This is a genomic window from Paraburkholderia nodosa (assembly GCF_001718195.1).
Classification (GTDB): domain Bacteria; phylum Pseudomonadota; class Gammaproteobacteria; order Burkholderiales; family Burkholderiaceae; genus Paraburkholderia; species Paraburkholderia nodosa_A.
The window spans coordinates 1-226,400 of sequence record NZ_MCNV01000008.1; the positions used below are offsets into that span (position 1 = coordinate 1).

Genomic DNA, 226,400 nt, shown 5'->3' on the forward strand with positions numbered 1-226,400 from the left:
TTATCGGCTGTAAATTTTTAAAGATCGATCGCGAAGTTGCCGTTAAAACTGCTCAACTACCGGCTTCTTTCTGCGTTGCTGCGTCAGCAGCAGAGAAACGAGATTATGAAGACTGCCCGGCGATCTGTCAACAGGTTTTTTTACTTCGTTCAACCTGCCGCTCAACTTCGAATCACCCGCAGACCCAGCCACCACAAGGCTTTCGCCCCAGGCTTCCCGTCTCCCCGCGCCTTCATCGAAAGCGCGAAAGACCGGAATTCTAGTCACGCAGATGACATCTTGCAAGCGGTTTTTTGACCGGCTAGTAAAGTCGGGCTGACCACGGCTCGCCTGCTCCATAGAGCAGTCGTCATAGTGCTTCCGGTCGATGCCTTCCGGCTGTGCAGCAACGACGATCCTGCATCGCACCGAGGCCCATTCGGTGCGCTCCTGCTGCCCAAACCGATGGCGCGCACGGAACCGACTAGAATATGGGGTTCTCTGCACCCAAACTCACAGATTTATGCGCTCGCGAATCGCCAAACGCCTTCCTCCTGACGCCGACAAACTCGTCGGCCTCTCGCTCGCCCTGTTCGCCTCGGGCAGCCGCACCGAAGACCGCTTCTGGGAGGCAAAGCTCGACACGCTGCTAGCGAAGGTCGTGCGCAACGGCAATCAGACCACACTCGACGCCGCGCTCGATCATCTGCAGCAGAATCATCCGGACGCCTACGGCGCGCTCGCCGACATGGCGGAGACGCACAGCGAGTCGTTCATCGTCGAACACGACGGCGCGCAATACGAGGCGCTGCTCGTCGCCGCGCCGGTGCTGGCCTGGACGCGCTATGTCATCCCTTCGGGCCCGCTGAAGGCCGACGGCGCCGACGCCCTGCGCACCCATCTGCAGGCCCATGTGCTGGCGAACGGCACGCGCGTGGCGATGGCCCCCTATCTCTATAGCATCGACCAGTTGCCGCGCCACCATGTCGAAACCTGGCGCCTCGCACAACAGCTTGCGCAGGCGGCATTGAGCGGCGCGCCGGCGAAAATCAGCTCGGGCGAACTGCCGGAAACGTCGCCGATCCTCGCCGATCCGCGTTTCCTGCTCGCCGTCGTCGCTGCGCCCGTTGGCGCCCCGCTCTTCCGCTGGCAAGAAGAGGAACACGGCTCGCGCATCGAGCGCGGTCAATGCCTGGAACAATGGGCCACCCAGGGCGGCGCCAACCTTGCCGTCGTCATGCCAGGATGCGAGTTCGAATGCCTGCTGCCGGACGCCTACTACTCTGCCTGCCGTGACGCGGACGAGCGCGTGCGCCCGCACACGATCCGCACCGCCGTGCGCTATCTGCTCGACACGATCGGCGCGGGTGCGCAGGACTTGCGCGCCGTCGTCGCCGGCTTCGGCGAGCGCCGTATCGACGAATACCGCATCGGCTTCACGAAGCGCGGCAGCAATGACGTACTGTATGGCGTGGTCTGGCCGCTCTATGGCCGCGAGAACGGCGACGCCGACATCGACGAAGAGCCGACCGAGGAGAGTGTCAGCAGCGGTCCGCTCGAAGAGATCGTTGCGCTGCTGAAGGAATCGGGCATCACCGATATCCGTCGTCACGCTGGCCGCTTCGAGCCGGAATACTGCGATGACTGCGGCGTGCCGCTCTATGCGGATCCACTCGGCGAGATCGTCCACGCCGAGATGCCAGAAGATGCTGAGCCCGTACAGCCACATTTCCACTAGGACAACGCCCAAATTCCTACCCGGTCCCGCCTGTGTGCGGGACTTTTTTTTGCCCTATGTCTTATGCCTTTTGGACAGGCCGCCAGCGCGCAACCTTTTTGTCATCATGGTGCTGCTGGTCTGGTTCACCGCCGAGTAGAAGCGGTGCGCATTTCACAATATTGCGAGAGGCCGTTACGAAAGGAGGGCATATCCATGCGGTTCGTTGTACTCAATCCGGACGCCGAAAGGCGCGAAGGACTCAAGGCGCTGTTAAGACAAATCGACCGTCGCGCACGCTTCAATGATGCGCCGGACTGGCGCAGCGCTGAGCGCGCCTTGCAACGGTTCACCCCCAACCTGATCGTGATCGACTGGCACGACGACATCCGTGCCGGCGAACTGCGCCACTTTGTCATGCGGCACCGCAGCTTGCCCGTCGCCATACTGGTTGACAGCGCCGAGACGCCCACGACTGTGCGCGCGCTCATCAACGAAGGCGCCCGCGGCGTCATCCGGCGCACAACGGACTCCGTCCTGATTGTGAAGTTTCTGGAACTCATCATGCTTGGTGGCGATCATCTGCCGGCCGACGTGCTCGGTCCATGCACGCCATGGCCGCTGCCGCCCCGGCGCGATGCCCAGGCCGCCGCACAGGCCCGCAAGGTACGTCCGAAGGTGGACCTGTCACCACGACAGGAGCAGATCCTTCGCTGCGTCCATATGGGCAATACGAACAAGATGATCGCGAGAGCGCTCGGCATCAGCGAGGGCACGGTGAAAGTCCATCTGACAAGCATCTTTCAGCAGCTCGGCGCGCCCAATCGCGCGGCAGCCGTCGCGATCTACAACGGGTTGCTCGCGAACCAGCTGCAGGTGTTGCGCGCAGAATGCGAGCGTGCGGCGAAGCCCAGGCACGGCGAGCACGGTCCGGTGCCATTGCGCGCACGCGACGCTCTTGCGCATCGCTATCCGTTGCTGTCAGGCGACAGTGCGGCTCCCCTACCCATCGCCGCGGAGCCAGTGACGCCCTATGGCGACCTCGCCGCGGCGCAGCAGATGCGCCCCGTCGACGTCGGCGAGGCCAGTGAGAGCACGGAGGAGGAAGCCCTGGTGCTCGCTCGCGCACACGGCTCGCCTTCCAACGAGTAATATGAAGCACATGGGGTTCCTATTTACGCCGCTTCCGTTCTGGGTTGCTATCGGTGCCTGGGTTGTCACCGTGGGGCTGCTCGCGCTCGCGCTATGGAAGAACCCCTTCAAGCGTCTGCAGGACGCCACGCTCCAGCACGTGTGGCTTGCGATCGTCGTCGCAATCTCCGTGCTGTGGGCAAGTAATGCGTGGCTCGAAGACGGCACCGTGCTGCACCTGCTCGGCGCCACACTCGTGGTCACGCTATTCGACTGGGGGCTCGCGCTCGTCGCCATGGGCGTCGTCGTCGGGCTCGCCGCACTGGTCTTCGACGCCCCCTGGGAAGGCGTCGCCCTCACCTTCCTGATATTCGGCGCCTTCCCTGTCGCGATTTCGGCGCTACTGCAGCGCGCCTGCACCGCGTGGCTGCCGCGCAACCTCTTCATGTTCATCGTCGGCCAGGGTTTCGTGTCGCCAGCCATCGCCGTTTCGGCGGCGGCCTATCTCGCGCTCGGCACCCATGTGGCGCTCAACGGCGGATCGGCGATCACCGTGCCCGCAGGCTATGCATTCAGCGTATTTCTACTCGCTTCGGGCGAAGCCTGGTTCACAGGTATGGCAACGGCGCTGATCGCCGTCTACCGGCCGGCCTGGGTCACCACGTACGACGTGCGTCGCTATCGCCTGGGCGGCCCGCGAACCTGAACGCTGCCTCAGCCGGACGCCCCACCGCCAGCAACGTGGCGACGGCGCGACCGCACGTCGCGCTCGGCCGCAAGCGCATACGCAGCAGCGCTTGCTGCCGATCCCACTGCTCTGACAGAAGAAAATAATTGTTTCCGGATTGAACTCAAGCTGGCTGGGCTGCATCTTACGGTGCCTGACGTCTCACCCCTCATCCCTAGCAAGCAGATGGACTGCAACCATGCATCTCGCCGGCTGTTGTTCGTAGCCGGTCAACTGGCGGCGTGCGCCGCGAGCCTCATGCTCATCGCCGCGCCAGCCGCGCAGGCCGATCAACTCGATCAACACAACGATCTCGTCAAGCAGTTCGTCACCCAGATGCACGCGGACCCGTTAGTCGCGGACTGCGCGGCGCACGGCGACTTCGTCGCAAGCACATCGACAGCGCTCGATCACGTCGAGTTTCCGCCCAGTTCGTTCGACAGCGCGCACGCGAGCGTGACGCCGTGGAACGACTCGTTCGACGAAGGCAAGCAGCGCGTAAAGGTCGATACGATCGTGACAGTCGACGGCATCGGCATTCCCAAAGAAAGCGGCAACTCGCCCTATGACCTGAAGTTTCGCTGCGGCTATGTCGGGCAGCAGATGCTCGCGTTCAGCTGGAACGATCCGGTCCCGCCGGCGCACGCACGCAGCGAGCGCGGCACGGCGTCGAGCGGCGCCCATGGAAAGGGCAAGCATTCGACCAGGAAGGCCACTGGCAACGGTTCGAAAAAAGCGCCTGCGAACAAGTCGAGCCACAGAACGTCGACGAGCAGCACGAAGTCGTCCAGCAAATCGACGACGACAAAATCCATTGCGAAAAAAGCGACTTCAAAGAAGAAGACGACGGCCAACTGAACCCGTCGGTGTTCTCGACGCGAAAAAGGGGGAAACGGCCTGGCCGTTTCCCCCTTTTCTTGATGTCTGCGCGGTGAAGACGCGTGTTACGCAAACGCCTCCACGTGATGCAGGATGGCCTGCAGCATCGCAGCGCCAAGTGCGGCGCTACGCTCACCGTTCCAACCTACGCGTTCGTCGGGCAGATTGGCGTTGTCCTTGAACGGCATCTCGAGCGTGAGCGACAGGCAGCCGTAGCGATGGCCGATGTACTTCGACGCGAGTTTGAGCGCATCTTCGCGGTAGCGGCTCGCCTCGTAGCCGTGCTGATCCTGGAAGTCGGGGCTCGCCACCTTGAACGCCTCGATGAACGCCTTCTGCTCCGCGCGTTGCTGATCGGTAAAGCCAGGCAGCATTTCCGAGCCCGCCACGAACACATAGGGCAGCGTCTCGTCGCCGTGGATGTCGAAGAAGAGATCGACGCCCGTGGCTTCGATCGCATCGCGCACGACCAGCACTTCGGGACTACGCTGCGCGTCCGGCGCCATCCACTCGCGGTTCAGGTTCGCGCCCACGGCGTTGGTACGCAAATTCCCGTGCACGCTGCCGTCCGGATTCATGTTCGGCACGATATGGAACACGGCGCGGTCGTAAAGCTTGCGCGCGACCGGATCGCCAGCCCAGTCGCCCCAACCGGCGAGCCGCTTGACCAACCCTTCGACGAACCACTCGGCCATGCTCTCACCCGGATGCTGGCGCGCGATGATCCAGACCGTCTTCTTGGGCTTGCCGTCGGGCGCGGTGTCGCCCGGCATGCCAAGCGAGAGCAGCGACATGGGGCGGCCCTCGACGCTCTGGCCGAGTTCCGTCAGTGTGGCGTGTGGCAGTTGCTGAAGCGCGCCGAGGAACTCCGAGTGACGCTCTTCGCTATACGGCTCGAAGTACGCGTAGTAGATGCTGTCGAAGTCGGGCGTGTGGTCGATGACGAGTTCCTTCCCGTCATACGAGGTCGGCACGCGGAACCAGTTCACGCGGTCGTAGCTCGCCGCGGCCTGGTAGTCGCGCCAGCCCTCGGGAAATGCGCAGGCCGACGCGTTCTCGAACGTCATCACGCAACGTTCGCCGCGCGCGCCCGAGAGGCGGAAGTAGAACCATTGCGCGAACTCGGACTGGTTATCCGCTCGCACGCGCAGACGGATGTCGTCGGCGCGCTCGCACGACAGGACCTCGATCGCGCCCGCATCGAAATGGCTGGAGATGGCAATCGTCATGGTGTTTTCCTTCCCGCTTGCTTGTTCATTTACTCGGCGATGCGCCGACGAAATACATAGGTCGAATCGTTCGATGCATCCGCATCGAACGCGTAGCCTTCCACATCGAATGCCTTGAGCGCCTCGGGCTCCGCCACGCGGTTCTCGACGGCATAACGCGCCATCAAGCCGCGCGCACGCTTCGCGTGGAAGCTGATGATCTTGTAGCGCCCACCCTTCCAGTCTTCGAATACCGGCGTGATCACAGGCGCGGCGAGCTTCTTCGGCTTCACGGCCTTGAAGTACTCGTTCGACGCGCAGTTCACCAGCACGCGCGCACCCTTCGCCGCTTTCGCCTGGTTGTGCTCGATCTGCGCATTGATCGCGTGCGTGATGCGCTCGCCCCAAAACGCGTAGAGATCCTTGCCGCGCGCATTTTCGAAACGCGTGCCCATTTCCAGGCGATAAGGCTGCAGCAGGTCGAGCGGACGCAGCAGGCCATACAGTCCGGAGAGCACACGCACATGCTGTTGCGCATAGTCGAGATCCGCCGACGAGAGCGACTTCGCGTCGAAGCCTTCGTAGACATCGCCGTTGAACGCGAGCACGGCCTGCTTCGCGTTGGTCTGGCTGAACTGCTTCGACCAGTCGGCGTAGCGCTGGAAATTCAGGCGCGCGAGCGGGTCGGAAATGCTCATGAGCGAACCGATCTGCTGCGGCGAGAGGCGGCGCAAGCCCGCGATCAGCTCGGCTGCGTCGTCGACGAAATCGGGGATAGTGTGGGCTTCGATGTGCGCCGGCGTGTCATAGTCGAGCGATTTGGCCGGCGACAGAACGATTATCATAGAGGCTTGCAGGCACGATGTGCCGATGTTCAAAGGCGAAAGCCCGATTGTAGCGAATTCACGAATGACCGGCCTCACGCCCCCAACCGCAGCATCCCTCTCGCCCGCCGCCGCTCGCGCGCTCCCCGTGGTTCTCGACTCGAATGTCTGGCTCGATATCCTCGTGTTCGACGACGCGCACACGCGCCCCATTCGCGCGGCGCTCGAGCGCGGCGCGATCCAGGCGCTGATCGACGCGCGTTGCCAGGCCGAGTTGGCCCACGTGCTCGACTATCCGCAGTTCGCTGGCCGCGGCGTCGCGAAAGCGGACGCGCTCGCGGCGCTGGCCGGCCTCGTCGAACTGATCGAGCTGCCCGGGCTTGCCGCCGACGCGCGGCCCCTGCCCCAATGCCGCGACCGCGACGACCAGAAGTTTCTCGAACTGGCGCGCGCAAGCGGCGCACAGTGGCTCGTCTCGAAGGACCGCGCGGTGCTCAAGCTCGCGAAGCGCGTGGCGCGCGACTTTGGCTTTCGCATCGCAACGCCCGACGCCTTCGTCGCCGAATGCGTGCAAAGCGCTGCTCAAGCAGCGCAGGCCTGATGCCCCTGCATCACGGCGTGCGCGCCCGGCCTGACCACCGCAGCGGTGCCGATTTGCCTACAATCGGACTTTGACCCAACCCAACGCCCGACTCCCGCCCGCGACATGAACGCACCGCATCCCACGCAGAATTCGCAGGACACCCTGCTCACGCCCTCTTTTCCGTCGCGTCTGCCGAACGTCGGCACGACGATCTTCACCGTGATGAGCGCGCTCGCCGCCGAAAAGGGCGCGGTCAACCTGGGCCAGGGCTTTCCCGACTTCGATTGCGACGGGCGCATCGTCGACGCCGTCTCGCACGCCATGCGCGAGGGCCACAACCAGTACCCGCCGATGGCAGGCATCGCCGCGCTACGCGAAGCGATCGCGGACAAGATCGAGCACGTGTACGGCCGCCGCTACGACGCCAATAGCGAGATCACGGTGACGGCCGGCGCCACGCAAGCGCTCCTCACGGCGATTCTCGCGACCGTGCACGCGGGCGACGAAGTGATCGTGGTCGAGCCGACCTACGACAGCTATTTGCCGTCGATCGAACTGGCGGGCGGCAAGCCCGTGTTCGTGACGCTCGAAGCGCCCGACTACGCGATTGCGTTCGACCGCCTCGCCGCGGCCATCACGCCGAAAACGCGCCTCATCCTCATCAATACGCCGCACAACCCCACGGGCACAGTGTGGCGCGCCGAGGACATGCAAAAGCTCGAGGAGATCGTGCGCGGCACCAACGTGCTGATCCTCTCCGACGAGGTCTACGAGCACATGGTCTACGACGGCCAGCCGCACGAAAGCGTGGCGCGCTATCCGGAGCTGGCCGCGCGCAGCTTCGTCGTGTCGAGCTTCGGCAAGACCTATCACGTGACGGGCTGGAAGGTGGGCTATGTCGCCGCACCCGCGCCGCTCACGGCCGAGTTCCGCAAGGTGCACCAGTTCAACGTCTTCACCGTGAACACGCCGATGCAGTTCGGCCTGGCGCAGTATCTGCGTGATCCGAAGCCGTATCTGGAACTGCCCGCGTTCTACCAGAAGAAGCGCGACTTCTTCCGCGCCGGACTCGCCAACACGCGCTTCAAGCTGCTGCCGTGCGAAGGCACCTACTTCCAGTGCGTGGACTATTCGGCGATCAGCGATCTGCCCGAAGCGGAATTCTCGAAGTGGCTCACTGCGGAGATCGGCGTGGCCGCCATTCCGGTGTCGGCGTTCTATCACGAGGCGCACGAATCGGGCGTCGTGCGCTTTTGCTTCGCCAAGCAGGAAAGCACGCTCGCGACCGCGCTCGAGCGGCTTGCGCGGCTCTGATGTCGTGCGCGCGCGATGAATCCACGAACGGCAGTGCGTTCCCGATCATCGCGCGCAACAACGTGCAAAACGCCGCAACGCTTACGAGTTCGCCTCGATATACGCCTTGCGGTCCGCGTTGACGCGCTGCGCCGTCGGGCGTTCACCGATCAGCTTGATATACGTTTTCCAGTCGATACCCACGTCGGCGAGGAAATCGCTACCGTAGATGGCCTGCGTCGCGCGGCCCACGAGCGGCAGGCTCACGAACGCCGCCGCATCGGCCACGCCGAACTGCTTGCCCGCCACGTAAGGCGCGAACTTCGCGATCCGCCTGAAGGCCGCCACGTAACGGCGCAGCCGCTTTTCCATGGTCGCTTTGACCTCGTCCGTCACCTTGCTGCCGAAGAACGCCTCGCCATACAGCTCACGCGCGTTCAACTCCAGATGCGTTTCGATGAAAACGATGAGTTCGCGCTCCTTCGCTGCCTGCCACGGATCCGCCGCGAAAATGTGCTTCTCTGGAAAGCGCGCTGCCAGATACTCGACGATCACTTCCGACTCGCACAAAAAGCCCTGCTCCGTTTCGATATAAGGCACCTTGCCGGCCGGCGACTGCGCGAGTTGCGCCTCTTCGAGCGGCAGCTTGTTCGGCAGCTCCTCGAACGCGATGCCGTGCTCGAGCAGCAGAAGCTTGACCTTGTTGTAGTAATTCGAAAGCGCGAAACCGTGCAGCTTGATCATCCTCGTTGCCTCCTTCAGAGAGGCAGCTCCCTTTTCGGAACTGCCGGACCGTTTTCATAAAATTGTACGACCGTGCTATTCTAGGCCAATCATGGAGCCAGGCTTCCAATGACTTCACATCATTTCAACATTGAGACAATCGGCATCGTCGGTACCGGCGCGATGGGCCGCGGCATCGCCCAGATCGCCGCGCAGGCAGGCCTCGCGGTGCGCCTCTACGACACGAACCCGCAGGCGGTCGCCGCCGCGCGCGATTATCTCGCCGACACCTTCGCGAAACTCGCGGCAAAAGGCAAGCTCGATGAGGCTGCCGCCAACGCCGCGCTCGAACGCGTGAGCGGCGTGCATACGATCGATGAACTCGCGGTCTGCGATCTCGTGATCGAGGCGATCGTCGAGAATCTCGAGGCCAAGCGCACGCTCTTTCGCGAGCTCGAAAGCGTAGTGAGCGAGCGTTGCCTGCTCGTTTCGAACACCTCTTCGCTTTCCATTACTGCCATCGCTGCCGCGTGTAGCGATGCATCGCGTGTGGCGGGCTATCACTTCTTCAACCCCGTGCCGCTCATGAAGGTGGTCGAAGTGATCGACGGCCTGCGCAGCGATCCCGCCGCCGGCGACGCGCTCATGGCGCTCGCGCGCCGCATGGGCCACACGCCAGTGCGCGCGAAGGACATGCCCGGCTTCATCGTCAATCACGCGGGCCGCGGCATGAATACCGAAGGCCTGCGCGCGGCGGGCGAAGGCGTAGCGAGCTTCGTCGAGATCGATCGCATCATGCGCGAACAAGCTGGCTTTCGCCTCGGACCGTTCGAGTTGCTCGACCTCACCGCCCTCGATGTCTCGCATCCGGTGATGGAGTCGATCTATCACCAGTTCTATGAGGAGCCGCGCTTCACGCCCTCCCCCATCACGGGTGTGCGGCTCGCAGGCGGCCTCGTTGGCCGCAAAGCCGGTGAAGGCTTCTATCGCTATGTCGATGGCAAGCAGCAGGCGCCCGACGAGCCCGCAGCGCCCACGGCGCTGCCTGCGCGCGTCTGGGTGAGCCGCCGCAACGCCGCCGCGCGTGACGCCGTGCTCGCGCTCGCAGCGAAAGCGAGCGTGGCCGTCGACGAAAGCGATACGCCGGCAGCCGATTCGCTGATCGTCGTCGCGCCGCTCGGCCTCGACGCCACGACCGCCGCGCTCGACGAGCAGCTCGACGCGAGCCGCGTCGTCGCCGTCGACACGCTTTTCCCGCTCGACACCGCGAAGCGCCGCACGCTGATGACGACGCCCGCCACCACGCGCGAAGCCCGCGACGCGGGCCACGCGCTCTTCGCCGCCGACGGCGTGCCGGTCACCGTGATCCGCGATTCGACGGGCTTTGTCGCGCAGCGTATCGTCGCGACGATCGTCAACATCGGTTGCGACATCGCGCAAAAACAAATCGCCACGCCCCGTGACATCGACCTCGCGGTCACGCTGGGTCTCGGCTACCCGCGCGGCCCGCTCGCGCTCGGCGACGCGCTGGGCGCGCGCACGATCCTCACGATCCTGCGCAACATCCACACCGTGCTCGGCGATCCGCGCTATCGCCCGTCGCCGTGGCTCGCGCGCCGCGCGCAGCTCGGCCTTTCGCTGACGCAAGCAGACGCAGCAGACATCAACGCATCGAACGAGGCACCGCAATGAGCGCCGAACTCCTCAGCACCCGCCCGCAAGGCCACGAATCGACACTCGTTCTCACGCTGTCGAACCCCGGCGCACGCAACGCGCTGCATCCCGACATGTACGCCGCTGCCGTCGAAGCCTTCGACACCGCCGAGCGCGACTCGTCATTGCGCGCAATCGTCCTCACCGGCGCCGACAACTTCTTCTGTGCGGGCGGCAACCTCAACCGCCTGCTCGAAAACCGCGCGAAGGACCCGTCGGTGCAGGCCGCCAGCATCGACATGCTCGCTGCGTGGGTCACCGCGATGCGCCAGTCGAGCAAGCCGATCATCGCGGCCGTGGAAGGCGCGGCCGCCGGCGCGGGCTTCTCGCTCGCACTCGCCGCCGACCTGCTCGTCGCCGCCGACGATGCGAAGTTCGTCATGGCCTATTCGCGCGTAGGCCTGACGCCCGATGGCGGCGGTTCGTGGTTCCTCGCGCGCTCGCTGCCGCGTGCCCTCGCGTTCGAGCTGATGGTGGAAGGCAAGCCGATCGGCGCGGCGCGTCTCGCGGAACTGGGCGTCGTGAACCGGCTCTCGAAGCCGCAAACGGCGCTCGATACGGCGCTTGCCTGGGCCGACGAACTCGCGAAGATCTCGCCGAATTCGGTGGCGCGCATCAAGGGTTTGACGAACGTCGCCGACGCGCAGCCGCTCGAAGCACAGCTCGCTGCGGAGCGCGACAGTTTCGTCGCGTCGCTGCATCACCGCGACGGCCTCGAAGGCATTACCGCGTTCCTCGAAAAACGCGCCCCTGTCTACAAGTGAACCGGCTGCAATCCGCACGAGCGACACACCCATGACCGAGTACCCGTTGCCCGCGCGCCGGCGCCTCTACGTGATGCGTCACGGCGACGTCACCTACTTCGACGAGACCGGTCGCGCAATCGACCCGGACACCGTGCCGCTCAACGAGAACGGCCGCGCCCAGGCCACCGCCGCCGGCGCAGCGTTCGCCTTGCAGGGGGTGCGTTTCGACCGCGTGATCGTGAGCGGACTGCGCCGCACGGTCGAGACCGCGCAGCGCGTGCTCGCGGCAAGCGGTCAGTCGATCGAACTCGAAGTGCAGAGCGCGTGGGAGGAGATTCGCGGCGGCCGTCTCGCCGCCATTCCTCCCGCTGAAGTCGAAAACGCCTTTCTGCGCGTGTTCGACGGCATCGTGCCGGAAGACACGCGCTTTCTCGGCGGCGAGACCATCGGCGAGCTGCTCGACCGCGTGCTGCCGCCGCTCGATGCGCTGCGCGCCGACCTCACGTGGGACTCGGCGCTGCTCGTGCTGCACGGCGGCGTGAACCGCGCGATTCTCTCGCATGCAATCACGGCGGGCGGACGCGCATTCTTCGGCCATCTCGCGCAGGCCACGGGCTGCATCAACGCACTCGATGTCGGCGCCGCGCCGCGAGACTGGGTCGTGCGCATGCTCAACTACGCTCCGCCCTCACCGCTGCATCGCGACACCCGCAACACGACGATGGAGATGCTGTACGCGCAATACCTGCGCTATAGACCGCGCGGCTGACGCGCGGCGACCCACAGGAGAATCAGGAGAAGGGAGACGAATATGGCGCAAGCCACCCCGGATGGAGACACGAAAAACAACGCGCAAACGCGCCCCGACTACTCGGCGTTCGAAGGCACGCGCCCGGTTGCCGAGCGCCAGCGCTTCGACACCGAAGCGCTGAGCGCCTGGCTCGCCGCTCACGTGGAAGGCTTCCAGGGCCCCCTCACGATCGAGCAGTTCGCCGGCGGCCAGTCGAACCCGACGTTCAAGCTCGTCACCCCCGGCCGCACCTATGTGATGCGCGCGAAGCCAGGACCCAAGGCGAAGCTGCTGCCGTCCGCGCACGCGATCGAACGCGAATACCGCGTGATGGATGCGCTCGCCGCAACCGATGTCCCGGTCGCAAAGATGCTCGCGCTCTGCGACGACGAGGCGGTGATCGGCCGCGCGTTCTACGTGATGGAGTTCGTCGAGGGGCGCGTGCTCTGGGACCAGTCGCTGCCCGGCATGACGCGCGAGCAGCGCGGCGCGATCTACGACGAGATGAACCGTGTGATCGCCGCGCTCCACAACGTGACGCCCAACGCCGTGGGCCTCGCCGACTTCGGCAAGCCAGGCAATTATTTCGCACGCCAGATCGATCGCTGGAGCCGCCAGTATCAGGCCTCGGAAACGGAGCGCATCGACGCCATGCATCACCTGATCGAATGGCTGCCGCAGCACATGCCCGACGATGCGGGCTCGCGCGTATCGGTCGTGCATGGCGACTACCGGCTCGACAACCTGATCTTTCATCCGAGCGAGCCGCGCGTGCTGGCCGTGCTCGACTGGGAGCTCTCCACGCTCGGCGACCCGCTCGCCGACTTCTCGTATCACTGCATGGCCTGGCACGTCGATCCCGCGCAGTTTCGCGGCATTGCCGGCCTCGACTGGCAGGCGCTCGGCATACCCGACGAGGCGCAGTACGTTGCGCGCTATTGCGAGCGCACCGGCCTCGAGATTCGCGGCGACTGGAACTTCTATCTTGCGTACAACATGTTCCGGATCGCGGCGATCCTGCAGGGCATCATGAAACGCGTCGTGGACGGCACAGCCGCGAGCGCGCAGGCCATCGACGCCGGCCGCCGCGCGAGGCCCATGGCGGAACTCGCCTGGCGCTACGCGCAGAAGGTGCGCTGAAAACCCGTTCGAGAACGACTCACTTTTCACTGTCACTGCATCGCATTGCGAGGTCACCGATGAATTTCGATTACTCCCCGAAAGTGCAGGCCCTGCGCGAGAAACTGCTCGCGTTCTTCGACGAACACATCTATCCGAACGAAGCCATCTTCCACGAGGAAGTCGAGCGCAATCGCGCGAACGGCAATGCGTGGGTGCCGACGGAGATCGTCGAGCAGTTGAAGGAAAAAGCTCGCGCGGCCGGGCTATGGAACCTGTTCCTGCCCGCCTCCGAACGCGGCGCGGGTCTCACGAACCTCGAATACGCGCCGCTGTGCGAGATCATGGGCCGCGTGCACTGGGCGCCTGAAGTATTCAACTGCAGCGCGCCCGACACCGGCAACATGGAAACCATCGAGCGCTATGGCAGCGAGGCGCACAAGCAGCAATGGCTCACGCCGCTGCTGGCAGGGCAGATCCGCTCTGCCTTCCTGATGACCGAGCCCGACGTGGCCTCGTCGGACGCGACGAACATCCAGACGCGCATCGAGCGCGACGGCGACGACTACGTGATCAACGGCACGAAGTGGTGGTCGTCGGGCGCGGGCGACCCGCGCTGCGCGATCTACATCCTGATGGGCAAGACCGACCCCGATGCGCCGCGCCATGCTCAACAGTCGATGATCCTCGTGCCGTCGGATACGGCCGGCATCACCGTGCGCCGCCCGCTCACCGTGTTCGGCTACGACGACGCGCCGCACGGCCATATGGAGATCACGCTCGAAAACGTGCGCGTGCCGGCTTCGAACATTCTGCTCGGTGAAGGCCGCGGGTTCGAGATCGCGCAAGGGCGGCTCGGACCGGGCCGCATTCACCACTGCATGCGTCTCATCGGCCTCGCGGAACGCGCGCTCGAATTCATGGCGAAACGCGCCCTCTCCCGCGTGGCGTTCGGCAAGGCGGTCGCCCAGCAAACGGTCACGCAGGAGCGCATCGCCGAAGCGCGCTGCATGATCGAGCAGGCCCGCCTGCTCACGCTCAAGACCGCGTACATGATGGACACCGTCGGCAACAAGGGCGCGCGCGGCGAGATCGCCATGATCAAGGTGGTGGCGCCGAACATGGCCTGCCAGGTGATCGACTGGGCCATGCAGGTGCACGGCGCGGCGGGCGTGAGCGGCGACTTCCCGCTGGCGTACTCGTACGCTTCGGCGCGCACGCTGCGCTTCGCGGACGGCCCCGATGAAGTGCACCGCAACGCCATCGCCAAGCTCGAACTCGCTCGCCATATGGACGCGGGCGCGGCATCGCGCGTGGAAATGCCGGTCACGCGCTCGTAAGTCCGCGCGAGTCCACGTAAGTCCACAAGCGCAGCAGGGGCGCTCTGGCGCCCTCTGCGAGCGACGCCGATCTATGCTAATTTGCGCCAGATCGGGCGTCGCGCAAGACTATCCAGACTTTCGCGGCGCCTTCTTTCATGGTGCCAAGGAGCCACGATGATCGACGTCTACAGCTGGGCCACGCCGAACGGTCACAAAGTCCATATCATGCTCGAGGAAACCGGCCTCGAATACCGGGTGCATCCGGTCGATATCGGCGCGGGCGACCAGTTCAAGCCCGAATTCCTCGCCATCAGCCCGAACAACAAGATTCCCGCCATTACCGACTCCGAAGGCCCGCGCCGCGCCGACGGCCAGCCGTTCTCGCTGTTCGAGTCGGGTGCGATCCTGATCTATCTCGCCGCGAAAACCGGCCGCTTCATGCCCGAGGACCTCGCGGCGCGCTACGACGTGCTGCAATGGGTGATGTTCCAGATGGGCGGTCTCGGCCCCATGCTCGGCCAGGCGCACCACTTCCGCATCTACGCGCCCGAGAAAATCGAGTATGCGGTCAATCGCTACACGAACGAGGCGAAGCGGCTCTACAACGTGATGGAAACGCAGCTGGAAAAGACCGAGTATCTGGCCGGGGACGAGTACACCATCGCGGATATCGCCGCATTCCCGTGGACGCGCTCCTGGCAAAACCAGGGCATCGATCTCGATTCGCTGCCCAACGTGAAGCGCTGGCACGAAACGATCGCCGCGCGGCCGGCGGTCAAGCGCGGCGTGGAAGTGCTCGCCAATGCGCGCAAGCCGCTCATGGATGAGAAGGCGAAGGAGATGCTGTTCGGCGCGACGCAGTACGCCAGACACTAACGCATTACGCGGAAATCCGCGCAAAATCAAAGGGGCGCCCGCCGTGCAACGGAGCGCCCCTTTTCGTTGAGCACGCAATCAAACTAGAAGTAGTGCCGCGTGATGAACTCGGCCACGCATGCGGGCCGCTCGCTGCCTTCGCGCTCGATGCTCACATCCCACACGACCTGCACGCCGCCGCCCTCCACGTCGCTCACTTCTTTCACCGCGATGCGTGCACGCACCTTCGCGCCCACGGGCACCGGCTGCGTGAAGCGCACGCGGTTGAGCCCGTAGTTCACGCCCATGCGCTGACGCATGTGCAGCGTCCCTCCGAGCAGCACGGGAATCAGCGAAAGCGTGAGAAAGCCGTGCGCGATCGGGCCGCCAAACGGCGACTCGCGGCGCGCTCGTTCGGTGTCGATATGGATCCACTGGTGGTCGCCCGTGGCGTCGGCAAAACCGTGCACGTCCGCCTCGCTCACCTCGCGCCAGCCGCTCACGAGCGGCCCTGCGCCGATCAGCACGCGCAACCCCGCCGCGTCGGCAATCTGCATGACATCGCTTTCGCTCACGCTACGCTCCCTGGATGGCGAAGGCCGAACAGCGCCTTCGAACGCACGGTCACGATCAGCTCGCCGTGCTGGTTGTGTCCTTCCCACTGCGTTTCGACGATACCGCGATCGGGCTTGCTCGCCGAGACGCGCTTGCTCAGGATCGCGTTCGTCATCGTCAGCGTGTCGCCCACGCGCGTGGGCTTGAGCCAGCGAATCTCGTCGACGCCGGGCGAGCCCATCGAGGTCGAGTCCTTGAGAAAGTTGCGTACGAGCATGCCCATCATGACCGAGCAGGTATGCCAGCCGCTCGCGACGAGCCCGCCGAACATCGACGCCTCGCCGCCCGCCTCGCTCATGTGGAATGGTTGCGGGTCGAACTGCTCCGCGAATTGCACCACCTCGTCACGCCCAAAGGTGTGCGAACCGACCACATAGCGCTTGCCCACTTCGAGATCTTCGTAACTCACGCCCATCCGTTTTCTCCGCCGATGTTGCCCTGTTGTTGCCTGCTGCCGCCACGCGTTACGCTGCTGCCTGCGCGAAACCGGGCAGCGATGCGAAGCGTTCGAGGTGGTGATCGACATCGCCGAGCGTCGTTTCGATGATCGCGAGACGCTTGAACAGATGCGCGGCCGCCACTTCGTTGGTGACGCCCATGCCGCCGTGCAGCTGCACGGCCTGCTGGCCGATGAACCGCGCCGCCTGCCCCACGCGCACCTTCGCTGCCGAGATCGCGCGGCGCCGCTCATCGGCCGACTCGCTACTGTAACGCGCGGCGGCCAGGTAAGTCAGCGAGCGGGCCTGCTCGGCGTGGATCAGCATCTCTGCCATGCGGTGCTGCAGCGCCTGGAAGCGCGCGATCGGCACGCCGAACTGTTGACGCGTCTTCGTGTATTCGACCGTGGCGTGGTTGAGCGCGTCCATGGCTCCCACGGCTTCCGCGCATAGCAGAAACGTGGCGTAGTCGGCAATCTTCTCCCATGTCGCCGCGCCGGCATGCGCGTCGCCAAGACGGCGCGCGTGCGCTTCCTTGAAGGTCAGCGTCGCAGCGCGTTGGCCGTCGATCGTGCGGTAATCGCCCACCTCGACACCGTGCGCATCGCGCGCCACGACGAAGAGCGCAACCTCACCCGCGAAGCGCGCCGGCACGATCCAGTGGTCGGCCTGGGCGCCGTGCTGCACGACCGATTTCGTGCCGGTGAGCGCGAAGCCGTCGCCCGTCTCCTTCGCCTGTGTTTCCAGCGAGAACAGGTCGTAGCGCGACTGCGGCTCGTGGAACGCGGCAGCGAGCTTGATCTCGCCCGAGGCGACGCGTTCGAGCAGCGCTGCGTTTTCCGCTTCGGCCGCACCGCCCGCGAGCTTGAGCGCCTCGACGCCCACCGCGGTTGCCCAGTACGGCTCGACCACGAGCGCGCGGCCCAGCTCCTGCATGACGACGAGCATGTCGAATGGCGCGCCGTCGAAGCCGCCCTGCGCCGCCGGCACCGGCAGCGCGGTCAGACCCAGTTCGACGAACGCGTTCCAGTGCTGGTCCGAAACGCCGGCCGGTGTCTTCACGATCGCCTGGCGTGCTTCGAAGCCGTAGTTCTTGTCGAGATAGCGACGCAGCGCGTCGGCGAGTTGCTGTTGTTCTTCGGTGAAATTGAAGTTCATGGCGCCGCTCCTCAAATCCCCAGAATCATCTGCGAGATGATGTTCTTCTGAATTTCGTTCGACCCGCCGTAGATCGACGTCTTGCGATAGTTGAAGTAGTACGCCGCGAGCGGGGCCGCGTCGTCGTCGCCGCCGGCCGCGTGTTCGTGCTCGCCCTCGAGGTAGGCCGGGTCGAACGGCGCTGCAAGCGGGCCGACCGCGTCGACCATCAGCTCGGTCAGCGCCTGCTGGATCTCCGTACCCTTGATCTTGAGCATCGACGCTTCGGGACCGGGGCCGCGTCCGCCCTCCGCGCTCGCGATCACGCGCTCGGCGGTCACTTCCAGCGCCATCAGCTCGATTTCTACGGCGGCCACGCGCGCCGCGAATACGGGATCTTCGAGCAGCGGTTTCCCATGCTTCTTCTGCCTGAGCGCGACGCCCTTGAGGAAGGCGAGCTCGCGGTTCGACGCGCCCACGCGCGCGATGCCCGTGCGCTCGTGGCCGAGCAGATACTTCGCGTAAGTCCAGCCGCGGTTCTCGTCACCGACGAGATTTTCGACCGGCACCTTCACGTCTTCGAAAAAGACTTCGTTGACCTCATGGTCTTCATCGAGCGTGATGATCGGACGCACGGTGATGCCGGGCGTTTTCATGTCGATGAGGAGAAACGAGATGCCTTCCTGCTTCTTGGCCGCAGGATCGGTGCGCACGAGGCAGAACATCATGTCGGCGTGCTGGCCGAGCGTGGTCCAGGTCTTCTGCCCGTTCACGACGTAGTGATCGCCTTCACGAACTGCGCGTGTACGCAACGATGCGAGGTCCGATCCCGAGCCCGGTTCGGAGTACCCCTGACACCACCAGTCTTCACCGGAAAGGATGCGCGGCAGATAGCGGCGCTTCTGGGCCTCGTTGCCGTACTTCATGAGCACGGGGGCGACCATCGACACGCCGAAGGGCAGCACCGGCGGCGCGCCGATGCGTCCGCACTCGGCGTCCCAGATGTGGCGTTGCGCTTCGGTCCAGCCTGGGCCGCCCCATTGCGCGGGCCACGCGGGCGCGGACCAGCCCTTCTTGCCTAGCAGCTTGTGCCAGTTGGCAATGTCGTCGCGCGAGAGGCGTTTGTGGTTGAGAACCTTGTCGCGCATCGCTTGAGGCAGATTGGCCTCGAGCCAGGCGCGGATTTCGGCGCGAAATGCGTCGTCAGCGGGGGTGTAGTCCAGATCCATGCGCAATGTCTCCTGGCCGCGGCCGGTGCGAGCGAACCTCGCGGCGCGGCGAAGACCCGCATGGCGTTATTGCAGCGGACCCTTCAACGCGGCCGGAACCGGCAGCGGCATCACATCGATGCCTTCTTCGACGAGAGCTTGCGCATCGTCCGCGGAAGCGACTCCACGGATGTTGCGCGACGGCGCTTCGTTGTAGTGAATGCGCCGCGCCTCCTCGACGAAACGGTCGCCTACGTTCTCCGTCTTCTCGAGGACCTCGCGGATCACACGCATCGCATGCGCCTGCCATTGCGCCGCCTGCTCGTGCGGCGACGCTTTCGGCGTTTCGCTCGCGCCGGACAGGTTCAGCCGGGGCGCGGACGGCAAGCGGGTCACATGGGTGGCGCCGCACATCGGACATTCGACCAGCTTGCGGGACAGTTGCGACTCGAAGTCGTCAACCGAGGCGAACCAGCCTTCAAACCGATGGCCGTCTGGACACTGTAAATCGAGGACCTTCATGGGGAATCGAGGCTTGCGATGAGTTTAGCGCAAATCGTAAATTTGTGAACGACCGTTCGAAAAAATTCCTGCGGCCAGCCACCGGGACTTTCCCGGGGGTTCGATTGTAGCGCCGCGCGGGCGGGCGCGCTGAAGGTGCTTCAGGTGTACCTGCGCTTGGGGTGCGCGTAGAAGCGACAACGGCGGCCACAAGGGCCGCCGCTGCTCAGGAATTCGCTGCCGGGTAGCGTGTCAGCCCTGCTCAGCGTTCGCGAGCGGCCACGCGCCCGACAGCGCCTTTTCGAGCCAGAACGTGCCGATGATCGTCTTCACGTCGGTGATCTTGCCCGTGCGCACCCATTCGAGCAGTTCCGGAACCCTCGCCGTGAAGGTTTCGAGAAACTCGCCGTCGTCGAGTTGCGCCGCGCCCGCGGTCAGCCCGCGTGCGAGGTAAATGTCGATGAACTCGGTCGAGTACGAGATCACGGGATGGATCTGCGCGAGATAGACATACTCGCGCGCCGTATAGCCCGTCTCCTCCTTGAGCTCGCGGATCGCACAGGCGAGCGCGCCCTCCTGCGGATCGAGCTTGCCTGCCGGGAATTCGGTCATCACACGCGAGAGCGGATAGCGGTACTGGCGCTCCATCAGCACGCGGCCGTCGTCGAACAGCGGGATGACCATCACCGCGCCAGGATGCTGCACGAACTCGCGCGTCGCATGCTTGCCGTCCGGCAGCGCAACGGTGTCGCGCTTCAGGGTAAGAAAATTACCGGCGTAGAGCGTCGTGCTTTCCACGCACGTCTCGGCGAGCGCCGGGTCGTGTTGATGATGTTCAGCCATAGTCAGCCTCGTGGGTGCTCAGGAAAATCTGGAAGCCGCGCGCGCGCCGCTTGAAGTGAAACCGGCCAGACTGCGGCCGGACTGCGGGTCGCACCGCGCGTGCCGGCCGCGGGCCGGCCACGCGCGTCACGCCGGGCGGCGTTTGACGAGATATTGCCAGGTGAAGCCGGGAAACGCGAACACGACAAAAAGACTGAAGGTGATCGCGTAGAACTGCCAGCCCTGGTCAAAACGATTGCCGGCGCGCGCCTCCAGCAGGAAGCCGAACGTACCGACCACAAAGTACAACACGATCATTTCAGCGATGCGAATCCACGCACTCTTCTTCGGTGCGCGAAGCGGCACCACGCCGAACAATCGCTGGTTGAGGAACGGCAGGTTGGCGCCCGCGAGCGCCAACAGCACGATGAACCAGCCCGCTGCTGACATCAGAGCGGCAGCGTATGCGTGACAGCCTGCAGGCAGATTGACATCAGCGGGCCAGGAATGATGCCCAGCAAGAGCACCGCCACGCCGTTGAGCGTGAGCAGCCCGCGGTTCAATGCGTGGCTCTCGATCGGTGCTTCGTCCTGCGGTGCGTCGAAGTACATCAGCTTGACGATACGCAGGTAGTAGAACGCGCCGAACAGCGACGTAACCACGGCGAGCACGGCAAGCCACGTGAGGCCCGCGTTCATGGTCGCTTCGAGCACGGCGAGCTTCGCGTAGAAGCCGACGGTCGGCGGAATGCCGGCGAGCGAGAACATCATGAGCATCATCACGAACGCGAACACCGGGTTGCGCTGGTTCAGGCCCTTGAAGTCGTCGATCGTTTCCGCTTCGAAATCGCGGCGGGACAGCAGCATGACGATGCCGAACGCGCCGAGCGTCGTGATCAGATAGACGATGCTGTAGAACATGGCCGAGCTGTATGCGCTGGCCGCGCCCGTCGCCTTGTTGTCGACGATGCCGGCGAGCAGGCCGAGCAGCACGAAGCCCATGTTCGAGATGGCCGAGTACGCGAGCATGCGCTTGATGTTGCGCTGGACGATACCCGTGATGTTGCCGACGATCATCGAGAGTGCCGCGAGGATGATCAGCATCTCCTGCCAGTCCACTGCCAGCGGCAGCAGGCCCATCACCAGGAAGCGCACGGCCCAGGCGAATGCCGCGACCTTCGGGCCGCCGCCGGTCAGCAGCGTCATGGCCGTAGGCGCGCCTTGATAGACGTCGGGCACCCACATGTGGAACGGCACCGCACCCATCTTGAACGCCACGCCGGCGACGATGAACACCACGCCGAACAGCAGGACGATATCGTTGATGTGGCCCGAAGCCACGGCCTTGAACACTTCGTTCAGCTCGAGCGAGCCGGTCGCGCCGTACAGCATCGAGATGCCGTAGAGCAGGAAGCCCGAAGCGAGCGCACCCAGCACGTAGTACTTCATGGCCGCTTCGTTCGACTGTGCCGCGTTACGGCGCAGTGCGATGACCGCGTAGAGCGAGAGCGACATCAGCTCGAGGCCGAGGTACAGCGTGAGGAAGTTGTTGCCCGAGATCATCGTGAGCTGGCCGAGCAGCGAGAACAGGCCAAGCAGGAAGAACTCGCCCCGGAACATGTCGCGGTCTTCGAGGTACTTGCGCGAGTACACGATCGACACGGCGTAGCCGAGCGTGACCACCGCCTTCATGGCGCTCGCGAACGGATCGACCACGTACATGCGCGTGAAGTAGTAGTACACGTGCGGATCGAACGCGTCCACCGCGAACCAGATACCGGCTATGACCGTGGTCAGCAGCGCGATGAAGTAGGTCGTGCGCCGGCCTTCAGGTCCGGTGAACGTGTCGTTGAGCCACGCGACGACGAGGCCGGTCATCACCAGGCCGTCGGGCAGCAGAGCGTACATAGGGGCGTTTGGCATGATCTTTTGTTCCTCCGCTCGGGTATTACTGTGACAGCGGCAGTTTCGACACTGCGACGTGGGAGAGGAGGTTTTCCACGGAAACGTGCATCACATCGGTAAAGGGCTTCGGGTAGACGCCCATGAAAAGCGTAAACAGTGCGAGTACTCCGAGAATGAAGTATTCGCGACCGTTAATGTCCTTCAGCTCGCGAACATGGTCATTCGCAACGGCGCCGAAATACACCCGCTTGTACATCCACAACGTATAGGCCGCGCCCAGGATCAGCGTGAACGCCGCCCCGAATGCGATCCAGAAGTTGTACTTCACGGCCGCCAGAATCACCATGAATTCGCCGACGAATCCCGAGGTGCCCGGCAGACCGCAGTTGGCCATCGCGAACAGCATGACCAGCGCCGCGAACTTCGGCATGGTGTTGACCACACCGCCGTAATCCGCGATATCGCGTGTGTGCATGCGGTCATACAGCACGCCGATGCACAGGAACATGGCGCCCGAGACGAAACCGTGCGAGATCATCTGGATGATCCCGCCTTCCATCGCGAGCTGGCTCGATTCGCCGAACATAAAGAAGCCGAGCGTGACGAAGCCCATGTGGGCAATCGACGAGTACGCGACCAGCTTCTTCATGTCCGCCTGCACCATCGCCACGAGGCCGATGTAAATCACAGCGATCAGGGACAGCGTGATGATGACCGGCGCCAGGTAGTGGCTCGCGTCCGGCGTGACCGGCAGCGAGAAACGCAGGAAACCGTACGCACCGAGCTTGAGCATGATCGCGGCCAGCACGACCGAGCCGCCCGTGGGCGCTTCGACGTGCGCGTCCGGCAACCACGTGTGGACCGGCCACATCGGCACCTTGACCGCGAACGCGAAGAAGAACGCGATGAACAGCAGGATTTGCGGCGTCATGGCGATCTTCGCGGCCTGCCAGGTGGCGAGGTCGAAGGTCCCGGTAATGCGGTACAGGTACAGCAACGCGACCAGCATGAGCAGCGAGCCGGCCAGCGTGTAAAGAAAGAACTTGAATGCTGCATACACGCGGTTCGGGCCGCCCCACACACCGATGATGATGTACATCGGAATGAGCGTGGCTTCGAAGAACACGTAGAACAGCAGACCGTCGGCGGCGCAGAAAACGCCGATCATGATGCCCGACAGGATGAGGAACGACGCGTAATACTGCGCGACGTTCTTCGTGATGACCTGCCAGCCCGCGATCACGACGATCACGGTGATGAGTGCCGTCAGCACGACGAACCACATCGCGATGCCGTCGACGCCCAGGTGATACGCAATATTGAACCGCTCGATCCAGACCGCCTTCTCCTCGAACTGCAGGGAAGCCGTGCTCGTATCGAAGCCCGCAACGAGCGGAAGGGTGACGAGGAAACTAAGCACCGAACCAATGAGTGCGAGCCAGCGGTCCGCACTCGGGTTCCGACGGGAACCCACTACAAGAACGATGATGCCGAATACGATCGGCATCCATATCGCAATACTGAGAATCGGAGTTGCGTGCATGCGTTTCCTCGCCTTATTTTGCCTTATTTGCCGCCGAGCGTTACAAACAGGGTAAGGAGGCCAAGCATGCCAATGATCATGGCAAATGCGTAGTGGTAGATATAGCCGGATTGCAGGAAACGAATGACAGTTGCAAACCAGCCGATAAACTTGGCGCTCCCGTTTACGACGCCGTCGATCACGACGACATCGCCCTCCTTCCACAGACCGCGACCGATCGCGACGGCTCCGCGAGCGAAGACAATTTCGTTGATCTTGTCGAGGTAATACGCGTTTGCCAGCAGCTTGTAGACCGGCGAGAAAGTGCGCGACACGACGGCCGGCAGTTCCGGGCGCTTCATGTAGAAGAACCACGCCACCACCACACCCGCGAGTGCGAGCCACACCGGCAGACCCGAGAACGCATGCGCGCCCATCGCGGCCCAGCCCTGGAATTCCTTGCCCATCTCCGCGAGCGCTTCGTGGTTCTCGCCAACGAAGATGACGTTCTGGAACGCCACGCCATGCGAGAAGAAGTCACCGAAGAGCAGCGGCTGGATCGCGAACGCACCGGCGATCACCGAGGGAATCGCGAGCAGAACGAGCGGCACCCAGATGACCCACGGCGACTCGTGCGGCACGTGCACGTGGTGTTCGTCGTGGCCATGATCGCCATGACCGTGGGCTGCTTCGATCGCCATCGGCGATTCCGGATGCTTCGGACCGCGGAAGCGCTCTTCACCGTGGAACACGAGGAAGTACATGCGGAACGAATAGAGCGCCGTGACGAACACGCTCGCGACCACCGCGAAGTACGCGAAGCCCGAACCCGGCAGGTGCGAGAGCTTCACGGCATCGATGATCGAATCCTTCGAGTAGAAGCCCGAGAAGAACGGCGTGCCGATCAGCGCGAGCGAACCGATGAGCGACGTGATCCACGTGATGGGCATGTACTTGCGCAGGCCGCCCATGTTGCGCATGTCCTGATCGTGGTGCATGCCGATGATGACCGAGCCCGCGCCGAGGAACAGCAGCGCCTTGAAGAACGCGTGGGTCATCAGGTGGAAGATCGCCACCGGATAAGCCGACACGCCGAGCGCCACCGTCATGTAGCCGAGCTGCGAGAGCGTGGAGTAAGCCACCACACGCTTGATGTCGTTCTGGACCACGCCGAGGAAGCCCATGAAGAGCGCGGTAATGGCGCCGATCACGACGATGAACGACAGTGCGGCTTCCGAGAGTTCGAACAGCGGCGACATGCGCGCGACCATGAAGATACCGGCCGTCACCATGGTTGCCGCGTGAATCAGCGCGGAGATCGGCGTCGGGCCTTCCATCGAGTCCGGGAGCCAGACGTGCAGCGGGAACTGCGCCGACTTACCCATCGCGCCGATGAAGAGGCAGATACACGCAACGGTGAGCAGGTTCCACGAGGTGCCCGGGAACGTCAGCGCGGCGATTTCATGACCCTTCGCGAAGATGTCGTTGTAGTTCAGCGAGCCGCCGAACGCGAGCAACAGGCCAATACCGAGCAGGAAGCCGAAGTCGCCCACGCGGTTCACGAGGAACGCCTTCATGTTCGCGTAGATCGCGCTTTCACGCTTGAAGTAGAAGCCGATCAGCAGGTACGAGACGAGACCGACTGCTTCCCAGCCGAAGAACAGCTGCAGGAAGTTGTTGCTCATCACGAGCATCAGCATCGAGAACGTGAAGAGCGCGATGTACGAGAAGAAGCGCTCGTAGCCCTCTTCTTCCGCCATGTAGCCGATCGTGTAGATGTGCACCATCAGCGACACGAAGGTCACGACGACCATCATGAGCGCAGTCAGCGAGTCGATGAGGAAGCCGACTTCGAACTTCAGGCTGCCAACCGACATCCATTCGTAGACCGTCGCGTTGAAGCTCGCGCCGCCCATCACGTCGAAGAGCGTGATGCACGACAGCACGAACGCAATCGCGACGCCGAGAATGGTCACCGTATGCGCGCCCGCGCGCCCGATCGTTTTGCCAAAGAGACCGGCAATCAGGGAACCGGCGAGAGGAGCCAGCGGGATCGCCAGCAGAAGAGTTTCGTTGAGAGTCGTTGCCATAAAGTCAGCCTGCCTTAGCCTTTGAGCTGATCGAGATCCTCGACATTGATCGTGTCGAGGCTGCGGAACAGGGTCACAAGAATAGCCAGACCAATTGCAGCTTCCGCCGCCGCAACTGTAAGCACGAAGAACACGAAAATCTGTCCGTGAACGTCACCGAGGTAATGCGAGAACGCGACAAAGTTCGTGTTCACCGCTAACAGCATCAGCTCAATCGCCATCAGGATGATGATGACGTTGCGCCGATTCAAAAAGATTCCGACGATCGAGATCGCAAAAAGGATCGCGCCGAGGACGAGGTAATGGGCCAGTGTCAGCATGGTTCGCTCCTTCGCGCTTAGCTCTTCGTTGCCGGTGCGGCCGGCGCGGCGCCCGCCGCGGGCGCAGCCCCGGCTTCGGCTTGCGCCGGTTCCGCGGGCTCCGGCACTTCCACGACGGCCTGCATCTTCACGAGGCGCACGCGGTCCTGACGACGCACGTTGACCTGCTTCGATACGTCCTGACGCTTCGAGTCCTTCGGCTCGCGCACCGTGAGCGCGATGGCCGCGACGATCGCCACCAGCAGCACGAGGCCGGCGACTTCGAAGGCGAAGATGTAGTCGGTGTAGATGATCTTGCCGATCAGGTGTGCGTTCGAGATCGCGGCGGCGGCAGCCGGCGTGGTATCGGGCACCGGCGCGCTCGTCGCGCCGAAGCCGTGCCACAGGATCAGCGCGGTTTCGACCACGATGATCGCGCCCACGATGGTCGCCACCGGGATGAAGCGCTTGAAGTCGCGGCTCAGCACGTCGATGTTGATGTCCAGCATCATCACCACGAACAGGAACAGCACCATCACCGCGCCCACGTAGACGAGCACCAGCAGGATCGCGAGGAATTCGGCCTCGAGCAGCATCCAGATCGCGGCCGCGTTGAAGAACGCGAGCACGAGGAAGAGCGCAGACGCGACAGGATTGCGCGAAGTGATCACCTTCAGCCCTGACAGCGTGAGCAGCAGCGCGAAGATGTAGAACAGGACGGTCGTGAATTCCATGATTACTGGTTCATCGTTGAGGCCTTCGTGAAGCGGATTGCGCGGCGCAGACTGGCGGCCAGACCAGTGAGCGTCGCGCCGCGGCGGTCAGGCTGCGGTATCGCGCGGGCGTTCGGCACACGCGTTCCCCACAGCCGGCCCGAACCGCGGGCCGATGCAGCGTCAAACTGAAAGATCAACGGTACGGTGCATCCGCTGCCTTGTTCGCCGCGATCTGCGCTTCATAGCGATCGCCAACGGCCAGCAGCATATCCTTCGTGAAATAGAGATCGCCGCGCTTCTCGCCGTGATACTCGAGAATGTGCGTTTCGACGATCGAGTCGACCGGGCAGCTCTCTTCGCAGAAACCGCAGAAGATGCACTTGGTCAGATCGATGTCGTAACGCGTCGTGCGGCGCGTGTTGTCCTCGCGCACTTCCGATTCGATCGTGATCGCGAGCGCGGGGCACACGGCCTCGCACAGCTTGCACGCGATGCAGCGCTCTTCGCCATTTTCATAGCGGCGCAGCGCGTGCAAACCCCGAAAACGCGGCGAGATAGGCGTCTTTTCTTCCGGGAACTGCACGGTGAACTTGCGCTTGAAGGTGTAACGACCCGTCAGCGCGAGCCCCTTGAGCAGCTCGGTCAGGAAAAACGTCTTGAAGAAGTTTTGGATAGCGTTCATGGTTGTGTTCGCCCCTTATTTCCAGATGCTCAACGGCGACATGTACCAGAAGCCGACCACGATCAGCCACACGATGCACACCGGAATGAACACCTTCCAGCCGAGACGCATGATCTGGTCATAGCGATAGCGCGGGAACGTCGCGCGGGCCCAGATGAAGACCGACAGCAGGCAGAAGACCTTCAGCACCAGCCAGAGCACGCCCGGGATGAAGTCGAGGAATGCGAACGGGGCGCTCCAGCCGCCGAGGAACAGCACCGAGGCGAGCGCCGAGATCACGATCATGTTGATGTACTCGGCGAGGAAGAACAGCGCGAACGCCATACCCGAGTAATCGATCATGTGACCCGCGACGATTTCCGACTCCCCTTCCACCACGTCGAACGGGTGGCGGTTCGTTTCGGCGATGCCCGAGATGAAGTAGACGACGAACATCGGCAGCAGCGGCAGCCAGTTCCACGAGAGGAACGTAATGCCCCAGTTTGCGAACATACCGCGCATCTGGCCTTCGACGATCACCGAGAGGTTCAGGCTGCCCGACACCATCAGTACGACGACGAGCGCGAAGCCCATCGAAATCTCGTATGAAACCATCTGCGCCGCGGCGCGCATGGCGCCGAGAAACGCGTACTTCGAGTTCGACGCCCAGCCCGCCAGAATTACGCCGTACACGCCGATCGACGAGATCGCCATCGCGTAGAGCAGGCCCGCGTTGATATCGCCGAGCACCGCGCCCGCCTGGAACGGAATCACCGCCCAGACCGCGAAGGCCGGCACCACCACCATGATCGGCGCGACCATGTAGATCCAGCGGCTTGCCTGCGCAGGCTGAATCACTTCCTTGAGCAGCAGCTTCAGCACGTCGGCGATCGGCTGCAAGAGACCTGCCGGGCCCACGCGGTTCGGGCCGAGACGCACGTGCATCCAGCCGATCAGCTTGCGCTCCCAGAGGATCAGGTACGCCACGCACAGCAGGATCACCACCGCGACGACGAGAATGCGCACCAGCGCCCAGACGGTGGGCCATGCCACGCCGAGCAGCTGGCTGCCGCCTGCATTGATCGTATCGAACAAGCTCATTTACGCCTTCTCCACCAGCAGTTCACCGAACAGGCTGCCGAGTTGCGCACCGGCCGGCGTCGCCGCCGACACACGCACGACTGTCGGCGCAAGATTCGCATCGCGCGTTGCAGGCGCCGTCACCGACAGCTCGCCCTGGCGCACGCGCACGGCGTCGCCTTCCTTCAGGCCGAGCTGGTCGAAGTATGCCGCCGGCAGGCCGATCGCGTTCGCCACGCGGGCAGCCATGGTGAGCTGCAGCGCTTCGCCGCGGCGCACGATTTGATCGGCGTGGTAGATCGGCACGTCGGCGATACGCTCGAAGCGGCCTTCCGCGGCCTTCGCGAGGCTGCCGCGTGCAATCGTGGCGCCGGCCTTGTTCGACAGACGGCCTTCGAAGCTGCCGTCGCCCATCGCCTTGCGGCGCACTTCTTCGGCGGTGTCGTATTCGAAACCCTTGGCGCCCAGCAGCGTGCCGAGCACGCGCAGGACCTTCCATGCCGGACGCGTGTCGCCGAGCGGGCGCACGACGCCGTTGAAGGTCTGCGACGTCCCTTCTGCGTTGATGAAGGTGCCCGACGTTTCCGTGTACGGCGCGATGGGCAGCAGTACGTCCGCGTAGTCGAGGCCCGTCTTGTACGGCGAGAACACGGCGACCATTTCGGCCTGCGCAAGCGCGGCGCGCGCGGCGGCCGGGTTGGCCGTATCGAATTCCGGCTCGACGTTCAGGAGCAGATAGCCCTTGCGCGGCTGCTCGAACGCTTCGCGTGCGTTCAGGCCGTCGCGGCCCGGCAGTGCGCCGGCGATATGCGCGCCGACCGTGTTGGCCGCTTCCGTGAGGAAGCCAAGCGTCGCGCCCGTCGTTTCGGCGATGAACTGCGCGGCGGCGTGCAGGCGCGAGAATTCCGGATGCTGGACCGCGGCGTTGCCGAGCAGCACGTAGCGGCGCTCGCCATTCGCAAGCGACGCGGCAACCTGCTTCGCGGCTTGCGTGGCCTGTGCGCCCGCGAAACCTTCCGGCACCGCAACGCCCTTCGCTTCAGCGACAGCCGCTGCGATCGAAGCGAGTTCGTCCAGCCATGCCGAGGGCGCGGCGACGATGCGCTGCGCGTTCGGGATCAGCGAGCCGTCAGCGGTGGCCTGCAGGAAGCTGACCTGTGCACCGCCCTTCGCTGCCTGGCGCAGACGCGCTGCGAACAGCGCGTGGTCGCGGCGCAGGAACGAACCGATCACGAATGCCGAGTCGGCATACGAGAGTTCGGCGATCTTCGTGCCGAGCCACGGCGCGCCTTCGAGCGGCGCCGAGAAGTCGCTCTGGCGCAGACGGAAGTCGACGTTCGGCGTGCCGATCGCGTCCGCGAACTGCTTCGCGAGATAGAGTTCTTCGAGGGTGCTGTGCGGGCTCGCGAGCAGCGCGAGCTGGTTCTCGCCATGCTCGTCGCAAATGCCCTTGATGCCCTTCACGACGTATTCGAGCGCGGTCTGCCAGTCGGTCTCGATCCACTCGCCGCCCTGCTTGATCATCGGGCGCGTGAGGCGGTCTTCGCTGTTCAGGCCTTCGTACGAGAAGCGGTCCTTGTCCGAGATCCAGCATTCGTTGATGGATTCGTTCTCGAACGGCAGCACGCGCATCACGCGGTTGTTCTTCACCTGCACGACGAGGTTCGCACCCGTTGCGTCGTGCGGGCTCACCGACTTGCGGCGCGACAGTTCCCACGTCCGCGCCGAGAAGCGGAACGGCTTGCTCGTGAGCGCGCCGACCGGGCACAGGTCGATCATGTTGCCCGAGAGTTCCGAGTCGACCGTCTTGCCGACGAACGAGGTGATTTCCGAATGCTCGCCGCGGCCGAGCATGCCGAGCTCCATCACGCCGGCGATTTCGTCGCCGAAGCGCACGCAGCGCGTGCAGTGAATGCAGCGCGACATCTCTTCCATCGAGATGAGCGGACCGACGTTCTTGTGGAACACCACGCGCTTTTCTTCGCTGTAGCGCGAGGCGGACTTGCCGTAACCGACGGCCAGATCCTGAAGCTGGCATTCGCCGCCCTGATCGCAGATCGGGCAGTCGAGCGGGTGGTTGATCAGCAGGAATTCCATCACGGCTTGCTGACCCTGCACGGCCTTGTCCGACATGGTGCGCACGACCATGCCTTGCGACACCGGCGTCGCGCATGCGGGCACGGCCTTCGGCATCTTCTCGACATCGACGAGACACATCCGGCAGTTGGCCGCGATGGAGAGCTTCTTGTGATAGCAGAAGTGCGGGATGTACGTGTCCACGCGCTGAGCAGCCTGGATCACCATGCTGCCCTCGGGCACCTGCACCTTCTTGCCGTCTATTTCAAGTTCAACCATGATGGTTAATCGTCCCTAACCTGTTACCGCTCAATTTCACAGCGGCATTCCCCGTCACTGCGCCGTTGCGTCGTTGCGTCGTGCTACGCGGTTCGCGCACAACATGCTGTCTCTTCGCCTGTCAGGCGGCCACCGTCTCCGAGGCCGCGTGCGAGCCGGCATGACCGCCGACCAGACAACGCTTGTTGTGCACGTGATATTCGAATTCGTCCCAGTAATGCTTGAGCATGCCGCGCACCGGCATGGCCGCCGCGTCGCCGAGCGCGCAGATCGTGCGGCCCATGATGTTGCCCGCCACCGAGTTCAGCAGATCCAGGTCTTCCTGGCGGCCTTCGCCGTGCTCGATACGGTTCACCACGCGATACAGCCAGCCCGTGCCTTCGCGGCACGGCGTGCACTGGCCGCACGACTCTTCGTAATAGAAGTACGAGAGGCGCAGCAGCGAGCGCACCATGCAGCGCGTTTCGTCCATGACGATGACGGCGCCCGAGCCGAGCATCGAGCCCTGCTTGGCGATGGAGTCATAGTCCATGTCCGTCTGCATCATCAGGTCGCCCGGAATGACCGGCGCCGACGAGCCGCCCGGAATCACGGCCTTCAGCTTCTTGCCGCCGCGCACGCCGCCGGCCAGTTCCATGAGCTTCGCGAACGGGGTGCCGAGCGGGATCTCGTAGTTGCCCGGACGCTCCACGTCGCCCGAGATCGAGAAGATCTTCGTGCCGCCGTTGTTCGGCTTGCCGAGTTCCATGTACGTCTGCGGACCGACGGTCAACAGGAACGGGACGGCTGCGAAGGTCTCGGTGTTGTTGATCGTGGTCGGCTTGCCGTACACGCCGAAGCTCGCCGGGAACGGCGGCTTGAAGCGCGGCTGGCCCTTCTTGCCTTCGAGCGACTCGAGCAGCGCGGTTTCCTCGCCGCAGATGTACGCGCCATAGCCATGGTGCGCGTGCAGCTGGAACGAGAAGTCCGTGCCGAGAATGTTGTCGCCGAGGTAGCCCGCCTGGCGCGCTTCTTCCAGCGCAGCCTCGAAGCGGCGGTATACCTCGAAAATCTCGCCGTGGATGTAGTTGTAGCCCACGGTGATGCCCATCGCGTACGCGCCGACGGCCATGCCTTCGATCACGCTATGCGGATTCCAGCGCAGGATGTCGCGGTCCTTGAACGTGCCAGGCTCGCCCTCGTCCGAGTTGCAGACGAGATACTTCTGCCCCGGGAACTGACGCGGCATGAAGCTCCACTTCAGGCCGGTCGGGAAGCCCGCGCCGCCGCGCCCGCGCAGACCGCTCGCCTTCACGTCGGCGATCACCTGCTCGGGCGGAATCTTTTCTTCGAGAATACGGCGCAGCTGTTTGTAGCCGCCGCGCGCGACATAGTCTTCGAGATGCCAGTTCTCGCCATTGAGGCCCGCGAGAATCAGCGGTTTGATGTGACGGTCGTGCAACGAAGTCATTTCGAAAGCTCCTCGAGCAGCTGGTCGATCTTCTCGCGGCTCATGAAGCTGCACATGCGGTGATTGTTCACGAGCATCACCGGTGCATCGCCGCACGCGCCCATGCATTCACCTTCTTTCAAGGTGAACTTGCCGTCGGGCGTGGTTTCGCCGAAGTCGATTCCGAGCTTCTGCTTCAGGTATTCGGCGGCGCTCTCCGAGCCGCCTTCCGGGCCGAGCTGGCACGGCAGATTCGTGCAGAGCGTGATCTTGTGCTTGCCGACCGGCGTGGTCTCGAACATCGTGTAGAACGTGGCCACTTCCTGGACCGCGACAGGCGGCATGCCGATGTAGTCGGCCACGAACTGCATGATTTCGGGAGACAGCCAGCCATGCTCTTCCTGAGCAACGGCCAAAGCCGCCATCACGGCGGACTGTCGTTGATCGGCGGGGTACTTCGTCAACGCGCGATCGATTTCTTTCAGGCCTTCAGCTGAGATCATTTTCAGACACGACTCTTTCAATTCCTACCGAACGAAAACCTGCCGCGCGTTCTCATACATTCGCTGCGGCAGACGTGGCGTTCCATGCTGCGTGCGCCCGGGACCGGGCGTACCTTACTGCGCGCCGCCCTAGCGGTCGATTTCACCGAACACGATGTCCTGCGTGCCGATGATCGTGACCGCGTCGGCAATCATGTGGCCGCGCGCCATTTCATCGAGCGCGGACAGGTGGGCATAGCCCGGCGCACGGATCTTCAGACGATACGGCTTGTTCGCGCCATCTGACACCAGGTAGATGCCGAATTCACCCTTCGGATGTTCGACGGCAGCGTACGCCTCGCCTTCGGGCACGTGGAAGCCTTCCGTGAAGAGCTTGAAGTGGTGAATCAGCTCTTCCATGTTCGACTTCATGTTCACGCGCGAGGGCGGCGCAACCTTGTGATTGTCGATCATCACGGGGCCCGGATTCTTGCGCAGCCACTCAATGCACTGTTTCGCAATGCGGGTGGACTGACGCATTTCCTCGACGCGCACGAGATAGCGGTCGTAGCAGTCGCCGTTCACGCCCACCGGAATGTCGAAGTCCATCTGGTCGTAGACTTCGTACGGCTGCTTCTTGCGCAGATCCCATTCGATGCCCGAACCGCGCAGCATCGCGCCCGTGAGACCAAGCTGCATGGCGCGCTCGGGGCTCACCACGCCGATGCCGACCAGACGCTGCTTCCAGATACGGTTGTCGGTGAGGAGCGTTTCGTACTCGTCGACGCAACCGGGGAAGCGCGTGAAGAAGTCGTCGATGAAGTCCAGCACCGAGCCCTGGCGCGCCTCGTTCATGCGGGCGAGCGCCTTCTCGTTGTGGATCTTCGACGCCTTGTATTGCGGCATTGCGTCAGGCAGATCGCGATACACGCCGCCCGGACGGTAGTAAGCCGCGTGCATGCGCGCGCCCGAGACCGCCTCGTAGACGTCCATCAGGTCTTCGCGCTCGCGGAACGCGTAGAGGAACACCGCCATCGCGCCGACGTCGAGCGCGTGCGAGCCGATCCACATGAGGTGGTTCAGCACGCGCGTGACTTCGTCGAACAGCACGCGGATGTACTTCGCGCGGATCGGCACGTCAATGCCGAGCAGCTTTTCGATGGCGAGCACATAGCCGTGCTCGTTGACCATCATCGACACGTAGTCGAGACGGTCCATGTACGGCACCGACTGAATGAACGTCTTGCTCTCGGCGAGCTTTTCGGTCGCGCGATGCAGCAGGCCGATGTGCGGATCGGCGCGCTGGATCACTTCGCCATCGAGCTCGAGCACGAGGCGCAGCACACCGTGCGCTGCCGGGTGCTGCGGGCCGAAGTTGAGCGTGTAGTTCTTGATCTCTGACATGCGACCCTCTTAGTGTTTCTTCAGACCGCCGTAGCGATCTTCGCGGATCACACGCGGCGTGATCTCGCGCGGCTCGATCGTGACGGGCTGGTAGACCACGCGCTTCTGCTCCGGGTCGTAACGCATTTCGACATAGCCCGAAACCGGGAAGTCCTTGCGGAACGGATGGCCGATGAAACCGTAGTCGGTCAGGATGCGGCGCAGGTCGGGGTGGCCTTCGAAGACGATGCCGAACAGGTCGAACGCCTCGCGCTCGTACCAGTTGGCCGAATTCCAGATCTCGACGAGCGAGGGCACGATAGGCACTTCGTCGTCCGGCGCGAACACGCGCAGGCGCACGCGCCAGTTGTTCGCGAGCGACAGCAGATGCGACACCGCGGCGAAGCGCGGGCCTTCCCAGGCGCCGTCGCCGAAGGTCTGGTAGTCGACACCGCACAGGTCGACCAGTTGCTCGAAGCGCAGCGAGGGATTGTCGCGCAGCTCCTTGGCCACCGCGAGGGACTCGCCCGCCTTGACGACCAGCGTCAGCTCGCCGAGCGCCTCGGTGAGGCTGACGATGCGCGCGCCGAGGGCCGCTTCGAGGTTCGCTTTCAGGGTCTCGAGTTTGCTTGCCATATTGTGGGGAGGCTCGCGGCCTTTATTGACGGGCGATGGTGCTGGTGCGGCGAATCTTCGCCTGCAACTGGATCACCCCGTAGACCAGGGCTTCCGCTGTCGGCGGGCATCCCGGCACATAGACGTCGACCGGCACGATGCGATCACAACCGCGCACGACCGAATACGAATAGTGGTAGTAGCCGCCGCCGTTGGCGCACGACCCCATCGAAATGACCCAGCGCGGCTCGGCCATCTGGTCGTAGACCTTGCGCAGCGCCGGCGCCATCTTGTTGCAGAGCGTGCCGGCGACGATCATGACGTCCGACTGACGCGGGCTCGGACGAAACACTACGCCGAAACGGTCAAGGTCATAACGGGCCGCGCCCGCGTGCATCATCTCGACCGCGCAACACGCCAGACCGAACGTCATCGGCCACAGCGAGCCAGTGCGCGTCCAGTTGATCAGCTTGTCAGCCGTAGTGGTGACAAACCCTTCCTTCAAGACCCCTTCGATACTCATGTGCTTTCCACTCCAGACGGACAGCCCACAGTTTCCCCGCAGTGCCGCCCATGCAATCCGGCGATTAACCCATTATTCCCAGTCGAGACCACCCTTCTTCCAGATGTAGGCAAAGCCCAGCAGGAATTCGAGCAGAAACAGCATCATCGACAGGAAGCCCGGCCAGCCGATGTCGCGCAGGGCCACACCCCACGGAAACAGGAACGCCGTTTCGAGGTCGAAGATGATGAAAAGGATGGCGACCAGGTAGTAGCGTACGTCGAACTTCATTCGGGCGTCTTCGAAGGCTTCGAAGCCGCACTCGTACGGCGAATTTTTTTCGCTGTCTGGCCGGTTGGGACCGAGGACCTTGCCGATTGTCACTAGCGCTATGCCCAGACCAACACCCACGAGGAGGAACAGAAGGACGGGGAAATAGGCAGCGAGGTTCAAGGCTATCCTCTATATCGGTTGGTTCTGAGGTTCCGCTGGAACTTGCATCGCTCCGCGGGAATCACTTCACGTACTTCGCGCTGCGAACAGAAGACGAACACGACGTAAGAAGCAAAAATGCCAGCCGAAGCTGAAGCAAGCGGCTGGCATTTTTTAGATAACATTGGTGCCGACGGCGAGACTCGAACTCGCACAGCTTTCGCCACTACCCCCTCAAGATAGCGTGTCTACCAATTTCACCACGTCGGCACTACATGCAATCCGGGACAACAAAATCTTGCAACCCGCGAATCGCTTCAAGACTTAAATTCTAACTTGTTTCCGTTCGTTGTTCAACGCACAAAACAGGTTTTTCGAACTTATTTCGGAACGTCGTTGCCGGGTTGCGAGGCTGCTGCAGCCGGCGAAGCCGCCGCCGGAGCGGATGCGCCAGGAGCAGGTGCAACCGGCGCCGAAGCAGCCGGCGCCGAGGCTACGACCGGGGCTGGAACCGAAGCGCCAAGCACGCCCGCCGAAGGCTTCGCATGATACGACCCCAGGTAAGTTAACGCAAGGGTGGAGCAGAAAAACACCGTTGCGAGAACTGCCGTAGTGCGCGAAAGGAAGTTCGCGGAACCGCTCGCGCCGAACAGGCTGCCCGACGCGCCGCTGCCGAATGCGGCGCCCATGTCCGCGCCTTTGCCGTGCTGCAGCAAGACGAGGCCGATCACCCCGAGCGCCGACAGAAGCTGGACGACGATAATCAACGTTTTCAAATACAGCATCACACTCACCTGAGTCCTGGTTGAACGTCCACCCCTCCCGGAGCAGACGCATAAGCAGCCCGCACGACGCGTTTTAGTTCGAATGCTTCGTGCGCAAGCCTTTAGCTCGCGATGCTGGCGCCCGCCGCAGCGGCCACGCAGATCGCGAGGAAATCACCCTCTTTCAGCGACGCACCGCCGATCAGGCCGCCGTCGATGTCGGCCTGACGGAATAGCTCCGCCGCATTTTCCGGCTTCACGCTGCCGCCGTAGAGCAGCGGCACGTCCGCGACTTGCGCGCCCTTGGCCGCGAGGCGGGCACGCAGGAACGCATGCACCTGCTGAGCCTGCTCCGAGCTCGCGCTCTTGCCCGTGCCGATCGCCCAGACCGGCTCGTAAGCGACGACGATACGCGCGGCCTCTTCGACCGACAGCGCGGCCAGCACGGCGTCGATCTGTGCGCCGACCACGCGCTCGGTCGCGCCCGACTCGCGTTCTTCGAGCGTTTCACCCACGCAGACGATGGGCGTGAGGCCCGCCGCAAGCGCGCGCTGCGCCTTCACAGCGACGCATTCGGAACTTTCGCCGTGGTAAGCGCGGCGTTCCGAGTGACCAACGATCGCAAACGTGGCCTCGAAGTCGGCAACCATGCCTGCCGCGACTTCGCCCGTATAGGCGCCCTGCTCGTGCGCCGAAACGTCCTGTGCGCCCCACTGAACCCGGCTGCCGCCGAGCAGTGCCTGCGCCTGCGCGAGATACGCGAACGGCACGCACACACCCACGTGCACGTCCTGGGGCAGCGCCTGCGCGCCGCGTGCAACGCCTTCCAGCAGTGCCGCATTGGCCGCGAGGCGGCCATGCATCTTCCAGTTACCGACTACGAGCTTCGATCGTTGTTTCGTCATTGTTCCGGTTGCGGTTAAAAGCGGACGCAAAACACATAATTTTACTGCGTGAAAACCAGACGGGTCAAACCGCCCCGCCCGGGATGCACAAAAAATACGCGAAAAAAATCCCGAAAAATCAAGCAGGAGCGGATCGCTCCTGCCGACGCGCGCTCACGCCGCGCTCCTCCAGTCGAGCATGATCTTGCCGATATGCTCGCTGCTTTCCATCAACGCATGGGCCTCAGCGGCCTGTGCGGCGGGAAATACGCGAAACACGACGGGTTTGATGCGACCCTCTTCGATGAGGGGCCAGACCTTCGCCTTGAGCTCCTGAGCGATCCGGGCCTTGAACTCGACGGATCGCGCACGCAGCGTCGAACCGGTCACCGTGAGCCGGCGGCGCAGGATCTCGCCCATGTTGAGTTCGGCCTTGGAGCCGCCGAGCGTCGCGATGAGCACGATGCGTCCGCCGGTCGCCAGCGCGGACAGCTCGCGCGCCACGTAGCCGCCGGCCACCATGTCGAGAATCACGTCCACGCCGCGGTCGTTCGTGAGCGCCTTCACGACCTCCACGAAATCGCTGGTGCGGTAGTTGATGGCGCGGTCGGCGCCGAGCGCTTCACAAGCGCGGCACTTGTCGTCCGAGCCCGCGGTGGCGAATATGCGAAAGCCGAGGGCATGCGCGATCTGGATCGCCGTCACGCCGATGCCGCTCGAGCCGCCCTGCACGAGCAGCGTCTCGTTCTCGCCGCCCTCGCCCTGGCCCAGGTAGGCGCGCTGGAATACGTTGCTCCAGACTGTGAAGAACGTTTCGGGCAGCGAAGCCGCCTCGACATCGGTGAGCCCCTGCGGCACCGGCAGGCATTGCCCGAGCGGCGCGACCGCATATTCGGCGTAACCGCCGCCCGCGATCAGCGCGCACACGCGATCACCGATCTTCAGGCCGAACGGATTGGTCTTCTCGTCGATCGAGCCACCGACGATCTCGCCCGCCACCTCGAGTCCCGGCAGATCGGAAATGCCCGGCGGCGGTGCATACGAGCCCTTGCGCTGGAACACGTCGGGACGGTTCACGCCCGAGGCGCTCACCTTGATCAGCACTTCGCCGGCCTTCGGCTCGGGAGTTGGCCGTTCCGCCAGCTTGAGCACGTCCGGCGCACCGAATTCCGTAATCTCGACTGCCTTCATCTCGCGTCTCCTCAGCGCTTCGCGCCCCGTCTGGATGGCGCTGCGCACGCGACAGGATTGACGCATGCGCACTGCCATTCACCCTCATTGTCATAAAAAACGGCCGGCGCGTTTTGCACGCTGCCGGCCGTTGGAGCTTACCGCTTTACTGCTGCGGCTCGCCTTGCGGTGCGCCGCCATTCGCTTGCTCGTTGAGCAGCGCCTTGGCGGACAGGCGCACGCGGCCCTTCTCGTCCGTCTGGATGACCTTGACCTTCACGACCTGGCCTTCCTTCAGATAGTCGTTGATGTCCTTGATACGCTCGTTGGCGATCTCGGAGATATGCAGCAGACCATCCTTGCCGGGCAGCAGGTTCACGATCGCGCCGAAGTCCAGCAGCTTGAGGACCGCGCCTTCGTACACCTGGCCCACTTCGATTTCGGCCGTGATGTTTTCGATGCGCTTCTTCGCTTCGGCCATGCCTTCGCTCGACGTCGAAGCGATGGTCACGACGCCGTCGTCGGAGATATCGATGGTCGTGCCCGTTTCTTCCGTCAGCGCGCGGATCACCGAACCGCCCTTGCCGATCACGTCGCGGATCTTTTCCGGGTTGATCTTGATCGTGATCATGCGCGGAGCGTACGCCGACAGTTCGGTGTTCACACCCGACACGGCCGAGGTCATCTTGCCGAGGATGTGCATGCGGCCTTCCTTCGCCTGCGCGAGGGCGACCTGCATGATTTCCTTGGTGATGCCCTGGATCTTGATGTCCATTTGCAGCGCGGTCACGCCAGCTTCCGTTCCCGCAACCTTGAAGTCCATGTCGCCGAGGTGATCTTCGTCGCCGAGGATGTCGGTCAGCACGGCGAACTTGTTGCCTTCGAGGATCAGGCCCATCGCGATGCCGGCGACGTGCGCCTTCATCGGCACGCCGGCGTCCATCAGCGCGAGGCAGCCGCCGCACACCGAAGCCATCGACGACGAACCGTTCGACTCGGTGATTTCCGAAACGACGCGGATCGAGTAGCCGAACTCTTCGGCGCTCGGCAGGCATGCGACCAGCGCGCGCTTGGCGAGACGGCCGTGGCCGATTTCACGGCGCTTGGGCGAGCCGACACGGCCCGTTTCGCCGGTCGCGAACGGGGGCATGTTGTAGTGGAGCATGAAGCGGTCGCGGTACTCGCCTTCGAGCGCGTCGATGATCTGCTCGTCGCCCTTGGTGCCGAGCGTCGCGACGACCAGCGCCTGCGTTTCGCCGCGCGTGAAGAGCGCCGAACCGTGGGTGCGCGGCAGCACGCCCGTGCGGATCTCGATCGGGCGCACCGTGCGCGTGTCGCGGCCGTCGATACGCGGCTCGCCGTTCAGGATCTGCGAGCGGACGATCTTCGCTTCGAGGTCGAACACGATGTTGCCGACCGTGGCCTTGTCGGCCGCCGTCGTGCCGGCCGCAGCCGCTTCTTCTTCGAGCTTGGCCGACGTCGCTGCGTAGACTTCCTTCAGCTTGGCCGAACGCTGCTGCTTGTCGCGCAGTTGGTACGCGGCGAGCAGGTTGTCGTTGGCGATGGCCGTGACGCGTGCGATGAGCGCTTCGTCCTTCGGCGCCGGCGTCCAGTCCCACTCGGGCTTGCCGCCGTCACGCACCAGTTCGTGGATCGCGTCGATGGCCGTTTGCATCTGCTCGTGGCCGAACACGACCGCGCCGAGCATCACGTCTTCCGGCAGCTGGTCGGCTTCCGATTCCACCATCAGCACGGCGCGCTCGGTACCGGCCACGACGAGGTCGAGGCGCGATTCCTTGATCTGGGCGCGCGTCGGGTTGAGCACGTACTCGTTGTTGATGTAGGCCACGCGTGCGGCGCCCACCGGGCCGTTGAACGGCAGACCCGAGATCGCCAGCGCAGCCGACGCGCCGATCAGCGCGGGGATGTCAGCCGGGACTTCCGGGTTGATCGACAGGACGTGGATCACGACCTGGACTTCGTTGTAATAGCCTTCCGGGAAAAGCGGGCGCAGCGGACGGTCGATCAGGCGCGAGATCAGCGTTTCGCCTTCCGACGGACGGCCTTCGCGGCGGAAGAAGCCGCCCGGGATCTTGCCGGCCGAATAGGTCTTTTCGATGTAATCGACGGTGAGCGGGAAGAAGTCCTGACCCGGCTTGGCGGTCTTCGCGCCGACGACGGTCGCGAGCACGACGGTGTCTTCGACGTCGACGATGACGGCGCCGCTTGCCTGACGGGCGATCTCACCCGTTTCGAGGCGCACGTTGTGCTGGCCCCATTTGAACTCTTTCACGACTTTATTGAACATGGTCATGGTCACTCACTCCTTACTCATTTGTTATGCGCCGCCCGCACACGCGGACGATGCGGCAAGACAGGCTCCGACACCGCGCAGGAAGAGGAGTGTTATGCCATTCCAGCGGATCGCGAGGTTGCAAAACGGTTGCAATGCGGCTGTGACGCATCGCCGCGTACGATCTGCTGGAATGACACAAAGCTCTGCCCCGAGGCCCGGCCCTGCTGCTTGTACTGCTGGTGCTACGTGGTGTTGCCTTGTGTTACGGACCGGTGTTTATCGCATCAAAACAGCTTGAAAAGCCGCATGAAGCGCACCGTTCAAAAACAAAATGCCTGCATCAGTGGAACTGACACAGGCATCTTTGCGGAAGACCTTCCGATTACTTACGCAGACCCAGCTTCTCGATCAGCGCGCGGTAACGGTCAGCGTCCTTGCCCTTCAGGTAGTCGAGCAGCTTGCGGCGGCGGCTCACCATGCGCAGCAGACCGCGGCGGCTGTGGTGATCCTTCGCGTGCGACTTGAAGTGCGAGGTCAGTTCGTTGATACGCGACGTCAGGAGCGCAACCTGGACTTCGGGCGAACCCGTGTCATTGGTGCCGCGCGCGAATTGCGCGACGACGTCGGACTTCTTGATATCTGCTACGGACATTTTGCTTTTCCTTTAAAACAAACGAGCGGTCACGGAAGAAAGGCCGTGCCGTGGCTTGATTCTGACTGCGTGATTGTCTTGCCGCAGGTTCGCGACAAGGGGCGTATTGTAGCACAGCCCCGATTTGCCGCGAAACCGCTTGTAAGGGGCGCTGTCAAGGCCGCTTCATCTGGCAGACCGTGGCGGGCACGGTCTTCTCCGCGGGCAGCGCCAGCACTGTGCGAAAGCCGTAGCCGGAACCCTCGTTGTCGTTGCGCACACCGGGCGTACCCTGCTTGTCCATCTCCATGACGTAAAGGGGCTGAATCACCTGGTGGTCGTCGGCGCGCATCCACATGGGGTGAAAGCCATTGTCGAAGCGCATGCCTTCCAGCGCCTTCGCGGCCGTAGCGGGGTCGGCCGTGCCTGCCTTCGTCATGGCCTGCGCGAGCATCTCCACCATCATCGACATGCGCAGCACCGGGTAGTCGTCCTTCGCGGCCGGATAGCGCGCGCGGAACGCCTTGTACCACGCGTCGGAGGCGGCGCCGTTCACGTTCGGATGCCAGTCGGCTACCGCGATCACGCGCTTCACGCCCGCGTCGCCCAGCGCCGCCGGCGCGCCCAGGCTATTGCCGTAGAACGTGTAGAACTTCGCGTCGAGGCCCTGCTCGCGCGCGGCCTTCACGAGCAGCGTGAGGTCGTTGCCCCAGTTTCCGGTGATGACGGCGTCGGCGCCCGCTGCGCGAATCTTGGCGATGTAAGGCGCAAAGTCCTTCACGCGGCCGATGGGGTGAAACTCGTCGCCGACGACGGCGATGTCCGGACGGTCCTTCGCGAGCGCCGCGCGCGCGAGCGTGCTGACGTCGTGACCGAAGCTGTAGTCCTGGTTGAGCAGATAGACCTTCTTCACCGACTTGTCCGCGGCGATTACGTCCGCGAGCGCGTCCATGCGCATGCCCGCGTGCGCGTCGAAGCGGAAATGCCAGAAGCTGCAATTCGCGTTGGTGAGCGCGGGGTCGTCGGCGGAATAGTTGAGGAAGAGCTCGCGGTTCTCCGGATCGCGCGTAGCCTGGCGATCGACCGCCGACTCGAGCGCCGCCGCCACCGCCGAGCTGTTGCCCTGCATGACGTAGCCGATGTGGCGGTCCTGCGCCATGCGCAACTGCACGAGCGCCGCCTCGGGGCTGCCCTTGCTGTCGAGCGTCACCAGTTCGAGCGGATGCGCCCCGTCACGCAGCACGACGCCGCCGCGCGCATTGACGCGCTCCACGCCGAAGCGCAGATTGCGCTCGACGGCCGCGCCCGCGTCCGCGAAGGGGCCGGACATGCCCTCGATGAGCGCGAGCTGGATCGGCTTGCCGGTCGGCGCCTCATCCGCCTGTGCGCCGGCTGTGGCCCCAAGGCCTGCCGCCAGCGCCGTCATGGCGACCATGATCGCGGCCGCACGCGTCATGCGTGCCGTCATGCGCTTTACTCTCATTGTTTGATGCCAGCCCGATTGTCATTCGAAGCGCGGATCATAGGCCGCAAGGCGGGGCGACGGCAAGGCCGCGATCCACCGCCTGCCGGACGGGGCCGCCCCGCGAGCGTCTCGCGCCGTGTCAAAATAAGGGTTCCACATTCACGGCGGTCATTGAAACCTTGCCATCGGGGGACATCATGTTCACGCGCCTCTCAACCTCGCTCGCAACACCCGTGCGCTTCGCCTCGCGCCGCTTGCGTCTCGGGCTCCTCGCGGGCGTGGGCGCACTCGCGCTCGCCGGCTGCGCCCAGCCGTGGCAACAATTCCATGCAGGCGACGACGCGCAGTCCGTGATCGCCCGCTTCGGCCCGCCGGCTGAAACCTACGACCTGCCCGACGGCGGCAAGCGCCTGATGTGGCCGACCCAGCCGATGGGCGAAGTCACCACGGCCGCCGACATCGACGCCAGCGGCCGCGTCGTGAACGTGCGCCAGGTGCTGCAGCCCAACGAGTTCTATCGCGCGGAAATCGGCAAATGGACGCGCAGCGACGTGCTCGTGAACTTCGGCCGCCCGGTCGAAACCTCCTACTTCCCGCTGATGAAGAAGGAAGCGTGGACCTACCGCTACCTCGAAGACAACGTCTGGTACATGCTCTACAGCTTCTACTTCGACGACCAGGGCATTCTGCGGCTCACGCAGAAGACACCCGATCCGCTGCACGATCCGGATCGCCGCAGCCTGTTCTGATTGCTTTGGCCGCAGCGGCCCCGGCGCCGCAAAAAACAAAACCCCCGCGCTCTTGCGAGCCGGGGGTTTTTCATCGGCTGTGCGATGCGAGGCAAGATGCCTCGCCACCACTCACACCGCTTCGGAGCGCTGCGGATTGACCTTGTCGCCCGAGTAGAGCTTGTTGAGCGCCGAAATATAGGCCTTCGCCGAAGCGGCGACGATATCCGGATCGGTGCCCACGCCATTGACGATGCGGCCGGCCTTCGAGAGACGCACCGTCACTTCGCCCTGCGCCTGGGTGCCCGTCGTGATCGCGTTCACCGAGTACAGCAAAAGCTCCGAGCCGCTGCCCACTTCGGTTTCGATCGCGTTGAGCGTAGCGTCCACCGGGCCGTTGCCCGCGGCTTCGCCGGTCACTTCCTTGCCGTCGGCCGAGAACACGACGCGTGCGTGCGGACGCTCACCCGTTTCCGAGTGCTGCGCGAGCGAGATGAACTTGAAGTGCTCCTGATCCTGCGCCTGGGCCGACTCTTCCGTGACGATCGCGATGATGTCTTCGTCGAAGATTTCGGCCTTGCGGTCCGCCAGTTCCTTGAAGCGTGCGAATGCGTTGTTCAGTTCGCCTTCGCTGTCGAGCTGGATGCCCAGTTCCTGCAGGCGCTGCTTGAATGCGTTGCGGCCCGAGAGCTTGCCGAGCACGATCTTGTTCGCGCTCCAGCCCACGTCTTCCGCGCGCATGATCTCGTAGGTGTCGCGCGCCTTGAGCACGCCGTCCTGGTGGATGCCCGAGGCGTGCGCGAAGGCGTTGGCGCCGACCACGGCCTTGTTCGGCTGCACCACGAAACCGGTGATCTGCGAAACGAGCTTCGAAGCCGGCACGATCTGCGTGGTGTCGATGCCGAGATCGAGACCGAAGTAGTCCTTGCGCGTCTTCACGGCCATCACGATTTCTTCGAGCGAGGTGTTGCCCGCGCGCTCGCCGAGACCGTTGATCGTGCACTCCACCTGGCGCGCGCCGCCGATCTGCACGCCGGCCAGCGAATTCGCCACGGCCATGCCGAGGTCGTTGTGACAGTGCACCGAGAACACGGCCTTGTCCGAGTTCGGAATGCGCTCGCGCAGCGTCTTCACGAGGTTGCCGTACAGCTCGGGAACGCCGTAGCCGACCGTATCGGCGATATTGATCGTGGTCGCGCCTTCGTTGATCACGGCTTCGAGCACGCGGCACAGGAAGTCCATGTCCGAGCGGCTGCCGTCTTCGGGCGAGAACTCCACGTCGTTCGTGAACTTGCGCGCGAAGCGCACCGCGAGCTTCGCCTGCTCGAGCACCTGCTCGGGCGACATGCGCAGCTTCTTCTCCATGTGCAGCGCCGAGGTGGCGATGAACGTGTGGATACGGAAGTGGTCGGCGGGCTTGAGCGCGTCGGCGGCGCGCTGGATGTCCTTGTCGTTCGCGCGGGCGAGCGAACAGATCGTGCTGTCTTTCACCATGCCGGCGATCGTGTGGATCGCGTCGAAGTCGCCGTTCGAGCTGGCCGCGAAGCCGGCTTCGATGATGTCGACCTTCATGCGCTCGAGTTGCTTCGCGATGCGGATTTTCTCTTCCTTCGTCATCGACGCACCGGGCGACTGCTCGCCGTCACGCAACGTCGTATCGAAGATGATGAGCTTGTCTGCTGCCATTTCGGGTCTCCAGGGGGACTTGTTCAATGTCTAAAACGGATTTTGGGTGTTCGCGCCACCGATGGCGACGCTGACAATGAACGAGGCTTACGGAGGGCGAGCGAGATCAGCGCGGCAGGCGCGCTAGCGCTAGCGTGCTTAGTAGCGCGCCGGCTTGAAGAGAGGAGAGGGGGAACTGGATGGTGTCCATGCCGCCGACTATAGCCGGAATCCGCCGATAGCGCAATTGGAAGAGACCAGCCCGGGCAACCGCGTGGGCGCGCGCAAAAAGAAAAAGGGCCGCGCTCGCGCGCAGCCCCTTTGCAGCCCTCCCGCACCCGCGCCCTACCGCTCGCGCGGCGACGAACGCGCCGGGTTCGAGCGTCCGCGCACGGCCTGGTACGCCCAGAACACGTAGCCCGAGAGGCCGTAGAGCACGAACAGGCCGAACAGCATCAGCGGCGGATCGGACGACACCAGCACGAACGCCACCACCACGAGCAGCGTGGCCGCGAACGGCACGCGATGGCGCACGTCGAGCGCCTTGCCGCTGTAGAACGGCGCGTTGGACACCATCGTCACGCCGGCGTAAATCGTCAGGACGAACGCCACCCACGGCAGCCACGAGAGCTTCACGGGCACGCGGTTGTCGGTGGCGAGCCAGACGAAGCCGGCGATGAGCGCGGCCGCAGCCGGGCTCGGCAGGCCCTGGAAGAAGCGCTTGTCCACCACGCCGATGTTCGTATTGAAGCGCGCAAGACGCAGCGCAGCGCCCGAACAGTAGACGAATGCCGCGAGCCAGCCCCAGCGCCCGAGATCCTTGAGCACCCACTCGTACATCACGAGCGCGGGCGCCACGCCGAACGACACCATGTCCGAAAGGCTGTCGAACTGCTCGCCGAACGCGCTTTGCGAGTGCGTCATGCGGGCCACGCGCCCGTCCATGCCGTCGAGCACCATCGCCACGAAAATGGCGATGGCCGCCACCTCGAAGCGCACGTTCATGGCCTGCACGACCGCGAAGAAGCCGCAGAAGAGCGCCGCCGTGGTGAACGCGTTGGGCAGCAGGTAGATGCCGCGCTTCTTCAGGAACTCCTGGCGCGCCGCGCGCCGGTTCGCGGCGACGCCCATGGGCTCCTGCACGGCCTTGTTGCGCCGGAACGGCCGCGGCAGCGGCCCGCCGGCGGGGTTACGGGGTCGACGCTGTTTGAATCCGGCCATCGCAGCCCTCCTTTATGCCGATTGGGTCGGCAGTTCGGCGAGGATCGTCGACGAGGCGGACACCTTCTCGCCAATCGACACACGCGGGCGGCTGCCCACGGGCAGGTAGACGTCGACGCGCGAGCCGAAGCGGATGAAGCCATAGCGCTGGCCGCGCGACAGCGGCTCACCGGCACGCACGTAGCAGAGAATGCGGCGCGCGATGAGGCCCGCGATCTGCACCGAGGTGACGGTCGTGCCGTCTGCCATCGTCAGCACCACGGCATTGCGCTCGTTCTCGGTCGAAGCCTTGTCGATGGCGGCGTTCAGGTACGCGCCCGGAAAGTACTCGACCTTGGCGACGGCGCCGTCCACGGGCGAACGTTGCGAGTGGACGTTGAAGACGTTCATGAACACGCTGATCTTGAGCGCTTCACGGTTTGCATACGGGTCGTGCGCGGTTTCCACAGCGACGATGCGGCCGTCCGCCGGGCACAGTACGGCGTTGGCCTGGCTCGGGATCGGGCGCGGCGGATCGCGGAAAAACTGGACGACGAAGATCAGGATCAGCCAGAAGGGCCATGCGAGTCCGAAGCCTGCGACCGCATGGATCAAGAGCGCCACGACGGCCGCAATGGCGATGAACGGCCAGCCTTCGCGCGCGATGATCGGATGAGGGTAATTCATGGTGGCTTCGCTGTTATTTTGAAAACCGTAGGATAGCAAAAGCCGCCCAGGGTTCATCCCACCTGGGCGGCTTTTTCGGGTCTGACTCAGGTCAAACTGATGAGTGTCGGCAAAAAACCGTACACGCAGTCAGATTAATACCGTCAGATTAGTTCTTCGACTGGTCGACCAGCTTGTTCGCGGCGATCCACGGCATCATCGCGCGCAGCTTTGCACCGACCACTTCGATCTGGTGCTCGGCGCCGAGGCGGCGGCGCGATTGCAGCGTCGGTGCGCCGGCCTTGTTTTCCAGGATGAAGCTCTTGGCGTATTCGCCGGTCTGGATGTCCTTCAGGACTTCCTTCATGACCTTCTTCGTCTCGGCCGTGATGACGCGCGGGCCCGTCACGTACTCGCCGTACTCGGCGTTGTTCGAGATCGAGTAGTTCATGTTGGCGATGCCGCCTTCATAGATCAGGTCGACGATCAGCTTCAGTTCGTGCAGGCACTCGAAGTAGGCCATTTCCGGCGCGTAGCCCGCTTCGACCAGCGTTTCGAAGCCAGCCTTGATCAGGTCGACCGTACCGCCGCACAGCACGGCTTGTTCGCCGAACAGGTCGGTTTCGGTTTCTTCGCGGAAGTTCGTTTCGATGATGCCGGCACGGCCGCCGCCGTTCGCTGCCGCGTACGACAGAGCGATGTCACGCGCTGCGCCCGACTTGTCCTGGTGGACAGCGATCAGGTGGGGCACGCCGCCGCCTTGCGAGTAGGTGCCGCGAACCGTATGGCCCGGTGCCTTCGGGGCGATCATGATGACGTCCAGATCCGCGCGCGGGATCACCTGGCCATAGTGCACGTTGAAGCCGTGGGCGAACGCGAGCGCTGCGCCGTTCTTGATGTTCGCGTGGACTTCCTTCGCGTAGACGTCGGCGATCTGCTCGTCGGGCAGGAGCATCATGACGACGTCGGCGTTCTTCACCGCTTCGGCCACTTCCTTGACCTGCAGGCCGGCGTTCTCAGCCTTGCTCCACGATGCGCCGTTCTTGCGCAGACCGACCGTGACGTTCACGCCGCTGTCCTTCAGGTTCAGCGCGTGTGCGTGGCCTTGCGAGCCGTAACCGATGATCGTGACCTGCTTGCCCTTGATGAGGGAGAGATCGGCGTCCTTGTCGTAGAAAACTTTCATGTTGGTTCCTTGGCGAGAGTCTGGTGAATATCGGTACTGCTATTAGCTTTTGCTGCACCGGATGCGATTAAGGACGCATCCGGTCAGGTTCCGGTGCAAGATCGACTGTGGTCGGGTCACACCTTCAGAATGCGCTCTCCGCGCCCAATGCCCGAGCCGCCCGTACGGACGGTCTCGAGAATCGCGGTCGCATCGATCGCTTCGATGAACGCGTCGAGCTTGTCGCTCGCGCCCGTCAGTTCGATCGTGTAGGTCTTTTCGGTGACGTCGATGATACGGCCGCGGAAAATATCCGCCATCCGCTTCATCTCCTCACGTTCCTTGCCGACCGCCCTTACCTTGATCAGCATCAGCTCGCGCTCGATGTGGGCGCCCTCGGTAAGGTCGACCACTTTCACCACCTCGATCAGGCGGTTCAGATGCTTCGTGATCTGTTCGATCACGTCGTCCGAGCCAATGGAAACGATGGTCATGCGCGACAGCGAACGGTCTTCGGTCGGCGCCACCGTCAAGGTTTCGATGTTGTAGCCGCGTGCCGAGAAGAGGCCGACCACGCGCGAGAGCGCGCCCGGCTCGTTTTCCAGCAGAACGGAAATAATGTGTCTCATGATGTGATCCGCGATTTATCCAGTTTCGCATTTGGCAGATGCGGCTGCCGCCCTTCCCCGCGAACCCGCGCGCCCCTTGTGTGGACGCGCGCCGCGCGAGCTCGAAACGGCGCCGTGCAAATACCGTTACAGGTCTTCCGAGCCGAGCAGCATCTCGGTGATGCCCTTGCCGGCCTGTACCATCGGCCAGACGTTTTCGGAAGGGTCGGTCTGGAAATCGAGGAACACCGTGCGGTCCTTCAAACGCAGCGCTTCCTTGAGCGCCGGCTCGACGTCCGCGGTCTTTTCGATCCGCATGCCGACGTGGCCGTACGCTTCGGCGAGCTTCACGAAGTCGGGCAGCGCATCCATATAGGAATGCGAATAGCGCTTGCTGTATTCGATCTGCTGCCACTGGCGGACCATGCCGAGGTAGCGGTTGTTCAGCGAAATGATCTTCACGGGCGTGTCGTACTGCTTGCAGGTCGACAGCTCCTGAATACACATCTGGATCGAGCCTTCGCCCGTGATGCACAGCACGTCGTCGTCCGGGTGCGCCATCTTCACGCCCATCGCCGCCGGCAGGCCGAAGCCCATGGTGCCGAGGCCGCCGGAGTTGATCCAGCGGCGCGGCTGGTTGAAGCGGTAGAACTGCGCGGCCCACATCTGGTGCTGGCCCACGTCCGAGCACACGAACGCGTTGCCGCCCGTGAGCTCCCACGCCTTCTCCACCACGTACTGCGGCTTGATGATCTCGCTCGAACGGTCGAACTTCAGGCAGTTCTTCTCGCGCCAGCCTTCGATGTCCTTCCACCAGTCGGCGAGCGCGGCCGTATCCGGGCCGTGATCGGCGTGCTGAAGCTGCTCGATGAGCTCCTTGAGCACTTCCTTCACGTCGCCGACGATGGGGATATCGACCTTCACGCGCTTCGAGATGGACGACGGATCGATGTCGATGTGGATGATCTTGCGCGGACGCGAGGCAAAGTGCGCCGGGTCGCCGATCACACGGTCGTCGAAGCGCGCACCGATCGCGATCAGCACGTCGCAGTGCTGCATCGCCATGTTGGCTTCGTAGGTGCCGTGCATGCCGAGCATGCCGAGGAACTTGCGGTCGCTCGCGCGGTAGCCGCCCAGACCCATCAGCGTGTTCGTGACCGGGTAGCCGAGCAAATCGGCGAACTGGTTCAGTTCGCGCGACGCATCCGCGAGGATAATGCCGCCGCCGGTATAGATGTACGGACGCTTTGCCGAGAGCAGCAGCGACACCGCCTTGCGGATCTGCCCCGAGTGGCCCTTGGTGACCGGGTTGTACGAACGTAGCGTGACGTTTTTGATCGGTTCATACGTGCACGGCGTTTTCGACACATCCTTCGGAATGTCGATCAGCACAGGGCCGGGACGGCCGGTGCGCGCAATGTAGAAAGCTTTTTTGACGGTGGCGGCGAGATCGCGCACGTCCTTCACGAGGAAGTTGTGCTTCACGCAGGGACGCGTGATGCCGACCGTGTCGCACTCCTGGAAGGCGTCTTGACCAATCGCGGCGGTAGGCACCTGGCCGCTGATGATCACCATCGGGATCGAGTCCATGTAGGCCGTCGCGATGCCCGTCACCGCATTGGTGACGCCAGGCCCCGAGGTCACGAGACACACGCCGACGTTGCCGGTCGAACGCGCATAGGCGTCGGCCGCGTGCACGGCTGCCTGTTCGTGGCGCACGAGAACGTGCTGAATCTTGTCCTGCTTGTACAGCTCGTCGTAAATGTAGAGTACCGAGCCGCCGGGATAGCCCCAAATGAATTCGACCTGCTCGTCTGCGAGCGCCTTCATCAGCACGGTTCCGCCGATGGACGTATGCGCTTGAGGGTCAGATTCTTGCGAAGGGGGGACCGACGTGGAGAATTCCGCGCTGGGCATGTTCATCATTGACCTTTCGAATTTTCGGCAAAAAATTGATCGGGTGCTCTCTGCCGGGCTTGTGGCTCGGGTTCAAGCGGCGCGTCCAGTTGACAGATGAGCTTCTTGGGCCACATCCGAATTGAGACTAGTCACTTATGTTGCGAACCGTCGAAGATAGCGGCTCGGTGCCTTTCGGTCAAGCAATTATTGAGAAGCCGGGCACGAACGTTGCGACAGCGCGCACGCCTCGCGGCGCCGGCCAAGGGCCGACAGGACAGGCATCACGGCCGGCGCATCCATGATGCGAAGCATTCTCATGGCCTTCCGCTAGCCTGTTGGCGCGAAAATTTGCTACGATCCGCGAGTTTTACGACATTTTTCGAACGATTACGCGTACGCTGGCGGCGGCGCCCTGCAACGGATGGCATCAGACAAGGAACTCGCCGACTTTCTGGCGGGCGTCGAAAGACGCGCGTTCAAGCAGACGGTCTACGCCGTAAGGGACGACGACGCCTCGCTCGACATCGTGCAGGACGCGATGATCAAGCTCGCGGAAAAATACGGAGACCGCCCGGCCGCAGAACTCCCCCTGCTCTTTCAGCGTATTTTGCAAAATACGATGCACGACTATTTTCGTCGGCAGAAAGTACGCAATACGTGGGTGAGCCTGTTTTCGTCGCTCGGCAACGCCGACGACGAGGAATTCGACCCCCTCGAGACCTTCGAGGCCGAGCAGGGTACGGCTGGCGCCGAGAGCAGCGAGCAGCAGATCGAGCGCGCGCAGGTGCTCCAGATGATCGACGACGAAATCCAGAAATTACCGGCACGTCAACGGGAGGCGTTTCTGATGCGTTACTGGGAGGATATGGATGTCGCCGAGACTGCCGCCGCAATGGGCTGCTCCGAAGGCAGCGTGAAAACGCACTGCTCGCGGGCAACCCACACGCTGGCTCAAGCGCTCAAGGCCAAAGGAATCACCCTATGAGCTCCGCCCTCGAAAATAAAGAACTGGCGTTCGTGCGGGAAATGCGTCGTGCGCTCGACGAGAGCGCCGCCAACCTGCCCGCTGCCACCACCGCCCGACTCGCCGCCGCACGCAAGACCGCACTCGCCCAGAAAAAGGCCGAGGTCGTGCTCGTACGCGCCCCGGCGCTCGCCGCGGCCGGCGTCGGCGGTCTGTCCGGCGCGCCCATGCCCCGGCCCGCGCGGCGCCGTTCCGCGCTCGCGCGCTTCGCGCTCGCCTGGCCGCTCGCGGCACTCGTGGCGGGCCTCTTTGCCATCGCGTACTTCGAAGATCAGCAACGCACCGCTGAACTCGCCGATATCGACGCGGCCATGCTGAGCGACGACCTGCCGCTCACGGCCTACCTCGATCACGGGTTCAACGCGTATCTGACGCGCGCGCACTAAGGACTCTGAGCGGGAGACTGACGGGGTGAGTTACAAGCGCGGCCTGGCCGTTGTCATTGGATGTCTGGTCGCGGCAGTGGTGTCGTATGTGGCGACCTACCCGCGCTTTCATCCCGAGCCCACCGGCGAAAACACCGCTGGCGCGCCCGCGCAGGCGAAAGCGCCTCCGGTCGATAATTCGATCACGACCACCTTTGCGCCGCTGCCCGGCCAGTCCAATCCGCTCGCGTGGGCGCATCTGAGCGATGCGCAGCACACGGCGCTCGCGCCGTTCGCCGTCGAATGGGACCGCTTCAGCGACGAGCGCAAGCGCAAATGGCTAAAGATCGCCGCCCGTTACCCGAAAATGTCGCCCGACGCCCAGAAGCGCTTGCATGAGCGCATGGCGGAATGGGTCGGCATGACGCCGGAGCAACGGCGTGTCGCGCGCGAAAACTACCAGGTTTCCAAGGAATTGCCGGCGCAGGCGCGCCAGCGCGCCTGGAAGGCTTACCAGCAACTCCCTGAAGAGCAGAAGGAGCGCCTTGCCGCGAGCGAGCACAAGCGCCGGCCCACCGTCGTGAGCGCCCCGCCCAGCGGCAACAAGAGCGAGATCCGCGATATCCAGCGCCTCGTCAACGAGCGTGATCACCGCGGCCTGCCGCACGCGCCCGCAGGCGTCACCGGGGCATCGGGCGCGGCTGGCGCGAGCAGCACGGGTTCGGGTCTCGCGCCCACAGCGCCCGGCGCGCCGGGCGAGCCGGCGGTGGCTTCGTCGTTTGCGTCGGGCATTCCCGCCGCCGGGAGCTTCGTCCCCGCCACGCCCATCCCTGTCTCGCCCGCCGAAGCACCCGCGGCGTTCAAGGGCTCCTGAAGCCTCAACCCGGTGCTCGCGGCGCCCTCGCGCGCACCCTTCGCACCCTCGTTAACCCCGCCGCAGCATTGCGGTCGTTTCGCCGCGCGCGTTTTCGAGGTTATGCTTTGGACGTCCCGTCCCGAACTGACGCCATCGTGTCCGAAAGCGCCCAAGCCGCCGCCCTGCCGCCCGCCGCCGTCTTCGCGGTTGAACCTGCGCCCGTTTCGATTCGTCGCCGCCTCGCCGCGTTCGTCTACGAAAGCGTGCTGCTGTTCGGCGTCGTCTTCGCCGCGGGACTCGCGTTCAGCCTCGTCCTGCAGCAGCGCAATGGCTACACGCATCATAACGCGATGGCAGTCTGGATCATCTTCGTGGCCGGCACGTACTTCGTCGGCTTCTGGCACAAGGGCGGGCAGACGCTGCCGATGAAGACCTGGCGTTTGCGTGTGGTCGGCCCCGACGGCAAGCCGCCCGCGCTCGCGCGAGCGACGCTGCGCTATCTCGCCGCCTGGCTCTGGTTCCTGCCGCCGCTCGTGCTGCATCCGCTGCTCGATCTTTCGATTCCGCACACGCTTGCGCTCGTTGCCTGCTGGTTCGTGATCTGGGCCGCGAGCGCCCGCTTCTCCCACGACCGCCAGTTCCTTCACGACCGCATTGCGGGCACGCGCATTGTCGCAATCGCGCCACAAGGCGCGAAGGCGTAGCCGGCGCACGACATCCCCTATCGCGCCGGAAAAGCGGCTGCACGGGACCCCTGGGACTGCGTAACGAGACCTTCTCGTGACTGTCATGTTGCCGTCACGGCGGCATGGCGCAATGCGCGTATTACAACCTGCCGCGCGCGCCATGGCCCAAAAGACGTCAGCGACCACCCTGTTCCGGCAGACCACCGGACGAGGCACCGACTCCGCCACGTTCCACCCATCTCCCGGCGGAGCCGCCTTTCCCGTCCCGCCCCTGCCGCCCTCGTCGATCGACGACGCCCCCGCCTCCGGCCCCCACGACGACGACCACCCCGATCCCACCCGCTACCGCACGATCTGGCTCTCCGATATCCATCTCGGCACGGGCGGCTGTCAGGCGTCGTATCTGCTCGACTTTCTGCGCCACAACGAGTCGGAGTATCTGTACCTCGTGGGCGACATCATCGACGGCTGGCAGTTGAAGAAGGGCTGGTACTGGCCCCAGGCGCACAACGACGTCGTGCAAAAGGTGCTGCGCAAGGCGCGCAAGGGCACCCAGGTCATCTACATCCCGGGCAACCACGACGAGAGCGCGCGCCAGTTCTGCAATCTCGCGTTCGGTGACATCCACGTGCGCGAGGAAGCCTTTCACACGACGCTCACCGGCAAGCGCCTGTGGGTCGTGCACGGCGATCTCTTCGACGGCGTGATCCAGCACGCCAAGTGGCTCGCCTATCTCGGCGACTCGGCCTACACGCTGATCCTCCTGCTCAACCGCTGGTTCAACCGCGTGCGCGCGAAGCTCGGCTTCCAGTACTGGTCGCTCTCGCAGTACCTCAAGCATCAGGTCAAGAACGCGGTGAACTTCATCTCCTCGTTCGAGCGCGTGATGACCGACGAAGCGCGCCGCCGCGGCTGCGACGGCGTGGTCTGCGGCCACATCCACAAGGCCGAGATCCGCGACATCGACGGCATCCTGTACTGCAACGACGGCGACTGGGTGGAGAGCCTGTCCGCGCTCGTCGAGACGTTCGAGGGCGAGTTGCGCATCGTCTACTGGACCGTGAAACGCGCGCCGGAAGCGCAGGTCTCCACGCGCAAGGCGCGTGTGAGCGCCGCCTGAGTATCGACTGATACCGTCACGCAGCAGCCATAACCGCACTACCGAACGACGAGAGGGCCGACGACCGATGAAAGTAATGATCGTGACCGATGCATGGGAGCCGCAGGTCAACGGCGTAGTTCGAACCCTGAAGAACACGACGCGCGAACTCATCGCGCTCGGCCATCAGGTCGAACTGCTTACGCCGCTGGAGTTCCGCACGATACCGTGCCCCACCTACCCGGAAATCAAGCTCTCGCTGTTTCCGAAGCGGCATCTGCACGAACGCATCAGCGCATTCGGGCCCGATGCAATCCACATCGCGACCGAAGGTCCGCTCGGACTCGCCGCGCGCCGCTACGCGATCGACCACGACCTGCCGTTCACGACCGCTTATCACACGCGCTTTCCCGAGTACGTGCAGGCGCGCTTCGGCATTCCGCTCTCGGCGACGTACCGCTTCCTGCGCTGGTTCCACAAGCCTTCGCTCGCGGTGATGGCGCCCACGCCCGTCGTGAAGACCGACCTCGAGAAGTTCGGCTTCACGAACGTCGTGCTGTGGACGCGCGGCGTGGACCTCGACATCTTCCGGCCGATGGAATCCAAGGTGCTCAACACGGCGCGCCCCATCTTCCTGTATGTGGGCCGCGTGGCCGTGGAGAAGAACGTCGAGGCGTTTCTCAAGCTCGATCTGCCCGGCTCGAAATGGGTGTGCGGCGAAGGCCCGGCGCTCGCCGAACTGAAGTCGCGCTATCCCCAGGCGAATTACCTGGGTGTCCTGAGCCAGCCCGAGCTTGCGAAGGTCTACGCGGCCGCCGACGTCTTCGTGTTCCCGAGCCGCACCGACACCTTCGGTCTCGTGCTGCTTGAAGCGCTCGCATGCGGTACGCCCGTGGCCGCCTACCCGGTGACAGGCCCGATCGACGTGCTGGGCACGGGCGGCGCGGGTTCGATGAACGAAGACCTGCGCGAAGCGTGCCTCGAAGCGTTGAAGATCGACCGCGCCGAGGCGCGCGCCTGGGCCGAGCGCTTCTCGTGGCGCGCCGCCTCCGAGCAGTTCGCGGCGCATCTGAAGCCGCGCTCGCGCGCGACGATGGAGCCGTCCAGCGCCGCTGCCTGAGCGCGGGGCCGGCTATGGTGCGCGCTTCAATTGTCCGCGAGCGCGCCGGGGACACGGACGGCCCCGGCGCAACCGCGTCGCACGCGTGCGATACTGGGGTACTACCTGGCACGACCATGACGCCACGTCCTCCGTTACCGCCGCATAGCGCCCAGGGCGCACGCAGTTCCAATGCGCCAGCCAGCCAGCGTGCCGGCGGCTCTACGCGCGCCGCACGCGCCGCCGAAGCGCTCGATCCGCGCGCGAGCGCTTCCGCCGCTGCCGCATCTGGCGTTGCGCCGCCAGCCGCACCCGCATCGGCGAGCGAGCCAGCCAAGCCCACCGGGCCCGCTGCGCCACGCGCGGCCGCACCGGAACCGCCCGAGCCGCCGCATCTGCACGAACCGCTCGGCCCCGACGATCCACTCGCCCCGCTGCCCTTCAACCCCTACAAGGGCAACCGCGGCATCACCCGGGCATGGAAGGCGCTCAAGTACTCGATCAAGGGCTTTCGCGCCGCCATCCGCGAGGAAAGCGCATTTCGCCAGGAGCTCACGCTCGCGGCCATCCTCGTGCCGATCGGCGTGTTCATTCCGGTCGAGCCCGTCGAGCGCGTACTGCTGCTCGGCTCGGTGATCCTCGTGCTGATCGTCGAGCTGCTCAATTCGAGCATCGAGAACGCGGTGGACCGCATCGGCCTCGAGCGCAACGAGCTCTCGGGCCGCGCCAAGGACCTGGGCAGCGCGGCGGTGACGCTCGCCTTGCTGCTCTGCGTCCTGACCTGGGGACTGATTCTCGTGCCCCGTTTCGGCCCGCTGCTGTTGCACGGAATCGGCGTACTCTAGCGCCCCATGCCCCCAGTCCGCGGGGGCCTCGCCACGCTCCCCGGCATCTGACAGGCGCAAGCTGTCGGTGCGCGCGGGCCGTCGGTTTATAATCGAACGACAGTCTTATAACGACCAACCGCGTCCGGGCCGCGCGCACCGCAACATACGAGCGGGCGCCTGAGCCCGGCACTGCATTTTCAGGGCCGGACGACATGGATGCCAAACCTCCCCGCCGTACACGCGAACGGATTCTCGAGCTGTCGCTGAAGCTGTTCAACGAGATAGGCGAGCCGAACGTCACCACGACGACCATCGCCGAGGAAATGGAGATCAGTCCAGGCAACCTGTACTACCACTTCCGCAACAAAGACGACATCATCAACAGCATCTTCAGCCAGTTCGAGCAGGAGATCGAAAAGCGTCTGCGCTTCCCCGAAGACCATCGCGCCACCATCGACGAGATGTGGGCGTACCTGCAGTACATGGTCGACTTCACGTGGCGCTACCGCTTTCTCTATCGCGACCTGAACGACCTGCTCGCGCGCAACCGCACGCTGGAGATGCACTTCAAGCAGATCATCAGCCACAAGGTGCACTTCGCGAAGCAGTTCTGCGAGCAGCTCGTGGAAGACGGCGACATGGTCGCCACGCCCGCCGAGATCGACGTGATCTCGACCAATATCGGTGTGATCGCCACCTACTGGCTCTCGTACCAGTTCGTGATGAATCCGCGCAAGTACAACGACCAGGAAGCGATTCGCGACGAGCTGCACCAGGTCAGCGTGCAGATCGTCTCGCTGATGGCACCGTATCTGCGCGGCCGCGCGCGCGAGCTGTTCGACGATCTCGTCTCGGGCAAGCTCGCCAAACGCGAGTTCTACGACTACCTGCCGCCGCGCGAAGGCGCGGGCGCCGCCAAGGACAACCGCGAATAAAGGCAAAAGCCGAATGAAAGCAGTCTGCGTATATTGCGGCTCCTCGCCCGGAGCCAACCCGGTGTACACCGAAGCCGCACAGGCATTCGGCCGCGCGCTCGTCGCCTCGAACCTCGCGCTCGTCTATGGCGGCGGCAAGGTCGGCCTGATGGGCGTGATCGCCGACACCGTGATGGCGGGCGGCGGCCGCGCCATCGGCGTGATCCCCAAGCTGCTGGTGGACAAGGAAGTGGGCCATGTGGGCCTCACCGAGCTGCATGTCGTGCCCGACATGCACCACCGCAAGAAGATGATGGCCGACCTCTCCGACGCCTTCGTCGCGCTTCCGGGCGGCGCGGGCACGCTCGAAGAGCTGTTCGAGGTCTATACGTGGGCGCAGCTCGGCTATCACCGCAAGCCGGTGGGCGTGCTGAACATCGGCGGCTTTTACGATCCGCTCATGGCGCTGCTCGATCACACGGTGCGCGAAGGCTTCATGCGCCAGACCTACCGCGACATGCTGCAAACCGACGGCGATCCCGTGGCGCTGATCGCCAGGCTCAAGCGTTACCACGCGCCCACGAAGGACAAGTGGGCGGATTTGCGCGAGAACGTTTGACCCGGCCGCATCGCGCCGTTCGCCCGACAATCCGCAGGCACCACGCGCAGTTACCTCCATGACGAGTACATCGCGATGAGCAAGGTTGTCCTGATCACCGGCGCGAGCCGCGGCATCGGCCGCGCGACGGCGCGCCTGCTCGGCGCACACGGCTGGACCGTGGGCGTCAACTATCTGCACAACGAACCGGCCGCCGACGAAACCGCCGCCGAAGTGGGCCGCGCGGGCGGCCACGCGCGCGTGCTGCGCGGCGACGTCGCGAGCGAGGCAGACGTCGTCGCGATGTTCGACGCGCTCGAATCGGCCTATGGCCGTATCGATGCGCTCGTGAACAACGCGGGCATCGTGGCGCCCGGCAGCCAGGTCGCCGACATGAGCGCCGAGCGTCTGAAGCGCATGTTCGACGTGAACGTGTACGGCGCGTTTTTGTGCGCACGCGAAGCGGCGCGGCGCATGTCGAAGGATCGCGGCGGCGACGGCGGCTCGATCGTCAATGTTTCTTCGGCTGCCGCGCGGCTTGGCTCGCCCAACGAATATGTGGACTATGCGTCGTCCAAAGGCGCGGTCGACACGATGACGATCGGGCTCGCCAAGGAACTCGGCCCGCAGGGCGTGCGCGTGAACGCGGTGCGCCCCGGCCTCATCGACACCGAAATCCACGCGAGCGGCGGCCGCCCCGACCGCGCGGCCGTGCTCGGCGCGCAAACGCCGCTCGGCCGGCCCGGCAGCGCCGACGAAGTCGCACAAACGATCGTGTGGTTGCTCAGCGACGCGGCCTCGTATGTCACAGGCGCCCTGCTCGACGTGAGCGGCGGACGCTGAACTCGCGCGCTGGCTTTTGCTAGAACGACGAACCCCGCTCGCGCAAAAAAGCGGCTTCTTCGTCGGTGGAATCGCGGCCCAGTTGCACGTTGCGATGCGGGTAGCGCCCAAAGCGCTCGATGATCTGCGCGTGGCGCACCGCGTAATCGTAGTAGCCCTTGCCCTCGGGATCCTTCGCCAACTCGCCGAACAGACGCAGCGATTCGCGCTGCGCTTCGGCGCTTTCGGCGTGTTCGAACGGTAGATAAGCGAAGGAGCGATGCTGCAGCGTGGGTAGGCGCAGATCCGCGCCGTTCGCCACCATCCTGCGCGCGATGCCGAGCGCCTTGTCGTCCGCGGAGAATGCACGCGGCGTGCCGCGGTGGCAGTTGCGCGAGAACTGGTCGAGCACGATCACGAGCGCGAGCGCGCCTTCGGGCGTCTCGCACCATGCGTCGAACTCGCCTGCACACGCGGCGTCGAGCAGCGCGCCGAAGCGTTCGCGCAGCCTGGCGTCGAACGCGGCGTTCTTGCGGAACCACATCTTGCGCTCGCGGCCGAACTCCTCCGAACCCGGCGCGCCGAACCAGAAGTCGAGCACCTCGCGCGCACGCGCGTCGAGCGTCATGACGCCAGTTCCAGCACGAGACGCCGCGTGCGCGCGCTCTTCTTCTCGAGCTTCGCCACCCGCAGCGCGCCGATCTCCTGCGTATTGCGCACATGCGTGCCGCCGCAGGGCTGCAAATCGACGTTATCGATACGCAACAGCCGCACACGGCCCAGGCCCATCGGCGGCTTCACGCTCATCGTGCGCACGAGTTCGGGGCGTTGTGCCATTTCCTCGTCGGTGATCCATTCGGTCGCCACCGCGTGCGCGCCCGACACGAGTTCGGCGAGCCGCGCCTCCACCATCTCGCGCTCGATCGGCTCGACGGTCGCGAAATCGAGGCGCGCATAGTCGGTCGTGATGCTGCAGCCGTCCACGGGATATGGCAGGACCGCGCACATCAGATGGCTCGCCGTATGCAATCGCATGTGCCGGTGACGGCGCGCCCAGTCGATCTCGGCGCGCACGCGCTCGCCCGCGCTGAGACGCGCGAGCAGCGCCTCCTGGCCGGGCTTGGGAACATGGAGCGCGTCGTCGGGCGTCGCGCCTTCGAACTTCGCCTTGCGCGTGTCGGCGATCTCGATGCGCGTACCGTCGGCGAGCACCAGCGCGCCGGCGTCGCCGGCCTGGCCGCCGCCGAGCGGATAGAACACGGTCTGGTCGAGTCGCACGCCGTCCTCGCCAACGGCAAGCACGGTCGCTTCGCACTGCGTGAGATAGGCGTCTTCGCGAAAGAGCGCGCGGGTGGTCGTCATCGTGGGTGTCTCCTTGTTTTGCGTACGGCGAGCCGCTCAAAGCCGGACGCCCGCCAAAGGGCCATTATGGCCGCGAGGCGAAACGCCCCGCCGGACGGCCGCGATGCGTGAGCGCCTGACTGTACCGGCGCAGGGACCGGCACAATCGGGCCCCGTCAATCAGCCCGGATGATTGCGCATCCAGTCGGCGGTATCGAAGAACGAGTGCAGCAGGCGCTCGCGCAACGGTTCCGCCAGGCCCACGTCTTCCATCGCCCAGGCCATGCAGCGCAGCCACTGGTCGCGCTCGGACGAGGCGATCGCGAACGGCAAATGGCGCGCGCGCAGGCGCGGATGGCCGAAGCGTTCGATGTAGTGGTCCGGGCCGCCAAGCCAGCCGCAGAGAAACCAGAACAGCTTGTCGCGCGAACCGTCGAGCGTTTGCGGATGCATCGCGCGGATGCCCGCGAAATCGGCCTCGAGGTCCATCAGGTCATAGAAGCGGTCGACGAGTTCGCGCACGCGCGCCTCGCCGCCGACGAGTTCGAAGGCCGTGGGTTTCTGCGGCGCTTCGTCGGCTGGATCGGTCATACGGTTGAATCGGGAAAAAAGAGGGACGGCAGCGCACTGCCGCTAACCGCTGATTTTCGCACAGCGGCGCGTGGCGGGTGGCCGCGGGTTGCTGCACTACGCGTCGCGCAGCGACTGCAGCGCCGGCCGCGCGAGCACGTGCCGCAAGCTGATCCACCCGCCCACGCCCGCGCACACCACGCCTGCGGCGATGCCCGCAGGCAAAAGCCACGGATCGAACGGAAGATAGAAGAGAAACACATGCGTGGCGAGCACCGAGCCCACTGCCTGCGCGCCGATTGCCGCCATGAGCCCCGCGAGCGCACCCACGGAAACGAATTCGGCCACCTGCACCGCGCGCACCTGGTGGTGCGATGCCCCGAGCGCGCGCAGCAGCGCCGACTCGCGCATGCGCTCGTCGCGCGTGCCCGCGAGCGCCGCGTAGAGCACCAGCACGCCGGCGGCGAGCGTGAAGAGAAAGAGGAACTGCACCGCGCCGATCACCTGCTCCAGCACACGCTCGATCTGCGCGAGAATCGGCGCGATGTCGATCGCGGTGACGTTGGGATAGCGGGCCACGAGACCGTCCACGACCTGGCGCTGCCCGGGCGGCAGGTGAAAGCTCGTGATGTACGTCGCCGGAAAATCGCGCAGCAGTTCGGGCGGCATCAGCACGAAGAAGTTGACCTTGAACGAGCCCCAGTCGAGCTTGCGCACGCTCGTCACGGGCGCCGTGACTTCCAGGCCCGTCACGTCGAACTTGAGCACGTCGCCGGGCTTCACGTTGATGAGCTTCGCGAGTCCCTGCTCGATCGATAGCTGCGGCGTGGCCGCATCGCCATACCAGGTGCCGGCCTCGATGCGATTGTCGTCGGGCAGCTTCGTCGTGTACGAGAGATTGAACTCGCGATCGACGAGCCGGCGCGCGTCCTCGCTCTTGTACGAGTCGGGATTCACGGGTTTGCCGTTGATCGAGATGAGACGCCCGCGCACCATCGGCTGGAGATCGCTGTCGGCAGCCCCGGCAATGCCATGCGAGCGCAGCCAGGCGGCCACGGCGTCGCGCTGATCGGGCTGGATGTCGATGAGGAATTCGTTGGGCGCGTCGGGCGGCGTGGACTTGCGCCAGCCTTCGACGAGGTCGTTGCGCGTCATCGCGATCAGCAACAGGCACATCAGGCCGATGGCGAGCGCCGTGATTTGCAGCGCGCTAGCGCCCGGACGCCGTTCGAGCGACGCCAGGGCATAGCGCCAACCCACGCCCGCGCGCGCCTGCCCGGAGAGGCGTCCGCTGCGCGCCACGCGCGCCGCGCACCAGAGCGCCGCGCGCGCCACGCCGGCGAACACGAGCAGCCCGATCGCGAAACCGCCCGCGACGATGCCGCCCAGCTTCAACTCCCCCGCCGCGATCACGAGCAGCCCCGCGAACAGCGCAATGCCGACGCCATAGGCCGCCCACGCGGCGCGTCCTTCGTCGCCCCACTCGCGGCGCAGCACGCGCACCGGCGGCACGCGCGTGAGCGGCAGGAGCGGCGGCAGCGCGAAGCCCAGCAGCAGCACGAGGCCCGCGGCGATGCCTTCGAGCACGGGCAACGGCCCGGGCTGCGGCAGCACGACGTCGATGAGATTACCGAGCCACGCCAGTAGCGCGAGATGACCCGCGTAGCCGAGCGCCACGCCCGCTACGCCGCCCACGAGTCCGAGCCCCGCGAACTCCAGCACGAACAGCGTGCGCAACGTGCGCTGGCTCGCGCCGAGGCAGCGCATCGCGGCGCAGGCGTCGAGATGGCGGCGCGTGTAGCGATGCGCGGCCATGGCGATCGCCACCGCCGCGAGCAACGCTGTCAGGAGCGAAACCAGCGTGAGGAAGTGGCGCGCGCGGTCGAGCGTCTGGCGCACCTGAGGCTGGCCGTCCTGGAGCGATTCGAGCGCGACGCCGCGCATCTTGCCGCCATCCACGCGCGCACGCGCCCAGGACGCGAACTGCGCGACGGCCGGATCGGCGCCCGCCACGAGCAGGCGGTAGGTCACGCGGCTGCCATAGCCGAGCAGTCCGGTCGACGCGACTTCGTCGGCGCGCATCATGAGCCGCGGCGAGAAGTTCACGAACGAAAAGCCGCGGTCGAGTTCTTTCGTGATGAGCGCATTCACGGTGAAGGTGCGTGTGCCGACCTTCACCGTGTCGCCGACATGGAGTTTGAGCGCATCGAGCAGTTCGTCGTCCACCCAGACGGTGCCGGGCGGGGGAATGCCTTGCGCCGCGTGATCGGGTGCACCCGGCGCCGCAGCGATGCGCAGCGCGCCGCGCAACGGATAATCCGCCGAGACGGCCTTGACGGCAGCAAGACGAGTGGCCGTGGCGACCGGGACGGCGGAAGCGCCCGCCGCTGCCGCAGCTTGCGGCGTCCCCGAACTCACCATGCTCGGGAAGATCGCCGTGGTCGCCGTGCGCAGCGACAGCGACTGCGCCTCGCGCGCGAACATGGGATCGACGGGGTGATCGGCGCGCACGATGAAATCGGCGGCGATCATGCGCCGGGCATCGCGCTCGAGGCCGCGCTGCAGTCGATCGGCGAGAAAACCGACGCTGGCGAGCGCCGCCACGGCCAGCACGAGCGCGAACAGCAGCATGGTGAGTTCGCCCGCGCGCCAGTCGCGCGCCGTCATGCGCGCGGCAAGATGCACGAGATCGGACCAGCCTGGTGTGGTGCGCACGGCCACCGGCGCACGCGGGCCGCCAGGACCGGCCGGGCCACCAGCCGCGCCCGGCGGCTCAGCCTGCACGAAGCCCGGGCCGCCTTCGCTGCGCGGAGGTCTGGCGTTGGAGGAAGAAGGCGCGCCGCCGCTCAATCGTGACGACCTCGCAGCGAAAGCCGCGAAACCATGTGCGTCGCCATGCCGCGAAAACCGCCCTGCACGCCGCGCCACAGGCGCGGCAGCGCCCAGGCCGCGAGCACGAGGAACGCCACGAGCATGACGAGGAAGAGCACAGGCACGAAGAGCGCGAGCAGCACGCCGACGAAGGTCATACCGTCTTCGGCGCTCGATGTGACGACATTCGACACCGGCTCAGGCGACAGATTGATCAACGCGCGCGTGCCCGCCTTGGCGAGATGCGCCGTGCCCGCGAGCGTGCCGCCCGCAAGCGCCGCGACGGTCAACAGCGCCGGATCGGCATGGCCGAGCGCACCGGCTGCGAGCACGGCCCCGGCCGGAATACGGATGAAGGTATGCACCGCGTCCCAGAGCGAATCGAACGCGGGAATCTTGTCGGCGAGGAATTCGAGGACCGTGAGCGCGGCGGCGATGCCGATCACCCACGGCGAAGCGAGCGCGGCAAGCGTGTCGGGCAGATGGATCAGGCCAAGACGTTGCAAGACGCCGGCCATCAGCACCGTGAGATAGAGACGCAGGCCGCTGCCCCAGGACAGGCCCGCTGCTAGCGAAAGTGGTTCCAGCATGGCTTGCCTCCTCGCGCGGGCGGCCGGGGCGCCGGCGCTCCACGCGCAAAGCGGGAGAGCAGGCGCTGTGCGCACACGCTCGCCGCTCATGCGGCGCGGAGGGTTATCGGGTTATGACCGTTCCATTATAGCCACGCTCGCTGCGGTGCCGCAGCGGTGTTGCGCGGCCGCGGCACAGGTCCGCATCGAGGTATGCGCAGCGAATTTAATCAGGCGGCCGAAGAAAGCTTGAGTCCGATGAGGCCGAGCACGATCAGCGCGGCGCTTGCCACGCGCGCGGCGCTCACTGCCTCGCCCATCATGAGGATGCCGAACACGAACGCGCCGACCGCGCCAATGCCCGTCCACACCGCGTAGGCGGTGCCGAGCGGCAGCTGACGCATGGCCATGGCGAGCAGGACGAAGCTGCCCAGGGCAGTGACCACGGTGAACACCGAGGGCCAGAGCCGCGTGAATCCTTCGGAAGATTTGAGACCGGCGGCCCACGCCACTTCGAGCAGGCCGGCGACGAGAAGAAGAAACCAGGACATGAGGCAGGCTCCATTTGAAAAATGGGGCCGTCCCCGATGACGTCAGAATCCGTAAGGCCGTCCTTACAGAGTTGTAATGATAGCACCGGCGCAGTGCAGGCTCGCAGTGCAGCCCTACTGCACGCCGACCAGCCGATACCCCACGCCTGTCTCCGTGATGATGTGCTCCGGTTGCGCGGGATCGCGCTCCAATTTCTGCCGCAGATGCGCCATGTAGATGCGCAGGTAATGGCTGCTCTCCACGTGCGACGGCCCCCAGACCTCGCGCAGCAGTTGCCGGTGCGTAAGCACGCGCCCCGCATCGCGCACGAGCGTGGCGAGCAGGCGGTACTCGATCGGCGTGAGATGCACGGGCGCGCCTTCGCGCGTGACCTGGCGCAAGCCCAGATCGACGTTCACGGCGCCGAAGCTCACCTGCGGCACCTCGTTCGCCCCGCCTCGGTTGCGCCGCCGTAGCTGCGCGCGAATGCGCGCGAGCAGTTCGGACACGCCGAAGGGCTTCGTGAGGTAGTCGTCGGCGCCGGCGTCGAGCGCGGCCACCTTCTCGCTTTCCTGGGTGCGCGCCGACAGAACGATCACGGGCAGATCGCTCCAGCCGCGCAGTTCGCGGATCACGTCGAGGCCGTCGGTGTCGGGCAGGCCCAGGTCGACGATCACGAGGTCGGGCTTGCGCGTGGCGGCCTCGACGAGGCCCTGCTTGCCGGTCTCGGCGTCGTGCACGACGATGCCTTCGCCCTCCAGGGTTGCGCGCACGAATCGGCGAATCTGTTTTTCGTCTTCGATGAGAACGACGGCGATGCTCGGGTCACTCATTTGCGGGTTTGGGATCGACGTTTTCTTGAGAGGCGGGCATCCGTGCGACGGATTCGCCTCTGACAGGTTCGGCGGCGCTCGCATGTTCTGCATCGCCGGCGGGCTCGAGCGGCTCGAGCGCTTCGTGTGCCTCCGGCGCATCGGTCACATCGGCGGGCAGCGGCGGCGGCGACTCCACGGGCAGCGCGAACCAGAACGTCGCGCCTTGCACATGGCCGTCGGCGGCAACGCGATTGGCTGCGCCGATTGTACCCCCGTGCGCCTCCACGATCGCGCGGCAGATGGCGAGTCCGAGCCCGATGCCGGGCTTGGCCGACTCCTTCTCGCCGCGCGTGAACTTCTCGAACACGCGCTCGCCCATGCCGGGCGGCAGACCCGGCCCGTTGTCCTCGATCGAGACGCGCACGAACGGCTGGCCGCCCTCCTCCACGCGCCGCGCCGCGATGGTGAGCGGCGTGTCGGCGGGCGTGTACTTGGCGGCGTTCTCCAGCAGGTTCGAGAAGAGCCGCTCCATCAGCACGGCGTCGAGCTGAAGCAGCGGCAAGCCTTCTTCCAGCCTCACCTGCACGGGGTGCCGCGCGAGCACGCGGCGGCAAGCGGCGAGCGCGGCGCCCACGGTTTCCTCGAGCAGCGTCCACTGACGATTGAGATTGAGGCTGCCCGCCTGCAGCCGGGCCATGTCGAGCAGGTTCGTGACGATGCCCGTCATGCGCAGCGCCTCGTCGTGAATCGCCTCGATCAGCTCGCCCGAGCGCGAGTCTTGCGCATCCTCGGGCTCGTGCGTTTGCGCGAGCATCGACGAGAAGCCGACGATCGCCGTGAGCGGCGTGCGCAGGTCGTGCGAGATGGCCGAGAGCAACGAGTTGCGCAGCCGCTCCGACTCCATGTTGACGAGCGCGTCGCGCGCGATGTCGACGTAGTGCACGCGCTCGAGCGCAAGCGCGATCTGCGCGGCGAACGCGTCGAGCATGCGCTGCTGCTCGGGCACCTGCAGCTCGCGCACGTCGCGCGTGACAACGGCGAGCACGCCGCGCGTGCGCATCGGCGCCTTGAGCGGCAGGTAGCGCGCCACAGCCGCCGGCAGCGTGTCGGTGCCGTTGCCCGCGGGCTTTTGCTGGTCGTAGACCCACTGGCCCACGTCGATGTCGAGGTTTTCGGCGTCGAGCATGATCTTCGGATCGGGCTCCTCGATCTTCTGCTGCACCTTGTCGGCGCTATCGGGCAGCAGCAGCGCCACCCGCGCGCCGAACACCTCGCTCACGTGGCGGCTGCCGATCGCCACGATCTGCTCCGTGGTCAGCGCCGCGGCCAGCTCGCGCGCCATCGCGTACATCGCGCCGGTGCGCTGTTCGCGCCGCTGTGCGACGCTCGCCTCGCGGCGCAGGCTCGACGTGAGATGGCTGATGACGAGCGAAGTGAGCAGCATGCCGACGAAGGTCAGCAGGTATTGCGTATCGGAGACCGAGAACGACATGCGCGGCGGCACGAAGAAAAAGTCGTACGCCGCGACGCTTGCAAACGAGAGCATCACGCCCGGTCCGCGCCCGAGCTTCGTCGCCGCGAAGATCACGCCGAGCAGATACAGCATCACGAGGTTCGCGAGATCGATGCGGTCGATCAGCTGGTTCGCGACGAGCGTCACGCACGCGCAGATCACGAGCGCGGCCCCGTAGGCGCGCGGCGGCGAGCGCTCGGCGCCGCCCGCCGCAAGCGCATCGCGCCAGGCGTTGGCGGCGCGCGTCGCGGCGCTGGCCGCCCCCCCGGGCTCGCTGCCCCCACGCACGGCTTCGCCCGCGCTCGCGCGCACGAGCGTGAGATCGACGTCGCCGGCTTTTTCGGCAAGGCGCTCGCCGAACGGGCGCTTCACCCAGCGTGACAAGCCCGTGCGCAGCGACCCGCCCGCCACGAGCTTCGAGACATTGCGCAGCCGCGCGTAGCCGACCAGCGTGGTCGCGGCGTCCTCGCCCGCGAGCGTCGCCGTTTCGGCGCCGAGTTCGGAGGCGAGCTTGAGCGCGCCGAGCGTGCGCTCGCGTACGGCGTCGGGCAGACGCTGGAGCTTCGGCGTCTCCACGTACACGGCGATCCAGTCGGCCTTCAGGCTCGCGGCGAGTCGCGCGGCTGCGCGCACCAGCGCGTTCGCCTCGGGCCCCGGCCCGACGCAGACGACGAGGCGCTCGCGCGCCTGCCACACATGCTGGATCGAGCGATCGGCACGATACTCGCGCATCTGCGCGTCCACGCGATCGGCGGTGCGGCGCAGCGCAAGCTCGCGCAGCGCGATCAGGTTGCCCTTGCGAAAGAAGTTGCGCACCGCGCGTTCGGCCTGCGCCGGCATGTACACCTTGCCGTCGCGCATGCGGTCGAGCAGTTCTTCGGCGGGCAGGTCGACGAGCGTGACTTCGTCGGCGCGGTCGAACACACGGTCGGGCACGGTCTCCCAGACGCGAATGCCCGTGATCTGCCCCACCACGTCGTTGAGACTTTCGAGGTGCTGCACATTGACGGTCGTGTAGACGTCGATGCCCGCGTCGAGCAGTTCGTACACGTCTTGCCAGCGCTTCATGTGGCGCGCGCCGGCCACGTTCGAGTGCGCCAGCTCGTCGACGAGCACGAGCTGCGGCTTGCGTTCGAGCGCAGCGTCGAGATCGAACTCTTCCAGCAGCCGCCCGCGGTAGGCGATACGCTGACGCGGCATCACGTCGAGGCCGGCGGTGAGCGCGGCGGTCTCGCTGCGCCCATGCGTCTCGACGATGCCGACCACCACGTCCACGCCTTCCTCGGCGCGCCGGCGGGCGGCCTGCAGCATCGCATAGGTCTTGCCGACGCCGGCTGACGCGCCGAAGAAAATCTTCAGCTTGCCGCGGCGGCGTTTTTCTTCGTCGCGCTGCAGCCGGTCGAGCAGTTCGTCGGGATCGGGGCGGTTCATGCGGAAGTCGGGATGAAATTCACGGAGGTTGCACCTGTGGCACGAATGATCGTCTCACCGTGGCACGGAAATGGCAAACCGCACGCGCGACGCGCGAGGCGTCGAGCGTGCGGCGCGGCTCGACGTTTCCGCTCAGCTAACCTCTTTGCCGTCGAGCGCAAGGTTGAGTTCGAGCACGTTCACACGCGGCTCGCCAAAGAGGCCGAACTGGCGGCCCCTCGTAAAGCGGTCCACGAGCGCCTGCACGTCGTTCGCACTCATATGGCGCGCCTGCGCCACGCGCGCCACCTGGTAGGCGGCCGCGGCCGGCGAGATCTCCGGATCGAGCCCGCTGCCCGAGGACGTCACGAGGTCGGCCGGAATGGGCTGCGAGACATCGGTGCCCGCGGCCTTGAGGGCGGCGATGCGGCCTTTGATCTCGTCGGCGAGCGCCGGGTTGGTCGGCCCGAGGTTCGAGGCGCCCGAGCCCGCCGGGTTGTACGGCATCGGCGAGGTGGCCGACAGACGGCCCCAGAAGTACTGGGGCGCGTCGAACTGCTGGCCGATGAGCGCGCTGCCCGCCACCTTGCCGTCGACTTCGACGAGACTGCCGTTGGCCTGGTGATGGAACGCGGCCTGGCCGAACGCGGTCATCACGGCCGGATACACGAGGCCGGTGATGACCGTCAGTACGGCGAAGATCACGATCAGAGGACGAAACTGCGATTTCATTTTGGCTTCCTATGTATCTATCCGTGGGCGTCTGCCTGCGCGGCTCAAACCCAGCCGAACGCGGCGAGCACCATGTCGATGAGCTTGATGCACGGGAACGGCAGGAGAATGCCGCCGAGGCCGTAGACCAGCAGATTGCGGCGCAGCAGCGTCGCGGCGCCGAGCGGCCGGTACTTCACGCCCTTGAGCGCGAGCGGAATCAGCATCACGATGATGAGCGCGTTGAAGATCACCGCCGAGAGGATCGCCGACGACGGCGACGTCAGATGCATCACGTCGAGCACGCGCAGTTGCGGATACGTCGAAGCGAACGCCGCCGGAATGATCGCGAAGTACTTCGCGACGTCGTTGGCGATCGAGAACGTCGTGAGCGAGCCGCGCGTCATGAGCATCTGCTTGCCGATCTCGACGATCTCGATGAGCTTGGTCGGGTTCGAATCGAGGTCGACCATGTTGCCCGCTTCCTTCGCGGCCTGGGTGCCCGTGTTCATCGCCACGGCCACGTCGGCCTGCGCGAGCGCCGGGGCGTCGTTGGTGCCGTCGCCCGTCATCGCCACGAGCTTGCCTTGCGCCTGATGTTCGCGGATCGTCGCGAGCTTGGTTTCAGGCGTGGCCTGCGCGAGGAAGTCGTCCACGCCCGCTTCGGCGGCGATCGCGGCGGCGGTCAGGCGGTTGTCGCCCGTCACCATCACGGTCTTGATGCCCATCTTGCGCAGTTCGGCGAAACGCTCCTTGATGCCGCCCTTCACCACGTCCTTCAGCTCGATCACACCGAGCACGCGCGCGGCGCCGTCATGCATTTCGGCCACCACGAGCGGCGTGCTGCCGCGGCGGGCCACATCGTCCACGGCGTTGTCGACTTCGCCGGGGAAACGGCCGCCATGCGCCTGAACATAGTTCTTCACAGCGTCGGCCGCGCCCTTGCGGATCTCGCGGCCGGGCATGTCCACACCGCTCATGCGCGTTTGGGCGCTGAAAGCGAGGAACGCGGCGTGCAGCGAATGCATGTCGCGCTGGCGAATGTTGAAGCGCTGCTTCGCGAGCACGACGATGCTGCGGCCTTCCGGCGTTTCGTCGGCGAGCGACGAGAGCTGCGCGGCGTCGGCGAGCACTTCTTCGGTCACGCCGGGCGCCGGCAGGAACATCGATGCCTGACGATTGCCGAGCGTGATCGTGCCGGTCTTGTCGAGCAGCAGCACGTCCACGTCGCCGGCTGCTTCCACCGCACGGCCCGAAGTCGCGATCACGTTGGCCTGCATCATGCGGCTCATGCCGGCCACGCCGATCGCCGAAAGCAGACCGCCGATGGTCGTCGGAATCAGACAGACGAGCAGCGCCACGAGCGCCGTGATCGTGACCACGTGGCCCATCTTCGCGGCCTCGACCGAGAACATCGAGAACGGCAGCAGCGTCGCGGTGGCGAGCAGCAGCACGATGCTCAGCGCGACGAGCAGGATCGTGAGCGCGATTTCGTTCGGCGTCTTCTGGCGCTTCGCGCCTTCGACCATCGCGATCATGCGATCGAGGAACGCTTCGCCCGGGTTCGCCGTGACGCGCACGACGATCCAGTCGGAGAGCACGCGCGTGCCGCCTGTCACCGAGGAAAAGTCGCCGCCCGACTCGCGGATCACCGGTGCCGATTCGCCCGTGATGGCCGATTCGTCCACCGATGCCACGCCTTCGATCACTTCGCCGTCGGCCGGGATCGTGTCGCCGGTCTCGACGAGCACCACGTCGCCGCGGCGCAGATCGGACGCCGTCATGATGCGGATCGGCGCCTTCGGATGCGGCTCGTTGAGCTTCTTGGCCATGACGTCTTTCTTGGCCTGGCGAAGCGACGCCGCCTGCGCCTTCGAGCGTCCTTCGGCGAGCGCTTCCGCGAAGTTCGCGAACAGCACCGTGAACCACAGCCAGAGCGCGACCGCGAGGATGAAACCCGCGGGCGCTTCGGCCTGGCCCACGAGCGCCGCGATCCAGAGGATCGTCGTGAGCACGCTGCCCACGTAGACGCAGAACATCACCGGGTTGCGCAACTGCGTGCGCGGATTGAGTTTTCTGAACGAGTCCACGATGGCCGGGCGCACCAGCGCCGGATCGAACATGGACCGAGTTGCACTATGCTGATTCATTTTCGTTTCGCTCATGTTGCGAAGGCCCCCGTTCAATGCACGCCCGTCATGATCAGATGCTCGACGCCGGGACCGAGGGCGAGCGCGGGCACATAGGTGAGCGCACCGACCAGCAGCACCGTGCCGAGCAACAGCACGACGAAGAGCGGGCCATGAGTGGGCAGCGTGCCGCCCGTCACAGCAATGCGCTTCTTGCTCGCGAGCGAACCCGCGATGGCGAGCACCGGAATGATGGTGCCGAAGCGGCCGAACCACATGGCAATGGCGAGCAGCCAGTTATAGAACGGCGTGTTCACGGTCAGGCCTGCGAACGCGCTGCCGTTGTTGTTGGCTGCCGAGCTGAACGCGTACAGGATCTCGGAGAAGCCATGCGCACCCGGATTGGCGATACCGGCCTTGCCCGCGTCGGAGAGCACGGCGATCGAGGTGCCGAGCAGCACGAGCAGCGGCGTGAGCAGCACGACGATCGAGACCATCTTCATCTCGAACGACTCGATCTTCTTGCCGACATATTCCGGCGTGCGGCCGATCATGAGCCCCGCCACGAACACCGCGAGCAGCGCGAACACGAGCATGCCGTAGAGACCCGAACCGACACCGCCGAAGATCACCTCGCCGAGCTGGATAAAGAGCAGCGGAACGAGACCGCCGAGCGGCGTGAGCGAGTCGTGCGCCGCGTTCACGGCGCCGCACGAAGCCGCCGTGGTCGCGACCACGAAGATGCCCGTTTGCGCGATGCCAAAGCGCGTTTCCTTGCCTTCCATGTTGCCGCCGGCTTGCAGCGCGCTGGCGTGCTGGTCGACGTTGAGCGTCGTGAACATCGGATTGCCCGACTGCTCGGCGGACAGCACGCCGCCCACGGCCACGGCGAACGCCACCGTCATCACCGCGAGCACCGCGACGCCCTGCCTGCGATCGCCCACCATATTGCCGAACACGAGGCACAGCGCGGCCGGAATGATCAGAATCGCCAACATTTCGATGACGTTCGAGGCCGGCGTGGGGTTCTCGTACGGATGCGCCGAGTTCGCGTTGAAGAAGCCGCCGCCGTTGGTGCCGAGCATCTTGATCGCGACCTGCGAGGCGACCGGACCCATGGCGAGCGTCTGCGACGTGACCTTCGTGTCCACCGTCTCGGGATTGCCCTTCGCGTCCTTCACCGGGTTGCCCTGGGCGTCGAGCTTCGGCGCGGCGTAGGTCGTGGTTTGCAGCACCGGCACGTCCTGATACGCCTTGAAGTTCTGGATCATGCCCTGGCTCATCAGGAGCCCAGCAATGATCGCCGACATCGGCACGAGGATGTAGAGCGTCGTGCGCGTGAGGTCGACCCAGAAGTTGCCGATGGTCTGTACCGAGTGGCGTGCAAAGCCGCGGATCAGCGCGATCACGACCACGATGCCCGTCGCCGCCGACAGGAAGTTCTGCACGGTGAGGCCGAGCATCTGCGTGAGATAGCTCACCGTTTGCTCGGGCGTGTAGTCCTGCCAGTTGGTATTGGTGACGAAACTCACGGCCGTGTTGAACGCGCCGTCCACCGTCATCGCGCCGAATTGCTGCGGATTGCCGGGCAGCCAGCCCTGAATGCGCAGCAGCACATAGAGAAAGCCCACGCCCAGCACGTTGAACGAGATGGTGGCGAGCGCATAGCGCTTCCAGTTCATCTCGGCCTGCGGATCGACGCCGGCGATGCGATAGAGGAAGTTTTCGAGCGGCGCGAAGAGCTGCACGATGCGCGAGCGTCCGTCGAGAACGCGCGTCATGTAACCCGATACGGGCACCGCGAGCGCGAGCAGAATGACGAGGAAAATCCCCGCCTGGAGCAGATTGTTGGCGTTCATTCGATATCCTCCGCGCGCAGCAGCGCATGGACGAGATAAACGAACAGCAACAGTGTTGCCGCCCCCGATAGCCAGAAGATCCAGGTCATGGGCGCACCCCCTTCGCACCTTGATCGCGGCGGTACTGCATGAGCTTCTCGCAGCCCGCGATCAACGCGTATGTGAGCGCGGCGAAAACCACCAGCCCCCCGATATACAGCACATCCATTGTCGTGTTCTCCATTCGCGGATGACGGATGGCTGAAAGTTACCCGCTGCGGCATTAAATCCGGATCAAAGGTTTTGGCGCTCGTATAAAAAGCGCGTAAACGCGGGCGCGATCACGGGCCGGGGCACAAAGAAAAAAGGCGCGCAACGTTGGAGTTGCGCGCCTTTTGGGGCTCCATGGCGGAGTCAGGAAACGTAAAGGTCGAATCAATGCGCCGGCGCCGGAGCATGTCCCATGCGGCGCAGCAGTGCATCAATGGTCATGTCACGGAATCAGCACGGTCGAACCGGTAGTCTTGCGCGCTTCGAGACCGGCGTGGGCCTGCCCGACGTCCTTGAGCGCGTAGCGCTGGTTGATCGACGTCTTGACCTTGCCCGAGGACACCACGTCGAACAGTTCGGCGGCCATCGCCTCGTAGTCGGCGCGCTTCGCGATATACGTGAAGAGCGTCGGGCGCGTGAAGAAGAGCGAGCCGCGCCCGGCGAACTCCGACGAATCGAGCGGCGGCAGCGGCCCCGATGCATTGCCGAAGCTCACGAACATGCCGAGCGGCGCAAGACAGTCGAGCGACTTCGTGTAGGTGTCCTTGCCGATCGAGTCGTACACCACGGGCACACCCGCACCGTTCGTGATCTCACGCACGCGCGCCGTGAAGTCCTCGCGCGTGTAGACGATCGGATGATCGCAGCCGTGCGCCTTCGCAATCGCGGCCTTCTCGTCCGAGCCCACGGTGCCGATCACGGTCGCGCCCAGCGCCTTCGCCCACTGGCACACGAGCAGGCCCACGCCGCCCGCCGCAGCCTGGATGAGGATGGTGTCGCCAGCCTTCACGCGATACGTGCGACGCAGCAGGTATTGCGCGGTGAGGCCCTGCAGCATGATCGAGGCCGCCGCTTCGTCGCTGATCGCGTCGGGCAGCTTGATCACCTGGTCGGCACGCAGCACGCGCTCCTGGGCATAGGCACCCGGCGGACGCGCGACGTAAGCCACGCGATCGCCCACTTTCATCGCGCTCACGCCACTGCCCACCGCCGTCACCTCGCCGGCCGCTTCCATGCCGAGGCCTGCCGGCAGCGGCTGCGGGTACAGCCCGGTGCGGAAATACACGTCGATGTAATTGAGGCCGCAGGCGGTCTGGCGCAAGCGCACCTCGCCCTCGCCCGGCTCGCCCACGTCGACATCGACCCACTTCATCACTTCGGGGCCACCGGTCTTGTCGTATCGGATTGCCTTGGTCATCACGTCTCCTTGGTGTTGTCCTGGCGGGTTTCCTGAAATCGGGCTCCGCGGCGCGCGCGTCAGACCGCGTTCTTCTGGCGCAGCGTGAGTACGTCGAGCAGCATGCGCGCCGTCGAGATGTTGGTTGCGCACGGCACGTCGTGCACGTCGCATGCGCGCACGAGCGCGTTGATGTCGGGTTCGTGCGGCTGCGGGGTCATCGGGTCGCGCAGGAAGATCACAATGTCGACGTTGCCTTCCGCGAGCCGCGCGCCGATCTGCAGGTCGCCGCCGTGCGGGCCCGAGAGCATGCGCTCGACGTTCACGCCCGTCGCGGCCTCGATGCGCGAGCCGGTCGTGCCGGTCGCAACGATCTCGCAGTGACGCAGCGTATCGACGTATTCGGTCGCCAGCTTGACGATGTCATCCTTCTTGTGGTCGTGCGCGATCAGTGCGACGCGGGTTGGCATGGCGTAACTCTCCTTGACGTGTGGTTTGCGTGCGTAATTGTCGTGATGCGTGTCGTGATGCGGCGCCAAAGGCGCCGCTGCTGCCCAACGCTGACTCGATATCAGTAGGTGCCCGGATAAGCCCCGCCGTCGATCAGCCAGTTCTGCCCGGTGATATAGCCCGCGTGCACGCTGCACAGGAACGCACAGGCACGGCCGAATTCCTCGGGCGTGCCGAAACGTCCGGCCGGAATCGCCTTCATGCGGCGCGCTCGCGCTTCCTCTTCCGAAATCTGGCTCGCCTTCGCCTGCGCGACGATGGTGGCCTGGATGCGGTCGGTGTCGAACGCGCCCGGCAGCAGGTTGTTGATCGTGACGCCCGTGGCCGCGACCTGGCGCGCCACGCCCGCGACGAAGCCCGTCAGGCCCGAGCGCGCGCCGTTCGAGAGGCCGAGCACGTCGATCGGGGCCTTCACCGACGAACTCGTGATGTTGACGATGCGCCCGAACCCGCGCGCGATCATGGCGTCGATGGTCGACTGGATCAGCGCGATCGGCGTGAGCATGTTCGCTTCGAGCGCCGCGATCCACGCCTCGTGGGTGTACTTGCGGAAGTCGCCCGGCGGCGGCCCGCCCGCGTTGTTCACCAGGATATCCGGCGACGGACACGCCGCGAGCGCGGCGGCGCGGCCCGCTTCGGTCGTGATGTCGCAGGCCACCGCCTTGACGTCCACGCCCGTGCTCTTGCGGATCTGCGCGGCGGTTTCTTCCAGCGTCTGCGCGGTGCGCGCGACGATCGTCACGTTGACGCCTTCGGCGGCGAGCGCCTCGGCACAGCCGCGCCCAAGTCCCTTGCTGGCCGCGCACACCAGCGCGTTGCGTCCTGCGATGCCCATGTCCATCGTTTTCGTGTCCTTTTGCGTGGATGACCGTCCTATGACAGGGCGGATACGGCCAAGCCTTGCTCCGTCCCGCCCTGCGACCTTTTTGGGATTCTAGAAGAATCGGGCGCGACGCGTGGAAGGCCGATGGCAGGCCGATGGCGCGCGGCCCGGCAACCCGTGAGCGAAGGCGCGTCGCAACGCGCCATGCGCGCGCCGGTGCGCGCATGCTTACCGGTATACTTGCGCCTGTAGCGCGGCCCGGCGCCCTCGCAAGCCTTGAGCGCTTGCCGCGCGGCGGCCCGTGCTCGCCGCCACCGCGCAACCCGGGCGTGCGCTTCGGGCTCGCGCGGCAACGGCACGACCGATTCCCCGATTCCCTTGCAGCCTCGTGCGCCCCGCCATGAAACAGGACAGCCGTTTCCCGAATCTCTTCATCCTCGATCACCCGCTGATCCAGCACAAGCTCACGCATATGCGCGACAAGGACACGTCCACGCGCACGTTCCGCGAGTTGCTGCGCGAGATCACGCTGCTGATGGGCTATGAAATCACGCGCGACCTGCCGGTCGCGCCGCGCCGCGTGAAGACACCGCTCGTCGAAATCGATGCGCCCGTGATCGCGGGCAAGAAGCTCGCCATCGTGCCGGTGCTGCGCGCGGGCGTGGGCATGTCCGACGGCCTGCTCGAGCTGGTGCCCTCTGCGCGCGTCGGCCATATCGGCGTGTACCGCGCCGACGACCATCGCCCGGTCGAGTACCTCGTGCGCCTGCCCGACCTCGAAGACCGCACCTTCATCCTCTGCGATCCGATGGTCGCGACGGGCTACTCGGCGGCGCACGCCATCGACGTGCTCAAGCGCCGCGGCGTGTCCGGCGAGCGCATCCTGTTCCTCGCGCTGGTGGCCGCGCCCGAGGGCGTCGACGTGTTCCAGAAGGCCCACCCGGACGTGAAGCTCTACGTGGCGTCGCTCGATTCGCATCTGAACGAGCACGCCTACATCATCCCGGGCCTGGGTGACGCCGGCGACCGGCTCTTCGGCACGAAAAACTAACAGCCGCGCCACGCTTGTTCAGGGGCGGCCGGCGAAAACGGGCCGCCCTCTCCCCCTACCCGCCTTGGCCGGGCGCACCCGATCCCGCCCCCTTAGCACCCTCTGCGGCCGGCGTAACCGGCAATCGTCTGGCGTTACGTTACGTAGGCAGGCGAAGCCGGACGGTCCCGGCGTGATAAAATCCAGATCCACCTGAACGGGCGCTGCGTCCCATCCTGCCGGCACATTGTGCTGCGCGGCCGTGACGCGCGAGGCACGCGCAACATTCACGCGCGCCGCGCGAACGACGCGCGAAGGCCGCACCCGGGAACATCGCAACGACAACAGCACATTGCACACTGCACGCGCATGGCGCGTGAGACGGAGAAAGGTATGGCGGGTCATTCGAAATGGGCCAACATCAAGCACAAGAAGGCTGCTGCTGACGCGAAGCGCGGCAAGGTCTGGACGCGGCTCATCAAGGAAATCCAGGTCGCGGCGCGCATGGGCGGCGGCGATGCCGATACGAACCCACGCCTGCGTCTGGCCGTCGACAAGGCGTACGACGCCAACATGCCCAAGGACAACATCAACCGCGCCATCCAGCGCGGTGTGGGCGGTGTCGATGGCGCGAACTACGAGGAAATCCGCTACGAAGGCTACGGCATCGGCGGCGCGGCCGTCATCGTCGACACGATGACCGACAACCGCACCCGCACGGTCGCGGAAGTGCGCCACGCGTTCTCGAAGTTCGGCGGCAACATGGGCACGGACGGCTCGGTTGCGTTCATGTTCGATCACGTCGGCCAGTTCGTGTTCGCGCCGGGCACGCCCGAAGACGAGCTCATGAACGCCGCGCTCGAAGCGGGCGCCGACGACGTCGTGACGAACGACGACGGCTCGATCGAAGTGGTCTGCCCGCCGTTCGACTTCACGAAGGTGAAGACCGCGCTCGAAGCCGCGGGCTTCAAGGCCGAAATGGCCGAAGTCACCATGAAGCCGCAGAACGAGGTCGAATTCACGGGCGACGACGCCGTGAAGATGCAAAAGCTGCTCGACGCTCTCGAAAACCTGGACGACGTCCAGGATGTGTACACCAACGCGTCGATCGCCGAGGAATAAGGCGTCGGCGCGGGAGGCCGCGTCGAGGTCTGGTTCGGCCCCGCCTCCTGCTTGCGATTTTCACGGCCGGCGCACTGTGCGCCGGCCGCAACTGTTTCTGGTCTTGGTCTTTCGGGGATTCTCATGAAGTTACTCGTCGTCGGTTCTGGCGGCCGCGAACATGCGCTGGCGTGGAAGCTCGCGCAGTCGCCGCGCGTGCAGCTCGTCTACGTCGCACCCGGTAACGGCGGCACCGCGCAGGACGAGCGGCTCGCCAACGTCGACATCACGGATATCCACGAGCTCGCCGATTTCGCCGAGCGCGAAGCCGTCGCCCTCACGGTCGTCGGCCCGGAAGCGCCGCTCGCCGCGGGCATCGTCAACGTGTTCCGCCAGCGCGGCCTGAAGGTGTTCGGCCCGTCGAAGGAAGCCGCGCAGCTCGAAAGCTCGAAGGACTTCGCCAAGGCGTTCATGAAACGCCACAACATCCCGACGGCGGCCTACGAGACCTTCTCGGACGCCGCGGCGGCGCACGCCTACGTCGAGAAGAACGGCGCGCCCATCGTCATCAAGGCCGACGGCCTGGCTGCCGGCAAGGGCGTGGTCGTGGCGATGTCGCTGGAAGAAGCGCACCAGGCCATCGACATGATGCTCGCCGACAACAAGCTCGGCGACGCCGGCGCGCGCGTGGTGATCGAGGAATTCCTGGCGGGCGAGGAAGCGAGCTTCATCGTCATGGTGGACGGCAAGCACGTGCTCGCGCTCGCCTCGAGCCAGGACCACAAGCGCCTGCAAGATGGCGACCAGGGCCCGAACACGGGCGGCATGGGCGCCTACTCGCCCGCACCGATCGTCACGCCGCAGCTGCACGCACGCGTGATGCGCGAAATCATCCTGCCGACCGTGGCGGGCATGGAGAAGGAAGGCATCCGCTACACGGGCTTCCTCTACGCCGGCCTGATGATCGACGCGCAGGGCAACCCGAAGACGCTCGAATTCAACTGCCGAATGGGCGACCCCGAAACGCAGCCGATCATGGCGCGCCTGAAGGGCGACTTCTCGAAGGTCGTGGAACACGCCATCGCCGGCACGCTCAACCAGGTCGAGCTCGACTGGGACCGCCGCACGGCACTGGGCGTCGTGCTCGCCGCGCACAACTACCCGGAAACGCCGCGCAAGGGCGACCGCATCAGTGAGATCCCCGCCGAAACCGACGATTCGGTGACGTTCCATGCGGGCACGCAGATGGTGGACGGCAAGCTCGTGACCTCGGGCGGCCGTGTGCTGTGCGTGGTGGGTCTCGCCGATTCGGTGCGCAGCGCGCAGAACGTGGCGTACGAGACCGTGAACCGCATCTCGTTCGACGGCATGCAGTATCGCAACGACATCGGCTATCGCGCCGCTGGGCGCAAGCAGTAAGCGCAGCGCTTTGCCGGGGCCGCCCGCTTCGATGCGGCCCCAAAGGCAGCGAACGGCCATGCGCCGCCGCGCAACGGCGCGCTCACGGCATTTTCGTCTGGCCGGTTCGCGCGCCGAAAAGCCAACCTCCGCGCAGCAGTCCGAAGTGCGCGCAGCCCGGCAGCCCGCGCGTCCGCCGTTAGCGCCGGACGTCGCGCCAATCGGCGCTACACTGCCGCTGTCAGGCCGCGCCGGGCGGTCTGTCCGAGTAACCCAACGCATAACCCGACGAAGAACCGATTCCCGCGCCCGAGCGCTGCCGTCCCCATTTCATCGATGACCGACACCCCTAACCGCGCCTACCCCGACAGCGCCGCCGTCCGCGCCTGGCTGGCCGGCCTGCAGACGCAGATCGCCGACACGCTCGGCGCCTTCGACGGCAAGCCGTTCGCCACCGACAACTGGCAACGCGGCCCCGGCGAGAAGCTGCGCGGCGGCGGTTGCACGCGCATCATCGAAGGCGGCGAGTTCTTCGAGCGCGGGGGCATCGGCTTTTCCGACGTTTCCGGCGACGCATTGCCGCCCTCGGCAACGGCGGCGCGCCCCGAACTGAACGGCCGCGGCTTCGAGGCGATGGGTGTTTCGCTCGTGCTGCATCCGCGCAATCCGTATTGCCCGACCGTGCACATGAACGTGCGCATGCTGCTCGCCACCAAGGCGGGCGAGGCGCCGGTGTTCTGGTTCGGCGGCGGCATGGACCTCACGCCCTTTTACGGCTTCGAGGAAGACGCGCAGCACTTCCACAGCGTGTGCCGCGACGCGCTCGCGCCCTATGGCGAAGACCTGTACCCGCGCTTCAAGCGCTGGTGCGACGACTACTTTTTCCTGAAGCACCGCAACGAAGCGCGCGGCGTGGGCGGTATTTTCTTCGACGATTACGCCACTGGCGGCTTCGACGAGGCGTTCGCCATGCTCAGGAGCGTGGGCGACGGTTTCCTGAAGGCGTATCTGCCGATCATCGAAAAGCGCCGTGAGACGCCCTACGGCGAAGCCGAGCGCGAGTTCCAGGCGTACCGGCGCGGTCGCTACGTCGAATTCAATCTGGTCTGGGACCGCGGCACGCATTTCGGCCTGCAAAGCGGCGGCCGCACCGAATCGATCTTGATGTCGATGCCGCCGGGCGCCACCTGGCGCTACGACTGGCAGCCGCAGCCGGGCACGCCGGAAGCGCGCCTCTACAGCGACTTCCTGCCCGTGCGCGACTGGGTCTGACGCCGTGACGCACGCTTTCACCGTCCCGCCCAACGCGCTCGAACGGCGCGTCGGGCTGCTCGGCGGCACGTTCGATCCGATCCACGAGGGCCACCTCGCGCTCGCGCGCCATTTTGCGCGCGTGCTGGGCCTGAACGAGTTGATCCTGCTGCCCGCCGGACAACCGTGGCAAAAGCCGGGCGTCACCGCGGCGCAGCATCGGCTCGCCATGACGCGTGGCGCCACTGCCTCGCTCGCGCTGCCGGGCGTGACGGTGACAGTGGATGCCGACGAAATCGAACACAACGGCCCGACCTACACAGTGGAAACGCTGCGCCGCTGGCGTGCGCGACGCGACGTCGACGGCAACGCGAGCAACGCGAAAGCGGCGCTCACGCTGTTAATGGGCGCCGATCAACTGCTGCACCTCGATTCGTGGCACGAATGGCGCGAGCTTTTCTCGCTCGCGCATCTGGCCGTGGCGAGCCGCCCCGGCTTCGGCTTTGACGAAGACTTCGCGGCGCTGCCGCCCGAAGTCGCGCGTGAAGCCACCGCTCGCCGCGCAAGCGCCGCCGCGCTTGCGACCACGCCGTACGGCCACCTGCTGGTCGACGACACGCTCGCGCTCGACGTTTCGGCGACCGAAATCCGGCGCGACCTGCCCGCCTGCGTGGCAAGCGGGCAACGTCGCGGCACCGCCGCCGACAAGCTTCCCGCGGCCGTGTGGGACTATATCCTTCAACATCATCTCTATCTGCATCACGGGTAACTATGGACATCCGCAAACTTCAACGCGCCATCGTCGACGGTCTCGAAGACGTCAAGGCACAAGACATCCGCGTCTTCAACACGAGCCATCTGACCGAGCTGTTCGACCGCGTGGTCGTTGCGAGCGGCACCTCGAACCGCCAGACCAAGGCGCTCGCCAACAGCGTGCGCGAGAAGGTCAAGGAAGCCGGCGGCGACATCATCAGCACGGAAGGCGAGGACATCGGCGAATGGGTGCTCGTGGATTGCGGCGACGCGGTCGTCCACATCCTCCAGCCCGCGCTGCGCCAGTACTACAACCTCGAGGAAATCTGGGGCGACAAGCCGGTGCGCGTGAAGCTCGCCGCCAGCACGGGCTTCGTGGGCGCACGCCCGAGCGAGCCGATGGACGGCGAGGACGAAGACGAAGAAGCCGCGCCGGCCGTGAAGAAGCCCGCGCGCAAGAGCGCCGCGCGTAAAACCGCGAAGTAAGCGCGGCGCGTTCGCGAACGACCATCGACCCGCACGATGAAACTGCATATCGTCGCCGTCGGCCACAAGATGCCGGACTGGATCGCCGCGGGCTTCGAGGAATATACGAAGCGCATGCCGCCGGAGCTGCGCATCGAGCTGCGCGAGGTGAAGCCCGAGCAGCGTTCGTCGGGCCGCTCGGCCGAGAGCGTCATGGCGGCCGAGCGCACGCGCATCGAGGCCGCGCTGCCGAAGAACGCGCGCATCGTCGCGCTCGACGAACACGGCCGCGACTGGACCACGATGCAGCTCGCCAAGACGCTGCCGCTGTGGCAGCAGGACGGCCGCGACGTGGCGTTCCTGATCGGCGGCGCGGACGGCCTCGACCCCGAACTCAAGTCGCGCGCCGACACGCTCCTGCGCCTGTCCTCCCTCACGCTGCCGCATGCGATGGTGCGCGTGCTGCTCGCCGAGCAGCTTTACCGCGCGTGGACCATCACGCAGAATCACCCCTATCATCGCGTGTGATGCAGGTTTACAGTGCGCCCGCGCCGCCTCTCGTCGTGCGCCGGCGCCCCGCTTGCGCCCCCCCGCTCGAGCCCCGCTTGCGCCCGACATGGCGGCCGCGCACGTCAACCCGAAGTCCGTAACGACAAAGACGCTCCGATGCCCACCAACGCGCCCTATCCGTTCGTCTATCTCGCCTCGCAGAGCCCGCGCCGCCAGGAGCTGCTGCAGCAGCTCGGCGTGCGCTTCGAGCTGCTGCTGCCGCGCCCCGACGAAGACGCCGAAGCGCTCGAAATCGCGCTGCCCGGCGAGCAAGCCGCCGTTTATGTCGAGCGCGTGTGCGCCGCCAAGGCCGACGCCGCCCGCGCGCGCCTCGTCGCAGGCTCGCACAGGCACGCGCCGATTCTGACCGCCGACACCACGGTCTCCATCGACGGCCATATTCTCGGCAAGCCGCACGATGCAGCCGAAGCATATGCGATGCTCGAGCGCCTCGCCGGACGCGAGCACGAAGTGCTCACGGCGGTGGCCGTCGTCAACGCCGAAGGGGTGTGCCTGCCCGTCGCGGTCTCGCGCTCGCACGTGCGCTTCGCCCCGGCGCTGCCCGCCGCGATCGCGCGCTACGTGGCGAGCGGCGAGCCGTTCGGCAAGGCCGGCGCGTACGGCATACAGGGCCGCGCGGCGGAATTCGTCGAGCGAATCGACGGGTCCTATTCGGGTATCATGGGTTTGCCACTATTCGAAACGGCCGCCCTCCTGCGCGCCGCGGGCATCGACTTCTAGAACAAACCATGAACGAAGAAATCCTGATCAACGTCACGCCCCAGGAGACGCGCGTCGCATTGGTCCAGCAAGGCGCAGTACAGGAGCTTCACGTCGAGCGCACGCTGTCGCGCGGGCGCGTCGGCAACGTCTATCTCGGCAAGGTCGTGCGGGTGCTGCCGGGCATGCAGTCCGCGTTCATCGACATCGGTCTCGAGCGCGCCGCGTTCCTTCATGTGGCCGATATCTGGCATCCGCGCATTGCCGGCGAAGCGCATGCGCCGGTGCATCATCAGCCCATCGAAAAGACGGTGTTCGAAGGGCAAACGCTCATGGTGCAGGTCGTGAAGGATCCGATCGGCACGAAGGGCGCGCGGCTTTCCACGCAGGTGAGCATCGCGGGGCGCACGCTGGTCTATTTGCCGCAGGAACCGCACATCGGCATCTCGCAGAAGATCGAGAGCGAGGCAGAGCGCGAAGCGGTGCGCGCGCGCCTCACGGCCGTGTTGCCCGCCGACGAAAAAGGCGGCTATATCGTGCGCACCATCGCCGAAGACGCCACGAGCGAAGAGCTTGCGGCGGACGTCGCGTATCTGCGCAAGACGTGGGCGACGATACTCGCCCAGGCGCAGCGCCTGCCCGCCACGAGCCTGCTGTATCAAGACCTGAATCTCGCGCAGCGCGTGCTGCGCGACTTCGTGAACGACGAGACCTCGCGCATTCAGGTCGATTCGCGCGAAACGTTCCAGAAGCTCACCGAGTTCGCCACCGAATTCACGCCAGCCGTGCTGCCGAAGCTGCATCACTACTCGGGCGAGCGGCCGCTCTTCGATCTCTACAACATCGAAGCCGAAATCCAGCGCGCGCTCTCGCGCCGCGTGGACCTCAAGTCCGGCGGCTACCTCGTGATCGACCAGACCGAGGCGATGACGACCATCGACGTGAACACGGGCGGCTATGTCGGCGCGCGCAACTTCGACGACACGATCTTCAAGACGAATCTCGAAGCGGCGCATACGATCGCGCGGCAATTGCGTCTGCGCAATCTGGGCGGGGTGATCATTATCGACTTCATCGACATGGAGAACATCGAGCATCGCGACCAGGTGCTCGGCGAGCTGAAGAAGGCGCTTTCGCGCGACCGCACGCGCGTGACCGTGAACGGCTTCTCGCAGTTGGGACTCGTGGAGATGACGCGCAAGCGCACGCGCGAATCGCTTGCGCATGTGCTGTGCGAGCCTTGCCCGACTTGCCTCGGCAAAGGCCAGGTGAAGACCGCACGCACCGTTTGCTATGACGTGCTGCGTGAAATTCTGCGCGAGTCGCGCCAGTTCAATCCGCGCGAGTTTCGCGTGGTCGCTTCACAGCAGGTGATCGACCTCTTTCTCGAGGAAGAGTCGCAGCATCTCGCCATGTTGATCGACTTCATCGGCAAGCCGGTTTCGCTGCAGGTGGAGTCGAATTTGAGTCAGGAACAGTACGACATAGTTTTGATGTAGGGTTTACCCTATATCACCCTGTATCATCAGACCCCGCCAAAAGCCTTGTTCTACAAGGCTTTTTCAATTCCCCTGAATTTTCCCGTATCATCCAATCGCAATTAATCGCACTTTCAATTGGTAGCTAGATTGGTAGCTAGAATCCGGAACAATGCGGACTCCACCTAGGAGCAATACGCCGTGGCGAAGCGCCAGACAAACCTCCTGTCGGACATCGAGCTCAAGCAGTTCGTGCGGGCGGGCGCGCCCGTCGCAAAGTCGGACGGTGCCGGCCTCACATTTACGTTGTCGGCGGCCGGCGCCTCGACATGGGTGCTGCGCTTCAGCCACGGCGGGCGCCGCCACGAGCTGACGCTCGGCAGTTACCCTGACCTCAAACTGGGTCCGGCGCGCGCGCTTGCCGCGGCTAAGCGAGTCGAGATTCAGCAGGGCATCAATCCTGCCGTCGAGAAACGCAAGGAGAAGGCCCGAAAGGACTGGAGCGTGCGGCAGCTCATCAAAGACTATCGGGAGCGCGTGCTGATCACTCTCGCCGACAGTACCCAGCAGAGCTACGGCCGCAACCTCGATCGTGTCGAGCGCGGCATGGGCTCTTTGTCGGTGCGAGTAGTGGGCGCGGCAGATGTCGTAGCGGAGATCGAGCGCACAAAGCTCGGATGGGTCGAGGCGTTCACGCTGTGGTGCGTGCTCAAGGCGATCTTCAAACATGCCGTCGGAAAGCGACTCATCGACGCAAACCCATGCGCTGGCATCGTCCTGGACGCGATCATCGGCAAACGACCGGAGGTCAAGAAGCGGCTAATGCTCACCGAAACAGAGCTCCATGTGCTTATGACGGCCAAGATGCGCGACGTGAACCTGTTAGCGGTACGCATTGCGCTGGCGACCGGCGTGCGGATCAGCGAGCTCAACACCGCGCTGCGTAAGAACGTCCATCTCGAAGAAGCTCGATGGCATATCCCGAAGAGCAAGACCGGGCCCGAGATGGACATTCCGCTCGCACCAGGCGTTGTCGAATGGTTTGCGCGCCTGCTTGAGCTAGCGGGCACATCGGATTACGTTCTGCCCGCGCGCCTAAGTAATCGACTCGATCGGCACGACGGCGACACGCACGTATCGAAGGATGCAATTCGCGAAGCGATCGATTACTGGATCGACAACCACGAGCCGAAGATCCGCCGGTTCACGCCGCACGATCTGCGCAGCACGATGAAGAGTCACATGCGCAAACTCGGCGTGCCGCGCGACATCTCGGAAATGTGCCTCAACCACAAGCTGGCCGGTGTCGAGGGCATCTATGACCAGTACACCTACTATGCCGAGCGCCGCAGTGCACTCGAACTGTGGGCCGCTTTCCTCGAGTCACGAATGCGCGACGAACGCTGGAACGTGACGCCTATACGACAATCTGCCTGACGATTTAGCCATGCAACAACATATCAAGAATTTTTCGCTAGCAGAATATTTCGGCCATGACGGCGAAGATCCGAAGCACGGCCCGTGGAAAGACTGGATAGTCGGAGACGACCAGCTGTTCGGCGAAGACTTCGCAGTCTTCACCTGGTGGCATCTAGCCGGATTGATGTGTTTGTTCGTCGAGATCGAAGAGGAGACTCTAGGGCGAAAGCTCACGCCGCTGTCGTTCGACAAGTCGATGAATGACTATCTATCACTAGTCGAAACGCACACGGGCGATCCGCTCTACCTCGTTCATCCTTTCCGCTTCGAGAGCATGGTGGAGTCGGTCCCGAATCTAACGGCGAATTCCGAAAATGCAATGCTGCTGGCCTACGGTGTGTGGTGCGTCGACAGGCTCATTGATGCTTTGCGCGATGGAGATGCGAGGACCGCTTCGTTTGCCTCATCAATCGCCGTCCGCTCCCTTGAGCTAGTCTACGAAAACTGCGCCATTTCACCAGAAGGCCGAGCACGCGCGAACAGTCGACGACAAAGCGAGATCGCGAGAAAACGGCACGCGGAAAGCGGCAAACGGCGCGACCTCGAAAGCGTCAAGGATTGCTGGAAGGAGTGGCAGAGGTCGCCATCCAACTACCGCAGCAAAGCCGCCTTCGCACGCGACATGCTCTCGAAATTTGAGAATCTGGCGAGCACGAAATACATCGAGGATCTGTGCCGGGAATGGGAAAGGGAGAATGGTAGGAATGCCGGCAAACTGCGCATCGTGCCAGTAAAGTAATCAGCGTGCCGCAGCCTTCTCAGCGTACCGGCATGCGTGTTTTCGAAGCGTTTTTCGGTCAATAGTATTGGTGTCGCCCGTCGCATGTCGAATCACGACGGCGCGACACTCGCCGGGCCGTGTCGCGCCATACCAGGAGCGATACAGATGTCCGATCTCACTAAGGCGCTAATCTCGAAGGCGCTCGCCTCGTTCGATTACCAACCCGATTCCGCACACGTCGATGTGCGCACCGTTGCCGGCCTGTACGGCTGCTCTGTGCCCACTGTCTGGCGGCGCGTGGCCGCCGGTCTGATTCCTGCCCCGAAGAAGTTCGGTCATTCCACGCGCTGGAACGTCGGCCAGCTCCGCGCCAACCTGATGCCGGAGGCGGCTTAATGCAAAAGAAAAACGCCCGCCTCCCCGAAGGAAAGACGAGCGCCCTAGACAGCGCAAATGTTAACACCGCCGCCGACCATCTGGTGCGCTTTCTCGATCTAGTGAAAAACCCGAGCGAGCGTCTGCGTGTGGACGTGAAGGAGTTCCGCGGCAACACGTACATCGACGTCCGTGTCTGGTACGTGACCGACGACGGTGACTATCGCCCGTCGAGCAAAGGCGTGATGTTCAAGCCGGCACTAGCGGCCGAGCTGATGCGCGGTCTCGCGCTCGCGGCGCGCTCCTTCGATCCAAGGGGGGCGAACTGATGCGCGAATTTCTGAATACAGCCCCACCCCTCACTGACACAACTGACAAAAGGGGGCTTATGGCAGTTGTGTCAGTGCTCCCGGGGGCTCTTTTCGAAAAAATGCGCTTGCACAGCGTAAACCGACGCGCGTATACTTTTCACGTGGCTGAGACAACAGCCACCCGGGGTGAGAGCCGGAAAGTTCTGTGGCGGACAACCGCCGCTGTGCGGTTTTTTTACGTCCGTACATCAAGTGCCTTCTTCTATGGTCGGGCCTTGGTGGGGGTGCGTTCGCGCACGCCGGTATCCACAGACGCCGGTCTCTCAACCCTGCCTTGCGCCCGGCCACCCCGTTTGAGAGCGGCGTGCCGGGCTGTTCAACCAGTCTGTGGAGGCCGCAACATGCGCCAAGCTCTCGCTCGTCCCGAGCAAACGCCATCCCCTATCGAACTCGCGAATAGCGCCCTGCGCGCCGCTACGCTCGCGCCCACCGTCTTTGACGCGCTCGACATCTGCGCTGACGCCCTGCTCGCGTTGGCCGCGCTCGCCCAGCCGATGGAGGTGCGCCATGCGTAGCGAGACCCGCGACCTTCTCAATCGAAAGACGCTCCAGTTGGAAGCCCTGTTGATAGTGCTAGAAGTTGCTGACGAATCGGCGCCCAACGAGTTGACCCCGACCGCACGCACGAATTTTTCCTGGGCAATGGCCGACCTGATGTCCGACATTCGCACCGCGCTGAACAGCGAAACGGAGGCTCGAAATGGCTAATGCCCTTTGGATGCCGATCTGGCACGACGCTGGCCGCGAAGTTGATGGCCTCTGGCGCTCTGGCACCTACTACGGTATGGCGCTCGCCGACCAGCAGGCTGCGTGGGCGGAAGCTCGCCGCATGTGCGAGGAAATCGGTGGCATCGGCTTCACTGTCAGTCCTGTCGAGCCGGTAGCAAGCGAAGGAGCTGCTACCAAAGCGCCCCGCGGATCTCGGCGTATTCGCGGTGCTGAGCAGTCCTTACGAGGCGCGGCATGAGCAAGGGCCACGCAATCAAGGCCCAGGTAGGCCAGATGATCGAACGGGAGCGCAACCGCTGCCGTATGGCTATGGGCGAAAAAGCATGGAAGGAGCACGACGAATGGGTAACGCAGTACATCATCGCCTCGGCCAAACAATGGCTGACCCGGCAAGCAGCGGAGGGCCGCCTGTGATCGACTACCTAGACGATTTTGACATCGATAACACGCTCGCAGTCAACGATGCGGCAAAGGATCGTAAGCGCATTGAGAAGGTGCGCTCCGAATTCTTTGCCAATGCGCCGGCTTCAGTCGAATGGCCGGACATCGAGCCGCTGCCGGACTCGCTCAAGCCCGTCGAGCCGTTCGATATGGCGCTCTTGCCCGAAAGCTTGCGGCCTTGGGCGCAAGACATCGCAAACCGCGTGCAGTGTCCGCCGGATTTCATCGGCGCGACCATCATCGGTGCGCTCGGTATCGTCATTGGCCGCCGCGTCGGCGTGCGCCCGAAGCTGCGTGACGACTGGACCGAGTACGCCAATCAGTGGGTCTGCATCGTCGGCCGCCCTGGCGTGATGAAGTCGCCGGCGATGAGCGCCGTGCTAGCGCCAGTGAAGCGGCTCGACATGGAAGCCAGCCAGCGCTTCGACGATGAACTTGCGGACCACGAAGGCGAGGTAAAGCTCCACAAGATGCGGCAGGACGCAGCGGACAAGAAAGCGATGGCGGCGCTCAAAAAGAACCCAGACGCGGCTGTCGACGTGCGTTCGTCCGAGTCGCCTGAGCCTCCGAAGCTCATGCGGTACCTGGTCAATGACGCGACGGTCGAGAAGCTGGGCGAGATCTGCGCCGACAATCCACAGGGCGTTGGCGTGTTCCGCGATGAGCTGGTTAGCCTGCTGAAGGGCCTAGACCGAGATGGGCAGGAAAGCGCCCGCGGCTTCTACCTGACCGGCTGGAATGGCAACGACGGCTATGTCGTGGACCGGATCATGCGCGGCCATCAGCGCATCGAGGCAGTTTGCCTATCGCTGATCGGCTCGACGCAGCCCGGGCGACTGTCGGAATACCTGCGCAGCGCAATCGGCGGGGGCGCGGCAGACGACGGACTCGTACAGCGTTTCGGCGTGCTGGTATGGCCTGACGTTCCGCGCGAGAGGTGGGAGAACGTCGATTGCTGGCCAGATGCCGAGGCGAAGCACGCCGCGCACGGCGTATTCCACCGGCTCATTGATGCCGACCCGGTAGAGACGTGGCTCTCCGAGGTTCCTACGGGCCCCGACGGCGAGCCGGACGGCAACCCGCCCTTCCTGCGTCTGTCGCCCGGCGCGATGGAGATCTTCGTCGAGTGGCGTGCCGAGCATGAAAATACGCTGCGCAGCGGCGATCTGCACCCAGCGATGGAGTCGCACCTTGCGAAGTACAGAAAGCTTGTGCCGTCGCTCGCGCTCGTTCTGCACCTCGCCAACGGCGGTATTGGCCCGGTAACGGACTACGCCATGAATCAGGCGCTCGCCTGGGCGGCGTACCTACGCAGCCACGCCGAGCGCGCTTACGGTTCCGTGCTCGTAGCGGAAGTCAGCGGCGCGAAAGCGCTGCTGCGGCGGATTAAGGCAGGCGACGTGACTGACGGATTCTCGGCACGCGACGTCTACCGCAATCAATGGTCTGGGCTGGAGAACCGCGAAGCGGCAATGAAGGCAATTGGCGTCCTGATCGAATACGGCTATCTGGTACCTGAGGCGGCGGAGACTGGCGGCCGCTCAAAGACGAGCTATCGCATTCACCCGGGAGCGAAGAAATGATCCACGATCCCAACCCGTTACCCGCACACATGACCGCACGTGACTCGCACGTTACTGCGTCGAGTCACGCGTCACGTGCTGCCGATCACCCGGAGGTCGATCGATGAACAAGTATCTCGCTCGCTTGCGGCCGGGGTCGGGCGCAGACAGTTCGCCGCCGCCCCCTTCTGTCAGTTTTGTCAGTGCCACCGGGGGGCATACCGAGAAAAGCGCAGATCGCGACGGCCTCGTGTGCGACGGCGCGCTGTACGCCGATGGGCCGTATCTCCCGTGGGGCCCGTATGTCAATCGCGAGCAGCTCGACGCCATGCAGCGCGAGTTGTTCTCCGTGGTGGATGAGCTCGCGAAATTGGAGGGCTGGCCGGACGAAGGCTACGACCATGTGGTTATGTGCATCGAGCGACAGCCGATAAGCACCCTGCGCCCTGACCTCGCCCATTTCGCCGAGCGTTTGCGCATCGCTCGCGTTGAAGCGGCGGCGCGGGATGCGGCGGCCAGACGCTCATGGAGGTTCGACAGATGAGCGGCACCAACCTATTCGACAGCACCGAGGACTTGCGGGCGGCCATGCTGCGCCTCGAATGCGGGTGCGATGTGACGGCGCGCGAACTCATCGACCGCATACAGGCTCAGCAGCGCGCCCTGCCGGATCTCCTGAGGTTCGGGCGCGGTGTCGATGTGAGGCAGTATGTGGCGGCGCACGAGATGGTTGTCGCTGTGGCCGCCAACTCGATGAAAGCGGACCGGTTGGAAGTGTTGCTGCTGCGCCTCGAATGCGAGTTCGTGAAGCGCAAGGCACGTGCGAACCGGTCGCTATCAAATGCCCGATTCGCGCCCTTCTGGAACGCGTTCGATGCGATCGTTACTGGACGGCGCTGCCGGGGCGCGACGGATGCGCACCAGAAAGCCGCTTCCGCCGCACCACCGCCTCACCCCATGCCCAGCGTATCTAGAAAGCGCTACGGAAAGATACGCCGGGAAATGGGAATCTGTTAGAGAGTCGAAATCAGTAGTCCGAAGGGGCTGCCGTCCTACTATGGGATGGCAGCCCCTTACTTTTTCTGGAGCATGATTCATGCGACTCAACATTTTCAACCGCGCCAATTTCTCGGCAGAAGACGAGAAGAAAGTGCGTGACCTGCTCGCCGCGCCCGAGATGGAGCAGATTCTCGACCGCGTCGAGCAAGCCCACATCGAAGAGCGCACCACGTTGCGCAAGCAGCTCGACAGCCTCGACAAACGACACGACCCAGCGATCGAGAAGGCGACAGCCGCTCGCATCGAGGCAGCCGCGAAGCTGGAGGCGGCCCGAGCCCTGTTCGAAGCGGCAAAGGTCGCCGACAAGCAGGCGGCTCAAGACGCCGAAACCCTGGCGCATCTGAAGCGCGATGACGACTACCGCCTGCGCAAGGAGCTCATCGAGTCGCGCGACACGCGCCTCGATACCTTCCGGGACCATGCGGAAAACGCCTGGCAGCAGATGCGGCACATGATTTCCGTGACGTCTGCCACGCTCAAAAGCTGGGCCACTGGCGGGAAGTACGTTGAATACAGCTCGAACGCCGACAAGGTGCAGTCGTGCATGGACTTGCTCAAAGAAGCAAGCGCCGACACGAACGCGATGGCCCTGCTTCCGCTCACGCGCGCCGATGTGAGCGAGCGCCTGACCAGTTGGACGCACAAGCTGGAACCGACGCTCGCCGCTTTCGGCATCGCCTGCCCGCGCCTCGACGAAAAGGGTGAAGTCACGACGCACCGTCCGCCGCGTCGATTGGGCGACGTCCTCATTGAAAACGGCCTCGCGGAGCGCGGCGACATTCCGCCCGATCTGGATACTGCGCCTACTCCCGCAAACCGTCGGCGCGCCGCATAAGCGCGCACCGCAGCATCTCCAACCACTGACACCAAGGATTCAGGCCACATGAAGACGATCTACGAGGCATACCCGGAATACAAGGAGGCGTTTGAGCTCAACGGCAAAATGCGCGCGCGCATCAATGAGCTAAACCGGCGCGAAGGTGCGCTGCGTGCGGAGCTGGAGAATGGCAAGAAGTCCACTTCCCCAGTCACCGCCGAAGAACTCGCCATGCATGTCCTCAATGGCGGCTTTTCCACGTCGCCCGCCGATCAGGAATTCGAGGACCTGCGGGCGGAGCACCTCCGTACGAAGGCCGATATGGAAGTTCTCCAGCGTGGGCTGTTTTCGCACCACGAAACGCTCGGCATCCTGCGTCAGCGGCTCTCGTCCAGGCGCATGAAGGAAGCCGATGTGCGCAAGGTGGCTGAACGGGCGGCCAAGGCCGCAATGGAACTTGTCGCAGCGCAAAGCGCAATGCGTGCCCTGTGTCGCGAGATCGGCACGGCGGGATTCGAGAGCTTCGAAGACGCGCTGACAGTGCAGTTCGAGCCGATCGTCTCGGCGGATGACTCGCTGACGGTGTACGCCAAGCGCGTTCGCACGATCGCTGGCGTTGGCGTGGCGTAACGGCATGGAGCATTCGATTGTCGCGATCCATCCGGCCGCACTTCACTCCGTCGACGGCGTGCTCAGCCTTGCAGGCGGTCTGGCGGCGCCTGCGCGAGCTGCCGGCGGCAATCCGCAGAGCGGCGGCCGCTCCGTGGCTGTCCTGTCGCTTTGCGGCGTGATCGCCCAGCGCGCACCGACCGCCCTTCTCGGCAGCCCTCGCTATGGGCTGACCGACTTTCAGGGGGCATTCCGCGCGGCGCTCAATGATCCGGCCATCGGCTCGATCCTCCTGGACGTGGACAGCCCGGGCGGGTCGATCTACGGCGTGGGTGAACTCGCCAGCGAGATCTACGGGGCTCGCGGACAAAAGCGCATCGTCGCCATCGCCAATAGCATGGCGGCGAGTGCCGCGTACTGGATCGCGAGCGCCGCCGGCGAGTTCTATGTCACGCCCGGCGGCGAGGTCGGATCGATCGGCGTCTATGTTGCCCACTTTGATATGTCAGGCGCGCAGAAACAGGTAGGCATCGAGACGACGCTCATCTCGGCAGGCAAGCACAAGGTCGATGGCAACCCATACCAGCCGCTCGACGCAGAGGCGCGCAAGTTCATGCAGTCGCGCGTCGACGACTACTACCGCTCCTTCACCGGCGCCGTCGCACGTCATCGCAGCACCACGTCGGCACGCGTGCGCTCGCAGATGGGTGGCGGACGCCTGCTCGGCGCGGGCGCAGCCCACGCGGCGGGCATGGTGGACGGCATCGCGAGCTATCGAACCGTCATCGGCCGCCTGCTCGCGGGTCGATAACACACTGTCAATTGGAGGATCTATGACAGCAGGGCTTCAAATCTGGGATGCGAACGGCACGCTGATGCTCGACGGCACGCACCGGCTCGGGCGCATCAAGGGCATACGTTACATCGACGGAAACCCCGGCTCATACCCGGTTGACCTGTCGGACGGTACGTCCTTCTGGTCATTCATGCCCGAGCAGCTGTACTTCCACATCTCAAACCAGACGGCTTCGCCAATCATCACGATCGACGCGAACGGCGCCTACTGGACGTATAGCTCAACGTCGGGTCTGAGCTACCCGCATATCGTGAAGGGCAATCTGGTCGTTGGCGTGTACTGAGGCAATGCATATGGCAACAGGAAAACTGACGATCGAGAACCCCGATGCGATGGCATCCATCATTGATGCACTCGAGCAGGTGGCGAGCGAATCCGTGTTGAGGCAGGCAACCGTCGCCGGCGCGCGCTTGATTTTCGAAGAAGTGAAGATTCGCGCACCGATAGGCGACAGGTCGTGGCAAAGCAAAGGACAGACGCGGTATCCCGGGATGCTTCGCGACAACATCCTGCTCGCATACGACAAAGAGCGCTCCGTCGAGGGTATTCGTGCGACCTATCTCGTGACGTGGAGCAAAGACGCATTCTACGGACGCTTCCTTGAGCTGAAGGAACATGGATCGTCCAGGGAGGCCGCGCAGCCGTTCTTGCGCCCGGCCTACGAAGCGACAAAGCAGGCAGCCGCCGACAAGTTCGGCGAAGTGATCGACCGGAAGGTAAAGGAGCTGACGAATGGCTAATGAAACCGTAGTGCGCCTCACTGGCGATTCCACCGGCTACGTGTCCGCGATGGACCGGGCGCGCAAGAGCATGGCTGATTTCATGACGAGCCAGGCGGCGTACAACCAGCGCATGTCGAATTCAGTCAAGGCAGTCGACGACGTGCGCAAGGCGCTGTCTGACCAGGGGCAGGCCGCGGTGGACGCGTTCAGTAAAACCCAGCGCACTGCCGAGAGCTGGCTCACCGCGCTCCAGAAGCAGGCCGATCAAGCCGGCAAGACGCGGACCGAGCTGATGGCGCTGCGGGCGGCTGAGCTCGGCGTATCAGATGCCGCGCAGCAATACATCGACAAGATCAAGGCTGCCGATGCCGCGACGGCAGGCGCCGGCCACAGTGCCGCTGGCGCACGCACGGAAATGCTCGTGCTTGGCCACGAAATGCTGCAGGGAAACTGGTCACGATTCGGTGGCTCTATGATGGTGATGGCTGAGCGGCTCGACGCGCTCAAATATCTTGCGAATCCCGTTGCGCTCGGCATCGCCGCGATGGGCGCTGCGGCCTATGGCATGTATAAGGCAATCGACCTCGCGGCGGAGCGTGCGCACGCGTTCAATGACGCCATGAACACGACCGCCGGATGGGCGGGTCAGACGCGCGAATCGGTGCAAGGCCTCGCCGAAGCTCTTTCGGCACGCTTTGGCGTCAGCGTTGGCAAGGCAACCGACGATCTCAACCAGATCATCGCCTCCGGGCGCGTCTCTGCCGACGTATTCCCACAAGTGGGTACCGTTGCTGAGGCGATGGCGAAATCGACCGGCGAAGCATTCGACAAGGTGTTGGATAGCCTGCTCAGGCAGCAGGACGATGTGCGGAAGGCGGCCGAAGAATACCAGGCATCTCACCACACGATGACCGAGGCCCAGATGTCGCTTATCGATCAGCTCGATAAGACGGGCCGTAAGCACGAGGCATTCGCAATCCTGGTCCAGCAGGAGTTGGCGGACATCGACATGAGCTCGAAGACGCACACTTCCGCGATGATCGGCTATTGGGACAACGTGATGGCGGCGTGGGATCGCTACACGCGCGCGCTTAGCGGCAAGTCGACCGATCTCGACGTGCTCAACGATCTCAAGGCAAAGCAGGCGGCACAGCAAAGCGGCCGCACCGCCAATTTCGATTACACCGACTATGGCCCGCTGATTGCTGCCCAGCAGAAGATCGTCGACGCCAACAATGCCGAGCAGGCCGCCGCGGATAGGAACAAGAAGACGAAAACGCTGCTGGCCGAGTCGCAAGAATCGGTCCGCAAAGAGTACGAGCGCACGCTCTCGCCCGCGCAAAAGCTAACCGAGGCTATCGCGCGCGACAACGAGATCATCGACAACCGGATCAAGCTTCTGAAGCAGGCGGGACCGCTCCAGCCCGCGCTGACAGCGCAGCTTGAAGCCCAGCGCAAGCAGATGATCGCCTTCGACTCTCAGAAGATCGAGCATCCCCATGCGGCCCGCACCAACGACAACGCGGTCAATGCGGACCTCTCGACTCTCCAGAATCAGCAGAAGCAGATCGAGGATGCGCTGCGGACGTCGCTCGAGCACATCAAAGCGCTTCGGGCCGATGGCCTTATCAGCGAGCAAGATGCGCTGACTCAGAGCTACGTCGCCGAACAGGGATCGCTGCAAAAGCGTATCGACCTCGACAAGCAGATGGAGGACCTCGCGCGAGGAAAGAAGAACGCCGAGGCGTATCGCAAGTATGCAGACGACATCGCGCGCCTGCAGCAGCAGATGACCGGCAACTACCAGAAGTTCGCCGACGACACCGACACGCTGGCGAAAAAGCAGACTGACGCGCTGAAGGTGTACACGGACAGCCTTACGGAACAGCTGAAAACGCAACAGACCGCCGCAGACCAGAAGCTGGCCGGCCTGTCGATGGGAACGAGCACCCGCGCGGACTACGACGCACAGATCAAGCTCATGGAGGACTATGACAAAAAGCGCGCTGCGCTCGCCAAGTCGCTCACGGAAGGCCGCTTGAGTAAGGATCAGTACAACTCCGAGCTGCAGGCAACGCAGGCGTACTACGACAGCGCCGTCGAAATTGCCCGCAAGTCTTCGGACGACATTCTTGCGGCAAACCGCGATTGGACCGTCGGTGCATCGCGCGCGATTCAGGAATACGCGGACAGTGCCAAGAATGTGGCTGGGCAGGTCGATTCGATGTTCACGAGCATGGCGAAAGGCATGGAAGACTCACTGGCCACGTTCGCGACTTCCGGCAAGCTCAATTTCCGCAGCCTGATCGATAGCATGATCTCCGACCTGGTGCGGATGCAGGCGCGCATGGCGATGTCTAGTCTCTTCAGCATGGCCTCCGAGTATCTCGGCAGCGCGTTCAGCGCACCGAGCGCACCGACCTCTTACGCTGGCGTGTTCCATCTGGCTGACGGCGGCCATGTGTTCGGGCCCGGCACGTCGACGAGCGACAGCATCCCAGCGATGCTATCGAACGGCGAATATGTGCTCAACGCGTCTGCTGTGAGCCGCATCGGCGTCCCGAATCTCGACGCCATCAACAGCGGCACAGCGCGCGCCGTGGGCAGCGTGGCGCACTTTGCACGTGGCGGCGCTGTCAGCCCTTCCGTCTTCGACGCTATCACGCCCGCCTCGTCCGGCAGCTCGACGCAGTTCAATATCGAGATCAACAGTTCGGACGGCGGCAACAGCTTCACGCAACAGGACGCCGTTTCGCTCAAGGCGACGATCCAAACGTGGATGGATCAGCGTATGGACCAGAAGATGAAAGGCCAGGGCGGTTACGCATGGCAGATCAGGAACCGGAGTGTCTAGCGTGCGAGCTCGCGATCGATCCGGGCTGCACGCCGCAGCCCTACATCAATGCTTCGTCGAGCTGGTCGGTGCGACAGACAAGGCGCGTGCAAGCAGCGCATCGACGGCGGCGCGCACGGTGCCGCCGACCTTGTCAGCAGACTCTTTCATGATTGTCTCGCCGCGTGGCATGTGGTTGAGCAGTGTCGTGAACTGCTCGCGGGTGAACTCGTCGGACGGCGGCGTGAATTCGAACGCGCCGTATGGCCCACTGCGCTCCATAACGAGGTATGCCCAAGCGCCAGTATCTGAGTTGCCGAGATACCCGGCGTACAGGTTCCGCGCTGGATGCGCCTCGAAGAACGCCTTGGCGTCCGCAGTCACTCGTTCGATCAGCTCGGTGTTGGTGGGTCGCTGCTGTTTCGACATGAAGTCCTCCGAAAAGCACCATGCTACACAAACGCAATCAGGACAGCCTGCGCTGCTGCGGGTCGCCGTCGTATTAACGCGCTCGTGCGGACGCCACAGCGGGCCGCCTGCGCGTTCCCATGGCACAGCGCCCCCGGGGGGCTTTCATTCTTTGGCGTTGCGCTATGTGAGACACCGCGCGTCCTCCCATGCGGAGAAAAAATCCCCCTTTAAACACCTCTCGGTAATCAAACAGGCGAAATCAAATGACCATCAAACCCAATGGGCGCGGGGGTTCGCGACCCGGAGCCGGTCGCAAGCCCAAGTCCGCGAGCGACGAAATCAAACCTGCAAAAAATCAAACCGCGACGAGCGGTCGCGGTGGCGCTCGAGCTGGCGCCGGCCGCAAACCGAAGGCTGAAGCGCCGTCGAAATCGACCGTGTCGCGCCGGGCTGCGAAGAAAGATGAGTTGGAGGCGCAGCCGCATGGTGGGGCACTCAAGCGGACGAAGGCAGTCCCGGTGCCGGTAGACGATTGCGACATGCTGAAGCTGCTGCAGGACATCGCGCTCGGCCGCATTGATGCTACGGCAATTCAGGTTCGCGCTGCCTCGGCCGCGCTGCCGTTCCTATACGTGAAGAAGGGCGAAGGCGGCAAGAAGGACGAGCAGGCCGATGCGGCCAAGAAAGCCGCGAGCAAGTTTGCATCGATGCCGCCGCCGCCGCGGCTGGTCGTCAGCAATAGAAAAAACTAGGAGGACAGTATGTCGACAGAGCGCGATCCAGCGTGGGATGCAGTTCCGAAAACCGAAGACTCGATGGTGTTTCTGGAGGCCGTAATGGGCAATCCAGGCATCGCCATGGAGCATCGCGTCGAGGCGGCGAAAACGCTGATGCCATACCACCATGAGCAGCTCACGTCAGATGACGAGGACGAAGACGAAGGCTAGCTCCCCTTCTGTCGCGACTCCATGTCACTTCACGAGGCTGAAGCCAATCGCAAGCGTGCTAATCACCGCGAGGATGGCAGCTGCCCATCCGCATATCTGACCAGAGATGCCGAGCCGGCGTCCCGCCGTGAGCGGATCGAAGACGTCATTCATCGGGCTCGATAAATCGTGAGTGCGCACGATTCGCGTTTTGATCTCCTCGGTCATCTTGTCGAAGCGCACGGCTACGAGGTACATGTTGAGAATCGCGAGGGCCACGCCAAAGCCATATCCGAGCAGCGTCGCCCGGCCTATCCATCCGGGTTGAGGCGGCCTACTCCCTGCGAGCAGTGTTGCCACCCCCGCGAAGCCCGCGGCATTTAGCACGACAAGGTGCTTGACGGTCTCAAGGTCCCACGCTGAGGACCGCTCCGCCAATCGCTCCCACCACTTTTCAAGTGAAGTCCTCAAGACTTGACGATGGGACAATTCTTCCGCTACCGCACGCGCGTCATTCGGGTTTTGTGTAGTCATAGTTCTCTAGGTGTCGCAGCTGGCAGCGGCCACATTCGAGCGGCTAGTTTCAGACGGCAACTAGGCTGGCGAAGAAGGCTAACCCCTTCTGTCAGGTTTGTCAGTGGTGGCGTTGCTTCAAAATGCACGAGAGGCGCCCCAGTCTTTTATCGCATACTTCAACGAGGCGATGCCGCGATCTCACCGCGAATATTGCTTTCTCGAGCGGTTTACGGTCTATTAGCGGATCACTACGTAACGGGGAACAAGCAATGCCGACACCACTGCAAGCTATGGCTGATTGGTTCGAAGCGCAGCCTGAAGAAGTGCAAACCCACTCGGGTTTTTTGATGTACTACGGAATCTCCCAGCTGACTGGCAGTAAAGACTTCGAGTTCGGCGATCGTCCCGATCAGGCCTTCCTTGAATGGCTCAGGGCCCCATCAAATAGCTCATATGCCGAACTCGCAAAAACGCTGCTCGCGCGTGAACATATTCGCTTCACCATGATCGACGGTTTGTGTACGCAAAAGAACTGGGACGACGCACGAGTGAGTAATCAGTGGCTGCTCGACAGTCTGGCTGACCACCCAGATCGTGAACGGATGAAAGACCTGCCGCTTAAAATAATTGAGGACATTCCGCGTCGCTCCGCCGTATTCATTAAATCGGGGAATGCGTGGCGAGAAAACGTCGCTAGTCATGTTTCAGACGATGCAATCAAGAAATGGCATGACGCCGCGGCAGCCAAGGAGATCAGGGAAAGGCCCCAGCCGGAAATTATCTCCGAAGGCAACGTTGAATGACCATCATTAGCGTCTGATCGGCATTTTGATTTTTGGTGGGTAGACACGGGCAACAACCCCGAAACCCTTATCAACATTGACTCATAGGCGGCCGCCTCCGCACTAACATCGGCGGCCCCTCCGTCAGTTTTGTCAGTGGTCCCGGGCAGCGCGTTCGGAAACCCACTGGCTTACTACTTTAACCAGCTCGGGACCCACCCGGATCCTTCTTCCTTTTTGGGCTTTTTCAGACCAAAGACTTGCTCGACGTGCTGGCGCAGCACCGCGATCGAGCCGTCGGGGCGGATCTTGTGCTGAACGCCGATCGCGTTGAGCACGCGAATGCGCGCCGCGTTCTGCTGCTTGCGCGTGAGTTGGGTCAGCTCTTCTTCGTCGAGGAACATTAGTGTTCTCCATTGGGAAAGGGGGAAGATACCGCTTATCTTTTTACCTCGTGAAGCTGCCCCCGTCGAAACCGATGAGCGATTACCTCACCTCCTCCGAGCTTGCCGATCTCGTCGGCTGTCAGCCCAATCAGCGCGCCTGTATGATTCGCTGGCTCGAAAAGAATGGCTGGGCGTTCGTTGTTGATTGCATCGGTGCTCCCAAAGTCCTGCGCCTTTATCGGGACAGGCGCCTCGGTGTCTCAGATGATCCAAAAACCGCCACCGTTGGCGACTTCGAGCCAGATTTCGCCGCCCTCGACGAGTGGCACAAGAATCGCCGAGTTCGATCGAGGCGTGGGCAGCGCTAAGCTCGCGCCATCGAATTTTCTTACGCCTACGCGCGTGCGCGCGCGGAGGTCAGGCGGCGCTCGAGATCGAGTTTTCCCATGCCTACGCGCGCGCATGCGCGCGAACCCTGAGTATCGGCGCGAAGGGCTCCACGCGAGTTAAACTGACGCCCGGCCTCATGCGTCGGTTCAATTGGTAGCTAGATTGGTAGCTAGCAGACGACGGCGAGCCAGATAATCACACAAGTAATTGATTTCGTTGCAATTATTCAAAAACATCGCAACAGTACGACATCGTGCTCATGTAGCGCGACGCCGTGGCAGGCATCACCGGAGCATCGCAGTTGAATCACCAGCGCGTCACCATTGAACAGATCGGCGAATTCGACGAGATCGTCGATGTACGAACGCCGCTCGAATTTGCCGAGGACCACATTCCCGGCGCGATCAACGCACCCGTGCTCAGCAACGAGGAGCGCGTGATCGTCGGGACCATGTACAAGGACTCGCCCTTCGAGGCGACGCGCGTGGGCGCGGCCATGGTGGCGCGCAACATCGGCATGCATCTCGACACGTTGTTCGCCGACCGTCCGCGCAACTGGCGCCCGCTCATCTATTGCTGGCGCGGCGGCAAGCGTTCCGGCTCGATGACGGCGTGGTTCAACATGATCGGCTGGCGCGCGCGTCAGCTGGATGGCGGATACAAGGCGTACCGGCAGACGGTCGTGGAAGCGCTTGGCACACTGCCTGAAGGCTTTCGCTATATCGTGGTGGCCGGCCCGACGGGTAGCGGCAAGACGCGCCTGTTGAAGGCGCTGGGACAAGCGAACGCGCAGATGCTCGATCTCGAAGGGCTCGCCGCGCATCGCGGCTCGTTGCTGGGTGCGCTGCCCCAGCGGGCGCAGCCGTCGCAGAAGTCGTTCGATACGGCGCTCGTGCAGACGCTGCGCGGTTTCGACGCCACGCGGCCCGTGTTCGTCGAGGCCGAGAGCCGGCGCATCGGCGTCATCACGCTGCCGCCCGCGCTCGTCGAACGTCTGCATGCCGCGCCTTGTGTCGTACTCGACGTCGCGCGTAAAGAACGTATCGACTTGCTGCTCGAGGAGTACGGACATTTGTTCGACGAACGTACGTATTTCCGCGAGCAACTGGACAAGCTCACGCCGCTGCACGGGCGCGAGCGCATCGAATCGTGGTGCAAGCTGCTCGACGAAGATCGACGGGCGGAGCTTTACGAGGCGCTCGTCGCGCAGCACTACGATCCCGCCTATACACGCAGCACGCGGCGCAACTTCGCGAAGCTCGAAAAATCGCTGCACTTCGCGTTCCAGCCGATGACGGGCGACACGCTCGCGCAAGCCCGCACGCTGCTCGCGCGGCTGGAGGAAACGTCCTACGCCGCAGAACCTGCGGACAGCGAAGCCGAAGCGCCTCGCACTGTCTGACGTATCCCCTTCCCCTTCGCGGACTTCATAAAAGGCGCGCGCGCCGCGACGGCTTAGCGCGAGTACATCGCGTTCCAGTCTTCAGGCGAAACCGTGGCGCGGCCGCCCGCTTGCGAGGCGTTCGCCACGCCGCCGTAGCTGCTGTTTGCGCCATTCAACGCTGCGACCTTCGCCTGGGCGGCCTGGATGGCTTCGGGGTAATGGGCGTTGTCACCGTCACCGACGCGGTAGCCCACCTGCTGGAGCTGCACGAGTTCGGCGCGCACCTGGGCGCGCGTGATGGTCGAGTGCGACTGCGCGAACGAAGCGGTGGGCAGAGCGGCAGCGGCAAGAACGGTGGCGACGGCAACGGCTTGAATCAGGGACTTCATGGAAACGACCTCCAGTTGGATTGGCGATCGACGTGCGACTGTGTGTGCATGCGACCGATGTACACATCGTATGCTCACGAATCCCTAGGGTTAACCCCTAGAATCCTAAGGCACTGTTCCAATTCGAGGCAAAGTCCGCGCGATCCGGCGCCGAAGGGCGCCATCGGCGTTGGCGCGATTACTGACGCGGCGTGGCGTTTTCAGTCAACGAAGCGGTGTGCTGGAGCTGCGCGGGCAGATCGGGCTCCCACGCTTCGAGATCCTGAGTCGGATAAAGGCCGAACGCGTAGATCACCCGCTTTAGGCGGCTCACGAAGTTGGGACGCGGGACGTTCGCAAGCGTGCCCGGCGCGGCGTCGGCCGTGCGGGCCATGTAGTTGTACTTGAAGTCGCGCTGCGTCACGCCCCACTTCAGGAGGAATTCGCGGCCGCCGCGGTTGCGGCGAATGCGTCCCGTCGTCCGGCAGCCGAAATGGTAGATGCGGCTCGCGCCGACCGAGCGGAACGTGCGGCAGCCGACCAGCCAGAGCTTCATCAGGAAGTCGTCGTCGCTGCTCATGCCCGGCCCGAACTCGATGCTATAGCCACCCACGCGCAGCCAAAGTTCGCGGCTCACGAGCGTCGGCTGCAGCGCGATGCCGTTGCGGTCCACTGTGTTCATCTTCGCGGCGAATTCGAGCAGCCCCGCCTCGTTGAAGTCGGCAGGTCCCGTGCCGAAGTGGGCGACCGTCACGAGGCCGTTGCCGGTGTCGGTCGGCTCGATGATCTGCGAGGCGAGATAGGCAGGCGCCGGGCCGATTTCGCGCAATGCGTCGACGAAGGCCGTATCCCAACCGGGCGTGCAGAACATGTCGTCGTTCATGAACAGGATCCACCCGGTCGTCGCGAGGCGCGCCACGTCGTTCACGGCGAGGCATACGCCCACGTTCCCCTTGCTCCACGTATGGCGGATACCCTGCTCACGGACCCAGTCGAGCGTGCCGTCGCTGCCGTCGTTGACGTGCACGAGAATCTCGTGCTCGAACGAAGAATGGCGCCGGATGCTGTCGACGCACATCTTGAGATACGGCAGGTTATTCCAGGTCGGGATCAGAATACTGAACATGAAGGTTTGCCCTAGAAAGGGTCAGATTTGACATGCGTGCATTTCGTGCTCGCCGCGAGAACGGCCAGCACGCAAGCCTGAAGAAATGGGTTCTCTCATGACGTCCTGACTTCGCGGCTTTTGGGTGCGAAGCATGACGAGAAACGCGATATTGTACGCATACATTCTTCTTGCCCGAACTGCCGCGGGAGTTCGTACCCCACGGTGGCCGCCCATTAAGCCGTCCCTGATTCTTCGTCAAGCGCACGAGCTGCTATCGTGTGATAATGAGAGGTTATCTTGAAGATCAAGTAGACCCGTGTTTCAGCAGACCAACTCGAACACTTCGTGGGTTTCGCCGGCACGCTGGCTCGATCGGGCCGTTTCCCGGTCCTGCACGATCCCCTACCGGGGCGTGCCTTACGAGCCGGAGCCGTTTCTTCGCAGCACCAGCCGCATCAAGATCGCGAAGAAATACCTGCACAAGCAACTTCTTCTGAAGGCGCACGGCCAGTTGCGCCTCGAACAGGCGCATCTGGACCCTGCGCAGCGCATCCTCTGGGTCTACGCCAAACGCAACTTCGGCGACGCGACGATGGACATGGCCGGCCGCGCCCTGCTCAAGGGCCTCGGCATGCGCATCGATCTGCTCGCGCTGCCGTCGCTGGTGTCGCTTTTCAGCGAAGACGACGTGTTCGGCAAGGTCTACGGTGACCCGGACGAGGTCGATGCGAGCCGCTACGACGCGATCCTGCTCTCCGAGTACAACCTGCCGTCGATTCGCATCAAGACCCGGCACTTCGCGAAGCTGCCCTACGCGGGCCTGTTCCGTTACTTCAACGGCCCCGACCGCAACCAGACCTGCTTCAGCTTCGCGAGCGTCAACGACGTGTTCTCGCTCGGCCACGACGCCGACACGCTCGCCGCGATCAGCAAGCCCTATCTCGCCAGCGAGCCGGCAACGCGCGAGTCGGTGCGCGGCCTCCTGCCGGCGCGTCCGTTCATCGCGATCGCGGCGGGCGGCGTGGACCCCGATCGCACCTACAACCGCTGGCCCGAAGTCGTCGAATTGCTGAACAAGTACGACACCGCCGGCGCCGCGAAGGAAATCGTCGTGCTCGGCTCCGACAACGGCACGCAGATCGCGGAGCAGTTGTGTGCGAGCGCGCCCGCTGGCGTACATATCCGCTCGTTGACCGGCAAGCTCGCGTTCCTTCAGGCACGCGAGATCGTGGCGCACGCCGAACTGTTCGTGGGCGCGGACGGCGGCCTGATGCACGTCGCCCACACCACGCAAACGCCCAGTGTCTCGCTGTTCAGGGATCAAGAGCCGCCCGCGCTGCGTTTGACCGAAGCCTGCCGATCCATCGGGCTGCAGGGCAGCGGCAACGTGGACACCATCCCGCCCGCGCAAGTCGTCGGCGCGGTGCTCCGCCAACTCGCCGCTCACGCGCCCGCTACGGCGTCCGCGGCGGCCTGATCACTCCAAACGTAACGGCTCAGGCCCACGCCGGCGCACTTTCAGGACCGCGGCGCGCCTGAACGCGCGCGCCGCGTCATCGCCCGGAAGACTCAGGCAGCGCTTTGCTGATACTGGATCTTGTGCAGGTGCGCGTACATGCCGCCCTTCTCGAGCAGCTGCTGGTGCGTGCCCGATTCGACGATATGGCCGCCATCCATCACGAGGATGCGGTTCGCGCGCTCGATCGTCGACAGGCGGTGTGCGATCACGAGCGTCGTGCGCCCGCGCATCAGCGTTTCCAGCGCCGCCTGCACGTGGCGCTCCGACTCCGAATCGAGTGCCGAGGTCGCCTCGTCGAGAATCAGGATCGGCGCATCCTTGTAAATCGCACGGGCGATCGCCAGACGCTGGCGCTGACCGCCCGAGAACTTCATGCCGTTATCGCCGATCAGCGTGTCCATGCCTTCGGGCAGCGCCGAGATCGTTTCCCACAGGTTCGCGGCGCGTAGCGCGCGCTCCACGCGCTCGCGGTCGGCCGTCTGGCCATAGGCGACGTTATTCGCAACCGTGTCGTTGAACAGCACCACGTCCTGGCTGACCATCGCGATCTGGTTGCGCAGCGCATGCACGTCGTAATCGGCGATCGACACGCCGTCGACCATCACCTGGCCGCCGCTCGGATCGAAAAAGCGCGGCAACAGATTCACGAGCGTGGTCTTGCCGCTGCCGGACGGGCCGGCGAGCGCCACCATTTCGCCGGGATTGATGCGGAACGACACATGGTCGAGCGTCACGCGATGGCTCTCGCCATAGGCAAACGAGACGTCGCGGAACTCCACTTCGCCGCGCGCGCGTTCGAGCGGCAAGCCGCCGCCCGCGGGCTCGGGCGGCTCGTCGATCAGCCCGAAGATCAGCTCGGCCGCGGTCATGCCGCGCTGCAGCGGCTGATTCACGTCGATCAGGTGCTTGAGCGGCGAGATCACGAGCAGCATCGACGTGACGAACGCCACGAAGCCGCCGACCGTCGTCTGGTCGTTCGAGGCCTGCACAACGGCAATGGTGATGACGATCGCCAGCGCGATCGAAGCGAGGAACTGCGTGAGCGGCTGCGCGAGCCCGCCCGACACCGTCATGCGCATCTGGTAGCCGCGCAGGCGGCGGCTCATTTCGCCGAAGCGTTCCTTTTCGTAGGTCTCGCCGTTGTGAACCTTGACGACCTTGTAGCCGCCCACCGTCTCCTCGACGATATAGGACAGGTCGTTCGTGAGCATCTGATGCTCGCGGTTCAGTCGGCGCAAACGCCGGTTGATCTTGCTGACGAGCCAGCCGATCGCCGGCAGCAGCACCGCGACGATCAACGTGAGCCGCCAGTTCAGGTAGAACAGGTAGCCGAGCAGGAAGATCACCGTGAGCGAGTCGCGCACGAGCGTGACCAGCACGCCGAGCAGCACGCCGAGAATCTGGTTGACCTCGAACACGATCGCGTTGATGACCGTACTCGCGGTTTCGCGCTGAAAGAAGCCGACGCTCGCGTGAATCATGCGTTCGAACATCTTCAGGCGCAGCGCGAGCAGCACGCGGTTCGACACGTACTGCAGCAGGTAACCGGACGCGTATTGCGCGAGGCCGCGTACGAGCGCCAGCCCGATGACCGCGATGGGCACCAGCCACTTCGCTTGCGGAGCGCCGCGCGTGCCGAAGCCGTGATCGAGCAGCGGCTTGAGCAGCGCGGGAATGCCGGCTTCGGTGGCGGCCACCACGGCCATCGCGATCACGCCTGCGAGGAGCACCCACATAAGCGGCTTCACATACGGCCACAGCCGCCGGCCAATCACGACCGGCGACGACTTGGTGTCGGAGCCGATCGGCTTGCTCAAGGTTGATCTCTCGCCCAAAATTTCCTCGAAAAAAATGCGGGTAATCTGCCCGCCCCCTGGCAAACAGGTACGCCATTGTAAACGTTCGGCCCAGGAGGCGATGTATCCGTCCGGACGGGCCCGGCGCCGGGGCGGTTTCGTCGTCGCCGGCGTTTTTGTATATACTCAGCGATTCGGCTTCGGGGCACGAACGCGCGCGCAGCAAGCGTCTATGCGAAGCGCTCTCCGAACGCGAGGACGGCTCCAGCCGGCCTTCCCACCCTCTTCACCTTCTTCCCAGCCATCGCGAGCCAGCGCCGATGAACGACAGCGCCAAACCCGATGCGATCAGCGTCATCGTCATCGTCAAAAACGAAGCACACGATATTCGGGACTGCCTTGCTTCCGCGCACGGCTGGGTCGACGAAATCGTCGTGCTCGATTCGGGCAGCACGGATGGCACCCAGGCCATCTGCCGCGAGTTCGGCGCGACGGTCGTCGAAACCGACTGGCCCGGTTTCGGCCCGCAAAAACAGCGCGCGCTCGACGCGGCCCGCGGCCCGTGGATTCTCTCGCTCGATGCCGACGAACGCGTCTCCCCCCAGCTTCGCGACGAAATTCTCGCAAGCGTGAAGTCGAACGGCGCCGACCTGTTCCGCGTGCCTCGCCAATCGAACTACTGCGGCAAGTGGATCCGCCATTCCGGCTGGTCGCCCGACTACGTGACGCGGCTCTTTCGCCGCGACGCGGCGCGCTTCTCGAACGATCTCGTGCACGAACGCGTGATCGCCGCGCCCGACGCGCGCGTCGGCACGCTCACTCAGGCGCTGATTCACTACAGCTTCCGCGACTTCTCCGAAGTGCTCCGCAAAATCGACAGCTATTCGACCTACGGCGCGACCCAGGGCGCGGCGCGCGGCAAGCGCGGCGGCCTGCGCAAGGCGCTGCTGCACGGCTTCTGGTCCTTCGTGCGCAGCTGGATCATTCAACGCGGCTTTCTCGACGGCAAGATGGGCTTCGTGCTGGCGATCTCCAACGCCGAAGGCACCTACTACCGCTACCTGAAGCTCATGCTCCTCGAGACACAGCAGTCCGCCGCCGCAAAAGCCCGCGACGCCGCACCGGAGAGCCGATGAACGCGCGTCGCGACATGCTGATTTCGGTGATCGTCAGCACCTACAACCGGCCCGATGCGCTCGAACGGGTACTGGCCAGCTTGAGCGCGCAGTCCGACACGCGCTACGAAATCATCGTCGCCGACGACGGCTCGGCCAATGCGACCCGCGCAACCGTGGCGCGCTGTGCGGCGTCGAGTCCGGTGCGCATGGCGCACGTGTGGCACCCGGACGACGGCTTTCGCCTCGCCGAAATCCGCAACAAGGGCATCGTGCAGGCCCGCGGCGATTACCTGATCTTTCTCGACGGCGACTGCGTCGCGCAGCACGATTTCGTTGCGCGCCATCGGCAACTCGCGAGTGAGCGCGCCATCATCACCGGCAGCCGCATCCTGCTCGACGAAACGCTCACGCAACAGGTGATCGCACAGACGATTCCGCTTGCGGATAGGGGCTTCGGCTTCTGGGTTCAGCAACGCCTCGCTGGCCACGTCAACAAGATCGCGCCCCTCTTCGTCAAGCTGCCCGATCGCAAGTGGCGCGTGATCGAGCAGTTCAAGTGGCGCGGCATCAAGGGCTGCAACATGAGCGCCTGGCGCAGCGACATCGAGCGTGTGAACGGATTCGACACCAGCTTCACCGGCTGGGGGCACGAGGACGCCGATTTCGTGGCCCGGCTCGCCAATGGCGGCGTGCACCGCAAGCTCGGCGCCTATGCCACGGAAATCTTCCACCTCTGGCACCGCGAACAAGCGCGCGCGCAGGCAAGCTCCAACGAAGCAAGGGTCAAGGTGCGTATCGCGGACGGCACCGTGCGCGCCGAACGCGGTCTGGCCGAACTCGCGAGCTGAACGACGCGCGTTTCGCAGAACCACGGCGCGGCATGGCAGCGCTGAAGACCGCCATACCGTCCGATCCCGTCAGTAAACAATCTCGATTTCGCTACCCGCGAACTCGCCACGCAGCGCGGCGAGCAGGTCGTCGGTAGGTTTCACGCGCCAGGCGTCGCCCAGACGCACTTCGCCTTCCGCCCGATCGTTGCGATAGGCGATCTGCACCGCGAGCCCGTTCGGAATGACCGCATGCGCGCGCTCGCCGCGATCGCGCCCGAAACCGCCGCGGCCACGCGTTTCCGCGGCAGGCGCCGGCAGCGAGTCGTCGGGCTTCGCGCGATAGGCTTCGAGCACCGTGCGCAGCGCGCCGGCATTGGCATTGCCGTTCATCTGCAGCTTCACGGCTTGCGCGTAGCGGCTGCGCGCGCGCTCGAGATCCATCACGGTATCCACGGTGAAGCGAATACCGCCCGTGAACGCGTCATTGCGCGCCCCGCCCTGCACGACGAGCAACTCGTCTTCCTTGAAGAGCGCCTTGTGCGCCTCGAACTGCTCGTTGAACACCGTCACTTCGCACTGCCCGGTGCCGTCGTCGAGCAGCGCGATCAGCATCTTGCCGCGCTGGGTCATTTGCGTGCGCAACGAAGCGATCACACCCGCGATCAGCTTGTCGCGCCCTTCCTTGAGCTCGCCGATCTTCTGGCGCACGAAGCGGCGCACTTCGTCCTTGTAGGCGTCGAACAGATGGCCCGAGAGGTAGAAACCAAGCGCCGCCTTCTCTTCCTGAAGCTTGCGCTTCTCGCCCCACGCCGGCTCGTCCACCAGTTCGTGCGCGGCGAGCGGTGCATCGCCCATGTCGAAGAGGCCGGCCTGCATGGCGTTGGCGCTCGCCTGGTCGGCGGCTTCCATCGCCATCGGCACGGACGCGAGCAACTGTGCGCGGTTCGCGTGAATCGTGTCGAACGCACCGGCGCGGATCATCGCTTCGATGGTGCGGCGATTGACGAGACGACGGTCGATGCGCTCGCAGAAGTCGAACAGGTCCTTGAACGGACCGCCCTCTTCACGCGCGCGCAAGATTTCTTCGATGGCGTTCTGGCCGCTGCCCTTGATCGCGCCGAGACCGTAGCGGATCGTGCGCGAGCGCTTGCCTTCGGCCACGCTGGCGTCGGCCACCGGCTCGAAGCGGTACGCCGAGGCGTTCACGTCCGGCGGCAGCACGACCATCTTGTTGGTCAGGCAATCCTCGAAGAGGATCTTCACCTTGTCGGTGTCGTCCATGGCGAGCGACATATTCGCTGCCATGAATTCGGCCGGATGGTGCGCCTTGAGCCACGCCGTGTGATAAGCGAGGAGCGCGTAAGCGGCCGCGTGCGACTTGTTGAAGCCGTAGCCCGCGAACTTCTCCATCAAGTCGAAGGTCTCGTCCGCCTTCTCGCGCGTGAGGCCGTTCTTCGCCGCGCCTTCCGCGAAAATCTCGCGGTGCTTGGCCATTTCCTCGGGCTTCTTCTTGCCCATCGCGCGACGCAGCAAGTCCGCGCCGCCGAGCGAGTAGCCGCCGATGATCTGCGCCATCTGCATCACCTGCTCCTGGTAGACCATGATGCCGTAGGTCTCTTTCAGAACAGGTTCGACACGCGGATCGGGGTACTCCACCACTTCGCGGCCGTGCTTACGCGCGCAGAAGCTCGGGATCAGGTCCATCGGGCCCGGACGATACAACGCCACGAGCGCGATGATGTCCTCGAAGCGGTCGGGCTGTGCGTCCTTGAGCATGCCCTGCATGCCGCGGCTTTCCAGCTGGAACACGGCGACCGTATTCGCTTTCTTGAGGATCTGGAACGACGGCGCGTCGTCGAGCGGCACCTGGGCGAGCGACCAGTCCTTCTTCGACGGATCGAGCATGCGGATATAGCGCTCGGCCCAGTCGAGAATCGTGAGCGTGGTCAGGCCCAGAAAGTCGAACTTCACGAGGCCGACGGCTTCCACGTCGTCCTTGTCGTACTGGCTCACGACGCCGCTTTCGTCACCCTGGGTGTAGAGCGGGCAAAAGTCGGTGAGCTTGCCCGGCGCGATCAGCACGCCGCCCGCGTGCATGCCCACGTTACGCGTGAGACCTTCCACGAGCTGCGCGAGGTCGAGCAGCTGGTGCACTTCGTCTTCGTTGTCGTAGCGCTCCTGCAGGAGCGGCTCTTCCTTCATCGCGTCGGCGATGGTGACGTGCTTGCCCGGCTTGAACGGAATCAGCTTCGCGACGCCGTCGGTGAAGTTGTAGCCCAGATCGAGCACGCGGCCGATGTCGCGCACCGCGGCCTTCGCGGCCATGGTGCCGAAGGTGGCGATCTGCGAGACGGCATCCGCGCCGTACTTCTCCTTCACGTACTGAATGACGCGGTCGCGCCCGTGCTGGCAGAAGTCGATGTCGAAGTCGGGCATCGACACGCGCTCCGGATTCAGGAAGCGCTCGAACAGCAGGTTGTAGCGCAGCGGATCGAGATCGGTAATGCCGAGCGCGTAGGCGACCAGCGAGCCCGCGCCCGAACCCCGGCCCGGCCCCACCGGCACGCCGTTGTTCTTCGCCCAGTTGATGAAGTCCGCAACGATCAGGAAGTAGCCCGGGAAGCCCATCTTGATGATGGTCCCGCACTCGAATTCGAGCCGCTCGTTGTAGCGCGCGCGCTCCTGCTCGCGTTCGGCCTCGTTCGGATACAGCTGCACGAGGCGCTTTTCGAGACCTTCCCGCGAAAGCTGCACGAGATAGTCGTCGAGCGAGAGGCCGTCGGGCGTCGGGAACAGCGGCAGCTTCGGCTTGCCAAGTTCGAGCGTCAGATTGCAGCGTCTGGCGATTTCGATGGTGTTCGCGATTGCCGAAGGAATGTCCGCGAACAGCGCGACCATTTCTTCCTGCGTGCGAAACCGCTGATCGGTCGTGAAGCGCTTCTGGCGGCGCGGATTCGCGAGGATGTCGCCCTCCGAGATGCACACGCGCGCTTCGTGCGCGGTGTATTCCTCGTCGGTCATGAACTGCATGGGGTGCGTGGCGACTACCGGCAGCTTCAGTTGCGACGCGAGCGCCACCGCCTGCTCGACATACTGCTCGCCGCCGGGCTGGCCGCAGCGCTGCAACTCGATGTAATACGCGTTCGGAAACAGCTTCGCCCAGCGCTGCGCATGGCGCTTCGCACTTTCCGCATTGCCCGCCGCGAGCGCGAGACCCACGTCGCCCTGTTGCGCACCCGAGATCGCGAGCAGGCCCTCGCCGAGTCCTTCTTCGAGCCAGGCGACGTCGACTTCCGCGCGGCCGCGATACTGGTTCGTGAGCCACGCCTTGGAAAGCAGCTCGCACAGATTCAGGTAGCCGCGCTTGTTCTTCACCAGCAGCAGGAGGCGCGACGGCTTGTCGCGGTCGTCGTGATTAGTGATCCAGACGTCGCAGCCGGCGATGGGTTTGACCCCTTTGCCACGGGCTTCGGTGTAAAAACGGACGAGGCCGAATGCGTTGCCGAGGTCGGTGAGCGCGAGCGCGCCCTGGCCGTCCCTGGCCGCCGCCTTGACGAGGTCGTCGAGGCGCACGATGCCGTCGGCAATCGAGAATTCGGAGTGGACGCGGAGATGGACGAAGCGGGGATCTGACATGGCCGTCATTGTACCTTCAGGGGCACGCGATTTTCGGCGCACGCTCGCATGGGCAAGTGACATCGGCCAGTCTGGCCTGGACCTTGCCGCGGGCGCGGGGGCGCCGCGCGGCGTGTCGACTACGCCGCAGGCGGCGCGAGGCGCGATTGAGGGATAATAGCGGATTGCGCCCGCCGCGCGCTCTGCCCAATTCCCGTTTTCGGGGGACCGCAGTTCGACCCCGACGTTGACAGGCAAGCACGCGCGCCCGGCTCCGGTTTCACGCGCTTTTTTAATGGCGCTTTTCCAGTTGCACCATGCGTATCCTCAATCTCTCCGCTTACCAGTTCGCCACGCTCGACAAGACCGCCGAGTGGCGTCCGCTCGTGCTCGAGCGCTGCCAATCGCTCGATTTGCGGGGCACGATCCTGCTCGCGCCGGAAGGCATCAACCTGTTCGTTGCCGGCGATGAAGGCAACGTGCGCGCCTTCATGGACTACATCAATCACGATCCGCTCTTCGAGGGCAAGTTCGCGACGCTGCGGTTCAAGGAAAGCCTCTCGGAAACGCGGCCCTTCAACCGCATGCTCGTGCGCCTGAAGCGCGAAATCATCACGATGAAGAAGCCCGCGATCCGTCCCGAGGAAGGCCGCGCGCCTTCCGTCGCGCCCCTCGTGCTCAAGGAGTGGCTCGACCGCGGCTTCGACGACGAAGGCCGCCCCGTCGTCATGCTCGACACGCGCAACGCGTTCGAAATCGACGTCGGCACGTTCGACAAGGCGCTCGACTACCGCATCGACAAGTTCAGCGAATTCCCCGGCGTGATCGAGGCGAACCGCGCCGACCTCGAAGGCAAGACGGTCGTGTCCTTCTGCACGGGCGGTATTCGCTGCGAAAAGGCGGCCATCCACATGAAGGAAGTGGGCATCGAGCACGTGTACCAGCTCGAAGGCGGCATTCTCAAGTACTTCGAGGAAGTGGGCGGCGCGCACTACAACGGCGACTGCTTCGTGTTCGACCAGCGCACCGCGCTCAATCCGCAGCTCGAACCGACGGACACCGTGCAGTGCTTCGCGTGCCGCGCCGTCGTGACGCCGCAGGAGCAGGCTTCGCCGCTCTACGTGGTGGGCAAGAGCTGCCCGGCGTGCCATCCTGAGCGCGCGGGCGCGACGGATGCAGCGGCTCAGGCTGCCGCTTAAGCCACGCGCGTGAGCGCAACGCCGCAAGGGTATCGCGGGCGCTTCGCGCCCTCGCCCACTGGCCCGCTGCATTTCGGCTCGCTCGTTTCGGCGCTCGCGAGCTGGCTCGACGCGCGGGCGCACGGCGGCGCCTGGCTCGTGCGCGTGGAGGACATCGACGGCCCGCGCACCGTGCCGGGCGCAGCCGAAGACATTCTCGCGACGCTTGCGGCCTTCGGCTTTCACGCCGACGAGCCGCCCGAATGGCAGAGCCGCCGCACCGGTCTTTATCGCGCGGCGCTCGACCGGCTGATCGCCTCAGGCCACGTCTACCCGTGCGGCTGCACGCGCAAGGAAATCGCCGATTCGCAACTGCGCATGCACCAGCGCAACACCACGCTGATCTATCCGGGCACCTGTCGCGACGGCCTGCACGGTAAGCCCGCCCGCGCGTGGCGGCTGCGCGTGCCTGACGAAGACGCTGTTGACGAACCTGCGGGCGCAGCCGCCAATCCCGCACTGATCCGCTTCGACGATCGCTGGCAAGGCCCGCAGCACCAGAACCTCGCGACCGAAGTCGGTGATTTCGTGCTGCTGCGCGCGGACGGCCAGTGGGCCTACCAGCTCGCCGTCGTCGTGGACGACGCCGACCAGCGCATCACACACGTGGTGCGCGGCGCGGACCTGCTCGACTCGACGGCGCGGCAAATCTGGCTCCAGCAGTGTCTTGGCGTGCCGACGCCCGCGTATCTGCATGTGCCGGTCGTCACGAACGCGGATGGGGAAAAGCTGTCGAAGCAGACCGGGGCGCAGGCGCTCGACGCGTCACGCCCGCTGGAAACGCTGATGGCCGCCGCACGGCACCTGGGCCTCGAATTGCACGATCCCGCGCCCGCGACGCTCGCAGCGTTCCAGCTGGCCGCGATCGACGCGTGGAAGCGGCGGCTCGTGCAATTGCCAGCCGCATAAACAAAAACGGCATGCCGCCAGGAGCGACATGCCGTTTTTTGCGTCGCGCGATTCTTTCGCGCTCGAACTCAGCTCGAAGACGACGTCGGCTTGTTGCGCCACGACGACCCGAGGCCGCCCAGCAGCGCCGCGAGCGGCTGCTTCGATTGCTGCTTCTGCGGCGCGGCGTTCGCGGGCTTGTCTTCCACCTTGCTGCGCGCGCTCGCCGAAGGCTCGTAGGGCTTCAGGAAAAAGTCGTCGATCGGCTGCGAACGATGGTGATGCGGGCGCTCGAACGAGGCCGCGCGGCGGTGCGTGCCGCGCTCGCCACGTTCACCGCGGCCTTCGCGGCTTTCATAGCCGTCGCGCTCGCGCCGCCGGCCGCCACCCTCGTGATGCGCCACCGGCACGTCGACCACGAGGCGCTCCACGGTCAGCGGGCGCTTGATGAGCTTCTCGATATCGGCGAGCTGCTTCTTCTCGTTCGGGCTGCACAGCGACAGCGCGTCACCCGAGGCGCCTGCACGGCCGGTGCGGCCGATCCGGTGCACGTAGTCTTCGGCGTTGAACGGCAGGTCGAAGTTGATGACGGCGGGCAGTTCGGCAATATCGAGGCCGCGCGCGGCCACGTCGGTCGCCACGAGCGCTTCGATTTCGCCGCGCTTGAAGGCGTCGAGCGCCTGCATGCGCTCGCTCTGCGTGCGGTCGCCGTGGATCGCGGCCGCGACGATGCCCTGCTTTTCGATCTGGCGCGCAAGACGGCTCGCGCCGATCTTGCTGTTGCAGAACACGATCACCTGCTTCAGGCCCCGCTCGCGGATCAGTTGAACGACCGCGCCGGTCTTGTCGCCCTCGGCGACTTCGTACACCACCTGGGTGACATTGGTCGCGGTGGAATTGCTGCGCGCCACCTCGATGGTCTGCGGCGTGCGCAGATAGGTCGCGGCAAGCTTCTTGATCTCGCCCGAGAACGTGGCCGAGAACAGCAGCGTCTGGCGCTCCTTCGGCAGCAGGTTCAGGATGCGCTGCAGGTCGGGCAGAAAGCCCATGTCGAGCATGCGGTCGGCTTCGTCGAGCACGAGCATCTGCACCTGACCGAGGCTCGTGGTCTTCTGCTGCACGTGGTCGAGCAGGCGGCCAGGCGTCGCGATCAGGATTTCCACGCCGCGGCGCAGCCCGTCGGACTGCGGATTCATGTCGACGCCGCCGAACACCACCGCGCTGCGCAGCGGCGTGTGCTGCGCGTAGGTGCGCACGTTGTTGGCGACCTGGTCGGCCAGCTCGCGCGTCGGTGTGAGAATCAGCGCGCGCACGGGATGCCGTGCGGGCGACGCGCTCGTGCTCGCCAACGGCAAGAGGCGTTGCAGGATCGGCAGCGAGAAACCCGCCGTCTTGCCCGTGCCAGTCTGCGCTGCAGCCAGCACGTCGCGGCCCGTGAGCACCACGGGAATCGCCTCCGCCTGGATCGGCGTGGGCGTCGTGTAGCCCTGCTCCTTGATGGCCCGGAGGATTTCGGGGGCCAGACCAAACTGGTCAAAGTTCGCAATGCTGGGCGTGACGGCTGTGTCGGACATGGTGGCTTCGCTATAAAGGCGCTATTCGCGCAAGGCGCGGAAGCGCCTCAAATGGTCACTGCTGGGCATTGCAGGTCGATGCAAAGGCGCCGGACAACACGTCAGGCGCCCTCCTGCGACGGGCGGAACACACGCCCGCGAGGGCTTCCCGGCAAACGGATGGCCCGGGATGGCCCGTGGGACGACGAGACAATCTGCCGGGGACGGGGCGCTGGCTGCATCGCCGCGCTCGCTCGGGTTCAACCCAGCCAGACTCGCTCGATTCCAGATGGTTCCGGCGCCGTCCTCGTCTCTTGACGCGCGTGCGCACCGGATATGTCAAAACGGCTCGATCGACCGTTCAGGCCGATCCAGCAAGCCTCGGGGCGGCTTGCTGCGTGCTTGCTGCCCGCTTGCTGCGTGCCTGCTGCCGGCGTTCTGCCCCCCTCTGCGGCAGGCGCAAAGGGCCGAAAGGCCGGTATTGTAGCACCTTGGCATAAATCCCTATGGCAGCGGGCCATGCGTTCTGCAACATGGCGCACGGGAAATCCCCGCGCGCCATGCGGCGCAGAATCGCACCCTTTTTTCGCCAGCCCGCTGCACCCTGCTCACCACGTCTCGCGCATCACCATCAGCCGCAGTTCGGTCATATCCTCGATCGCGTAGCGCACGCCCTCGCGCCCGAGGCCCGAGTCCTTCACGCCGCCGTACGGCATGTTATCGACGCGAAATGACGGAATGTCGTTGATCACCACGCCGCCCACGTCGAGCCCGTCCCACGCGCGATGCGCGTTGGCGAGCGAATCCGTGAAGACGCCCGCCTGCAGGCCGAAATCGCTGTCGTTGACGATGTCGAGCGCTTTGCCGAAGTCGTCGAAACGCTCGAGGATCGCGACCGGCCCGAACGCCTCCTTGCGGTAGAGGTCGGTGTCGCGGCGCACGTCTTCGAGCAGCGTGGCCTCGAACATCGCGCCGTCCACCTTGCCGCCCGCGACGATCTTCGCCCCCGCGAGCACCGCGCTCTCCATCCAGCCCGCCAGACGCTTCGACTCGGACTCCGAGATCATCGGCCCGACGAAGGTTGTCTCGTCCTTCGGGTCGCCCATCTTGAGCGTCTTGACCTTGGCGATGAGCTTGTCGCGCAGCGTCTCGTAGATCGACGCGTGCACGAGAATGCGCTGCACGCCGATGCAGCTCTGCCCCGACTGGTAGTACGCGCCGAACGCCAGCCGGTCGACGACGTAGTCGAGCTTGCCGCCCTGATCGCCGTCGACGATAGCCGCCGCATTGCCGCCCAGCTCCAGCACCACCTTCTTCTTGCCGGCCTTCTTCTTGAGGTCCCAGCCCACCGCGGGCGAGCCCGTGAACGAAAGCAGCTTGAAGCGCTCGTCGGTGGTGAAGAGGTCGGCACCGTCGCGGTGCGCGGGCAGGATCGAGAACGCGCCCTTGGGCAGGTCGGTTTCCGCCAGCACCTCGCCGATGATGAGCGCCCCCACCGGCGTGCGGCTCGCGGGCTTCAGCACGAACGGCACGCCCGCGGCGAGCGCCGGCGCGACCTTGTGCGCCGCCAGATTGAGCGGGAAATTGAACGGCGAGATGAACGAGCACGGTCCGATCGGCACACGCTTCACGTAGCCGTGATAGCCCTTCGCGCGCGCCGAAATCTCGAGATTGACGATCTCGCCGTCGATGCGCACGCTCTCTTCGGCGGCCACGCGGAACGTGTCGATCAGGCGCGTGGCCTCGCCGCGCGAGTCGTTGATCGGCTTGCCCGCCTCGATGCACAGCGCCATCGCCAGCTCATCGAAGCGCTCGCGAAAGCGCGCCACGCAATGATCGATCACGGCCTGGCGCTTGTATGGCGGGAACGCACGCATGGCGGGCATGGCGGCTTCGGCCGCCGCAATGGCCTGGTCGATCGCCTTCGCGTCGGCGAGCGCGACGCGCGTGGCGACTTCGCCGCTGTATTTGTCGGTGACCTCGAGGTCGGTATTGGCGGCAACGGCCTCGTTGGCCAGATAGTACGGATAAGTCGGTTTGAGCATGACGGGTTCTCCGTAAGTGCGGCGTCAAAGCTGCGCGCTCAGGCGCTTGATGTCGCGATTGAGCACGCGCTCGTTGTCCGAATAGTCGATGGGCACGTCGATCACATGCACGCCCGGCTGCGCGAGGCACTGCTCGACGAGCGGCTTGAGTTCGTCCGCCGAGCCCACGCGATGGCCATGCGCGCCATAGCTCTGCGCATAGTCGACGAAATCGGGGTTCTGCAGCGTCATCCCGTAATCGGGGAAATTCATGTTTTCCTGCTTCCAGCGGATCATGCCGAACGCGTCGTCGCGCAACAGCAGCACGACGAGATCGAGCTTCAGGCGCACCGCCGTCTCCAGTTCCTGCGAATTCATCATGAAGCCGCCGTCGCCGCAGACCGCCACGACCTTGCGTTGCGGATGCACGATCTTCGTGGCGATGGCCGAGGGCAGCCCCGCGCCCATCGAGGCGAGCGCGTTGTCGAGCAGGATCGAGTTGGGCTCACGTGCGCGGTAGTAGCGCGCGAACCAGATCTTGTACATGCCGTTGTCGAGGCACAGGATGCCGTCGTCGGGCATCGCGCCGTACACGTCGTGCACGAGCCGCACCGGGTACATGGGAAAGCGCTCGTCGTGCTGCCCTTTGGCGAGATGCGCCTCGAAATGGCGCTTGATCTCCTCGAAGCGCGCGAAGTCCCACGCGTGCTCGCGCGGTTTCAGGCTCTCCTTGAGCTGCCACACGGCGTTGGCGATGTCGCCCACCACCTCGATCTGCGGGAAATACACGGGGTCGACTTCCGCGCCGAGAAAATTCACGTGGATGACGGTTTTTTCTTCCGCGCTGCGCATGAAGAACGGCGGCTTTTCGATCACGTCGTGGCCGACGTTGATGATGCAGTCGGCGTGCTCGATCGCGCGGTGAACGAAGTCGCCGTCCGAAAGCGTGGCGTTGCCGAGCCACAGCGGATGCGACTCGTCGATCACGCCCTTGCCCATCTGCGTGGTGAAAAACGGGATGCCGGTTTCGTCGACGAATTCGCGCAGCACGTTGCGCGTGGTCTTGCGATTGCCCCCCGCGCCGATCATGAGAAGCGGATGGCGCGCCTTGCAGATCGCCCCGACCGCGTGCGCGACGGCCTTTTCCTCGGCCACGGGCCGGCGGCTGAAGCTCTTGGGAATGGGCTTGCCGTCGCCCTCTTCGTCGGCCACGTCTTCGGGCAGCTCGAGATGCACGGCGCCGGGCCGCTCCTGCTCGGCCTGGCGAAACGCCTCGCGCACGAGCGCCGGAATGTTGCCGATGGAGACGATCTGACGCGCGTACTTGGTGAGCGGCTCCATCATGCGCACCACGTCGACGATCTGGAAGTGGCCCTGCTTGCTCGACTTGATGGGCTTCTGGCCCGTGACCATCAGCATGGGCATGCCGCCGAGCTGCGCGTAGGCCGCGGCCGTCACGAAGTTGGTGGCGCCGGGTCCGAGCGTGGCCAGACACACGCCGGTGCGGCCCGTCAGCCGTCCGTAAGTGGCGGCCATGAAGCCCGCGGCCTGCTCGTGGCGCGTGACGATCAGACGAATCTTCGAGCGCCGCAGCGATTCGAGCAGATCGAGGTTCTCTTCCCCTGGAATACCGAACACATACTCGACGCCTTCTGCTTCGAGCGCCTTCACGAACAGATCCGATGCTTTCATCGACCACCTCGCTGGCAAGAGCGTGGCCGGCGCGCGGGCGGCAGCCGGCCTTCGCGAACAGGCCGTCAGGTTACTACCGCGAGGCGCAATGCGTCGTGAAGCGTGCGTTCGGCGTCAGCGCATGAGCGTCGCGCAGCCCGAGAGCACCGGCTTCGAACTCGCGTCGGAGGTGACGTCGTAGAGATCGGCGCCGGGTCCCTTGGTCCACCACGTGTAGCGGTCGGCGACGTACTTCACGCCCGAAGCCGCGATCACGCCGACGAAAAGGAGCTTGCGGCCTTTCACCGGCACGAGCGCGAAGCTCTGGCCGTTGGCCGCGTTCAGATAGGTGACCTTGAAGGTCTTGCTGTTGGCGCAGGTGTAGCTGAACGTGTGGCGCGACTGCACCTGGATGTCACGCACTTCGAGCGGGGCCGCCGCGTTCGCCGCGCTCACGTGGAGCGCGGCGGCGAGACCGCACGCTGCCGCCAACCGGATTGCACCGCTTCGAGCATCGATCATCGTGTTCTCCGTGGGTTGCGTTGGCGCCGCGCTATACGCTCACTGCGCGCTCACTGCGCGCTCACTGCGCGCTCACTGCGCAGCGTCGCCCGGCACGGGGCGCACCGCCGCAGCCGCTTCGCGAGCGCGCGAGCGGGCCTCGTCGGTGTCGGCGCCCGTGGCGAGCGCGACACCCATGCGGCGCTTCACGAAGCTCTCGGGCTTGCCGAACAGGCGCAGGTCCGCGCCCGGCACGGCCAGCGCCTGCGCCACGCCTTCGAATGCGATGCCGCGTGCGTCCATGCCGCCGTAGATCACGGCCGAGGCGCCCGGACCGCGCGCCGTCGTATCGACGGGCAGGCCGAGAATCGCGCGCGCATGCAGTTCGAACTCGGAGAAGCGCTGCGACGCGAGCGTGACGAGCCCCGTGTCGTGCGGGCGCGGGCTCACTTCCGAGAACCACACCTCGTCGCCGCGCACGAACAGCTCGACGCCGAAGAGACCGCGGCCGCCCAGCGCCTCGGTCACCTTGTGCGAGATTTCGCGCGAGCGCTCGAGCGCCTTCGCGCTCATCGGCTGCGGCTGCCACGATTCGACGTAGTCGCCGTCCACCTGGAGGTGGCCGATCGGATCGCAGAAATAGGTTTGCACCTGGCCGCTCGCCGGGTCGATGGCGCGCACGGTGAGCTGCGTGATTTCATAGTCGAAGTTGATGAAGCCCTCGACGATCACGCGACCGCGATTCACGCGGCCGCCCGCGAGCGCATAGTCCCAGGCGCGCTCGACATCGGCGTCGCTGCGCACGACCGATTGCCCCTTGCCCGACGACGACATCACCGGCTTCACCACGCACGGATAGCCGACCTTGGCGACGCCCGCCTTCAGCTCGTCGAGCGAGTCGGCGAACGCGTAAGGCGAGGTGGCGAGGCCGAGCTCCTCGGCGGCGAGGCGGCGAATGCCCTCGCGGTTCATCGTGAGCTGCGCGGCGCGCGCGGTGGGGATCACCTCGGCGACACCCTCGGCCTCGACGGCGGCGAGCGCGTCGGTGGCGATCGCTTCGATTTCGGGCACGACGAGATGCGGGCGTTCGGCGTCGATGAGCGCGCGCAGCGCCTTGGGATCGGCCATGTCGATCACGTGCGCGCGATGCGCGACCTGATGGCCGGGCGCGTTTTCGTAACGATCGACGGCGATCACCTCAACGCCGAGACGTTGCAGCGCGATGATCACTTCCTTGCCAAGCTCGCCCGCGCCGAGCAGCATGACACGGGTGGCGGAAGCGGAAAGCGGCGTGCCGATGCGGGGGCGGGTTTGCATGATGTCTCCAGAATGGCGGTATGGCGCAAATGCGTAAGAGCGCCGATGTTAACACGCGGCCCTGCCGCGGCGCGGCGCTTTGGCGCGTCGGCGGCCGCCCGCTTCCAGCACGGCGCACGCACGTTTGCGCTCGCATGCTGCAGCGCGGTGCGTTACGCTTACGCCTTCGTCGATTACGAGGAACGATGCGATGCCTATTAGCCAGACGGCGAGCCAGACGCCGATCCAGGCACCGAGCCAGAGCCCGCGCATGAATATGCGCCCGCGCTTGCGCCCTGCCCGAGGCGAATTCGCGCGAAAGCTGGCCTCGCGCACGGCGATGCTCGCTGCGGCCCTGCTGGTGTGCGCGTGCAAGCTGCCCGTGCACACGGACGCCTCCGCGCCGCTGCCCGATCCGTTCAACCCCGCCACGACGCAGCTGCTCGACAACACGCACTGGCAGCTCGTGGAGTGGAAGCGCGCCGACGGCACGATGCGCGCCCTGGCGGGCGGCCACGCCGATGCCGGTAACACCGAAAACCCCGACGCTCGCCCCATTACGCTCGACCTCTCGACCGAGAGCGGCCAGCGCCGCGCAAGCGGCTTTTCGGGCTGCAACCGCTATTTCGGCGCCTATACGCTCAAGAACGGCCTGCTCTCGTTCGGCCAGCTCGGCGGCACGCGCATGGCGTGCATCGGCGCGGGCGGCGATATCGAGGGCGCTTATCTGGAAGCGCTCTCGCATATCGCGCGCTCCGGCGTGCAGATGCGCCATCCGCAATCGCTCTTTCTCGTGCTCGAAAACGGCGACCGCCTGACGTTCGCCGAGCAGGGCGCCGAACCGGGCACGGGCCCGGCCGCGACGCCCGGCGCCGCCTCCGACGCCAAACCGGCGCAGTGAACGCTGCGCGCATGAGCCGCCGCGCCCTTGCCCGGCGCGGCGCTTTTTTTGTTGCGCGCGAACCAAACCGGCGCGCGCCGGGTCATTGGCGTGTCAGGCGCGCAACGCCTGCCATGCCGCACGCAACACCGCCCTCAAGTGGATGGCGGCGCGCAGGGGCCGAGCGGTTACACTCCACACGTCGCACACCTTCTCTACGTACATCTTCGGCATGCACACGGTAGTTCCTGGCTGGTTCGGCGTTTCGGCCGTCTGGTTCATCCCCCTGATCTGGCGTCTCGTCAAGTCCGTGCTGCCGGGCGGCGCGGGCCTGCGCGGCCCTGGCACGATCCGCCTATGGCTCGGCTTCGTCGGCGTGCTCCTCGCGAGCTGCGTGCTCGAGGCGACGCTCATCGACATCGCCGGGTTCAACGCATTCGGCCACGCGCTTTCGGGCGGGCTCGGCAAGCTCATCGGCCACGTGGCCGCGCCGCTCGCGATGACGGCGCTTCTCCTCGTGAGCTTGCCGTGGCTGCTCGACTTCCATTGGCGCGAATTCCTCGCGTGGGCGGATATTTCGCTCGGACTCGGCCTGAACATCCGCGCCGCGCGTGACACTGACGACAGCCCGCGCCGCGAACGCCGCAGCCGCCGCGCCGCAGCCGAAGAGGGACTGCCCGCACATAGCGCCGCTACCTTCAATCCGCCGATGCCTGGCGACGGCGCGCGGCGCAAACGACCGACGATCTGGCGCCCGCCGGCGCGTGACGCGCGCGAGGCTGGCGCAGCGTCGGCCGCTGCCACCGCACAGGACGCGTTTGCCGATGCTGGGGCGTGGCGCGCCGAACCGGGCTTCCGTGGTCCCGCCGATCCCGCCGCGGCGTGGGCGCGCACCGAACCGACCGCGACCGCCGACTGGCTGCGCGGCACGCGTGCGCCGGGGCAAACGCCGCCTGCGGGTGCGTCGCGAGCCCCGATGGAGCCGCCGCGCGCGCCGTTGCAGCCAGCAGCCGCGCCGCTCGGCGACGGGCGCCGCCAGCCGGTGCGCGGTGCGAGCGCAGTGCAGGACGTGGCGCCTGCGCAAGGGGTGCAGGGCCTCCCTGCGCAGCCGAATGCCCCGTGGCGGACGCAGACGCCTCAAACGCGACCGGCCATGGCCGCCGCGATGACGGGCGCGGCAGCGCGCACGGCTTCGTCTTCCGCGGTGGTGCATGGTGCGCCGCTCGCGGCCGGTGCCGCCGCAGCCGCCGCCGCCGCGCGCAGTGCCGCGTTCGGCACGACACCGCCACCGCCCGATCCGCTGACTTCGCCGTTCGCACAACCCGTCATGCCGCGCCGCACGGCGCCGCCGCCTGCGGCAGGCAGCACGGCCGCGCGCGCCGCGGCCGCCGCACCGCCGCGCGTCGCGAAGCCACCAAAACCCTACGTCTGGCAAGGGCAGCCCGCGCGCGTGAACCCTCGCCCGCCCATGAGTGCGCCGCGCACGGCGCCGTTCGGCACGCATCCAGCCGAAACGCCGCCCGCGACGCCCGCCTACTCGCGCCTCGCGCCCACCAGCGCACCGCAGGCGCAGGCGCCGCTCTCGACGAGCGTGCTCGAAACATTGCGCTCGATCGAAGAGAACGCCGCGCGCTGGACCACCCTCGCCGGCGCGAGCCTCGCACGCCGCACCCTGGACGAAGCGGGTACGCTCGCGGGCGAGGAACACACGCACGCGCAATTCTCGAGCGCATCGCCGGACATCGCGACGGCGGCGCTGCCGGTGATGCCTTCGGCCGCGTCGCTGGAAACGACGTCCGCTCCGGTCGCGCTGTCGGACGGTGACTACCGTTCGCCAAACCCGGCCGGGCAATCGTTCGTGGAAATGCACGCCTCGCCGCAACCGGGCGACACGACGCCGGGCGCGACGCCCGCTGCCCCCTACCCTGCCGCGCCTCAGAACGCGGCATCGTCCGAGCCGAATTCCGCCAGCGTCGGCTACATGGCTGCGCCGACTGCCTGGCAACCGATTGCTGAGCACGTGGACGAAGCCACGCACGGCGCCTCGAACGAGGCGACGCGCATCGAGCCGGTGCAAGCTGCGGCGGAGGAAGCCGCAACGCCTTCGGCGTGGCCGACACTGGATCACGGCATGCCGTGGATCCTGCTCGACGACGAACCGTCGGCTGCCGCCCCCGCCGAGACGCACACCGCCGAACCGTTCTTCACGTTCAGCCCGTCGACGGTGCAGGAGCAGGTGCGAGCGCCTGCGCCCGCAGCGGTTTCTCCGGCTGTGGCACCGGCGCCAGTGTCAGTGCCCGCAGCGACGCAAACGCCGGTCGCGGCAGAGGCGCAGGCCGAGCAACCCGCTCCGACCGAAGCGCACGCTGCGCACGAAGCACACGACCCGCTCGACACAGCGGCCGCGTCGAACATCGTGCACTCCCCCCGCATCGCTCGCGAGACGCAGCCCGACGCCGCCGCGACGCCTGCACATGTCGCGCCGACCGTTACGCATGCGGCTCCCGCGACGCCGTTCGACACAGCGCCTTCGCCGGTGGCAGAGCAGAAGGCGAGCGAGTCTTTCGCGCCCGTCGCGCACAGCGAATCCGCCAGCGTCGATGCATACCCCGCGTCGATGGATGAAGCGCAAGGGGTTGCGAACGAAACGGCTGAAGCGTTGCCGGCACCTGACGCGCCGGCAACTCAAGCAACGCCTTTTGACGCGACGCCCCTGTCCGCAGTGCAAGCGCCGGCACCTGCACCCGCAGCAACGCCGCCGTGGGTTGCCGAAACGCCGAAGCAAAGCTGTCCTGCACCGGCCGAGGCCACGCTCACGCCGACTCCCTCGCAGCCCGCGACGCCGGTTGCCACCCCGATCGCGGCGCCCTACCCCGCCATCGCGACCGAACCCGGCGCGGCGAGCCCCGACTTCGAGTCCGCACACGAAGCAATCGAAGCCATAGAAGCCCCCGAGGCGGTCGAAGCTCCCGAGCCCGCAGTCCAGCGCGCTCCCGTGCGCGGCCACGCGCCCACGTCCTTCGTGTTCGAGCCGCTCAGCGCATCGGCGGTCGAACTGCCGGGGCTCGATCTGCTCGAGCGAGCATCGTCCGAGATCGAGCCCGTCTCCGAGCAGAAGCTCGCCGAAACGAGCCAGCTCATCGAGCAGCGTCTTCAGGAGTTCAAGGTCCCCGTGACCGTGGTCGGCGCCTCGGCGGGCCCGGTCATCACGCGCTTCGAAGTGGAACCCGCGCTCGGCGTGCGCGGCAGCCAGATCGTCGGCTTGATGAAGGATCTCTCGCGCGGCCTCGGCCTCACGTCGATCCGCGTGGTCGAAACGATTCCCGGCAAGACCTGCATGGGCCTCGAATTGCCGAACGCCCGCCGCCAGATGATCCGCCTCTCGGAAATCCTCGAATCGGCGCCGTACCACCGCTCGCAGTCGAAGCTCACGATCGCGATGGGCAAGGACATCGTCGGCCATCCGATCGTCACCGATCTCGCCAAGGCGCCGCACATGCTCGTGGCGGGCACGACCGGTTCGGGCAAGTCGGTCGCGATCAACGCGATGATCCTCTCGCTCCTCTACAAGGCGACACCCGAGGACGTGCGGCTCATCATGATCGACCCGAAGATGCTCGAGCTTTCCGTGTACGAAGGCATTCCGCATCTGCTCGCGCCGGTCGTGACCGACATGAAGCTCGCCGCCAACGCGCTCAACTGGTGCGTGGGCGAGATGGAGAAGCGCTACCGGCTGATGTCGGCGGTGGGCGTGCGCAATCTCGCGGGCTTCAACCAGAAGATCCGCGACGCGCAAGCCCAGGAAAAGAAGATCGGCAACCCGTTCTCGCTCACGCCCGAAGCCCCCGAGCCGCTCTCGCCGCTGCCGATGATCGTGGTCGTGATCGACGAGCTCGCCGACCTCATGATGGTTGCGGGCAAGAAGATCGAAGAATTGATCGCGCGTCTCGCACAGAAGGCGCGCGCCGCCGGCATCCACCTGATTCTCGCGACGCAGCGTCCTTCGGTGGACGTCATCACGGGTCTCATCAAGGCGAATATACCGACGCGGGTGGCGTTCCAGGTGTCGTCGAAGATCGACTCGCGCACGATTCTCGACCAGATGGGCGCCGAGTCGCTGCTCGGCCAGGGCGACATGCTGTTCCTGCCGCCGGGCACGGGCTACCCGCAGCGCGTGCACGGCGCGTTCGTCGCCGACGAGGAAGTGCACGCGGTCGTGGAGTATCTGAAGCAGTTCGGCGAGCCCGAGTACGTCGAAGGCATTCTCGACGGCCCGGCGGCCGAAGGCGCGCCGCAGGACCTGTTCGGCGACTCGCCCGACGCCGAAGCCGATCCGCTCTACGACGAGGCCGTCGCATTCGTCGTGCGCACGCGGCGCGCGTCGATCTCGTCGGTGCAGCGGCAACTGCGCATCGGCTACAACCGCGCCGCGCGACTGGTCGAGCAGATGGAAACCGCGGGACTCGTTTCGCCGATGGGCATCAACGGCAGCCGCGAAGTGCTCGTGCCGGGCGGCGGCCAGGGCGAATAAGCAAGAAGGCGCGCCTCGCGCCTTCTTTCGTCATCTCAAGCCGTTACTGCGCAACGAACTTGAAATCGACCGGCGAGCCGATATCGATGCGCTTCGGATTCGGCTCGAGCAAACCCGTCTGCTGATCGCGGCGGAACACGTAGGCGGTATCGCTGTTCTGGTTGCCGACGATGAGCCACTGCCCGGTCGGATCGATCGCGAACTCGCGCGGCGACTTGCCGAGGCTCGACTGGCGCCCCACGCGCTTGAGCTTGCCGCTCTCGCCATCGACGGCGAAGATCGAGATGTCGTTGGCGTCACCGCGATTGGAAACGTAGAGGAACTTGCCGTCCGGCGAAAGATGGAGCGCCGCCGCGCCCTGCGTTCCCTCGAAGCCCGGCTCCGCCAGCTTCTCCACTTGTTCCAGCTTCATGTGGCCATCGTGATACGCAAACACGGTCACGGTGGCGGCCAGTTCGCTCGTGAGATACGCGTGACGGCCGTCATTGCCGAAGATCAGATGACGCGGACCGCTGCCCGACTTCACATCGGTATAACGCCATTCGGTCGGGCTCACCAGGCCGCGGCTGCCGTCCGGCGTATAGAGATAGGTCCAGAGCTTGTCGGTGCCGAGATCCTGGGTGAAGAGATAGCGCCCATCCGGCGAAAACACCGTCGAGTGCACGTGCGCATTGTCCTGACGCCCCTTCACGGGGCCGCCGCCCTCGTGGTGCACGGTCAGCACGGACTCGCCCAGCTTGCCGTCCTGCTGCACGGGCAGGACGGCGAAGCTGCCGCCCGGGTCGGCCGCAACCGAGTAGTTCGCCACGAAGAGGTAGCGCCCATCCGGCGAGAGGCTCAGGTAGCACGGATCGTTGCCCTGCGCCGACACCTTGTCGAGAAACGTGAGCTGACCGCTTGCGGCATCGAAGCCGAACGCACTCACGTCGCCGCGCAAGCTGGCAGGACCGTTGTCGCCCGGTAGCTCGTTGACTGCGTAGACGAAGCGGTTGTCCTTGCTCACCACGAGAAACGACGGGTTCACCGTCTTCGCCACGCTGACCGGCTGCATGTCGCCCGTCTGCGTATCGAAGTGATAGACGTAGAGGCCCTCGCTCTTGCCGCCCGTATAGGTGCCGACGATCAGGTTGTAGACACCGCCCGCGGGCGCGGTCGTGGAAGCGGATTGCGCGAACGCATGCGTCGCGGCGACGGAAGCCATGATGACAACACCTTTGACGAGCTGGGTAAGGAGATGCGCCGGTCGGCCCTCAGTCCGGCGCGATCGGGAAAGGCTACCTGAACGGGCAGATAAGTGGGCCGATGAGCGGGAGGGCGTAGGCACGGCGTTTGCGGCGGCACGGCGAAGGAACATGTCGACCTCCTTTTTCTTGTCGATGCAGGGGAGCGGGTCGGCCCTCGTCGCAATGCCGACCGTATTCGCCCCGCTTTCGTCTGATACGTGGGACACCGGCCCAGTATAGGAGAGGTCGCGAGCGCCCGCCCCGCAAGCGCGCAGCGGCAAGTCCGGGCCAAAATCGAAGCAGCAACAAGCAACAAAGGCATCCACGCCAAGGTTCGAAACCCGCCGCAACCAGGGAGCCGTCATGAACATTCACGTCGCCATCGGGCCGCTCGTCGCGCTCATCGCAGGCATTCTGATTCTCGCCGTGCCGCGTCTGCTCAATTACATCGTCGCGCTGTATCTGATCATCATCGGGGTCATCGGGCTATTCGGCGTGGGCGGGCATCTGTGACCCGCTCAGGTCGCGCTCGACGGCGTTTGTTGACACAGGCGAGATGAGTATTTGCGCGTGCTGCTGCGCAAAACGCATTGCGCAGGCGGCCCCGCTGCCACTACTCTTGTGCGTGCATGCCGCACCGCTGCGGCAAGCGGCTTTCGTTTTCGAGCAACGCTGTCAATCTGCTTACTATGCCCGCACCCATTGAAGACTACGCATTGATCGGCGACGGCCACACGGCCGCGCTCGTTTCCCGCGCCGGATCCATCGACTGGCTCTGCTGGCCGCGCTTCGACTCCGGCGCCTGTTTTGCCGCCCTCCTCGGCACCGAAGAAAACGGCCGCTGGCTGATCGCGCCCGCGCAGCCCGAAGAGGGCGCGAAAGTCGAGATCAAGACCACGCGCCGTTATCGCGGCGACACGCTGATCCTCGAAACCGACTTCGAAACACCCGAAGGCGCGGTGACGCTCATCGATTTCATGCCGCCCGGCAACGGCTGGTCCGAACTCGTGCGCATCGTCGTGGGCCGGCGCGGCACCGTGCGCATGGAAAGCCAGCTCGTGCTGCGCTTCGACTATGGCTTTTCGGTGCCATGGGTGAGCCGCCTCACTTACGAGAGCGGCATCAAGGCCACGGTGGGCCCGGACACGGTCGTGCTGCGCACGCCCGTGGACCTCCAGGGCGAGAACATGCACACAGTGGCGCAGTTCGACGTGAAGGAAGGCGAGCGCGTGCCGTTCTCGCTTTCGTATGCGGCCTCGCACCTGCGTCTGCCGCCGCCGCGCGACCCGTTCACGGCGCTCGCGCGCACCGAAAACTTCTGGACCGAATGGGCCTCACGCAGCACCGTGGAAGGCCGCTGGGCCGAACCCATCCGCCGCTCGCTCATCACGCTCAAGGCGCTGGCCTACGAGCCCACCGGCGGCATCGTCGCGGCACCCACCACGTCGCTGCCCGAGCAGCTGGGCGGCACGCGCAACTGGGACTACCGCTACTGCTGGCTGCGCGACGCGACCATCACGCTGCTCGCGATGATGCGCGGCGGCTACTACGACGAAGCCCGCGCCTGGCGCGCCTGGCTGGGCCGTGTGATGGCGGGCTCGCCCTCGCAGTTGCAGATCATGTACGGGCTGGCCGGCGAGCGCCGCCTGCCCGAATTCGAACTCGACTGGCTGCCCGGCTACGAAGGCGCGAAACCGGTGCGCGTGGGCAACAACGCGGTCGGCCAGCTGCAGCTCGACGTCTACGGCGAAGTGATGAACGCGCTGCACCTCGCGCGCGTGGGCGGCTTGCAGGCCGACGAGACCGCATGGTCGATCCAATGCGCGATGCTCGAACACCTCGAGACGATCTGGACCGAGCCCGACGAGGGCATCTGGGAAACGCGCGGGGGCCGCCAGCATTTCACGTTCTCGAAGGTGATGGCGTGGGTCGCCTTCGACCGCGCGATCAAGTCGGCGGAAAAATTCGAACTGCCGGGGCCGCTCGATCACTGGCGCGAACTGCGCTCGACGATCCACGCGACCATTTGCGAGCGCAGCTTCGACAAGGATCTGAATTCCTTCACGCAGATCTACGGCGGCACCGATCTCGACGCGAGCCTGCTGCTCATGCCGCTGGTCGGCTTCCTGCCCGCGGCGGATCCGCGCATCGCCGGCACGGTCGCGGCGATCGAGCGCGATCTGATGTGTGAAGGTTTTGTGATGCGCTACCGCACCACCGAATTCAACGATGGACTGCCGCCCGGGGAAGGCACCTTCCTTGCGTGCAGCTTCTGGATGGTCGACAACCTGGCCCTGCAAGGCCGCATGGACGACGCACGCCACATGTACGAGCGCCTGCTTTCGCTCGCCAACGACGTGGGATTGCTCGCCGAGGAATATGACCCCATTGCGGGGCGCCTCGTCGGCAACTTCCCGCAGGCGTTCTCGCATGTGGCGCTTGTGCATACGGGCCTGAACCTCATGCGGCACGAACAGGAAATGGCGAAGGAGACGGGGCACCCCGCGGTCGGCGGCGCGTCGGCCGAGCCAGCTGTTGCATCCGCATCGTAAATGTTCGAAAGCGCCTGGACGTTTTCGCGAGCTGGGGTACACTAGGGATGCTGCGTTGCACAACAGCCGGGCAAAAACAAGGCCGCCCGCGCCGCCTGGCAACGGGGCAAAACGCGTGTACCGCCTTGCAGCGCGCTTGCAGCCACGAGCTGCGAACGAATGCGGGTCCGCTCGCGCTAAAGCCCTCCGGGCGGCGGCCGATATACAACCTGACTGACCGACCAACCTTGCCGGCCCGCATCTGCTCCGCGCCTCAACCGCGCGCGACCCGGGTGCGAACCGCTCCTTGAAGATGCCGGAGCGCCCATGCTCTATCAAATCCGTGAATTCCAGCGCGCGTTGCTCAGCCCGCTGACCGCCTGGGCCCAGGCCGCCTCGAAATCGTTCTCGAATCCGACGAGCCCGTTTTCACTCGTGCCGGGCGCCACGCGCTTCGCCGCAGGCTACGAACTGCTCTATCGCCTGGGCAAGGACTACGAGAAGCCCGAGTTCAACCTTCGCCAGATCGTGAAGGACGGCTTCAATATTCCGATCGTCGAGCAGACCATCATCGAGAAGCCGTTTTGCCGCCTGCTGCGCTTCAAGCGCTACGCCGACGACACCGGCGCCGTGGCCGCGCTCAAGGACGAGCCGGCCGTGCTCGTGTGCGCGCCGCTCTCCGGCCACCACGCCACGCTCCTGCGCGATACCGTGCGCACGCTGTTGCAGGACCACAAGGTGTACATCACCGACTGGGTCGACGCGCGCATGGTGCCGCTCGAAGCCGGTCCGTTCCATCTCGACGACTACGTTGCGTATATCCAGGAATTCATCCGCCATATCGGCGCGAAGAATCTGCATGTGCTGTCGGTTTGCCAGCCTACGGTGCCCGTGCTCGCGGCCATCTCGCTGATGGCGAGCCGCGGCGAGGACACCCCGCTCACGATGACGATGATGGGCGGCCCGATCGACGCGCGCCGCAGCCCGACCGCCGTCAACTCGCTCGCCACCGAACACTCGCTCGACTGGTTTGCGAACAACGTGATCCATCCCGTGCCGGCGAACTATCCGGGCGAAGGCCGCGAGGTGTATCCGGGCTTCCTGCAGCACGCGGGTTTCGTCGCGATGAATCCGGGCCGTCACACCACGGCGCACTGGGACTTCTACAAGAGCCTGCTGCGCGGCGACGAAGAGGACGCCGAAGCACATCGCCAGTTCTACGACGAATACAACGCGGTGCTCGACATGGCCGCCGAGTATTACCTCGAGACCATCCGCACCGTATTCCAGGAGTTCAGTCTCGCTGAAGGCACGTGGGACGTGGCCGGCGAACGCGTGCGTCCGCAGGACATTCACGACACGGCGCTCTTCACGATCGAAGGTGAGCTCGACGACATTTCGGGCGCGGGCCAGACGCGCGCCGCGCACGATCTGTGCACGGGCATTCCCGAGGCAAACAAGCATCATCTGACTGCCGAAAAATGCGGCCACTATGGCATCTTCTCGGGCCGCCGCTGGCGCACGATCATTTATCCGCAACTGCGCGATTTCATCCGCCAGCACCAGCAGCCCGCCGCCCACACGAGCAAGGAAGCGTCTGCCCGCGGCCGCTCGGCACAGGGCGCTGTCGCCTGACGAAGGCTTGCGCTTCACTCGAGCGCACGCAATCCGCACCGGCAGCAGAATCCGCGCGCCGTCCCAGGACGGCGCGTGGCGTTTGTGGAGCGTGAAACGGCTTTGCGAATTTGCCGCGCGAGTCGTGCGCTATTTGCGCATGAGATACGCGAGCAGCATCTCCGTGTTGAGCTGAATGACTTCCGCGCGTTCGGCAGTCGTGCTGAAGTCTCGACCGAGCGTGGCGTTGAGCGTGTAGCGGTTCGAGACGATGTAGTAGCCCATGCCCGAAAGCGTCACATAGAGTCGCAACGGATCGATGCTCGGGCGGAATAGTCCTGCGGATTCACCGCGCGTGAGAATCGAACCGAGCGTCGCCACGATCGGCGAGATCATCTCGCGAATTCGTGTGGACTTCTGCATATATCGCGCCTCGTGCAGATTCTCGTTGTTCACGAGCCGCAGCAGTTCGGGATTGTCGCGATAGTAGTCCCACACGAAATGCGCGAGCCGCGTGATCGCCTCGACGGGTGCAAGCCCCGAAAGATCGAGGGCGCGCTCGGCTTCATTGAGCGCGCCGAATGCGTGCTCGAGGACCGCCGTGAAGAGTTGCTCCTTGCTGCCGAAGTAGTAATAGAGCATGCGCTCATTGGTTTCGGCGCGTCGCGCGATCTGGTCGACGCGTGCGCCGAACAGGCCGCCATTGGCGAATTCTTCCGCCGCGGCGAGCAGAATGCGGCGGCGTGTGCCTTCAGGATCTCTTTTGATTTTTGGCTGATTCATGGTGGCAGGATCTCGTTAAGCCGCGTTGTCCGGTTTACGCTGTCGGGCAATACTGCGCCGGGCCTCTCCTCGCCCTGGTATCGACAACGTTGTGCGGGGCGCGCCAGGTTAATGGACAGACACCCTCCGACCTACGGTCTTGCGTTCCTTCTTGTTTGTTTGATGTCGTTGCGAGCCGACATCGTCCTTCCCCCTGTCTGCCTCTTGCGAAGCACGTTCCTGCCGTGCCCGACATGTACCGCTTACGTCTATTGATTTCCCCTGGACTGCACGGTGCTTCGCATTAAGCGCTTTGATTATGGCACATGGCCCGCCGATGGCAATGCGGGAAATCGGCGATAATGCAGGCTTTGGCGCTGTGCGTGTGCGCCCCTTGAGGCCAGCTGCGAAACCCTGCGCGCCCAAGGTCACGGCACCGCCCGCGCCGCCCCGATGTAGCGAACGTGAACGATCCCAAAACACTCGCAGATCGCATCGAAGATCTGCTGCCCCAGACCCAATGCACGAAGTGCGGCTATGACGGCTGCCGGCCCTATGCCGAAGCCGTCGCCGCCGGCACCGCCAACTACAACCAGTGCCCGCCCGGCGGCCTGGAAGGCGTTGAGCGCCTCGCGACACTGCTCGGCAAACCCGTCATCCCGATCAATCCGGACAACGGCGTGGAGCGTCCACGTCCGGTGGCGTTCATCGACGAACAACTGTGCATCGGTTGCACGCTGTGCATGCAGGCGTGTCCCGTCGACGCGATCGTGGGCGCGCCAAAACAGATGCACACCATCGTCAAGGATCTGTGCACGGGTTGCGACCTGTGTGTCGCGCCCTGCCCGGTCGACTGCATCGCAATGATTCCCGTTACGGGCGACGCGACCGGCTGGGACGCATGGACGCAGCAGCAGGCCGACGAAGCCCGAGTGCGCCATGACCGGCGCGCCGCGCGCCAGGCCGCCGAACGCAATGCGGCCGAGGCGCGCGCCGCCGCGCGCCGCGCCGCCACGAGCGCGCCGCAGGCCCAGGCAGCGCAGGACGCCGCTGTGCAAGCGAGCGCCACGCCATCCGCGAGCGCCCCCGCCGACGACGCCGAAGCGAAGAAGAAAGCGATCATCCAGGCTGCGCTCGAACGTGCGCGCCGCAAGAAGGCGGAACTGGCCGAACAGGGTGTGGGACCGCGCAACGTCGAACACGTGAGCGCCGATGTGCAGGCGCAGATCGATGCCGCAGAAGCGCGCCGCAAACGTATCGGTATCGAGTCGAATACATCGGACTCGTCGACTGACGACGACAAATCCGCGCGATAGCGCTCCGCAACGCAACGCAAAGGCCCCACGCACAACGAGCATGAATGCCACCAAGCGCCGCGCCATCTACGAAACGCTGCAAAGCCTCAATCCGCATCCCACTACCGAGCTGGAATTCAACACGCCGTTCGAACTCCTGATCGCCGTGATGCTTTCCGCGCAGGCCACCGACGTTTCGGTGAACAAGGCCATGCGCCGGATGTTTCCGGTCGCCAACACGCCGGAAACGGTGCTCGCGCTGGGCGAAGAAGGGGTGGCCGATTACATCAAGACGATCGGCCTTTATCGCACCAAGGCCAAGAACGTCATTGCGACGTGCCGCATTCTCATCGAGCAATACGGCAGCGAAGTGCCACCCACGCGCGAGGCGCTCGAAGCCCTGCCCGGCGTTGGGCGCAAGACTGCCAACGTCGTGCTCAACACGGCCTTCGGTCAGCCGACCATCGCCGTCGACACGCATATCTTTCGGGTTGCGAACCGAACGGGACTCGCGCCCGGCAAGGACGTGCGCGCCGTCGAAACCGCGCTCGAAAAATTCACGCCGCCCAAGTTCCTCCAGGACGCGCATCACTGGCTCATCCTCCATGGCCGCTATGTGTGCAAGGCACGCCGGCCCGAATGCTGGCATTGCGTGATCGAGCCGCTGTGCGAGTTCAAGCCGAAGACGCCGCCGCCTGAGCTCTGAGCGAGCGCAGGCGCCCGGGCGTAAAATGATCGATTCAGACGTCGCAGCACGACGCTGCACGATGTAGCGCCCCACCCATACGACCGACTCACGATGTTCAATCCCAGCCGCGACGAAGTCCGCCGCTTTTTCACCGAGACCTGGCGCAAGCAGCGCGCGGGCGAAATCCTCACGCCGCTCGAGGCGATCGCCGCCGACTGGATCGTCGAGCACCCCGAATATCACATCGAACTCGCCGACGCCGATGCGGCCGCCGCGCAGGATTACTCGCCCGAGCGCGGCCAGAGCAATCCGTTCCTGCATCTGTCGATGCATCTCGCGATCAGCGAGCAGCTTTCGATCGACCAGCCGCCCGGCATCCGCGCTGCGCACGACCGGCTCGCGGCACGCCTCGGCTCCACGCACGATGCGCAGCACGCGATCATGGAGTGCCTCGGCGAAACGATCTGGGAAGCGCAACGCACGAACACGCCACCCGACACCGACGCCTATCTCATGCGCATCGAGCGCCGCGCTTCTCGCGATTGAAGCGCGATTCAATCCCGACTGAATCGCAACTGAAAGCGCGACGCAGGCAAACGCCACCGCAAAAAAACACCCCGCGAACGCCTCGCCGCAAACGAGGCCCACGCGGGGTGTTTCACATGATGCGGCACGCATGGCGCGCCGCGCTCACGCTTACTTCTTGTTGACGAGGTCGCCGCCGAGCGACTCGATGTACGCGGCGAGATCTTTCATATCGCTCTGCGAAAGGCTCTGCACCTGCGCCTGCATGATCGCATTGTTGCGGCCGAGGTGCGGATTGCTCGTACCCATCTGGTACTGGCGCAGCGCCCAGTAGATGTAGTCGGCGTGCTGGCCGGCGAGCTTCGGATATTCGGGGCTCACGGGCTTGTTCAGGCCCGGGCCGTGACAGGCCGCGCAGTTGTGGCTGTCGGCGAGGACCTTGCCGTTGGAGGCATCGGCCGCGTATGCGGGATTGAGCGCGAGCGCGGCGGCCAGTGCGAGCCCGGCGCCCGCGAGCTTGATGGTTGCACCGGCAAACGAAGGCATAGCCGTGTAGGGCTTGTTCATGGGTTCTCCACCTGCCGGTTATTTATTCGGATTGTCTTTCGACGCGGCCGTTTGCGACGCATAGTAGGCCGCGATGTCGGCGATGTCCTGTTCGGTGAGCGAGGACGCGATCGCGTGCATCGTCTCGAAATGCCGGTCGCCCTTCTTGTAGGCGAGCAACGCGTTCATGATGTACTGCGCGTTCTGGCCGCCCAGAATGGGCACGTGGTAGACCTCGGGGTAAGCGGTGCGGTAGTCGGGAATACCATGACAGCCGATACACATCGCCACCTTGTCCTGACCCGCCTTCGCGTTGCCCACGATGTCCGCGTGAGCCGTGACCGCGAAGCACGCCAGCATGGTGATTGCGCCCGTGATGACGTGCTTGCCGACAATTTTTTTCATAGCATCCAACCTGGCTTGAGGGGATTCGAACGCCCGAACCGCAGGCCACGGCCTGCGCCGCATTACTGCTGTTTTACTTTTGGGGTCGCCGTGCAGGCCGAAAAAAATCGGTCCGAGTATACCGCGACGCCGCGCCGCCCGTCCACCGGCCGCGCCACGCCTGGCGGGCCTCGGAGCGCATCGCGAGGCCCCGCGACGGGCCCGCGGCGGCCACGCAGCGCCCTGTCGCGCGGCCTCGCCCGCAGACAACCCGGAGGAACCCTGGCACGCGCAACGGACCCGCCGCGCGCCGTCGCGAGGCGGCTGACGGCCCTCGCGACCGTGCCCCAAAGAGCGGACCCAACGATACGCGGTGGCGCGCCGACGCAACACCCCATCTGACTTATACTGGGCTTTTTTCCCAGCGAGCGGATTCACCATGCGCGCCACGCGTTTCGAAGGCTCATCGCAGTACGTCGCCACCGACGACCTCAAGCTCGCGGTCAACGCCGCGATCACGCTGAAACGCCCCCTGCTCATCAAGGGCGAGCCCGGCACGGGCAAGACCATGCTGGCCGAAGAAGTGGCCGCTGCGCTGGGTATGCCGCTCATGCAGTGGCACATCAAGTCCACCACCAAGGCGCAGCAAGGGCTCTACGAGTACGACGCGGTCTCGCGCCTGCGCGACTCGCAGCTCGGTGACGAACGCGTGAAGGACATCGCCAACTACATCGTGAAAGGCGTGCTGTGGCAGGCGTTCGAGTCGGACGAGCAAAGCGTGCTGCTGATCGACGAAATCGACAAGGCCGATATCGAGTTCCCGAACGACCTGTTGCGCGAACTCGACCGCATGGAGTTCTACGTCTACGAGACGCGCCAGCTCATCAAGGCGAAACAGCGTCCGCTCGTCATCATCACGTCGAACAACGAGAAGGAGCTGCCCGACGCTTTCCTGCGCCGCTGCTTCTTTCACTACATCAGCTTTCCCGATCCGGCGACGATGCAACGTATCGTCGAGGTGCACTATCCGGGCATCCGCAAGGAACTGCTCAACGCGGCCATGGAAAGCTTCTTCGAACTGCGCAACGTCGCGGGCCTGAAGAAGAAGCCTTCTACTTCGGAACTGCTCGACTGGCTCAAGCTCCTGCTCGCCGAAGAGGTCCCGCCCTCGGCGCTGCGCGCGGTCGACGGCTCGAAGTCCATGCCGCCGCTCGCCGGCGCGCTGCTCAAGAACGAGCAGGACATGACGCTGTTCGAGCGCCTCATCTACATGAACCGCCACAACCGTTGACCGGGAAACCGCGCGCGAAAGCCGGAGACACCGCATGCTGATCGACTTCTTCTACACGCTGCGCGACGCGAAGCTGCCGGTTTCCGTGAAGGAGTACCTCACGCTCGTCGAAGCGCTCAAGGCGCGCGTGATCGCGCCCTCGCTCGACGACTTCTACTATCTCGCGCGCATGACGCTCGTGAAAGACGAGCAGTACTTCGACCGCTTCGATCAGGCGTTCGGCGCGTATTTTCGCGGCATCGAGAAGAAGTCGGAACTGGCCTTCGAGATCCCCGAGGACTGGCTCAAGAAGCGGCTGGAGCGCGACTTCACGCCCGAACAGCGCGCGCAGATCGAGGCGATGGGCGGCCTCGACAAGCTCATGGAGCGCCTCAAAGAGCTGTTCGAAGAACAGAAGGAGCGTCACGAGGGCGGCAGCAAGTGGATCGGCACGGGCGGCACGTCGCCCTTCGGCCACGGCGGCTATAACCCCGAAGGCATCCGCATCGGCGGCGAAGGCGGCCAGCGCAGCGCCGTGAAAGTGTGGGATGCGCGCGCGTACCGCGACTACGACGACCAGGTCGAAATCGGCACGCGCAACATCAAGGTCGCGTTGCGGCGCCTGCGCCGCTTCGCGCGCGAAGGCGCGGCGGAAGAACTCGACCTCCGCGACACGATCCGCAGCACCGCCGCGAACGCGGGCTGGCTCGACCTCAAGATGGTGCCGGAGCGCCACAACAACGTGAAAGTGCTGATGCTGCTCGACGTGGGCGGCTCGATGGACGATCACATCAAGCGCACCGAGGAGCTGTTCTCGGCTGCCAAGGCCGAGTTCAAGCATCTCGAGTTCTATTACTTCCACAACTGCGTGTACGACCACCTGTGGAAGAACAACCGCCGCCGCCACGCCGAGCGCACGCCCACGTGGGACCTGCTGCACAAGTTCACACCCGACTACAAGCTCATTTTCGTGGGCGACGCCACCATGAGCCCGTACGAGGTGCTGCAGCCGGGCGGCTCGGTCGAGTACAACAACCCCGAAGCGGGCGCCGTGTGGCTGCGCCGCCTCGCCGACCAGTTCCCGCATTTCGCCTGGCTCAACCCCGAGCCCGAGCGACTATGGGAGTACCGCCAGTCGGTGTCGATCATCCGTGAGATCCTCGGCCACCGCATGTACCCGCTCACCGTCGCCGGGCTCGAAACGGCCATGCGCGTGCTGAGCAAATAGGCGCCAGCACTCCCGCCCTTTTCCGCTTGTTCGAGGCGGCGCGTGCCTGAGGTGTGTTCAGGCCGCGCCGCCCGATGCCGTCATACCTACGCAAAATCCGGAGACCAACCGCATGACCGCCCCCTCTTCCCCCGACCTGCCAGCGGCGTTCAGGCCGGGACCGCTGCGGCCCTTCGCCGACACCTCGGTCGCCACGATCGTGGCCGGCTTCGTCGCGATGATGACCGGCTACACCAGCTCGCTCGTGCTGATGTTTCAGGCCGGCCAGGCCGCGCATCTGTCCGACGCGCAGATCTCCTCGTGGATCTGGGCGCTGTCCATCGGCATGGCCTTGACCACCATCGGCCTGTCGCTGTGGTTGCGCGCGCCCATCGTGATCGCGTGGTCCACGCCGGGCGCGGCGCTGCTCATCAGCTCGCTGCCGCACGTGCCTTATGCCGAGGCGATCGGCGCCTATCTCGTCTGCGCCGTGCTGCTCACGGCCGTGGGCCTCACCGGCTGGTTCGACGCGCTCATGAAGCGCGTTCCGGCAGGCATCGCGGCGGCGCTGCTCGCGGGCATCCTGTTCGAGATCGGCATCGAGATCTTCCACGCCGCGCAGGTGCAGACGCCGCTCGTGCTCACGATGTTCTTCGGCTATCTGATCGTGAAGCGCTTCGTGCCGCGCTACGCGATCGTCGCGACCCTCGTGATCGGCATCGCCGCCGCCGCCATGCTCGGGCTGCTCGACTTCAGCCACTTCCGCGTGGCGGTGGCGAGACCCGTGTTCACGATGCCGGCGTTTTCGCTCACCGCGGTGGTGAGCGTCGGCATTCCGCTCTTCGTCGTGGCGATGGCCTCGCAGAACGTGCCCGGCATCGCCGTGCTGCGCGCCGACGGCTACGACCACACGGCCGCGCCCTCCTCGCCGCTCATCGCCACCACGGGCATCGCCTCGCTCGTGCTCGCGCCGTTCGGCTCGCACGGCGTGAACCTCGCGGCCATCACCGCGGCGATCTGCACCGGCCCGCACGCCCACGAAGACCGCACGAAGCGCTACATGGCGGCCGTCTGGTGCGGCATCTTCTACCTGATCGCCGGCACCTTCGGCGCGACCATCGCGGCGCTGTTCGCGGCGTTCCCGCAGGCGCTCGTGGTGTCGATCGCGGCGCTCGCGCTGTTCGGCTCGATCATGAGCGGCCTCACCAACGCCATGCAGAACCCGAGGGAGCGCGAAGCCGCGCTCATCACCTTCATGGTGACGGCTTCCGGGCTTACGCTGCTGTCCATCGGCGCGGCGTTCTGGGGGCTCGTGGCGGGGGTCATGACACAGTTCGTGCTCAACGCGCGGCGCGCCTGACGCGGGCGAGCCCCCGCCGCGTGCGCCCGCCAACGCCGCTGGCACGGTGTGCGCGGCGCGTTTGTCACGCGCCCTGCCCGCGCGAAACGCAACGCCATGCGTTTCCGCCATAAAATGACGATGTGAGCCGCGCCCGGACGCGCGGCAAGATGCGCCCCACCCGGTTCCCCGCCCAATCCGCGCGGGCCGTGCCGCAAAGGCGCAGCGCCTTTCTCGTTCCGCCCGGCGCACCTCGGGTTCACGCCTGAAGCGCGCCGGCCGTTCAACTCTCACCGATGCAGGCGCGCACGCGCCCACAAGGCCTGACATGACTACCGCACTCGACCAGCTCAAGCAGTACACCACCGTCGTCGCCGATACGGGCGACTTCCAGCAATTCGTGCAGTACAAGCCGCAGGACGCGACGACCAACCCGTCGCTGATCCTCAAGGCGGTCCAGAAAGCCGAGTACCGTCCGCTGCTCGAAAAAACCGTGCGCGATCACGCGAGCGAGTCGCTCGAGTCGATCATCGACCATCTGCTGATCGCCTTTGGCACCGAAATCCTCAAGATCATCCCGGGCCGCGTCTCGACCGAAGTCGATGCCCGCCTCTCGTTCGATACGAAAAGGTCGATCGACAAGGCGCACCACATCATCGACCTGTACAAGCAGGCCGGCATCGGCCGTGAACGCGTGCTGATCAAGCTCGCCTCCACCTGGGAAGGCATCCGCGCCGCCGAAGCGCTGCAAAAGGACGGCATCCACTGCAACATGACGCTGCTGTTCTCGCTCGCGCAGGCCGCCGCGTGCGCCGAAGCGGGCGCGCAGCTCATCTCGCCGTTCGTGGGCCGCATCTACGACTGGTACAAGAAGGCCAAGGGGGCCGACTGGGACGACGCGAAGGACGGCGGCGCAAACGACCCGGGCGTGCAGTCGGTGCGCAAGATCTACGCGTACTACAAGAAGTTCGGCCACAAGACCGAGGTGATGGGCGCAAGCTTCCGCAACACGAGCCAGATCGTCGAGCTGGCCGGCTGCGACCTGCTCACCATCAGCCCGGACCTGCTGCAGAAGCTCCACGACAGCAACGAGAAGGTCGAGCGCAAGCTCTCGCCGGAAGCGTTCAAGGACGCGAAGATCGAGCGCGTGGCCGTGGACGAGTCGTCGTTCCGCTTCCAGCTCAACGACGATGCCATGGCGACCGAAAAGCTCGCTGAAGGCATCCGCGCGTTCGCCGCAGACGCGATCAAGCTCGAAAAGATGATCGAAGAACTGCGCGCGAAGTAATGCGCCGGCGCGCCCACGCAGCGCGCATTGCCGTATCGATGACCGAGGAGGGCCGCACAGGGAGCACGTGCGGCCTTTTGTTTTACGGGGCGGACTGCAACGACCGTTCCCGTCTGCACGCTCGCAAACCCTGACGACACACCGCTCGGTCACGTCATCGCGCGCGCCTAGAATCAGGGCAGCGGCGCAACCCGCCGCACGATCCGGCCCCGTGCACACCCTCGCACGGAATCGCACGATCAAGGCCGGCCAACGTCCCGTCCGCAAGGAAACCGACGATGCAAATCCAGCCCTATCTCTTTTACCCCGGCAACTGCGATGAAGCGATCGCGTTCTATGGCGAAGCGCTCGGCGCGAAGGAAGTGATGAAGATGCGCTTCAGGGAAGCGCCGCCGGACCCCGCGCGCCCCATGCCGCCCGAATTCGCCGAAAAGATCATGCACGCGACGCTCCAGATCGGCGATGCGCAGATCATGGTGTCCGACGGCGGCTGCATGACGCAGAACGACAAGTTCCTCGGCTTCGGCGTCTCGTTGACCGGGTCCGACCTCGCCACCGCCGAACGCTACTTCAACGCGCTCGCCAAAGGCGGTACGGTCACGATGCCGTTCCAGAAGACCTTCTGGTCGCCCGGCTTCGGCATGCTGACCGACAAGTTCGGCGTGCCGTGGATGGTCTCGGCGCCGCACGAGCAGGCCGCCTGATCGTCCGCCGGCACGACCGGAGAAGCGCGCCCGGCGTCACACCATGCGGTGCGTCGCGGCGCGCTCGATGTTCCAGCGCGGCTCGGTCTCGAGCAGGAGCGCACGAAGGCGCTCCACCTGCTCCTCCACACGCAGGCTCAGCCAGTAGGGTCCCTGCATCTGCGGCTCGGGGCAGCCCTGCGGCTGAGCCTGCGTGCTTTCCTGGTCGGACTCGGCCACCCCGTCGCCTCCGCCACCGCCCTCTCCCCGTGCCCCGACCGTGCGCAGCGCCTGCTGCGCCGCCTCGGGGTGACGCCCGCCGCCAAAACGCAGCGCCCGCGCCGTGGCGAGCAGCGCACGGCGCACGGCCTCGCTGCGCTCGGCGAACGCCACGCGCACGAGCGCCTGCTCGTAGCTGCCCGTGCCCGTACAGAGCATCTCCAGCGCGCTCAGCAGCGACCGGTGCAGGCGCTGCACCTGTTCGAGCCGCGCGAGCGGCACGTCGATCTCCTTGGCGACCGAGGGCATCAGCGCGCGCAGTTGCACGAGCCGTGCGTTCAGGCGCATGAAGGTCTGCACCTGCTCGTCGGCGTCGACGTGCACGCCGTTCGCCACCTGCGCATAGACGCGCGCGCAGTCGCGCAGATTGTCGGCGAGGCTGTAGCGCCACGAATAGGTCGCGTGCAGCGGCAAGGCAAACGAAAACACGAGCGCGATGACGATGCCGAGGATCACGTTGAGCGTGCGCCAGAGGCCAGTATCGATGAGGTTGTCGCCGTGCCCCGCGACGATGCACATGGTGATGGCGGCCAGCAGCGCGACGTAGCCGGGCTTGCCGATGGCGTAGTAGCCGCACACGGCGGCGACGAGCGACATCAGCACGTAGGTGAGCGCCACGGAGCCGGAAATGGCCTGCACGGCGATGAGCGAGAGCCCGATCACGGCGCCGAGCAGCGTGCCGAGCGCGCGCTCGGCGGCCTTCTTGCGGATGTTGCCCTGGTGCTGCAGTCCGCCGATCACGACGAGCAGCGTGACCGACGCCCAGATGCCGTGCGGAATATGGATGCCCGACGTGGCGAGAATCGAGGCGAGCATGGCGAGACCCACGCGCACGCTGTGGATCACCTTGGCGTTGCGGTAGCGATAGTACGGCGAGGCCAACGCGCGCCACATGCGCGCGAGACGCGAGCGGCGGCGCGGCGCCCGCAGGCGTTGCGCGCCGCTGCGCCCGGATCGGGAACGGGATTCGGTTTGGGACGAGGCCATGGCACGGGCTGAACGTGAGCCGGATCAGCGATCATCGTGCACCAGAAAAACAAATGCCCGCAACTGTTGTGTTGCGGGCATTTTCGCTAACGCCACGCCCCGCGGCTCGCGCCGGGCATGGGACATCAGCCCTCGACGACGTCGAGATAGTCTTCCGGACGCGTGCGGTCCGCGCCCTTCTGCATGCCGACCACGTGCACGAGCGCCGACACGACGATCGCGACCACGAGGTTCACGATCAGCGACCACACCGCGGCGTAGCCCGGAATCGCCATGCCGAACAGGTGGATCGTGAAGATCGAGCCCTTCAACTGCAGCGAGATCGCCATCCACGTGCCCGTGGCAATGCCGGCCGCCCACCCGATCAGCAAACCGCGATAGTCCAGCATGCGCGTGTAGAGACCGAGCACGATGGCGGGCAGCGTCTGGATGATCCAGATACCGCCGAGCAGCTGCAGCTGGATCGCGTACGTGAGCGGCAGGCCCAGGATGAACGCCACCGCGCCGACCTTCACGATCAGCGAGACCAGCTTGGCGATGTTGGTCTCCTGCTCGTGATTCATGTTGCGGTTGATGAACTCCTTGTGGATGTTGCGCGTGTACAGGTTAGCAGCCGCAATCGACATGATCGCCGCGGGAACCAGCGCGCCGATACCGATGGCCGCGAACGCCACGCCCACGAACCACGAGGGGAAGAAGTGCAGGAACAGCGCCGGCACCGCGAAGTTCGGACCGAAGGCCTTGAAGTACGGCGCGAATTCGGGCATGTCCTTCACGCCGGCGGCGAGCGCCATGTAGCCGAGCAGCGCGAGCAGACCGAGCACCAGCGAGTACGCAGGCAGCATCGCCATATTGCGGCGGATGGTGTTGCCCGACGACGACGACAGGATGGCCGTGACCGAGTGCGGGTACAGGAACAGCGCGAGCGCCGACCCTACCGCCAGTGTCGCGTAGGCGCTATAGCCGTTCAGACTCGTGGCATCCGGCGACTTGAGCAACAGCTTGGCCGGCGGCACCGCGCCGAAGATGTGGCCGAAGCCGCCCATCTGCGCGGGAATCACGATGATCGCGACGATGATCGTGATGTAGATGAGGATGTCCTTCACCACGGCGATCATGGCAGGCGCGCGCAGGCCCGACGTGTACGTGTACGCGGCGAGAATCGCGAACGCGATGATGAGCGGCAGGTCGCCGACGAAGCCCGTCGTGTCGAAGCCGAGCGCGCCGATCACCACTTCGATACCCACCAGCTGCAGCGCGATATACGGCATGGTCGCGACGATGCCCGTCACGGCGATGGCGAGCGCGAGCATGCGGCTGCCATAGCGCGCGCTCACGAAGTCGGCCGAGGTGACGTATTGATGGCGCTTCGCGACGGCCCAGAGCTTCGGGAACACGACGAACGCGAACGGATAGATCAGGATCGTGTACGGCAGCGCGAAGAAACCCGTTGCGCCCGCACCGAAGACGAGCGCCGGCACGGCAATAAAGGTGTACGCGGTGTAGAGGTCTCCGCCGAGCAGGAACCAGGTGACGATCGTGCCGAAACGGCGGCCGCCGAGGCCCCACTCTTCGAGGTGCGCGAGGTCGCCCTTGCGCCAGTGCGCGGCGACGAAGCCGAGCACCGTGACGCCGAGGAAAAACAGAATAAAGACAATCGTTGCTGTGACGTTCATTGCGCGCCCCCTTCATCGCCCTTGCGGGTCTTCGTCTTGAAGTAGACGAGCGCGGTAATTGCTGCGCTGATCAGCACCCAGAGAAGCTGATACCAGTAGAAAAACGGGAAGTCCCACAGAGTGGGCTCGATTCTGTTGTAAGACGGCACCCAGACCATGGCGATCCAGGGCAGCAGCAAAAGCCACAGCCAATGCTTGCTTGGTTTTCCGGCGTCGGCGTCGTGAGCCATGACGTCTCCTCGTTGCTTATGTAGTTATGCGGCCTTGCTTTGTCTGCGGTCCGCCGCCCGGCGTGAGGCGGCCGATGGCCTCACGGACGGATGGTCCGCAAGGTCCCCGAAAGCGCTGAAAAGAGTATCGAGGCCACGCCGCACGGTCAAGCAGGGCGGACCCCAATTCCGAGGACGTTGTCAAGAGCCAACGGCTTGCGCCGCGTCCTGATAATTGGCCGGAAATGCGCTATGCAGGCGAGCAGGCGAAAAAAAACCGGCCCAGGGATGCCCCTGAAGCCGGTTTTCCGTGCCGCAACGGCATTGCTGCCGTTCGCGCGGATCAGATCGAGAACGTTGCGCCGTGCTGGCCGCTCGATTCGCGCAGCGCCTTGACCCACTGGTGCGCCGGCAGGCCGAGCTTGCTTTCGAGCAGACGCGCGCGCTTTTCGAGCGCATCGAAGGTGACTTCGAGCGCCGGGCCCGAGAACGCGAGCGCCACGCGATTGCCTTCGTGCACTTCGGGCAGCGCGATCACGCGGCCCTCGAAGGCTTCGTTCAGGCGCTTCATGTTGCGCACGAAGCTCGGGTGGTCGCCGAACAGGTTGATGGTCGCGACGCCGGCATTGGTCAGGCAGGCACGCACGGCGCGGTAGAACGCCACGCTGTCGAGTACCGGGCCGCGCGCGGTCGCATCGTACACGTCGATCTGCAACGCGCCGATGGTGCCGTGATTGGCGCGATCCTGCACGAAGTCCCACGCGTCGAGTTCGCGCACGGTGAGGCGCGCGTCGTCGTACGGCAGATCGAACATCGTGCGCGCGGCCACCACGACCGCCGGATTCAGTTCGATCGCCTCGACCTTCGCGGGACGCAGATAGCGGTGCGCGAACTTGGTGAGCGCGGCGGCGCCCAGACCCAGTTGCACGATGCGCTCGGGCGTGGCTAGGAACAGCAGCCAGGCCATCATCTGCTGCGCATATTCCAGTTCGATGTGCAGCGGCTTCGCCAGACGCATCGCGCCCTGCACCCACTCCGTGCCGAAGTGCAGATAGCGCACGCCGTTCTCTTCAGAGAACGTGACCGGCGCGAAACGCGGCTTGCGCGGCGCTTCGATGACCGGGGCGTTGTCGAGTTCTTCGGCGGCAGCGGCGGCAGCGGCGCGGCGCGGGCGCTTCGTGACCTTTGCGGTCTTGCTCGCGGTGTCGCCCGATTGCGTCGCGTTGCCGGTTTGCTTGAATGCGCGGGCCTCGGCTGAGGCGCGCTTGATGAGAGTCGTCATGTAGAAAATCGCTTGCTGTGGGGGCGCAAATGCAGGTGCATTTGCTCAGGCGACCGAGAGCATAGCATTCGCGGCGCTTCGGGCCTGATTTCGCAGGCACTTCGAGCGCCTGGCCCACGCGCTGCGCGAGTCAGTGACTGTCGCCTGGGCAGGCGCCTGGCATGTGCGTCATGGGCAAAATGATCAGGGGCAGACGTTTCTTGTTCATTATGGTCCCGTGTCCCGACGGGATCAGCGCGCGCCGCAGCGTGCTGCGGAACGATGCTAGCGGGGCGAGGTTGCAACGCGCTTAGGTTTGTGTGCACCAGCACTCGTAGGCGCATCGGTGCGCAGTCTCGCAGACTCAAGATTCGCAATTCAGCGCCGATATTCCTCCAGGAGACCAAAACTGATCCGGCGCACAAGACCGAAAGTCTCCGAGGCAGCAGAGTTCCGCAATCACAAGGTAAAACAAATATGTTCAACACCGTGCGAACCATCGGCGTGATCGCGCCGCTCCTGTTTCTGACCGCATGTGCTGTGGTCGCTCCGCCGTACTCTCCCGACGTCGACAATATCCAGTCGCTCAAGAACGTGACCGCAGCGCACGCGAAAGTCGGCGCATTCGATTCCCAGGCAGACGCAAAAAATCCGTATCCGGTTCCCTTGCGTGCAAATAGCTTGAAGTCGCCGGTCGGCAATTCATTCGGCGCCTATCTTGCCGATGCAATGACGAAGGAATTGCAGATGGCCGGCAAGCTTTCTCCGGAAAGCGATGTCGAGATCAAGGCGACGCTACTGGAAAACGACATCGACGTCGGCGTTGCAACCGGCGCTGCACGACTGTCGGCACGCTTCATCGTGATGCGATCGGGCAGCGTGCGTTATGACCAGGTGAAATCCGCGCACACGCAATGGGATTCGGCGTTCGCGGCCATGATCGCAGTACCGAAGGCGCGCGAAGAATATCCGCTCGCCGTGCAGAAGTTGCTCGGCGAACTCTACGCCGACCCTGCCTTCATTCAGGCAATCCAATAACTCAACCAGCCTACAACGGGGAACGAACACCATGACAATGATTCGAATGATCGCAGCGGCAAGCGTGGTCGCCGCACTTTCAGGCTGTGCGCACGAAATTTCGCTGACCGGCGACGCAAGCAAGATTCCGACGCTCTCGACGCAACCGCTCGACAAGTCCGTGGGTCTCGTCATTACGGACGACGAGTTGTCGAAGGAAGTGATCACGCCCGGCGGCGGCGGCGACAAGGTGAGCTATCACCCGTACCACGACCTCGAACTGCCGATGTACGTTGGACTCGGTCACGTGTTCAAGAACGTGACCAAGCTCAAAAGCGCACCGGATGCGGCAACGATTCAGGCCAAGCATCTCGACTACGTGATCACGCCGACGATCAAGACGACGTCGTCGTCCCCTAGCCTTCTCACCTGGCCGCCCACGGATTTCTCGGTCACGCTTGCCTGCACCGTCACGGACCCGAGCGGCCAGACCGTGACCACAACGGACGTGACGGGAACCGGCCACGCGGAGTTTAGTGAGTTCAAGCGCAACTTCAGCCTGGCTGGCCAGCTTGCAACGGCCGATGCGGTGACCAGGTTGCAGTCGGCGCTCGCAACGGCGCCCGAATTGCAGAAGTAACGCTTCGACGGCGCGGCTGGAGCAACTATCCGGCCGCGCACTTTTGCCGTGTATTGACAGGCGCAGCGGTCACGGCGAAACCCACTGGCGCAGCTTCTCCCACTCGCGCAACTTTCCCGCATAAGGCACGGCCGCATACGCCGGGCTGCTCGACGGTAGCTTGACGAGATCGAGCGATACGCGGCTCACCGCCAGCGCCTGCGTGCCGATCTTCGCAGCCGTCCCGCCGTTGAACGCAATACACGCCAGATTGGGCAACGTGGCGATCAGTGCCACGAGATCGTTCGCCGCGTGGTCGCGAATGCGGCTATCGAGACTGCCTTCGCGTTTCGCTTGCGCAATGACGTCCCACAGCCCCACGCGATGCTCGAGCAGCGCTTGCAGTCGCGCTTCGTAGTTCATGCCCGGCAGCGCTTCGCCAATCACATCGCCGATCAAATGCCAGAACTTGTTCTGCTTATGCGCGTAATACTGCTGATGCGCGAGCGACGCCTCGCCAGGCAGACTGCCGAGGATGAGCACACGCGTGCGTGCATCGACGACGGGATCGAAGCAGCGCTTGAAGGTCATGGCAACGGATGCTGCACGTTCAACGCGGCGCGTGATGCGCGCGCGAGGCGGTGTGATCGAGCGGGCCGCGTTCGCGTCCGCGATGCACGCCGGCTTCTTGCGCCAAAGGTCCGCTTGCGAGGCGCGACCACAGCGCGGGCAGCATGCATTCGGTCACGAGCAGCGGCGCGCCTGCGCGCTCGAATACCGAGCGGCGCGCGACGAACGCATGCGGCGTGTGCTTCGGTTCGAGCATGAGCTCGCGCGCCGCGAGTGTATAGAGCGGATGCCGCGCGCTTACGCGCCGGCTCACGAGCGCGGAGCGCGCCACACCGCTATCGCTATAGAGAAGTTCCGCGAGCGGCCGCGTACGTAAGCGGCGCATGGCCTGCCACACGCCTTGACTCGCGGCGAGTGGCGTCACGCTGTGCGCGGCGACGAACGGCACACCATCGACTTCGAGCACGATCTCGCGCACCCACGCGCGCTCGCGCGGCGCCAGACCGAGCGCGGCACATTCATCGGACCAGGGCATGTCGACGGCTTCGCGCGTGACCCGCACCACGACGCGGCCGAGCGTGCGCAAATGCGCCGTGAGCGAACCGCCGCGCGTGAGCCAGTCCTTCTGGTCGGCGCTCAAGGCGGGCAAGGGCGTGACGCGCCAGTGCGCGTTAGCGGCATCGAATCGAAGAGGCATGGCGCGCATTATAGGCTGCGAGGATTTCAGTTCGCTGCAAGCGCGGCGCACAAAAAAAAACCCCTTGCAGCCAGTAGCCGCAAGGGGTTTCGCTCATGCGACGAAGCCGCGCGCTTTAACCGGCGCGGGCAATCAGCAACGCGTTCGTACGCTTGACGAAGCTGGCCGGATCTTCCAGCGCGCCGCCTTCCGCCAGCAACGCCTGATCGAACAGCAGATTGCACCAGTCGCCGAAGTCCGCGCTATCGGTGCGCAGCGCCTTCACGAGCGGATGCTCCGGGTTCACTTCGAGGATCGGCTGCATCTGCGGCGCATTTTGTCCCGCCGCCTTCAGCATGCGCTGCAGATAGCCGCTCATGTCGCCTTCGTCGGCCACGAGGCACGAGGGCGAATCGGTCAGGCGGAAGGTGAGACGGACGTCCTTGGCCTTGTCCTTGAGCGCTTCCTTCATGTGCTCGACGAGCGGCTTCAACTCTTCGCTCACCTTCTCCTGCTGCTGCTTTTCCTCGTCGTTGAGCGCGCCGAGGTCGAGGTCGCCGCGCGCCACGCTCGCGAGCGGCTTGCCGTCGAACTCGTTCAGGAACGACAGCATCCACTCGTCCACACGGTCCGTGAGGAGCAGCACTTCCACGCCCTTCTTGCGGAACACTTCGAGATGCGGGCTGTTCTTCGCGGCTTGCCACGTATCGGCGGTGACGTAGTAGATCTTCGTCTGCTCGGGCTTCATGCGCGCCACGTAGTCGGCGAGCGTGACGGTCTGCTCGTTCGTGTCGTTGTGCGTGGACGCGAAACGCGCGAGCTTCGCCACGCGCTCGCGATTGGCGTGATCCTCGCCGATGCCTTCCTTGAGCACCTGGCCGAACTCGGCCCAGAACGTCGCGTACTTCGCCTTGTCCTCTTCGCTTGCTTCGGCGTCCGTAGCAGCGTTCGCCATCTCTTCGAGCATCGAGAGCACGCGCTTGGTCACGCCGTCGCGAATCGCCTTGACGTCGCGGCTTTCCTGCAGGATTTCGCGCGAGACGTTGAGCGGCAGATCGCTCGAATCGACCACGCCCTTCACGAAGCGCAAATAGTTCGGCAGCAGCTGCTCGGCGTCGTCCATGATGAACACGCGCTTCACGTAGAGCTTCAGACCGCTCTTGTGATCGCGATTCCACAGGTCGAACGGCGCATGCGACGGCACGTAAAGGAGCTGCGTATATTCGCTGCGGCCTTCCACGCGGTTATGCGTCCACGCGAGCGGGTTCTGGTGGTCGTGCGCGAGGTGCTGATAGAACTGCTGATACTGCTCGTCGCTGATCTCGCTCTTCGAACGCGTCCACAGCGCGCTCGCCTGGTTGATGGTCTCGTACTCGTCCTTCGTGACCATCTCGCTCTTTTCGGCGTCCCATTCTTCCTTCTTCATCTCGATGGGCAGACCGACGTGATCCGAATACTTCTGGATGATCGACTTGATCTTCCATGCGGAAAGCAGCTCGTCCTCGCCTTCGCGCAGATGCAGCGTAATCGTCGTGCCGCGCTGCGCGCGCTCGATCGCCTCGACGGCGAACTCGCCCTCGCCCGCGCTCGTCCAGCGCACGCCTTCGGCCGCCGCCAGGCCCGCGCGGCGGCTTTCCACGGTGATCTTGTCCGCGACGATGAAGCCCGAATAGAAGCCCACGCCGAACTGGCCGATCAGCGCCGCGTCCTTCTGCTGGTCGCCCGAGAGCTTGCCGAAGAATTCCTTCGTACCCGAGCGCGCGATCGTCCCGAGGTTCGACACGGCTTCGTCATGGCTCATGCCGATGCCGTTGTCGTCGATCGTGATGGTGCGCGCTTCCTTATCGAAGCCCACGCGGATGCGCAGATTCGGATCGTTCTCATAGAGCGCGCTGTTCGCGATCGCCTCGAAGCGCAGCTTGTCCGCCGCGTCCGATGCGTTCGAGATCAGTTCGCGCAGGAAGATTTCCTTGTTGCTGTACAGCGAATGGATCATCAGGTGCAGAAGCTGTTTCACTTCTGCCTGGAAGCTCATGGTTTCTTGTGCCATGGTCGAGTCCTCTTACGTTGCAGTTCTAGTCTGACAAATTTGTGGCCGCGAGTTCTCGGCAATTCGCATCGCGGCGCGCCGCCCGCCCAGTTGGGGACAGACGGCATCGTTTTCAAGAGCCGCCCCGCCGGCCCACGCCTTCGAGGTAGTCGGCGAGGAACGCGGGCAGCGCCGGATCGCCGCAGTTGGCGATGTTGAAGCGCATCCACGTGGTCGGCGACTGGTGCGGCGAGAACAGGCTCCCCGGCGCGAGGAGGAAACCCGCTTCGTGGCCGGCCGCGGTGAGCGCATCCGCGTCGACGCCCGTGTCCGCCCACAGGAACATGCCGGCGCCCGGCGCCGCAAAAAGGCGCAGGCCGGCGCGCTCCAGCATGCGCTCCGCCTTGTCGCGCACGCCGTCCAGCCGTGCACGCAGGCGCTCCACGTGACGCCGGTAGTGACCCTCCGTGAGCACGCGGTACAGCACACGCTCATTGAGTTCCGGGCTCGTCATGCCGACGAGCATTTTCTGGTCCGCCACCGCCTGGGTCACGTCGAGCGCGCTCGCGATATAGCCCACGCGCAGGTTTGGTGCGAGCGTCTTCGAAAAGCTGCCGAGATAGATCACGCGGCGAAGCTGGTCGAGGCTCGCGAGGCGCGTGGCCGGATAGCCGGCCGGGCAGAGGTCGCCGTAGATATCGTCTTCGACGACGATGAAATCGTACTGTTCGGCAAGCCGCAGAATGCGGAACGCCTGCGCGGCGGTAAGCGAGGTGCCCGTGGGATTTTGCAGCACCGAATTGATGACGAGCATTTTCGGCCGCCAGGTCTCGACCAGCGCTTCGAGCGCGTCGAGGTCCGGCCCGTCTGGCGTGTACGGCATGCCGACGAGCCGCGCGCCCTGCGAGGCGAAGCGCCCGAACATCTGGAACCACGCGGGGTCGCCCACGATCACCGTGTCGCCGGGCTGCACGTAGATGCGTGCGAGCAGGTCGATCGCCTGGGTGATGCCGGAGACGAGCACGATCTGGTCGGGCGTCGCGCCGATCTCGAGTTCCGCCATGCGCGTCTGGAGTTGCTGGCGCAGCGGCAGGAAGCCTTGCGGTGAGCCGAAGCCCAGCAGTTGCGTGCCGCTCTGGCGGCCAAGCGAGCGCATCGCGCCGGTCAGCAGCTCGCCATCCAGCCAGCGCGCGGGCAGATAGCCCAAACCCGGCCCTTTTTCCGGCCGCGTGGATGTGTGAAGCATGTTGCGCAGCAGCCAGACCACGTCGATGGTGGGCGGCGCGGGGGCAGCAACCGCGTCGGCGCGCGCCGGGACGCCCGCAGTCAGCGGCTGGCGTTCGCCGCCGGCCACGAGCGCCAGCCGCTCGCGCACATAGAAACCGGAACCGCGCCGCGAGTCGAGGTAGCCCTGCGCGACCAGACGCTCGTACGCCTCGACCACGGTGAAGCGCGAGACGCCCTTGTCGAGCGCGAGCTTGCGGATGGACGGCATGCGCATGCCGGGCCGGAACACGCGCTCCTCGATGCGGCGGCGGCCCCACTGCACGAGCTGGTCGACGAGCGTAAGCGTCGCCGCGTCGTGCGGGGCGGGAATCTGGTCTAGCGGTACGGAGGACATGAGGACTCCCTGAACTCGAACTGTACAGAGCACTATCGGGCCGATTGTACCGTTACTGTCTGCCACCATACCGGTACATTTGATCGCATGCGTACCGGTAAGGATTCGGTAGCGGCGTCGGCACACTGTCCAGGCGCAGGCTCCTGTCCCCCTTCTCTCCGGCCCCTCCGTATTTTTGGCTCCGCTCGACCGCCCATGAACGCCTCGCCGCTTCGCCTCGATCACCTCGTCGTTGCCGCGCGCACGCTGGAAGAAGGCGTGGCGTACGTGAGCGACGCGCTCGGCGCCGCGCCCTCGGGCGGCGGCGCTCACCCGCTCATGCGCACGCACAACCGTCTGCTCGGGCTGTGGGGCGGTGCGTATCTGGAAGTCATCGCGCTCGATCCGGCGGCGAAAAGCGACGCGAACGCCCGCGCGCGCCTGTTCGCGCTCGACGACCCCGCCGTACTGGCGCGCCTCGAACAGGGGCCGTACCTGTCGCATTGGGTCGCGCGCGTCGATCCGCCGAAGAGCCTCGCACGCTGGCGCGAGCAGTATCCCCAGCGCATTCCCGCGCTCGTGCCGATGACGCGCGGCGACTTCTCGTGGCAGCTCACCGTTCCGGAAAACGGCGCCTTCCCGTCCTGGCAAGGCGCGGGCGACGGCATTCTGCCCTCGCTGATCCAGTGGGATACGGCGCATCATCCGTCGCAGGTGCTGGCCGACACCGGCATCGCGCTCACGTCCCTCACCGGGTTTCACCCAGAGGCGCAGACGGCGCGCGAGCAGTTGCAGTGGCTCGGCGCGGCGCACCTGATCGCCGTGGAGGAAGCCCTCTCGCCCGCGCTCGTCGCGCAGTTCGAAACCCCGTCCGGTCCGCGCACGCTCGGCGCGCCGGCACGCTGATCCGTCGAGCGCAAACTCCCGCATGAAAGCACGCGAAACCCAAGGCATGCTGCTCGGCCTCGTCGGCGTCATGATCTTTAGCCTCACGCTGCCGATGACGCGCATCGTCGTCGCCGAATTCCACCCGCTTCTGAACGGCCTCGGCCGCGCACTCGCCGCCGCCGTGCCCGCCGCGCTGCTGCTCGCCATCCGTCGCGAGACATGGCCCACCTGGCCGCAGGTCAAGAGCCTCGCCGTGGTGTCGCTTGGCGTGATCGTCGCGTTTCCGGTGTTTTCCGCCTTCGCGATGAAGACCGTGCCGGCCTCGCACGGCGCCATCGTCAACGGCCTGCAGCCGCTCGCCGTGGCGATCTACGCGGCGTGGCTCTCGCACGAGCGGCCCTCGAAGGCGTTCTGGGCCAGCGCGCTGATCGGCAGCGCGCTCGTGGTCGCGTTCGCGCTCCAGGCGGGCGGCGGCTCGCTGCATGCGGGCGACGCGTGGATGCTCATCGCGGTGGGCATCGGTGCGCTCGGCTACGCCGAAGGCGCGCGCCTCGCGCGTCAACTGGGCGGCTGGCAGGTGATCTGCTGGGCGCTCGTGCTCTCGGCGCCGCTCCTCGCGCTGCCGGTAGGCTGGCTCGCATGGGCGCATCACGTGGCGCATCCCGGCCCCGTCGCGCTCAAGACCTGGCTCGCCTTCGGCTATGTCACGCTGTTTTCGCAATTCATCGGCTTTTTCGCGTGGTACGCGGGGCTCGCCATGGGCGGTACGGCGCGCGTGGGCCAGGTGCAGCTGCTGCAGATTTTCTTCACGATGGCGTTCTCGGCGCTCTTTTTCGGCGAGCAGGTCGCGCCCTCGGCGTGGCTCTACGCGGCCGCGGTGATCGCCACAGTCGTACTCGGTCGCCGCGCGGCGATCGGCACGGCCCCGGCGCCCGCGCGCGCATGAGCCGGTTTCACGTCATAATTCAAGGTTTTCGGCGGCATCCGGCGGCGCGCGATTGCGCCCCATGCCGCCGCTGAACAGTCACTCGCCTCACCCCAACAAGGAGACCCCATGGACCAGAGCGATCTCAAGGCCGCGCCCGCGTGGCAACTGTCCGAGCGTGCAATCAAGCTGACCAGCTCGGCGATTCGCGAAATCCTGAAGGTCACCGAGCGTCCCGAAGTCATTTCGTTCGCGGGCGGCCTGCCCGCGCCGGCCAGCTTCCCGGCCGAGGAAATGCGCGCCGCCGCCGACCGCATCCTGCGCGACGATCCCTCGGGCGCCCTCCAGTACAGCGCGACCGAAGGCTATATGCCGCTGCGCGAATGGATTGCCGCGCGCCACTCGGTGGGCGGCGTGACGGTGCGTCCCTCGCAGGTGCTCATCACCACGGGTTCGCAGCAGGCGCTCGACCTGATCGGCAAGGTGCTGGTCTGCCCCAATAGCCCCGTGCTCGTGGAAACGCCCACCTACCTCGGCGCGCTGCAGTCGTTCTCGCTTTACGAGCCGAAGTACGTCCAGGTCCCGACCGACGAAAAAGGCCTCGTGCCCGAAGGCCTGACGCCCGAACTCACGGCCGGCGCGCGCCTGCTCTACGCGATCCCGAACTTCCAGAACCCCACGGGCCGCCGCCTGCCGCTCGAGCGCCGCCAGGCGCTCGCGGAATTCGCGAAGCACTCGCCGTTCCCCGTGATCGAAGACGACCCCTACGGCGCACTCCTCTACGCGGGCGAGCCACTGCCGACGGTGCATTCGCTCGCGCCCGAGCATGTCGTGCATCTGGGTTCGTTCTCGAAGATCCTGGCCCCGGGCCTGCGCGTGGGCTACATCATTGCGCCCGAGGACCTGCACTTCAAACTGGTGCAGGCCAAGCAGGCCACCGATCTGCACACGCCGAGCTTCACGCAGCGCATCGTCTACGAGGTGGTGAAGGACGGCTTCCTCGACACGCACATCCCGAAGGTGCGCGCGCTCTATCGCGACCAGTGCGAGGCGATGCTCGACTCGCTCAAGCGCAACATGCCCGAAGGCGTGAGCTGGAACCGCCCCGAAGGCGGCATGTTCATCTGGGTGACGCTGCCCTCGAACATCGACAGCATGAAGCTGCTGGCCGAAGCCGTCGCGCAGAACGTGGCCTTCGTGCCCGGCGCGCCGTTCTTCGCCGACGAGCCGCAACACAACAAGCTGCGCCTGTCGTTCGTCACGGTGCCGCCCGCGAAGATCGAAGAAGGCGTCGCGAAGCTCGCGGCCCTGATCCGCGCGCACGCCTGACGCAAGCCCGGCGAAGGCCTGGCGCAGCGCCAGGCTCTTTCCGACTCAACACCCGAACGAGGAATCCTGATCATGGCTGACATCAACATCTACGACCGTCTCGAACAGCTCGGCATCACCCTGCCCCAGGCAGGCGCGCCCGCCGCGGCCTACGTGATGAGCGCCCAGAGCGGCAACACGGTGTACCTGTCGGGTCACATCGCCAAGAAGGACGGCAAGGTGTGGGCCGGCAAGCTCGGCGAGTCGCTCACGACCGAGGAAGGCAAGGCCGCCGCGCGCTCGATCGCGATCGACCTGCTCGCCACACTGCACGCCCACACGGGCGACCTCAACAAGGTCAAGCGCGTGGTCAAGCTCATGAGCCTCGTGAACTCGACGCTCACCTTCACGGAACAGCACGTCGTCACGAACGGCGCTTCGGAGCTGATCGCCGATGTGTTCGGCGAGAAGGGCAAGCACGCGCGCTCGGCCTTCGGCGTCGCGCAGATTCCGCTTGGCGCATGCGTCGAGATCGAGCTGATCGCCGAAGTCGAGTAAACCACACTAGCGACCTTTGCCAGCGCGCGCGGACCTGCATCGGGGTCCGCGCACGTTACTGCATTTTCTGTTGTGCGTTCGCGCAACCTGGCGCGCCTCTTGCGCCGCTCTCCCCCTTCCGTGATCGTCCCGCCATGACCCAGCCCAGCGTCCGCTTCAAACAGGTCGACGTCTTCACGTCGGTACCCTTCAAGGGCAACCCGCTCGCCGTGGTGTTCGACGCCGACGGTTTGAGCGGCGACGAGATGCAGGCCATCGCGCGCTGGACCAATCTCTCGGAAACCAGCTTCCTGCTCGCCCCCACCGACGCGCGCGCCGACTACCGCGTGCGCATCTTCACGACCAAGGGCGAACTGCCCTTCGCAGGCCATCCGACGCTCGGCACGGCGCACGCGTTTCTCGAAAGCGGCCGCCCGCCGAAGACGCCAGGGCGCCTCGTGCAGGAATGCGGCGCCGGTCTCATCGATCTGGCCGCCGCGGAGAACGGCGCATGGGCCTTCGCCGCGCCGCCCGCGCGCGTGACGCCGCTCGCCGCCGCACAGTTCGACGCATTGCGCGCGGCGCTGCGCTCGAACGCCGTCGACTTCTCGGCCGCGCCCTGCGGCGTCGACAACGGCGCGCCCTGGCTCGTCGTACGTCTCGCGTCGGCGCAAGCGGTGCTCGCGCTCGACGTCGACTACGAGGCGATCGAAGCCGTTGCCGCGAGCGTGGGTGCACATGGCGTGGCCGCCTACGGCCCGCACGAGGCCGATGGTCCCGCAACCTTCGAAGTGCGCTGCCTCATGACCGGGCTCGGCAAGGGCGAAGACCCCGTCACCGGCAGCGCGAACGCCGCCATCGCCATGCTGCTCGAACAGCAGAACCGACGTTCGGGCGTACGCTATACGGTGCGCCAGGGCACGGCGCTCGGGCGCGACGGGCGCGTGCGCGTCGACTATGACGATGCGGCGAAAAAGATCTGGATTGGCGGCCACTCGGTGACCGTCGTCGACGGGACCTGCCGGCTCGGCTAAGCGCCCGCAGCGGCACCCCGATTCATGCAAGGCGCATCGACCACGATGCACCGCCTCGCAGCTATGCACCGCACATCAGCATCGCGCGCGGGTTGAGGCGACCCTCGCGTATACCCGAGGGACCACAGCTTCCTTAATCATTCCCCAACCAGTAATATCGAAACATCGGACGCACGACGCGTCCGGCGTGTATTGCGCGCGCGCAATACACGTATTCCCCCAGCCATCCGTCCTTCATGCCGCCGACTCAACCGAGCGCATCCTTGCCGTTCCGGCCGCCGCATCCGCGGTGTGAGTTTCCGCGCCTACGGCGGCCGCGATGAGCGCCACGCGGGGTCCGTTCTCGCGCGATTCGAGCCTGCGCAACGCGCCCGGGCCGGCGTACACGCGTCCGCGCGCACTGCTCGCCATTCCGCTGCTCGGCGTGCTGGTGCTCGTGCTGCTGTGGGCGGTCATCTTCACGCGTCTCTCAGTCGAGAAGGAAGCGACCATGCGCGAGGCCACGGCCTCGGCCGCGATTCTCTCGGCGGCGCTCGAACAGCACACCGTCAAGGCGATCCACCAGGTCGACCAGATCACGCGCTTCGTGAAGTACGAGTTCGAAAAGTCGCCGGGCCGCTTCGATCTCGGCAGCACAGTCGAAAAGGGTGTGGTGCAGAGCGACTCGCTCGTGCAGGTGTCGATCATCGACGAGCACGGCACGCTCGTCGCCAACACGGCCGATCCGAATCCCAAGCCCATCGACCTCTCGGACCGCGAGCACTTCAAGGTGCACGAGCACGAGAACGACGACCAGCTCTATATCAGCAAGCCGGTGCTCGGCCGCGTGTCCGGCCACTGGACCCTGCAGATGACGCGCCGCCTCAATCACCCGGACGGCTCGTTCGCGGGCGTCGTCGTGGTTTCTGAGGACCCGAGCTACTTCACGAGCGACTTCTACAACAACGCCGCGATCGGCCGCGACGGCGTGATCGCCGTCATCTCGGACAGCGGCGCCGTGCTCGCGCGCCGCACGGGCAGCGCCGAGCGCGCTAACGGCACGTTCTCCGCGAGCGGCGTGTATCCCATTTCCGAGCATGTGTCGGGCACCTACGTCGATCCGATCGATCACGTCACGCGCATCGTCTCGTACCGCCATATCGACGGCTATCCGCTCGCCGTGCTGGTCGGTCTCTCGCAGGCCGAGGAATTCGCCGACTACAACCACACGCGCGACGTCTACCTGATGATGGCGACGTTCATCTCGCTCGCCATGCTCTCGTTCTTCGCCGTGGCCACGGGACTGATCGGCAAGCTGCTCGGGCGCGAGCGCGAGATGTCGCAACTCGTGCAGTACGACCTGCTCACGGGCCTGCCCAACCGTTACGCCACGCTGCAGCGTTTGCGCCATGAGGTCTCGCAGCCGGGCAACCTCGGGCGGCTCGCCATCCTCTTCATCGACCTCGACAATTTCAAGACGGTCAACGACACGCTGGGCCACAACGCCGGCGACATCGTGCTGCAGATGAGCGCCGCGCGCCTCGCCGACGCCGTGGGCGGCGCGGGCACGCTTGCGCGCATCGGCGGCGACGAGTTCGTGGTGATCGTGAAGGGCGACGACATCGAAAAACGCGCCATCGCGCTCGCCGAAGCCACCAACGCCGCGTTCACGCATCCGTTCGACGTGCGCGGCAGCGCCTTCGTGCTGCACGCGAGCACGGGCATCGCGCTCTTCGCGGTAGCGCACGAAAGCGAAATCGATCTGCTCAAGAAAGCCGACCTCGCGATGTACGCCGCCAAGGAGGCCGGACGCAACTGCTTTCGCTTCTACTCGCCGCAACTCGCCCACCGCGCCGACCACCTGATGAAGTGGGAGCAGCAGCTGCGCGTCGCGCTCGCCGAGGACCAGCTCTTTCTCGCCTACCAGCCGAAGATCGATCTGCGCCGGCGCTGCATCACGGGCTTCGAGGCGCTCGTGCGCTGGAACCATCCGCAATACGGACTCATTCCTGCGGGCGAATTCATTCCTGTGGCCGAATCCACGGGCCTCATCGTGCCCGTAGGCGACTTCGTGATCCGTACCGCGTGCGCGCAACTCGCGCAGTGGCAGCAGCAGGGCTACGAGTCGCTCACGCTCGCCATCAACATCTCGGCGGTGCAGTTCTGGCGCGGCGACCTGTACGAGACCGTAGCGCGCGCCATCGAGGAAACCGGCATTGCCGCACACCGGCTCGAACTCGAGATCACCGAAACCGCGATGATGGAGTACCCGGAGCTCGTTTCGGAAAAGATCTTCGCGCTGAAGCGCCTTGGCGTGCGCGTCGCGCTCGACGACTTCGGCACCGGCTATTCGTCGCTGTCCTACCTGAACCGCTTCGCCGTCGACACGCTCAAGGTCGACCGCTCGTTCGTGCAGGCCATCCCCGCCGACCGCAGCGTGTGCGTGATGGTCTCGGCGATCGTCAATCTCGCGCGCTCGCTCGGGCTCACGGTAGTCGTCGAGGGCACCGAAACCGAAGAGCAGATCGCGTGGCTCTCCGCGCTCGGCCCGATCGAGGCGCAGGGCTTCCTGTTCTCGCGCCCCGTGCCCGTGGAAGGCGTGGCCGCGCTGATCGAGCGCTTCGGCGTCTGTAGCGCGACGCAGCCGGCGGGCACGCAAGCCGCACGCGAAGATCGCCGCAACGAGCGCCTGAGCGACGCGCCGCAATCGCGCTGACGCGAGGCCGGCGCGCAGATTGCGCATTGTCCACGCTTTCCAGTGAGTTGCGCGAACCGCGTGCCTTCGCGCACAGATCCGCACTGACCTTCGCCCGCACGATGCAGCCATGCAAACCCGCACCGACGAAGCGATCGCGGCGCCAATCCGCGACCATCACGAACCGCTCCTGACGCTCTTTCGCGTCGTGCTGACCGTGTCCGCGGTCTCATGGGGCGGCCTCGCACTCATGGCGCAACTCGAGCAGCACTACGTGGAGCGCGAAGCGCGTCTCACGCAAACCGCATTCTCGGATCTGGTAGCACTCGCCTGGATGGTGCCGGGGCCGGTAGGCTGCAACGTCGCGGTGCAACTCGGCCATGCGCTGCGCGGACGCGCGGGCGCGTGGGTCGCGGGCGTGGCGAGCGTGCTGCCCTTCTTCGCGCTGATGACGCTGTTCGCCATTTTCTACCGCACGCCGCTCGTGCATGCGGTCGCCTCGCGCACGCTGCTCGACCATTTCAGCGTGGTGCTTGCCATGCTGATCGGCGTGACCTGGTACAGGCAGACGCGTGCGCTCGTGCGCGGCCCGCTCGAATGGGGCGTGGCGATCGCTGCCTGTGCGGCCCTCGCGCTCGCGGCGAGCGGCGCGGCCTACGTGGCGATTCTGCTCGTCGCGTTTGCCGCGGGCTGGCTCGCAAGCCCCGTGCCTTCGCAGCGGCTCGAATTACGCGTGACACGGCGCGATGGGCAATTGCTCGCCGCGCTGGCCGCGCTGATCGTCGTGTTCGCGCTGCCGCTGCCGCATCCGCTCGACTCGGCGCTGCTCTGGCCGCGTCTCGCGGGCGCGGGCATGACGCTGTTCGGCGGCGGCTTTTCGGCGCTGCCCGTGCTGAAAACGCTGTTCGTCACGCCCGCGGTCGGCATCACCAACGACGACTTCACGCTGGCGTTCACGCTCTCGCCGCTTTCGCCGGGGCCGCTCCTGAACGTGGTGCCGTTCTTCGGCTATCTCGTCGATGGCTGGGTCGGCGCGCTCGTCGCCACGCTCGCGCTGTTCGTGCCGTCGGGCTGCCTCGTCGTGCTCGCGCGGCGGCACCTGCACCGCATGAAGGCGAACCCGCGCTTCGAGCACGCCATGCGCGTGCTGCGCGCCGCGACCACCGCGTTCCTCGTTATCGCCGTCTGGCATATCGCGCGGCACGTGCCGCTGCATCTGTCGTATCTGCTGACGGCCGTCTTCTCGGCGATGTGCTTCGGCAAGCTCAAGCTCCCCGCTTACGCGGTCTACGCGACGGTAGGACTCGCGTGCGGGGCGAGGCTGCTGCTGGCCTGAAGCGCGCGTTCACGCGCTGATCAGCGCGCTGCCGCAAAACCGCCGAAGAATGCGCGTGCGTTGTCTTCGAGGCTTTTGAGGTGATAGCCGCCTTCCTGCACGATCACCGAAGGCAGGCCGAGCGCGCCGATCTCCGCGCCGAGCCGGCCGAAACCCTCGGTGGTCACGGCGACTTTCGACTGCGGATCGTCCTTGTAGATGTCGAAGCCGAGCGCCAGCACGAGCGCGTCCGGCTCGAAGCGCCTGAGCACCCGCAGCGCCGCTTTCACGCGCTTGAAGAAGTCGGCTTCGGACGCGCCATGCGGCATCGGCAGATTGACGTTGTAGCCCTCGCCAGCACCGTTGCCGCGCTCTTCCTCGTAGCCCGCGACCACGGGATAGAAGTTGGTCGGATCGCCGTGAATCGAGATGTAGAGCACATCGCTGCGACCGTAGAAGATCTCCTGGACGCCCTGGCCGTGGTGCATGTCGGTGTCGAGGATCGCCACGCGCTCGAAGCGACTGCGCAGCGACTGCGCCGCGATGGCCGCGTTGTTCAGATAGCAGAAGCCGCCCGCCGCGTCCGCGCGGGCATGATGACCCGGCGGACGCGAGAGCGCGTACGACTCGCGCGCGCCTTCGTTCACGCATGCGGCCGCCGCCAGCGCGCTTTGCGCCGACCAGTAGGCCGCACGCCAGGTATTCGTACCGATGGGGCAACTGCCGTCCGCGAGATAGCGCGCCGCCTGCGCGAGCACGCCGCGCAGCGGATTCGGCTCGCGCACGTAGATGTTCGACATCACCTCTTCGCCCCAATCCTCGGGCACGCGCTTCCATTCGGTGTGCGCTTCCTCGAGAAAACGCAGATAGTTCATGTCGTGCACGCCGGCGATGGGCGCGGTGCCGAAATCGGCGGGCGCCTGCACGTCGAAGCCAAGCGAGCGCGCCGCGGCAACGAGATGCTCGGCACGCTGTGGCACCTCCTGCGGCGCACGCAACTGGCCGCGCGAGAAATAGGCGCGCGGATGGTGCAGCAGCTGATCGGGGTGAAACCAGGTTTTCATGCTCAGTTCTCCTTCTATTTCTTTTACGCGTCGGCCGCGTTTTCCACTTCAACGGCCAGGCGCACGCCCGCGCGCGCCGCGACGGCGTTGAGCAACACGTTCGCGCCGGCCGTGATGTCTTCCGGCAGAGCGTCCTCGGCTTCGTTGTGCGACAGACCGGCCACGCAGGGAATGAACACCATCGCGGTCGGGCAGTAGCGCGCGAGGTGGATCGCGTCATGGCCGGCACCGCTCACGATACGCTCGTGTGGATAGCCAAAGCGCGCCGTTGCCTGCGCGACCAGCGCGACACACTCCGCGTCGAACGGCGTCGCGGGGCTCGTCCAGCAATGCGCGATCTGCACACCAAGGCCGCGCTGTGCGGCGACGTCCGCGCATAGCGCGCGCAAGTCGCGCTCCATCGCGTCGAGTTGCGCATCGTCGGGATGGCGCAGATCGACCGTGAACGTCAGGTTCGCCGCAATCGTGTTGCGCGACGAGTTTGCGATCTGCGCCTGGCCGATCGTCACGAGACCGCGCGGTGCGTAGCGCGCCATCGTGCGCTCGATCTCGAGCGACATCTGCGCCGCGCCGAACCATGCATCCTTGCGATAGCGCATCGGCGTCGTGCCCGCGTGCGCGGCCACGCCCGTCACGTTCACGTCGAACCAGCGAATCGCCTGGCCGCCCGTCACGACGCCGATGGTCGTCTCGTTCGCCTCCAGAATCGGGCCCTGCTCGATATGGGCTTCGAAGTAGGCGTCGACGGCCACGCCTTGCACGGCACGCGTGCCGCGTGCACCGCATGCGTCGAGCGCCGCGCCGAGCGTCACGCCGTCGGCGTCTGTGCGCGAGAGTGCCTCCGCCAGCGTCATCGCGCCCGCGAACACCGCCGAGCCCAGCATCGCCGGCGTGAAGCGCGCGCCCTCTTCGTTGGTCCACGAGCAGATTTCGATCGGCTTCCCGGTGCGTGCGCCCGCGTCGTTGAGCGCGCGCACGACTTCGAGCGCGGCGAGCACGCCGTAGACGCCGTCGAAGCGGCCGCCTTCGGGCTGCGAGTCGAGGTGGCTGCCCATCAGCACCGGCGCAGCCTGCGCATCGTCGCCTTCGCGGCGCGCGAACAGGTTCCCCACTTCGTCGGTCCACACCGTCATGCCCGCCTCGCGGCACCAGCGCGCGAACAACTCGCGCCCGCGCCGGTCTTCTTCGGTGAGCGCGAGGCGGCGCACGCCGCCGCCCGCCGTCGCGCCAACACGCGCCATCTCCATGAGGCTCGCCCACAGGCGCGGGCCGTCGATCTGCAAAAGGTCTTTCATCGGTCCATCCATTTCAGTCGAACTATTCAAACACCTGAACAACGTCATCGTGCGCTCAACGCCTCGGCTCCCGCCTCGTCTAACGCATGCTGGTGGCGGCGCGCGTCGAGCGCGACGATGCACAGCAGCGAGACGCCCGCGAGGCACGTATAGAACACGGCGAGCGGCCACCACTGCCCCACATGGCGATGCGCGAGCCACGTGCCGACCAGCGGCGTGAGGCCGCCCGCGATCGCGCCGCATACCTGGTAAGAGAGCGAAATCGCGGAGTAGCGCACGCGCGTGGGGAACACGCCGGAGACGAAGCCGGCGATCACCGAATAGAAGCTCGCCATGCAGACCACGGCGATCGAAATGCCGATCACCATCGGCACGACCTTGCCGCTTTGCACGAGCACGAACATCGGATACGGCGAGAGCATCGCGGCGAGCGCCGCGCACTTGAGGAAGCGCGCGCCGCCCATGCGTTCGGCGAGCCACGCGGCGAGCGGCTGCACGAGGAACTGGATGATCGCGACCGCGAACAGGCAGTCGAGAATCAGCGAGCGCGTGATGCCGACGTATTGCGTGGTGTAGGCGATCATGAACGTGTTGGTGAAGTACACGCCCGCAATGCCGATGGTGTTCGCGCCGATGCACAGCAGCACGAGGCCCCACGCCGAGCGGAACACTTCGGCGACGGGCAGCTTGAGCGTGCGGCGCTGGTCCTTGAGCTTCTCGAACTCGGGCGACTCGTTCACGCCAAGGCGGATCATGATGCCGATCACGAGCAGCACCGCCGAAACGAGGAACGGCAGACGCCAGCCCCACGAGAGAAAGTCGGCCTTGTCGAGCGACGTGACCGAGCGGAACGCGAGCAGCGAAAGAATCAGGCCGGCCGGCGAACCCAGCTGCGCGAACGAAGCGAAGAACGTGCGGCGGCCTTCGGGCGCGTGCTCGCCCGCCATCAGCACCGCACCGCCCCACTCGCCGCCCACGGCGATGCCCTGCACCACGCGCAGCAGCACGAGCAGCACCGGCGCGAGCATCCCCACGCTCGCGTACGACGGCAGCAGGCCGACGCAGACGGTCGCGACGCCCATCATCATCAGGGTGGTCATGAGCGCTTTCTTGCGGCCGATGCGGTCGCCGAGGTGGCCGAAGATCAGGCCGCCGAGCGGACGCGCGAAGAACCCGACGGCGAAGGTCGCGAACGACGCCATCGTGCTCACGAAGCGGTCTTCAGAAGGGAAATACAGCTCGCCGAACACGAGCGCGGCGGCCGTGGCGTAGATGTAGAAGTCGTACCACTCGATCATCGTGCCGATGAACGCCGCGGCGGCGGCGCGCACCGGTTGCCGGGTGCTGGGTTGTGGGCTGGCCATGCGTCGGTCTCCTTCAGGCGCGTTTGGGATGGGTTTGTGTTGCATGCACGCTTTATCGCCAGCCACAAATCATTAGTCAAATTTCGCGTTATTATTCTGCACATAAATTCAACTAATACCCTTGGCGCACCCTTGCGCCGGGAGCCGCCCATGCGCGCCGACACCACCCGCTTTCTCAACGACCGTCTTGACTGGAACCTGCTGCGCACCTACCTCGCGATCATGCAGGAGCGCAGCCTGAGCCGCGCCGCCGCCCGGCTCTATGTCACGCAGCCGGCCGTGAGCCAGGCGCTCAAGCGCCTCGAAGACGCGCTCGGCCGCAAGCTGATCGAGCGCCGCGGCGCGCAGTTCGTGCCGACCGAGGCGGGCGAAGAGGTCTATCGCATTGCAAGCGACATTTACGGCACGATTTCCCAGCTCGAAACCGGGCTAGACGAGCGCACCGCCGACATCACCGGCTCGATCCGCCTGCTCACGGTGAGCCGCATCGAGTCGCGCGTGTACGACGAATTTCTCGCGGAATTCCACACGGCCTACCCGCGCATCGACCTGCAGATCGAAGTGATGCGCTCGTCGGACATCATCTCGTCGCTGCTGCAGAAAACCGCGACCGCAGGCCTGAGCCTGTGCCGCACGCCCATCGACAAACTGGACATGCGCTGCTTTCTGCGCCAGCGCTACGCGATGTTCTGCGGCCGGCATCACCGGCTCTTCGGGCTCTCGCAGTTGACGATGGACGACCTGCTCGCGGAGAACTTCGTCTCCTTCACGAGCGACCAGATTGGCGACAGCCTGTCGCCGCTCACCGTGTTTCGCGACCAGCGCGGCTTCACGGGGCGGATCGTGGCGTCGTCACCGAGTCTGGACGAGGTGCGGCGGCTGATCTTTGCGGGCTACGGCATTGGCTGCCTGCCCGAGCATACGGTGCGGGACGATCTGGCGCGGCAGCGCCTGTGGCGGCTGCCGCCGGAGGAAGGGCTCGTGGACGTCGATATCCACTTGCTGTGGCATCGCGAACGCAAGCGCAATGCGGCCGAAGAAGCGTTCTTCGACGCGATGGAGCGCTGCATGCAGCGTCATGCGCTCGCGGAGCGCCTCTAGTGCGTCAGGCGCAGACCGCGAACGTTGCAGGAGAAACGATTAGAACCCGCGCGCGAGCACGGCAACGCCGATCGTCACGATACCCAGCACGAGATTGATGACGACGAGCCGGCGCACGGTGCCCACGGCGCGCGCGCCGTCGGGCCACTTCTGCGCCTGCACGGCGCGGCGAATGCGCGGGAACACGGCGAAGCGGATGTGGCCGAAGATCAGCATCATCAATACGCCCAGGCCCGCCATGGCGTGCAGTTGCCAGGTGGCATGCTCGCCGCCGGACTGCATGAGCAGGAAGCCGCCGGTCAGCAGGATCACGATGACCGAGACGCCCACCCAGTTGAAGAAGCGGCCGAACACCGATTCGATGAGCGGCAGGCGCAGCTGCGGCGAGAGGTCTTCGAGCGCTGGGCGCAAACAGAAATGCGCGAAGATCATGCCGCCCACCCAGACGGCGACGCCCAGCAGATGCAGAAAGAGCGCGACTGCGATCGCGTGGCCCATGCTTGATTTCCCTCGTAACGTGTCGTTATCGGCGGCATGTCGACGGAGTGAGTGCAACGCACTCCCGTCCCATGCCTTTGCGCGGCATTATTCCATGCCGCGCCGCGATTCGCGCCGGATATGTGTCGGCCGGAGTTAGCGCTTTAGCACTTTGCGATCCGGAGTTAGCGCTTCAGCGCTTACTCCGGTCCCACGCAGAGCGCTCCGGCGCCATGCAGAGCAGCTAAGTTACTGCGGCAACACCGGACGCATGCCCGTCACGACCTTGAGCTTCGAGTCCGGCGCGCGGCCCTTGCGTGCGCGCTTGCCGATCTGCGGAGCCAGCACCGCGCCCGCCATCAGGTCCTCGGTCGCCTTGCCGCCGCGGCCCGTGCCCACGAGCACGACGCCCGCCGCGCTGATCGCGAGCGCCTGCACGAGCTTCTCGTTCTCGTCGAGCTGCATGAGCGTAACGCCACGTCCGCCGCCCGAGAGCGTCTTCATCTCGTCGAGGCCGAACACGAGCAAACGACCGCCCGACGACAGACACGCCACCTGCAGCGCGTCGGGCAGCATCGGCATCGGCGCGAGCGGCACGCAGCCCTCGTCGATCGTCATGAACGCCTTGCCTGCCTTCACGCGGCTCACCATGTCGCCGATCTTCGCGATGAAGCCGAAGCCGTTGCTCGACGCCAGCAGCAATTGCTGTTCCGCGTTCGCCGCGAAGTAGTGCAGCAGATGCGTGCCCGCTTCGAGTTCGATGAGCGACGTGACCGGCACCCCGTCACCGCGGCCGCCAGGCAGATTCGCAATCGACACCGAATAGACGCGGCCATTGCTGCCCCACGCGATCAGCGTATCGGGCGTGCGGCACTGGAACGCCGCATAGAGGCCGTCGCCGGCCTTGAAGGTGAAACCTTGCGTATCGAGCCCGTGGCCCTTGAGCGCACGCACCCAGCCCTTCTGCGAGACGACGACCGTGACCGGCTCGTCGACCACGCGCGCTTCGAAGCTCGCCCGCTTTTCCTGCTGAATGAGCGTGCGGCGATCGTCGCCGTACTGCTTCGCGTCGGCTTCGATTTCCTTCACGATGAGCCGCTTCATCGACACATCGTTCGCGAGCAGTTCTTCGAGCTTCGCCTTCTCTTCGCGCAGCTCCGCGAGTTCCTTCTCGATCTTGATCTTCTCGAGCCGCGCCAACTGACGCAGACGGATTTCAAGAATGTCCTCGGCCTGGCGCTCGGAAAGTCCGAACGCGCTCATCAGCGCGCTCTTGGGCTCGTCCGACTCGCGGATGATGCGGATCACCTCGTCGATATTGAGGAAGACGATCATCCGCCCTTCGAGGATATGGATGCGGTCGTCGACCTTCGTCAGGCGATGCTGCGTACGGCGCGTGACCGTGGCGAAACGGAAGCCGATCCACTCGCCCAGAATCTCGCTGATGCCCTTCTGGCGCGGCCGCCCATCGGCGCCGATCATCACGAGATTGAGCGATGCGTTCGATTCGAGGCTCGTGTTCGCGAGCAGCGAGTTGACGAACTCGGCCTGATCGATGCGGCTCGTCTTCGGCTCGAACACGAGGCGCACGGGCGCGTCCTTGCCCGACTCGTCGCGCACGGCGTCGAGCAGCCCGAGCATGGTCTGCTTGCTCTGCAGCTGCTCGGGTGTGAGCGTCTTCTTGCCGAGCTTGAGCTTCGGGTTCGTGAGTTCCTCGATCTCTTCGAGCACCTTCTGGCCCGAGGTGTTCGGCGGCAGCTCGGTCACCACCAGTTGCCACTGGCCGCGCGCGAGGTCCTCGATCTTCCAGCGCGCGCGCACCTTGAGGCTGCCGCGGCCCGACTCGTATGCCGCCGCAATTTCCGCGTCGCTCGAAATGATCTGGCCGCCGCCCGGGAAATCGGGCCCCGGCAGCTTTTCCATGATCTCCGCATGCGAAAGCTTCGGGTTGCGAATCATCGCCACCGCCGCCGACGCGACTTCGCGCAGGTTATGCGACGGGATTTCGGTAGCGAGACCCACCGCAATCCCCGACGCGCCGTTGAGCAGCAGCATCGGCAGGCGCGCGGGCAGCGTCTTCGGCTCCTGGAACGAGCCGTCGTAGTTCGGCATGAAATCGACAGTGCCCATGTCGATTTCGTCGAGCAGCAGCTTGGCGATGGGCGTCAGCCGCGCTTCGGTGTAGCGCATGGCCGCCGCGCCGTCGCCGTCGCGCGAGCCGAAATTGCCCTGGCCGTCGATGAGCGGATAGCGCATCGAGAAGTCCTGAGCGAGGCGCACGAGCGCGTCGTAGGCCGACTGGTCGCCGTGCGGGTGGTACTTGCCGAGCACGTCGCCCACCACGCGCGCGGACTTCACGGGCTTGGCGTTGTCGCCCAGGCCCATTTCGTTCATCGCGAAAAGAATGCGCCGCTGCACCGGCTTCTGGCCGTCGCAGACGTCGGGCAACGCGCGGCCCTTCACCACGCTCACCGCGTAGTCGAGATAGGCGCGTTCCGCGTAGTGGCCGAGCGTGAGCGTGTCGCCGTTCGGGGCGTCCGTCACTTCAGCAAAGAGATCGTCCATGTTTCAATCGTTCCGTAATCTTGTATGGGCGCGTGCGCTTAGATATCCGCTTCGACTTCGTTGCCCTTCTCTTCGAGCCACGAACGGCGCGAGGCCGCTTCGCCCTTGCCCATGAGCATCGTCATGCGCGCAACCGTGGACTCGTAGTCGAGGTCGCCGAGCGCGATGGGCGAGAGACGCCGCGTGTCGGGGTTCATCGTCGTGTCCCAGAGCTGTTCGGCGCTCATTTCGCCCAGGCCCTTGAAGCGGCTGATGGTCCATTGCGTTTCGCGCACGCCGTCCTTGCGCAGCTTGTCGAGGATTGCTTCGAGTTCGCCTTCGTCGAGCGCATAGAGCTTCTGTGCAGGCTTCTTGCCGCGCGCGGGCGCATCGACACGGAACAGCGGCGGGCGCGCCACGCACACGTGACCGCGCTCGATGAGCTGCGGGAAATGCTTGAAGAAGAGCGTGAGCAGCAGTACCTGGATGTGCGAGCCGTCGACGTCGGCATCGGAGAGAATGCAGATCTTGCCGTAGCGCAGATTCGAAAGATCGACCGTCTCGTCGGGGCTGTGCGGATCGACACCGATCGCCACCGAAATATCGTGCACTTCGTTGTTCGCAAAGAGCCGGTCGCGCTCGGTCTCCCACGTGTTGAGGACCTTGCCGCGCAGCGGCAGGATGGCCTGGTACTCCTTGTCGCGCCCCATCTTGGCGGAACCGCCGGCCGAGTCGCCCTCCACGAGGAAGAGTTCGTTGCGCGCGATATCGGTCGATTCGCAGTCGGTGAGCTTGCCGGGCAGCACGGCCACGCCCGAGCTCTTGCGCTTCTCGACCTTCTGGCCCGCGCGCGTGCGCGCCTGCGCCTGCTTGATGACGAGATCGGCGAGCTTCTTGCCGTGCTCGACGTGCTGGTTGAGCCACAGCTCCAGAGCCGGACGCGAGAACGACGACACGAGTTTGACGGCGTCGCGGCTGTTCAGGCGCTCCTTGATCTGCCCCTGGAACTGCGGGTCGAGCACCTTGGCCGAGAGCACGAACGAGACGCGCGCGAAGACGTCTTCGGGCAGCAGCTTCACGCCTTTCGGCTGGAGATTGTGCAATTCGACGAAGCTCTTCACGGCCTGAAACAGACCGTCGCGCAGGCCGCTTTCGTGCGTGCCGCCCGCGGGCGTCGGGATCAGGTTCACGTACGACTCGCGCGTGAGCGAGCCTTCCTCGCTCCACGCCACGACCCACGCGGCGCCCTCGCCTTCGGCGAAGGTGTCGTCGGTGGTGCGCGCGTCGGCGTAGCGCTCGCCTTCGAACAGCGGGATCAGCAGGTCGGCGCCGCCCATGCCTTCGAGCAGATAGCCGCGCAGGCCGTCTTCATACTTCCAGCTCTGGCGCTCGCCGGTCTTCTCGATGACGAGTTCGACCTCGACGCCCGGCAGCAACACGGCCTTCGAGCGCAGCAGACGTTGCAGTTCGCCGAGCGGCAGATTGGGCGAGTCGAAATACTTAGGATCGGCCCACGCGGTCACGCGCGTGCCGCTCTTCTTCTCGTCGCGCGCGGCGTTGCGCGTGGTGAGCTGCTTCGTGACGTTGCCGTCAGAGAAACCGATTTCGGCGACCTTGCCGTCGCGCCAGACGGTCACGTCGAGGCGCGTGGACAGCGCATTGGTGACCGAGACGCCCACGCCGTGCAGGCCGCCCGAGAACGTATAGGCGCCGCCGGCGGCCTTGTCGAACTTGCCGCCCGCGTGCAGGCGCGTGAAGACGATTTCGACGACGGGCACCTTCTCTTCGGGGTGCAAGCCGAACGGAATGCCGCGGCCGTCGTCCTCGACGGAGACGGAATGGTCGGCGTGCAGCGTCACGGTGATGCGCTTGCCGTAGCCGCCGAGCGCTTCGTCCGAGGCGTTGTCGATGACTTCCTGGATGATGTGCAGCGGATTCTCGGTGCGCGTATACATGCCCGGCCGCTGCCGGACGGGCTCGAGGCCCTTGAGCACCTTGATCGACGCTTCGCTATAGCCAGTGTTTCCAGCGTTGGACTTCTTCGTTGACATGGTGATCCACAGGGGGTTGTCCGCGCGCTTGTCCACAGGTCCTGTGGACATCTGCGGGGAAAACGCGTTGAGCGTTCAAAAAAACCGATACGAAACAACGAGGTGAACCGGCTGCGCGCCGCGGTGGCAGGTGCGCTCGCGGCGGCGCAGTGGTTCGCGCAGTTGTTCGAATTCGCGAGGTATTGTACTGATTTGGGCTCGCACGGCAATTTGCTTGGGGGTTGGCTGGCTGAACGGATGAGTAAGGGCCGCCCGCCTTAAAAAAAGCGGCCTTCATCAGGCCGCTTTGTCTCGCATCACTTGCGCTTGCTCTCCAGCTCCTCCCACCGCTCCAGCGCGACGAGCAATTCCTCGTCGATCGCCGCGTAGCGCTCGGTGAGCCGCGTGCCTTCGGCCGCGTCCTTCGCAAAGATCGACCCGTCCTCGATCTTCGCGCCGATCGTCTTCTGTTCGGTCTCCAACGCCTCGATACGCTTGGGCAGGTCCTCGAGCTCGCGCTGCTCCTTGAACGAAAGCTTCACAGTACGTTGCGCATTGCGGCCAGCCGCGCTCTCCTTGGGAGCGGCAGCCGCAGCAGCCGCTTCTTTCGGCGCGCGCGCCTCGGCAATCTCCTGCGCACGCGTGCTCTGCGTTTGCCAGTCGGTGAAGCCGCCCACGTATTCGCGCCACTTGCCCTCGCCCTCGGACGCGATCACCGAAGTCACCACGTTGTCGAGGAACGCGCGATCGTGCGAAACGAGCAGCACGGTGCCGTCGTAGTCGGTGAGCAACTCTTCGAGCAGTTCGAGCGTCGGGATGTCGAGGTCGTTGGTCGGTTCGTCGAGCACCAGCACGTTCGCGGGCCGCGCGAACAAACGCGCGAGCAGCAGACGGTTACGCTCGCCGCCCGAAAGCGACTTCACGGGCGAGCGCGCACGTTCGGGCGCGAACAGGAAGTCGCCGAGATAGCTCATGACGTGCTTCTTCGCGCCGTTGATCTCGACCCAGTCGCTGCCGGGGCTGATGGTATCGGCGAGGCTCTTTTCCATGTCGAGCTGCGCGCGCATCTGGTCGAAGTACGCGACCTGCAGGTTCGTGCCTACGCGCACAGTGCCTTCATCGGGCTTCAACTCGCCGAGAATCAGCTTCAGCAGCGTGGTCTTGCCGGCGCCGTTCGGACCGACGAAGCCGATCTTGTCGCCGCGCATGACCGTCGACGAGAAGTTATCGACGATCGTGCGGCCGCCATAGCGCTTGGTCACGTCCGTGAGTTCGGCGACGATCTTGCCGGACTTCTCGCCCTGCGCGACGTCGAGCTTCACGTTGCCCTGCACGTTGCGGCGCTCGGCGTGCTCGCTGCGCATCTGCACGAGGCGCGCGATACGTCCCACGCTGCGCGTGCGCCGCGCTTCCACGCCCTTGCGGATCCACACTTCTTCCTGCGCGAGCAGCTTGTCGAACTTCTCGTTCTCCACGCGCTCGACTTCGAGCTGCTGCGCCTTGCGCTCCTGGTACTGCGAGAAGTTGCCCGGATACGAAAGCAGCTTGCCGCGATCGAGTTCGACGATGCGCGTGGCCACGCGGTCGAGAAACGCGCGGTCGTGGGTGATGAAGAGCAGGCTCGAACGCTGTGCCACGAGCAGTTCCTCGAGCCAGCGGATGCCGTCGAAGTCGAGGTGGTTGGTCGGTTCGTCGAGCAGCAGGATATCGGGCTGCACAACGAGCGCGCGGGCGAGCGCCACGCGCTTTTGCATGCCGCCCGAGAGCGCGCCCACGCGGGCTTCGCCTTCGAGGCCGATCTGCGCGAGTGTCGTGGCAACGCGCGTGCGCCAGCTCCAGGCGTCGGCATGATCGAGCGACGATTGCAGCGTGTTCATGCGCGCGAGCAGTGCGTCGTGTTCGGCGCCTTCGGGCGTGTCCGCAAGCTTGTGCGCGACCGTGTCGTATTCGTCGAGCAGCGCGCGCACGTCGGCGAGGCCCGAGGCGACGGTGTCGAAGACCGTGGCGTCGGCGTCGAAGTCGGGCTCCTGCGGCACGTAGACGGTCGAAAGCTCCTGCTGGCGCGTGACGAGGCCGTCGTCGGGCCTGGCGAGATCGGCGACGATCGTGAGCAGCGACGACTTGCCCGCGCCGTTGCGGCCGATCAGCCCGACGCGCTCGCCGGCTTCGAGCGAAAAGTCCGCGTGGTCGAGCAGCGCGACGTGGCCGAACGCCAGTTGCGCGTCTGTGATGGTGTAAAGCGACATGGATGGAAAGCGATGCGTGCGGTGGACCTGAAGGGGGCATTGTACCGGGCCGCGCAGGTCGGGCCGCGCAGGTCGGGCCGCGGAGGTCGGGCCGCGCAGGTCGGGCTTCCGCGTTTAGCTTCCCTTTAGCGCAGCGGCACGCGAACCGTTTTCCGGTAACATCGCGGGTCGCCCGCGCCGCCCTGCCTGTAGATAAAGGGCCGCATGACGGGCCGCGCATCGAATCGACTAGACGAAGGACACGCTGTGAGCGAAGTAATCGAGTACAAGAGCTGGGTCTGCCTGATCTGCGGCTGGATCTACAACGAGGAAGAAGGTCTGCCCGACGAAGGCATCGCCGCCGGCACGCGCTTTGCGGAAATACCCGACGACTGGCGCTGCCCGCTGTGCGACGTGGGCAAGGCGGAATTCGCCGTCGTCGAGTTCTGATTGCGACGATTCCCACGCAGCTAAAGGGCGTCATTTTCGCGCCCGAACCCGTTTGCTATACTCTGGGCCCTGCGCCGCGATATCGCTCGGACCTGCAAGGCCGAACCGGTTCGCGCGCCGCTCCGCGCCATGACGGGTCACTTGGGAAACATGGCGACCGAACGGAGCCATGCTCGACCTCGCGCTCCCTGTAGTTCAATGGATAGAACAAGTGCCTCCTAAGCGCTAGATGCAGGTTCGATTCCTGCCAGGGGGACCAGCCGCTGGGCCATCCCGAGCCGCGCAGGCCGGGCCGCGAAATCCGCAACCGGTTCGCAGATTCCCGTCCCGTCTCTTTCGCGCACTCGCGCACCCTCTTTCCCGAGCAGGTTTTCCATGGACATCAACAAGCAAGTCGCCGCCCTCACCGCTTCCGAACTGCAGACGGCCGGAGCCAGCCAGGCCACCGCCATCGCCGTGAGCGTGCTGCTGCGCCACCTCAATTCGCCCGAACTCGCCCGCCAGCTGGGCGCCGCGTTCGAGAACCACCAGGCCGTCATGCTGCAGACGCCTTGGCCCGAGCAGATGCTGAACTCGTTCGAAGCGACGCGGCGTTTCTTCGAAAGCGCGGCCCAGGTGCAAGGCGCGACGCCGCCGGCTGCCGAATAAACGGAAGCTGACCGGCTAATTACGGGTAAATACCGAGTTAAATAACCCTAAAGTAGGGAAAAATAGTGCCGTAAAGGCCTTCATGGACTCCACGCGTCCCCTCCCCGCCGGTCATATGATGTCGACCCTCATCGATCAGGATATCGCGCACATTCGCCGCGTGATGCCGCTGTCACTCGCCGGCGACTTCGGCGGGCCGATTCTCCCCGCGCTCTACTGGCGCCAGCGCCTGCACCGCCTGCTCGACACCGGTCACGTGAACAAGGGCCAGCTGTGTGAAATCGACAGCCTGCTGCTCATCCTCGACCTGCACGAGCTAAACGTCGCCTCGGCCTCCGCGGCCCTCGCGAAGCAGGCAAACGCCGGCCCGCAACACTCCTGACTTCCCGCTGTATTCAACGCTCGCGCGTGCAGGCATTCGCCTGCGCGGCGCACGTCCGCGCACGCACATCGGGAATTCCTGGTGCCGCGGGTCGACCATCGGTCATAATGTCCGCAAAAATACCCTAACGAGGACTCCGTGCTCACGGCCGAACCGAGAGACCTGCTCCAGCAGGCACGCAAGCGTTTCACGCAACAGCAGATCGCCACACACGTCGGCCGCGACGTGAAGACCGTGCGGCGTTGGGAAAAAGGCGAGACGCCCTGCCCCGCGATGCTCGAAGCCGCACTGCGCGAACTGCTGCTAGGCGGCGCTCACGCCAATGGCGGCGCGGCGCGCTTTCGCTTCATCGACCTGTTCGCCGGCATCGGCGGCATCCGCAAGGGGTTCGAGGCCCACGGCGGCGAGTGCGTCTTCACGAGCGAATGGAATCCGTTCTCGCGCAAGACCTATCTGGAAAACTACGGCGAGGATCATCCGTTCATCGGCGACATTACGGCCGTGGACGCCGCCGACGTCCCCGATCACGACGTCCTGCTCGCGGGCTTTCCGTGCCAGCCGTTCTCGATCGCGGGCGTGAGCAAGAAGAACGCGCTTGGCCGTCCGCACGGCTTTGCCTGCACCACGCAGGGCACGCTGTTCTTCGACGTCGCGCGCATCATCGCCGAGAAGCGGCCCGCCGCCTTCCTGCTCGAGAACGTGAAGAACCTCGTCTCGCACGACCGTGGCCGCACGTTCGACGTGATCCTCCAGGTGCTGCGCGACGAACTCGGCTACGACGTGCACTACCGCGTGATCGACGGAAGCCATTTCACGCCGCAGCATCGCGAACGCATCATCATCGTCGGCTTTCGCGAGCCGGCGGCGTTCTCGTGGGACGCGCTCGCGCTACCCGAGGAAGGCCCGCGGCTCGCCTCGATCCTGCACCGTACCGACGGCTGCGAGCCGCTGCTGCCGTGGGACGGCGAGCGCTTCTTCGATCACGGCGCGCGCCGCGTGCAGCCGAAGTACACGCTCACGCCGGGGCTCTGGGCCTATCTGCAGCAATACGCGGAGAAGCATCGCGCGGCCGGCAACGGCTTTGGCTTCGGCCTCGCGTTTCCCGACAGCGTCACGCGCACGCTTTCTGCGCGCTATCACAAGGACGGCTCGGAGATCCTCGTCTATCAAGGCGAAGGATCGCGCCCGCGCCGCCTCACGCCGCGCGAGTGTGCGCGGCTGATGGGCCTGCCCGACACCTTCCGCATTCCGGTGAGCGACACCCAGGCGTACCGCCAGTTCGGCAACAGCGTGGTGATGCCGGTGATGCGTGAAGTCGCGCGCACGATGATGCCGCATCTCGATGCGTTGCTGGCCGCACGGCACGAAGCACCGCGTGCGCAAGCGACGACGGTTCCCGCCGTCGCGCGCACCACGCGCGCCAAGCGCAACGCGGCCTCGGCGACGGCCACGGCGGGAGGCCGCTGACCGGCGCGCGCCGCGGCCAACCGAAGCGAGGCGACAGACGATGGTGGACGTCGTCGATACCGCGACCCGCAGCCGGATGATGTCCGGCATACGCGGACGCAACACGAAGCCCGAAAAGCTGATCCGCAGTCTGCTGCACCGGCGCGGCTTTCGCTTTCGCCTGAACGTGCGCGAGCTGCCGGGCCGGCCCGACATCGTGCTGCCGCGCCGGCGCGCCGTGGTGTTCGTGCACGGCTGCTTCTGGCACGGCCACAACTGCGCGCTCTTCAAGTGGCCGCAAACGCGCCCCGAGTTCTGGCGCGAGAAGATCGCGCGCAACCGACTGAACGACGCCAAGGCGCTCGCCGCGCTCGCAGCCCAGGGCTGGCGCGTGGCGGTGATCTGGGAATGCGCGTTGCGTGGCGCGCAGCACGATCCGCAAGCGGTCGTCGAGCGGCTGGCCGCATGGCTCGAAGACGAGTCGTCGACCTGGTTCGAGGCGCGGTCGTAACACGCCCTCGCGAGATGTCACGCGAAACGTGACCGCAAGCCGATGCGCTGCGCATCTCGCGCTGCGAAGCTGGCCCTGCCTGTAGGGCCCGCGGTGATAAACTCGATCGACCGGCTGCGCGCCCACCTGCACGCGTCACACGTGCTGGCGCAACCGTCCCACGACCCCAAGCGAAGGAGACACCCGATGGCTGATTTCCGACTTTGGTCCGATGACTTTCCCAGCAACGGTTTCATGCCGAAGGCGCAGGAGTTCGACGACCGGGCCTTCGGTGTCGACGGCGACAACGTCTCTCCCGCGCTGCAGTGGGACGAGCCGCCCGCCGACACGCAAAGCTTCGCGCTCACCGTCTACGATCCGGACGCGCCGACGGGCAGCGGTTTCTGGCACTGGGTCGTGGTGAACATTCCGCCCGACGTGCGCTCGCTCGCCCGCAACGCCGGCAAGGCCGACGGCAGCCTGCTTCCGCAGGGCGCGGTGCAGGTGCACAACGACTACGGCACGGTCGGCTTCGGCGGCGCGGCGCCCCCGCACGGCGACAAACCCCATCGCTACATCTTCCGCGTGCATGCGCTCAAGGCAGCGCAACTGCCCGTCACGCCGGAAACGACGAACGCGGTAGCGCGTTTCATGACGCATCTGAACGAGGTGGATTCGACCACCTACGTCGGGCTCTATGAACTGAAATAAGCCGCCACGGAACACCAGAAAACAACATCCAGCCGGCGGCGCACGTCCATCGCGTGCCGCCTCTCCCGTCGATGCCCACGCTTTCCGAACGCTCCGCCCATTCCACCGCCGACATCGAAAACGGCCTGCCCTTCCCGCAACGTTACTACGCGATCCTCGTGGTCGCGCTCGGCATCACGCTCGCCGTGCTCGACGGCGCGATCGCCAACGTCGCGTTGCCGACCATCGCACGCCATCTTCGCGCGAGCGCGGCAAGTTCGATCTGGATCGTCAACGCGTATCAGCTCTCGGTGACCATCGCGCTCCTGCCGCTCGCCTCGCTCGGCGACCGCATCGGTTACAAGCGCGTGTATCTGGCCGGCATGGTGCTGTTCACCGTCGCGTCGCTCGGCTGCGCGCTGGCGACCACGCTGCCCGAACTCGCCCTCGCACGCATGGTGCAGGGCTTCGGCGGCGCGGGGATCATGAGCGTGAACACCGCGCTCGTGCGCATGATCTATCCGCGCGCGCAGCTCGGCCGGGGCGTCGCCATCAACGCGATGGTCGTCGCGATCGCCTCGGCGGTCGGGCCGACGCTCGCCTCGGGCGTGCTCGCCGTCGCGACGTGGCCCTGGCTCTTTGCGATCAACGTGCCGATCGGCATCGCCGCGCTCATGCTGGGCCTGCGCGCGCTGCCCGTGAACGAGCGGCATCCCGCGCCTTACGACTATTTGAGCGCCGTGCTCAACGCCATCGTGTTCGGCCTCCTGATCTTTGCCGTCGACGGCCTCGGCCACGGCGAGAGCAATCGCCTCGTCGCGCTCGAATTCGTGCTGGCGATCGTAATCGGCTGGTTCTTCGTGCGCCGCCAGCTCACGCAGGCCGCGCCGCTCCTGCCCGTCGATCTGCTTGCCAACCCCGTCTTCGCACTGTCGATCAGCACCTCGGTGTGCTCGTTCTGCGCGCAAATGCTCGCGTTCGTCGCGCTGCCCTTCATGCTGCAGGAGACCTTCGGTTTCTCGCAGGTCGACACGGGCCTCCTCATGACGCCCTGGCCGCTCGTCATCGTCGGCGCCGCGCCGCTCTCGGGCGCGCTCTCCGACCGCTATCCGGCGGGCATGCTAGGCGGCATCGGACTCGCGCTCTTCGCGCTCGGCCTGCTCTCGCTCGCGACACTCGGCACGCATCCCACGGTGTTCGATATCTGCTGGCGCATGGCGTTGTGCGGCGTGGGCTTCGGCGTGTTCCAGTCGCCCAACAACCGGCAAATTCTCTCCTCTGCACCGCGCGAGCGCAGCGGCGGCGCAAGCGGCATGCTCGGCACCGCGCGCCTCACCGGGCAAACGCTCGGCGCGGCGCTCGTCGCGCTCATCTTCGGCGTGGCACCGCAACACGGGCCGACCATGGCGCTCTACGTGGCGACGGCCTTTGCCGCCGTCGCGGCAGTGGTGAGCCTGCTGCGCCTCATGCCGGGCACCGCGGCGCGCACGCCGCGCTAAGCGCGGCCTAACCCTGTGCGCGCTTAGGCACTAACATGGATTCAGGGCGAGCCGCATTCGCGGCTGCGCCCGGCGAGTCAACCTGCCGAGTCCGGCAAAGGGGGCTTCCCATGTCACTGATCGTCGCTGGTCGGTTCACGACCTTTCCCGCCGCCGAAGCCGCCGCCGAAAAGCTGTACGCGGGCGGCTTCCTCGAAGAAGACGTCAACCTGTTCTTCGTCAATCCGCGCGGCCAGCATGCGCACCACAGCGTCCAGGGGACGGCGATGGGCGCGCCGCCTACGCTCGCCGCAGGGCACCCGCATCACACCCGCAATATCACCGCAGGCGCCGTGGCGGGCGCCGTAGTGGGCGTGGTGATTTTCAGCGCGTTCTCGGCTGCGCTGCCTTCGGTCGTGATCGCGGCCGGCGTAGGCGCCTGGATCGGCGCGCGCATCGGCGCGAGCGTCGGGGCAAAAGCCGCTGCGCAGCAAATCTCGGCGCACCACGAGCGGGTGCATCGCGAAACGCGCAGCGACGGCGTGCTGCTCTCGGTGCACGTCTGCTACGAGAACCAGGATCTCGCTGCACAGTTGCTGCGCGACAGCGGCGCCGCCGATATCGAGTGCGCTTCGGGCCAATGGCACGACGGACACTGGGCCGATTTCGATCCGACCCGCGCGCCGATGCCGTTCGCCGCACCGAGCGGCCAGCGGGTCTGAGCGCATGCCGCGCCGCGGATCGACGGGTATCGCCGGGTATCGCCGGGTATCGATCTCGCGGACGTAAAAAAACGCGGCGGCCCGAAGGCCGCCGCGCGGATGCAATTGCGTCGAGAAAAACGTTAGAGGGCTAAAGGCGTCACGCCGCCTCGCCGCTCACCGCCCCGTCGCTACGCGCGCGCTGCGCGATGCGGCTGTTCGGGCGCGCTCGTTTGCACGGGAGCTTTCCCCGCCGGTGCGGCGTTGCGCGCCCTGGCCGTGACCGAAGCGGCCGTCGCCACGCTGCGCAGATCGGCAAGGAACGTATCGCGCCACACCGAAAGATTGTTCTCGCGCAGCGACGCCATCATGTCGTTGTATCGCGAGACGCGCTCGGCGTGCGGCATCGAGAGCGCGCGCTCGAGCGCCTCGGCTGTCTGGTTCAGGTCGTACGGATTCACGACCAGCGCGCCGGGCAGTTGTTCGGCCGCGCCCGCGAACTGCGAAAGCACCAGCACGCCGGGATCGTCGGGATTCTGCGACGCCACGTATTCCTTCGCCACGAGATTCATGCCGTCGCGCAGCGGCGCGACGTAGCCCACCTGCGCCTCGCGGAACAGCGCCATCAGCAGATTGCGCTCGTACTTGCGGTTCAGGTACTGGATCGGCGTCCAGTCGAGCTGCGCGAAACGGCCGTTGATCCGGCCCGCCTCGCCTTCGAGATTGCGGCGAATCGTCTGGTAGGTCTGCACGTCGGAGCGCGTCGGCGGCGCGATCTGCAGGAGCGAGACGCGGCCATGCCAGCCCGGCCCGTTCTGCAGCAGGCGCTCGAACGCCTGGAAGCGCTCGGCGAGCCCCTTCGAATAATCGAGCCGGTCCACGCTCATGATCAGCTTGCGTCCGCGCATGGCTTCGCGCAGGCTGCGCACGGCCTTGCGGTCGGCGAACTGCGACGAGGCTTTCGCAATGGCGTCCGGATAGATGCCGATCGGGTACGCACCGACCTTGAGGAAGCGGTCCCACGCGTGGACCATGCCGTCGTCGCTTGCGGTGCCATGACCGCCGCGCTCGATGTAGTCGAGAAAGGCCTGACGGTCCGCGTCGGTCTGGAAACCGACCACGTCGTAGTGGCACATGAACTTCATGAGTTCTTCGTGCGGCGGCACCGAGCGCATGACTTCGGGCACCGGCAGCGGAATGTGCAGGAAGAACCCGATCGGGTTCTTCACCCCGAGATCGCGCAGGCAGCGCGCGAACGGAATCAGGTGATAGTCGTGCACCCAGATGATGTCGTCGGGCTCGATGAGCGGCTGCAACTGGCGCGCGAGCGACACGTTCACGCGCAGGTAGCCGCCGTACTCCTGGCGCTCATAGCGCGCGAGGTCGTTGCGGTAGTGGAACGTCGGCCAGAGCGTCGTATTCGAGAAGCCCTTGTAGTACTGGTCATAGTCACGCCGGGTGAGACCCACCGTCGCGTAGGTGACGCTGCCCTGCTGCTCGATGACCGGTGCGGACGGTTCCGCGACGGTCTCGCCGCTCCACCCGAACCACACACCGCCGGTTTCCTTGAGCGCGTCCAATACGCCGACTGCGAGCCCGCCCGCTGCGGGACGGCCCTCCTGGGTCGGCGCAACGCGATTCGATACCACGATCAGTCTGCCCATTGCGGCTCTACCTCCTGTTTCGTTGGGTCCGAAGACAATGCTTCAGGTACGTACGCAAGACGCGTGCCGGATCGACAGGGTCGGAGCAAAAATCTTTCCTCGCAAGTGACGGCGCGAGCAAATTCCGCGCGGCAATCGCGCAAGTCCGGAATGCCCGGTGATTAGCGAGACCAGGAAACCGGCCTGCAAACAGCGCGCGGCGAACTGCGGTTCGAAGCGAATCAGGCGTCCTGTTCCGAGCCGAGATCGCGCTGGTACTCGATGCCCTCAGCCCGCGCCCCGCCTTGGTTGTGCTCGCCGTCGGGCGGCACGCCAGGCGCTGCGCGATTCTGGCCCGCGGGGTCCGGCGCGTTCGACTGCTGCGGACTGCTTTTCTCTTGCGAATCGCGCGGGCCACGCTTGCCCGTGTAACGTGCGGAGCGGCGCAAGGCAGGATGTCTCATGTCGATGCCTCCAGCGGGAAGGCGGCCACGCGGCCGTGGCGCTTTTTTATAGTCCAGGGTTTGCCGCGTGAATCCGCCGGTAAAAATGGTGGGGCCTTTGTAACTAGTACATAAAAACCATCGGGATCTGCTGATGACTTCTTAAGGCCGCGCGAGCAGATGCTCACGTGGCGGGCAATGCGCCAGACGAACGACGAAATCGAGAGGAGACCGAAGGGTCGAATCGGGGCCGCGCGTGCGGCACTTCGCCCGGTGGCTCTGGTGGATCGCCAATAGGAGGCACGTCGGGCTCACCGGGCTGGTCCGGCGGCGGTTCGTCGGGCTGCGGGGTATGCGCGAGCCAGGGCTTCACGCGGACGGCATCACTGGATTTGCAGCTCGGCATTTTTCGCTCCTCATCGTGGACGCGAAACTCACACTGCAAGCGTCGTACCGCCCGTGCGAGCGCGCCCAGGCGGACGCGCTCGCACATGCTGCTCAGGCGCCGGCTACGCGCGCGGGCGCATCGCCCTTGCCGGCGCTTTCGTTGCCGTACTCCACAAGACGGTTATAGAGCGTCTTCAGGCTGATGCCGAGGATTTCCGCCGCGCGCGTCTTCACGCCGCCGCACTGCTCGAGCGTCGCGAGAATGAGCTGGCGATCTGCATCGGCAAGCGAGGTGCCGAACGGGATCGTCACCGCCGTGCCCGCAATCGGCTTCGAGAGCGAGATCTGCAGAGGCACCGTCGCCGTGAAATCGCCGTCGTTGCCCGACATGATGTGCGCGCGCTGCACGTAGTTCTTCAGCTCGCGCACGTTGCCGGGCCACGGGTAGGCGGCCAGCATGTCGCGCACCGCCGCGGGAAACTGCTTCTTCGTGCCGTGACGCTCGTTCAGCTCGTCGAGGAACGCCTGGGCGAGCAGCTCGACGTCCTTGCCGCGCTCGCGCAGCGGCGGCAGGCTGATCGGAAACACGTTCAGGCGGTGATAAAGGTCCAGGCGCAGCTTGCCCTCGGCGACGGCCTGCTCCGGGTCGCGGTTGGTCGCCGCGATCAGACGCACGTCGGTCTCGATTTCCTTGGTCGTGCCCACGCGCATGAACATGCCGGTCTCGAGCACGCGCAGCAGCTTCACCTGCAGCTCGATCGGCATTTCGGTGATTTCGTCGAGGAACAGCGTGCCGCCGTTCGCGCGCTCGAAATAGCCCTTGTGCTGCCGGTCGGCGCCCGTGAACGAGCCGCGCTCGTGGCCGAACATCTCGGACTCGATCAGGTTCGGCGAGATCGCGCCGCAGTTTACCGCGAGGAATTCGTGCTTGCGGCGCAGGCTCAACTGGTGGATGGTCTGCGCCGCCACTTCCTTGCCGGTGCCCGATTCGCCCACCAGCATGACCGACGCGGGCGTCGGCGCAACGCGGCTGATCTGGTCGTAGACCTCCTGCATGGTCGGCGAATTGCCGAGCATCAGGCCGAAGCGGCCCATGCGGCGCAACTCGCCGCGCAGCGTGCCGATTTCGGCCTTGAGGTCGCCCGCGCGCGGCAGGCGGTTCAGGATCGCCTTCACGCGCTGGAGGTTGATCGGCTTGACCAGGTAATCGATTGCGCCGGATTTGAGCGCATCGACTGCCGTCTCGACCGTCGCATGCCCGGTGATGACCACGAGTTCCACGCCCGAGCGCGGGTCGAGATCCTCGAAAAGGTCGGTGCCACTGCCGTCGGGCAGCTTCAGGTCGGTGAAGACCACGTCCGGCGTCTGCCGCACGAGCTGGATGCGCGCCTCGCGCAGGTCGCCTGCCTGGGCAGTGGTGAGCCCGTCGTCGCTCACCACGGCCGCCAGCGCCTCGCGGGTTTGCGCATCGTCATCGACAATCAATACATGTGGCATCGCGTCTCGTCAGCCTTGATAGGTGAATGGCTCCAAAGCGCGCGCGCCGCGCCCTTCGCAGGCGTGCCGGACAACGTTGCCCGGCACCGCGGAAGTCGCGACGCACGTGTTTGCGCTGCAGTGGAGTACGAAACGGTCGGACGCAAACCCAAGACGACAAAAGCCTGAATATGCGCGGTTTTGCTACATCGGAGCAACAATACCGTCAGCCGCGGGCCGCCCGAACCTCGATTGTTGTTGATATCACTATTATAGACTTATTCGAGACAAGCGGGCACGGCTCTCGCGTGGCCCTGCCACGCCTGCCTTCTAGCTGTGCGGAAACGGCCACGGCATGCCAGCCGAGCCATTCGCGCCGTTCACGCCATTCGGCATCCGGCCCTTCGCGCCATGTGCAGGCGAGTCCGAAGCGCCCCTGGCCATGGCCACTTCCGGGCCCAGCCCGTTGTTGCCGGTGGTATCGGCAAGTGAGCCGCCTTCGCCTTCCCAGCGGCTCAGATCGCGATAAAAGGTTTGCCGTTGCATGCGATGACGCTGCGAGAAACGCCAGGCCAGCATGCCAGCCATGGCGCCAAGCGCACCGACGGTTACGAGGGTTCCTACCAAACCGCTGCGGTTCTTCGACATATCGCTTTCTCCCAGATACGCCTCGTCAAAGACGGAAGACGCGAGTTGACTCGAATGACATCGCCCGGGGCGTGGCCGATCCGCTGCCCCTATCCATGCAGACGGCGCCGGGCTTCTCGAGTTCCGCAGCAGGATGCGTGCCACACTCCCTCGCGCTGTGCCTGGACAGGTCCATTGCCCTGTCAGGCGCGGCAGTGGTTAAATGTTTACGCGAAAGCGAGATACCAGGCTCGAAGACGCAAACCTCGCGGCCGTCGGAGCGGCAAGTTCCGCACCTGTCCTGGACGGCCAGCCCCGGATCGCAGGGCCTGTTCGCCGACACGCGCAGAAGCATGCCGATGCGCGCAGAAGCAAACGCCCCGCACTACCTTTGCAGGACGAACATCCCTATGGCGTCAATCGAGCCGGGCTCGCCCGCCGCCACAAAACGCAACAGCGAAAACAACGCAAATCCCGCAGCGGACGCCGAGGCGCGCGTCGCGGGATTGCAGTCGTACGGTCTGCTGTACGGCTCGTCGGCGGTCATGCTGGATCTTTATGCGCAGATCGACCGCGTGGCCGTGACCGAGGCGACGGCACTCATCGTCGGCGAATCGGGCACGGGCAAGGAACTGATCGCCCGGACCATCCACGCCCACAGCGAACGCCGCGACGGCCCGTTCATCGCGGTCAACTGCGGCGCGATTCCCGACGAACTGATCGAGGCCGAGTTGTTCGGTCACGAAAAAGGCAGCTTCACGGGCGCCGTGCAGGCGCGCGACGGCCACTTCGAGCACGCGCGCGGCGGCACGCTGTTCCTCGACGAAATCACCGAGATGTCGCTGCTGCATCAGGTGAAGCTGCTGCGCGCGCTCGAAACTGGCGAGTACTTTCCGGTGGGCGGCAACGAAGCGATTCGCGGCGACGTGCGCATCATCGCCGCCACCAACCGCGACCCCGTAACGGCCGTGAAGGAAAACTGCCTGCGCGAGGACCTGATGTACCGGCTCGCGGTGTTTCCGCTGCGCGCGCCGCCGCTGCGTGAACGTGAGCGCGACCGCGAACTGCTCGCGCAGCATTTCCTCACCGAACTGAACGACCAGGAAGGCACGCAAAAGGCGTTCAGCAAGCGCGCGCTCGAAACCGTGCGCAACTGGTCGTGGCCCGGCAACGTGCGCGAACTGAAAAACGCCGTGTACCGCGCGTACATCCTCGCGGAAAAGGTCGTGGAGATCGCACATCCGCAGTTGGTGCCGCGCGTGAAGAAGCCCGTCACCCAGGGAGACGCCATGAGCGTCTGGATCGGCACGCCGCTCGCCGATGCGCAGAAGCAGATCATTCTCGGCACGCTCAAATACTGCGGCGGCGACAAGCGTCTCGCGGCGCGCACGCTCGGCGTGAGCCTCAAGACGCTCTACAACCGGCTCGGCAGCTACGGCGCCGACGATGGCGAAAGCGAAGCGCCCACCGAGCCGGACGCGGACGAAGCCTGATTGCCCTCCCCGTCCCTCGCGGCACGCTCGTTGCGCGACGAGGCGGGAGCAGTACGGCAGACCGATCAAAGGTCGGTCCGCCGTGCACGCCCTTTTGCAATTTCTTGCACTTTACCTATCCCCGTAAGCAATGCCGTGCTGCACAATCCGCAGCACGTCAAGTAAGCAAAACATGCCGGATATCCGCGCAATGCGGCGCTATCCGGCTAGCGGCAGGGAATCATCATGCAAGAACGAAGTGCTCGGGCGCGCGTTGCGCCATCGGTGTCAGCGGCGGTCATGGAAACGATTGCCGGCGGCAGCCCGCGCCCTTCCGCGCATCCTCCCCGGCGACGCGTCATGTCGCTCACGCTGCTCGCCACGGTGGCGAGCCTCGCGTGCTCGGCGTGCAGTTCGCTCTACTCCGAAGGCGCGCAAACGGGCGCCGGTATCGCCGGCGCAGCGGTTGCCTCGAAAGTGACGAGCAACGCCGCCGTGGCGACCGGCATCGGCCTTGGCGCCGTGGCCGCGGCGAAGGCCGGCGTGCAGTACTCCGAGCGCGTCGTCCACACCAACACCCAGAACAGCATCGCCCACGCGGCGGGCCCGCTCGCAGTCGGCGCGGTCGCGCCATGGTCGATCACGCACTCGTTCCCGATCGAGGACGACGAACACGGCCGCGTCACGGTGAGCCGCACGATCAGCAGCGGTGCGCTCGACTGCAAGGAGATCGTGTTCTCCGTCGACCACGAGGCCACGAAGGACAAACCCGCCTCGAGCGCGTTCTTCGTCGCATCGGTGTGCCGCGACGGCGACAACTGGAAGTGGGCCTCGGCCGAACCCGCTACCGCCCGGTGGGGTGCGCTGCAATGAACGGCATGAACGCGCGCGCGAAGCGCCTACGGCACGTTGCAACGGAGTCGTCGACGGCTCGCCCCGTGATGCTCATCGCGCTGGCCGCGCTCTGCGCGGGCATCGCGCTCGCGGCGAGCGGCTGCTCGTCGATCGGCGCGGCAAGCGGCGCTGCGGCTGCGGCGGCAACGGGCATCGTCACGGCGAATCCTGCCGTGGGCATCGGCGTAGGCATTGCCGTGCAGGCGGCCACCGACGAAGCCGTCGGCCGCTTCATGAAAAACATGCACGCGGACCAGCAGGCACTGATCGCCGAAACAGCCGGCCGCCTGCCCGTGGGCGGCATGGACCTCTGGCGCATCAAGCACGATTTGCCCGTGGAGAACGGCCACGGCCAGGTGCGCGTGACGCGCGCGTTCGCCAACGCCGTCACGCTGTGCAAGGACTTCGTATTCTCGGTGCAGGACGGCGAGAAAGCCGACGCGCCCGAGCAGTGGTTCACCGCGAGCGCCTGTCAGGACCAGTCGGGCTGGAAGTGGGCGACGGCCGAGCCCGCGGTGGAGCGCTGGGGCACGCTGCAATAGCCTGCCTCATCCGCAAACGAAAAACGGTCGCCGGGTGAACGCACCCCGCGACCGCTCTTGATGCCTGGCGAAAAGCGCGTCGCTCAGGACTCCACGTCTTCGAGGCTGAAGATTTCCGACTGGTCGTTATACGAGAAGATCTCGCCATAACGCCCCCAGTCGATCACGGTGTCGAGCGTTTCTTCCGCCGCGCCATCGGAGAGAAAGTCCTCCAGCTCCTGCTCGAAACGCACGCGCGGCGCGCGATGGCCCGGGCGCTCGTTGAGCACCTTCTTGATGCGCGCCGCGAGCGGCACATGGCGCAGCAAATGCTCGGCGAACATCATCTTGCGCTCCTGCGTGCCGAACTCCGCGAACACGCGCGCGGGCGGCGTGAGCAGCACGTCGCCTTCGCGCACGTCGGCGAAACCGAGGTTCTGCAGCACTTCCGCGATCGGGAACAGGTCGTCCACTTCGAGATGCAGCGAGCGCGCAATTTCCGGCATGTCGGCGCGGCCGTGATACGGCGCCATCGCGAGCGTTTCGATCAGACCGGCCATCAGGTTGGTCGACACGCGCGGCAGCCAGCTGCCGAGTTCGAGGCCCTTCCTGGTCGTCTCGTCGGTCTGACGCGCGGTCATCTTCGCGTAGATGTCGTCCACGAGCTTGCGGAACGCCGGGTCGAGACGGTTGCGCGGATGTTTGAACGGTACCTTGATCTCGGCCACCACGCGGCCCGGATTCGACGACAACACCAGGATGCGGTCGCACATGAAAACCGCTTCTTCGATGTTGTGCGTGACAATCAGCACCGACTTGATCGGCAAGCGGCCTTGCGTCCACAGGTCGAGCAGGTCGGTACGCAGCGTTTCGGCCGTGAGCACGTCGAGCGCGGAGAACGGCTCGTCCATGAGCATCAGCATCGGGTCGACCACGAGCGCGCGCGCGAAACCCACGCGCTGGCGCATGCCGCCCGAAAGCTCGCGCGGATACGCGTTTTCGAAGCCGTCCAGACCGATCAGGTCGATGGCCGCCAGCGCCCGTTCGCGGCGCTCGCCTGCGCCTACGCCCTGCGCTTCGAGGCCCGCTTCCACGTTCTGCAGCACCGTGAGCCACGGGAACAGCGCGAAGGTCTGGAACACCATCGCCACGCCTTCGGCCGGCCCTTCGAGCGGCTTGCCGCGCCAGGTGACGTCGCCGGAGGTCGGCGAGATCAGGCCCGCGATGATGCGCAGCAGCGTGGACTTGCCCGAGCCCGAGCGGCCCAGCAGCCCGACGATCTCGCCCTCGCGCAGCTGGAGGTTGGCGTCGTCGAGCACGAGCAGCTCGCCCTGGTTCTTTTTGAAGCCCCGGCACACGTCCTTCACGTTCAGAATTTCTTCGCCGAGGCGCGGCGGGTTCGGGGCCGTCTGCACATCGCCGTGCGCGGCGCTCAGCGTCTTGGGGTTTTGCATCGCGTTACCTTCGATCATTCGTTGTTCGATCAGTCGTCGATCAGTCGAGCCGCAGACGGGACTCGGCGTACGTGTACAGCGGGCGCCACAAGAGGCGGTTGAACAGCGTGACGAAGAGCGACATCACGGCAATGCCGAGGATGATCTTCGGGTAATCGCCGGCCGCCGTCATCTGCGCGATGTAGGCGCCGAGGCCGTGCGCGACGACCTTCGTGTCGCCCCACTGCACGAACTCCGCGACGATACTCGCGTTCCACGCGCCGCCCGAAGCCGTGATGGCGCCCGTCACGTAGTACGGGAAAATGCCCGGCAGCATGGCCTGACGCCACCACTGCCAGCCACGAATGCGGAAGTTCTTCGCCGCTTCCTTGTAGTCGTTCGGATAGGCGCTGGCCCCCGCGATCACGTTGAACAGGATATACCACTGGGTGCCGAGGACGATCAGCGGCGACAGCCAGATGTCCGGGTTCAGGTGAAAGCGCACGATCACGATCACGAACACCGGGAACAGCAGGTTCGCCGGGAACGCCGCGAGGAACTGCGCGAGCGGCTGCACCTTCTCGGCGAGCGCCGGGCGCAGACCGATCAGCACGCCGAGCGGCACCCAGATCACCGAAGCGATAGCGATCAGCAAGACCACGCGAAAGAGCGTGATGAAGCCGAGGCCGAGCACGTGCCACACTTCGTCGAGCGTCACACCCGTGCGTACGAAGGTCACCACGCGCCATACGACGAACACGGTCAATGCGATCACGAGCACGGCCCACACGGCGTCGCCAATGCGTGCGCGCAAGCCGGGGCGGCCGCGCGCGACGGGCGCCGCGAACGTCACGTTCGGAAACGACGGCAGCTTGATCGGCATGCGCGCAGCCTTGGCGAAGAGCCAGCCGAGCGGCACGAGCAGTTGATGAATGAGATGGGTGCGGCGAATCAGATCGAGCAGCCACGATTCGGGCGCGTCGCCCGAGCTCGTGTTCTCCATGCGGAACTTGTCGGCCCACGCGACGAGCGGGCGGAACAGGAACTGGTCGTAGGCGAGAATCACGACGACCATCGCGAGAATCACCCAGCCCACGGCGTGCAGGTTCTTTTCCGCGATCGCCTGGGCCAGATACGCGCCGACACCCGGCAGCGTGATCGTGTTGTTGCCCACCGTGATCGCTTCGGAGGCCACCACGAAGAACCAGCCGCCCGACATCGACATCATCATGTTCCAGATGAGGCCCGGCATCGAGAACGGCACTTCGAGCTTCCAGAAGCGCTGCCATGCGGTCAGATGAAACCCGCGCGAGACTTCGTCCAGATCGCGCGGCACCGTGCGCAGCGACTGGTAGAAGCTGAACGTCATGTTCCATGCCTGGCTCGTGAAGATCGCGAAGATTGCCGCGAGCTCGGCCCCCAGCACGCGCGAGGGAAAGAGCGCGAGAAAGAACGTGACCGTGAACGAGATGTAGCCGAGCACCGGCACCGACTGCAGGATGTCGAGAATCGGCACGAGCACCTGGCCCGCGCGGCGGCTCTTCGCCGCGAGCGTGCCGTACACGAGCGTGAAGATGAGCGAGGCCACCATCGCCGCAAGCATGCGCAGCGTGGTGCGCATGGCGTACTCGGGCAGGTTCGCGGGATCGAGCGAGATGGGCTGCGCCTTCAACGTGGCAATGGGCGCCATCGTTTCGTGAAAGCCCACGGCCGCCATCGCGATCAGGCCGATCATCAGCGGGAACGCCACGAAGTCCCAGCGGTTCGGCAGCACGCGCCACGCCGAGGCGTTGGCCGTGCGGTTCAGGTTGAAGCTGAACTCCATTCAGACGCCCTCCGCGCCGGGTTTCAGAAAGGCGGACGACTTGACGTCCGTGCCGCCGGAAAGGCACTGCACGAGCTGCGGGGATGGCGGATCGACAAAGGCAAGGCGCATGGATTCAGAATTTCGTTGGCGTTGATGACACGGCGACGATGCCGCGGTGGTACGCACCGCCCGCGCCGCAGTTGCGGCTGGCAACTGGCGGGGGGGCTTGCCTCGACTGAAACGGCACGACACTACTACAACCTCGATGACACTCACAACCGCGCCCGGCACGCCTCGAAAGCCAGACCACACGGGCTTTCGCGGCGCTTTCGCCGGCCTTCTGGAGAGCTTCCAGAAGGCGCCGCGCGCGGGATGTGCACGTCATCGTGATGACGCATCGATGACGCCTTGATGACACAACGACGCCGGGGCCGCCTCCGCGCTTGCCTCATTCGCGCCGCCAACGCCAGTGGGCGTCGCTTGCGCACCACACGCTGGCACGCGCGTGAACCGTTCACGCGAAGCCGCGCCGACCGCGTTTAACGCCCCGTCGACCCCGCTCATCGCCGCGTGTCGCCGTGCTGACGGCATGCGCCTTGCATGTTAGCGGTCCACGCTCTCGCCGCCGCCCGCTCGCGCCGCCTCGCAACGCCGCACTGACGCTTAGATAGCGGGCTCGCCAGCCCCGTTTCGAGGGGTAAAATCGACACGCTCCGTCAGTAGCGCTCCTACGCCCCGGGCGCCGACACCCACGCCTCAATACCACTCACGAACCAGAAGGCCGATGAACAGGAGACTCTTGCGTCAGGCAGCCGGGCCCCTCGGGGTCGTGGTGGTCGCGCTCGTCTGCTGGGCGGCGGCCGGCTGGCTCGCGGACCGCATGGTCCGCCAGGAGTTCGAGGCCGCGCTCGCCGCACAGCGCCAGATGATGCGCTCGGTCGTGGACAACATGGCCGAAGTGATCGCCAGCGACCTCGCCATGTCGCGCGCCATTCCGGCGACGATGGCCGAAACCCGCGTCGTCCAGCAGGCGCTCACTGGGGCCGCGCATTATGCCGCGTCGAGCGATTCGACGGAACTGGCGCGGCGCAAGGAGCTGCAGGGCGTGCCGGCGCTCGCCGGGGTCGACCGCTTCCTCCACGACGCCCAGGGCTTCTCCGGGCTCGATGCAATCTGGCTCGTCAACGCGAACGGCATCTGCATCGCGTCGAGCAATGCGCTCGAAAAAATCTCCTACGTCGGCGTGGACATGCGTCCGCGCGCGTATCTGAACGACACGCTGCTCGGGGCGTTTTCCGAGGCCTACGGCGTGGGCACGGCAAGCGGCGAGCCAGGCATTTTCGTCGCCGCGCCCGCCTATGACGACGGCCTGCTGGTCGGCGCCGTAGTCGCGAAGGTCAGCATCGCGCGGCTGCGCCACTGGGTCACCCGCCCCGGCACCTTCGTCGCGGACAACAATGGCGTCATCATCATGGCCCATGACAGCGCGCTCGAAGGACGCGCACTGCCGGGCTCACACGTCGCCGAAATGAATGCGCTGGACCGCGTGAACACCTATCTGCGCGAGCACTTCGCGCCGCTCGAGCTGCGCTCGGCATCGAAACCCGTGTTGAGCGAAGCACCGTGGATCCCGCGCGCCGACGCCGCGCAAATGGTCGCCTTGCCGGGCCAGCGCACGCCTGCCCTCTACGAGCAGCGCGGCGGCCTGAACTCCGGGCTCTCGGCGCACCTCGTCGATCCGGTCAATGCGTGGTCCGAGCTGATCGCGAACCATCGGCGCGACCGGCTCCTCATTTTCCTCACGCTCGCGGGCACCGCGGCGCTCGCGGCGGTGATCTCGGTGTCGTGGGTGCGCGAGCGGCGTCTGCACCACGCGAGCCGCGATCTCGCCGGGCAGTTGCAGGCCGCGAACGCCCTGCTCGCCGCCGAGGCGCGCCACGACGCCCTGACCGGCGCGCTCTCGCGGCGCTACTTCCTCGACCTGCTGCGCCGCGAGATCGACACGGCCTACGAGGCAGGCGAACCGCTGTGCATGGCGATTGCCGACCTCGACTACTTCAAGCAGATCAACGACCGCTTCGGCCACCCGGCGGGCGACCGCGCGCTCCAGCATTTCGTGGAGACCTGCCGCGCCGAACTGCGCGCCGACGACGCCGTCGGACGCCTGGGCGGCGAGGAGTTCGGCATCCTGCTGCCCGCGACCTCGCTTGCCACGGGGCTCATGGTGCTCGATCGCCTGCGCGAGCAGGTGAGCAAACGCATTTGCGTGGAATTGCCCGAGGAAGCGAGCGTGAGCGTGAGCATCGGCGTGACCGAACTTGCGGCCGCGCAGGATCAGCCCGAGCGTCTGATGAGCCGCGCCGACCTCGCGCTCTATATGGCGAAGGCGGCCGGGCGCGACCGTTGCGAGGCCATGACGGCCGAGGGCGTCGTGCCGCCGCGCGCCGCGGCGCCGACCTGGTGAGTGCGCAACGAGCTTGCCCAACCCATCACACGAGGGATGCCCGTACCAGGCTGCGGGGCTCGCCCGGCTCAACCGGCGAGGCGCGGTATCATGGGATGAACGGTGCGCGCCAGTCCATACGGTGCGCATGAGTCAAACCGCGTCACTTCGGTGTTCCGCACAAATCTGGAGGCATGCATGAAGGGAAATCTGGTCATTGTCTGCCGCGATCAGGATGCGCTCGCGTTCGACCAGTTGATGGTCGAGTACGGCGCGTTCCAGACGCGCCTGTCATCGACCGCGTGGTACCTGAAACTCGACGCCACGCCCGAGCTGATTCAGGAAGAGATTCTTGCCCGCCTCGGCAAGTACACCACGCACTACATCTTCGAGGCCGACACCGTGACCTACAACACGGTGGACAACGAGGCCGCCGCCGCGCTCGATACGCTCTTTACGGCCTGAGCGGCTGCGCCAAACCTGACCTGGCTGAACCTGGCGTCGCTGTGCCGGCGCCTTTGGGCGAGCCCATCCGGCCATGCCCCGCCCGTTCGCTGAGGGCCTGCGCCAAACCATTCCAGCGCGATTTACCAGATCTGCGCCGCCTCCGTGACGGTGCGCTCCACCACGTCGAACGCAAACGTCATGCGCACCGCGAGCCCGCCGCTCTCGCCGTTGCCGATCGAAAGCTCGCCGCCCGCGCGGCGCACGAGCCGCTCGACGATCGCGAGGCCGAGGCCGCTGTGGCCGTTGCCGCCGCGCGCCGGGTCGAGGCGCACGAACGGCCGGCTCGCCTGCGTCAGCTCCTGGTCGGGGATGCCCTTGCCGTGGTCGCGCACGGTGAGCGAAAAACCCGTCGCGCCGCGCTCGCTCTCGATCACGACAGGCGGTGCGCCGTACGCATGCGCGTTGTCGAGCAGGTTCGAGACCACGCGTTCGAGCGTGGCCGCAGGCAGGCGAAACTCCGGACCCGCACGCAGACGCGTTTCGATCGCAATCGTCTCGCCGCTCGCCGTGCGGTGGTTGCGCGCGATACGCTCGCACTGGTCGTCGACCTCGACGGGCTCGCTGCGATCGGCGCCGTCGTGCGCGAACACGAGGAACTGGTCGACGATATGCGCCATCGACTCGACATCGCGCACCACGCCGTCGCGCACCTTTTGCTCGTCCATCATTTCGGCGCGCAGGCGCAGCCGGGCAAGCGGTGTCTTGAGATCGTGCGCCACGCCCGCCAGCATGACGGCGCGGTCTTTCTCCGTACGCTCGACTTCCTTGACCATCTGGTTAAAGCCCAGCGTGAGCTGACGCAGCTCGCGCGGCCCGCGTTCGGGCACGGGCGGCACGGGCTCGCCGCGGCCAAAGCGCCCCACGGCCTGCGCGAGCGCGCTCAGCGGCTGTTGCAGCATCCACGCGGCCACGAGCGCGGCGACCACAGCGGTGGCGAAAATGGTGATGACCCAAGGCAGAAACTTGTCGAGCGGCCGCATGATCCGCAGCGGCTGGCCCGGCAGCACGATCCAGCGGGCGTCCTGCGGCCCGCGCACCCAGAGCGTGGGCGGCCCGCCGGGCGGCCCGACGCGCACGTCGGTGCCAGGCGGCATGCGTTCGCGCACGTCGTCGATGAAATGGCGCAGCGGCTCGGGCATGCGGTCGGTGACCGGCGGCACGGCGGGACTCGCCGGATCGACGAGTTGCACGCGCGAAGGCAGCGGCTGGTCGGGCTCGCGCTCGACGTGCTGGCGCACCGCGTCGACGAGGAAGGTCGCTTCCTCGACGGCGTAGCGCGTTTGCATCTGATTGTGTTCGACGCGCATGAGCGTGAACCACGCGACATGCGACACCAGTAGAACGCCGATGAAGATGACCGCGAGGCGCCCGAACAGCGAATCAACCGGCTGGCGCATGGTTGCCCTGCTCTCCGTCGGGAACGAACACGTAGCCGCGCCCGCGGACGGTCTGAATGAAGCGCGGCGTGGACGGGTCGCTTTCGAGAATGCGTCGCAGACGCCATACCTGCACGTCGATGCCGCGGTCGGTGCCGTCGTACTCGGGACCGTGCAGCAATTCCAGCAGGCGCTCGCGCGTGAGCGTACGCATGGGGTGATTCACGAAAATCTTCAGCAGCGCGAACTCGCTGCCCGACAGCATGATGGGCTTGCCCTCCTGCTGCAGCGTGCGCGACTGGAAGTCGAGCGTGAAGCGGCCGAACGCGTACGGCTCGCGCTGCTCGGGCGCCGCGGCCGAAGGCACCGTGCGGCGCCGGCGCAGCACCGCCTGCACGCGCGCGAGCAGTTCGCGCGGGTTGAACGGCTTGCCGAGGTAGTCGTCCGCGCCCAGTTCGAGGCCGACGATGCGGTCCACGTCGTCCGCGCGCGCCGTCAGCATGATCACGGGGATGTCGTCGCCGGCTGCGCGCAGCTTGCGCAGCGCGGTCAGGCCGTCCACGCCCGGCATCATCAGGTCGAGCACGATCAGGTCCGGGCGCTCGCGCTCGAGCCGCCGCTCCAGCGAGCCGGCGTCGTGCAGCACCGAGACTTCCATGCCCTGGCGCGCGAGATAGTCGCGCAGGAGGTCGCGTAGTTCGAGGTCGTCGTCGACGACAAGGATTTGAGTAGCCATGGGATGAAGTGTAACGCGCGCGCACGGGCCGTTTGCTTACAGCTCTTCCAGCTGGGTTACGAGGTGTTACCGCGAAAGGCGCGTGTAATGTCGCGTAATCTCGGCGCCCCGCCGCGTAACACGCGCTGGCTGCCCGGTCGATACGCTAGGGACACCGGTTGCGAGCGCCACCACTTTCCGAAAGCGCCGCGCCAGACCGGATAAAACCCTCATGGATTTGTCAGGAGCATCACCATGTACAAGACGACTTCGCGCCTTCTCGCTATCGCCGCTGCCTCGCTCGCGCTCACCCTGGGCGCCACCGCTGCCAACGCCCAAACCCCGCCGCCCCCGGGCGGTCCGGGCATGATGCACGGCGCTCCGGGCATGCATGACGGCCCCGGCATGCACGGCGACTTCATGCTCGGCTTCAAGAAGCTGCACGACAAGCTGAACCTGAACGCCGCGCAGGAAAAGCAATGGCAGGCCGCGCTCGACACGATGAAGCAGAACGGTCAAGCCATGCGCAAGAATCATGAGCAGATGAAGCAGCAGTTCGATTCGATGAAGAACCAGCCGATCCTCGACCTGAACGCCATGCACACGGCGCACGAGCAGGTCGAGCAGCAGAACCAGCAGTTGCGCGAGCAAACCACGCAAGCGTGGCTCGCCTTCTACAACGGCCTGAACGACCAGCAGAAGACGACCGTGAGCACGGCGATCAAGGAACGCTTCGCGAAGATGGAGCAGCGCCACGAGCAGATGCGCGAGCGCTGGGAGCAGCACCACAAGGGCGGCGCTTCGGCACCGGCCGCCCAGCAGTAATCGGCACACGCGCGCGCGCATTGCGCGACAAAGCGGCGCGACAAAGCGCCGCGGGATTCGCACCCCGCGGCGCTTTTTTTCATGGCGCGGGCGGCCGCTTGCCGCCGCCCGTCAACGGCTCAGGCGAGATCGAACAGCAGCACTTCGGCCGCGGCACCGTTTGCAAGCGCGACAGCCGCCTCAGCCTCGATCATCGCGGCATCACCGGCTTCGAGGCGTTGGCCATTCACGTCGAGCGCACCGCGCGCCACATGCAGATAGACGCGCCGCCCGGCAGGCACCGAATACTCGACGCGCTCTTCGCCGTCGACCAGAGCCGCGTAGATCGCGGCATCCGACTGCACGGTCACCGAGCCGTCGCGCCCGTCGGGCGAGGCGACGAGGCGCAGCCGCCCGCGCTTGTCGGCGTCGTCGAAACGCTTCTCCTCGTAGCCGGGCGCCCCGCCCCGCTCACGCGGCAGCAGCCAGATCTGCAGCAGGTGCGCTTCCTCTTCCTTCGAGCCGTTGAACTCGCTGTGCATCACGCCGGTGCCGGCGCTCATGCGCTGCACGTCGCCGGGGCGGATGGTCGAGCCGTTGCCCATGCTGTCGCGGTGGGCGAGCGCGCCGGAAAGCACATAGGTCACGATCTCCATGTCGCGGTGGCCGTGCGCGCCGAAGCCCTGGCCGCCCGCGATGCGGTCGTCGTTGAGCACCCGCAGCGCACCGTAGTGCATGTGCGCTTCGTCGAAATAGTCGGCAAACGAAAAGCTGTGGTACGAGTCGAGCCAGCCGTGGTTGGCATGGCCGCGTTCGTCGGCGCGTCGGATAGTCAGCATGGCAATCTCCGGTCAATCATGTCGATGTCCGAAGGTAAGGGCGGCGGCCCACTTGCACAATCCGCAGCGGCGCACCGCATCGTTTCACCAGCAACATCAATGCGCTGCGCTGCCGACGTCGCCCTGCGTCAGACCCGCACGCCCCCCGGCTTCGGGTAAAATACCGCGCTTTTCGGCCGGCGTGAGCCCTGATGGCCCCGGGGTGGACACCCCGTGGCGATTATCCGCCCCGCCAGCGCGCGCTGCCGCAGGGGCCGGAGTGCGTCGCGCTTTCCGACCCGCATTTTTGATCACCTAGAATGGCGGCCAACGGCCACGAGCCGGTCCGCCTTGCGTCGGCCGCGCGCCCCTACCGCGCCGCGCCGCCCGTATCAGTCGTGCATGGGACGGAGTCAGTGCTAAAAAAGCACTCGCTCCGGCTCGACAGGAGAATGATGAAGAAGTTTGCAGTGTGCGTGGCGCTCGCCCTGATCGCAGGCAGCGCCGCCGCCAAAGAGTGGAAAACCGTGCGCATCGGCGTGGACGCCAGCTATGCGCCGTTCGAATCCAAAGCGCCGAACGGACAGATCGTCGGCTTCGATGTCGACCTCACGAAAGCCCTGTGCGCGCGCATGAACGTGAAGTGCGTCTGGGTCGAGAACGACCTCGACGGCATTATCCCCGCGCTCAAGGCCCGCAAGTTCGACGCGATCGTGTCGTCGTTGACCATCACGCCGCAGCGCGCCCAGCAGATCGACTACTCCGCGAAGATGTTCGATGCGCCCGCACGCATGCTCGCGCGCACGGGCTCGCCGCTTCTGCCCACGCCGGCTTCGCTCAAGGGCAAGAACGTGGGCGTCGAGCAGGGCTCGACCCAGGAAGCGTACGCAAAGGCGCACTGGGCGCCGCAGGGCGTGAACGTGATCTCGTACCAGAATCAGGATCAGGTCTACCAGGATCTGATCGCCGGGCGCCTCGACGCCACGCTGCAAGACGAGGTTCAGGCGGATTTCGGCTTCCTGAAGACGCCGCGCGGCAAGGGCTTCGCGTGGGCGGGCCCGGAAGTGGAAGACCCGGCGACGATCGGCGACGGCACCGCGATCGGCCTGCGCAAGGACGACGCCGACCTGAAGGCGAAGTTCGACACGGCGCTTGCCGCGATTCATGCCGATGGCACGTTCGACAAGATCGCGAAGCAGTACTTCGACTTCGATATCTACAAAGGCAAGTGAACGGGAAAGCACACGCAGGTAAATAAACAACGAGACACCACCGCTCGCGCCTCGCGCCACGACACATCAAAGCCCCGGGGGCTCCCCGATAGACCGCCACCGGGCTTCGTATACAGTCACAGGCGCGCTCACGAGCGCAATTGCATCGGCCGCGCGCGACCAGGCTATAAACCGCGCGGCCATGAACGGATTTGAACCGCGGCAGACAGCCGCGCCTTTCGCGGTGTGAGAAACGCATCGTCAAGGACTTGCCCATGTTTCTTCAAGGCTACGGCCCGCTGATCCTCGCCGGCACCTGGCAGACCGTCAAGCTCGCCGTGCTGTCGCTCGCGCTCTCGTTCGTGCTCGGGCTGATCGGCGCGGCGGCCAAACTCTCCAAAAACCGCGTCGCGCACGGCGCGGGCACGCTCTACACCACGCTCATTCGCGGCGTGCCCGATCTCGTGCTCATGCTGCTGCTCTTCTACAGCATCCAGATCTGGCTGAACAATCTCACCGACATGCTCGGCTGGGATCAGATCGACATCGATCCGTTCCTCGCGGGCGTGGTCGTGCTCGGCTTCATCTACGGCGCGTACTTCACCGAGACGTTCCGCGGTGCGTTCCTCGCCGTGCCGCGCGGCCAGCTCGAAGCGGGCCACGCCTACGGCATGACGGGCTGGCAGGTGTTCACTCGCATCATGTTCCCGCAGATGATGCGCTTCGCACTGCCCGGCATCGGCAACAACTGGCAGGTGCTCGTGAAGTCCACGGCGCTCGTCTCGATCATCGGCCTCGCCGACGTCGTGAAGGCTAGCCAGGACGCCGGCAAGGGCACGCTGCGTTTCTTCTTCTTCACGCTGCTCGCCGGCGCGATCTATCTCGTCATCACCACGGTCTCCAACTTCGTGCTGATGTATCTCGACAAGCGCTACTCCACCGGTGTGCGCAAGGCGGATCTCTGAATCGCGCGAGGCCAAGACCATGCAAGACTTCGTCCAACTGATCCAGCAGTACTGGCGCAACTATCTCTTCTCCGACGGCTACCATTTCAGCGGCGTGGCCATTACGCTGTGGCTGCTCGTCATCTCGATCGGACTCGGCTTCTGCCTCTCGGTGCCGCTCGCCGTGGCGCGCGTGTCGAAGAAGAGGTGGCTCGCCGGCCTCGTGTGGCTCTACACGTACATCTTCCGCGGCACGCCGCTCTACGTGCAGCTGCTGCTGTGCTACACGGGCCTCTACAGCCTCGAGATCGTGCGCAACCACGAACTCACGAGCGCGTTCTTCAGGAGCGGCATGAACTGCACGCTGCTGGCGTTCACGCTCAACACCTGCGCGTATACCACCGAAATCTTCGCGGGCGCGATCAAGGCGACGCCCTACGGCGAGATCGAAGCTGCACGCGCGTACGGCATGTCGCAATTCACGCTGTACCGCCGCGTGATCCTGCCTTCGGCGTTGCGCCGCGCCCTGCCCTACTACAGCAACGAAGTCATTCTGATGCTGCACGCAACGACCGTGGCCTTCACGGCGACCGTGCCGGACATCCTGAAGATCGCGCGCGACGTGAACTCGGCGACGTATCAGTCGTTCGGCGCATTCGGCATCGCCGCGCTGTTGTACCTGATCATTTCTTTCACGCTCGTGTGGCTGTTCCGCCGCGCAGAGCGCCGCTGGCTCGCGTACCTGCGACCGCAAGGCAAGTGAGCCCGCCAGGGCGTGTTTAAAGGTCAATTGATGAATTCCCAGAAGCAGAAGCTGTTCGTCGACTCCATCCACAAGAAGTACGGCGACAACGAAGTCCTCAAGGGCGTGTCCCTGAAGGCCAATGCCGGCGACGTGATCAGCGTGATCGGCTCGTCCGGTTCGGGCAAAAGCACGATGCTGCGTTGCATCAACTTCCTCGAGCAGCCCAACGAAGGGCGAATCGTGGTGGATGGCGAGGAAGTCGCCACTCGCGCGGACAAGCGCACGGGCGCACTGCACCCCGCCGACGCAAAGCAACTCCAGCGCGTGCGCACCAAGCTCGCCATGGTGTTCCAGCACTTCAACCTCTGGTCGCACATGTCGGTGCTCGAGAACGTGATCGAAGCGCCCGTGCACGTGCTGGGCCTGCCGCGCAAGGACGCCGAAGAGCGCGCGCGCGCCTATCTGGAGAAGGTCGGTCTCGCGCCGCGCGTGGAGAAGCAATACCCCTCGCACCTCTCGGGCGGCCAGCAGCAGCGTGTGGCGATTGCCCGCGCGCTCGCGATGCACCCCGACGTGATGCTGTTCGACGAGCCCACTTCGGCCCTCGATCCCGAACTCGTTGGCGAAGTGCTCAAGGTCATGCAGAAGCTCGCCGAGGAAGGCCGCACGATGATCGTGGTCACACACGAAATGGGTTTCGCGCGCAACGTTTCGAACCACGTCATGTTCCTGCACAAGGGTCTCGTGGAAGAGGAAGGCCAGCCGGCCGAGGTCTTCGCCAATCCGAAGAGCGAGCGCCTGCGCCAGTTCCTTTCAGGCAGCCTCAAATAAGACGACTCGCAGGGTCGCCGCCTTTCGGCGATGTAGCAAAAGTAGTTTTACAAGGCGCTTACAGCGCCTGTTCTTTTTGGGACTTTCATCCTCCAAAAGCCGTCCGTTTAGCCCTAAAAACGGCGTTTTTCGCATTACTCCTTGCGAAATCTTCCGTCAATAGTGGCAATCCTGAACTCAGCCATTCAATTGACGTGAGTCCCTTGTCCCACAAGGGTTTCGACCTGGTTGTAGTACCTCTCTGACCACCATCCAGGAAGACCATATTGCAATTTGACGACATCCCGGGGTGCGAGCACGAATTAGTTCGCCAGCGCGGACCTTTTTTGCTAAATTAGTAACCAAAGTAGCAAAACAAAGTTCATTAAAAGTAGTTTCACTTCAAAAAGAACGGGAGATGCCAGTCAACCAGGGGACCTGCAAGACGACCCAGCCCGGGTCATGCAGCGGCACCAGCCCGTACGCCGGTCCTCGGGGTAATTCTCCCTTACGCGACGATTTCTGTTCGCAGCGCCGCCAAGCGCACGGACGTCTTTCGCAGTACTAAGGTTGACTCTTTGACAGGGTATGGAGGAGAAGATGAAGAAAGCTTTGCTCGCCGCAGCATTGATGTCGGCTGGCGTGATCGCGCATGCACAAAGCAGCGTCACGCTCTACGGCCGCCTGGACATGGGTGTGGCGTATATGAACGGCATTGGTGCCGGCAGCGGCGCAAATGGTCAAGCCACCCACGGCTCCAGCCAGGTTCAGCTCGAGAGCGGCTACTGGGGCACCAGCCTCTGGGGCATGAAGGGCGTTGAAGACATCGGTGGCGGCAACAAGGTTCTGTTCCACCTGGAAGGCAGCTTCAGCACCGCCAACGGCACGCTCGGCTCGGCCGGCTCGCTCTGGAATCGCTGGGCGACTATCGGTGTCGCGAACGACCAGTTCGGTACGCTGCTCGCTGGCCGCATGCTGTTCATCTCCAACGGCATTTGGGACTTCGACCCGTTCGGTCAGTCGAACTGGTCGTCGGCCTCGATGGTCCGTGGCCGCAACTGGCCGCAATCGAGCAACAACATTTCGTACCAGTCGCCGAACTGGTTCGGCTTTGACGTCTACGGCCAGTACGCGTTCTCGAACGCGACGAACTGGAACGGCAACAACACGACGCCGTCGGGTCGTGAAGCTGGCCTGCAACTGACCTACACGAGCTCGTTGTTCCAGATCCGCGGCCTGTATGACGAAATCCGCAATCCGAACAATGGTCAGCTGGGCGGCCTGTACAACGCGCTGGACGGCAGCACGAAGACGCCGCTCTCCACCTCGCAAGGTAACGGCAACGGCGTGTTCGCTTACTCGCGCGATTACATGGCCATGTTCAACCTGTTCCTCGGCGCGTTCAAGGTTCAGGGCGGCTACGAAGCCATCCGTTCGTCGGGCATGAATCCGGGCATCATCGGCCAGCCGACCACGCTCGACCACGAGTGGGGCGGTGTGACGTGGCAAATGACGCCGGCTGCAGCGCTGATCGCAGCGGTCTACCACGTCAACGCGAACAACGGCGGCGGCAACGCCACGCTGTACACGATCGGCGGCTCGTACAACCTGTCCAAGCGCACGCTGCTCGACATCCAGGCAGGCACGGTGCAGAACAGCAAGACGGCCAACTTCGGTCTGAACGCCAACAACTTCGGTACGGCTGCAAGCACGGGCAACCCGGTTCCGGGCCACAGCCAGGTTGGCGTGTACGCAGGTATCCAGCACTCGTTCTAATTCGAAACGAGTGTAGAAAGAACAGCTACATCGACGTTTTCACGCTGCTGCGAGAGGCGCGTATCGGTGCGATGTCCGAAAGGGTATCGCACCGTTTTTTATTCTGGGGACGGGCCGCGCGAGCGGCGCCGTCCCCTTTTCTATTGGTGCATCAGGTGCTTCGAAGGCGCCCGGCCTCAAACCGCCGCTTCGTTTTCCTCGCCCGTGCGGATGCGGATCACGCGCTCCACGTCGGTCACGAAGATCTTGCCGTCGCCGATCTTGCCGGTGCGCGCCGCGCCGATGATCGCGTCGATCACCTGGTCGGCCTGGTCGTTCGCGACCACCACCTCGATCTTCACCTTTGGCAGGAAGTCGACCACGTACTCGGCGCCGCGGTAAAGCTCCGTGTGGCCCTTCTGGCGGCCGAAGCCCTTGACCTCGGTGACGGTCAGGCCCGTGAGGCCCACTTCGGCGAGCGCCTCGCGTACTTCGTCGAGCTTGAACGGTTTGATCACGGCAGTAATGCGTTTCATGGCGAACCTCGTCTCGTTATCGGATTTGTCGGAAATTTCGGAACATATCGGGATTCTACGCTGTGCGGCCGGGGCTCACGCCGAGGGCTTGCCCGCAGGCGCCGCGCTCGACCCGCCCGCTTCGTCGGGCACGCGCTCCAGATCGGCGAGCCAGACCACCGACTCCGAATCGCTGGGCGCACGCCAGTCGCCGCGCGGCGAGAGCGAGCCGCCCGAGCCGACCTTCGGCGCATTCGGAATGCAGGTGCGCTTGAACTGGCTCTGGCGGAAGAAGCGGTCGAGGAATATGCGCAGATTGCGCTTGATCGACGCGAGATCGTACTGATTGCGCGCGACCTTCGCGTTCTCGGGCCATGCACCCGCTTCGCGGTCACCCCACGCGTGGCGCGCGAGGAACGCGACCTTGGAAGGCGCGAAGCCAAAGCGCAGCGTGTAGTAGAGGTTGAAGTCCTGCAGCTCGTAGGGGCCGATCGTGTTCTCGGTTTTCTGCTCGGGCGCGCCATCGGACTTGCCGGGGATCAGCTCCGGGCTGATGTCGGTGGCGAGAATCGCTTCGAGCACGTCGCGGCCGCTCTCCCCGTTCTGGCCAATCTGGCCCGTTTCGGCCACCCAGCGCACGAGGTGCGTGATGAGCGTCTTCGGCACGCTCGCATTCACGTTGTAGTGCGACATGTGATCGCCCACGCCGTATGTGCACCAGCCGAGCGCGAGCTCGGAGAGATCGCCCGTGCCGATCACGATCGCGTGATTGAAGTTGGCGAGGCGGAACAGGTGATTCGTGCGCTCGCCGGCCTGCACGTTTTCGAACGTGATGTCGTAGGCTTGCTTGCCTTCCGAGTACGGATGGCCGAGGTCTTCGAGCATCTGCATGCAGCTCTGGCGAATGTCGATTTCGCGCGCCGTACAGCCCACGAGCGCCATCAGCTCGCGCGCCTGGCGCAGCGTGCGCTCGCTCGTGGCGAAACCAGGCATGGTGTACGCGAGAATGTTCGCGCGCGGCAGCCCGAGGCGATCCATCGCCTTCGCGCACACGAGCAGCGCATGCGTGGAGTCGAGCCCGCCCGAGACGCCAATCACCACCTTCTTGATGCCCGCCTGCGAAAGCCGCTGCACGAGCGCCTGCACCTGGATGTTGTAGACCTCGTTGCAGCGCTCGTCGCGCCGCTTCGGGTCGGCCGGCACATAGGGGAAGCGCTCCACGCGGCGCGAGAGCGCGAGCGTGCCGCGCTGCCATGCGCCCTCGCCCGCCAGCTCGCACGAAATCACGCGAAACTTCGCGACTTCACCGGCGTGGCGGCGGATCGAATCGCCGAACGTGGTCTGGCGGATGCGCTCCTGCTGCAGCCGCGCGAGATCGACATCGGCGAAGATGAGGTGCGAGTCGTCGGAGAAACGCTCCGACTGCGCGAGCAGCTCGCCGTTTTCGCACACGAGCGCGTGGCCGTCCCAGGCCATGTCGGTGGTCGATTCGCCCTTGCCCGCCGAGGTGTACAGATACGCGGCAAGACAACGCGCCGACTGTTGCGAGACCAGTTGCTGCCGGTAGCCCGCCTTGCCCACCACGACGTTCGACGCCGAAAGATTGACGAGCACCGAAGCGCCCGCGAGCGCCGCGAACGACGACGGCGGGATCGGCACCCAGACGTCCTCGCAGATTTCCACGTGAAAGCGCAGACCCGCAACCTGCGGCACCTCGAACAGCAGCGACGCGCCGAACGGCACATCCGCGCCGGCGAGGCGCACGGTGTCGGTGCTCGCGCTATCGGCGGCGCTGAACTGGCGCGGCTCGTAGAATTCGCCGTAGTTCGGCAGGAAGCTCTTGGGCACGACGCCCGCCACACGCCCGCCCGCCACGACCGCTGCGCAGTTGAAGAGCGAATGCCCCGCGCGCACCGGCAGCCCCACGATCATCACGAGCGGCAGCGCGGCCGACGCTTCGACGATCTGCGCGAGCGCGCGCTCGCAGGCGTCGAGCAACGCTTGCTGATGGAACAGGTCGTCGCAGGTATAGGCCGAAAGCCCCAGCTCGGGGAACGCGACAAGCGCCGCGCCCCGCGCCGCGGCCTGGCGCGCGAGCGCGAGCGTCTCGCTGGCATTGAATGCGGGATCGGCCACACGGCAGCGCGGCACGCCCACGGCCACGCGCGCAAAGCCGTGCGTATAGAGATTGAAGAAGCGCTCTTTCATTTCGATAACCTTGAGGCGGGCGCGCTGCGCACGAAAGCGCGCGCTCTGACGTTTGGGCTGCCTGGTGCCGCTTGAAGCCGCTTTGAAACCGCTCGATGCTGCCTGGCTGACGCCGCTGCACGAAGCGCGGCGGTCCTCACCCGCTCGGGACGTTTGCTTTACCATGACCGTTTGCCGCTGCAGGCGCTGCTGAACGACCCAAGCCGCATCCCACGCCAACGGGCACGCATGAAACAGGAACATTTCGATTATCGCACGGGCATCCTCGGCTCACCGTCCGAGGTCGACGCCGCCGAATGGAACGCGCTGCTCGCGCGTCAGGCGCAGCCTACGCCCTTTTTGCGCCACGAATTCCTCGCGGCGCTCGACGCCACGCGCTGCACCACGCCGAACGAGGGCTGGGCCGCGCAATTCGTCACGCTCACCGACGCGCGCACGGGCCGCCTCGCCGCCGCCGCGCCGGTGTATCTGAAGGGCCACTCGTACGGCGAGTACGTGTTCGACTGGGCCTGGGCGGACGCGTACAAGCGCAACGGCCTCGAGTACTACCCGAAGCTCCTGTGCGCCGTGCCGTTCACGCCGGTGCAGGGCACGCGCCTGATCGCCGCCGACACGACCGCGCGCCGCCATCTGGCCGCGACGCTGCTCGCCTTTGCCGAGCAGGCCGACGTCTCGTCGCTGCACGTGCTCTTTCCGACCACCGAAGACGCCGAGGCACTGACCGACCTCGGCATGATGCAGCGCGAAGGCGTGCAATTTCACTGGCTCAACGACGGCTATCGCGACTTCGAGGACTTCCTCTCGACTCTCGAACAGAAGAAGCGCAAGAACATCCGCGCGGAACGTCGCAAGGTGCACGACGCGGGCGTGACGATGCGGCGTGTGCGCGGCGAGGACATTAGCGACACCGAGTGGCGCTTTTTCAGTCGCTGCTACCGGCAAACCTACCGCGAGCATTTCTCTTCGCCGTACCTGAATCTCGACTTCTTTCGCATGATCGGCGAGACGATGCCGGAGAATCTGCTGCTCGTGATCGCCGAGCGCGAAGGCAAGCCGATCGCGAGTTCGCTCGTGGTCTGGCAGCGCGGTGAGAATGGCCAGGGCGGCACGCTCTATGGCCGCTACTGGGGCGCGCTCGAACACGTGCCCTGCCTGCACTTCGAGACCGCGTATTATCAGCCGCTCGAATTCTGCATCGAGGAAAAGCTCGACGTGTTCGAAGGCGGCGCGCAAGGCGAACACAAGATGGCGCGCGGTTTCCTGCCCACCGCCACGCGCTCGGCGCATTGGCTCGCCCATCCGGCGTTCTCGGATGCCGTCGCGCGCTTTCTCGAGAGCGAGACGAATCATATTCACGCCTACATGCACGAACTCAATGAGCGCAATCCTTTTCGAGCGTGAAGCTTCCGCGCGAAACAGACGCCCCGCCGGCTATTGCCTGAACCAGCGGTGCGAGACGTTGTCGACGATCATCTTCGCGTGCGCGTCCGTCTTCGCCTTGATCTGCGCGAGTTCTGCCGGCGTCATGCTCGCATTCGAGCACGCGGCGCGGTAGTTGGCGAAGTTGATCCCGCAGGCGAGCGCCATCTGCTTGCCGCGCTGCACGTCGCCAGTATCGCGATAGAACGCGATCATGTCGGGCCACGTTTGTGGCGCCTGCCCGAACCAGGCGAACTGCCCTTCGAGAAACGCACGTGCCTGCGCGCGGTTGCTGGCCGCCATTGCATCGGCGAGTTGCACCTGCACACGCCACGACCGCTCTGGCGCCTTCTGGTTGCGGGCGAGAATCTGCCCCGGCGTCTCGCTCGAGCGCGCATGTGAAAGTGCCAACAAATTGGCGAGATAGTAGTCTGGCGCGGCGTCGTTCGCCGTGGCGCCCGAAGCCGCCCTCTGCGCAAGCCGGTAAGCCTCGACATAGCGATGCTGTGCCTCCAGCATGTCGATGTCGCTCAACATCGCGTAGTGTGCGAGCACCTCCTTCGTGTGCCGCTGCTTACGCGCGGCTTCCCACGGCGCCGTCGTCGCCGGCGGACGCTTGCCCGCGATCAGACCCTCCACGGCCTTGCTAAGGTCGTCCTCACGCGCAGCACCCTCCGGGTGCGTGTCACGCAGTGACGCCATACCTTTTGCCAGCGCACGGTCCAATGCGCGCTGCGCGTCGTAGGCGCCGGTGTTCAGGCTCACCTGCCCTTGTGTCAGTGCGTCGTTGAGCTTCGCAAGTGCGTCGTTGATACCCTGCAGGGCCTGCGCGGGGCCCGACGGCTGCGCATCAGACATCGGCGCTGCTGCCGCTGCAACAGCAGTAGCGCTCGCTCCGCTCGCAGGCGCGCTAGCCATCGGTACAGAGCCCTTAGGGATCCTGGCGAGCGTGTCGGCGCGGATCTTCTCGTGCATCGCGTCGTCCTGGGCCTTCTGCAACTTCTCATCGCGCTCGCGTGCCTCGGTGTCGTAGGTGTCGATGCGCTCAAGAAACGCCTTGAACCCATAGATGTACGAGTAACCGCAACGCAAGCTTACGGTCGCTCCGAAGAGGTCAGCCTGCTCTTCGATGCTGCGCTGCCAGGCCGGCATGAGTACAGTCGTTCCGATGCTCTGCACGAGCATGATCTTGTCGAGGCCGTTCCAGCCGCGATCGACGACATTGCGGTTCACGACCGACCATGTCACGCCTGCAAGAATTGCAGAAGCGTCGCCCGCGTTGCGCACGTCGTACAGCGCGTAGTGGTTCAGGTAGATGTGGCCGTATTCGTGTGAGAGGATTGCAAAAATCTCGTCCTCGGATTGCGCCGACATGATCCAGCCAAGCGGAACGTAGATGTTGCCCGCCGCCGTCGAACTCGCATTGAGCGATGTGTCCGACGTGATGTGCACCGTGACGGGCCAGTCCGCTGTACCGGTCGTCACCTTGATCTTCTGTAACAGCGCGTTGAGGTATTGCTCCAATTCCGGCATGGATACGAGGCCCCAGCCATCAGCACGATGGTCGTTGAGGTCCTGCTTCGCGTCGGGCCAGGTGTGCGCGGGCGGCGGCGGCAACTCGCCCGCGATCTTGATGACAGGCTTCTCAGGCGCGCCAGGAGCGAGTGACGAAAGTGACGCGAGACTGGCGGGCACCGGCAAGTTCGCGCAGGCAGCGAGTGCGAGCGCAGCGGAGCAAGCCGCCGCCGCACGTGCGAATGGCGGCCTCATTGGCAACGGTTCGTCGACGAGCCGAGATCGCCCGCGCTCTGCGCGCCCCCCGCGGTCTTCTCGCAGTTCGCCCTCACAATCTGGCTCGCACGCACGTTCATCGAGTCCACCCAGTAGTCCTTGCCACCCAGTTTCACGCGGTAATAGCCCGAGTTCTCTTCGAGCACTGTCCAGGGCAGCCCGCTCGCATGCGCCGAGCTCACGGGCGTCGCAGGGACGGGGGCAGCGTAGAGTGGCAGCGGGTCGCTCTTTGCGCTCACAATCGACTGGGCCGCCATAGCGGGTGCAGTCCACGCAGCGGCAACTGCGATCGCGAGCGGCAGCGCAATACTCGCCCCGCGGCGCGCGAGTGTAGGCATAAGGTCCAGTTCGCGGCTTTGCTTCATGTTCATTCCCCGTTTACGTTATGGTTTGCTTGTTGGCCTATTTAGTCTTGCTGACATTGCTCTTTAGCGGCGTCTTGCGCGTTCGCGCCCTCATCCTCCCCTGATTCTCTCTCCGGACCGAACAGCCAAATGACTAGCTTCTCGTTCCACTCGAACCATTCCGCCGCGAGCGCGAACACCGCGATATCAATGATGCTGAGAAAGCCCATGTTCAGCACGGACTGGCCGAAATAGAGCAGCACAGCGACCAGTGCGAGCGACGCAGCGATCTCGAGCGTGCACTTGACGAACCAGGAGACCGATTCGCCCGCGCGCCGTGCAACCCAGCGCATGGGTCCACGTAGGTGCTCGCGCTCTACCCTCTTACGCATGCGGTTTTTCGCCACGCGCACCGCCACCACTGCCAACAGCCCGCCCACAACCAGAATGAACAGGTGCACATGATCGCGGTCGGCGCGCAGCGCGAGTGCCGTGGCGTGCTTGTAGCGTGAGCCGTAGGTCAAGAGATTGTCGAACGCCATCGCGTGGAGGTAGACACCTGGAACGCGCCCGTGAATCGGCGAGATCACAAAGTCGTTCGAATACTCGCGCGCGGTGCCGATCATGACGACGCGATTGGTCAGCGCGCGCTTGAGCACAGTCTCGCCAACGTCGTCGGCGTTTGCGAAGTCGTAGCCGTAAACTGTTTCGTGGTAAACACAGACCGGCTTCTCCGCGTCGTGAAAAAGCCATTCGCGCAAACCGAACGGCGCGATTTCAAGCAAGCCATGGTCAGTGCGGCAATATGCTTCGTGACTCTCTGGCGCGTCGTTCCCCTCCTCGGCCGAAACCGGGGCAAGCAAGCGTAGGCCGTCTGACGCAGGCGAGAGCCCCCACGAGAGCGCCATCGGCGCGCTTGCATTGGCAACCGGTTCCTTCGCGAGGTCGTCGTAAATCGCGAGCGCGGCGCTGCGCCGAACGGGGTTGCTACTGCTGTGCGTTTCGAGCGGATACGACCACGCGAGCTTGTCGACTTCGTCGGGCCTGAACGTGATCGAGACCGTCTCGAAGCAACGCCCTCGCAACTCATCGAGGCCCGGACGCACGCGCAATACGCCAGCGGCGTCGGGCGTTCCCGCAAGATAGACTCTCGTGCCGCCGGCGCGCAGCTTGCACAGGCGCTGCGCGAACAAAGCGAGCGTCGGGTCGGGACGAGGATCCCGGAACATGATGTCGAAGAATACGGCGCGCGGCTTGTAGCCCTGTAACGCATCGAGAAGCCGGGTATAGTAACCGTAGCTTGCGGGCCAGGTCTGTCCAGCTTGCGCGAGCGAGGCATCGTCGATCACCAGGACGGAAATCGCGTCGCGTGAACCGTTACCGTAGGCCTGCCCCGCGACAGGCGCATAAACGCTCGCGGCCTTGCGCGTGGCGAACTCCTCACCGAACAGTTGGGGCAGCACGAGCGCGGCCGCAATGCCGAATACGATGGCGAGAAGCCCCTGCAGTATCGTGCGATTGAAAAGTGCCGCGGCGAGCCGCCTCTTCAGCGCGCGCGCCCCCCGTACCAGTACATTCATTCTCGTTATTGACTGCTTCTTCTTCGAATATCCCGCGGCCGCCCGCGCGTTCCTTTCAGTTGCTCGGCCAGCGCGACGCAACCGGCGAACACTGCTCTCGACTGCATTACGGCCGCCTTACCGTAAAACTTTAGCCGGGTGCGGTGCGACAATCTGCCCTCCAGCCGATCTGACGGGACTTAGCATGCGCCGCGAACTGTGGGACACTCACGCTCGCCCACCCTGATACGCGCCGTGCGCTTTTCCCCCTCTATGCCGTGGTTCCTCTACATGCTCGAATGCGCCGACGGCAGCGTCTACACGGGCATCGCCGTCGACGTCGCCGCCCGCTTCGCCCAGCACGCGAGCGGCACGGGCGCGCGCTACACGCGCTCGCGCAAGCCGGTGCAGGTGCTCGCGCAATTCGAGTTCGCCGACCGTGCGCGCGCCTCGAGCGCCGAGTACTGGGTCAAGCGCCTCACCCCACGCGAAAAGCGCGCGCTCGCGGCCGGCGCGCGCACGCTCGAATCGGTCCTGCCCCCGCCGCCCCCGGAAACGGCCCCGGAAACCGCAGCGCCGGATTGAGCAAACGCCTCGCGGCAAGAGCGTTTGCTCTTTTCATCGAACACGCCGTCTAAAGCCTAAAGCCGCCGCAGCCCTCGCCGTTATTGCTCACAAGACGCCGGTCTTAGCCCCCGGCGTGCGCTCTCATTTCACCTCGCAAGCCGAAGGGACCGGTGAAGCATGAAGAGACCCATTAAAACGGAGCCGAGCCGGCTTGCCCCCGGGTGGCACGGATTGCGGCGCACGACCGCGGTCCTGCTGCCGTTATGGCTGCTCGCTGCCGTCATGGCCGTGATCGCCGCGGTCAGCCTCGCGATCATGTCGATCCTGCTTGCCTATGTGGCGGGGGAAAGCAGCTGGTCGAAGGGCCAGAAGGACGCGGTCCACGCGCTGGAGCGCTACGCGCGCACCGGCGACGAGGCGGACTACCGCACGTTCCTCGCCGGCATTGCGGTGCCGCTCGGCGACCGCGCGGCCAGGCTGGAGATGAACCGCGCGCAGCCTGACACCGCAGCGATTCGGCACGGTTTCGAGCTGGGCCGCATCGCGCCCGCCGACATCGACGGCATGACCTGGGGTTACCGCACGCTCAAGAACACGGCGTGGATGCGCCCGGCCGTGGCCTTCTGGGAGATCGGTGACCGCTATATCCTGCGTCTTGCCGATACGGGCGAACGCCTGCACGCGCTCGTTCAGGCGGGCAAACTGCACGCGCCCGAATCCACCGGCCTCGTGCAGGAACTGCGCGAGATCGACAGCCAGCTCGCGCCCATCGAAAGCGGCTTCTCCCGCTCGCTCGACGACGCGGCGCGCGCCACGCGCTCGCTCCTCACGCTCGCGCTCGCCGCCTCCGCGATCGTGCTGCTCGGCGTGTTCTCGCAATTCATCCGCCGCGCGCTCGCTCGCAGCGACCGCCTCGAAGCCGAAGTGCGCAAGAACGAGGAGCGCCTCACGCTAGGCTTCGAAGGCATCAACGCCGGCCTCTGGGACTGGGAGGTCGGCAGCCGGCAATGCTACTTCTCGAACTGGCTCTACGAGCAGCTCGGCTACGACGTGGGCACGCGCTTCGAAAGCGACACGGGCCTCACCCAGCTCGTCCACCCGGACGACCTCACGCTCGTGCGCCACGCACTGCGCCAACACCTTGCGCGCGCAACGACTTTCGACGTGGAGTTTCGTCTGCGCACGCTCGCGGGCAGCTACTGCTGGTGCCGCGCGCGCGGCCAGGCGGTGCGCGACGCGCGCGGGCGCGCCGTGCGCATGGTCGGTTGCCTGTTCGACATTTCCGAACTAAGGACCGCAGAAGCGAAGGCCTATACCGAACGCGAACTGGCGGAGGTCACGCTGGCCTCGATCGGCGAAGCCGTGATCCGCACCGACGAGCACGCGCGCGTGACCTACTGCAACGCGGTGGCCGAACGCATGCTCGGCCGCGCGGCCGCCGGGATGCTCACGCAACCGTTCGACGCGATCTGCGACCTGCGCAACGACGCGCAAGAACAGCAGCGCTTCGATCTCCTTATGAATTCTCTGGCGGCAGGCAACGCAGGCGGCGCGAGTCTGCATGTGTTGCGCCCGAACGGCTCACGTCTCGCGGTCGACTACTCGGTGTCGAGGCTGCGCGACGCGCAACGCCGTGTGATCGGCACCGTTATCGTGCTCTACGACGTGAGCGCGCTGCGCGAGCATGCCGCCCGCCTCGCCTACCAGGCGACCCACGACGAGCTCACCGACATCTACAACCGCCGCGAATTTGAGCGGCGTCTGGCCGCGTTGCTCGACGAGAGCGCTAGCGCACCTGCCGGACAGCCTGGCCACGCGGTCATGTTTCTCGACCTCGACCAGTTCAAGGTCGTCAACGACACCTGCGGCCACTCGACCGGCGACGAGCTGATCCGCCAGGTTTGCCGCGTGCTCAAAAGCGGGTTGCGTGGCGAGGACATCATTGCGCGCCTGGGTGGCGACGAATTTGGCGTCGTGCTGCCGCACTGCACGGCCTCGCACGCGTCACTGCTCGCGGAGAACCTGCGCGCGGGCATCGCCGCGATCCGCTTCACGGGCGCCGGGCGCATCGTGCAGACGAGCGTGAGCATCGGCCTCGTCGGCGACGCGGCGGGGCTCGTTTCCGTGAAAGAGGTGATGAAGGCCGCGGATGTGGCGTGCTACATGGCGAAGAAGAAAGGCCGCAACCGCGTGCACCGCTTTCGCTATGACGACGAGGAACTCTCGCAGACGCACGCGCAGATGGCGTGGGTCTCCGACATCAAGGCGGCGCTCGAGAACGGCCAGTTCTGCCTGTTCGGCCAGAAAATCCTCTCGCTCGCGCAGTCGTCCATATCGGCATCGGCGGCCGACGACACGCACGTCGAACTGCTGCTCCGCATGCAGTCCGCCTCCGGCGCGCTCGTCGAGCCTTCCGCGTTTATCGGCGCGGCCGAGCGCTTCGACCTCATGCCGGCCATCGACCGCTGGGTGATCGCGAGCGCATTCGCGATGATCGCCGAAGGCACGCACGACTACGGCACCTGGTCGATCAACCTCTCAGGCGCCTCGCTCGGCGACGCGCAGCTCGCCGACTATATCGAGGAGCAGCAGCGCATCTGGTCCATCCCGTTCGAGCGCGTGTGCTTCGAGATCACCGAAACCGCCGCCATCACGAACCTGGACGAGGCGATCACGCTCATCGAACGCCTGCGCGCGCAGGGCTGCCGCTTCGCGCTCGACGACTTCGGCGCGGGCATGTCGTCGTTCAACTACCTCAAGCATCTGCACGTCGATTATCTGAAGATCGACGGCAGCTTCATACGCGGCATCATCGACAGTCCGCTGGACCAGGCCATCGTGCGATCGATCAATCAGGTCGCGCACGCCGCGGGCAAGCTGACGATCGCCGAGTGCGTGGAGGACGCCGCCATCGTGGACTGGATGATCGCGATGGGCGTGGACTACGCGCAGGGCTACGGCGTGGGCAGGCCCGCGCGGCTCGACATCCTGCGCGGGCCCGAACTGCGCGACGTCGCAGAAGTAGGCTAAACGGGCCTGTGAGAGTCGCCGGTTCACAAGAATGTATTGACAACAGCTACACACCGCCCTATTATGTGTATCTAATGTATACACATCAAGGAGCGAATTCATGCGTGACGCTTCTATCAACCTGCGTGCGTTGCCCGAGCAGCGCGACCTGATCGACCATGCTGCCAGCCTGCTGGGCAAGAATCGCTCTGATTTCATGCTGGAAGCGGCGTGTGAGCGTGCGAAAGCCATTGTGCTGGATCAGGTCTTTTTCAGCCTGGACGAGGCACGCTTCCGCCAGTTCACCGCGTTGCTTGATGCGCCACAGGACACGAATCCGGGCCTTGAGCGCCTGATGGCGGTCAAGGCACCGTGGAAGACCGGCAAGTCGTGAACATGCAGCTTTCGGCACCGCAACCGCTCGCCGCAACGCATCGACTTGATGGGTTCAGTTGTGGCGAGCCATCGCTGGATGACTGGTTGAAGCGACGTGCCCTGACCAACCATCTGAACGGCGCCAGCCGCACCTTCATCGTGGTCGACCCTGACCAATGCGTGCTTGGGTACTACGCCCTGGCGGCGGGGGCCGTCGCACATGAGGAGGCCACGAGCGCTGTGCGGCGCAACATGCCTGATCCGGTGCCGGTCATGGTGCTTGCAAGGCTCGCAGTCGATGCCCGTGCCCAGGGCATCAAGCTCGGGGCGTCCCTGCTCCAGGATGCTGTCGCGCGCGTGCACGCCGTCGCCGAGAATGCCGGCGTTCGAGCGTTGCTTGTACATGCGCTAAACGAGCGCGCAAAACAGTTCTATGAACACTACGGTTTTCGGGCGTCGCCTATCCACCCGATGACCTTGATGCTCCCCCTGAGAGCACGCCAGCCATGACGGCATCCTCTACTTCGCGGTACGTCATCTCTTCTGGCAACGGAGTGGGCAACCGCCGGGTGAGATGGTGAACATCGGCGAGCGGCGCATACAGCTCAACTGCACTGGCAATGGCTCTCCGACGGTAGTGTTCGAATCCGGCCTGGGAATTAGCGGTTCGCTGGACTGGTCGGCAGTCCACCCATCCGTCTGGAAGCTCACCCGCGCCTGTTCATATGGTCGCGCAGGAATCATGTGGAGGGACCTCAGCCCAGAAGCACAAGACGCCAGACCGGTTTCGAAACCTCAGCAGTCGTCCAATTTACGTGCTCACCGCGACGGCGCCGTTTACTGCGGCAGCGCTGGCATCGACGCACATAACTGCTGCCCAAGGCCTGCGGGTGAGAGAGAGATAGACCCAGCTGCAGAACGATGAGGCTCACCGGGTTCTTGCGCCTTGCGGACGTCGAGAACCAGTGCGCCGTCATGACTCATGGCGTCAAATTTCGGCTCCAGGACTGGAGATCATGACTCGCCTTGAGCACTGTATTCGACGGGATAGCCGTCTTGATGCAGGGTGAAGGTGAGAGCGCGGACGCCCAGCTTGACCTGGCCGAGCGGCTTGTCGAGTTCTCTGTTCAACGAAACAAGGGCCGCGCTGGAGCGAATTCCCCCCGTCAACGTACAGCGTGAGCCGAAAGCTCGCGTTAAGTTCACCTGAACAAACACAACGAATTCGTCGTGCCTCTCCTGTTCTGCGGTCATGGCGCGATTCTCCTTGGTGTTGACCATCAGTAGTGGTAGCGGCACGAAACGATATTGATTTGCGTGTTTGCTACTTCGTAGACCAAACGATTCGTTTCATCAATGCGGCGCGACCAAAAACCAGTCAGGTTTTCCTTCAGTGGCTGCACAGGAATTCAAATCAGGAAGGAGGCTCCTTGAGCTCTATCGATGCGCCCAAATGTAAGCGATCGATAAACAACGCCCTTCAGTCATCGAACGTGTAAGAACGTTCTGATATCCTTCGCCTCTCATTCTGGCTGGCCAGGAAAAGTGAAATGCGTTGGATACTGATTCTTGTACTGGCAATCGTATGTACGTGTTCCGCGCTGGCCGCCCCGGCTGCTTTTAACTCAGGCGTAATCCGCCTCACGGTGGTGGACGAGGCTGCTTCTTTCGACACGGTCGTCTTTTACCCTACGCATGAGCGCGAGGTTCCGTGGCAAGCGGGGCCGTTCACTGTCGAGGCGACGCGCAATGCTCCGCCTGTACCTGATAACCGCTTCCCGGTTGTGTTGATTTCACACGGGCGAGGCGGCGGCCCCCTCAGCCACCGTGACCTGGCTACCGCTTTGGCTCGCGCCGGATTTATCGTCGTGTTGCCGACGCACGTTGGAGATGCTTCAGGCTATCCCCGGGCGCCGTCCCAAGCCCAGATTCTGATTGATCGTCCCCGACAGGCAGAAGCCGCGCTCAATGCAGTTCTCGCAGATCCACGGTTTTCAGCAAGCGCCGATGTCGGCAGAATTGGCATGATCGGATACTCGGCGGGTGGCTACACTGCGCTGATTCTGGCGGGAGCGAAACCCGACTTTGCATACGCCAGTGCGTACTGCGCGAACCATGATGATTCGGGATCATGTCCGCGTTCAGCATCCAGCAATGGTACGAACGGCGCCCAAGGTAAAGCGGCCGTCCCCGCTGAACTGGTAGCTTGGCAACCGCCCGTTGACCGCCGCATGAAGGCCCTGGTGCTGATGGATCCGCTGGCGATGATGTTTGAGGCGCATGGCTTGTCCGCTGTGCGCATACCGACGATGCTCTATCGACCGCAGGACGACAGCTATCTTGGTTCTACAAGAAACTCTGTTGCCGTCGTGTCAGGCTTGCCCAAACCGCCTGCAGTCCACATCGTGCCAGGCAACCACTTCGTTTTCATTGATCCCTGTCCGGCCTCGGTCGCAGCCAGTGTGACCCTGATCTGCCGGGATGCGCCGGGGATCGATCGCGTGGAGATTCATCGCCAGATCGACCAGGAGGTCGTGGACTTCCTGCGAGCAAATCTATAACTCATCCGGGCTGAGCTGACATGCCCCAGGCAAGCAGCGCAGCGTAGTCGTCGACAGTCTTTGCCAGAGGCAATTGCTGGAACAGCAAGGTGAGGTAACGGTACGGATCGATTCGACAGGCTTTGCAGGTTTCGACGAGAGAGTAAGATTGGCGCTCGCAGTCGCGCCGCCGACAGTGCCCGCGAACAGCCAGCCGCGACGCTTACAGAAGGGCTTCTATAACCGCAAGAACTCGTTATTTGCAGCTTCGCCGCGCGGAGCCAAGGCGGCCGCCACGATGTACTCACTGCTCGGTACGGCCCGCCTGAACCACGTCGAGCCCTATGCGTGGCTCAAGAACACACTCGAGAAATTGCCGTCATATCCAGCCAGTCGCGTGCACGAACTGCTGCCGCTTGCCCGTTAAACGCCCCTCGATTCATGGACATTCTCGAAACACTTCGACAGGCGCCCAGCGCCGAACTCTACCGCCTCTATCTCGCGATCGGCAAAATGCTTGACGACCCCAGACGGATCCTGGAAGTGCGGCAGCGGCTGCACCTCGGGATGAGCGTCGACTACGTCGGCGACAATCCACTGGAACCGCTATCGCAAGGCACCATCGTTGAGCTTCGGCACACACAGGCGGTCGTTCAGGACAGCCGCAGTCGGCGCCACTGGGCGATTCCCTACGCGGCGATCGTTCCCGACAGGACTGCCCCAGTTGTTCATCCTGAGCCGCCACCGCCGCCGCGCGCAAAACGCGAAGAGTTCGCCATCGGCGACACGGTCGGGTTCACCGACACGCACCTGAACGAGCGCTTTGGCATCATCGTCAGACTGAACGCGAAAACCGCCTCGATCGCGGTAACAGGCTCGGAGGGGCACTGGCGCGTTTCCTACGGCCTGCTGCGGCATATCGTCGATCTGTAAGCCGAGTCAATACCGAATACCGCACGACGTCATGGCCAGGACCAAACCCAACGCGGAACGTGAACATCGCATCGAGATGGAAGTCGTCGTCGACGCGTATACCGAGGAAGAGCGTGCGCTGTCGTGGTACTACTACCTGGAAGAACACCTCTCGTTCCCATTCCAGGCCAATGTTCGCAAGGCGATGGCCTCTTCGCCGCTGCCCGCAGGTGAACAGGTCTCGGTCACAGCGCTCGCTCATGAAGACCTGTGTCGGGTTGGCATCTTCGTCTGGGCCCGGTGGGGCGAACGAGACGTTGTGGCACCGCTGGCCCAGCTTGTTTCGTTGAACAGCGATAAGTCAACACAGGTGGCAGTCGCGGACTGGCATTACTGGCACGATCAAGGTTACGCGTTCTGAGGTTCAGACTTCTGGCGGGTTGCGCAGACGGATACCTTTCAAACTCGGCCAGCAGTGCGCTTTCCGCTTCCCGGAGCGTTTCGGATAGCCGCATCTGATTCCGGCCTCCTGTTTTCCATTCGCATCGCCGGTTCCCCGTGTGCACAACTCCGCTGCCCACACCGCAAGGGTGTGGACAGCCGCCCCGAGGGCGGTACCGGAGTTGCACATACTTGAGCTCCTGACGCGCCAGCTACGCCGGCTTGTCCAAGGAAGAAAAACTGCGGAGTCAAACCCGACCGAGCAATGTGAAAAGCCTCGCAAATTCGTAGGCATAAAAAAAGCGCCCCCAAAGGGGGCGCCTCATCGGAAACTTTCGTTTCCTGATTACGCTGGTCTACTTCTTGAAGTTCGCCACGCCGTCGGTGATTTCCTTGTGGGCGGCTTCGATGCCGACCCAGCCTTCGACCTTGACCCACTTGCCCTTTTCGAGCGCCTTGTAGTTCTCGAAGAAGTGCTTGATCTGGTCCTTCAGGTACTCGGGCACGTCGTCGAGCGACTTGAGGTTGGCCGTCATCGGGCAGACCTTGTCGTGCGGGACCGCGATCAGCTTGGCGTCGACGCCCGACTCGTCGGTCATCTGCAGCATGCCGAGTGCGCGCGAGCGCACGACCGAGCCTGCCAGCAGCGGGAACGGCGTGATCACGAGCACGTCGACCGGGTCGCCGTCGCCGGAGAGCGTCTGCGGAATGAAGCCGTAGTTCACGGGATAGCGCATGCCCGTGCCGACGAAACGGTCGACGACGAGCAGGCCCAGGTCCTTGTCGGCTTCGTATTTCACCGGATCGCTTTGCGCGGGAATCTCGATGATCACGTTGAAGTCTTGCGGCAGATCCTTGCCGGCGGGGACATTTGCAAAGCTCATGAGCGCTCTCTGTTGAGAAGGGGAAAAATCGACGGCTCGCGCGGAGAAACGGCGCGGAACCGAACGTCGCGGACGTTGGAGGATGGACGCCATTATAGCCAATCGGCCAGGGCGGCCGGGACTTCGGCCCAGGGCTTTCCCGCACGCAGATGAAGTGGCTGCTGAATTCCCGCGCGTGGCGCCCGCAATTGGCGCGATAATCGACCTGCCGGCGCGGCCCGCCATCGGGCGATCCGAGGCACGTTTCGGCGACGTTTCCCGTTTTGCGTTTCCCCTCCCTCGTTTCACCCCCGCTTCACTCCCTATTTACGAGGCGCATGCATGGAAGAAGCGAAGCACTTCATCGGCGGCGAGTGGCAATCGCCCGCCAGCGGCGAGACGCTCGCCGCGATCGATCCCTCCACCGGCCAGCCCTTCGTGCAGCTCGCGCGCGGCAATGCAGCCGACATCGACTCGGCCGTCACGGCCGCACGCAAAGCCTTCGAGGGCGCCTGGGGCGCACTGAGCGCCGCCGAGCGCGGGCGACTGCTGTTCGCGCTCTCGGGCCTGGTCAGCCAGCACCAGGAGGAACTCGCGCAGCTCGAAGCGCGCGACACCGGCAAGCCGCTCAAGCAGGCGCGCGCCGACGCCGCAGCGCTCGCGCGCTATTTCGAGTTCTACGCCGGCGCCGCCGACAAGCTGCACGGCGAAACGCTGCCCTACCAGGCCGGCTACACGGTGCTCACGGTGCGCGAGCCGCACGGCGTGACGGGCCACATCGTGCCCTGGAATTACCCGATGCAGATCTTCGGCCGCAGCGTGGGCGCGGCGCTCGCCACCGGCAACGCGTGCGTGGTGAAGCCCGCCGAGGACGCCTGCGTGTCGCTGCTGCGCGTAGCCGAACTCGCGCGCGAAGCCGGTCTGCCCGCGGGCGCGCTCAACATCGTCACGGGGCTCGGACATGAGGCGGGCGCAGCGCTCAGCGCGCATCCCGGGATCGACCACATCTCGTTCACGGGCTCGCCGCAAACGGGCAGGCTCGTCGCGCAGATGGCCGCCGAACACCACGTGCCCGTCACGCTCGAACTGGGCGGCAAGTCGCCGCAAATCGTCTTCGCCGATGCCGATTTCGACGACGCGCTGCCTGTGCTCGTCGCCGCGATCGTGCAGAACGCGGGGCAGACCTGTTCGGCGGGCAGCCGCGTGCTGATCGAGCGCAGCGCCTACGAGCCGCTCATCGACCGCCTCGCCGCGTCGTTCGGCAAGTTGCGCGTGGGCCCGGCCAGTGCCGATCTCGACTGCGGCCCCCTCATCAACGAGAAGCAGCGCCAGCGCGTGCGCGGCTTTCTCGACGAAGCGGCCGCGAGCCGCATCGCCACGGCGGCAAGCGGCAGGCTCGAAGCCGATGCGCCGAGCGGCGGCTTCTACGAAGTCCCGACGCTCCTGCGCGACGTGCCGCCGCAAAGCCGCCTCGCCCAGGAGGAAGTATTCGGCCCGGTGCTCGCGGCCATGCCCTTCGAGAGCGAGGAAGAAGCGCTCGCGCTCGCCAATGGCACGCCTTATGGCCTCGTCGCCGGCATCTGGACACGCGACGGCGCGCGCCAGATGCGTCTCGCCCGGCGCGTGCGCGCGGGCCAGGTGTTCGTCAACAACTACGGCGCGGGCGGCGGCGTCGAATTGCCGTTCGGCGGCACGCGGCACTCGGGACACGGGCGCGAAAAAGGCTTCGAAGCACTCTATGGCTTCACGGTGCTCAAGACGATTGCGATCCGGCACGGCTGAATCATGTCGATAAACATAAACGGAGACACCATGCGACTCAAAGGCAAGACGGCCGTCGTGACGGGCGGCGGCTCGGGCTTCGGCGAAGGGATCGCCAGGACCTATGCGCGCGAAGGCGCGAACGTCGTCATCAACGATCTGAACGGTGACGCCGCCGAGCGCGTGGCGAGCGAGATCGCGCTCGCAGGCGGCAAGGCCATCGCAGTGCAAGGCGACATCACGCGCGAAGCCGACTGGCACGCGCTGCGCGAGGCGGCCATCGAAGACTTCGGCAGCGTGCAGATCGTCGTCAACAACGCGGGCACCACGCATCGTAACAAGCCCGTGCTCGAAGTGAGCGAAGCGGAGTTCGACCGCGTGTACGCGGTCAACGTGAAGGGCCTCTACTGGAGCGTGCGCGCGTTCGTGCCGCACTTTCGCGAGCGCGGCGGCGGCGCGTTCGTCAATATCGCGTCGACGGCCGGTATCCGGCCCCGGCCCGGGCTCGTCTGGTACAACGGCAGCAAGGGCGCGATGATCGTGGCCAGCAAGGCGCTGGCGGCCGAGCTGGGCCCCGACCAGATTCGCGTGAACTGCGTAAATCCCGTGATCGGCGATACGGGGCTCACGGCGGAGTTCATGGGCGTGCCCGACACGCCCGAGAACCGCCAGCGCTTCGTCGCGACCATTCCGCTCGGGCGCTTCTCCACGCCGCAGGACGTGGCCAATGCGTGTCTCTATCTCGCTTCGGATGAGGCGGCGTTCATTACCGGCACCTGCATCGAAGTGGATGGCGGGCGCTGCGTATAGTTGCGCCCGCCAGCTGGCCGATCGGTGTTTTCCCCGACAGATACGCGCCGTCGCGCCACGGCGGCGCGTATAGAATGATCGTGCTTTCGCGTCGAATACCCGCCATATCAAGGCGGCAATACAACAAACACGCCAACGAGCAAGATCGCTTAGGAGACACCATGGCCAGTCCAGCGAATCATCTGCCGCAAGCGGGAGCGGGTGCCCCGCCCTCCGCCTTCGAAGAAGCCACGTACCGCAAAGTCGCGTGGCGTCTCATTCCGCTTCTCATGCTGTGTTACGTGGTCGCGTATCTGGACCGCGTCAACGTGGGCTTCGCCAAGCTGCAGATGAGTTCGGCGCTCAATCTCTCCGATGCGGTTTATGGCTTCGGCGCAGGCATTTTCTTCATCGGCTACTTTCTGTTCGAAGTGCCAAGCAATATCATCCTGCATCGCGTGGGTGCGCGCGTGTGGATCGCGCGCATCATGGTCACGTGGGGCCTCGTCTCCATCCTGACGATGTTCGTCACCACGCCCACCATGTTCTACGTGATGCGCTTTTTGCTCGGCCTGTGCGAGGCGGGCTTCTTCCCCGGCATCATCCTCTATCTCACCTACTGGTATCCGGCGCACCGCCGCGGGCGCATGACCACGTGGTTCATGACGGCCATCGCGCTGTCGGGCGTGATCGGCGGCCCGGTGTCGGGCTGGATTCTCAAGTCCTTCGACGGCGCGAACGGCTGGCAAGGCTGGCAGTGGCTGTTCCTGCTCGAAGGGCTGCCTTCGGTGATCGTCGGCGTGCTGGTGTTCTTCGTGCTCGACGACCGCATCGGCAAAGCGAAGTGGCTCACGGAAGAAGAGCGCGCGCTGCTCGAGCGCAACATCGCCGCTGAAGATGCCACCAAGGAGGACCCGCCGATCATGACCGTGCTCACGAGCGCGCGCGTGCTGGTGATGAGCCTCACCTACTTCTCGTTCGTGATGGGCCTCTACGGCGTGAGCTTCTGGCTGCCCACCATCATCAAGGCGACGGGCGTGAAAGACGCGCTCACGATCGGCCTGCTTTCGGCGATTCCGTTCGCCGCGGCCGTGGTCGGCATGGTGCTGGTGGCGAAGAGCGCCGACCGCACGCGCGAGCGCCGCTGGCACATCGCCGTGCCGGCCGCCATCGGTGCGCTCGGCCTCGTCCTTTCGGTCACGTGGGCGCACGACACGACGCTCGCCATGACGGCGCTCACCATCGCGACCATGGGCATTCTCACCACGCTGCCGCTGTTCTGGAGCCTGCCCACGGCCTGGCTCGCGGGCACGGGCGCGGCGGCCGGTATCGCACTCATCAACTCGATCGGCAATCTCGCGGGCTTCCTGAGCCCGTATGCGGTGGGCTGGCTCAAAGAGGCCACCAAGGCCAACGATTCGGGCATGTACATGCTGGCGGCGTCCATGATCCTGGGCGGTTTGCTCGCGCTTTCGGCGCCTGCGAAGCTCGTGAACCGCTAAGCGCATTACGGCTTCAGCAAAAACAAACGGCCGCCTGTTTTGCAGGCGGTCGTTTTTATTGCGGCTTCGGATTCGTCGCGGGCTGCTTTACACCACGTTCATCGACAGCGCACTTTCCCGATAGTGCGAAGCGGCCTTCTCGCCGTCGCCGAGCTGCTCGTGCAGACGCGCGAGTGCGCGATGCGAGCGGATCTTGAGCGGCTCGTTCTGCGTGGCGCCCGCGGACTTGAGCGCGGCTTCGAGGAACGACTGCGCTTTGCCCCAGAGCTGTTGCTTCAGGCACAGGCGGCCCAGCGCGAACAGCAGGTCGCCGTCCTCAGGGCGCTCCTTGCGCCAAACCTCGGCCTTCTGGATGAGCGGCAGCGCGTCGCTGCCCGCCGTGTCCGGATAGCGGCGCAGCAAGCGCGCGTCCCAGTTCTGCGCGAGCGCTTCCTCGACGATCTTGCGCGCGTCGGCCTGGCGATCGAGCGCGATCAGCAGTTCGGCGGCGCAGTCGGCGAGACGCGGCGAGTGACGCTCGACGTTCGAGAGCGACTGCCACAGTTCGAGCAGCGCATCGGCGTTGTGACGACGGTCGCGCAGCAGATTTTCCGCCGCGAGCTGGCGCAGGCGCACGGCCACGGCCGGGTGCAACGCTTCGCGCTTTTCCAGCGTCTTCACGAGCTTGAGCACTTCGCTCCAGTTCTTGAGCTGCTGCTGCGCGCGCAGTGCGATCTGTTGCGCGTGGATGCGGCGGCCGCCCTGCGTGCGCATTTCGGTGAGCGCGGCAAGCGCGCCATCGGCGTCGCGGCCGTCGGCGCGCATGTCGGCGGTCGCCATGAGGCGCGCTTCCTGGAGGTCGGGGTCGTCGACCTGGGTGAGCCATTCGTCGCGGCGCGCGTATTCATGCAGACGGTGCGCAGCCGTCGCGCCGATCAGGCCCGCGGCGCTCGTATTCTTCGCGTCGGCGAGCGAATCGCGTGCGGCTTTCTCGGCGCGCGAGAAGCGGCCCGCGTAGAGATTGCCCACGGCATCGCGCAGCGCCGAGCTCGCCTTCTCGGCGCGCATGCGCGCGCGATAGGCGGCCACGCGGCGCGGCATCGTCACGATGTTGCGAGCGAAACGCAGGATCGCGTATAGCAGCAGGAACGCCACCACGATGCCGACCACGAACAGGTTGAGCGAGACGTCCACGCGATACGGCGGATAGACGAGCAGCACCTGCCCGGTGTCGAAGCGCCCGACAGTCGCGAGCGCGACGGCAATCGCGAACAGAAGCGCGAGCCAGAGGAGTCCACGGATCGCCATGTCTTACCCCCGGGTCCGGTATTGCTGGATCGCCTTCAGGCTCGTGTCGAGCGTGGGCAGCGTGACGGCGGCCGAGCCGTCGTTCACTTCCTTGAGCAGTCCGCGCACCGTTTGCGTGTCTTTCGACGCACTGTCGAAGTAGCGTGCGAGCGTGGCGTCGGCGGCCGCGAGGTCGGACTTGAGCGTGTCCTGGTTGCGCGAGAGCAGCGACAGGCGCGCCGAAAGCAGACGCAGCTTCAGGTTCTCACGCACGAAATAGCCTTGATCGGGCGACACGAGCATGGCGTCCGCGTTGTCGATGCGGCGCACCTGCACGAGGCTCGCGATCTGCTTGCCCACGCCGTCGACGAAGGTGTCGATCCAGACCTTCCATTTCGGCTGGTTGGTCGCCGCGGCAACCTGGGCGATATCGGCGGGCTGCGCAGCCTCCGGCTTCGTATGCGCGACGATCGCCTCGCCCGAAAGCGGCAGCGAGTCGATCTGGCCGAGCGCGGTGTCGAGCTTGATGGCGAGACCCGTGAGGTCCGTCGACGGCGCGGCCTTGAGCTTGTCGATGTCCTGCGCGATCGCCTTGCGCACGGCGATGGCCTGCGCGTTGTCCGAGGCGGCGAGGCGCGTGTCGGCGCTTTGCAGCGCGAACAGTGCGAGCTGCGTGTTGCCCGTGAGCTGGAGCTGCTCGCTCGCGCTCGACAGCATCTGGCCGACTTCGGCGAGCGTCCAGTCGTCGCGGCTCTTCGACAGGTCGGCGTATTGCTGCGCGAGCGCCTGCTGCGAATTCTGCGCGTCGGCGATCTTGCCTTCGAGCTGGGCGATCTGCTTGTCGACCTGCTGTGCGCCCGCCACAGCCTGGTCGGCGCGCGCACGCAGCGCGGCGGTCTGCTGCTCGCTCGCCTGCTGGCGTTGAATGGCCTGCATGCCGAGGTTGTCGACCTTGCGATTGAGGAAATAGCCGCCTGCGCCCGAGCCCGCCGCGACCAGCACCAGG

At 65.1% G+C, this 226,400-nt stretch carries 213 protein-coding genes, 2 tRNA genes and 3 pseudogenes (1 of these 218 running past the window's edge); 114 read left to right on the forward strand and 104 right to left on the reverse strand.

The annotated features are described in order from the left end of the window. The 5 genes from BFD71_RS41785 to BFD71_RS15635 all read left to right on the forward strand — a co-directional run. Positions 1–263: hypothetical protein (locus BFD71_RS41785; RefSeq protein ID WP_218108659.1), on the forward strand; the 263-nt coding region annotated here is incomplete at its 5' end. Positions 264–502: 239 nt separating this feature from the next. Then, a complete protein-coding gene (locus BFD71_RS15620) occupies positions 503–1,717 on the forward strand; it encodes a DUF2863 family protein (RefSeq protein WP_069265252.1) in 1,215 nt (404 codons plus the stop codon). Between the two features lie 195 nt (positions 1,718–1,912). After that, positions 1,913–2,848 (forward strand): LuxR family transcriptional regulator, encoded by a 936-nt coding sequence (locus BFD71_RS15625; RefSeq protein ID WP_069265253.1) that lies wholly within the window; start codon positions 1,913–1,915, stop codon positions 2,846–2,848. Positions 2,849–2,858: 10 nt separating this feature from the next. After that, positions 2,859–3,533 (forward strand): energy-coupling factor ABC transporter permease, encoded by a 675-nt coding sequence (locus BFD71_RS15630; protein WP_069265487.1) that lies wholly within the window; start codon positions 2,859–2,861, stop codon positions 3,531–3,533. A 207-nt stretch (positions 3,534–3,740) separates the two neighbouring features. Beyond that, positions 3,741–4,412 carry a BspC domain-containing protein gene (locus tag BFD71_RS15635; protein ID WP_069265254.1) on the forward strand — a complete coding sequence of 224 codons (672 nt, stop codon included), beginning with the start codon at positions 3,741–3,743 and terminating at the stop codon, positions 4,410–4,412. An 86-nt stretch (positions 4,413–4,498) separates the two neighbouring features. Here BFD71_RS15635 and BFD71_RS15640 read toward each other — a convergent pair whose 3' ends face one another. Further along, positions 4,499–5,662: a M14 family metallopeptidase gene (locus tag BFD71_RS15640; RefSeq protein ID WP_069265255.1), complete on the reverse strand. Its 1,164-nt coding sequence runs from the start codon at positions 5,660–5,662 to the stop codon at positions 4,499–4,501. Positions 5,663–5,691: 29 nt separating this feature from the next. Beyond that, a complete protein-coding gene (gene yaaA, locus BFD71_RS15645; protein WP_069265256.1) occupies positions 5,692–6,486 on the reverse strand; it encodes a peroxide stress protein YaaA in 795 nt (264 codons plus the stop codon). 64 nt (positions 6,487–6,550) lie between these two features. Here yaaA and BFD71_RS15650 point away from each other — a divergent pair, with 64 nt between their 5' ends. Further along, on the forward strand, positions 6,551–7,066 hold the full coding sequence (locus tag BFD71_RS15650; protein WP_069265257.1) for a putative toxin-antitoxin system toxin component, PIN family: 516 nt from the start codon (positions 6,551–6,553) through the stop codon (positions 7,064–7,066). Positions 7,067–7,171: 105 nt separating this feature from the next. Continuing rightward, the gene (locus tag BFD71_RS15655; protein ID WP_069265258.1) at positions 7,172–8,362 is read left to right on the forward strand and encodes a pyridoxal phosphate-dependent aminotransferase; all 1,191 of its coding nucleotides are present in this window, start codon (positions 7,172–7,174) and stop codon (positions 8,360–8,362) included. An 81-nt stretch (positions 8,363–8,443) separates the two neighbouring features. On the opposite strand, the gene BFD71_RS15660 is transcribed toward BFD71_RS15655, so the two are convergent. After that, positions 8,444–9,085: a glutathione S-transferase family protein gene (locus tag BFD71_RS15660; RefSeq protein WP_069265259.1), complete on the reverse strand. Its 642-nt coding sequence runs from the start codon at positions 9,083–9,085 to the stop codon at positions 8,444–8,446. Positions 9,086–9,193: 108 nt separating this feature from the next. Here BFD71_RS15660 and BFD71_RS15665 point away from each other — a divergent pair, with 108 nt between their 5' ends. The 6 genes from BFD71_RS15665 to BFD71_RS15690 all read left to right on the forward strand — a co-directional run bounded on the left by BFD71_RS15665 (position 9,194) and on the right by BFD71_RS15690 (position 15,630). Beyond that, positions 9,194–10,756: a 3-hydroxyacyl-CoA dehydrogenase gene (locus BFD71_RS15665; protein WP_069265260.1), complete on the forward strand. Its 1,563-nt coding sequence runs from the start codon at positions 9,194–9,196 to the stop codon at positions 10,754–10,756. Then, complete coding sequence (locus BFD71_RS15670; protein WP_069265261.1) at positions 10,753–11,541, forward strand: oxepin-CoA hydrolase, alternative type; 789 nt, start codon at positions 10,753–10,755, stop codon at positions 11,539–11,541. Before BFD71_RS15665 ends, BFD71_RS15670 begins: the two co-directional genes overlap by 4 nt. 31 nt (positions 11,542–11,572) lie before the next feature. Beyond that, positions 11,573–12,292, forward strand: coding sequence for a histidine phosphatase family protein (locus BFD71_RS15675; protein WP_069265262.1), 720 nt, complete (start codon positions 11,573–11,575; stop codon positions 12,290–12,292). A gap of 42 nt (positions 12,293–12,334) precedes the next feature. After that, complete coding sequence (locus BFD71_RS15680) at positions 12,335–13,453, forward strand: phosphotransferase (protein WP_069265263.1); 1,119 nt, start codon at positions 12,335–12,337, stop codon at positions 13,451–13,453. A gap of 59 nt (positions 13,454–13,512) precedes the next feature. Then, on the forward strand, positions 13,513–14,772 hold the full coding sequence (locus BFD71_RS15685) for an acyl-CoA dehydrogenase (protein WP_069265264.1): 1,260 nt from the start codon (positions 13,513–13,515) through the stop codon (positions 14,770–14,772). A 156-nt stretch (positions 14,773–14,928) separates the two neighbouring features. Further along, positions 14,929–15,630: a glutathione binding-like protein gene (locus BFD71_RS15690; protein ID WP_069265265.1), complete on the forward strand. Its 702-nt coding sequence runs from the start codon at positions 14,929–14,931 to the stop codon at positions 15,628–15,630. A gap of 83 nt (positions 15,631–15,713) precedes the next feature. Here the strand turns inward: BFD71_RS15690 and BFD71_RS15695 are convergent, their stop codons facing one another. The 28 genes from BFD71_RS15695 to BFD71_RS15830 form a co-directional block, all read right to left on the reverse strand. Continuing rightward, positions 15,714–16,166 (reverse strand): MaoC family dehydratase, encoded by a 453-nt coding sequence (locus BFD71_RS15695; protein WP_069265488.1) that lies wholly within the window; start codon positions 16,164–16,166, stop codon positions 15,714–15,716. A gap of 14 nt (positions 16,167–16,180) precedes the next feature. Continuing rightward, a complete protein-coding gene (locus BFD71_RS15700) occupies positions 16,181–16,639 on the reverse strand; it encodes a MaoC family dehydratase (protein WP_069265266.1) in 459 nt (152 codons plus the stop codon). 49 nt (positions 16,640–16,688) lie between these two features. Continuing rightward, positions 16,689–17,819, reverse strand: coding sequence for an acyl-CoA dehydrogenase family protein (locus tag BFD71_RS15705; RefSeq protein ID WP_069265267.1), 1,131 nt, complete (start codon positions 17,817–17,819; stop codon positions 16,689–16,691). An 11-nt stretch (positions 17,820–17,830) separates the two neighbouring features. After that, positions 17,831–19,027: an acyl-CoA dehydrogenase family protein gene (locus BFD71_RS15710; protein WP_069265268.1), complete on the reverse strand. Its 1,197-nt coding sequence runs from the start codon at positions 19,025–19,027 to the stop codon at positions 17,831–17,833. A gap of 66 nt (positions 19,028–19,093) precedes the next feature. Then, the gene (locus tag BFD71_RS15715) at positions 19,094–19,528 is read right to left on the reverse strand and encodes a DUF1178 family protein (protein ID WP_069265269.1); all 435 of its coding nucleotides are present in this window, start codon (positions 19,526–19,528) and stop codon (positions 19,094–19,096) included. A 231-nt stretch (positions 19,529–19,759) separates the two neighbouring features. Continuing rightward, positions 19,760–20,350, reverse strand: a complete 591-nt coding sequence (locus tag BFD71_RS15720) for an NUDIX domain-containing protein (RefSeq protein WP_069265270.1) — start codon at positions 20,348–20,350, stop codon at positions 19,760–19,762. Between the two features lie 126 nt (positions 20,351–20,476). Then, positions 20,477–20,779: a DUF2818 family protein gene (locus BFD71_RS15725; protein WP_028205666.1), complete on the reverse strand. Its 303-nt coding sequence runs from the start codon at positions 20,777–20,779 to the stop codon at positions 20,477–20,479. Further along, entirely contained in the window at positions 20,779–22,251 is a 1,473-nt protein-coding gene (gene nuoN, locus BFD71_RS15730) for an NADH-quinone oxidoreductase subunit NuoN (protein WP_069265271.1), read from the reverse strand. Before nuoN ends, BFD71_RS15725 begins: the two co-directional genes overlap by 1 nt. Positions 22,252–22,276: 25 nt before the next feature. Further along, positions 22,277–23,776 (reverse strand): NADH-quinone oxidoreductase subunit M, encoded by a 1,500-nt coding sequence (locus tag BFD71_RS15735; RefSeq protein WP_069265272.1) that lies wholly within the window; start codon positions 23,774–23,776, stop codon positions 22,277–22,279. 23 nt (positions 23,777–23,799) lie between these two features. After that, positions 23,800–25,845 carry an NADH-quinone oxidoreductase subunit L gene (gene nuoL / locus BFD71_RS15740; protein WP_069265273.1) on the reverse strand — a complete coding sequence of 682 codons (2,046 nt, stop codon included), beginning with the start codon at positions 25,843–25,845 and terminating at the stop codon, positions 23,800–23,802. A 14-nt stretch (positions 25,846–25,859) separates the two neighbouring features. Next, positions 25,860–26,165 carry an NADH-quinone oxidoreductase subunit NuoK gene (nuoK, locus tag BFD71_RS15745; RefSeq protein ID WP_006052894.1) on the reverse strand — a complete coding sequence of 102 codons (306 nt, stop codon included), beginning with the start codon at positions 26,163–26,165 and terminating at the stop codon, positions 25,860–25,862. Positions 26,166–26,182: 17 nt separating this feature from the next. Then, the gene (locus BFD71_RS15750) at positions 26,183–26,878 is read right to left on the reverse strand and encodes an NADH-quinone oxidoreductase subunit J (RefSeq protein WP_069265274.1); all 696 of its coding nucleotides are present in this window, start codon (positions 26,876–26,878) and stop codon (positions 26,183–26,185) included. 175 nt (positions 26,879–27,053) lie between these two features. Next, positions 27,054–27,542, reverse strand: a complete 489-nt coding sequence (nuoI, locus tag BFD71_RS15755) for an NADH-quinone oxidoreductase subunit NuoI (protein ID WP_069265275.1) — start codon at positions 27,540–27,542, stop codon at positions 27,054–27,056. Positions 27,543–27,557: 15 nt separating this feature from the next. Beyond that, complete coding sequence (nuoH, locus tag BFD71_RS15760) at positions 27,558–28,622, reverse strand: NADH-quinone oxidoreductase subunit NuoH (RefSeq protein WP_069265276.1); 1,065 nt, start codon at positions 28,620–28,622, stop codon at positions 27,558–27,560. Further along, entirely contained in the window at positions 28,623–30,956 is a 2,334-nt protein-coding gene (gene nuoG / locus BFD71_RS15765) for an NADH-quinone oxidoreductase subunit NuoG (protein WP_069265277.1), read from the reverse strand. 121 nt (positions 30,957–31,077) lie between these two features. Then, positions 31,078–32,406 carry an NADH-quinone oxidoreductase subunit NuoF gene (gene nuoF, locus BFD71_RS15770; protein ID WP_069265278.1) on the reverse strand — a complete coding sequence of 443 codons (1,329 nt, stop codon included), beginning with the start codon at positions 32,404–32,406 and terminating at the stop codon, positions 31,078–31,080. Then, complete coding sequence (gene nuoE / locus BFD71_RS15775) at positions 32,403–32,888, reverse strand: NADH-quinone oxidoreductase subunit NuoE (protein WP_069265279.1); 486 nt, start codon at positions 32,886–32,888, stop codon at positions 32,403–32,405. The genes nuoF and nuoE overlap by 4 nt, the downstream gene beginning before the upstream one ends. 129 nt (positions 32,889–33,017) lie before the next feature. After that, positions 33,018–34,271, reverse strand: coding sequence for an NADH-quinone oxidoreductase subunit D (locus tag BFD71_RS15780; protein WP_069265280.1), 1,254 nt, complete (start codon positions 34,269–34,271; stop codon positions 33,018–33,020). A 9-nt stretch (positions 34,272–34,280) separates the two neighbouring features. After that, complete coding sequence (locus tag BFD71_RS15785) at positions 34,281–34,886, reverse strand: NADH-quinone oxidoreductase subunit C (RefSeq protein WP_069265281.1); 606 nt, start codon at positions 34,884–34,886, stop codon at positions 34,281–34,283. Positions 34,887–34,908: 22 nt separating this feature from the next. Further along, complete coding sequence (locus tag BFD71_RS15790; protein ID WP_027819582.1) at positions 34,909–35,388, reverse strand: NuoB/complex I 20 kDa subunit family protein; 480 nt, start codon at positions 35,386–35,388, stop codon at positions 34,909–34,911. A gap of 72 nt (positions 35,389–35,460) precedes the next feature. After that, the gene (locus BFD71_RS15795) at positions 35,461–35,820 is read right to left on the reverse strand and encodes an NADH-quinone oxidoreductase subunit A (protein WP_028205678.1); all 360 of its coding nucleotides are present in this window, start codon (positions 35,818–35,820) and stop codon (positions 35,461–35,463) included. Positions 35,821–35,984: 164 nt separating this feature from the next. Beyond that, positions 35,985–36,069 (reverse strand) — tRNA-Leu (locus BFD71_RS15800). A gap of 110 nt (positions 36,070–36,179) precedes the next feature. After that, the gene (secG, locus tag BFD71_RS15805; protein WP_069265282.1) at positions 36,180–36,584 is read right to left on the reverse strand and encodes a preprotein translocase subunit SecG; all 405 of its coding nucleotides are present in this window, start codon (positions 36,582–36,584) and stop codon (positions 36,180–36,182) included. A gap of 101 nt (positions 36,585–36,685) precedes the next feature. Continuing rightward, on the reverse strand, positions 36,686–37,468 hold the full coding sequence (gene tpiA / locus BFD71_RS15810) for a triose-phosphate isomerase (RefSeq protein ID WP_069265283.1): 783 nt from the start codon (positions 37,466–37,468) through the stop codon (positions 36,686–36,688). A 153-nt stretch (positions 37,469–37,621) separates the two neighbouring features. Next, the gene (locus tag BFD71_RS15815) at positions 37,622–38,638 is read right to left on the reverse strand and encodes an NAD(P)H-quinone oxidoreductase (protein WP_069265489.1); all 1,017 of its coding nucleotides are present in this window, start codon (positions 38,636–38,638) and stop codon (positions 37,622–37,624) included. A 145-nt stretch (positions 38,639–38,783) separates the two neighbouring features. Continuing rightward, positions 38,784–40,931: a polyribonucleotide nucleotidyltransferase gene (pnp, locus tag BFD71_RS15820; protein ID WP_069265284.1), complete on the reverse strand. Its 2,148-nt coding sequence runs from the start codon at positions 40,929–40,931 to the stop codon at positions 38,784–38,786. Between the two features lie 364 nt (positions 40,932–41,295). Further along, positions 41,296–41,565 (reverse strand): 30S ribosomal protein S15, encoded by a 270-nt coding sequence (gene rpsO / locus BFD71_RS15825; RefSeq protein ID WP_042271770.1) that lies wholly within the window; start codon positions 41,563–41,565, stop codon positions 41,296–41,298. A 154-nt stretch (positions 41,566–41,719) separates the two neighbouring features. Beyond that, positions 41,720–42,970 carry a branched-chain amino acid ABC transporter substrate-binding protein gene (locus tag BFD71_RS15830; protein ID WP_370684286.1) on the reverse strand — a complete coding sequence of 417 codons (1,251 nt, stop codon included), beginning with the start codon at positions 42,968–42,970 and terminating at the stop codon, positions 41,720–41,722. Positions 42,971–43,206: 236 nt separating this feature from the next. On the opposite strand from BFD71_RS15830, the gene BFD71_RS15835 reads away from it, so the two are divergent. Continuing rightward, the gene (locus BFD71_RS15835; RefSeq protein ID WP_069265286.1) at positions 43,207–43,758 is read left to right on the forward strand and encodes a hypothetical protein; all 552 of its coding nucleotides are present in this window, start codon (positions 43,207–43,209) and stop codon (positions 43,756–43,758) included. Between the two features lie 111 nt (positions 43,759–43,869). On the opposite strand, the gene BFD71_RS15840 is transcribed toward BFD71_RS15835, so the two are convergent. From BFD71_RS15840 to BFD71_RS15865, 6 genes are all read right to left on the reverse strand, one after another. Beyond that, positions 43,870–45,423, reverse strand: a complete 1,554-nt coding sequence (locus BFD71_RS15840; protein WP_069265287.1) for a 2-isopropylmalate synthase — start codon at positions 45,421–45,423, stop codon at positions 43,870–43,872. A 324-nt stretch (positions 45,424–45,747) separates the two neighbouring features. Continuing rightward, a complete protein-coding gene (gene pssA / locus BFD71_RS15845) occupies positions 45,748–46,623 on the reverse strand; it encodes a CDP-diacylglycerol--serine O-phosphatidyltransferase (RefSeq protein WP_028205687.1) in 876 nt (291 codons plus the stop codon). Positions 46,624–46,635: 12 nt separating this feature from the next. Beyond that, entirely contained in the window at positions 46,636–47,289 is a 654-nt protein-coding gene (locus tag BFD71_RS15850; RefSeq protein ID WP_028205688.1) for a phosphatidylserine decarboxylase, read from the reverse strand. A gap of 148 nt (positions 47,290–47,437) precedes the next feature. Further along, entirely contained in the window at positions 47,438–48,454 is a 1,017-nt protein-coding gene (ilvC, locus tag BFD71_RS15855; RefSeq protein WP_028205689.1) for a ketol-acid reductoisomerase, read from the reverse strand. Positions 48,455–48,570: 116 nt separating this feature from the next. Beyond that, positions 48,571–49,062 carry an acetolactate synthase small subunit gene (ilvN, locus tag BFD71_RS15860; protein ID WP_027795483.1) on the reverse strand — a complete coding sequence of 164 codons (492 nt, stop codon included), beginning with the start codon at positions 49,060–49,062 and terminating at the stop codon, positions 48,571–48,573. Positions 49,063–49,188: 126 nt separating this feature from the next. After that, complete coding sequence (locus tag BFD71_RS15865; protein WP_069265490.1) at positions 49,189–50,964, reverse strand: acetolactate synthase 3 catalytic subunit; 1,776 nt, start codon at positions 50,962–50,964, stop codon at positions 49,189–49,191. A 397-nt stretch (positions 50,965–51,361) separates the two neighbouring features. Here BFD71_RS15865 and BFD71_RS15870 point away from each other — a divergent pair, with 397 nt between their 5' ends. The 10 genes from BFD71_RS15870 (at position 51,362) to BFD71_RS15915 (ending at position 59,251) form a co-directional block, all read left to right on the forward strand. Continuing rightward, positions 51,362–51,925 carry an RNA polymerase sigma factor gene (locus tag BFD71_RS15870; RefSeq protein ID WP_069265288.1) on the forward strand — a complete coding sequence of 188 codons (564 nt, stop codon included), beginning with the start codon at positions 51,362–51,364 and terminating at the stop codon, positions 51,923–51,925. Continuing rightward, positions 51,922–52,350, forward strand: a complete 429-nt coding sequence (locus tag BFD71_RS15875) for a DUF3619 family protein (RefSeq protein WP_069265289.1) — start codon at positions 51,922–51,924, stop codon at positions 52,348–52,350. The genes BFD71_RS15870 and BFD71_RS15875 overlap by 4 nt, the downstream gene beginning before the upstream one ends. A 25-nt stretch (positions 52,351–52,375) precedes the next feature. Further along, entirely contained in the window at positions 52,376–53,203 is an 828-nt protein-coding gene (locus BFD71_RS15880) for a DUF3106 domain-containing protein (RefSeq protein ID WP_069265290.1), read from the forward strand. A gap of 137 nt (positions 53,204–53,340) precedes the next feature. Next, positions 53,341–53,889 carry an RDD family protein gene (locus BFD71_RS15885; RefSeq protein WP_069265291.1) on the forward strand — a complete coding sequence of 183 codons (549 nt, stop codon included), beginning with the start codon at positions 53,341–53,343 and terminating at the stop codon, positions 53,887–53,889. A 142-nt stretch (positions 53,890–54,031) separates the two neighbouring features. Beyond that, positions 54,032–54,991, forward strand: a complete 960-nt coding sequence (locus BFD71_RS15890; protein ID WP_069265292.1) for a UDP-2,3-diacylglucosamine diphosphatase — start codon at positions 54,032–54,034, stop codon at positions 54,989–54,991. A 67-nt stretch (positions 54,992–55,058) separates the two neighbouring features. Next, positions 55,059–56,090, forward strand: a complete 1,032-nt coding sequence (locus BFD71_RS15895; protein ID WP_069265293.1) for a glycosyltransferase family 4 protein — start codon at positions 55,059–55,061, stop codon at positions 56,088–56,090. Positions 56,091–56,206: 116 nt separating this feature from the next. Continuing rightward, complete coding sequence (locus BFD71_RS42175; protein WP_083245294.1) at positions 56,207–56,914, forward strand: diacylglycerol kinase; 708 nt, start codon at positions 56,207–56,209, stop codon at positions 56,912–56,914. A 194-nt stretch (positions 56,915–57,108) separates the two neighbouring features. Next, on the forward strand, positions 57,109–57,831 hold the full coding sequence (locus BFD71_RS15905; protein ID WP_069265294.1) for a TetR/AcrR family transcriptional regulator: 723 nt from the start codon (positions 57,109–57,111) through the stop codon (positions 57,829–57,831). A gap of 13 nt (positions 57,832–57,844) precedes the next feature. Further along, complete coding sequence (locus tag BFD71_RS15910; RefSeq protein WP_069265295.1) at positions 57,845–58,429, forward strand: TIGR00730 family Rossman fold protein; 585 nt, start codon at positions 57,845–57,847, stop codon at positions 58,427–58,429. Positions 58,430–58,504: 75 nt separating this feature from the next. After that, positions 58,505–59,251, forward strand: coding sequence for an SDR family oxidoreductase (locus BFD71_RS15915; RefSeq protein ID WP_069265296.1), 747 nt, complete (start codon positions 58,505–58,507; stop codon positions 59,249–59,251). 19 nt (positions 59,252–59,270) lie between these two features. On the opposite strand, the gene BFD71_RS15920 is transcribed toward BFD71_RS15915, so the two are convergent. From BFD71_RS15920 to BFD71_RS15995, 16 genes are all read right to left on the reverse strand, one after another. Then, the gene (locus tag BFD71_RS15920; RefSeq protein ID WP_069265297.1) at positions 59,271–59,858 is read right to left on the reverse strand and encodes a DUF924 family protein; all 588 of its coding nucleotides are present in this window, start codon (positions 59,856–59,858) and stop codon (positions 59,271–59,273) included. Further along, positions 59,855–60,592: an alanyl-tRNA editing protein gene (locus tag BFD71_RS15925; protein WP_069265298.1), complete on the reverse strand. Its 738-nt coding sequence runs from the start codon at positions 60,590–60,592 to the stop codon at positions 59,855–59,857. The genes BFD71_RS15920 and BFD71_RS15925 overlap by 4 nt, the downstream gene beginning before the upstream one ends. A 159-nt stretch (positions 60,593–60,751) precedes the next feature. Continuing rightward, a complete protein-coding gene (locus BFD71_RS15930) occupies positions 60,752–61,162 on the reverse strand; it encodes a group II truncated hemoglobin (protein WP_069265299.1) in 411 nt (136 codons plus the stop codon). Between the two features lie 96 nt (positions 61,163–61,258). Then, entirely contained in the window at positions 61,259–63,808 is a 2,550-nt protein-coding gene (locus BFD71_RS15935) for an ABC transporter permease (protein ID WP_069265492.1), read from the reverse strand. A gap of 179 nt (positions 63,809–63,987) precedes the next feature. Then, a complete protein-coding gene (locus BFD71_RS15940; protein WP_069265300.1) occupies positions 63,988–64,602 on the reverse strand; it encodes a DUF4126 domain-containing protein in 615 nt (204 codons plus the stop codon). 209 nt (positions 64,603–64,811) lie between these two features. Further along, positions 64,812–65,132: a quaternary ammonium compound efflux SMR transporter SugE gene (gene sugE / locus BFD71_RS15945; protein ID WP_069265301.1), complete on the reverse strand. Its 321-nt coding sequence runs from the start codon at positions 65,130–65,132 to the stop codon at positions 64,812–64,814. Between the two features lie 114 nt (positions 65,133–65,246). Continuing rightward, positions 65,247–65,945: a two-component system response regulator KdpE gene (kdpE, locus tag BFD71_RS15950; protein ID WP_069265302.1), complete on the reverse strand. Its 699-nt coding sequence runs from the start codon at positions 65,943–65,945 to the stop codon at positions 65,247–65,249. Further along, the gene (locus BFD71_RS15955; protein ID WP_083245295.1) at positions 65,938–68,871 is read right to left on the reverse strand and encodes a sensor histidine kinase; all 2,934 of its coding nucleotides are present in this window, start codon (positions 68,869–68,871) and stop codon (positions 65,938–65,940) included. The genes kdpE and BFD71_RS15955 overlap by 8 nt, the downstream gene beginning before the upstream one ends. Positions 68,872–69,003: 132 nt before the next feature. After that, complete coding sequence (gene kdpC / locus BFD71_RS15960) at positions 69,004–69,582, reverse strand: potassium-transporting ATPase subunit KdpC (RefSeq protein ID WP_069265303.1); 579 nt, start codon at positions 69,580–69,582, stop codon at positions 69,004–69,006. 44 nt (positions 69,583–69,626) lie between these two features. After that, a complete protein-coding gene (gene kdpB, locus BFD71_RS15965) occupies positions 69,627–71,711 on the reverse strand; it encodes a potassium-transporting ATPase subunit KdpB (RefSeq protein WP_069265493.1) in 2,085 nt (694 codons plus the stop codon). A gap of 32 nt (positions 71,712–71,743) precedes the next feature. Further along, entirely contained in the window at positions 71,744–73,549 is a 1,806-nt protein-coding gene (kdpA, locus tag BFD71_RS15970) for a potassium-transporting ATPase subunit KdpA (protein ID WP_069265304.1), read from the reverse strand. Next, positions 73,546–73,638 (reverse strand): K(+)-transporting ATPase subunit F, encoded by a 93-nt coding sequence (kdpF, locus tag BFD71_RS15975; protein ID WP_027819619.1) that lies wholly within the window; start codon positions 73,636–73,638, stop codon positions 73,546–73,548. The genes kdpA and kdpF overlap by 4 nt, the downstream gene beginning before the upstream one ends. Further along, complete coding sequence (locus tag BFD71_RS15980; protein ID WP_069265305.1) at positions 73,635–73,757, reverse strand: potassium ABC transporter ATPase; 123 nt, start codon at positions 73,755–73,757, stop codon at positions 73,635–73,637. The genes kdpF and BFD71_RS15980 overlap by 4 nt, the downstream gene beginning before the upstream one ends. 264 nt (positions 73,758–74,021) lie before the next feature. Further along, positions 74,022–74,996 carry a quinone oxidoreductase family protein gene (locus BFD71_RS15985; protein WP_069265306.1) on the reverse strand — a complete coding sequence of 325 codons (975 nt, stop codon included), beginning with the start codon at positions 74,994–74,996 and terminating at the stop codon, positions 74,022–74,024. Positions 74,997–75,055: 59 nt separating this feature from the next. Next, positions 75,056–75,445 (reverse strand): methylglyoxal synthase, encoded by a 390-nt coding sequence (locus tag BFD71_RS15990; protein WP_069265494.1) that lies wholly within the window; start codon positions 75,443–75,445, stop codon positions 75,056–75,058. A 101-nt stretch (positions 75,446–75,546) separates the two neighbouring features. Then, the gene (locus BFD71_RS15995; protein ID WP_069265307.1) at positions 75,547–76,326 is read right to left on the reverse strand and encodes an SDR family oxidoreductase; all 780 of its coding nucleotides are present in this window, start codon (positions 76,324–76,326) and stop codon (positions 75,547–75,549) included. A gap of 382 nt (positions 76,327–76,708) precedes the next feature. Here BFD71_RS15995 and upp point away from each other — a divergent pair, with 382 nt between their 5' ends. The 25 genes from upp (at position 76,709) to BFD71_RS16120 (ending at position 97,648) form a co-directional block, all read left to right on the forward strand. After that, the gene (upp, locus tag BFD71_RS16000; protein WP_069265308.1) at positions 76,709–77,359 is read left to right on the forward strand and encodes a uracil phosphoribosyltransferase; all 651 of its coding nucleotides are present in this window, start codon (positions 76,709–76,711) and stop codon (positions 77,357–77,359) included. Between the two features lie 372 nt (positions 77,360–77,731). After that, the gene (locus tag BFD71_RS16005) at positions 77,732–78,460 is read left to right on the forward strand and encodes a YebC/PmpR family DNA-binding transcriptional regulator (RefSeq protein WP_069265309.1); all 729 of its coding nucleotides are present in this window, start codon (positions 77,732–77,734) and stop codon (positions 78,458–78,460) included. 123 nt (positions 78,461–78,583) lie between these two features. Continuing rightward, complete coding sequence (purD, locus tag BFD71_RS16010) at positions 78,584–79,858, forward strand: phosphoribosylamine--glycine ligase (protein ID WP_069265310.1); 1,275 nt, start codon at positions 78,584–78,586, stop codon at positions 79,856–79,858. Between the two features lie 315 nt (positions 79,859–80,173). Continuing rightward, positions 80,174–81,109, forward strand: coding sequence for an oxygen-dependent coproporphyrinogen oxidase (gene hemF, locus BFD71_RS16015; RefSeq protein ID WP_069265311.1), 936 nt, complete (start codon positions 80,174–80,176; stop codon positions 81,107–81,109). 4 nt (positions 81,110–81,113) lie between these two features. Further along, complete coding sequence (locus tag BFD71_RS16020; protein WP_069265312.1) at positions 81,114–81,857, forward strand: nicotinate-nucleotide adenylyltransferase; 744 nt, start codon at positions 81,114–81,116, stop codon at positions 81,855–81,857. A gap of 2 nt (positions 81,858–81,859) precedes the next feature. Then, positions 81,860–82,327: a ribosome silencing factor gene (rsfS, locus tag BFD71_RS16025; RefSeq protein WP_069265313.1), complete on the forward strand. Its 468-nt coding sequence runs from the start codon at positions 81,860–81,862 to the stop codon at positions 82,325–82,327. 36 nt (positions 82,328–82,363) lie between these two features. Then, positions 82,364–82,834 (forward strand): 23S rRNA (pseudouridine(1915)-N(3))-methyltransferase RlmH, encoded by a 471-nt coding sequence (gene rlmH / locus BFD71_RS16030; RefSeq protein WP_069265314.1) that lies wholly within the window; start codon positions 82,364–82,366, stop codon positions 82,832–82,834. Between the two features lie 138 nt (positions 82,835–82,972). Beyond that, positions 82,973–83,596, forward strand: a complete 624-nt coding sequence (locus tag BFD71_RS16035) for a Maf family protein (protein ID WP_069265315.1) — start codon at positions 82,973–82,975, stop codon at positions 83,594–83,596. A gap of 8 nt (positions 83,597–83,604) precedes the next feature. Next, positions 83,605–85,074 (forward strand): ribonuclease G, encoded by a 1,470-nt coding sequence (gene rng / locus BFD71_RS16040; protein ID WP_069265316.1) that lies wholly within the window; start codon positions 83,605–83,607, stop codon positions 85,072–85,074. Positions 85,075–85,254: 180 nt separating this feature from the next. Further along, positions 85,255–86,490, forward strand: a complete 1,236-nt coding sequence (locus tag BFD71_RS16045) for a tyrosine-type recombinase/integrase (protein ID WP_069265317.1) — start codon at positions 85,255–85,257, stop codon at positions 86,488–86,490. Positions 86,491–86,500: 10 nt separating this feature from the next. Continuing rightward, a complete protein-coding gene (locus BFD71_RS16050) occupies positions 86,501–87,271 on the forward strand; it encodes a hypothetical protein (RefSeq protein WP_069265318.1) in 771 nt (256 codons plus the stop codon). Between the two features lie 147 nt (positions 87,272–87,418). After that, positions 87,419–87,649: a helix-turn-helix transcriptional regulator gene (locus tag BFD71_RS16055; protein WP_069265319.1), complete on the forward strand. Its 231-nt coding sequence runs from the start codon at positions 87,419–87,421 to the stop codon at positions 87,647–87,649. After that, the gene (locus BFD71_RS16060; RefSeq protein WP_083245296.1) at positions 87,649–87,957 is read left to right on the forward strand and encodes a transcriptional coactivator p15/PC4 family protein; all 309 of its coding nucleotides are present in this window, start codon (positions 87,649–87,651) and stop codon (positions 87,955–87,957) included. Before BFD71_RS16055 ends, BFD71_RS16060 begins: the two co-directional genes overlap by 1 nt. 383 nt (positions 87,958–88,340) lie before the next feature. Then, a complete protein-coding gene (locus tag BFD71_RS41450) occupies positions 88,341–88,514 on the forward strand; it encodes a hypothetical protein (RefSeq protein WP_176732894.1) in 174 nt (57 codons plus the stop codon). Then, positions 88,507–88,707 carry a hypothetical protein gene (locus BFD71_RS16065; protein WP_069265320.1) on the forward strand — a complete coding sequence of 67 codons (201 nt, stop codon included), beginning with the start codon at positions 88,507–88,509 and terminating at the stop codon, positions 88,705–88,707. Before BFD71_RS41450 ends, BFD71_RS16065 begins: the two co-directional genes overlap by 8 nt. Before the next feature lie 255 nt (positions 88,708–88,962). Continuing rightward, positions 88,963–89,142: a hypothetical protein gene (locus tag BFD71_RS41455; RefSeq protein ID WP_069265322.1), complete on the forward strand. Its 180-nt coding sequence runs from the start codon at positions 88,963–88,965 to the stop codon at positions 89,140–89,142. Then, the gene (locus BFD71_RS16080) at positions 89,139–90,752 is read left to right on the forward strand and encodes a YfjI family protein (protein WP_176732895.1); all 1,614 of its coding nucleotides are present in this window, start codon (positions 89,139–89,141) and stop codon (positions 90,750–90,752) included. Before BFD71_RS41455 ends, BFD71_RS16080 begins: the two co-directional genes overlap by 4 nt. 103 nt (positions 90,753–90,855) lie before the next feature. Next, positions 90,856–91,275, forward strand: coding sequence for a hypothetical protein (locus BFD71_RS16085; RefSeq protein WP_069265323.1), 420 nt, complete (start codon positions 90,856–90,858; stop codon positions 91,273–91,275). Next, the gene (locus BFD71_RS16090; RefSeq protein ID WP_069265324.1) at positions 91,272–91,748 is read left to right on the forward strand and encodes a hypothetical protein; all 477 of its coding nucleotides are present in this window, start codon (positions 91,272–91,274) and stop codon (positions 91,746–91,748) included. Before BFD71_RS16085 ends, BFD71_RS16090 begins: the two co-directional genes overlap by 4 nt. 79 nt (positions 91,749–91,827) lie before the next feature. Continuing rightward, entirely contained in the window at positions 91,828–92,625 is a 798-nt protein-coding gene (locus BFD71_RS16095; protein ID WP_069265325.1) for a hypothetical protein, read from the forward strand. 48 nt (positions 92,626–92,673) lie between these two features. Continuing rightward, the gene (locus BFD71_RS16100) at positions 92,674–93,237 is read left to right on the forward strand and encodes a hypothetical protein (protein WP_069265326.1); all 564 of its coding nucleotides are present in this window, start codon (positions 92,674–92,676) and stop codon (positions 93,235–93,237) included. A gap of 4 nt (positions 93,238–93,241) precedes the next feature. Next, positions 93,242–94,027 carry a S49 family peptidase gene (locus tag BFD71_RS16105; protein ID WP_069265327.1) on the forward strand — a complete coding sequence of 262 codons (786 nt, stop codon included), beginning with the start codon at positions 93,242–93,244 and terminating at the stop codon, positions 94,025–94,027. A 22-nt stretch (positions 94,028–94,049) separates the two neighbouring features. Next, the gene (locus tag BFD71_RS16110; protein ID WP_069265328.1) at positions 94,050–94,355 is read left to right on the forward strand and encodes a hypothetical protein; all 306 of its coding nucleotides are present in this window, start codon (positions 94,050–94,052) and stop codon (positions 94,353–94,355) included. Positions 94,356–94,365: 10 nt separating this feature from the next. Next, positions 94,366–94,812 (forward strand): HK97-gp10 family putative phage morphogenesis protein, encoded by a 447-nt coding sequence (locus BFD71_RS16115; RefSeq protein WP_176732896.1) that lies wholly within the window; start codon positions 94,366–94,368, stop codon positions 94,810–94,812. After that, positions 94,805–97,648 carry a phage tail tape measure protein gene (locus BFD71_RS16120; protein WP_069265329.1) on the forward strand — a complete coding sequence of 948 codons (2,844 nt, stop codon included), beginning with the start codon at positions 94,805–94,807 and terminating at the stop codon, positions 97,646–97,648. Before BFD71_RS16115 ends, BFD71_RS16120 begins: the two co-directional genes overlap by 8 nt. 45 nt (positions 97,649–97,693) lie before the next feature. Here the strand turns inward: BFD71_RS16120 and BFD71_RS16125 are convergent, their stop codons facing one another. After that, positions 97,694–98,056, reverse strand: coding sequence for a hypothetical protein (locus BFD71_RS16125; protein WP_069265330.1), 363 nt, complete (start codon positions 98,054–98,056; stop codon positions 97,694–97,696). A gap of 245 nt (positions 98,057–98,301) precedes the next feature. On the opposite strand from BFD71_RS16125, the gene BFD71_RS40560 reads away from it, so the two are divergent. Both BFD71_RS40560 and BFD71_RS16135 read left to right on the forward strand, forming a co-directional pair. Continuing rightward, the gene (locus BFD71_RS40560) at positions 98,302–98,790 is read left to right on the forward strand and encodes a hypothetical protein (protein ID WP_141710691.1); all 489 of its coding nucleotides are present in this window, start codon (positions 98,302–98,304) and stop codon (positions 98,788–98,790) included. A gap of 9 nt (positions 98,791–98,799) precedes the next feature. Continuing rightward, a complete protein-coding gene (locus BFD71_RS16135) occupies positions 98,800–98,985 on the forward strand; it encodes a hypothetical protein (protein WP_069265332.1) in 186 nt (61 codons plus the stop codon). 24 nt (positions 98,986–99,009) lie between these two features. Here the strand turns inward: BFD71_RS16135 and BFD71_RS16140 are convergent, their stop codons facing one another. Continuing rightward, a complete protein-coding gene (locus BFD71_RS16140; RefSeq protein ID WP_069265333.1) occupies positions 99,010–99,498 on the reverse strand; it encodes a hypothetical protein in 489 nt (162 codons plus the stop codon). A 251-nt stretch (positions 99,499–99,749) separates the two neighbouring features. Here BFD71_RS16140 and BFD71_RS16145 point away from each other — a divergent pair, with 251 nt between their 5' ends. Then, positions 99,750–100,283: a hypothetical protein gene (locus BFD71_RS16145; protein WP_141710692.1), complete on the forward strand. Its 534-nt coding sequence runs from the start codon at positions 99,750–99,752 to the stop codon at positions 100,281–100,283. Between the two features lie 173 nt (positions 100,284–100,456). Here BFD71_RS16145 and BFD71_RS16150 read toward each other — a convergent pair whose 3' ends face one another. Then, a complete protein-coding gene (locus BFD71_RS16150; protein ID WP_069265335.1) occupies positions 100,457–100,666 on the reverse strand; it encodes a DUF4224 domain-containing protein in 210 nt (69 codons plus the stop codon). 74 nt (positions 100,667–100,740) lie between these two features. On the opposite strand from BFD71_RS16150, the gene BFD71_RS16155 reads away from it, so the two are divergent. Continuing rightward, positions 100,741–101,016, forward strand: coding sequence for a DUF4224 domain-containing protein (locus tag BFD71_RS16155; RefSeq protein ID WP_141710693.1), 276 nt, complete (start codon positions 100,741–100,743; stop codon positions 101,014–101,016). A gap of 323 nt (positions 101,017–101,339) precedes the next feature. Next, a complete protein-coding gene (gene mnmH, locus BFD71_RS16160) occupies positions 101,340–102,440 on the forward strand; it encodes a tRNA 2-selenouridine(34) synthase MnmH (protein WP_069265498.1) in 1,101 nt (366 codons plus the stop codon). A 53-nt stretch (positions 102,441–102,493) separates the two neighbouring features. Here mnmH and BFD71_RS16165 read toward each other — a convergent pair whose 3' ends face one another. Both BFD71_RS16165 and BFD71_RS16170 read right to left on the reverse strand, forming a co-directional pair. Continuing rightward, positions 102,494–102,811, reverse strand: coding sequence for a DUF4148 domain-containing protein (locus BFD71_RS16165; protein ID WP_069265337.1), 318 nt, complete (start codon positions 102,809–102,811; stop codon positions 102,494–102,496). A 178-nt stretch (positions 102,812–102,989) separates the two neighbouring features. Next, positions 102,990–103,916 (reverse strand): glycosyltransferase family 2 protein, encoded by a 927-nt coding sequence (locus BFD71_RS16170; RefSeq protein ID WP_069265338.1) that lies wholly within the window; start codon positions 103,914–103,916, stop codon positions 102,990–102,992. A gap of 298 nt (positions 103,917–104,214) precedes the next feature. On the opposite strand from BFD71_RS16170, the gene BFD71_RS16175 reads away from it, so the two are divergent. Further along, positions 104,215–105,375 (forward strand): glycosyltransferase family 9 protein, encoded by a 1,161-nt coding sequence (locus BFD71_RS16175; RefSeq protein ID WP_069265339.1) that lies wholly within the window; start codon positions 104,215–104,217, stop codon positions 105,373–105,375. A gap of 92 nt (positions 105,376–105,467) precedes the next feature. On the opposite strand, the gene msbA is transcribed toward BFD71_RS16175, so the two are convergent. Continuing rightward, complete coding sequence (gene msbA, locus BFD71_RS16180) at positions 105,468–107,252, reverse strand: lipid A export permease/ATP-binding protein MsbA (protein WP_141710694.1); 1,785 nt, start codon at positions 107,250–107,252, stop codon at positions 105,468–105,470. Between the two features lie 281 nt (positions 107,253–107,533). Here msbA and BFD71_RS16185 point away from each other — a divergent pair, with 281 nt between their 5' ends. Together BFD71_RS16185 and BFD71_RS16190 are read left to right on the forward strand one after the other, a co-directional pair. Further along, the gene (locus tag BFD71_RS16185; protein ID WP_069265340.1) at positions 107,534–108,349 is read left to right on the forward strand and encodes a glycosyltransferase family 2 protein; all 816 of its coding nucleotides are present in this window, start codon (positions 107,534–107,536) and stop codon (positions 108,347–108,349) included. Further along, the gene (locus BFD71_RS16190) at positions 108,346–109,179 is read left to right on the forward strand and encodes a glycosyltransferase family 2 protein (protein WP_069265341.1); all 834 of its coding nucleotides are present in this window, start codon (positions 108,346–108,348) and stop codon (positions 109,177–109,179) included. Before BFD71_RS16185 ends, BFD71_RS16190 begins: the two co-directional genes overlap by 4 nt. 69 nt (positions 109,180–109,248) lie before the next feature. On the opposite strand, the gene dnaE is transcribed toward BFD71_RS16190, so the two are convergent. Then, positions 109,249–112,806, reverse strand: a complete 3,558-nt coding sequence (gene dnaE / locus BFD71_RS16195) for a DNA polymerase III subunit alpha (RefSeq protein WP_069265342.1) — start codon at positions 112,804–112,806, stop codon at positions 109,249–109,251. Between the two features lie 287 nt (positions 112,807–113,093). Here dnaE and BFD71_RS16200 point away from each other — a divergent pair, with 287 nt between their 5' ends. Beyond that, entirely contained in the window at positions 113,094–113,975 is an 882-nt protein-coding gene (locus BFD71_RS16200) for a sulfurtransferase (RefSeq protein ID WP_069265343.1), read from the forward strand. 9 nt (positions 113,976–113,984) lie between these two features. Then, positions 113,985–114,923, forward strand: coding sequence for a tRNA glutamyl-Q(34) synthetase GluQRS (gene gluQRS / locus BFD71_RS16205; protein ID WP_069265344.1), 939 nt, complete (start codon positions 113,985–113,987; stop codon positions 114,921–114,923). A 68-nt stretch (positions 114,924–114,991) separates the two neighbouring features. Here gluQRS and BFD71_RS16210 read toward each other — a convergent pair whose 3' ends face one another. The 5 genes from BFD71_RS16210 to purT form a co-directional block, all read right to left on the reverse strand. Next, positions 114,992–116,476: a DEAD/DEAH box helicase gene (locus tag BFD71_RS16210; RefSeq protein ID WP_069265345.1), complete on the reverse strand. Its 1,485-nt coding sequence runs from the start codon at positions 116,474–116,476 to the stop codon at positions 114,992–114,994. A 587-nt stretch (positions 116,477–117,063) separates the two neighbouring features. Continuing rightward, complete coding sequence (locus BFD71_RS16215) at positions 117,064–118,500, reverse strand: aldehyde dehydrogenase family protein (RefSeq protein WP_069265346.1); 1,437 nt, start codon at positions 118,498–118,500, stop codon at positions 117,064–117,066. A 24-nt stretch (positions 118,501–118,524) separates the two neighbouring features. Continuing rightward, positions 118,525–120,171: an acetolactate synthase large subunit gene (locus tag BFD71_RS16220; RefSeq protein WP_069265347.1), complete on the reverse strand. Its 1,647-nt coding sequence runs from the start codon at positions 120,169–120,171 to the stop codon at positions 118,525–118,527. Between the two features lie 114 nt (positions 120,172–120,285). Next, positions 120,286–120,672: an MliC family protein gene (locus BFD71_RS16225; protein ID WP_069265348.1), complete on the reverse strand. Its 387-nt coding sequence runs from the start codon at positions 120,670–120,672 to the stop codon at positions 120,286–120,288. Between the two features lie 72 nt (positions 120,673–120,744). Further along, positions 120,745–121,968: a formate-dependent phosphoribosylglycinamide formyltransferase gene (gene purT / locus BFD71_RS16230; protein WP_069265349.1), complete on the reverse strand. Its 1,224-nt coding sequence runs from the start codon at positions 121,966–121,968 to the stop codon at positions 120,745–120,747. A 256-nt stretch (positions 121,969–122,224) separates the two neighbouring features. Here purT and BFD71_RS16240 point away from each other — a divergent pair, with 256 nt between their 5' ends. Beyond that, positions 122,225–122,848 (forward strand): META domain-containing protein, encoded by a 624-nt coding sequence (locus BFD71_RS16240; protein ID WP_069265500.1) that lies wholly within the window; start codon positions 122,225–122,227, stop codon positions 122,846–122,848. Positions 122,849–123,059: 211 nt separating this feature from the next. Then, positions 123,060–127,358: a DNA translocase FtsK gene (locus BFD71_RS16245; RefSeq protein ID WP_069265351.1), complete on the forward strand. Its 4,299-nt coding sequence runs from the start codon at positions 123,060–123,062 to the stop codon at positions 127,356–127,358. 43 nt (positions 127,359–127,401) lie between these two features. Here the strand turns inward: BFD71_RS16245 and BFD71_RS16250 are convergent, their stop codons facing one another. Next, positions 127,402–128,712 carry a lactonase family protein gene (locus BFD71_RS16250; RefSeq protein ID WP_069265352.1) on the reverse strand — a complete coding sequence of 437 codons (1,311 nt, stop codon included), beginning with the start codon at positions 128,710–128,712 and terminating at the stop codon, positions 127,402–127,404. Between the two features lie 232 nt (positions 128,713–128,944). Between BFD71_RS16250 and BFD71_RS39155 the strand changes: the two genes are divergently transcribed. The 3 genes and pseudogenes from BFD71_RS39155 to BFD71_RS16260 all read left to right on the forward strand — a co-directional run. Continuing rightward, entirely contained in the window at positions 128,945–129,094 is a 150-nt protein-coding gene (locus BFD71_RS39155) for a DUF3096 domain-containing protein (protein ID WP_081771773.1), read from the forward strand. 176 nt (positions 129,095–129,270) lie between these two features. After that, positions 129,271–131,133: a glycoside hydrolase family 15 protein gene (locus tag BFD71_RS16255; protein WP_069265501.1), complete on the forward strand. Its 1,863-nt coding sequence runs from the start codon at positions 129,271–129,273 to the stop codon at positions 131,131–131,133. Between the two features lie 306 nt (positions 131,134–131,439). Beyond that, a pseudogene (locus BFD71_RS16260) lies at positions 131,440–132,738 on the forward strand (polyhydroxyalkanoate depolymerase); the annotation flags it as partial. A gap of 138 nt (positions 132,739–132,876) precedes the next feature. On the opposite strand, the gene BFD71_RS16265 reads toward BFD71_RS16260, so the two are convergent. Beyond that, the gene (locus BFD71_RS16265) at positions 132,877–133,509 is read right to left on the reverse strand and encodes a TetR family transcriptional regulator (protein ID WP_069265354.1); all 633 of its coding nucleotides are present in this window, start codon (positions 133,507–133,509) and stop codon (positions 132,877–132,879) included. Positions 133,510–133,952: 443 nt separating this feature from the next. Between BFD71_RS16265 and rsxB the strand changes: the two genes are divergently transcribed. The 3 genes from rsxB (at position 133,953) to BFD71_RS16280 (ending at position 136,017) form a co-directional block, all read left to right on the forward strand. Further along, a complete protein-coding gene (gene rsxB / locus BFD71_RS16270; protein ID WP_069265355.1) occupies positions 133,953–134,804 on the forward strand; it encodes an electron transport complex subunit RsxB in 852 nt (283 codons plus the stop codon). 40 nt (positions 134,805–134,844) lie between these two features. Beyond that, positions 134,845–135,489 carry an endonuclease III gene (nth, locus tag BFD71_RS16275; protein WP_069265356.1) on the forward strand — a complete coding sequence of 215 codons (645 nt, stop codon included), beginning with the start codon at positions 134,845–134,847 and terminating at the stop codon, positions 135,487–135,489. A gap of 93 nt (positions 135,490–135,582) precedes the next feature. Further along, positions 135,583–136,017: a DUF1841 family protein gene (locus BFD71_RS16280; RefSeq protein WP_069265357.1), complete on the forward strand. Its 435-nt coding sequence runs from the start codon at positions 135,583–135,585 to the stop codon at positions 136,015–136,017. Positions 136,018–136,167: 150 nt separating this feature from the next. On the opposite strand, the gene BFD71_RS16285 is transcribed toward BFD71_RS16280, so the two are convergent. After that, positions 136,168–136,563 carry a c-type cytochrome gene (locus BFD71_RS16285; protein WP_069265358.1) on the reverse strand — a complete coding sequence of 132 codons (396 nt, stop codon included), beginning with the start codon at positions 136,561–136,563 and terminating at the stop codon, positions 136,168–136,170. Positions 136,564–136,581: 18 nt separating this feature from the next. Then, the gene (locus BFD71_RS16290; RefSeq protein ID WP_069265359.1) at positions 136,582–136,947 is read right to left on the reverse strand and encodes a c-type cytochrome; all 366 of its coding nucleotides are present in this window, start codon (positions 136,945–136,947) and stop codon (positions 136,582–136,584) included. Between the two features lie 418 nt (positions 136,948–137,365). Here BFD71_RS16290 and BFD71_RS16295 point away from each other — a divergent pair, with 418 nt between their 5' ends. From BFD71_RS16295 to BFD71_RS16315, 5 genes are all read left to right on the forward strand, one after another. Continuing rightward, the gene (locus BFD71_RS16295) at positions 137,366–138,217 is read left to right on the forward strand and encodes an AAA family ATPase (RefSeq protein ID WP_069265360.1); all 852 of its coding nucleotides are present in this window, start codon (positions 137,366–137,368) and stop codon (positions 138,215–138,217) included. A 34-nt stretch (positions 138,218–138,251) separates the two neighbouring features. Continuing rightward, positions 138,252–139,424: a vWA domain-containing protein gene (locus BFD71_RS16300; RefSeq protein ID WP_069265361.1), complete on the forward strand. Its 1,173-nt coding sequence runs from the start codon at positions 138,252–138,254 to the stop codon at positions 139,422–139,424. A gap of 112 nt (positions 139,425–139,536) precedes the next feature. Then, complete coding sequence (locus tag BFD71_RS16305; protein WP_069265362.1) at positions 139,537–140,763, forward strand: benzoate/H(+) symporter BenE family transporter; 1,227 nt, start codon at positions 139,537–139,539, stop codon at positions 140,761–140,763. A 307-nt stretch (positions 140,764–141,070) separates the two neighbouring features. Further along, positions 141,071–142,030, forward strand: coding sequence for a transaldolase (gene tal / locus BFD71_RS16310; RefSeq protein WP_069265363.1), 960 nt, complete (start codon positions 141,071–141,073; stop codon positions 142,028–142,030). Between the two features lie 278 nt (positions 142,031–142,308). After that, on the forward strand, positions 142,309–142,734 hold the full coding sequence (locus BFD71_RS16315) for a VOC family protein (RefSeq protein WP_069265364.1): 426 nt from the start codon (positions 142,309–142,311) through the stop codon (positions 142,732–142,734). A 36-nt stretch (positions 142,735–142,770) separates the two neighbouring features. On the opposite strand, the gene BFD71_RS16320 is transcribed toward BFD71_RS16315, so the two are convergent. From BFD71_RS16320 to BFD71_RS16335, 4 genes are all read right to left on the reverse strand, one after another. Further along, positions 142,771–143,886, reverse strand: coding sequence for an FUSC family protein (locus BFD71_RS16320; RefSeq protein WP_069265365.1), 1,116 nt, complete (start codon positions 143,884–143,886; stop codon positions 142,771–142,773). A 218-nt stretch (positions 143,887–144,104) separates the two neighbouring features. After that, positions 144,105–145,655: a monocarboxylate uptake permease MctP gene (gene mctP / locus BFD71_RS16325; RefSeq protein ID WP_069265366.1), complete on the reverse strand. Its 1,551-nt coding sequence runs from the start codon at positions 145,653–145,655 to the stop codon at positions 144,105–144,107. Continuing rightward, positions 145,652–145,885: a DUF3311 domain-containing protein gene (locus tag BFD71_RS16330; protein ID WP_069265367.1), complete on the reverse strand. Its 234-nt coding sequence runs from the start codon at positions 145,883–145,885 to the stop codon at positions 145,652–145,654. The genes mctP and BFD71_RS16330 overlap by 4 nt, the downstream gene beginning before the upstream one ends. Before the next feature lie 322 nt (positions 145,886–146,207). Then, positions 146,208–147,146, reverse strand: a complete 939-nt coding sequence (locus BFD71_RS16335) for a spermidine synthase (protein ID WP_069265368.1) — start codon at positions 147,144–147,146, stop codon at positions 146,208–146,210. Positions 147,147–147,443: 297 nt separating this feature from the next. Between BFD71_RS16335 and BFD71_RS16340 the strand changes: the two genes are divergently transcribed. Both BFD71_RS16340 and BFD71_RS16345 read left to right on the forward strand, forming a co-directional pair. Then, positions 147,444–148,163, forward strand: coding sequence for a hypothetical protein (locus BFD71_RS16340; protein ID WP_256094744.1), 720 nt, complete (start codon positions 147,444–147,446; stop codon positions 148,161–148,163). Between the two features lie 31 nt (positions 148,164–148,194). Beyond that, positions 148,195–148,782 (forward strand): hypothetical protein, encoded by a 588-nt coding sequence (locus BFD71_RS16345; RefSeq protein WP_069265370.1) that lies wholly within the window; start codon positions 148,195–148,197, stop codon positions 148,780–148,782. Positions 148,783–148,851: 69 nt separating this feature from the next. Here the strand turns inward: BFD71_RS16345 and BFD71_RS16350 are convergent, their stop codons facing one another. From BFD71_RS16350 to BFD71_RS16365, 4 genes are all read right to left on the reverse strand, one after another. After that, the gene (locus BFD71_RS16350) at positions 148,852–149,352 is read right to left on the reverse strand and encodes a DNA-deoxyinosine glycosylase (protein ID WP_069265371.1); all 501 of its coding nucleotides are present in this window, start codon (positions 149,350–149,352) and stop codon (positions 148,852–148,854) included. Between the two features lie 19 nt (positions 149,353–149,371). After that, entirely contained in the window at positions 149,372–150,028 is a 657-nt protein-coding gene (locus BFD71_RS16355; RefSeq protein ID WP_069265502.1) for a chorismate--pyruvate lyase family protein, read from the reverse strand. Positions 150,029–150,143: 115 nt separating this feature from the next. Beyond that, positions 150,144–152,057, reverse strand: a complete 1,914-nt coding sequence (htpG, locus tag BFD71_RS16360; protein WP_069265372.1) for a molecular chaperone HtpG — start codon at positions 152,055–152,057, stop codon at positions 150,144–150,146. 112 nt (positions 152,058–152,169) lie between these two features. Next, positions 152,170–153,657 carry an aminotransferase-like domain-containing protein gene (locus BFD71_RS16365; RefSeq protein WP_069265373.1) on the reverse strand — a complete coding sequence of 496 codons (1,488 nt, stop codon included), beginning with the start codon at positions 153,655–153,657 and terminating at the stop codon, positions 152,170–152,172. Between the two features lie 195 nt (positions 153,658–153,852). On the opposite strand from BFD71_RS16365, the gene BFD71_RS16370 reads away from it, so the two are divergent. The 7 genes from BFD71_RS16370 (at position 153,853) to BFD71_RS16400 (ending at position 162,338) form a co-directional block, all read left to right on the forward strand. Then, complete coding sequence (locus tag BFD71_RS16370) at positions 153,853–154,542, forward strand: VOC family protein (RefSeq protein ID WP_069265374.1); 690 nt, start codon at positions 153,853–153,855, stop codon at positions 154,540–154,542. Positions 154,543–154,564: 22 nt separating this feature from the next. Beyond that, a complete protein-coding gene (locus BFD71_RS16375; protein ID WP_069265375.1) occupies positions 154,565–155,470 on the forward strand; it encodes a DMT family transporter in 906 nt (301 codons plus the stop codon). A gap of 108 nt (positions 155,471–155,578) precedes the next feature. Next, positions 155,579–156,778, forward strand: a complete 1,200-nt coding sequence (locus BFD71_RS16380) for an aminotransferase-like domain-containing protein (RefSeq protein ID WP_069265376.1) — start codon at positions 155,579–155,581, stop codon at positions 156,776–156,778. A gap of 72 nt (positions 156,779–156,850) precedes the next feature. Next, positions 156,851–157,315 carry a RidA family protein gene (locus BFD71_RS16385; protein WP_069265377.1) on the forward strand — a complete coding sequence of 155 codons (465 nt, stop codon included), beginning with the start codon at positions 156,851–156,853 and terminating at the stop codon, positions 157,313–157,315. Positions 157,316–157,449: 134 nt separating this feature from the next. Next, a complete protein-coding gene (locus BFD71_RS16390; protein ID WP_069265378.1) occupies positions 157,450–158,328 on the forward strand; it encodes a PhzF family phenazine biosynthesis protein in 879 nt (292 codons plus the stop codon). A gap of 319 nt (positions 158,329–158,647) precedes the next feature. Next, on the forward strand, positions 158,648–161,023 hold the full coding sequence (locus BFD71_RS16395; RefSeq protein ID WP_069265379.1) for a bifunctional diguanylate cyclase/phosphodiesterase: 2,376 nt from the start codon (positions 158,648–158,650) through the stop codon (positions 161,021–161,023). A 109-nt stretch (positions 161,024–161,132) separates the two neighbouring features. Beyond that, on the forward strand, positions 161,133–162,338 hold the full coding sequence (locus BFD71_RS16400; RefSeq protein ID WP_069265380.1) for a chromate transporter: 1,206 nt from the start codon (positions 161,133–161,135) through the stop codon (positions 162,336–162,338). A gap of 20 nt (positions 162,339–162,358) precedes the next feature. Here BFD71_RS16400 and BFD71_RS16405 read toward each other — a convergent pair whose 3' ends face one another. Genes BFD71_RS16405 through BFD71_RS16415 form a run of 3 tightly spaced genes read right to left on the reverse strand, consistent with a single transcriptional unit; the run spans position 162,359 to position 166,040 of the window. Continuing rightward, positions 162,359–163,381, reverse strand: coding sequence for a histone deacetylase family protein (locus BFD71_RS16405; RefSeq protein ID WP_069265381.1), 1,023 nt, complete (start codon positions 163,379–163,381; stop codon positions 162,359–162,361). 23 nt (positions 163,382–163,404) lie between these two features. Continuing rightward, positions 163,405–164,676: a Zn-dependent hydrolase gene (locus BFD71_RS16410; RefSeq protein ID WP_069265382.1), complete on the reverse strand. Its 1,272-nt coding sequence runs from the start codon at positions 164,674–164,676 to the stop codon at positions 163,405–163,407. Between the two features lie 44 nt (positions 164,677–164,720). Continuing rightward, complete coding sequence (locus BFD71_RS16415; protein WP_069265383.1) at positions 164,721–166,040, reverse strand: MFS transporter; 1,320 nt, start codon at positions 166,038–166,040, stop codon at positions 164,721–164,723. Positions 166,041–166,190: 150 nt separating this feature from the next. On the opposite strand from BFD71_RS16415, the gene BFD71_RS16420 reads away from it, so the two are divergent. Then, entirely contained in the window at positions 166,191–167,141 is a 951-nt protein-coding gene (locus BFD71_RS16420; RefSeq protein ID WP_069265384.1) for a LysR family transcriptional regulator, read from the forward strand. A gap of 39 nt (positions 167,142–167,180) precedes the next feature. Here the strand turns inward: BFD71_RS16420 and BFD71_RS16425 are convergent, their stop codons facing one another. From BFD71_RS16425 to BFD71_RS16440, 4 genes are all read right to left on the reverse strand, one after another. After that, positions 167,181–167,639 carry a CopD family protein gene (locus tag BFD71_RS16425; protein ID WP_069265385.1) on the reverse strand — a complete coding sequence of 153 codons (459 nt, stop codon included), beginning with the start codon at positions 167,637–167,639 and terminating at the stop codon, positions 167,181–167,183. 228 nt (positions 167,640–167,867) lie between these two features. Beyond that, positions 167,868–170,183 carry a DNA topoisomerase IV subunit A gene (gene parC, locus BFD71_RS16430; protein WP_069265386.1) on the reverse strand — a complete coding sequence of 772 codons (2,316 nt, stop codon included), beginning with the start codon at positions 170,181–170,183 and terminating at the stop codon, positions 167,868–167,870. 38 nt (positions 170,184–170,221) lie between these two features. Further along, positions 170,222–172,213 (reverse strand): DNA topoisomerase IV subunit B, encoded by a 1,992-nt coding sequence (locus BFD71_RS16435; RefSeq protein WP_069265503.1) that lies wholly within the window; start codon positions 172,211–172,213, stop codon positions 170,222–170,224. Positions 172,214–172,509: 296 nt separating this feature from the next. After that, a complete protein-coding gene (locus BFD71_RS16440) occupies positions 172,510–174,438 on the reverse strand; it encodes an ATP-binding cassette domain-containing protein (protein WP_069265387.1) in 1,929 nt (642 codons plus the stop codon). A gap of 204 nt (positions 174,439–174,642) precedes the next feature. On the opposite strand from BFD71_RS16440, the gene BFD71_RS16445 reads away from it, so the two are divergent. From BFD71_RS16445 to BFD71_RS16485, 9 genes are all read left to right on the forward strand, one after another. Next, the gene (locus BFD71_RS16445) at positions 174,643–174,867 is read left to right on the forward strand and encodes a rubredoxin (RefSeq protein ID WP_083245300.1); all 225 of its coding nucleotides are present in this window, start codon (positions 174,643–174,645) and stop codon (positions 174,865–174,867) included. A 184-nt stretch (positions 174,868–175,051) separates the two neighbouring features. After that, positions 175,052–175,126, forward strand: a tRNA-Arg gene (locus BFD71_RS16450). A 116-nt stretch (positions 175,127–175,242) separates the two neighbouring features. Further along, complete coding sequence (locus BFD71_RS16455; protein WP_069265389.1) at positions 175,243–175,515, forward strand: hypothetical protein; 273 nt, start codon at positions 175,243–175,245, stop codon at positions 175,513–175,515. Positions 175,516–175,630: 115 nt separating this feature from the next. Then, positions 175,631–175,897 carry a hypothetical protein gene (locus tag BFD71_RS16460; protein WP_370684285.1) on the forward strand — a complete coding sequence of 89 codons (267 nt, stop codon included), beginning with the start codon at positions 175,631–175,633 and terminating at the stop codon, positions 175,895–175,897. A gap of 138 nt (positions 175,898–176,035) precedes the next feature. After that, positions 176,036–177,364, forward strand: coding sequence for a DNA (cytosine-5-)-methyltransferase (gene dcm, locus BFD71_RS16465; RefSeq protein WP_083245301.1), 1,329 nt, complete (start codon positions 176,036–176,038; stop codon positions 177,362–177,364). 40 nt (positions 177,365–177,404) lie between these two features. Further along, complete coding sequence (locus tag BFD71_RS16470) at positions 177,405–177,854, forward strand: very short patch repair endonuclease (RefSeq protein ID WP_069265390.1); 450 nt, start codon at positions 177,405–177,407, stop codon at positions 177,852–177,854. A gap of 186 nt (positions 177,855–178,040) precedes the next feature. After that, entirely contained in the window at positions 178,041–178,544 is a 504-nt protein-coding gene (locus BFD71_RS16475) for a YbhB/YbcL family Raf kinase inhibitor-like protein (RefSeq protein ID WP_069265391.1), read from the forward strand. 71 nt (positions 178,545–178,615) lie between these two features. Beyond that, complete coding sequence (locus BFD71_RS16480) at positions 178,616–180,022, forward strand: MFS transporter (RefSeq protein WP_069265392.1); 1,407 nt, start codon at positions 178,616–178,618, stop codon at positions 180,020–180,022. Between the two features lie 110 nt (positions 180,023–180,132). Continuing rightward, entirely contained in the window at positions 180,133–180,723 is a 591-nt protein-coding gene (locus BFD71_RS16485; protein ID WP_069265393.1) for a hypothetical protein, read from the forward strand. A gap of 170 nt (positions 180,724–180,893) precedes the next feature. Here the strand turns inward: BFD71_RS16485 and otsA are convergent, their stop codons facing one another. The 4 genes from otsA to BFD71_RS16505 form a co-directional block, all read right to left on the reverse strand. Further along, entirely contained in the window at positions 180,894–182,366 is a 1,473-nt protein-coding gene (otsA, locus tag BFD71_RS16490) for an alpha,alpha-trehalose-phosphate synthase (UDP-forming) (RefSeq protein WP_083245302.1), read from the reverse strand. Between the two features lie 221 nt (positions 182,367–182,587). Continuing rightward, entirely contained in the window at positions 182,588–182,809 is a 222-nt protein-coding gene (locus BFD71_RS16495) for a hypothetical protein (protein ID WP_069265394.1), read from the reverse strand. Between the two features lie 477 nt (positions 182,810–183,286). Next, positions 183,287–184,672, reverse strand: coding sequence for a sigma-54-dependent transcriptional regulator (locus tag BFD71_RS16500; protein WP_069265395.1), 1,386 nt, complete (start codon positions 184,670–184,672; stop codon positions 183,287–183,289). 309 nt (positions 184,673–184,981) lie between these two features. Further along, entirely contained in the window at positions 184,982–185,299 is a 318-nt protein-coding gene (locus BFD71_RS16505; RefSeq protein ID WP_141710696.1) for a hypothetical protein, read from the reverse strand. A gap of 389 nt (positions 185,300–185,688) precedes the next feature. Between BFD71_RS16505 and BFD71_RS16510 the strand changes: the two genes are divergently transcribed. From BFD71_RS16510 to BFD71_RS16520, 3 genes are all read left to right on the forward strand, one after another. Further along, positions 185,689–186,771, forward strand: coding sequence for a sigma-54 interaction domain-containing protein (locus BFD71_RS16510; protein WP_069265397.1), 1,083 nt, complete (start codon positions 185,689–185,691; stop codon positions 186,769–186,771). Positions 186,772–187,110: 339 nt separating this feature from the next. Next, positions 187,111–187,623 carry a hypothetical protein gene (locus BFD71_RS16515; protein WP_069265398.1) on the forward strand — a complete coding sequence of 171 codons (513 nt, stop codon included), beginning with the start codon at positions 187,111–187,113 and terminating at the stop codon, positions 187,621–187,623. A 5-nt stretch (positions 187,624–187,628) separates the two neighbouring features. Further along, positions 187,629–188,186, forward strand: coding sequence for a hypothetical protein (locus tag BFD71_RS16520; RefSeq protein ID WP_069265399.1), 558 nt, complete (start codon positions 187,629–187,631; stop codon positions 188,184–188,186). A gap of 83 nt (positions 188,187–188,269) precedes the next feature. Here the strand turns inward: BFD71_RS16520 and BFD71_RS16525 are convergent, their stop codons facing one another. Continuing rightward, positions 188,270–189,619 (reverse strand): ABC transporter ATP-binding protein, encoded by a 1,350-nt coding sequence (locus BFD71_RS16525; protein WP_069265506.1) that lies wholly within the window; start codon positions 189,617–189,619, stop codon positions 188,270–188,272. 40 nt (positions 189,620–189,659) lie between these two features. Beyond that, complete coding sequence (locus tag BFD71_RS16530; RefSeq protein ID WP_069265400.1) at positions 189,660–191,423, reverse strand: ABC transporter permease; 1,764 nt, start codon at positions 191,421–191,423, stop codon at positions 189,660–189,662. A gap of 766 nt (positions 191,424–192,189) precedes the next feature. Between BFD71_RS16530 and BFD71_RS16535 the strand changes: the two genes are divergently transcribed. Together BFD71_RS16535 and BFD71_RS16540 are read left to right on the forward strand one after the other, a co-directional pair. Further along, positions 192,190–193,869 (forward strand): GGDEF domain-containing protein, encoded by a 1,680-nt coding sequence (locus tag BFD71_RS16535; RefSeq protein ID WP_069265401.1) that lies wholly within the window; start codon positions 192,190–192,192, stop codon positions 193,867–193,869. A gap of 177 nt (positions 193,870–194,046) precedes the next feature. After that, positions 194,047–194,313, forward strand: coding sequence for a double-stranded DNA-specific endonuclease (locus BFD71_RS16540; RefSeq protein WP_028207711.1), 267 nt, complete (start codon positions 194,047–194,049; stop codon positions 194,311–194,313). A gap of 122 nt (positions 194,314–194,435) precedes the next feature. Here the strand turns inward: BFD71_RS16540 and BFD71_RS16545 are convergent, their stop codons facing one another. Next, positions 194,436–195,752: an ATP-binding protein gene (locus BFD71_RS16545; RefSeq protein WP_069265402.1), complete on the reverse strand. Its 1,317-nt coding sequence runs from the start codon at positions 195,750–195,752 to the stop codon at positions 194,436–194,438. Next, positions 195,736–196,467, reverse strand: coding sequence for a response regulator (locus BFD71_RS16550; RefSeq protein WP_028207713.1), 732 nt, complete (start codon positions 196,465–196,467; stop codon positions 195,736–195,738). The genes BFD71_RS16545 and BFD71_RS16550 overlap by 17 nt, the downstream gene beginning before the upstream one ends. A 234-nt stretch (positions 196,468–196,701) precedes the next feature. Here BFD71_RS16550 and BFD71_RS16555 point away from each other — a divergent pair, with 234 nt between their 5' ends. Further along, the gene (locus tag BFD71_RS16555) at positions 196,702–197,271 is read left to right on the forward strand and encodes a periplasmic heavy metal sensor (protein ID WP_069265403.1); all 570 of its coding nucleotides are present in this window, start codon (positions 196,702–196,704) and stop codon (positions 197,269–197,271) included. 119 nt (positions 197,272–197,390) lie between these two features. Here BFD71_RS16555 and BFD71_RS16560 read toward each other — a convergent pair whose 3' ends face one another. Next, positions 197,391–198,089 carry a pirin family protein gene (locus BFD71_RS16560; protein WP_069265404.1) on the reverse strand — a complete coding sequence of 233 codons (699 nt, stop codon included), beginning with the start codon at positions 198,087–198,089 and terminating at the stop codon, positions 197,391–197,393. Positions 198,090–198,523: 434 nt separating this feature from the next. On the opposite strand from BFD71_RS16560, the gene BFD71_RS16565 reads away from it, so the two are divergent. The 5 genes from BFD71_RS16565 to BFD71_RS16585 all read left to right on the forward strand — a co-directional run bounded on the left by BFD71_RS16565 (position 198,524) and on the right by BFD71_RS16585 (position 203,554). Next, a complete protein-coding gene (locus tag BFD71_RS16565; protein ID WP_069265507.1) occupies positions 198,524–199,300 on the forward strand; it encodes an ABC transporter substrate-binding protein in 777 nt (258 codons plus the stop codon). A gap of 254 nt (positions 199,301–199,554) precedes the next feature. Beyond that, complete coding sequence (locus tag BFD71_RS16570) at positions 199,555–200,244, forward strand: ABC transporter permease (protein ID WP_028207717.1); 690 nt, start codon at positions 199,555–199,557, stop codon at positions 200,242–200,244. A gap of 19 nt (positions 200,245–200,263) precedes the next feature. Further along, complete coding sequence (locus BFD71_RS16575; protein ID WP_069265405.1) at positions 200,264–200,986, forward strand: ABC transporter permease; 723 nt, start codon at positions 200,264–200,266, stop codon at positions 200,984–200,986. 30 nt (positions 200,987–201,016) lie between these two features. Beyond that, the gene (locus BFD71_RS16580) at positions 201,017–201,799 is read left to right on the forward strand and encodes an ABC transporter ATP-binding protein (protein WP_069265508.1); all 783 of its coding nucleotides are present in this window, start codon (positions 201,017–201,019) and stop codon (positions 201,797–201,799) included. A gap of 579 nt (positions 201,800–202,378) precedes the next feature. Then, positions 202,379–203,554, forward strand: coding sequence for a porin (locus tag BFD71_RS16585; RefSeq protein WP_069265406.1), 1,176 nt, complete (start codon positions 202,379–202,381; stop codon positions 203,552–203,554). Between the two features lie 176 nt (positions 203,555–203,730). On the opposite strand, the gene BFD71_RS16590 is transcribed toward BFD71_RS16585, so the two are convergent. Both BFD71_RS16590 and BFD71_RS16595 read right to left on the reverse strand, forming a co-directional pair. Further along, positions 203,731–204,069 carry a P-II family nitrogen regulator gene (locus tag BFD71_RS16590; protein ID WP_027795598.1) on the reverse strand — a complete coding sequence of 113 codons (339 nt, stop codon included), beginning with the start codon at positions 204,067–204,069 and terminating at the stop codon, positions 203,731–203,733. Positions 204,070–204,144: 75 nt separating this feature from the next. Then, a complete protein-coding gene (locus tag BFD71_RS16595; RefSeq protein ID WP_069265407.1) occupies positions 204,145–206,256 on the reverse strand; it encodes an NAD(+) synthase in 2,112 nt (703 codons plus the stop codon). 228 nt (positions 206,257–206,484) lie between these two features. Between BFD71_RS16595 and BFD71_RS16600 the strand changes: the two genes are divergently transcribed. Then, complete coding sequence (locus tag BFD71_RS16600; RefSeq protein ID WP_069265509.1) at positions 206,485–207,657, forward strand: GNAT family N-acetyltransferase; 1,173 nt, start codon at positions 206,485–206,487, stop codon at positions 207,655–207,657. Between the two features lie 30 nt (positions 207,658–207,687). Here the strand turns inward: BFD71_RS16600 and BFD71_RS16605 are convergent, their stop codons facing one another. Genes BFD71_RS16605 through BFD71_RS16615 form a run of 3 tightly spaced genes read right to left on the reverse strand, consistent with a single transcriptional unit; the run spans position 207,688 to position 211,390 of the window. Beyond that, positions 207,688–209,445 (reverse strand): M48 family metalloprotease, encoded by a 1,758-nt coding sequence (locus BFD71_RS16605; protein ID WP_069265408.1) that lies wholly within the window; start codon positions 209,443–209,445, stop codon positions 207,688–207,690. Beyond that, entirely contained in the window at positions 209,442–209,831 is a 390-nt protein-coding gene (locus BFD71_RS16610; RefSeq protein ID WP_069265409.1) for a hypothetical protein, read from the reverse strand. The genes BFD71_RS16605 and BFD71_RS16610 overlap by 4 nt, the downstream gene beginning before the upstream one ends. 41 nt (positions 209,832–209,872) lie before the next feature. Continuing rightward, positions 209,873–211,390: a CHASE2 domain-containing protein gene (locus tag BFD71_RS16615; protein ID WP_069265410.1), complete on the reverse strand. Its 1,518-nt coding sequence runs from the start codon at positions 211,388–211,390 to the stop codon at positions 209,873–209,875. Between the two features lie 252 nt (positions 211,391–211,642). Here BFD71_RS16615 and BFD71_RS16620 point away from each other — a divergent pair, with 252 nt between their 5' ends. From BFD71_RS16620 to BFD71_RS16635, 4 genes are all read left to right on the forward strand, one after another. After that, positions 211,643–211,954: a GIY-YIG nuclease family protein gene (locus BFD71_RS16620; RefSeq protein ID WP_069265411.1), complete on the forward strand. Its 312-nt coding sequence runs from the start codon at positions 211,643–211,645 to the stop codon at positions 211,952–211,954. Between the two features lie 159 nt (positions 211,955–212,113). After that, positions 212,114–214,966, forward strand: coding sequence for an EAL domain-containing protein (locus BFD71_RS16625; RefSeq protein ID WP_083245303.1), 2,853 nt, complete (start codon positions 212,114–212,116; stop codon positions 214,964–214,966). Between the two features lie 100 nt (positions 214,967–215,066). Beyond that, positions 215,067–215,339 carry a type II toxin-antitoxin system TacA family antitoxin gene (locus tag BFD71_RS16630; RefSeq protein ID WP_069265413.1) on the forward strand — a complete coding sequence of 91 codons (273 nt, stop codon included), beginning with the start codon at positions 215,067–215,069 and terminating at the stop codon, positions 215,337–215,339. 2 nt (positions 215,340–215,341) lie between these two features. After that, on the forward strand, positions 215,342–215,830 hold the full coding sequence (locus BFD71_RS16635) for a GNAT family N-acetyltransferase (RefSeq protein WP_218108661.1): 489 nt from the start codon (positions 215,342–215,344) through the stop codon (positions 215,828–215,830). Between the two features lie 504 nt (positions 215,831–216,334). On the opposite strand, the gene BFD71_RS16640 is transcribed toward BFD71_RS16635, so the two are convergent. Together BFD71_RS16640 and BFD71_RS16645 are read right to left on the reverse strand one after the other, a co-directional pair. After that, on the reverse strand, positions 216,335–216,574 hold the full coding sequence (locus tag BFD71_RS16640; RefSeq protein ID WP_141710697.1) for a hypothetical protein: 240 nt from the start codon (positions 216,572–216,574) through the stop codon (positions 216,335–216,337). 26 nt (positions 216,575–216,600) lie between these two features. Beyond that, positions 216,601–216,720 (reverse strand): annotated as a pseudogene (locus tag BFD71_RS16645) (Txe/YoeB family addiction module toxin); the annotation flags it as partial. A gap of 150 nt (positions 216,721–216,870) precedes the next feature. Here BFD71_RS16645 and BFD71_RS16650 point away from each other — a divergent pair. Continuing rightward, the gene (locus BFD71_RS16650) at positions 216,871–217,881 is read left to right on the forward strand and encodes an alpha/beta hydrolase family protein (protein ID WP_069265416.1); all 1,011 of its coding nucleotides are present in this window, start codon (positions 216,871–216,873) and stop codon (positions 217,879–217,881) included. A gap of 1 nt (position 217,882) precedes the next feature. Here the strand turns inward: BFD71_RS16650 and BFD71_RS39165 are convergent. Then, positions 217,883–218,082, reverse strand: a pseudogene (locus BFD71_RS39165) (transposase domain-containing protein); the annotation flags it as partial. Positions 218,083–218,158: 76 nt separating this feature from the next. Here BFD71_RS39165 and BFD71_RS40565 point away from each other — a divergent pair. From BFD71_RS40565 to BFD71_RS16665, 3 genes are read left to right on the forward strand one after another with little or no spacing between them, the layout of a single operon-like run. Then, on the forward strand, positions 218,159–218,287 hold the full coding sequence (locus BFD71_RS40565) for a transposase domain-containing protein (protein WP_141710698.1): 129 nt from the start codon (positions 218,159–218,161) through the stop codon (positions 218,285–218,287). Between the two features lie 14 nt (positions 218,288–218,301). Then, entirely contained in the window at positions 218,302–218,793 is a 492-nt protein-coding gene (locus tag BFD71_RS16660; RefSeq protein WP_069265417.1) for a hypothetical protein, read from the forward strand. Between the two features lie 31 nt (positions 218,794–218,824). Next, positions 218,825–219,193 (forward strand): calcium-binding protein, encoded by a 369-nt coding sequence (locus BFD71_RS16665; RefSeq protein ID WP_069265418.1) that lies wholly within the window; start codon positions 218,825–218,827, stop codon positions 219,191–219,193. Positions 219,194–219,569: 376 nt separating this feature from the next. On the opposite strand, the gene ppa is transcribed toward BFD71_RS16665, so the two are convergent. Beyond that, positions 219,570–220,097, reverse strand: coding sequence for an inorganic diphosphatase (gene ppa, locus BFD71_RS16670; protein ID WP_069265419.1), 528 nt, complete (start codon positions 220,095–220,097; stop codon positions 219,570–219,572). A gap of 321 nt (positions 220,098–220,418) precedes the next feature. On the opposite strand from ppa, the gene BFD71_RS16675 reads away from it, so the two are divergent. The 3 genes from BFD71_RS16675 (at position 220,419) to BFD71_RS16685 (ending at position 224,128) form a co-directional block, all read left to right on the forward strand. Then, positions 220,419–221,858, forward strand: coding sequence for an aldehyde dehydrogenase family protein (locus tag BFD71_RS16675; protein WP_069265420.1), 1,440 nt, complete (start codon positions 220,419–220,421; stop codon positions 221,856–221,858). A 30-nt stretch (positions 221,859–221,888) separates the two neighbouring features. Next, positions 221,889–222,647, forward strand: a complete 759-nt coding sequence (locus BFD71_RS16680) for an SDR family oxidoreductase (RefSeq protein WP_069265421.1) — start codon at positions 221,889–221,891, stop codon at positions 222,645–222,647. 161 nt (positions 222,648–222,808) lie between these two features. After that, a complete protein-coding gene (locus BFD71_RS16685) occupies positions 222,809–224,128 on the forward strand; it encodes an MFS transporter (RefSeq protein WP_069265422.1) in 1,320 nt (439 codons plus the stop codon). 87 nt (positions 224,129–224,215) lie between these two features. Here BFD71_RS16685 and BFD71_RS16690 read toward each other — a convergent pair whose 3' ends face one another. Together BFD71_RS16690 and hemDX are read right to left on the reverse strand one after the other, a co-directional pair. Beyond that, positions 224,216–225,415, reverse strand: a complete 1,200-nt coding sequence (locus BFD71_RS16690; protein WP_069265423.1) for a heme biosynthesis protein HemY — start codon at positions 225,413–225,415, stop codon at positions 224,216–224,218. Positions 225,416–225,418: 3 nt separating this feature from the next. Then, positions 225,419–226,400, reverse strand: partial view of a fused uroporphyrinogen-III synthase HemD/membrane protein HemX gene (gene hemDX / locus BFD71_RS16695; protein ID WP_305120832.1) — the 3' end only. The gene runs 1,220 nt beyond the window's last position; the window shows 982 of its 2,202 coding nt (coding positions 1,221–2,202); its start codon lies off the right edge, out of view — the gene reads right to left on this strand; it ends in the stop codon at positions 225,419–225,421.

Bases quoted from the DNA above. Each gene is read 5' to 3' on its own strand.
- BFD71_RS15620 (WP_069265252.1), top strand. From the start codon at position 503: ATGCGCTCGCGAATCGCCAAACGCCTTCCTCCTGACGCCGACAAACTC.
- BFD71_RS15625 (WP_069265253.1), top strand. From the start codon at position 1,913: ATGCGGTTCGTTGTACTCAATCCGGACGCCGAAAGGCGCGAAGGACTC.
- BFD71_RS15630 (WP_069265487.1), top strand. From the start codon at position 2,859: ATGGGGTTCCTATTTACGCCGCTTCCGTTCTGGGTTGCTATCGGTGCC.
- BFD71_RS15635 (WP_069265254.1), top strand. From the start codon at position 3,741: ATGGACTGCAACCATGCATCTCGCCGGCTGTTGTTCGTAGCCGGTCAA.
- BFD71_RS15640 (WP_069265255.1), bottom strand. From the start codon at position 5,662: ATGACGATTGCCATCTCCAGCCATTTCGATGCGGGCGCGATCGAGGTC.
- yaaA (WP_069265256.1), bottom strand. From the start codon at position 6,486: ATGATAATCGTTCTGTCGCCGGCCAAATCGCTCGACTATGACACGCCG.
- BFD71_RS15650 (WP_069265257.1), top strand. From the start codon at position 6,551: ATGACCGGCCTCACGCCCCCAACCGCAGCATCCCTCTCGCCCGCCGCC.
- BFD71_RS15655 (WP_069265258.1), top strand. From the start codon at position 7,172: ATGAACGCACCGCATCCCACGCAGAATTCGCAGGACACCCTGCTCACG.
- BFD71_RS15660 (WP_069265259.1), bottom strand. From the start codon at position 9,085: ATGATCAAGCTGCACGGTTTCGCGCTTTCGAATTACTACAACAAGGTC.
- BFD71_RS15665 (WP_069265260.1), top strand. From the start codon at position 9,194: ATGACTTCACATCATTTCAACATTGAGACAATCGGCATCGTCGGTACC.
- BFD71_RS15670 (WP_069265261.1), top strand. From the start codon at position 10,753: ATGAGCGCCGAACTCCTCAGCACCCGCCCGCAAGGCCACGAATCGACA.
- BFD71_RS15675 (WP_069265262.1), top strand. From the start codon at position 11,573: ATGACCGAGTACCCGTTGCCCGCGCGCCGGCGCCTCTACGTGATGCGT.
- BFD71_RS15680 (WP_069265263.1), top strand. From the start codon at position 12,335: ATGGCGCAAGCCACCCCGGATGGAGACACGAAAAACAACGCGCAAACG.
- BFD71_RS15685 (WP_069265264.1), top strand. From the start codon at position 13,513: ATGAATTTCGATTACTCCCCGAAAGTGCAGGCCCTGCGCGAGAAACTG.
- BFD71_RS15690 (WP_069265265.1), top strand. From the start codon at position 14,929: ATGATCGACGTCTACAGCTGGGCCACGCCGAACGGTCACAAAGTCCAT.
- BFD71_RS15695 (WP_069265488.1), bottom strand. From the start codon at position 16,166: ATGCAGATTGCCGACGCGGCGGGGTTGCGCGTGCTGATCGGCGCAGGG.
- BFD71_RS15700 (WP_069265266.1), bottom strand. From the start codon at position 16,639: ATGGGCGTGAGTTACGAAGATCTCGAAGTGGGCAAGCGCTATGTGGTC.
- BFD71_RS15705 (WP_069265267.1), bottom strand. From the start codon at position 17,819: ATGAACTTCAATTTCACCGAAGAACAACAGCAACTCGCCGACGCGCTG.
- BFD71_RS15710 (WP_069265268.1), bottom strand. From the start codon at position 19,027: ATGGATCTGGACTACACCCCCGCTGACGACGCATTTCGCGCCGAAATC.
- BFD71_RS15715 (WP_069265269.1), bottom strand. From the start codon at position 19,528: ATGAAGGTCCTCGATTTACAGTGTCCAGACGGCCATCGGTTTGAAGGC.
- BFD71_RS15720 (WP_069265270.1), bottom strand. From the start codon at position 20,350: ATGGCTGAACATCATCAACACGACCCGGCGCTCGCCGAGACGTGCGTG.
- BFD71_RS15725 (WP_028205666.1), bottom strand. From the start codon at position 20,779: ATGTCAGCAGCGGGCTGGTTCATCGTGCTGTTGGCGCTCGCGGGCGCC.
- nuoN (WP_069265271.1), bottom strand. From the start codon at position 22,251: ATGCCAAACGCCCCTATGTACGCTCTGCTGCCCGACGGCCTGGTGATG.
- BFD71_RS15735 (WP_069265272.1), bottom strand. From the start codon at position 23,776: ATGCACGCAACTCCGATTCTCAGTATTGCGATATGGATGCCGATCGTA.
- nuoL (WP_069265273.1), bottom strand. From the start codon at position 25,845: ATGGCAACGACTCTCAACGAAACTCTTCTGCTGGCGATCCCGCTGGCT.
- nuoK (WP_006052894.1), bottom strand. From the start codon at position 26,165: ATGCTGACACTGGCCCATTACCTCGTCCTCGGCGCGATCCTTTTTGCG.
- BFD71_RS15750 (WP_069265274.1), bottom strand. From the start codon at position 26,878: ATGGAATTCACGACCGTCCTGTTCTACATCTTCGCGCTGCTGCTCACG.
- nuoI (WP_069265275.1), bottom strand. From the start codon at position 27,542: ATGAACGCTATCCAAAACTTCTTCAAGACGTTTTTCCTGACCGAGCTG.
- nuoH (WP_069265276.1), bottom strand. From the start codon at position 28,622: ATGAGCTTGTTCGATACGATCAATGCAGGCGGCAGCCAGCTGCTCGGC.
- nuoG (WP_069265277.1), bottom strand. From the start codon at position 30,956: ATGGTTGAACTTGAAATAGACGGCAAGAAGGTGCAGGTGCCCGAGGGC.
- nuoF (WP_069265278.1), bottom strand. From the start codon at position 32,406: ATGACTTCGTTGCACGACCGTCACATCAAACCGCTGATTCTCGCGGGC.
- nuoE (WP_069265279.1), bottom strand. From the start codon at position 32,888: ATGATCTCAGCTGAAGGCCTGAAAGAAATCGATCGCGCGTTGACGAAG.
- BFD71_RS15780 (WP_069265280.1), bottom strand. From the start codon at position 34,271: ATGTCAGAGATCAAGAACTACACGCTCAACTTCGGCCCGCAGCACCCG.
- BFD71_RS15785 (WP_069265281.1), bottom strand. From the start codon at position 34,886: ATGGCAAGCAAACTCGAGACCCTGAAAGCGAACCTCGAAGCGGCCCTC.
- BFD71_RS15790 (WP_027819582.1), bottom strand. From the start codon at position 35,388: ATGAGTATCGAAGGGGTCTTGAAGGAAGGGTTTGTCACCACTACGGCT.
- secG (WP_069265282.1), bottom strand. From the start codon at position 36,584: ATGCTGTATTTGAAAACGTTGATTATCGTCGTCCAGCTTCTGTCGGCG.
- tpiA (WP_069265283.1), bottom strand. From the start codon at position 37,468: ATGACGAAACAACGATCGAAGCTCGTAGTCGGTAACTGGAAGATGCAT.
- BFD71_RS15815 (WP_069265489.1), bottom strand. From the start codon at position 38,638: ATGAAGGCAGTCGAGATTACGGAATTCGGTGCGCCGGACGTGCTCAAG.
- pnp (WP_069265284.1), bottom strand. From the start codon at position 40,931: ATGACCATGTTCAATAAAGTCGTGAAAGAGTTCAAATGGGGCCAGCAC.
- rpsO (WP_042271770.1), bottom strand. From the start codon at position 41,565: ATGTCCGTAGCAGATATCAAGAAGTCCGACGTCGTCGCGCAATTCGCG.
- BFD71_RS15830 (WP_370684286.1), bottom strand. From the start codon at position 42,970: ATGACGGCGCTGGCGGCAGGCCTTGGGGCCACAGCCGGCGCACAGGCG.
- BFD71_RS15835 (WP_069265286.1), top strand. From the start codon at position 43,207: ATGTTCACGCGCCTCTCAACCTCGCTCGCAACACCCGTGCGCTTCGCC.
- BFD71_RS15840 (WP_069265287.1), bottom strand. From the start codon at position 45,423: ATGGCAGCAGACAAGCTCATCATCTTCGATACGACGTTGCGTGACGGC.
- pssA (WP_028205687.1), bottom strand. From the start codon at position 46,623: ATGGCCGGATTCAAACAGCGTCGACCCCGTAACCCCGCCGGCGGGCCG.
- BFD71_RS15850 (WP_028205688.1), bottom strand. From the start codon at position 47,289: ATGAATTACCCTCATCCGATCATCGCGCGCGAAGGCTGGCCGTTCATC.
- ilvC (WP_028205689.1), bottom strand. From the start codon at position 48,454: ATGAAAGTTTTCTACGACAAGGACGCCGATCTCTCCCTCATCAAGGGC.
- ilvN (WP_027795483.1), bottom strand. From the start codon at position 49,062: ATGAGACACATTATTTCCGTTCTGCTGGAAAACGAGCCGGGCGCGCTC.
- BFD71_RS15865 (WP_069265490.1), bottom strand. From the start codon at position 50,964: ATGAACATGCCCAGCGCGGAATTCTCCACGTCGGTCCCCCCTTCGCAA.
- BFD71_RS15870 (WP_069265288.1), top strand. From the start codon at position 51,362: ATGGCATCAGACAAGGAACTCGCCGACTTTCTGGCGGGCGTCGAAAGA.
- BFD71_RS15875 (WP_069265289.1), top strand. From the start codon at position 51,922: ATGAGCTCCGCCCTCGAAAATAAAGAACTGGCGTTCGTGCGGGAAATG.
- BFD71_RS15890 (WP_069265292.1), top strand. From the start codon at position 54,032: ATGGCCCAAAAGACGTCAGCGACCACCCTGTTCCGGCAGACCACCGGA.
- BFD71_RS15895 (WP_069265293.1), top strand. From the start codon at position 55,059: ATGAAAGTAATGATCGTGACCGATGCATGGGAGCCGCAGGTCAACGGC.
- BFD71_RS42175 (WP_083245294.1), top strand. From the start codon at position 56,207: ATGACGCCACGTCCTCCGTTACCGCCGCATAGCGCCCAGGGCGCACGC.
- BFD71_RS15905 (WP_069265294.1), top strand. From the start codon at position 57,109: ATGGATGCCAAACCTCCCCGCCGTACACGCGAACGGATTCTCGAGCTG.
- BFD71_RS15910 (WP_069265295.1), top strand. From the start codon at position 57,845: ATGAAAGCAGTCTGCGTATATTGCGGCTCCTCGCCCGGAGCCAACCCG.
- BFD71_RS15915 (WP_069265296.1), top strand. From the start codon at position 58,505: ATGAGCAAGGTTGTCCTGATCACCGGCGCGAGCCGCGGCATCGGCCGC.
- BFD71_RS15920 (WP_069265297.1), bottom strand. From the start codon at position 59,858: ATGACGCTCGACGCGCGTGCGCGCGAGGTGCTCGACTTCTGGTTCGGC.
- BFD71_RS15925 (WP_069265298.1), bottom strand. From the start codon at position 60,592: ATGACGACCACCCGCGCGCTCTTTCGCGAAGACGCCTATCTCACGCAG.
- BFD71_RS15930 (WP_069265299.1), bottom strand. From the start codon at position 61,162: ATGACCGATCCAGCCGACGAAGCGCCGCAGAAACCCACGGCCTTCGAA.
- BFD71_RS15935 (WP_069265492.1), bottom strand. From the start codon at position 63,808: ATGACGGCGCGCGACTGGCGCGCGGGCGAACTCACCATGCTGCTGTTC.
- BFD71_RS15940 (WP_069265300.1), bottom strand. From the start codon at position 64,602: ATGCTGGAACCACTTTCGCTAGCAGCGGGCCTGTCCTGGGGCAGCGGC.
- sugE (WP_069265301.1), bottom strand. From the start codon at position 65,132: ATGTCCTGGTTTCTTCTTCTCGTCGCCGGCCTGCTCGAAGTGGCGTGG.
- kdpE (WP_069265302.1), bottom strand. From the start codon at position 65,945: ATGAGTGACCCGAGCATCGCCGTCGTTCTCATCGAAGACGAAAAACAG.
- BFD71_RS15955 (WP_083245295.1), bottom strand. From the start codon at position 68,871: ATGAACCGCCCCGATCCCGACGAACTGCTCGACCGGCTGCAGCGCGAC.
- kdpC (WP_069265303.1), bottom strand. From the start codon at position 69,582: ATGAAATCGCAGTTTCGTCCTCTGATCGTGATCTTCGCCGTACTGACG.
- kdpB (WP_069265493.1), bottom strand. From the start codon at position 71,711: ATGAATCAGCATAGTGCAACTCGGTCCATGTTCGATCCGGCGCTGGTG.
- kdpA (WP_069265304.1), bottom strand. From the start codon at position 73,549: ATGAACGCCAACAATCTGCTCCAGGCGGGGATTTTCCTCGTCATTCTG.
- kdpF (WP_027819619.1), bottom strand. From the start codon at position 73,638: ATGACCTGGATCTTCTGGCTATCGGGGGCGGCAACACTGTTGCTGTTC.
- BFD71_RS15980 (WP_069265305.1), bottom strand. From the start codon at position 73,757: ATGGATGTGCTGTATATCGGGGGGCTGGTGGTTTTCGCCGCGCTCACA.
- BFD71_RS15985 (WP_069265306.1), bottom strand. From the start codon at position 74,996: ATGACCAAGGCAATCCGATACGACAAGACCGGTGGCCCCGAAGTGATG.
- BFD71_RS15990 (WP_069265494.1), bottom strand. From the start codon at position 75,445: ATGCCAACCCGCGTCGCACTGATCGCGCACGACCACAAGAAGGATGAC.
- BFD71_RS15995 (WP_069265307.1), bottom strand. From the start codon at position 76,326: ATGGACATGGGCATCGCAGGACGCAACGCGCTGGTGTGCGCGGCCAGC.
- upp (WP_069265308.1), top strand. From the start codon at position 76,709: ATGAAACAGGACAGCCGTTTCCCGAATCTCTTCATCCTCGATCACCCG.
- BFD71_RS16005 (WP_069265309.1), top strand. From the start codon at position 77,732: ATGGCGGGTCATTCGAAATGGGCCAACATCAAGCACAAGAAGGCTGCT.
- purD (WP_069265310.1), top strand. From the start codon at position 78,584: ATGAAGTTACTCGTCGTCGGTTCTGGCGGCCGCGAACATGCGCTGGCG.
- hemF (WP_069265311.1), top strand. From the start codon at position 80,174: ATGACCGACACCCCTAACCGCGCCTACCCCGACAGCGCCGCCGTCCGC.
- rsfS (WP_069265313.1), top strand. From the start codon at position 81,860: ATGGACATCCGCAAACTTCAACGCGCCATCGTCGACGGTCTCGAAGAC.
- rlmH (WP_069265314.1), top strand. From the start codon at position 82,364: ATGAAACTGCATATCGTCGCCGTCGGCCACAAGATGCCGGACTGGATC.
- BFD71_RS16035 (WP_069265315.1), top strand. From the start codon at position 82,973: ATGCCCACCAACGCGCCCTATCCGTTCGTCTATCTCGCCTCGCAGAGC.
- rng (WP_069265316.1), top strand. From the start codon at position 83,605: ATGAACGAAGAAATCCTGATCAACGTCACGCCCCAGGAGACGCGCGTC.
- BFD71_RS16050 (WP_069265318.1), top strand. From the start codon at position 86,501: ATGCAACAACATATCAAGAATTTTTCGCTAGCAGAATATTTCGGCCAT.
- BFD71_RS16055 (WP_069265319.1), top strand. From the start codon at position 87,419: ATGTCCGATCTCACTAAGGCGCTAATCTCGAAGGCGCTCGCCTCGTTC.
- BFD71_RS16060 (WP_083245296.1), top strand. From the start codon at position 87,649: ATGCAAAAGAAAAACGCCCGCCTCCCCGAAGGAAAGACGAGCGCCCTA.
- BFD71_RS41450 (WP_176732894.1), top strand. From the start codon at position 88,341: ATGCGCCAAGCTCTCGCTCGTCCCGAGCAAACGCCATCCCCTATCGAA.
- BFD71_RS16065 (WP_069265320.1), top strand. From the start codon at position 88,507: ATGCGTAGCGAGACCCGCGACCTTCTCAATCGAAAGACGCTCCAGTTG.
- BFD71_RS41455 (WP_069265322.1), top strand. From the start codon at position 88,963: ATGAGCAAGGGCCACGCAATCAAGGCCCAGGTAGGCCAGATGATCGAA.
- BFD71_RS16085 (WP_069265323.1), top strand. From the start codon at position 90,856: ATGAACAAGTATCTCGCTCGCTTGCGGCCGGGGTCGGGCGCAGACAGT.
- BFD71_RS16090 (WP_069265324.1), top strand. From the start codon at position 91,272: ATGAGCGGCACCAACCTATTCGACAGCACCGAGGACTTGCGGGCGGCC.
- BFD71_RS16095 (WP_069265325.1), top strand. From the start codon at position 91,828: ATGCGACTCAACATTTTCAACCGCGCCAATTTCTCGGCAGAAGACGAG.
- BFD71_RS16100 (WP_069265326.1), top strand. From the start codon at position 92,674: ATGAAGACGATCTACGAGGCATACCCGGAATACAAGGAGGCGTTTGAG.
- BFD71_RS16105 (WP_069265327.1), top strand. From the start codon at position 93,242: ATGGAGCATTCGATTGTCGCGATCCATCCGGCCGCACTTCACTCCGTC.
- BFD71_RS16110 (WP_069265328.1), top strand. From the start codon at position 94,050: ATGACAGCAGGGCTTCAAATCTGGGATGCGAACGGCACGCTGATGCTC.
- BFD71_RS16115 (WP_176732896.1), top strand. From the start codon at position 94,366: ATGGCAACAGGAAAACTGACGATCGAGAACCCCGATGCGATGGCATCC.
- BFD71_RS16120 (WP_069265329.1), top strand. From the start codon at position 94,805: ATGGCTAATGAAACCGTAGTGCGCCTCACTGGCGATTCCACCGGCTAC.
- BFD71_RS16125 (WP_069265330.1), bottom strand. From the start codon at position 98,056: ATGTCGAAACAGCAGCGACCCACCAACACCGAGCTGATCGAACGAGTG.
- BFD71_RS40560 (WP_141710691.1), top strand. From the start codon at position 98,302: ATGACCATCAAACCCAATGGGCGCGGGGGTTCGCGACCCGGAGCCGGT.
- BFD71_RS16135 (WP_069265332.1), top strand. From the start codon at position 98,800: ATGTCGACAGAGCGCGATCCAGCGTGGGATGCAGTTCCGAAAACCGAA.
- BFD71_RS16140 (WP_069265333.1), bottom strand. From the start codon at position 99,498: ATGACTACACAAAACCCGAATGACGCGCGTGCGGTAGCGGAAGAATTG.
- BFD71_RS16145 (WP_141710692.1), top strand. From the start codon at position 99,750: ATGCCGACACCACTGCAAGCTATGGCTGATTGGTTCGAAGCGCAGCCT.
- BFD71_RS16150 (WP_069265335.1), bottom strand. From the start codon at position 100,666: ATGTTCCTCGACGAAGAAGAGCTGACCCAACTCACGCGCAAGCAGCAG.
- BFD71_RS16155 (WP_141710693.1), top strand. From the start codon at position 100,741: ATGAGCGATTACCTCACCTCCTCCGAGCTTGCCGATCTCGTCGGCTGT.
- BFD71_RS16165 (WP_069265337.1), bottom strand. From the start codon at position 102,811: ATGAAGTCCCTGATTCAAGCCGTTGCCGTCGCCACCGTTCTTGCCGCT.
- BFD71_RS16170 (WP_069265338.1), bottom strand. From the start codon at position 103,916: ATGTTCAGTATTCTGATCCCGACCTGGAATAACCTGCCGTATCTCAAG.
- BFD71_RS16185 (WP_069265340.1), top strand. From the start codon at position 107,534: ATGAACGACAGCGCCAAACCCGATGCGATCAGCGTCATCGTCATCGTC.
- BFD71_RS16190 (WP_069265341.1), top strand. From the start codon at position 108,346: ATGAACGCGCGTCGCGACATGCTGATTTCGGTGATCGTCAGCACCTAC.
- dnaE (WP_069265342.1), bottom strand. From the start codon at position 112,806: ATGACGGCCATGTCAGATCCCCGCTTCGTCCATCTCCGCGTCCACTCC.
- BFD71_RS16200 (WP_069265343.1), top strand. From the start codon at position 113,094: ATGCGTATCCTCAATCTCTCCGCTTACCAGTTCGCCACGCTCGACAAG.
- BFD71_RS16210 (WP_069265345.1), bottom strand. From the start codon at position 116,476: ATGTCCGACACAGCCGTCACGCCCAGCATTGCGAACTTTGACCAGTTT.
- BFD71_RS16215 (WP_069265346.1), bottom strand. From the start codon at position 118,500: ATGCTCAAACCGACTTATCCGTACTATCTGGCCAACGAGGCCGTTGCC.
- BFD71_RS16220 (WP_069265347.1), bottom strand. From the start codon at position 120,171: ATGAAAGCATCGGATCTGTTCGTGAAGGCGCTCGAAGCAGAAGGCGTC.
- BFD71_RS16225 (WP_069265348.1), bottom strand. From the start codon at position 120,672: ATGATCGATGCTCGAAGCGGTGCAATCCGGTTGGCGGCAGCGTGCGGT.
- purT (WP_069265349.1), bottom strand. From the start codon at position 121,968: ATGCAAACCCGCCCCCGCATCGGCACGCCGCTTTCCGCTTCCGCCACC.
- BFD71_RS16240 (WP_069265500.1), top strand. From the start codon at position 122,225: ATGCGCCCGCGCTTGCGCCCTGCCCGAGGCGAATTCGCGCGAAAGCTG.
- BFD71_RS16245 (WP_069265351.1), top strand. From the start codon at position 123,060: ATGCACACGGTAGTTCCTGGCTGGTTCGGCGTTTCGGCCGTCTGGTTC.
- BFD71_RS16250 (WP_069265352.1), bottom strand. From the start codon at position 128,712: ATGTTCCTTCGCCGTGCCGCCGCAAACGCCGTGCCTACGCCCTCCCGC.
- BFD71_RS39155 (WP_081771773.1), top strand. From the start codon at position 128,945: ATGAACATTCACGTCGCCATCGGGCCGCTCGTCGCGCTCATCGCAGGC.
- BFD71_RS16255 (WP_069265501.1), top strand. From the start codon at position 129,271: ATGCCCGCACCCATTGAAGACTACGCATTGATCGGCGACGGCCACACG.
- BFD71_RS16265 (WP_069265354.1), bottom strand. From the start codon at position 133,509: ATGAATCAGCCAAAAATCAAAAGAGATCCTGAAGGCACACGCCGCCGC.
- nth (WP_069265356.1), top strand. From the start codon at position 134,845: ATGAATGCCACCAAGCGCCGCGCCATCTACGAAACGCTGCAAAGCCTC.
- BFD71_RS16280 (WP_069265357.1), top strand. From the start codon at position 135,583: ATGTTCAATCCCAGCCGCGACGAAGTCCGCCGCTTTTTCACCGAGACC.
- BFD71_RS16285 (WP_069265358.1), bottom strand. From the start codon at position 136,563: ATGAACAAGCCCTACACGGCTATGCCTTCGTTTGCCGGTGCAACCATC.
- BFD71_RS16290 (WP_069265359.1), bottom strand. From the start codon at position 136,947: ATGAAAAAAATTGTCGGCAAGCACGTCATCACGGGCGCAATCACCATG.
- BFD71_RS16295 (WP_069265360.1), top strand. From the start codon at position 137,366: ATGCGCGCCACGCGTTTCGAAGGCTCATCGCAGTACGTCGCCACCGAC.
- BFD71_RS16300 (WP_069265361.1), top strand. From the start codon at position 138,252: ATGCTGATCGACTTCTTCTACACGCTGCGCGACGCGAAGCTGCCGGTT.
- BFD71_RS16305 (WP_069265362.1), top strand. From the start codon at position 139,537: ATGACCGCCCCCTCTTCCCCCGACCTGCCAGCGGCGTTCAGGCCGGGA.
- tal (WP_069265363.1), top strand. From the start codon at position 141,071: ATGACTACCGCACTCGACCAGCTCAAGCAGTACACCACCGTCGTCGCC.
- BFD71_RS16315 (WP_069265364.1), top strand. From the start codon at position 142,309: ATGCAAATCCAGCCCTATCTCTTTTACCCCGGCAACTGCGATGAAGCG.
- BFD71_RS16320 (WP_069265365.1), bottom strand. From the start codon at position 143,886: ATGTGGCGCGCGTTGGCCTCGCCGTACTATCGCTACCGCAACGCCAAG.
- mctP (WP_069265366.1), bottom strand. From the start codon at position 145,655: ATGAACGTCACAGCAACGATTGTCTTTATTCTGTTTTTCCTCGGCGTC.
- BFD71_RS16330 (WP_069265367.1), bottom strand. From the start codon at position 145,885: ATGGCTCACGACGCCGACGCCGGAAAACCAAGCAAGCATTGGCTGTGG.
- BFD71_RS16335 (WP_069265368.1), bottom strand. From the start codon at position 147,146: ATGACGACTCTCATCAAGCGCGCCTCAGCCGAGGCCCGCGCATTCAAG.
- BFD71_RS16345 (WP_069265370.1), top strand. From the start codon at position 148,195: ATGACAATGATTCGAATGATCGCAGCGGCAAGCGTGGTCGCCGCACTT.
- BFD71_RS16350 (WP_069265371.1), bottom strand. From the start codon at position 149,352: ATGACCTTCAAGCGCTGCTTCGATCCCGTCGTCGATGCACGCACGCGT.
- BFD71_RS16355 (WP_069265502.1), bottom strand. From the start codon at position 150,028: ATGCCTCTTCGATTCGATGCCGCTAACGCGCACTGGCGCGTCACGCCC.
- htpG (WP_069265372.1), bottom strand. From the start codon at position 152,057: ATGGCACAAGAAACCATGAGCTTCCAGGCAGAAGTGAAACAGCTTCTG.
- BFD71_RS16365 (WP_069265373.1), bottom strand. From the start codon at position 153,657: ATGTCCTCCGTACCGCTAGACCAGATTCCCGCCCCGCACGACGCGGCG.
- BFD71_RS16370 (WP_069265374.1), top strand. From the start codon at position 153,853: ATGAACGCCTCGCCGCTTCGCCTCGATCACCTCGTCGTTGCCGCGCGC.
- BFD71_RS16375 (WP_069265375.1), top strand. From the start codon at position 154,565: ATGAAAGCACGCGAAACCCAAGGCATGCTGCTCGGCCTCGTCGGCGTC.
- BFD71_RS16380 (WP_069265376.1), top strand. From the start codon at position 155,579: ATGGACCAGAGCGATCTCAAGGCCGCGCCCGCGTGGCAACTGTCCGAG.
- BFD71_RS16385 (WP_069265377.1), top strand. From the start codon at position 156,851: ATGGCTGACATCAACATCTACGACCGTCTCGAACAGCTCGGCATCACC.
- BFD71_RS16390 (WP_069265378.1), top strand. From the start codon at position 157,450: ATGACCCAGCCCAGCGTCCGCTTCAAACAGGTCGACGTCTTCACGTCG.
- BFD71_RS16395 (WP_069265379.1), top strand. From the start codon at position 158,648: ATGAGCGCCACGCGGGGTCCGTTCTCGCGCGATTCGAGCCTGCGCAAC.
- BFD71_RS16400 (WP_069265380.1), top strand. From the start codon at position 161,133: ATGCAAACCCGCACCGACGAAGCGATCGCGGCGCCAATCCGCGACCAT.
- BFD71_RS16405 (WP_069265381.1), bottom strand. From the start codon at position 163,381: ATGAAAACCTGGTTTCACCCCGATCAGCTGCTGCACCATCCGCGCGCC.
- BFD71_RS16410 (WP_069265382.1), bottom strand. From the start codon at position 164,676: ATGAAAGACCTTTTGCAGATCGACGGCCCGCGCCTGTGGGCGAGCCTC.
- BFD71_RS16415 (WP_069265383.1), bottom strand. From the start codon at position 166,040: ATGGCCAGCCCACAACCCAGCACCCGGCAACCGGTGCGCGCCGCCGCC.
- BFD71_RS16420 (WP_069265384.1), top strand. From the start codon at position 166,191: ATGCGCGCCGACACCACCCGCTTTCTCAACGACCGTCTTGACTGGAAC.
- BFD71_RS16425 (WP_069265385.1), bottom strand. From the start codon at position 167,639: ATGGGCCACGCGATCGCAGTCGCGCTCTTTCTGCATCTGCTGGGCGTC.
- parC (WP_069265386.1), bottom strand. From the start codon at position 170,183: ATGGACGATCTCTTTGCTGAAGTGACGGACGCCCCGAACGGCGACACG.
- BFD71_RS16435 (WP_069265503.1), bottom strand. From the start codon at position 172,213: ATGTCAACGAAGAAGTCCAACGCTGGAAACACTGGCTATAGCGAAGCG.
- BFD71_RS16440 (WP_069265387.1), bottom strand. From the start codon at position 174,438: ATGTCGCTTTACACCATCACAGACGCGCAACTGGCGTTCGGCCACGTC.
- BFD71_RS16445 (WP_083245300.1), top strand. From the start codon at position 174,643: ATGACGGGCCGCGCATCGAATCGACTAGACGAAGGACACGCTGTGAGC.
- BFD71_RS16455 (WP_069265389.1), top strand. From the start codon at position 175,243: ATGGACATCAACAAGCAAGTCGCCGCCCTCACCGCTTCCGAACTGCAG.
- BFD71_RS16460 (WP_370684285.1), top strand. From the start codon at position 175,631: ATGATGTCGACCCTCATCGATCAGGATATCGCGCACATTCGCCGCGTG.
- BFD71_RS16470 (WP_069265390.1), top strand. From the start codon at position 177,405: ATGGTGGACGTCGTCGATACCGCGACCCGCAGCCGGATGATGTCCGGC.
- BFD71_RS16475 (WP_069265391.1), top strand. From the start codon at position 178,041: ATGGCTGATTTCCGACTTTGGTCCGATGACTTTCCCAGCAACGGTTTC.
- BFD71_RS16480 (WP_069265392.1), top strand. From the start codon at position 178,616: ATGCCCACGCTTTCCGAACGCTCCGCCCATTCCACCGCCGACATCGAA.
- BFD71_RS16485 (WP_069265393.1), top strand. From the start codon at position 180,133: ATGTCACTGATCGTCGCTGGTCGGTTCACGACCTTTCCCGCCGCCGAA.
- otsA (WP_083245302.1), bottom strand. From the start codon at position 182,366: ATGGGCAGACTGATCGTGGTATCGAATCGCGTTGCGCCGACCCAGGAG.
- BFD71_RS16495 (WP_069265394.1), bottom strand. From the start codon at position 182,809: ATGAGACATCCTGCCTTGCGCCGCTCCGCACGTTACACGGGCAAGCGT.
- BFD71_RS16500 (WP_069265395.1), bottom strand. From the start codon at position 184,672: ATGCCACATGTATTGATTGTCGATGACGATGCGCAAACCCGCGAGGCG.
- BFD71_RS16505 (WP_141710696.1), bottom strand. From the start codon at position 185,299: ATGTCGAAGAACCGCAGCGGTTTGGTAGGAACCCTCGTAACCGTCGGT.
- BFD71_RS16510 (WP_069265397.1), top strand. From the start codon at position 185,689: ATGGCGTCAATCGAGCCGGGCTCGCCCGCCGCCACAAAACGCAACAGC.
- BFD71_RS16515 (WP_069265398.1), top strand. From the start codon at position 187,111: ATGTCGCTCACGCTGCTCGCCACGGTGGCGAGCCTCGCGTGCTCGGCG.
- BFD71_RS16520 (WP_069265399.1), top strand. From the start codon at position 187,629: ATGAACGCGCGCGCGAAGCGCCTACGGCACGTTGCAACGGAGTCGTCG.
- BFD71_RS16525 (WP_069265506.1), bottom strand. From the start codon at position 189,619: ATGCAAAACCCCAAGACGCTGAGCGCCGCGCACGGCGATGTGCAGACG.
- BFD71_RS16530 (WP_069265400.1), bottom strand. From the start codon at position 191,423: ATGGAGTTCAGCTTCAACCTGAACCGCACGGCCAACGCCTCGGCGTGG.
- BFD71_RS16535 (WP_069265401.1), top strand. From the start codon at position 192,190: ATGAACAGGAGACTCTTGCGTCAGGCAGCCGGGCCCCTCGGGGTCGTG.
- BFD71_RS16540 (WP_028207711.1), top strand. From the start codon at position 194,047: ATGAAGGGAAATCTGGTCATTGTCTGCCGCGATCAGGATGCGCTCGCG.
- BFD71_RS16545 (WP_069265402.1), bottom strand. From the start codon at position 195,752: ATGCGCCAGCCGGTTGATTCGCTGTTCGGGCGCCTCGCGGTCATCTTC.
- BFD71_RS16550 (WP_028207713.1), bottom strand. From the start codon at position 196,467: ATGGCTACTCAAATCCTTGTCGTCGACGACGACCTCGAACTACGCGAC.
- BFD71_RS16555 (WP_069265403.1), top strand. From the start codon at position 196,702: ATGTACAAGACGACTTCGCGCCTTCTCGCTATCGCCGCTGCCTCGCTC.
- BFD71_RS16560 (WP_069265404.1), bottom strand. From the start codon at position 198,089: ATGCTGACTATCCGACGCGCCGACGAACGCGGCCATGCCAACCACGGC.
- BFD71_RS16565 (WP_069265507.1), top strand. From the start codon at position 198,524: ATGAAGAAGTTTGCAGTGTGCGTGGCGCTCGCCCTGATCGCAGGCAGC.
- BFD71_RS16570 (WP_028207717.1), top strand. From the start codon at position 199,555: ATGTTTCTTCAAGGCTACGGCCCGCTGATCCTCGCCGGCACCTGGCAG.
- BFD71_RS16575 (WP_069265405.1), top strand. From the start codon at position 200,264: ATGCAAGACTTCGTCCAACTGATCCAGCAGTACTGGCGCAACTATCTC.
- BFD71_RS16580 (WP_069265508.1), top strand. From the start codon at position 201,017: ATGAATTCCCAGAAGCAGAAGCTGTTCGTCGACTCCATCCACAAGAAG.
- BFD71_RS16585 (WP_069265406.1), top strand. From the start codon at position 202,379: ATGAAGAAAGCTTTGCTCGCCGCAGCATTGATGTCGGCTGGCGTGATC.
- BFD71_RS16590 (WP_027795598.1), bottom strand. From the start codon at position 204,069: ATGAAACGCATTACTGCCGTGATCAAACCGTTCAAGCTCGACGAAGTA.
- BFD71_RS16595 (WP_069265407.1), bottom strand. From the start codon at position 206,256: ATGAAAGAGCGCTTCTTCAATCTCTATACGCACGGCTTTGCGCGCGTG.
- BFD71_RS16600 (WP_069265509.1), top strand. From the start codon at position 206,485: ATGAAACAGGAACATTTCGATTATCGCACGGGCATCCTCGGCTCACCG.
- BFD71_RS16605 (WP_069265408.1), bottom strand. From the start codon at position 209,445: ATGAGGCCGCCATTCGCACGTGCGGCGGCGGCTTGCTCCGCTGCGCTC.
- BFD71_RS16610 (WP_069265409.1), bottom strand. From the start codon at position 209,831: ATGAAGCAAAGCCGCGAACTGGACCTTATGCCTACACTCGCGCGCCGC.
- BFD71_RS16615 (WP_069265410.1), bottom strand. From the start codon at position 211,390: ATGAATGTACTGGTACGGGGGGCGCGCGCGCTGAAGAGGCGGCTCGCC.
- BFD71_RS16620 (WP_069265411.1), top strand. From the start codon at position 211,643: ATGCCGTGGTTCCTCTACATGCTCGAATGCGCCGACGGCAGCGTCTAC.
- BFD71_RS16625 (WP_083245303.1), top strand. From the start codon at position 212,114: ATGAAGAGACCCATTAAAACGGAGCCGAGCCGGCTTGCCCCCGGGTGG.
- BFD71_RS16630 (WP_069265413.1), top strand. From the start codon at position 215,067: ATGCGTGACGCTTCTATCAACCTGCGTGCGTTGCCCGAGCAGCGCGAC.
- BFD71_RS16635 (WP_218108661.1), top strand. From the start codon at position 215,342: ATGCAGCTTTCGGCACCGCAACCGCTCGCCGCAACGCATCGACTTGAT.
- BFD71_RS16640 (WP_141710697.1), bottom strand. From the start codon at position 216,574: ATGACCGCAGAACAGGAGAGGCACGACGAATTCGTTGTGTTTGTTCAG.
- BFD71_RS16650 (WP_069265416.1), top strand. From the start codon at position 216,871: ATGCGTTGGATACTGATTCTTGTACTGGCAATCGTATGTACGTGTTCC.
- BFD71_RS40565 (WP_141710698.1), top strand. From the start codon at position 218,159: ATGTACTCACTGCTCGGTACGGCCCGCCTGAACCACGTCGAGCCCTAT.
- BFD71_RS16660 (WP_069265417.1), top strand. From the start codon at position 218,302: ATGGACATTCTCGAAACACTTCGACAGGCGCCCAGCGCCGAACTCTAC.
- BFD71_RS16665 (WP_069265418.1), top strand. From the start codon at position 218,825: ATGGCCAGGACCAAACCCAACGCGGAACGTGAACATCGCATCGAGATG.
- ppa (WP_069265419.1), bottom strand. From the start codon at position 220,097: ATGAGCTTTGCAAATGTCCCCGCCGGCAAGGATCTGCCGCAAGACTTC.
- BFD71_RS16675 (WP_069265420.1), top strand. From the start codon at position 220,419: ATGGAAGAAGCGAAGCACTTCATCGGCGGCGAGTGGCAATCGCCCGCC.
- BFD71_RS16680 (WP_069265421.1), top strand. From the start codon at position 221,889: ATGCGACTCAAAGGCAAGACGGCCGTCGTGACGGGCGGCGGCTCGGGC.
- BFD71_RS16685 (WP_069265422.1), top strand. From the start codon at position 222,809: ATGGCCAGTCCAGCGAATCATCTGCCGCAAGCGGGAGCGGGTGCCCCG.
- BFD71_RS16690 (WP_069265423.1), bottom strand. From the start codon at position 225,415: ATGGCGATCCGTGGACTCCTCTGGCTCGCGCTTCTGTTCGCGATTGCC.